This is a genomic window from Paraburkholderia sp. RL17-383-BIF-A, assembly GCF_046028015.1.
Taxonomy (GTDB): Bacteria; Pseudomonadota; Gammaproteobacteria; order Burkholderiales; family Burkholderiaceae; genus Paraburkholderia.
The window spans coordinates 115343-285417 of the sequence record NZ_JARESR010000007.1 but is presented as its reverse complement, the minus strand read 5'-3'; the positions used below and the strand labels follow the sequence as shown (position 1 = coordinate 285417).

Here is a 170075-nt window from a genome sequence, read left to right as displayed (position 1 = left end):
ATAACGCCGACCGATACTCAATTAGCGCTTGTAGTCCTTTCCTGCAGGTCCAAAGACCGGGAAAATACCAGGGACCATAATTTGCGGTCGCGCAAACGGTCATGGACGGGAGAATTACTGCGCGTGACTTCTGGCCAATCGATCCCGTACTGGTTGACGCCGCCCGTTACCGCAGCTTCCAGCGACCCGCCCGCTTCGTCTATATCGACGATGTCTCTCCGGTGCAAATTCCACGCATCCCGGCCATGGGCGGTGCGAAGGACACTCCTTCGAAGATAGGGCTGCTGCGGCTTTGACGATCTGCCTGAACGGAGCCGGTGGTGACTTGGCTTCCCGTGCCAGCGGTCACACTGGACTTAGCTCTCACCGCGTCGGTGAGATGCACCACGTGAGAAAACCACATGTCCCCGATCGAATACGTCCGCGAAGCCTTCTGTCACCGTCACGGTCTCGTGCGTCAACTGCTCACGGTTCCGACGGTGGGCGTTTTTCTCACTACCACGCGCTCACCAGCCCCATGCTGAACCGGCTCATCTATTGAGCTTGAAAGCAACGCTGCTTCGCGAACATCGCGGCGTGCTCGCGCTCGCATCAACCGGCGGAATTGATCTGACGAGCTCCAGTTCAACAGGGATTCGTAGACAAGTGCGCCGGCACTGCCACGCCGCGTTTCGATCATATACCGGCGTAGGCGAGCGTCGGTCATGATGCTTCCCTCCCGGTGCGGAAAAACGCCGCTGTCGCTTGGAGGATCAGCGAAACGATCGAGTGCCTATAACACGTTACAACATGGCCCTAATCTGGGTGATCGTAACCCATCGAAAAAGTGTTGATTTTATTGACGTCGATTTGTTCCAATTTTACGTCACCCTCCCAAACGGAAACACTTTTTGGCGCTCTCGCCGAGTACATTCCGCCGCTCGTCGATACAGAACGGAACGTTTGCTTCGCGGATTAAGACGGGTATCCGGATTCCACGCTCGATCGCCTCGACGCGCAGGCACGTACAAACTGGGAGTTCCTGATTGATGCGTGTTGTGGTGGGTGATGCCACATCGCACGGCACGGCCCTCGTGTCAGAAGTTGGGGTCATTAGGGCGTCCTATACCGCATCCGTGGATCACGACGTCACGATGCCGAGGATTGTGCCGCATGTACTCCTCGCAGAGGCGTCAACGTGAAACGGGGTCTCGGGTATATACAACCGGTATTGTGCACGCGTCTGACGCGCGATGTGCCCGGTGTTTCGCTATGCGCGCCCAATGGATGGCTGGCGCGCATAGCAAGCTCCGACAGTTGCGACGCGATTGCCGGGCGACAGGCGCGGCGAGACGCAAATCCTCAGTGACCAAACACGGGGGCGCCGTTTAGGGTGATACCAGGCAGATGCTCTGAGATCGGCCGCGGCCCTCGACTTTTGCCGAGCTGGACCGTTGCCCCAATGGCGGCGTGCTCAACCCGTCGCGCGCCGTGTCTCATCCGTTGATCGAAAGAACCCTAGGCCTGGTTGCGGCGCACCATTCCGCCGGAATAAGTGGGCGAGAGACGGCGAAATTTCCGGTCTTTCTCACAAAGTCGTCATAACGCGTTATCGCCTGGAACGTCGTACTTTAAACAATTCCCGGATTGGGGGCCCTGGCGTGACGAGCTGGATAAGAGCGCGTCTTCTCAGGACGTTAACGCCACGCGATGACCGGTAGCCGCAGCGGGGGTGAAAGCTATCGGCACTTCACAGCATGTGGAAAACCACTACATATGAAAAGCGTGCCCGCCTGGGTCGACCTTGGTCCCAATGACGCGACAGCGCTTCCGCACAATGCGCGGTTGTCGACGATGTTCCCTTGGGGTAGCTTGATACAGTCCAAGGCGTGGGGTCGTCATTTAAGCTGTGTTTTGTAACGCTGCCCTGGCTGCGGTTCCGGCGCCCGATCTGCTTCAACCCCGCCTTCTCCTCAGGCTTCACGCTCCTGTCCTTCGTCGGGTTCACACCCGAGCTGACGCTCGTCACAGAATAAAAGCTAACTGCCGCTATCCCGACGACCAACAAGAAGGTCGCAGACGATCCCGCTTCAGTTGCCTATTTTCCCGAAGCGTTGCCTTGACTTTCGCCTCCACATGGCATGCTGAACTTACTGAAAGTTGTTCTACTCAGCGAGGTGTATGCCAGCGGTCGGTTAATCGACCGTGCTAACTCGCCAACTTTCGACGTCCACGGCCTGATGGACAACCTCAGGATTGCAGCACCTGCAGACTTTGGATCGCTATTTCATGACGCGCGCCCACGATCGCATTTGGAATTGCGAGTAGACCGTATCAGGCGCGCCGTCTGCAGAGATAGAACGTACGGCTTACGTGACTCCACGTCGCGTTCACAACATCAGCAATCCTGATGAAATTCATAAGGCATAAACGTAGGCCGGAGGTGAACTTTTGGCCGACGCTCTGCAGTCAACGAAAGGAGAAAAAATGGAACACGTTAAGGCGCTGCTTTCTCTCGCGGCAAAGGATGCCTCAAATGACGCCTCCTGCAGTCGGAGCTTGATCAAAGATCCGAAAAAATTGGATGGCAACCGCGATGGGTGGACGGCGCAGCGACGTAGTTTGTGTTTGCCGTTAGCAAAACAGGTTGCGTCGATACTGAAGGCAATGACCGACTGTGCATTCGTTGTGCGCCGCGGAGTGGTGCTGGAGCACGCACCGGGGACGCTCAACCCAGTGACTTGGGTAGATTGTCTTGCTGTCTCTCCCTTCGGAGTGTTCGTCATCGACCAGTACGATTGGATCGGAACTGTAAAGCGCTCGATGAACGAAGAAGAGCTTCTCGTACGTGAAAATTCTGGCGTCGTCTGCGTTAAAACTTCTCCGTTGCGCAGGGCAAAACCGGCTCTGCGACACCTGCGGCCGATCCTCGGCGAATACAACTGTCCGGTTGGGTGCATCGCCGTATTTGCTGACCCGCATTGTGCGCTTGACCCCACGTTGCCGGAAGCAATCCTGCAAGGTTTCGAGCTGCACCACTTTATGCGCACACGGTTGAACCGCTTCCGCGACAGTCACTTTCGATATCTCGACTCCAGGATGATCGCCGGACATTTGCAGTGGCGCTGTACAGACTGGGGGCGCGGTTGATGCATGCAATGCGGTGCCAACAAAGCCAAAAGGCGAGGGAGAACGAGTAGTGAGCGACAACCAGGGGGCGCACCGGTATCGGAGGCCGTGTCGTGAACCCGGGGGCGTTGATCGACAGCTACGCTTTTCATCGGACTACGCGTCTGCCGACGGGCGCGGATCCTTGTTAGCACTCGCACGCTCTCGACGGCATCTGCTGTCTAGTTGCGCGGGGAAAGGCACCCTCTTTTTCGCAGTTTTCCGCCCGATGAATGACACGGAGGAGGCTATATTTCTTGCACACCCCGCATTATTAACGCATCGACCGGAACGAGCGGAGCCGTTCCATTGGGCGTCGTCCTTGCTTCCTACGCCTTCCATGCGAAGGTGCGTCTCGGCGCCCCCTTTTTCCTCGCCGCTGGGACTATTACTCATGATCTCGTTAGGGTCCGGAACGCGACAGCGTTCTCAATGGAGCAGCGTCCTTCTTGTGTTATGAAGCGTCGTAGGCTGATCGGGTTTTCGGAGCCGGTCATAAAATTAATTTTCATCATGGAGTGGCTCATGGAAATAGTCGTTGTTGAACCGTGCTACGAAGGTGGGAATGTTCTTGCCGATTGTGTCCTGCTAAATCGCGAATTAGCTCAGATAACCCTGCCGCCGCGTTTGTCATCTCTTGTGGAAATTCTTGACCAATCCGACTAGCGTAAATCGTTCATGGAGGAACGCGGCAGCGTTCGATTCCCCGTTGAGCACGATCGGGAGCGCGGCTATTTCATCAACTTCGATGCCGCCTCCCGTACGAAACGTGCTTCTGGCGTTAAGTGGCCGGTTTCGCCGACAGCCGGACAGCGAAAACTTGCATGGTGAGCATCCATGTGCGCCCGCCTGAGGTCGAGGACCGGGTGATGCCAGGTCACTGGGAAAACGACTTCATCACGGGCGGCAACCAGTCTTCCGTCGGCGTGCTGGTTGAGCGCACCAGTCGCCTGCTGCTGCTGGTGGACATGGATGTCGCCACCGCCGCCACCGGCGTGTGCGTGTACTTCTGCGATCCCCACAGTCCATGGCAACGCTGTACCTGCGAGAACACCAACGGGCTGCTGCGGCAGTATCTGCCGAAGGGCACTCACCTCTTGATCTACAGTCAGGACGAACTCGATGCCATCGCCGACAGCCCCAACTGCCGACCTCGCGCTACCCATGCATTTGAGTCGCCATTCGAGGTCTTAGAACGTATGCTTGCAACCGCTGCGATAATCTCAGCTTCCATTCATTACCCGCTGTTGCGCTTCACCTTTGAGACCGCCGTCAAATACAAAGCGTTTTTGCGAACCGATACTTACCATTCTCATCATTGGCAAGCCGATGACGTTTGACGCGAACACTGAGTCCAGTTAGCTGGTTGTGGAGGAAACCGGATTCCAGCAGCACCATCCTGATGCAGGTGATTTCCAGGAGAAGCAGCTCAACATCAACGCATTGCTTCGAGCGCGCTTCGACAAAGCCTGCAAGCAAGGCCACATCAAGGTCCTGCAGCCGGAATGGATACGACGGGTACGGAGCAATGGACTGTTCAAATTCGAGCCAGACCTTGGCCATGATGGCGCGCATCATGTCGTTGCATCCGATCTTGTCGGCGCAACGCTTGACCTGCTCCAAGAGCGAGGAATCGGACATGGACGTCTCTCAAGTGGAAGGATGCTGTTCCATTAACGCGTCGTCTGCCGGACATGCCAGATCGTGCGCCCCATTGGGTTGGCCGATAGGATAGCCGCTTAGCGCGCCATGTCGGCGTTTTGCCAGAAGGCGCGCTGTCGCCCGCGGTAGTTTGCTCGGTGGGCGGCGACGATCGGCTTCGATATTGTGCAGTGATATATGCCCCTCGAACCTCTCCCGGATCGGCTGGCAGTAGTGTCCAAGAATCATCTGGATGCGGGTAGGGCCGTGTCCAAGCGATTCGCTGAGTTCCACCAAAACCTCGTAGGGCGCCATTTCCGCCTCCAGCATTTCGACTGCACTCTTGAGCGCATACGTGTAACGAAGTGAATGAAAGCTGATTGGCCCGACCATACCAGCCCGGCGGAGCAGTGCTTTGAGTCGATTCATTGCTGATCTGAGCGTCTTGCCGTTGCCAGTAATCAATTCGAGATTGTATTCGCGAGCGTACGCGAGCGCGGAACGGATTGCTTCGATCGTCTGCGGGCGCTCGCTCTCGATGATCCGCACTTGCCTCGGCCTTGCGTTTTTCGAGCCACGCATCAGCGGAAGCGTGGAATCGCCGCGCACGAGTGCGTCAAGCCACATTCCGAGATCGCGTGCACACATCAGCGCCTCCTTGCGTCGAAGGCCGAGATGCAGTGCGAGCGATATCATGTGCATGAGCCCTTGGTCTATCCCTTTCGCTCTGCCGATCAACTCGTCAATTTCAGTCGGGTTCAGGGCCCGTTTTGTCCCTTTCCTTACTCGTCGAACGAGTTGAAGTTCCTTGTTGTTGCACACCTCGTCAATGTTCCGGCCGGCAAGGCGTGATGTGACACGAACAGCCGAAAATATGTTCGCAAGGGTGCCCGCGGTTTTGCCCTGCGCCATGCAGTATTGGGCATAGGCATGAATCACCCATTCCGGAATTTCACTGACCGATGCGCGTAGTTCCCCTAGCTGCCTGGCAAAGCGCAAAAGGCCTGTTGTATCGAACCGCCTGTTCTGCTGAGTTGCAAAGCTGCCTCCTGCTTTTTTGCTGCTTACTGCGGAATTGTGTATGGCCTTTGACATCATGCTCATGAGCTAGCTCCCGGCTGTGACCCGCATGTCAACTCATGTTCGCCCGCGGGGGGAGGCAAACACGGCCCCAGTCACGATGAGCTCGTGACAGATCCGGAATACGTTCGGATGTCTGCAATGACGGGCTCGGCCGGGGCGGGGCGAGCGCGTACGTAAGCAATTGAATTCGGGGAGAGGGCCGGGTAATGCGTTGAGCTGTGGGATCCGGTTACGGATAGGCCCTTGGTGAAAGCAGGTTCTGGATGGAAAGTGGAAGCCCGCGAAGAGGAATTGCGTCAATGCGGGAGCGGTGAGTGGCGAGTGTCTGACAAAGACACTCCTTCTGCACCCGTCATGGGAGCAGACGCCGCGATTGGAGCGCTTGCGGCCTTCATCCGGAGATGAATGAATCGCAAGGTTTGTCTTGATGGATACCGCGCTGTATATCGCAAGGAGAGGATGCTTCCTCGACATCGGGAAGACATTGGCGGCATGGCCGCGTCACGAACACCGCTCGTATCTGTGGCGTAGGCGTCAGGGAGCGAATCCCTCGTACGTTGAAAAGACTCGCCTGTACGGAACTTCCGTTGGCGAGCGATCACTTACCGCACAGGCGGTAACTGGTCGCGACGCGACACCGACTGCGCGTGCTGGCCTGAAAGAGTGAGAGAGGCACCACGCGAATGACGCTGTGGGAACTTCTTGCTTTGGAAAAGGCTCAATCTCGATTGAGCCGTGCACGCCCGATTCATGTTGATGCTGCTAACACGAACTTGGCAAAGTGCTTTGCTTCGCCGTGAGGCTGAGCAATGCTTGTATAGAAATTGGGCTAAAAAGCCCCCTAACCCCCAGCAAGGGGTGTAATGGTCGATGCTCGTGACGTGAGCGAACGGTACTGCAATCATTAGAACATAGCTGCAGAGATAGCAAAAGGGGGGTGTCGCTTTCGCACAAAGAGCAGGTCGCCGCAGCATGGGCAACGTCCTCGAGTGGCCCGCGACGCAACACTATGTGGTGACCTTCGATCGCACACCAGTCCACGGTCGGCGATTACGTTCGGCCCCCATCCTGGCGCGCTTCCTTGCCTGACCAACGGGTTGGCGGCGTACGTCACTGCGAATGGGGAACGAGAGAGATTCTGTTGTCTGGCCAACGCAGATTTGAGCAATCGTTGAGCGAATCGTAGTCAGTCGGTGACAGCCGCATTGTCTCAGCGCGGTACATCAGTGGGGAGTAAGGTGGCCGCCACGATCGACGCAAACAGCGTGGCCGCGTCCGCGAAGTGCTCCAACGAGAAATTGGCCGATCCGCGCAGTGCTCTGAAAAGTCGTCCCTTCCGCGCGGCCTGAAGGCTGAATATCGCGGGTTACGTGAGCGTCAGTGTGTTCGCGCTCAGATGGGTGGCCGTCTGGAATACGGTAATTCGCGTGTCGGCCGGTAGGTCGTCGGCGCATGCGGCCGTGCGAAATCCCGGTCACCGATGGTATGGCAGTAATGTGGGCAGTGCAGTTCTCTCCGGTGCAACGCGACGGCGCGCGGTTGCGGTTCCCTCTGGGACGAAGCTGCGACCGATGAACGTCGCGCAATGAGTTGCCTCCTCTGCCGGCGCGCACCACGGTTCATCATCCAGCCCACGCCTACAAACATTACATTGAGTCCAAATAACGGCCATGCGATGTCCATGCTGGCTCCCCGCTGTTTCGGTGTGTCGAGCATAGCATGGGTACCGTGAGCCGCCGGCTTGCCAGTTTTGACGGCGTGGGGGTATATTCACGCCTGCGTCCACAACGCATCGATCTTGCACTGCCATAGCCGTCCGTATTTTGCGATCGGCCTGTCGGCAAAGCCGTTCGCCCGTACGCCTCTGGTTGGCTCTCTGGACACTGTACGCGCTCCTTGGCACTGTGAGTTTTAGTGCCTGTCTTTCGGCTGTCCCTCCTCCTTCCCTTTTTTCTTCTTTGCGAACTTCTGACGGCCATCCCAGTCTAGGCGGCGTGTAGCGTCGGCCGTTCCAACTTCACCTCTGACTGCGTCTCGATGGCATCTAGCCATCGTCTGCACACTTCCTTGCCCGTGGCGCGCGCGGCCCGATAAACAGCGCACTCAAACGGCAGCGCGCTCGCCGCGCCGCTGAACGCCGGTCGGTGCCGGTGTGGCATCGACCAAGTCACGGAATCAATACAAGGAAAACAAACATGTACATTCTTTACGAATACCGGTACGTGATTGCCTGCAGCAGTCTGCCGCATGAATTCAGGCGGGAATTCCGCAGGCTTGCCCGGGGCCGTGTCACGTCGACGTATGATTGGCGCACTCGGGCCAAGGATCCTGTGCCGGCTGAAACCCAATGCCGGCGGGTGGCGGAGGTATTGGCGGGTTTTGAGGCGCTGCGCGCCAGCGGGTATGCTTTACAAACACCGTGGAACTTCGGCAGCAAGCATTTGCGGGTCCTCATCAATCGCTGGTCCACGCAGCGGCTGACATCTGAAGAGGCGGCCGAGAGGCTCGAGCATTGGCGCCAGTTTTTGCAATGGATCCGAAAGCGCCAGCTCATCGCTTTACTGAGTGCGCCTCTCACCATGGGTGCGTCGAGTGTCGAGAGTAGACATGTCCAATGCTCGCGTGCGGCAGCCTACTCGCGACCAGACATACCGATGCTCACAAGCGATAAGGTCATGGAGGCCCTCACGGAACACCGTGGCGACCTGCGCAAGGCGGCCCGCGCGCTGGGGACAACCACGCATTCTGTCTGTGAGGCCCTGAACGATGGTCAGCCACGAGAAAAGCGGCTTCCTCCCGGGTTCACGATCCTGACCTGATGCTTGACTTCCCGTAGCGCTCGATACGCTGGTTTCACCTACATAAACAAAGGAGAAGCCAGCATGCTGATTCACACTATCTTCGGGCTCGCGAGTGCATTGCTGTATGCGTCTCTGAGCTTTAACGATAAACGGTCGGCTAAAGAGGAAGTTCGAGAAGCGCGGGCGGTCTCTGCCCGAGGGCCGGGGGAAGAAGGAGAGAGGGAGGTGTCAGCCGAGCTGCGCTGGCACCTCACGCGTTTGTGCGGCGAAAACTGGGAAGTATTGGATGGTCTCGTTCTGATTCATGCGCCGGGGAGCACCTTTCCGACTGCTGAAATCGATCATCTGGCGATTACGCCGTTCGGAGTCTTCGTGGTCGAAACAAAGCATTGGGCTGGTGTGGTCACACACGGTGAGACCGACGACACGTTGACGCTCACGCCGGTTGACGGACAGCGGTGTGTGCGCACCTCGCCGATGAAGCAGAATGCGGCGAAGGTGCGGTTTTTGCGCAAACTGCTTCCGCCGCGGCTGTGGATCGTCGAAGGGCTCGGTGTCTTTTCGAATGACGCGGCAATGGTGGCACCCACGCTTCACGCTTCCAACGGCGCTGCTTGAGCGTAGTGAACTTTACCGGCACCTGCGGGTGCGACAGCAGCAGTTTGCGCGCACGGGGACAGGGCGCCTGCCCGTTCGCAAGATAGTTGACGCGATCTTGCAGCATGCAGACACGCGCCCCGAGGCTCTCGTTGAACACCGACAACGAATCCAGGAGGGCCGCTCGCGCGGCCAAGGCTAGTCCTTGACCTAACACTGCTGACACGAGGAGGGGTTAACTGTGCTCACCGTCTCCTCTGCCTGACCACCATCCACCGTGGTGACTTGAACCGCACGATACTCACGTAGAGCCAGACATACGTCGCGGCGAACACCACCACGAAGCAGAACAGATGCAGCGTATGCCGCCAGAACAGCGTGGCCGGCACGACCGCGATCAGACACAGCAGCCACAAGTACGGGGACGTCAGCGAGTTACGCCGTGTCAATTCACGTGCGGTATCGTCGAGTACGTCATCGATGACCGTGGCGACGATACTTCGAATCGCCAGCGCGCCCAGGTTGGGGCTTGAGCTCTTGTAGGTTCGCGTGGCTCGCCAGCAAGATCGCTAATTGATCAGCTGCGTTTGGGCGAACGGCGGTCGAAATCTGCGAGTGCGCATTGGTCGCTAGGCATGCGCGAGCTTTGCTTTTCTTCTGTTTCGAAGACGCAGCGGCGCATGAGTTGCACGTGCAAATATCGTTGCTTCGTCCGGCGTTCTGCTTATTATTCAAAGGGTTAGGGCGGCTGCCCGGAAATCACGTGTCTGAGCCAGTTCAGACACCTCTTTACCCTTTGGTAACTATCCAGCGGAGCAGCGCACGATACGGCCGTTTTGTTACGGCTAACGTAAGAAAACGGCATGGGGCGTTTGCAGGATCTGGAGAAAAGGGGCGCCGGGAAAAGTCCCACCGTGAGTTCGCTACACGCCCCTCTTGGCCGTTCGTCGCGTCTGGGGCCAGCCATGCCCGGTGTGTTTTATGGACGGGTGATGTCCCTGAGACCAAGAGGCCGGCCGGGCGGAAGCTGTCTTGCGACGATGCGCCCACGCGTCTCGCGCCGCATAGATGCCCGAATCGCGGAGCTTTCCGGGTTAGCTGTCTGAACCGGCTAAATCGTCGTCCGGTCATCGGTGCGGTGGGCAAGATGTTGTCGCCTTCCCATACACGGTGCTTGATCGCGTATTGTCATCCATTCGGTTCCTGTTTCGGACTGTTGCAGCCATACCTGAGAAATAGCCGCGTCTTCCCAGCTGCCGAAGATGCGCTGCGTATGGGGGCGGACGATATAGCGCAAAATGACTATGGGCGGCCGCCTCCACTCAACGCAGACTTGCTCGAACCCGGCTCGGGTCACCTGGGACTGGGTGACCCTGTCTGCGGGGACAACATAAGCCGCGTGAACATGTGCCCGCCGCGATTTACGCACAGCAGGGCATCAAAGCTCCCGAATAGTTCTCGCGTGGGAAATCACCCACCGCGCTGCGGTTTCAATGTTAGCCTCCCGCGCAGCTTGAAATGCCGCACTACCCGGTTTTCGAAACTGCCAGTCTAATCAGGCGAGAAGTTCGACCGACGAAAAAGCGGTGATTCGCGTGCCGTCCCGTAGGCCCGCCACGCCTGATGTCGTGCGAAATCTTGGTCGCCGATGCTGTGACCACAATGCGGACAGTGCAGCTCTCCGGATTGCAAGGCAGGGGCTTTCGGCGCTTCTGACCGGGGCGAAACGAAGCCCGATGATCGCCGCCGGATGCGCTGCGCTTTCCGCTCGCTTGAACTGCGGTTCATCGACCAACCTATCCCTAAGAGTATTGCATTGAATCCAAGTAACGGCCATGTGAGTTCCATGCTAGTCCCCGCTGTTTGGGCTCATTTAGCATAGCACGCGTACCTTTCCTGCGGAGTTGCCCTTGACCGCATTGAGGGCACATCTTGCTCTGCTCTGGCTCCTCCTTTTTGCTGTCTACTGCGGAATTGTGTATGACCTTTGCCGATATACGCAACTTCACCAGTGGGGAGAATGCGTCTGAACACTTCTGCACATCCGCAATTGGAGGTCGCCTTGATTCGCGGCCAAAACTCAGAGATATTTCCTCGCGTCTTGAGCAGCCGAACAGGATATTAACGCTGCGCGGGCCGACGCCGATTTGATAGGAAAACTTGACACGCGCGGCGGACACTGCGGATATGAACACCAGCCTGATACTAGACCTGCAACGCTCGTTTCATGTCAAACTCGGGTCGACGCGCCGATACAGGAAGGTGAGAAACAAGAAATCCTGTGAACGGAGACTCGTGAACGTGCTCGCCACGATTGCAAAGGAGCGGGACACAATCATGTTGTTGAGAGTTTTTCGCCCTCTGTTGTATTCCGGCGGCTTATTGTAAGAGGCTGATTCTCAGATAGAATTTATTACTCGGCTACGCTGGCCATATCGTTTAACATTAATATACTGACATTGAGAGGCGCCTTGAGAAAACGTAAAATCATTGTCACTGTCGGCACCCGCCCCGAAGCAGTGAAGATGGCGCCGCTGATCAAGCAACTGCAACATGAAGAATGGGCAGACTGCCGTGTGCTCGCGACGGCGCAACACCGGGGTATGCTTGATCAAGTACTGCGTCTGTTCGAGATCAAACCAGACATTGACTTGGATATCATGCAGCCGAACCAGTCTTTGCCCACGCTAACCTCACGACTAGTAACGAAGTTAGACGAGGTACTCGCGACTGAGGAACCAGATGTTCTTCTTGCGCAAGGGGACACGACTACAGTCCTGACGGCAGCGCTAGCGTGCTTCTACCGGCGAGTACCTTTCGGGCACGTCGAAGCGGGTCTTCGAACAGGCGATCTTTCGAATCCGTTTCCGGAGGAAATGAACCGCGTGGTCGCGGGCCGGATGGCACGTTGGCATTTCGCGCCGACAACCTGCGCGAAGGAAAATTTGCTTCGGGAGGGAATTGATCAGTCGAGTGTGTTTGTTACCGGAAATACCGTTATCGATGCGTTGCTGGATGTCGCCAAACGTTGCGACGGTGCGTCACCATATAAAGGCGATCGACGATTGATTCTCGTGACGTCGCATCGTCGCGAGAATTTTGGTGAGGCGTTTCAAAACATATTGCGAGCGATTAAAACAATCGCAGACGAGAACGTCGACATTCAAGTGCTTTATCCCGTTCATCTGAATCCAAATGTACGGACGGGCGCGTACGCATCCCTGGGCGATCATCCTCGTATTACACTCTGCGAACCGCTTGACTACCTGCCATTTGTCGCCGCGATGAAACAAGCTTATTTGATCCTGACGGACTCGGGAGGCGTGCAAGAGGAGGCACCGGCGCTAGGCAAACCCGTGCTCGTCTTGCGACGAGAGACGGAGCGCCCTGAGGCGGTCAGGCACGAAGTGGTAAAGCTGATAGGTACGGACTACGCTGATATTGTCAGCAATACGCAACGCTTGCTCGATAACCCTGCAGACTATAGGCGTATGGCGCGTGGCGTATCGCCATACAGTGATGGCCTAGCCTCCGGACGGATTGTTCGTATTTTGAAGGGATATTTCGACTTATCCAACTGAACAGGGCGGGACATGGCCGTTCCTTTATGAATCGAGTGGAGGCAACAGATCTTAAACGATCGCTGTGCTTTCGCGTTGACGGCTCGTTCCGCTTACCTGCGGTCAATGCTGGGACGGCTTCGCCTGTTGGGCGAATGCGCCCAAGGGGTAGTCATTGGCTGGTGAAGGTCTCATATCTGCGATGAAACGATCTGCGTGGCGAACATAATATAATTTGCACCGCCAGCACTTACGCGGTGTAATCGATCAGGTTGTGGACCGGCAATGGCACCTCAGGATTGCCTGAGGGAGGGCCTGCTAGACAGATCAAGGCTCGGTGGCGCTCGCTGACGCTCTGAGGGCGCTGGCAGGAGTTCGGAAGTACGAAGCGCGACACAACATCTTTATAGCGTTGCGCCCCCGGGGACACTGCGGCCGCGCTGTCTTTGGGACGATTGGACTGCTGCGAAGCCGCAACAATGGCGTAGGTGTCAACCTATGTCGGAGCAGGTCACCGCTTGGCCCGCCTTACCACCATCCATCTCGGTGACTTGAACCTCACGATGCTCACGTAGAGCCACACGTACGTCAACGCAAACACGACCACGAAGCAGAACAGATGCAAAGTATGCCGCCAGAACAGCGTGGCCGGCACGACCGCGATCAGACAGAGCAGCCACAAATAGGGCGACGTGAGCGAATTGCGGCGCGTCAGTTCGCGCGCGGTCCTCGCGCCCACTGCCCAGCGCATCAGCCGCTTATACACCAGCATGTGCAGATGCACGCCGTCGGGGATGCCGGGCGACATGCCGCGAATAAACTTCTTCCGGTAGATCGAGAAACAGGTCTCGAAGATCGGATACATGAACAACAGCACGGGGTACCAGGCCGACACGTCGCGATTGCGCATCACCAGCATGATCGACAGTTCGGCCAGCATGAAGCCGATGAAATAAGCGCCGCCGTCGCCGAGAAAGATCAGCCCCGCCGGGAAATTCCAGATGAAGAAGCCGAGCACCGCACCCATCATCATGAACGACGCGGACAGCACGATCGGATCGGACACCTGGAACGCCACGTAGGCGAGCGAGGCGAACATCATGAACGCGACCATCGAGGCGAGGCCATTGAAGCCGTCGATGATATTGATCGCATTGGCGAGGGCGGCAACCGCCAGCACCGTCACCGCGCAGGAGATCACCGCATACGAGAGCAGGAAGTCGAGCGGCGGCACGCTGATGCGCGTCACGGCGATATTCAGGAGGAAATAGGCGAGCGCGGCGGCCGCCATCGTGCAGACGAGCCTCGCGAGCGGCGACACGCGCTTGGTCAGATCTTCGACCAGCCCCGAGCCGAAGGCCGGCATGCCGCACGCAATCAGCCCGAGAATGCCGCCTGACACGGCCGGGTAGGCGTGATGCAGCTGCACGGCGGAGACGATCAGCCCGAGCAGAATCCCGGTCCCGCCGATGCGCGGCACCGGGCGCGCATGGAATTTCTGCACGCCGGCCAGATCGGTGTCGGTGGAGAATTTTTCATGCAGATGCGCATAGCGCACGATCAACAGCGTGATCAGCAGAGAAACGAGAAAGCCGAGCGCAAAACTAAGCATGAAAGTGGGCCTGAGCGAAGACGCCGAATTATACAAACGAAACGCCCGCCGCCTTGAAAAGCGGCGGCTCGGCACGATTGCGCGACGATCCCAGATAGTGAGGCGCAAACTGCCCGAAAACGCCCGCCAGTCATGGATTTCACCTATCTAGCGGGGGCTGCAGGAGGTCGTTAACCTGGATGCGGCGAAGTGTCATTCACGCGTAAAAAAACAGCGCATGCACCTGCCAACCTGTTTTTCGCCGCCGATCGCAAGACGTTCCGGAGACCCAATGCTTAATAACATCACAATTCGTGGCGGCCTGACGCTGGTGATCAGCGTATTTGTCGCTTTCCTGCTGACAGTGATCGGTGTCGGCTACGGCGCGCTCAAGCTCGCCAACAGCAGCCTCGACGACACGCAGCGCAGCGCGGCCGCGCTGTCTCATCTGAAGGCCAGTTCCGAAAAGCTGTTGCGAGTCCAGCTTGCGCTGGGTTCTTATCAGACGCTCTTTAGCGTCGGCAAGCAGACCGATGAACTGTTGCCGGCCGCGCACAAGGTGCTGGTCGAATCGAACAAGGACTTCCGCACCTACATGTCCAGTCCGTTTGCCAACGACAACGAACGGAAGCTCGCGCAGAGCGTGGAGCAGGCGCGCAGCGCGCTGGTTGATAAGGCGATCGAGCCCGAGTTCAAGGCGCTGGCCGACTTCGACTTCAATACTTTCCGCAACATTCAGGGCGAGACGGCGAACGGCTTTTACGCCGCCTATTCGAAAGCGATCGACGCGCTCGAGCGTTCCCAGGTAGACAGCGAGCATCAGCAAGCTGAAACGGCGGCGCAGCGGTTCCAGATCGCGACGCTGCTGTTCGCCGCGATCGGCGCAATCGCGATCGTGATAGGCGTGGCGGCGCGCATTGGTTTGTCAGCGGCGTTGATCAAGCCGGTCAACGCAACCGTCAAGCACTTCGAACGCATCGCCGCCGGCGATCTGACGGGTGCCATCAAGGTCAAATCGCGCAACGAGATGGGTCAATTGCTGGCAGCGCTGACGAAGATGCGTGACGGCCTCGTCGAGACCGTATCCAAAGTGCGTGGCAGTACGACGGCGATCACGCAGGGGGCGAACGAGATTGCATCGGGCAACGCGGATCTGTCCTCGCGAACGGAGCAGCAGGCGGCGGCCCTTCAGCAGACCGCCGCGAGTATGGAGCAGTTGTCGGCCACGGTGAAACAGAACGCCGACAACGCAAAGCAGGCGAACCGGCTCGCGCATGGCGCGCTCGACACGGTCACGCGCGGCGGCACGGTGGTTTCGCGCGTCACCGAAACGATGGATGGAATCAGCGAGTCGTCGCGCAAGGTGACGGAAATCATCGGCATGATCGAAGGCATTGCGTTTCAGACCAACATTCTGGCATTGAACGCGGCGGTCGAAGCGGCGCGGGCCGGCGAACAGGGGCGCGGCTTCGCCGTGGTGGCCTCGGAGGTGCGCAGCCTCGCACAGCGCTCGGGAGCGGCTGCGAAGGAAATCAAGGAATTGATCGGGGAATCGGCCGCCAAGGTTCAGGAGGGCGCATCCCTCGTATCGGACGCGCAAAAGACGATTCACGAAGCCATGAGCGCCGTCGAACGCGTGACCGGCGTGATGAACGAGATCGAGGCGTCCGCGCTCGAACAGAGTGATGGTATCGAGCAGGTCAATAAAGCGGTCTCGCAGATCGATGAAGTCACGCAGCACAATGCGGCACTCGTCGAAGAAGCTGCTGCTGCGGCGAAATCGCTGGAAGAGCAGGCGACGATATTGCGCGATGCAGTGGCGGTATTCCAGATGGCTTAGTAAATAGAAGGCCGCGCTTCTTTGGGGCGCGGCATCAGGATTGAACGCCGCCTTTTGTGTTTGTGGTGTGATCCACACAGTGGGCCGTAATCGTTAATCAGCCATACTAATTATTAAGTGTGCCGACGCCACATACCCACAGGATTGGATAACGGCTGTGGCGGGCGGTCAGCATGGGGTTGAAGAACTTATTCCCGACGCGTGTCTCCCGTCCGGCAATTTGTTCCATGCTTTCGGTAAGGTTTCGAAATATTGTCCGTGCGCGAGCGCACAGAACGCAGCATCGCATTCGGGGATATTGTGTGTAGATTGCCACTCGGCGAATCACCAGGTCACCGGTAACGCGCACTGTGCGCCTCAACAACCGACAACGGTCGAGCCCATCAGCTATGCAGAGCTCCTCAGCGGAAATCCCGGACAGCTCCGGAAGCGTACCAAGCGATTACTCATGTGTATTGTGTGGTGCAGGCCCTGCGGGGATGGGCTTTCTGTTTTACGCGTTCAAGAATGGCAAGCTGGCTGAGGTGGCCAGAAACGGTTTGTTGATTATCGACAAACGCGTGAGTTTCGGTGCAGGCAAACTTGGCGATTATGTCAACGTGACGGGCAACTCGGTTGCCAAAACGTTTCTCGCATGTCTGGAGCATGAACGCTTCGACGAAGTGTTCGGCGACATCCGCGAATACAACGCGCTGCATAAAAAAATGGCCGCAGACCCCGACGGCGCGCCGCTACTTTCGGAAGTGGGCCAACTGCTTACGCTCGCCGCCGAGCGGCTAATCGCTCACCTGGTCGAGCATTTCGATGTCGACGTGCTGCGTGGTCATGAGATCGACGCGATCCGGCGCTGTCAGGACGGCCGGTTCGAAATCGTCCATCACGATACGCGCAAACCAGCGGTCCGCCGGCTAGTGACCAGCGACACGGTCGTGATGAATCTGGGTGGGTCGCAACGCGTCGAGGAAATCGATGAGTTGTGTCGCACGCTGGACATTCCTGCGCCAGGCGACGGGGTCATGATCCACACGTCGGACGATCTGCTTCGTCTTACCAGGACGCAACTGGTCAACACGTTTGCGCCGGTCTTCGCAGCACCCACGGCCGGGCGTAGCAACCGGATATCGATCATCGGCGGCTCGCACAGCGCATTCACGATGACCGAACGCCTCGCGACAGATCTTGGCGAGGTTGGGCTCGATGAAATCTCAATCATTCATCGTTCGCCGATACGGCTGTTTTTCGAAACCGAGGCCGAAGCGCGCGCATGGGGCTACACGGTCGATCCAGCAAGCGATATCTGTCCGGTCACCAGGCGCGTCAATCGTTCGAGCGGTCTGCGTTACCGTGCGTTCGAGATCGCGTGTGCCGTCATGTCGCACGGCCGCGTACCAAGCACGAAGCCGCGCATCGAATTGGTCGACGCAGCCTCCGGCGAAGCGGCGCAAGCTCGCGCGGCCGAGTGTCTGGCGCACTCCTGCGCCGTGATTCATGGCGCGGGCTACGGGCCTAACATGTCGGCGCTGGTCGATTACCGGGGCGCGACGATTCCTCTACAGTTCAGCCAGGGTGGAATCGAGGTCGACAAGTTCGGCCGTCCGCTAGACATTCACGGCAATGCGATACGCGGCCTGTTCACCTTTGGGCTGGGTGCGGGCTTCCGGCCCGATCCGGAGATTGGAAGCGAGGCCGCATTCACCGGACGAATCTATGGCGTCTGGATCTTTCACCACGATATTGGCGGGCGGATTCTGGCTGGCGTCTTAAAAGCGCTGAGCGCGATGGCCGATCTGCGCGAAGCGGAAATGATCGCGACCGCGGACGACGACCGCCACGCGAGCACCCGCTCGGGCCGCGCCCGGAATGACTCACACCGCTGACTGACTGGCGTCAGCCCTCTGTCGCAACGCCTTGCCGTTTCCCACCGGAAGTCCGCATATTGCTGTGTGAACACGATTTACATAGCCATACTTAATAAAATAGACATATTGCGTTTTGAAGCTGTGTTCAACTGACAATTCACCTGACGTCGAATTCTGTTTGAGCTGCTACAAAGCGGCTCGCGCGTACAGAGCACGAGCGAATGCTCGATTCAGATAAGTCCTCACTATTCCGCCTATCGTGCTGGGTATTCCGCCACGCTTATTGGCGCGACTTTCTTTGCCGGTTATGCTGCACCGCGACATCAAAGACAACGCAATGCCAGTCGCGAAGCCTTGATCGTCTCCAACACCGCTTCAGTTTGCCGACCGCGCGAATGAGGGGAAGTGAATCGTCACTACTGTCTCGATTCGAGTGGAGGCCTGCCATCCGCAGGCCTGCGATACTTACGTGAGGGAAATGATGACGAATTATCAGTCATACCGCCGTGGTAACCGTCTGCTAGAGGCGCTCCCAACGCATGAATGGGAAGTGCTGGCTCCTCATCTTGAACTCGTCGAATTGACTCCCGGACAGATGCTGTCGAAATCCGGTGAACTCATACGCACCGTCTATTTTCCTGTCACAGCCATTGTGTCTCTCCTGCAGACCATGGAAAACGGCAGCTCGGTGGAAATCGCCGCCGTTGGAAGGGACGGCACCACAGGCGTGCCGATCCTGACAGGCGGAGACACCATGCCTGCAAGCGTGCAGGCCCAATGCCGGGGCTTCGCCCATCGAATAAGCGCAAAAGCGCTTCGCGATGCGTTACGCGATTGTGCATCTCTACGTTCGTTGATGTTGCTGTACATGCAGGCTCTCCTCACACAGGTCGCGCAAACGGCGGCGTGCAACAGGCTCCATCGACTCGACGAGCAACTGTGTCGATGGCTTCTGGTTGACATCGACCGTTCGGGCACGAGCGATTTGCAAGTCACGCAGCAACTGATAGCCGACATGCTCGGTGTGCGCCGCGAAGGTGTGACGGAGGCGTCTGGCAAGCTCTGCGAAGCAGCCCTCATCCATCACAGTCGCGGCCGTGTCCGGGTTCTGGACCGGACCGGACTGGAGGCGCGGGCGTGTGAATGCTACGAGATTGTCAAACGCGAATTCGACCGGCTATTGCCACGCATCAGTGTGATGGAAGCCACACGCTGATGGCCGACATATCCGCGCCCAATCGATAAATTGGGCGGGAAGCGGTGCATTTGTGTGTTTGCGTACAATGCCCGACACTCCACAGAGATAGACTGCGCCGACAACCCGTCTCAAGGAAACCTGATGCTGACGTCGGAAAAAATAAGGTTACCGAATGCGGGCCGGGCGGCGACTTCCGGTGGCCGCTATGCGTTCATCGATGTTCTCCGTGGAGTGGCAGCGCTGCTCGTGATTTTCCAGCATGGCGGCGAGGGCGCCGGTTGGTTTTCAATCACCACAGGGTTTGGCCCGTGGATCAACTTTGGGCAAGTTGGCGTCCTAACTTTTTTCCTGGTCAGTGGATTTGTCATTCCACTGAGTCTTGAGCGCGCAAATGCCCTGGGTAGATTCTGGAAACATCGTATTTTTCGGATCTATCCACTCTACCTAGCCATTTTCGCGTTCGAGTTGGCGCTTTATCTTGTCGGCTGCGGTGCTTACCCTCCCGGCGCTATACATAATTTCGGCTACTTCCTCCTATTGCACCTTTTCTTCCTGCAGGACTACGCACATCTACCCAACTTCGTTAGCGCATCGTGGACGCTCTCTATGGAGTTTGCCTGGTATATTCTGTTGTCGTTCGCATTCGCGCTACGGGTCAATCGGCGTAGCGTCTTACTGGCTGCGCTCACAGTAGCCGGATTGCTAGCATTGTCCATAGCATCATACGTTTTGCACCTGCGCATACCGCTTGGCCGCTTCGGCATCGTGGCGAGTTGTGTCGTAGGTCTGCTGTTTTACCGCCGGCATACGCATGAGATCAGCCAACTATCATTTCTGATTTTGGTGGGCTCAATTATGCTTGCGATCGTTCCAGCGCTTTATATAGGATTTGGTGTTTTCCAACGCCCTGAGATTGCGACGGTACAGTCTGTGTTCATCTCATGGGGTGTCGCCTACCTGCTGTTCATCGGTTGCTATGCGGCACGCGAACGATCGATCATGCAACTCAAGCCGCTGCTAGGTCTCGGAACAATAAGCTACTCACTGTACCTCGTTCACCCGACTGTCCAGAATCTGATCGGACTGGCCAATATCGAGGGCTGGCCGCATGTGGCGATCCTGTGCCCAGCAACTCTGGTGCTTTCGTATCTCACGTATCGTTTCATCGAAAAGCCTGCGATCGATTACCCGCGTCGCATGGAGCGCAAAAAGAAGGCGCGTCTCGAGATAAAAGGGCAGGCGCTAGCTAACGATTGAGCAGCCCGCGATCCACATGCGTCGGATTCATCGCGTCGTGACCGCTGTCATGCTTGCCGCAGTTCCTGCGGAGCGCCTGAACGAGGCCCTCGCCCTCTCGACATGTAGTGGTGTGCAGTCTGAGTAGAAGTCGCCATTCGTCGTCTGGTTTGCTGTCGAACTGCTATTTCGCGATGGCCTGCAGGTCTTACCACGTCCGGTATCACATTCGCACCCTTGCCGATTTGCCATGCTTGTATGCGCAGCGGGCTGCATGTCCTTGGCGCAAACCGGGCCAATCATCCGCTTCGCGCTAAGTATCCGTCAGCGCATCCCGTCTTGAACGCGCGTAAGCGCGGTGCGAAGGTGATGGCATCGTAACGACGGAGCAAGGCAATGGACGACGCAACGGGCGAGGCCGTACCGACGGGCGCACGGCGCCCCCGGCAAGGCGAAGCATTCTGGCGCGAGATGGTCATGGCATGGACCACAAGCGGACTGGGCCTTCGACGTTTCTGTCGTGAGCAGGGGCTCGCCGTCAGTACCTTCGGCCTGTGGCGCAAGAAGCTCTCTGGCGAGGCACGAGCAGGCGCGCACCCGCTCGCGGTCACCCCGGACGCTGCATTTATCGGTTCCCATCCGGACACCGCACCAGCCACTCCTGCGCCACCGTCGACGGCGGACGCTTTGTCATCTTCGCGTGATCGGGTGACGTTGTCGCTCGCCGGTGTTCGCATCGAGCTGACCGGTGCTCATGCCGAGCGCATCGTGCGTTTCGTGCTCGGACAGCTCGGAGGTAGCCGGTGCTGATCGCAGCCGATGTTCGTGCGTATATCTGCCGTGAGCCGGTCGACATGCGCAAATCCATCGACGGCCTGTCGTATCTGGTCGAACCACTGCTTGCCCAGAACCCTGTCTCGGGCAATCTGTTCGTGTTTGTCGGCCGGGACCGCTCGAAAGTCAAATGCCTTTACTGGGATCGCACCGGCTTCGCGCTCTGGTACAAGCGCCTTGAACGGGGCCGCTTTCCATCACCGTTAGCGCTCGCGCAACGCGGCTTCACGCTTGCCGAACTCAACGCCTGGCTCGAAGGTATTGAGATCCCGGCACGCGAGCCACATCGCGCCGTCGCGGTGACGCGCGTGAGCTGAACTCGCTGTCGCCTGCGCAAATACAACGCTCCCCCGATCTTGTAAACGTAGCGCGAGTTGGGCATCATGATAGCCATGCCGCCCACCGCCATCACTGTCGCGGAATTGCCGGTCGAGCCCGACGTGCTGCAAGCCTTCGCGCTCGAACAGAACCGGCTGGCATGCGTGCTGTGGGAGCAACTGGAAGCGCTGCAGCACCAGATTGCCCAGGCGAACCGTGCGCGCTTCGGCGTCAGTTCCGAGCGGCTGGCGGGTCAGGCGGAACTGTTCGACGCCGCCACGGAGTTGCCCATTCCTCCTGAGCCGGCGCAGGTTCCGGTCGCGGGCCACACCCGCAAGGGCCGTCCGGCGCTGCCGAAGGACCTGCCGCGCGAGCGCGTTGAATACGATCTGAAGGACGAACAGAAAGCCGCATTCGATTCGCTCGAGCGCATCGGCGAAGAGCGCAGCGAGACGCTGCACTACGAGCCGTCGAGGCTCACCGTCATTGAACATATCCGCTTCAAGTACGCGGCGAAGAAGGATGGCGAGTCGACCATCGTGACCGCAAGTGCCCAGCCTTCGCCGCTGCCGAAGAGCAATGCGAGCGCGAGCCTGCTGGCTAACATCCTGGTCAACACCTACGTCGATCACCTGCCTTTGAACCGGCAGGAGATGCGCTATGCACGACGTGGTGTGCACCTGCCCCGGGCAACGCTGTGCGAATGGAAGCTGGCGGCAGCCGAACTGCTCGAAGTGCTGCTGCCACCGCTACGGGCTCACCAGTTGCAGGCACCCCGCATGCACGTCGACGACACGACGCTGCCATTACTCGAGAAGGGTCGCACGGCGACGCGCACAGCACGATTATGGGGATACCTGGGCGCGGGCCAGCGCGAGGAGAACGGCGTCTGGGTTGACCACCCGCCAGCGGTCGTGTTCGAGTTCGCCGAATCGCGCTCCGGTTCGCATCCGCTGCGGTACCTGCAGAAGTACAAAGGTTATCTGCAGGCGGACGCGTACAGTGGACATGGCGCACTCTACGAAACCGGAGACATCGTCGAGGTCGGATGTTGGGCGCATTGCCGTCGACGCTTCTTCGAAATCGCGAAGGCGCAGAGCAAACCGGGACTTGCGGCGCAGGCGCTGCAGTGGATTGCCAGCCTGTATGCGATCGAGTCGCGGATCCGGGACCAAACACCTGATCTCAAATATGCGGCGCGGCAAATCGATGCGCTGCCGGTGCTCGCACAGTTCCGGCAATGGCTGGAAGGCAACGTCATCGGTTTGCCGGCTCAGGCGCCGCTCGCGAAAGCCTTCGGCTATGCGTTACGCCATTGGCCGGCGCTCGTTCGTTACACCGAGAGCGGTATCCTGCTGCCTGATAACAATGCTCTCGAGCGTCAAATTCGCCCTATCGCCCTGGGGAGAGCCAATTGGACATTCGCGGGCTCGCCGCGTGGCGCCAGGGCCGCCGCCACGATGTACTCGCTACTCGGCACGGCTCGGCTGAACGCCTTCGAGCCCTATGCATGGCTCAAGGACACACTTCACAAGTTGCCGTCGTATCCTGTCAACCGCGTGCACGAACTGTTGCCGCTCGCCCGTTAAACGCCTACACATTCATGGACATTCTCGACTCGCTTCGGCAGGCGCCCAGCGCCGAGTTGTATCGCCTCTATCTCGCCATCGGCAAAATGCTGGACGACCCGCGACGCATTCTCGAGGTACGTCAACGCTTGCATCTGGGAATGGAGGTCAGTTATATCGGGGGCGATCCGCTCGCACCACCTTCGCACGGGACGGTGGTGGAGCTGAGGCAAACCCAGGCGGTGATCCAGGACAACCAGAACCGTCAGCGTTGGTCGCTGCTCTACGCGGCGGTTATCCCTGACACTGCGAGCGGCCCAACTCACGCGCCTCCGTCGCCGCCACCGCGAGCTCAGCGAGAGGAATTCTTCATTGGCGACACCGTCAGCTTCACCGACAAACATCTGAGTGAGCGGGTCGGCATCATCGTCCGCCTCAACGCAAAAACCGCGTCCATCGCTGTTAATGATTCGGAAGGCCATTGGCGGGTCTCTTACGCTCTGTTGCGGAAGATCGTCGACATCTAACCGCGCGACACCGTCAACACGGGTTCCGCTGACGGATACCGCGCTAAAGTCCGATCCCGGGCCCGATGCGTCGCTGAGGCCTACCGCATCGGCTGTATCCGTTTTTGGACAGCGTCGCATTTCCAGTAATGTATGATGTTTGCCGCGACGATCACCGCGCTATGCCAGTGCCGCCGCCAGTTTGTTTTCGACTTTCGGTCGATTGCTCTCCCCGGCTGCGTTCGGTGATTTTTGGTGAATCGCGAAGGAGGTGATTCGTTATAAATTCAATCTCGCCTCAAAGAAAGGACCAGGCAAATGTTGAGCGTTTTGACACACTTCTTATGCTTTATATTTGGCGTGCTAATAGGCGTTTTCGTATGCGCATTGTGTGTCGCGCGAGCCAGAACGCCGCGAGGCGATGAATAATCCTTTTTTTCGGGCGCTCAAGTGAGCGGCGCCTCGATTTACATCGGCGGCCGCGTTTGCCTCGAACCGTGAAGGCCGCGACGATCATCTTCATGACGCAGCAGAGGCCATCAGCGCGAGTAATATCCGACTTCGGCGAAGATCTGACAAACTCATCTCCATGCGGTCGAGGCATGGGTAACGCGCTCTCCCAGAGTGTTGCCGACCTACACGAAGTTCCTCCGTTGACCCGGTAGTTGGGCGAAAGCAAGTATGTTGCTTTCCGCACTGAAACGGGAGTTCGGGGATCCTACACTGCACGGGTTGCATCTCTTCGCGGCGATGGAAGTCGCGATGGAAAGCTTCACCGAAGCTGCTCACGACTTCTCGTGGCCGCACCATTCACCGGATGTCAGCCAGATCTTAATCGACCTTCTGCGCACTTGCGCGAAGGCGGCTTCCAAAGGGCTTCCATGATCTTTGTGACAGGCTGCGCCGGTTTTATCGGCGCCAACTTCGTGCTTGACTGGCTGCAGCTCTGCGACGAACCCGTGGTGAACGTCGACAAGCTCACCTATGCGGGCAATCTGCACACGCTGAAATCTCTGCAGCGCAATCCTATGCATATTTTTGTGTGCGCCGACATATGCGACCGGAGCACAATGGACAGGCTGCTCGCCGAATACACGCCTCGCGCGATCATTCACCTTGCGGCGGAGACGCATGTCGACCGGTCTATTCACCAGCCGGAGAACTTCGTCCAGACCAATGTGGTCGGCACCTTCACGCTGCTCGAAGCGACCCGCCAGTACTGGAATGCACTCGGCGAGGCCGACAAGGCCGCTTTCCGCTTCCTGCATGTGTCGACCGACGAAGTGTTCGGCTCGCTGTCCGCTACCGATCCGCAATTTTCCGAGACCACACCGTACGCGCCGAACAGCCCTTACTCGGCGACCAAGGCGGGTTCGGACCATCTGGTGCGCGCGTATCACCATACGTATGGCCTGCCGGTGCTCACCACGAACTGCTCGAACAACTACGGTCCGTACCAGTTCCCCGAGAAGCTGATTCCGCTGATGATCGCCAACGCGCTCGCGGGCAAGGCGCTGCCGGTGTACGGCGACGGCCAGAACGTGCGCGACTGGCTGTATGTAGGCGACCACTGCAGCGCGATCCGCGAAGTGCTCGCGCGCGGCACGCCGGGCGAGACGTACAACGTGGGCGGCTGGAACGAGAAGAAGAACCTCGAAGTGGTTCACACGCTGTGCGACCTGCTCGACCAGTTGCGTCCGAAGGCGGGCGCTTCGTACCGCGACCAGATCACTTACGTGAAGGATCGTCCGGGCCACGACCGCCGTTATGCGATCGACGCGCGCAAGCTCGAACGCGAGCTTGGCTGGAAGCCGGCGGAGACGTTCGAAACGGGCCTCGCGAAAACGGTGCAGTGGTACCTGGAGAACCAGGCGTGGTCGGACGAAGTCGCCTCGGGCGAATACCGCAAGTGGGTTGAGACCAACTACGCGCAACGCGCGTAAGGGCACGGCAATGGCGCGCAAAGGCATTATTCTCGCGGGCGGTTCGGGCACGCGCCTGTATCCGATCACGCACGTCGTATCGAAGCAGTTGCTGCCGGTGTACGACAAACCGATGATCTATTACCCGCTGTCCACGCTGATGGTGGCGGGCATCCGGGACGTGCTGATCATATCGACGCCGCAGGACACGCCGCGCTTCGAGGCGATGCTCGGCGACGGCAGCCAGTGGGGGATGAATATCCAGTACGCGGTGCAGCCTTCGCCGGACGGGCTCGCGCAGGCGTTCATCATCGGCCGGGAGTTCGTGGGTAATGATCCGTCGGCGCTGATTCTCGGCGACAACATTTTCTACGGGCACGATCTGGCGAAGCAGCTGGAAAACGCCAACGACAAAACCGAAGGCGCCACCGTTTTTGCGTACCACGTGCACGACCCGGAACGGTATGGCGTGGTCGAGTTCGACCGCGAGTTCCGTGCGCTTTCGATCGAGGAGAAGCCCGCGAAGCCGCGCTCGAACTACGCGGTCACCGGTCTTTATTTCTACGACAAGCAGGTGTGCGACATTGCCGCGGATATCAAGCCGTCGCCGCGTGGCGAGCTTGAAATCACCGACGTCAACTCGCGTTATCTCGCCAACGCAGCGCTCAATGTCGAGATCATGGGCCGCGGTTACGCCTGGCTCGATACGGGCACGCACGACTCGTTGATCGAAGCAGCGACCTTCATCGCCACGCTGCAGAAGCGGCAGGGGCTGGTGGTCGCGTGTCCCGAAGAGATCGCTTTCCGAAAAGATTGGATTGACGAAGAGAAATTGCTGGAACTCGCCAAACCGCTAGCCAAGAATGCGTATGGACGATATTTGCTTAATCTGCCCAAGGATCAGATTGCGTGGCCAACCCAGTGACACTTGCGTTCACGCGAATTGAGTCGGCCCGTATCAATGTGTGATACCCCATTCCCAAAGCGTTGAACGTGCGCCGACGCACATTTGATTCGAAACCAGACAGGTATGCTTGATTGCATGGGCTACAGCGGGCGTTTCCATCGCTCCCCAGTTGTATTCGCGTTTATCAGCGCGGTCTGCACACCGGGTTGAGTAGCGCGTCCGATATTCGCGTTCCAACCCCCAGACCGCAGCAGATAACCTGACAATACGTCGAGTTTTTACGGTATTGATCTTCGAGTCACCGATGAGCATGTAGCCAACCTGATGAATAGTCGTTCCGCCGACGGCAGGCCGTCTTAATAGTGGAATTGCTCGGTCGCTTGACGAATCACGCGCTCGCCCCTGGACAAGTTTGCGACGAATGAGTACCGCCAGGGGATTTAAGTCGGATTCCGCGGCGCTTCTGGCGCCACCTGTAGTTCTACACAAATTACCGGCAAACCGCGATGTTGAGACGAAGCCTGCTCGCGAATTTCGTTGGCCAGATGGTGACTGTTTCGCTCGGCATCGTCATGGTGCCGATCTATGTACGCCACCTTGGCGTGGAAGCATATGGGCTCATTGCCATCAACGCGGTTCTCCTCGCATGGGTACTAGTGCTCGACTTTGGCCTTTCACCGACGTTGTGCCGCGAGTTAGGCAGCCTGCGGGCAGGAACGGGGTCGAAAGATGAAGTGGGATTGTTGCTCGAGTCATTGGAAAAACTGATCCTCGGCACAAGCGTGGTCCTGTTCATCTTGTCGATCTTTGTCGCCCCCTATTTTGCCGAGCGATGGTTGAACGCTTCCACGCTGCCTCCGAGTGAGATCCGCACTGCGTTTGTGCTGATGACGCTGACGGCTATCGCGCGCTGGCTTTGTGCACTGTACCGCGGGGGAGTGATCGGTATCGACCGGCAGGTCGCGCTCAATGGCATTGGAATTACCTTCGCCGTAATACGCAACGTCCTCGTCGTGCCAATCATCATAGCTTGGCCGCGCGTCGAGTTCTTTTTTGTCTGGCAACTCGTGGCGATTGTCGGGGAGGCTGTCGCGATGCGGATCCTGCTCGGCAAAACGATCGATATACCCATCTTTTCGACGCGGTTTTCATGGAAGGTTCTGTCATCGCGCGCAAAGCTATCTCTGTCGATTGCATTGTCGGCACTGATCTGGGCTTGCACCGCGCAGATAGACAAGGTGGTTCTTTCGAAGGTCCTCCCTTTGGCGGATTTCGCTGTGTTCAGTATGGCAACGTTGCTTGCGAGCGGCATCATGTTGTTGGCCAACCCGATTCAGCAGGCTTTCATTCCCCGATTGACTACCGAGAGCTTTGGTGGTGGCGAGCGAATTCGTCAGATGTACGCGCTGGCCTCTGAGGTGACGTCGTTGGCGGTAATTCCGGTCGCAGCGGTGTTCGCCTTTTCGCCCGAAGCCGTGCTTCGATTATGGTCCGCGAGCGCGCCAGTGACGCCGGAAGCATTGCGAACGATGCAATGCTACGCAGTCGGAAACGCATGTTCGGCGTTGGCATCACTTGCCTTCTTCGTGCAGTACGCAAAAGGGGATTTGTCGCTGCACTTGAAGGGGAACATCGGATTTCTCATCCTCTTCGCGCCCGCAGTTCTATACGGCGGCATTCACTTCGGTGCAGTCGGCGCGGCCTATGTGTGGCTGGGGATGAATCTTCTGCTGTTGTTCGGCTGGGTGGCGATCGTCCATCGAAAGTTTATCGATGGAATCAACGCCAGCTGGTATCGCGGACTCGCAGCACGCGTTCTGGCGGTCATACCCATCGGTCTGTTGATGAGCCGTGCCGATTTGGCGGCATGCTCGCGCATTGGTCTGTTCTTTGTTCTGTCGGGTGCGTGGCTGGCCATGCTTGCTCTGACCGTCGCAGTTTCGCCGATCGTTCAACGCAAGGCTCGCCACCTGGCGGGACGACTGGTCCTCAACTGAGAGAAACGTATGGATACAACCCTTCAGCATTCGGTATATGAGCAAACCGCGCCTGTGTTGTCGGTCGTCGTGCTCTGTTATCGGCAAGGTGAGTACGTCGGCGCGTGCCTGCAGAGCGTCCTCGACCAAAAGATCGATGTGCCTTTCGAGGTGATCGTGGGTGACGATAACTCACCAGACGATTCGCTTGAGGTCATCGAGTCGTTTCGACGGCGTTTTCCGGATGTGATCAAGGTGGTTGCGCATGAGAAGAATGTTGGCTTCTCGGGCAACTTTGCCGATACGGTTGCTCTCGCGAGAGGCGAATACATCGCCAACATTGATGGCGACGATGTCATGTCTCCCGGCAAGCTGCAGCGTCAACTCGATTTCTTGAGGTATCACCCGGAATATGGTCTCGTAGTACATAAGATGCGCACGGTCGACCAGGATACGTTGGAGCCCGTGGCGTTTCCGCTGCCACAGCAAAAACCGGCGACGTTTGACGCCGAATACCTCATCAAGAATGGTCCATTCTTTTTTCATAGCTCGGAGATGTATCGGGCGCATTTGCGCCGCCGCCATCCGGTCGACGTCGGTCTCAAGTCGGTGCCTGACGTTGCCCATCTGACCCAGGTCCTGATGGGCTCTCGAGGTTGCTACCTGGACGAAGATTTGGGTCTCTACCGCGTCAACCGTACTGGTTTGACTTCCGTTCGCATTAATAATCCCACGCGCCATAGGGAATGTCTGAATGACGTAATCCAGACCTGCCAGATCGCGGCTGATCTCGGCATGGCGAGCGACGCCGTCAACGAGGGGCGTGCAAAGTTCTATCTGACGTCGGCCATTTTCTATCTGGAACATGGGAGCGAGGACAACTTTGAGGACTGCATCGAATCGAGCTGGCGCGCTGCGCGGATCGGTTCGAAACAGATGGTCTTGTACGCCATGCGTCGCTGGCCCCGTACGTTGCGCACTGTCTATACGGGGATCAAGCAGATGACCGGACGCCAACGGGCTAACGCATGAGTACCACCGTGCAGGAGCGCGAGCGGCCGGTCAGAAGGACGTTGCGGCTTCTCGATCTGTGCAACCTGGCGTGTCTGGCCTGGTACCGAATCAAGACGCGTCTCTGGTACGCGCACGTATTCCAGTCGGTCGGCGCAAAAACGACAATTTTTCGCCCACTCCTGCTCGTCAACGTGCATTACGCGTCGGTCGGCGAGCGTGTGCTGATTCGGCCAGGTGCGCGTATCGAACTTGTGGTGACGGAATCGGCGGCGCCGCCGCGGCTCACGATTGGTAGCCGGGTCAATATCGAGCAGAACGTCCACATCGTATGCGGCTCTTCCATCGAGATCGGCGATGGCGTGACCATTACAGGCAATGTTGCCATTGTCGATGTCGAGCACCCCTATGAGGACGTCAACGATAGGACACGTATCGGCGAGCGTATTCGCACCCGGGGCAACTACGTATCGATAGGGCAGGACGCATTCATTGGGTTCAATGCGGTGATTCTGCCCAACGTGAAGATCGGACGTCATGCCGTGGTGGGCGCGCATTCGGTGGTGACACGCGACGTTCCCGACTATTGCGTGGTTGCAGGAAATCCGGCGCAAATCATGAAGCGCTACAACTTCGAAACGAAATGTTGGGAGAGGGTGAAACAATGAAAGTCCTAATTACGGGTGGCGCCGGCTTCATCGGCTCAAGTTTGGCACGCAAGCTCTGCGCAGACAATGCGGAAGTTACGGTGCTCGATAATCTTTCTCCCCAAATTCACGGAGATGATCCCATTGTCACATCCGCAATCTTTGCGTCGTTGCCGGTAAGCGTGCACTTCGTTAAGGGGTCCGTGACTGATCGGGCAGTGCTGGAGCGTGTTATGCAGGGGCAAGACGCGATCGTGCATCTTGCAGCCGAGACGGGTACTGGCCAATCGATGTACGAGGTCGATCGCTATGTCGATGTGAATGTGCATGGCACAGCCCTGATTCTCGACATACTGGTGAAGAACCGCCGCAATTCCGTACGCAGGGTAGTCGTTGCTTCGTCGCGCGCGATTTATGGAGAAGGCAAGTATCGTTCGCCGGCCGCCGGCATTCTGTATCCGGGCCCGCGGCAGGAAAAAGATATGCTCGAGGGGCAGTTCGAGCACCTCTGTCCCGTCAGTGGTGAGGCGATGGAATGCGTGCCGACTGACGAGGAATCGAAAATCCATCCGACCTCGCTTTATGGCATTACCAAGCAGACCCAAGAACAAATGGTGATGACCACCTGCCGATCCATTGGCATCGCTGCGTCAGCGCTACGCTATCAGAATGTCTACGGTCCCGGGCAGTCGTTATCCAACCCTTACACAGGCATTCTTTCGATTTTTTCCACGCGTATCAAAAACGGCAATCCGATCAATATTTTCGAGGACGGGCTGGAAAGCCGAGACTTCGTCTATATCGATGACGTGGTCGACGCAACCTATGCGGCGCTTACAAACGCCAATGCGGCGGACAACGTATTCGGCATCGGCTCCGGCGTGCGCACTTCGGTCATGGATGTCGCAAAGACACTGTGCGAGGTATATGCGAGTGATGTCAGCGTCGCCGTGACAGGCGCATTCCGCCTAGGTGACGTACGCCATGTTTATGCAGACTTGACCAAAGCAAGGGAAATGCTCGGATTCGAGCCTAGGGTGTCGTTTAGCGAGGGAATCACACGATTTGCCCAGTGGGTCGACCGGCAGGAGGTGATGGCCGATACCTACGAGAAAAGCATCGCCGAGATGCGGGAGAAGGGGCTCTACAAGGGATGCGAACGCGCCGCCTGAAGCACAATCCAGCGGATGCCCTCATCATGCTAGGACGGCGGTGCCGCGACAGCCACCTCCGCAACTCATTTGAAGGACGTGATATGTCAACGAGATATGGATCGCCGCTAATCGGGATTGTCACCGTGCTGTATCGCTCCGATTCTGTGCTTCCCGATTTTTTCAAAAGTCTCGCCGCCCAGTGCGATGTAAATTTCAAGCTGTATGTGATCGATAACAGCGAGACGGACACGGGAAGTGCGATATCGCGCGAACTCGCAGCTCTTCACCATATCCGCGCCGACATCGTGTTCAACAACAACAATGCCGGTGTCGCGCGCGGCAACAATCAGGGCATAGGGATGGCGTTAGCAGACGGGTGCGATTACGTTCTGCTAGCCAATAACGACACTGATTTTCCCGATCCCGACGTGATCGCTGGACTCGTGAAGCACACCGAGGAGGCGGGTGCGTTGGCCGCCGTGCCCAAAATCACATATCACGGTACTAATCGCATATGGTGTGCGGGAGGGCGGTTTTCGCCCCTTACTGCCACTACGCCCCACGTGGGCGATCGGAAGGAAGATCGCGGGCAATTCGACAAGCAAATGTTTACGGAATACGCGCCAACCTGCTTTATGTTGCTCCACAAAAGCATTTTTCGGACGATCGGAATGATGGATGAGAAATACTTCGTCTATTACGACGACAGTGACTTCGTCTGGCGTATGAAAAATGCCACTATCGGCCTGTTGTATGTGCCGACGTCATGCGTCGGGCACAAGGTGGCGGTGTCCACCGGTGGCAATGAAAGTCCGTTCAGCCTGTTTTATACGGCACGTAACCGCGTCTATTTCAGCCGCAAGCATTTGGCTCCGACACACCGCGCGATTGCGATCGCCTATGCCGTTGTTACATTGACGGTCAAGTGCGTGAAGTTTTCGCCGGCGGCCAGATTAAGCGTGTTCAAAGGACTTAGAGCCGGCTTCGCACTGTCAGTTGCCGATCATTGACCAAGTTCTTGGGCAACGCGCCGGTGCTTCGGCGCGCTGTCATCTTTACGACGCGAAGGCGGGCATAGGCGATGGCAATGAAAGTCCACGGCGCGAGGTAGGAGAATTCCGGAACTGAAATCATCATCATCACCCATGTCGTGACGCAACACTGGCGCAATGCCATCCCCTCCGCCGACCAATCGAGTTTGAATGCCGGGTACAGAATGAGCAGGCTCACGAGGATGAGCCCCAAGACCCCTGTATTGACCAGCAGAGTCGAGAAGAGGTCGGTCGAACGTATATAGCCGAAGCCGATCCCAAACAGCTGGTTGGCAAGCGAGCCGCCCGCCCACATATCCATGGAAGCACGGAAGAAACCGGATCTCTCGACGCCAGATACGTTGTGCCCGTCCATCTTGTCGAGAATCATCTGTTGAAACAGATCGGCAATGTAGTCTCTTGCCAGATAGGCGACCACAAAGAGCACTAAGGCGCCCGCCATGGCCTTGAGCGGATGGAAGCCAATCTTTCTGATGCGAATGAGCAGATAGACGACGTAGCCGATAAATGCGGTCGACGAAGTACTCATGATCAGCGAGGCGCCGATTATCCACACTGGCAGTCGCCGTTTCGATGTCGCGTTGAAGTAGACCCAGAATGGGAACATCGACAGAGCATACATCGAAGGTTCGCCGGTCAGGCTCTTCAGCCGCTGCATGTGGAATCCGTGGATGTCGAGCCATTGGAAGGAGCTCCCATTCAGCGAGCCGTCCTCTGCGCTTCCGTCACCATTTCGAAACTCAGCGCCAAATGACCGGTTGGAAATGAAGTCTCCGGGTTGGCCCGTTACGACGAAGTACACCACCTCATAGATGCCGTACACAGCGAAAATTGTCGCCGAGGCAAGCAGCCACTGCTGCCACGATGGTTTGTAGAAGATATAGACGTATGAGGCATAGAGCACGACAGCGACGAGATAGATCGTTTGGGTAAACAAGCTCTTTCTAAGGATGAAGGTCAACACATCGCTATCGTCGATAAGCAGGACTTTTGTAAAGTCCGGTTCATAGGGAGCTGCGGTATCAGCGAGCTGGGACGCCAGGAAGAAGACTGTCCACACTGACGTTGCGACGATCAGGAAGTTGATATAGCGAGTACGCGAAGCGCCGGCGCACGCCAATGCAATCGGTAATGACAGGAAGCACATGATGTAACCGAGCGTCGTCCCCTGAACGGAAGGCAGGATAAGTACGGAGGTCACGGGCATGGCGAATACCCAGACGAAATAGTACAGATCGGCGTGCGAGGTAATGCGCTGTTTCATGGGATTCCAGGGAGGCTTGCAAACCGGTTCAGGAAGTGGAAATGGATCACGTGCCCGGTGCTGGCAAAACCCTCTTGTCAGCTCCCGGATGCGATACTCGCGTGCCTGCCGGCGGGTACGCCGCCCTATTTCAGAAGAGCGCTAAAAATGTCGACCACGCGTATCTGTTGCGTTTCGGTCAAGCCTGCCCAAAGGGGAAGACGGATCAATCGCTTCGATTGATTGATAGTGACGTCGAGTGAACCGACAGCTTTACCGTACCTTTGGCCGCCTGGAGAGGAATGAAGTGGCACATAGTGAAATACCGAGCCGATTTCCTGCCTTCTGTACTCGTCGAGTATGCGCTGCCGTACATGTTCATCTTCGACTAATACATAGTACATGTGTCCGTTGTGCCTGCATTCGTTCGGTATGATAGGGCGGCGCAACGCACCTTTGCGCTCGAACGGTTCGAGAAGCGCGTGATATCGCTCCCAGTTCGCGAGACGCGCTTCGGTGATCGTTTCTGCACCTTCCAACTGTGCCCAAAGATAAGCGGCGATCAGTTCGCTCGGCAGAAAAGAGGAGCCGACTTCTTGCCAGGTGTACTTGTCGACTTCTCCGCGGAGGAAACGGCTGCGATCGGTGCCTTTCTCGCGGATTATTTCCGCGCGCCTCGTGAGGGCGGGGTCGTTGACCAGCAGTGCGCCACCCTCGCCAGAAATGATGTTTTTGGTTTCGTGGAAACTGTATGCGCCGAGGTCGCCAATGGAGCCCAGGCCGCGGCCTTTATATGTGGCCATGACGCCCTGCGCTGCATCTTCCACGACCTTGAGTCCGTGCCGTCGCGCAATCGATACGATCGTGTCCATTTCGCATGCCACACCGGCGTAGTGCACCGGGACAATCGCGCGGGTTCGTGGCGTGATCGCGGATTCAATCAATCGTTCGTCGAGATTCATGGTGTCTTCGCGTATATCGACGAAGACCGGCACGCCGCCGCGTAGCACGAAAGCGTTCGCCGTCGAGACGAACGTGTACGAAGGCATGATGATCTCGTCGCCGGGCTGAATGTCCAGCAACAGTACCGCCATTTCAAGTGCGGCTGTGCAGGAGTGCGTCAGCAAAGCCTTGCCAGCACCGCTTCTTTCCTGCAGCCACCGGTTGCAACGTCCCGTGAATGAGCCGTCGCCTGCAAGCTTTTTACTGAAGTGAGTCTCCGCGATGTACTTCAATTCGTTGCCCGTCATGGCGGGTGCATTGAAGGGAATGCGGTTCTCGCTTACCTCGATTCCAATTTGCGGCGTAGATCGGCTCATGAATAGGTCACCCCAAATAATCGAGAATCAATGGTTCTCGCTGCGACATGTACTTGGGTCTCGAAGCTGCGCAGCCTCAAGCCCCTGCTTCCCGGCGAATTCGCCCGGTGTTTCACAAGGAGCAAGGTGCGTGAGCGCCTCGCTGTAGACCTCTGTAGCGTTACACCTCGTCTGTTTCACTGAGCGTGCGCGTGTACTGCGCGGCCTGCTCATAGCTTCTCCAATTGCTGGCTCGTTTGGGGATTGCGTTGAAAACCGATCCGAGAAGTCGTCCTCCTGCGCGTCGTAGCTTCTTGACCGTCTCCGAAATTTCGTCTTCGCTTTGCATGCCGGAGCGAAGCACGAGGACGGTCGCACCCGCGTGAGGTGCCATGATCGCCGCGTCGGTCACTACGAGGAACGGCGGAGTGTCGACTAGAACGAGATCGAACTGCACGCTCAACTGATCGACGACCTGCTTGAAGTCGTGCATCATCAACAGCTCAGACGGGTTGGCCGGGTAGGAACCGCACGACATAAAAGAGAGCCCGCGAACGCCAACAGAACGAATGGCATCCGTGCTGCGTAGCTTGCCTTGAAGAACCTCGGACAGGCCACCGCGATTGGATTGTTTGAAGAACGAGGCGAGATTGCCTCGGCGCATGTCGGCATCGATGAGCAGGATGCGCAAGCCGACTTCCGTAAGAAGTATGGAGAGATTCGCCGCCACAAAGCTCTTGCCTGTGGAGGGACTCGGACCCGTTAACATCACAATGTTGTTCTTTTTGTTCAGGCGATCGCGACACACTTGCGTACGTACCTCGCGCAGCGCTTCCACTGAGGGCTCATGCGGCAAGCGGCTCGCGAGAATGCGCGCGCCCATTTCGCGCGCTACTCCTAGGCCGACAGCAGCGTTCGACGACTGGGCGTCGAGCGGGTCCAACGCTAGTGAATGGGGGTCGGGCAGGCCCGGAACGCTGTCGGCACGCCCGGCCGGCGATTCCTGCGAGGTCTGCACAGATGTTTCGTTTTCCAACTGAGCCTGTTGCCGGCTAAACAGTACTTCGCCGAGGACAGGTACATCCAACCGACGCTCGACAAACAGCGGGTCGGTAACACCGGTGGTTGCGTAACGCCTCAGTACAATGAAAAACGCTCCGATAAAAAATCCCAGCCCCCCGCCCGCGAAGACAACCAAAGGCCGGTTGGGTTTGACCGGTCTATACGGCTGCATCGCCTCGTCGACAATGTGTGCGCCACCTGAGGCGCTTGCGCGGCGCACGGAAAGCTCTTCGGCCTTGCTGACCATGCCTAGGTAGATAGTTTCTGCTACCTTCGCATCGCGGGTCAGTTCAGCGTTGCGCCGCTCGGAAGTTGGCATGCTGGTGAAGCGCGAGTCGAAGGCACGTTTTGCATCGGCCAGCTGGGCGAGTTGCGCGTCGATCGTTTTGACCTGCTGACTATTGGGCGTAAAAAGCGACGCCGCCTGCGTGCGCTGCAGCTGCAAGGCTGACGTGCGCTGCTGCAACTCGATGCTTCCCTGTAGATACGATTGCGCTTCGGTCGTCGGCCGCATTGTCTCGGTTGACGATTGATAGTCGCTCAAGGCCTGTTCGGCACTCGTGAGATCCCGTTTAAGCCTCGGCAGCTCGCCCTGGATGAACTCAAGCGTTTTCGTGTCATTAAGCTGGCGACTCGCCACCGCAGATGCAATGTATTGTTGAGCAACTGCATTGGCGACGTCGGCGGTCAGCCCTCGGTCTTTCGAGGAGAAGGAAATCTGGACGATCCCGGTGTCCTTCGTGACTTCAGCGATTTTGAGTTGGCGCCGCAGCCCATCGATTGCATCGAGCGCATTGCGATGGATCACCGTGAACGGGGTACCGGGCCTGGCCACGAGTTCCTTGACCGTGATTGATAGCCCGTCCGCCACGGTTACGGGCGTGCCGGTCTCACCACGTAACAGGATAGCTCCGTTAGGTGCGCGAAGTTCGTATTGGCCCTTGTCGAGCGCAATTAGTTCCAGTGGTTTTTCCTCGAGATACGCGGGTACGTGAAGCGACGGGATTTCGAGCCGTTCGCCGCCCCAGGCGAACGAACTGAGCCCAAACCACGGCTTGGCGGGATGGCCAGGATAAGCGAGTTGCTCCGCGAAATGACCGAGGATTGGGAAGGTATGCGGTAACACTTCGACATCAAACTGAAATTGGCGAACCACCGGCTCAAGCACGGACCGGCTTTGCATGAGGGAAATTTCCGCAGCGGTCGCTTGCGTGCCCGGTTGCTGCTGCGCTGTGCCATCCTGGCGGGAAATGCCGAGTGCATTCTGGTCGGGTGGCGCAGGCGGGTCGACACGCACGACGACGTCGGCCGAGTACGTCGGTGCCGAGAGGAAGGCGTACGCAGTGGCAAGCGTCGTTGCTATCGCGACGAATGCCAACAGTGTCCAGATATGGTCTCGCAACAAATGAAGCATGTCGCGCAACGAAAAGTTACCCTCGTCATTGCCTGCACGAGACGATCCGGAATTAAGAATATGCGTGTTCAAAGGCGCCATCTCCAGGTTTCGGGGTAACAAGCTAATCGATGGTGCGACAGGCTTGGCCGCGCAGATCATTGGACACCGACCGTGCAACTCGCCCACGGCCGAAATTGATACATCGATTCACATTGGTTCGACGAATCGCCGGCTAGGATCTGATGTCGTTGCCTAGCCGTCATTCACCGATTCGTCGCAGCCACGTCCATCGACGCGACTCTGGACAGGTGTGATATGAATACCGCTTTTCCTACCTGCCGGTCTGTGGTTTAGCGCACGTTGCACCGCGCTGGTTCCGTTAAAGTAGGCGAGATACTCGCTAGGAACGTTTAGAATGTTTTACGCTCGTAAAGCCGTAGCAAAATTGACTTTAATGCGGCGTCATATTTACCAGTTTTCCAGTGTTACCCGCGGGATACTCCGTTTTTCTGACCTCCTTGCGCTCACCCGCACACCACCTGTGTTTAAATTGCCTGAGGGATCGACCAGGGGAATGCGGCCCACAGGGAGGTCGATCACGATAGCGAGGCTCCAGCCGCATGAGGAAACGATCAATCCAAGTAGCCATCGTCATTTGTGGAGCAGTACTCAGTCTCGCGATTGCTACTGTTGTACATCTGAGGGAAACAAGGTGGTCAGACCTTAGGCTGGAAAACGCGTTTGCGGCGAGTAAGCCTTTTCATGATCAAGTCGGGGCGACGCCTCAGATTCCATGTTCAAAGGGGCACGCTGGTGTATTTTATGGAGTAGTGGGTCATGTCCAGCAGGGCGGTATCTATACGGCGCGCAGCTTCGAGGCGCAGATCTCCCAATTGCGCGACCTTGGCATAACCATATACGCTCAGGATGTCGGGGACAAAGCCGCGGCGGAGCAGATCGTGCGACTTGCGCGGGTAGCGGCGGCGCAATGCGTCGGCATACTGCCGTTGATCATCACACCGGACGTACAGGCAAATTTGAACGAGTCAACGGCGTACGCTCAAGGCCGCAAACTTGGAGCCGACGCGGCTACGGTGTTGAATAGCCTGGTTTCGTATTACCAGGTGGGTAACGAATTCGATAATGACGTGATCCTCAACGGAGCGAGCGGCGAGTATCCCTCCCATTACGACAATGCCAAGTACCAAAAGGCACGCGGCGCGATTCGAGGCATGATCGATGGCATCAAGGAGGTTCAGCCGTCTGCCCGAATACTGCTGGGCTCACTAAGCTGGCTGCATTATGGCTTTTCGGACATGCTGAGGGACGGCACTGAACCTGATGGGAAGCGGGATAGCGCGAAGGTCGTGGAGTGGGATATCACCGCATGGCACTGGTATTCGGAAATGAGTCCGAACCGGGCTTCGTGGGTACCGCAGCCCAATGTTTTGAATCACGTATTGACCCATCTAAGCACCCAATACGGCAAGCCAATCTGGATCACGGAATTCGGCGTGCGGCCGGACTATTCCGGCGGTGATCCTGGCGCGTACCTGGTTGGACCGGATGGACTTGCGGGTTTCGTTGCGGATGCAAAGAAATATGGAATCCAAAATGTAACGCTATATCAGCTTTACGATCAGCCAAGTGAAGAGTACGGTCTGCTCTACGGTGATGGCGTAAAGCGGAAGCGGCGTTTCGAACAGGTTAGGAAGTTTATCGAGGCCCACCCAATGCCTTGAGTATGCCTCGGTGAATCAAAGTTGTTCGAGCGCGGTCAGCAGGATTTTCGCACTCGTTTGCCAACGGTACTTGCTCGCGTGGAGGTGGCCACGGCGCCGTAGGTCGGCCCTGAGTTCGCTGGTATAGAGTAACGATTTCAACTTGTCGGCTATATCGTCGGAAGAGAAAGGGTCGCAATATAGTGATGCGTCCCCGCAGACTTCGGGCAATGCGGCTGCGCTAGCCACCAGGGTCGGGCAACCGTTCTTCATTGCTTCGAGCGGGGGGATCCCAAACCCTTCGTAGATCGATGGATATACGAAGCAGCGGGCATGTTGATAGAGTGCCTTCAATTTGCCGTCGCTCACATAGCCGACATATTTGATGTTGGGGGCAACGTTCGAGATATCATCGATCTTGCCGAAGATCGGATTCTTCATGCCAACGATGACGAGGTCGAGAGAGGGATCGTTGACATGTTGGAACGCTTCGACAATTCGAGCGAAGTTCTTGGTCGGATTGAGGTTGCTGACGGCGAGCACGAACTGGTTCGAATTCAATCCATGTTCGCCCAGCACGTTGTCGTCGGGTTCGATAGTGTCGAGATGATCGGCGCCGAGCGGAACGACGCCGATTCGAGAGGCTGGCACGCGGCAATGATGGGCTAAGCGTTGGCGAGAAAAGTCCGAGTTGGTCAAAATGCAACTCGACGTACGCGCAAGAATCCAGAACATGATTCGATACCAGGCGCGGAACCGCAGGGAAAAATGTGCGGGCGTGTCGAACACGGCCGCGTCATGCATGAAGATGACCTGGCGAGGGCGGAATATCGACCCTGAATTACTCAGGTTGACGATTCGGCGCCGTCCGGCAAATATGGGTAGCATGACCTGCTCCCAGAATAGCCCTCTTCCGAATCCCATCCTCAGTGTCTGCGCGCCGTCAACGGGCAGTATCTTGTCGCCGGGTGGGACTGCGACGGTTACATGGTCGATCTCCGGCAGTTGCGTCATAGCAACAATTAATTCTCGAGCGACTCGCTGCACGCCGGTCGCCTTCTGACCCGTAAATCTCCCGTTGTAGACAAAATTTTCCTGCGTTGTCAGTGTGTCGATCGCGTTTGCCAATGTACGTGTAGACATGTTTCGTCCTTCGTGTCGAGCATTTTCTGGCGGTGGTTCAGGTCACGGAGCCATGCAGACTCATATGAATTGCAACCAAGTGTCGGCGCTCGGCTGGTTGCTCTTTCCCCCGAATACGGCCCATGAAAATCGAACAGGTGGCGCCAGGTAGGCGGGCAGCCGTGTTGATGATTCGGTTCAGCGACATGATAAGAAGTGCATTCAGCTCTCGCACCAGACGAACGGGTGTTGAGCCGGCTATCGAGTCGAACAAAAGCGGCACGCGTGCTGATGTCGCATGTCACGTTCTCAGGGCCTTCATTCTGTCGCGCCGCCTCGGCGGGACTTCATGGCTCGCGTGAAGAGCATGATTTGGGTCCGACGCCGCGATGCGGCTTTAGGGAAAGACCTTCGCTCTCACCCGAAGATTGTCGAGTCCGGAGCGAATGTGACGAGTGCCCACGTTATCGACTTGAATAGTCCGGGTCCGTTCGGTATCGCTCATATCGCGGAAAGGGGAGTCGGACCAGCGGGGGCCGACCGGCAATCGCGATCGCGAACGGTACCTCACTGTCTGGACGTTCCCAGCAGATTCCGCGTTGGGCTTAGGCGCAAGGTCGCTCCTCCCGTTGCCAAATAAGTCGGAGATGGCGTCAGGTGCTCACTGCAATAAGGCGTTTTGTGTCAGATAGAAGCGGAATTGCAAAAAAAAACGCGCCAGCGTGGAGGTTCTGGCGCGTATGTGCTGCAGGTAGATCCGAATGCGTTTATTTCGGATGCGACGCGATGAAGGATTTCACGCTCGCGTACTGAGGCTTTTTCGTTTTGCCATCACTTTGAAGCAATCCGTATGTCCCGGCAGGATCATCGTAAAGCTCGTACATCTGAATGGACTGCAGGTTGTACGTCGAAGCCACAGACGCATATTCGGCCATCATGGTATTGCCGGTTAGGTAAGCTCCAGCTTGTGAGTCGGTGGCAGTCCAGGGGCGTACGCCATACTCGGTCAGCCAGATCGGCTTGCCGAACGCCTGAAGCTTGGACAGGACGTTATAGCAGCCCGACCCGCCGCAGATGTTCTGGATATCGTCATAGTCGTTGTACCAGTGCCACGCCGTTACATCCCAGGAGACAACGGGGTGACCCGCCGTACCATCCGGCTGCGTACCCTGTGCGAGCATCTCGTCGAAACCCCAATGCAGCCAAGTTCCTGCGCCCATGACGATCTTGCCTTGGGTATCGACAGACTTGATGCCGTCGATCATGCCGCGGATTGCGCCGCGAGCAATCATGAATTTACTGTTGACGTAATCCGTCGGGAATGTCCCGTCGTAGTTGCCGGCAAGGGTGTCCGCCTCAAGCTCGTTGCCGACCTCGTAGTAAGACGCGTGCATGGCGGAGGCCACCTGCTGGCCGAGCGCATATCCGGCGTTGTACGAGGCCGTTTCGCTCGAATACTCTTGCGGCGAGATGAGCAGCACCGGGTAAACGGTGACGCCTCCCGCAGCCATCGTGGTGGCAATCTGTGCGAGCGCCGTTGCAGCTGCTTTGCTGGAAACATCGCTGCGATAAATCGTCATTCCCAAATCTTGAAGCTGGGCCAATTGCGTTTGCGTGCTTGATGAGGCGTAGGCGCCGCCTTGCTGGAAGTGGCCGTTGACGCCATAAAAAATCTTGCCAGTCGACGCTGTCGTCGTAGCCGGTGTAGTTGTTGCGGGCGCCGAGGGGTTGCGCTTCGTTCTATTGGCCACTGCCGCTGGGTCTTGCGAAGAGTCGCCCCCGCCGCCGCAGGCTGCAAGCAGGATGCTGCCGGAAAGCGCGGCGCCGAGAAGACGCGTCGTGTGCGACGAAAGAATTCTCTTGAGTTGCGTTTGTCGATTTGGTTTATTTTTTCGTAAGTTAGTAGTGCTTATCTGAATATTATGCATGGCTGTTAGGAGTGCGAATAATAAAAATAAAGGCTTCAAATAATTGGCGAGTTTCCAGAACACCATGCAATTCGTGTGGGTGTCCAATCAATCCCGCGTTGAAACCCGAAGGAAAGAGACGAGACGCTTTCCGGCGTGCAGGCTTTTGTAGCGGCGGTGCACTTGACACCGAGCCGAAAAAACTTGATCGCCGTTCACTTCACCGCCAGGTAGCTGCACAGACCTGATTCTTTGCAGGTCGAGTGCCGGCGGGTACCTCGTAGCTCAGCCTGCTACACGCAAACGTTTGCCTTTCGTATGGAATGAAAGGCGCAATTCATGTAGCGACGGTCGATCACTACACGGCCTCGCCCGGCTTGGGATTTGCAGAAGCTACCGTTGCAAGATCCTCGCACAGAGAGGGAAAACCCTTTGGTGGACGTTGACATCAGTAAATAGTGCTTGCTAAAGATGAGTGGGGGGCTCATGGAAGCCGTTGATTCTTCATACAAAAAAGAAATCTTTTGTAAAATATACCGAGAGCGAATCCTAACATGAATAGAAAAAATGCCCAACCTAAAATTGCATGAGTAATTAGTACTTTTAACAGGGTCTGACGAGGAAAAAAGCAAGTACTCTTCGGACAAAGTTGGAGCCTAGTACGCCATAAAGCGGGCGAACTGATAATGGTTAGCGTTCCGAAGTAGTGCACATCTTTCCGATGCTGAAACTTCAGTAAACGCTGGGGAAACCTAGGGTTTCTGCTGAGTGGGAAACGTCAGAGAATTGAATTGGCGTTCCGGCCCGCGCACCTGTGACACCTGATGCGCGAGTCGAATGGGGTGATCAACGGGAGGATGCGCGCCTTTTTGGCGCGATCACGGTGAGAAAAAAAAGAAAAATAAATGAAATATAAAACGTTAGATTTCTATTAACGGCATCTGCGCTTGATACAGTGCGGTCACGTCATCGAAAAAGCGATCCTCGCTAAAACGCTTGCGTACCTCATCTTGCGCGCGCTCTGCCATGGCGATCCGAAAATTGTCGTCTTCCATCATCCGTGTCAGCGAGGCCACTGCCTCTTCGGCGCTATTGAAGATCATGCCAGTCCTGGCGTGACTAAGGACGTCGATGTTCCCCGGGCAACTCGAAGCGACGATTGGTGTTCCGAGCGCCATTGCTTCGATGATAGAGATGGGCATCCCTTCCCATGAGGAAGTGGACAGGTAGGCTTCGGCACCTTTAACCTTTTCCATCGCTATCGATCGGCTAAGCCAGCCGGTGACGGTGACGTTCGCATCGGCCAGTACTTTCTTTGCAGCCTCGTCTCCGTCACCGATCCAGACGAATTCGACATCCCGTCGTTTGAATAGGCGCGCTATTTCAGCGAACAACTCGGGGTTCTTCTGTCGTCTGATGCCGCCCACGGTCACAACGCATCTGGACGGACGGGGGCGCTCCTGAGTCGAAGCGGCCAGGTAACTTGTCGTTACGTGTTTGTCGAGCGCGTTTTCGACCAGTACTACTTGCGTGCGCAAGTAGCGTCGAACGATGGCACGTTCACTTTCGGAGCATGCCACATAAGTAGATTTCTTCAGGCAAGCCAACGCTTCGAGTCCAATGAAGCACGTCTTCTTCAGCCTGGAGACATCCGAGCGCATGAAAGAGATGCAATGAGGACTGTAAAAAAACCTAGTCGATCGCAAGGAGGAAATGGTTGACAGTCGTCCCAGAAATCCAGCGAACGACGAGTGCAGATGAACGATGTCAGGGCGCAAGCTATTAAGCTCACGACGCAATCCGAACAGTATGCTGGTAACGGGCCGGCCTTTCATCTGAAAGTGCCGCAGGTGGACCTTCGGATGAAAGAGAGACGGCAAATTGGCGGGCGTTTCGTCGCGCCTGGAAAACACCACGTAAACTTCGTGGCCCTCACTCGCGAGACGGTTCGAGATCATGCATATTACGGAGAGCGTGCCGGTCGCTGTGGACTCGACCACATGAACGATTCTCATCGGCAGTATGCAGGCATCGGATCAACACGGTTCGATTGCATTCTCTCAGTAAGCCCCGCTTCCTTCAAAAACCACCTTGAACGTTCGCAGCAGAATGCTGATATCGAGCAGGGTCGAACGTTCCTTTACATAGGAGACGTCCAGTGCCACTCTCGTTGCATAGTCAACATTGTTTCGTCCGCTCACCTGCCACAATCCTGTCACTCCGGGTCTAACCGACAGGTAATAATGGGCGTCCGCGCCATATCGTTCCAACTCCTTGGTGACAATGGGCCGAGGGCCAACGAGGCTCATGTCGCCGCGAAGAACATTCCAGAGCTGGGGTAGTTCATCAAGGCTCGTCTTGCGCAGAAACCGGCCAACGGCGGTAACGCGAACATCGTTCTTCAGCTTGAAATCGCGATTCCATTCTTCACGGGCGCTGGCGTCCGCAGCCAGGAGTTCAGCGAGAACGACATCGGCCTTCGGTACCATGGAGCGGAACTTCAAACAGCGAAACGATCGGCCACCTCGCCCAACGCGCGGATGACCAAAGAAAGCCGACCCGCCGTCGCTCAGTACGACGCAACCTATTACGAGGAAAATCGGCAACAACGCGATCAGCATGGCCGATGCACCGAAAATGTCGAAAGCGCGTTTCGTGAACTCGCCTTTCCTCGTTGGAATATCGGGGTCGTTCGCGGCCGACAGCGTGCGGCAAGCCACAGGACTTGTCACGGTTTCGGGTGACAGGTCCGAAGAAAGTGATTCCTCACCGCGACTGAATTCCGAGACGTTATCTATGTGCGTAGCCGAAAAACCGCGGCCGCCCAATTCAGAATGGTCGGCATGCGAACGACCTTCGTAGCGGGCATCGAAAGGATTAACTTCCTTTGATACTGATTCCGATACCTTGCCGACTAAAGCCATTGCTGCCCCCCGATCGAAGTTCGTTGACGAGTACATCAGTGTTCGGCATTGCGGGCCACTCCGGTTAATTCCACCGGTGAGGCGGGGTACCAGCCGCACAGACAGAAAGAGGCGGGTTACCAGTCGAGATGTGCTGCGGACTACCCGAGATAGGAAAGCAGAGGGAGTAGCAACGTCGAATTGCTATGAAAATGATATTAATAATTGAGAAGAAAAATATGTAAAAAATACGAATGTTCGCTTCTCCATGTAATGCGGAAATGCACGCCGCAAGACGTCTGGCACCGTATTCCCCACCACCCAGATTATGATTTTTCAATGGAAAGTATAGCTATGCAATTCAGCATCCGTCATTCGATGAGTCGTAAAGCGACGATATCCTGGCCGACTCAGAAAGATGCCTCAGTCAATTTCCGCCATACCTTAGACAGCGATACGTTGGACTAGCGAGCGACTTATTCGCTATCAGCATTACGAAAGTCACGTGTCAATCCGGGCAAGAGAGAAATCGGGGTCCCCTCGCCGCCTGTTGCCGGGTCGATCCCGCAGTCTCAACTAATGCGATGAATGCCCGCTTGCCCTGTCTTTAGTCGAGCATGTGTAGACGTAGAGTATCCGTACGAATACCGCTACTCCGTTCGGTACAGCACATAAAGCGCGGTTAGAACACGCGTCAAAACATGCGTCCATGTGTATGATGAAACGGCTCAGTCGGCAGAAGCAAGTTTGGTTGAGATCACGGTGCAATGCCGTGAATCATGCACTGCATATTCGATTCGAGAAGGCGGCGTGTGTGCGGCAAAGCTTCTACGGATTGAAGGGTGCAATCAAAGGCGGAAATAGGCGTGTTCGATTCCGTACAGAACACGTTACATCGGCTAGCTGGCTTGTTCAGCCGGTCGGCATGCTTGAACACCCCGAGCCTCCCGTCGGGTAATAATTGCGAAAGCACGACGGCAGTCGGTGTGCGCGCCGCGTTCGGCGCCGCCGTTTTCCAGATGGCATCGCATGACATAGGTGCAATCTCCATGAATCCTGTCGACCTACCTGGTGCGTTCCGCGGGTCAAACCGCTTGACGGAGCGCGCGCCCATTCATGTGAGCACGTCCGAGCGAATCGACGCTTCGCAGTTGAGCGCGTTTACCGCTTTCCTGCGCACCCATACCGGTCAGCCGCTTTGTGACTTCGATGCACTGCACGACTTCTCCGTGCGTGAGTTCAGGACCTTCTGGCGATGTTTCGTGCAATGGTCGCCTGGACTGGAGTGGTCGGGCGCCATTGAGCCAGTGTGTGACGGCGATGATTGCGAACACTCGAGCTTCTTCCCGCAAATGCAGTTGAATTACGCGGACAATCTGCTCAGGCTGTCAGCGGCGAACGGCGACGCACCCGCCGTGACCGCCTGCCATGCCGACGGGCGTCGCATCCATCTCACTCGCGCGCAATTGCGCGAGCGCGTGGCGCGCGTCGCGCAGGCACTGTCGGCGCTAGGATTAGGCGAGGGTGACCGCGTGGTGGCGGTCATGCGCAACGACGCCGATGCGATCGTTGCCGCGTTGGCCGTCACCGCCCTTGGCGCGACGTTGTCGACGGCGGCCCCCGAAATGGGCGTCGATGCGATCCTTGATCGCTTCATGCCGCTCGAACCACGAATGCTGCTCGCCCATGCCGCGGCGCGGACCTTCGACACAGGCAGGTCGGTAGCAAGCAAAATTTCCGAGTTGGCGGTCGCGCTGCCATCGCTGCAAGGCGTCGTCTGTCTCGACGAAGGAGTTCTGCCGAGCACGCTGACGCAACCGGTCTATTCGCTCGGCGCACTGCTCAACACCGGCGATGCCGGCCGCTTCGAATGGCGTCGATTCCCCTTCAACCATCCGCTTTTTATCATGTTCTCGTCGGGAACCACCGGCAAGCCCAAATGCATCGTACACGGCGCCGGCGGCACGCTGCTCGAACACCTGAAGGAGCATCAGCTCCACAGCGATCTGCGCCCAGGCGATCGAATGTATTTCCATACGAGTTGCGCGTGGATGATGTGGAACTGGCAACTCTCCGCATTGGCTTCCGGTGTCGAGATCGTGACATACGACGGCCCGATCTCGACGGTCGACACGCTATGGCGTCTCGTAGCGCAAGAGCGCGTCACCGTATTCGGCACGAGTCCCGCTTACCTGAAAATGTGCGAAGAGGCTGGCTTGGAATGCGGCGAACAGTTCGACCTCGGCGCGTTGCGAGCGATGCTGTCCACCGGATCTGTGCTGTTCGACTCGCAATTCGAATGGGTACGCACTCACGTCAAGCCGCTGCAACTGCAATCCATCTCGGGCGGCACGGACATTCTCGGCTGCTTTATGCTGGGCAATCCGAATCTGCCCGTCTACGCTGGCGAGGCGCAATGCAAAAGCCTCGCGCTCGACGTGCAGGCATGGGAGCGGGGAGCGCGCACCGACGCCGTCGGCCAGCTCGTCTGCGTGAACCCGTTTCCGTCGCGTCCTCTTGGGTTTTTCGGTGATGTCGGGGGAGCTGCCTTTCATGCTGCCTATTTCGCCAGCAATCCGGGTGTGTGGACCCATGGCGATCTGATCGCGTTCTCGCCAGACGGTGGCGTGCGCATGCACGGCCGCTCGGACGGCGTGCTGAATGTGCGTGGCATCAATGTGGGCCCGGCTGAGATCTACCGCGTATTGAACGACATTCCCGAAATCCGCGAGGCGTTGGTCGTCGAGCAGCGAATGCACAGCGCGGCCGGTCATCAAGCGATGCCCAACGATTTCGAATCGCGTGTCGTGTTGCTACTGGTGCTAACTGACGGCGCGGTGCTGACCGGTTCGCTCGCCGCCCGTGTGCGCCGTGACCTCGCGCGCCGTGCCTCTCCGGCCCACGCGCCGGACCGGATCCTTGCGGTCGATGCTTTGCCGACAACACACAACGGCAAGCTTTCCGAAGCCGCGGCGCGCAACGCGATCAATGGATTGCCGATCGGCAATACGGCGGCGTTGCGCAATCCCGAGTGTCTCGATGCGATCCGGCGTCACCCGGCGCTGAATCTGGGCACGCGTGAGTTGCCACCTGTGGGTGGGACGCGTGAGCAACTCGAAGCGCATCTGCAGGCGCAATGGGAGAAGCTGTTCGGCGTCGCGCCGATCGGCCGCGACGACAACTTCTTTGATCTCGGCGGCCATTCGCTGCTGGCGACGCGCTTGCTCGCCGACGTCCGTGAGTCGACGGGACGCGCAATTCCGTTCGCCATGCTGATGACTGCGCCGACCATCGCGCGGCTCGCCGCCCTCATTGATGACGACGCGCTGCCGCCGGCGTCGCCGACGCTCGTGCAGGTGCGTGCCGGCACCGGCTCGCCGCTTTTTCTCGTGCACAGCGCGAGTGGTTCGGTGATGGAATGCCTTGCGCTGATCGGCGCGCTGAATAGTCCACGTCCGGTTTATGGACTGCTGGCGCGCGGGCTCGACGGAGAGCAACCCGCGCAGTTGCGCGTCGAAGACATGGCGGCGAGCTACATCGAACAGATGCGTGTCGTGCAACCAGAAGGGCCCTACGCGTTGGCGGGATATTCATTCGGCGGGCTGGTGGCATTTGAGATTGCGCAACAGCTGCAAGGCGCCGGCGAGCGGATCAAGATGCTATTCCTGCTCGACACGTATGTGCATGAACATTGCCTGCCCTGGACGGCGCGGTTGCTGCGGCGTGCCGGTTCTGCGCGCTCACATTGGCGGGCAGTGCGGGCGATGCCGGCGGCGCGGCTGCCCGGCTATCTCACGGACCGCTTCGTGAGCGTGATGGACCAGGTGCGGATGCGCCTCGGCCGCATGCCACAGCGGCCGGAAGGCTACACACCGGCGATGCCTCCGGTGCTCAGGCATATGCGCGAAACGATGCGGGTTGCGATGGCGAGCTATCGGCCCAAGCCCTATGACGCGGGGCTGATTATCTATGTCCGTGCGGCGGTTGCACAGAATGGGCACGGCGATCCGCTGCTGCTTTGGCGGCGTGTCGCCCGTGCCGGGCTGACAGTGACGGAAATCTCCGGCGGCCACGCCGACCTGATCGTCGAACCCAACTTGCAGCTCGTGGCGGCGGAACTCGACCGCGGTCTCGCGAGCTTATGACTTCGATTAACGCGCTACCCACCGGAATCCGCACGAGCCTCAGTGACTCGCGCCCAGATACGCCGCCTTCACCGAAGGATCGTTGCGCAACTCCGCGGCGGGCCCATGCGCTGCGATCCTGCCGTTCTCCAGCACATAGCCATAATCGGCCACATTGAGCGCGGCAGCGGCGAACTGTTCGACCAGCAACATGGTGACGCCCTCGCTTTTCAGATTCCCAATGATCCGGAACACCTCTTCGACCAGAATAGGCGCGAGTCCCATCGACGGTTCGTCGAGCAATACCAGATCCGGGTTCATCATGATCGCGCGCGCCATGGCGAGCATCTGCTGCTCGCCGCCGGAGAGTGTGCCCGCCAGTTGATGCCGCCGTTCCTTGAGCCGCGGAAACATCTCGATTGCACGCTCCAGATCGGCCTTCACGTCACCGCGAGGTCGCGCCGACGTCAGGCGGGGGAACGCGCCCAGCATGAGGTTGTCGGTCACGCTCATGGTCGCGAACACGCGTCGGCCTTCCGGCGAATGCGCGAGTCCCAGCCGCGCAATGCGGTGCGATTCCAGTGCGTCGATACGCTTCGCGTCGGCGCCGACGCCCATCGTGATCTCGCCGGCGCTCGGCCGGATCATGCCGGAGATCGCGCGCATGGTCGTCGTTTTACCCGCGCCGTTCGAGCCGATCAGCGTGACGACCGAAGCCTTCGGCACGTCGATCGAAATGCCGTGCAGCACTTTGACCTTGCCGTAGCCCGCATGCAGATTTCTGATCGATAACATGTCTGTTCCTGTAGTGGCGCCGGGCGGGCTCACGCCGCCTGACCGGCAGGCTGGCCGCCGAGATAGGCTTCGATGACTTTTTCGTTAGACTGAATATCGGCGGGCTTGCCTTCAGCAATCTTCTGCCCGAAGTCCAGCACCGAAACCCGGTCGCATACGCTCATCACCACGTCCATATGATGCTCGATCAGCACGACGGTAATGCCGTGATCGCGCACCTTGCGAATGATCGCGACCAGCTCCTTGATGTCCGGCGCGGTGAGTCCGGCGGCCGGTTCGTCGAGCAGCAGCAATTGCGGATCGAGCGCGAGCGCCCGCGCGATTTCGAGCAAGCGCTGTTTGCCGTACGGCAGGTTGCGCGCTTCTTCGGCCGCGACATTGTCCAGGCCGACAAAGCGCAGCATGCCGAACGCGCGCTCGCGGGCGGCGCGCTCCTCGCGCCGGTAGCGCGATGACATCAGTCCGACGTCCGCGAGATTCGCGTTGAATGTGTGATGCAGGCCGACCAGCACATTCTCGAGCGCGGTCATTTCGCCGAACAGTTGCACATTCTGGAACGTGCGCGCAATACCGGACAGCGCGATCTGCGACGAGGTTTTCCCCGCGAGCGATGCGCCGCGATAAGAGAGCGTGCCCGCGGTCGGCACATAGATGCCGGTCAGCACGTTCATCATCGTGCTCTTGCCCGAGCCGTTCGGTCCGATCAGCCCGTGAATCGTGCCGCGTTGCACGGTCAGATCGACATTGTTGAGCGCCTTCAGTCCGCTGAACTGCATGAGGATGCCGCGCAGTTCCAGAATGTCTTCCGTGCCCCCGGCTTGCACCGCCTGAATCGCATCGCCGCCAATCGTCGCCGGTTTCGTGGTGTCGACGGTGACGGTGCGGACCCGGCCATGCGTCACGATCTTGCGCACGAAGCCGACCACGCCATCCTGCAGGTAATACACGACGAGCAGGATCATCAAGCCGAATATGGTGAGCCGCCAGTCGGCGAGTGTGTCGATCCGGTAGGAAAACGCGGCAAGACCCACCGTGCCCAGAACGGGAATCGCAACTTTGCGCGGCGTGGACACCTTGCGCGCCAGCGCGACGCCCGCGCCGATCACGACGACCGCCGCCAGGACGGAAGCGACAGTGCGGAACATGTCGATGTCGTCGAGCAGTTTCGGCAACAGGACGATGATCGCCGAGCCGAGCAGCGCGCCGGTGCGGGTTTTACGGCCACCCATGATGATGGCGAGCAGGAACAGAATGGTCAGCTCGAAGTTATAGGTGTTCGGCGAGATGTACTGCTCGGAATACGAATAGAGGCAGCCGGCCAGCCCGGCAAACCCCGCGCTGATCACGAATGCATAGACCTTGTAGCGGTACACCGACACGCCCATGCAGTCCGACGCGATCGGACTGTCGCGCAACGCCTCGAACGCGCGGCCCAGATGCGATTTGAGCACGCGATGCACGACGATCAGCGAGGCAACCAGTAGCGCCGCGACGAGCCAGTAATATTCGACCTCGTTCATCGGCCGGCCGCCCAGCGAAGGCTTTGGAATCTTCACGCCCATCGGCCCGTTGGTCAGAAAATCCATCTCGTTGATGAGAATCTGGATGATCGTGCCGAACGCGAGCGTCACCATCGCGAGGTAGGGGCCGGACACGCGCAGCGCCGGCAGCGCGAGAATCGCGCCGAAGCCCGCAGTGACCAGGATCGCCAGCGGCGCAGTAACGAAGAACGGCATGCCGAGTTTGAAGAACAGCACGCCGGCCGTGTACGCACCGACGCCGAACAGACCGGCGTGGCCGAGCGACACCTGCCCTGTATAACCGACCACGATATCGAGACCGAAGAGCAGGATCGCGTAGATCATGATCGTCTCGAGCAGATGGATGTAATACGGATTCCCCGACAGCACGGGAAACACCGCGAGCGCGATCAGCGCCAGTGCGGACGCAATGAGCTTCTTGGGATTCACGGCGGTCCTCACACTTTCTTGATCGAGGTCTTGCCGAACAGGCCGGCAGGTTTCAACGCGAGCACGATCAGCAGCAACACGAGGCCGGGTACGTCCTTGTAGCCGGTGGAGAGGTAGAAGCCGGTCGTCGTCTCCGCAATGCCGAGAATGACGCCGCCTACCACGATACCCAGTCCGCTCGACAGTCCACCGATAATCGCCACCGCGAATGCCTTGAGCCCGAGCACGGCGCCCATCGTCGCGCCGGTCAGCGTGAGCGGCGCGATCAGCACGCCCGCAAAGGCCGCGGTCAGCGAAGACAGCGCATACGAAAACGTGATCACGAGGCCGGTATTGATGCCCATCAACGCCGCGGCGTCGCGGTCGTTCGCGGTAGCGACCACGGCCTTGCCGAAGATCGTCTTGCGGTTGAAGAACTCGACCGCCAGCATCATGACGAGGGCGCCGCCGACCACCAGCAATTCCATTGGCAGCACATTGGCGCCGAATATTTTCAGCGGTGCTTCCGGCAGCGGGGAAGGGAAGCGCAGATCGTCGCGGCCCCAGACGTTCTCGGCGACGTTCTTGAAGATAATGCCGAGTGCGATCGTCGACATGATCCAGCCGAATTCGGATTTGATCTTGATCGCGGGCCGCACCCCGATCCGTTCGACAAACGCGCCTTGCAGCAGACCGAACACGCAAACGAGCGGGATCATCAGCCAATAATTGACGCCGAGTGTGACGAGCGTGAGGCCGACCAGTGCGCCGAGCATCAGCGCGTCGCCCTGGCCGAAGTTCAGCGTGCCGGAGGTGGCGAACGTGAGTTGATAGCCGAATGCGATCACGGCGTAGATCATGCCGAGCGCAATGCCGCTATAGATGAGCTGCAGAAGAATGGCCATCGTCGAGCGCCCTGGAATTCACCGGATATGAAGCAAAGCCGCGCCCGCCTTCAGACGGGTGCGGCTCCGTAGCAAGCTGCTGCGCTTATTTCAAACTCAGTTCGCGGAACTCGCCTGCTTGCTGCGCAACTGCCCGCCGCCTTTGCGGTCGGCATCGTACGCGTAGACCACGCGGCCGCCCTTGACCTCGCCGACCACCGGCACGTTCGGGCTGATCGCCTCGTGGTCGTCGTGCGTGAACGGCTTGTCATAGACCATCACGACGCCTTCCACCTTGGTGTTGAGGCTTTCGAGCGCGGCACGCACCTTCGGGCCGTCGGTCGAGCCGGCCTGGGTGATCGCGGCGGCCAGCAGATAAACCGAGTCGTAGCCTTGCGCGGCGGAAACCGGCGAATCGATGCGGTTGTTCTTCGGCTTGAATTCCTTCAGGTATGCGTCGATGAAGGCTTTACGCTTGGGCGTGTTCGCTTCCTGAATGAACGTTTGCGGCATGCGCGCGCCTTCGCCGTTGGTGCTGGCGTTGTCGATGTAGTTCGCCATCGAAAGCGTCCAGCTGCCGATCAGCGGTACTTTCCAGCCGAGCTTGGCCATGCCGTTGGCGATCTGCGCGAGTTCCGGTCCGATCCCGTATGTCAGCACCGCTTCCGCTCCGGCCTCTTTGGCCTTGAGCAGTTGCGCGGTCATGTCGACGTCCTTGATATTGAATTTCTCGACGGCGACAGGCTTCACGCCTTTGGCGGCGAGCGCCTTTTCCAGGTCTTCGCGGCCGAGCTGACCGTAGTTGGTCGAGTCGGCGAGAATCGCGACCTTCTTGAAACCGCGTTTGGTCACGGCTTCTTCGACGATCATGGGCGCCTGGATGCGGTCCGCGGCGGCATTGCGGAACACGTAGTTATCCGGCTGGTCGGTGAACTGCTTCGTCACGATGCTACCCGTCGCGACGTTGTTGAAGACGGGAATCTTCGCTTCCTGGAAGAAGCGCTGCGAGGCGAGCGCGACGCCGGTGTTGATGTAACCGACCACCGCCACGACTTTTTCCTTGTTGATCAGCTCTTGCGCGATCTGCACGCCGCGTTCGTTTTTCGCCTCGTCGTCGCGTTCCACCAGCACGATCTGGCGGCCGAGCACGCCGCCGGCCTTATTGATTTCGGCGGTGGCAAGGCGCACGCCGTCGCGCATGCTGACGCCCATCGAAGACGAGCCACCGGTGAAAGGTCCATCGACGCCGATCTTGATCGGATCCGCCGCGTAGCTGACATTGGTGAGGGCACAAAGCGCGAGCGCGCCCACTACGCTCTTCAAGCGAATTCCCATGACTGTCTCCGTAGCATGTCTTTTCTTGCACGAAGCCTCGATGCGGGCCCGTGCGCCCCGATTCGAACGTTCTTAGGAAGCCTGACCGTCTGACGGTGAGCCAGTATAGGAAGCTGTAAAGGGTTAGTAATATTCGGAATTACCCGCTTGGTGCAATCCCTCAATCGACGGCGGCGGCGCCCCTGCCTGGCGACGCCTTCGCGCCGCCGTCGACTTTGCTTCGACTCAGGCGAATCCGTGCGGATTCGTGGACTGCCAGCGCCAGTGATCCGCGCACATCCGCTCGATGCCGAACTGCGCGCGCCAGCCGATGATCTTCTCGGCAGCGGCCGGGTCGGCGAAACAGGAGGCGACATCGCCCGGGCGGCGCGCCACGATCTCGTAGGGCACCGGCCGTCCGGCGGCTTTCTCGAACGCCTTGACCACGTCGATCACGCTATAGCCCTGGCCCGTGCCGAGGTTCACGACGAAGCTCGCGTCGCGCGTGACGAGCGCGTCGAGCGCGGCCAGATGCCCGCGCGCCAGATCGACCACGTGGATGTAGTCGCGCACACCGGTGCCGTCGGGCGTGTCGTAATCGCCGCCGAACACGCGCAGCTTCTCGAGCTTGCCGACCGCCACCTGCGCGACATATGGCATGAGGTTATTCGGAATGCCGGCGGGATCTTCGCCGATCAGGCCGCTCTCGTGCGCGCCGACCGGGTTGAAGTAGCGCAGCGTGGCAATGCGCCACGACGGATCGGCCACTTCCAGATCGCGCAACACCTGCTCGGCGATCAGCTTCGACTGGCCATACGGATTGGTGGCCGACAGCGGGAACGACTCGTCGATCGGCGAGCTTTTCGGCACGCCGTACACGGTGGCCGACGAACTGAACACGAACTGCTTGACGTTGCGCTCGCGCATCACGCCGAGCAGGGTCAGCAGGCTGCCGACGTTGTTGCTGTAGTACTCGATCGGCTTGGCCACCGACTCGCCCACCGCCTTCAGCGCGGCAAAGTGAATCGCGCCCGTGATGGGATGGGCGTCGAAAATACGGTTGAGCGCCGCTTGGTCGCGCGCGTCGGCTTCGTAGAAGGTCACCGCCTTGCCGGTAATCTTTTCCACGCGCCGCAGCGATTCGCGGTTGCTGTTCACGAGATTGTCGATTACCACGACGTCGTAACCGCCGTTCAGCAGTTCGACACAGGTGTGCGAGCCGATAAAGCCCGCGCCGCCCGTTACCAGAATCGTGCCCTTCGTGGTCATGCTGTTGCTCCGTTAAAGTAAAACGCCCGTCATTTTTTGCACCAGGTCCTTATACGTTTCGACGACCACGCGCTCGTCGAATTCTTCCGCGACTTTCTTCCGGCCGCGTTCCGCCATGGCCCGGCGCTCGGCGCCGCTCATGTCGAGCATGCGCGCCAGCGTGGCCGCGAGGCTTTCTGCATTGCGCACCTCGCACAGCAATCCGTTGACGCCGTCCGCCACCACCTCGCGGCAGCCCGGCACGTCGGTCGTGACGATGGGGCGGCCCATGGCCGACGCTTCCATCAGCGTGCGCGGCACGCCTTCGCGATACGACGGCAACACGACGCAATCCGCATCGGCGATGAAAGGCCGCACGTCATGTGCTTCGCCAAGATACTCGATGACGCCTTCCTGTTCCCATGCCGCCACTTCTGCGCGCGTAATCGCACTGGGATTGTCGACACCCACCGGGCCGAGCAGTTGGAACCGTGCGTGCGGATAACGTTCACGCAGGCGCCGTGCGGCTTCGACGTATTCGGCCACGCCCTTGTCCCACAACAGCCGCCCGATCAGCACGAAACGGTAATCCACCCGCTCGGGCAACGGCGTGAAGGCGAATTGGTCCAGATCGACGCCTTCGCCATGCAACAGTCTTGCGCGCTCAGGATGCACTAACAAATTCTGTTCGACAAATGCGGCCTGATCGTCGCGATTCAAAAACCATATTTCGCGCGGGAAACGGAACGCGAAACGATACATTCTCTTGGCCACCTGAGCGGCGCGGCTTTGCTGGATGAACACGTAGCCCAATCCGGTTGTGACCGCAACCGATTGCACGCCCGCCAGCTTCGCGGCGATCGAGCCATAAATATTCGGCTTGATCGTGTAGTGGAACACCACGTGCGGGCGGATCGTGCGGTATTGCCGATAGAGCGCGTACAGCGTGTGCAGGTCGTCGCGTGGATTGGTGCCCTTGGAGGCGACCGGCAATTCGATGCAGCGGCAGCCCATGGCGGCGAGCAGTTCGAATGTGCGGTCGCGTGGCGCCAGCACCGTCACGTCGACGCCACGTCCGACCAGCATACGGATCAGCCCTTGCCGGTACGTATAGATTGCCCAGGCGGTGTTACAGACGAGTGTAATGCGCAACGCGGGCGTCGACTTCAAGGCAGGCTTCATGCGGGAACGAACTCGGCGGTCAATTGGGGGAATGATTCAGTGGCTCGCGCGCGGCGTGAGCAGGCTGCGCTTGATCCGTTGCAGCGCGCGGTAAGGCGTCACCAGATGCAGCAGATTTTTGGCGAGGCCCAGCCAGTCGTATGGATTGGCTGCGTTGAAGTAGCGCAGTTGCAGCCGCAGCGTCGAATTCACCTGGCGGCGCCGTTTGGTCGCGCTAATGCCGCCTTCGTTCAGCTCGTAATAGAGCCCGAGCTCCGGCAGGTTCGCGCAGTCGTACTGCTCCATGAGTCGCACGAACAGATCGAGGTCCTCGGCGGAGCGGTACTCGGCGCGGTAGTTGCCGACCGCGCGCACGGCGTCGATGCGCAGCATCATAGAAGGGTGCGCGAGGCATGAGCGGAAAAAGCGCAAGCGGCGGATCGCGTCCGGTTCGGCGGGCGGCGTCAGCATGAAAAGCGGTGTGCCTTCGCGGGTGACGACTTGCGTCCACATGCCGAGGCCGGCCACGCGCGGATGCAATTCCATGAACAGGCGTTGTTTGGCAAGCCGCTGCGGCACGCTGCGGTCGCCCGCGTCGATGCGTGCAGCATAGCGAAAGCCGCGCTGGGCCAATGCGTCGATACCGGTTTGCAACGCGCGTTCAATGCCGCCGTTCTGCGCCATGCGCAGCACTTCGATCTTCATATTGGCGATGGCCGGCGCGACGATCGGCGGCGTGCTGCCGTCGTCGACGATCAGCACATGCACCGGCGCGCTTTCACTGAACGACGCGAGCGTGAGGTCGACGTCGGCCTGGCCGTTGTAGGCGGGAATCAGCACCGCGACGTCGTCGAGGGTCATTTGCGCGGTGGCGGATGCGTTCGTCATGGGCGCAATTTGAAACGAATGTAATAAAGATTAACCGACGCGGCCGCCAGATAGCCGGCCGCCAGACCCACCAGCGCGCCGTAAGCGCCAAGCCGTGGAATCGCCAGCAGATTGACCACGAACGCTACAGCCAGCGCCAGCAGCCACTTCGAGAGCAATACGAACTTGGCCTGATACTTGAGCACGATCAGATTGCCGATCGCTTCGATGCCGGCCGGCACGGATAGCCACACGGCCCAGCGGAAAATCTCGATCGCGCCTTCGAACTGCGGCCCGAACACGCGGCGAATGATGATGCCGGCCAGCAGATCCAGCACGAGCGCGCCGCCCACCATCAGCGCGGCGGTCATGGCGGTGAGCCGCCACATGTTGCGGCGCAACTGGGCTGCGTCCTGCACCCGGTAGACGAAGGCCGGCGCGATGGTCTGCGCGAGCATCAGCGCGAGCGTGATCCAGTTCTCGTTCAACTGCTGGGCGGCGGAATAACGACCGAGGTCGGCAAAGGATATCGCCCGTTCGAGCATGAGCCGGTCCAGTTTCAGGAACAGATACATACAGATCAGGCCGAGCCAGAACACGGTGCCTGCACTTGCGAAGTGCTTGAAGAGCGCACGGTCGACATGCCAGCCGAGCTTGCCGTCATGTCGCCGCATGTAATAGAACACGAGGACGGCGCCGATGGCCGCCGATTCGAGCGCCCACAGCCAGCCGAAGCGCGCGGGCGTGGCCGCGGCGCGCACCAGCAGATACACCAGAGCGGCTTTCAGCACCGCGGTGCTCATACTGGTGAGCAGCTGCGGCTTGCTGTAGGTCATGCTTTGCAGCCACGCGTTGATCACGCCGACGAACGGCTCGCGAAACAGCATGGTCACGGCGAGGCCGGCGAGCATCGCGCCGACCAGCGGCTCGAACACATGCAGGGCAATGCCGAGCCAGGTGAGCAGCAACGCCGCGGCGGAGACCGATATGCGCAGCGCAAACGCACTGCCGAGCACAGTGCCGAGTTGCGCCGGCGGCCGGTTGACGATGGTGGGCACGAGTATCTCCGCGCCGCACACCCAGGTAATCGGCGAGAGCACCAGCAGCAGCGTATTGGCGTATTGCCATTTGCCGAAGACGTCCGGCCCGAAGTAGCGCGCCAGCAAGCCGCTGATCGCGATCGCCACGCCGATCTGCGTGAGCCGTTCCAGTCCGAGCCAGACGATATTCGTGAAGGCGCGCGTGACGTCCGGATTGGCGAAGCGTTTGAGCGTCAGCATCCGTTGGACGCTCGGCGATCCGTTCGCACCGTTCGCGCCGATAGCACGGGTGGCAACGGTGGCACGAATGACCCGAGCGGCGCAGTGCGCGCGTTTGCCCACCCAGCCGACTGTCGCGGCAACTTTACAATTGGAGGGCGTCTAAGCATTAGAATGGTGTTTTAAGGCTGGTCCGAAAAGCGCAATTATAAGTTGGAACCGGATCGCTTCCGGCAAGGGCGCATCGCTGTGTTTTACCGATTTGTTATCGGTGCGCCGGTCAAAATTTTCCATTGCACGCAAGTGAGCCAACATGATCTCCAAATCTATTTTCAAGGCATATGACATTCGCGGTGTAATCGGCAAGACGCTCGACGCCGACGCAGCGCGTTCGATCGGCCGCGCGTTCGGCAGCGAAGTGCGGGCGCAAGGCGGCGACGCCGTGGTGGTCGCGCGCGACGGCCGCCTGTCGGGTCCCGAACTGATCCAGGCCCTGTCGGACGGTCTGCGTGCGGCCGGTGTCGACGTGGTCAACGTGGGCATGGTGCCCACGCCGGTTGGTTATTTCGCGGCCAGCGTGCCTTTGCAGCTCGACGGCGGCGAGCGCCGCGTCGATTCGTGCATCGTCGTGACGGGTAGTCATAATCCGCCGGACTACAACGGCTTCAAGATGGTCCTGCGCGGCGCGGCCATTTACGGCGAGCAGATTCTCGCGCTGCATCAGCGCATCGTCGACGAGAACTTCTCTGAAGGCAGCGGCACGTACACCGAGTACGACATCGCCGACGCCTATCTCGATCGCATCGCGAGCGACATCAAGCTCGCGCGTCCCATCAAGATCGTGGTCGACACGGGCAACGGCGTCGCCGGCGGCCTCGCGCCCAAGCTGTTCAAGAGATCGCGAAGGACGGCTACCTGGTTACCTTCGGCATCACGCCGACGGAGCCGCACACAGGCTACGGCTATATCCGTGCGGGCGCGGCGCTCGTCGACGGCGCATCGACCTACGCCGTCGACTCGTTCGTCGAGAAACCGGATGCCGCGACCGCCTGCCGTTTCGTCGTGGAAGGCGGCTACTACTGGAACAGCGGCATGTTCATGCTGAAGGCCTCCACGTATATGGAGGAACTGCGCCGCTACGAGCCGGAAATCGCGCTGCAGGCGGAGCTTTCGCTGAAGGCCGCGCAGCACGACAACGACTTCGTGCGTTTGGACGCGCAAGCTTTCGCCGCCAGCCCGAACATTTCGGTCGACCATGCCGTCATGGAGAAAACTAAGCGTGCCGCCGTGGTCGCCGTGGCGAATCTCGGTTGGAACGACATTGGTTCGTGGACCGCGCTCGCCGAGATCGCCGAGCGTGACGCGCAAGGCAACGCGCAGATCGGCGACGTGCTCACCGATGCGGTGACCAATTCGTACATTCGCGCCGAGCACCGTCTGGTGGCGGCGATTGGTCTGGACAACGTAGTAATCGTTGAGACCGCCGATGCCGTGCTCGTTGCGCATCGCGACCAGGCGCAGGACGTCAAGAAGATCGTCGCGCAGTTGAATACGCTGGGACGTCACGAGTCGGTCACGCATCGCCGCGTGGTCCGGCCGTGGGGCTCCTATGAAGGCATCGACAGTGGCGACCGCTTTCAGGTCAAACGCATCGTCGTCAGCCCGGGCGCGCAGCTGAGTTTGCAGATGCATCACCATCGCGCTGAACACTGGATCGTCGTGAAGGGCACCGCGCTCGTCACGAACGGCGACAAGGAAATCATCCTGACTGAGAATCAGTCGACGTATATTCCGCTCGGCATTACGCACCGACTGTTGAACCCGGGCAAGATTCCGTTGGAGTTGATCGAAGTGCAGTCGGGCGCGTATCTCGGCGAAGACGATATCGTCCGGTTCGAAGACACCTACGGCCGCGTGCCGAAGGCGTGACGGCGCAAAGACTGAGCTGTCGAGCCGGCGGGCCCGATTTCGGACTCCCGGTCGAAGCGTAGCGCCGCCTGGAAGCACGGCGTTGGCTTGCCCTCATATTGGTGGCGTTCAGAAGGCGTGCCCGATCCCGCTGGACGATGTGGAGTTATGTCTACATCGTGCAAAATCTGGCTAAAGAAGCTTGACGCGGAACGGGTTTGGGCACTGTCAGGGACGACAGCAGTGTGCACGGGCAAAAGCACCCATCGAACAGAAATGTCGGGCCAAATTAAGCCTATGGAAGGCGCAGAGAACACGGATTTCCCTTCGTTCGCGGTGGTAAAGGACTGGCAGATTGACGCCACGAGCCAGCATGTCGCGATGCGCCTGTCGGTGGAGATGGCATCGGAGGTGTCGATTGCCGCAGGCGAACACGGCTTTCGACTGGCACCGGAGCAGGCACGCCAGATCATCCGTGACCTGAGCGCGGCGGTGCTGGCAATGGACGTAAAGATGCTCGCGGGGCGGGACGACGCAAAAGACAGTAATGTCAATCTTCGCGAAGAAGCGGATTCTGACCGCTATGACGAGACCGTGTTCGCGTCATTGCCCCGGCAGCCCACTTGCACGGCTCAGGTTTCACCTATGACGCGCCCGGCTGACACTTACCTGCGCTTCCTGCAACTGACCGGGGCCTTACCTGGTGAGGGACCGTCCCTGCTACCGCTTGACCCGCTCGAGGAGCGCATTCTGACGCTGGTAGCCTGCACCGCACAAGACAACGAGCGGCTATCAGTCCGGGACCTGATGACGCAGAGCGGACTCGGTTCGCCCGCGACGCTTCACGGTCGCCTGAAATCGATGCGGAGAAAAGGCTGGGTCCGGCTCGCGGACACCGATGATTCCAGGCGCAAACAGATCGAGCTTACTGAGGCTGCGTGGCGGTATTTCGACCGGCTGTCGGCGTACGTGCTGAAGGCCCTGGATGGGTGAGGGCCCCGGAAGCAACTGGCGACGACAGTTCGCGCACGCTGGCGACAAGGGCGACAAACCCGTACGCGTACCCTCGATCGGCGCACATGACTTGGGCTTCAGAAGCGCCCGGCCCCCTTCCCTTACACCGCCAATCCGCGCAACGGCCTCCACGCGGATGTGATGTTTCGAACCGGGTTTTAACAGCGCGATTTTGCTAAAGTCCGCGCGCTTTTTGCCGAAAACGTCATCATGAACACACCGAAACCGTCCGAAGCAGCAATCATCGATGCCGCGGTACAGACCCTGAGATTTCTCTGCAGGATTCGAGGGATAGAGCCAGAGGATCTCGACGACAGGGAGGTCGACAAGTTCCTCCAGAGTTCGTTTGAAGAGTATCTCGGCAGCGGCTCGATTATCGCCGATACGGCTTCTGCCAGGCGGCCTTAGCGGATACTTGCCGCCCGCCGGGTCGTTTGGGCAGAGTTCTGCACTTGTGTTTATTCAATCTGTGACCACTACCTCCATGGCCTCCGGCTTGTCCAGCCTGAATTCGCGAATCCGGCCCGCGCGGACATCAAGCAGCAAGCGGTCTAGCATATCCACTTCCTGCATCCTCACATCAGCCTCGCCAACCCGCAGGTCGACAATCCCATCTGGCATCGCGCGCCGCAGCCCAAGCAGATACGCAACGGCGCTCGCTCGCGTCATGAAAAAATGTTGCATGCTGCCAGACCCTTACCTCTGTATCAAACACTCAGTGTTGACTGGCGAATGCCCTGATGCGCGCCGCGCTGTAAAAAGTATATGAGGCTATCAGCGTGTGACGGATTCCTGACCCAGTGCGGCGAGGATTGCATTTGTGAGTTCAAGCAGTGCCGAGTGATATTCGGCGGGCAACGCGACATCGTCCATACACGACAAGGCATCTTCAATGCCTTGTCGAAATGAACTGGTGACTTCGGCGCGCTGTAACGTCGTGAGGTGCGGCAGGGCTGCATCAAGAAACTTGCCCAGAACCATAGCCCGCGCGCCAAGCGCGCTCACGGTCTTCGTGTTGGCGGTTACCAGTTGCGCCAGCTTGCCCAGCATATCGCCTGTATCGTCCAATTTTCCAATCCTCTCAGAATGCATGCCAGTCCGCAGCCTCGCCGTTATCCGTTACGACCACGGTCTTCCTGCCGGTGATCACGACTGGCATCGTCAACGCTGCACGGGATGACGTGGGAACCGCCAGTACCGACCGCCGCGGCTCGGTTTTCGGATCGGTCACTCGTGACGCAGATGCCCCATCTGCGTCGATCCTGAAGACGGCCACGGCGTCACGCAATGCCTTCGCCTGCTGAACCATCGAATGTGCCGCAGCTGAAGCCTCTTCGACCAGAGCGGCGTTCTGCTGCGTCACCTGGTCCATCTGGACGACCGCCGTATTGACCTGTTCAATACCGGTGCTCTGCTCCTCCGATGCCGCCGAGATTTCGCTCATGATGTCGGTCACGCGTTTCACCGCCTGGACGACTTCACCGATTGTGCTACCGGCTTCATTGACGAGCTTCGACCCGGCATCGACGCGAGTCACCGACTCACTGATCAGATCCTTGATTTCCTTGGCCGCAGTCGCACTGCGCTGGGCGAGCGTGCGAACCTCGCCGGCCACAACGGCAAACCCGCGCCCCTGTTCGCCGGCGCGGGCCGCCTCGACCGCCGCATTGAGCGCGAGGATATTGGTCTGAAACGCGATGCCTTCGATCACGCTGATAATCTCTGCGACCTTGGTTGAACTGCCGGAAATGCCTTGCATGGTCTCAACGACGCGACCGACCACCTCGCCCCCTCGCTGCGCGATTCCCGATGCCGTGTTGGCCAATGCAGTTGCCTGCTTCGCATTGTCGGCATTCTGGCGGACCGTGCCGGTCAGTTCTTCCATGCTCGACGCCGTTTCCTCAAGCGACGCCGCCTGCTCTTCCGTGCGTTGTGACAGATCGGTATTTCCCTGCGCTATCTGCGCGCTCGCCGTGGTCACGGCTTCAGCGTTCTGGCGCACGCCGGAGACGACCTTGGCCAGACTGGCCTGCATATCCTTTAGCGCGCGCAACAGTTGAGCGGTCTCATTCTTGCCGACGGCGTCGACCTTTACGCTCAGGTCGCCGTCCGCTACGGCTCGCGAAATTTTCACGGCCTGACTGATCGGGCGCGTAATGGCACGGATGGTCCAGATGCCCATCAGTATGGCGATCATCAGGGCGACGCCGCCGCACGCCAGGATGACAGCTTTCATGCTAGCAATCTCGGCAAAGGCCTGGCTTGTGGATTCGTCCATCGCTTCTTTCTGGTACGCGATCAGGTCGTCCACTGCCGCAAAATACGCCAGTTGTGTCGGCCGCAATTCGCCCAGCAGCAAGCTCCTGGCTTCATCGGTCTTTCCGGCTGCAACCAGACCGGTGAATTTGACCTGCAGCTCCGCGTACTTACTGCGCGCATCCGTTGCCCTATCCACCAATGCTTTGCCCTTTTCAGAGCGGATTTGAGTCTGAAGCGTTCCCCACTGATCGACGATGATCTTACGGGTAGACTCCACCACCCCGAGTTCTTTCCTCACGTCGGCCGGATCACTCATGATGACCGCATTGCGCAGCGAGCGTGCGATCTGGTTTAAGCCGCCCTTGATGTTGTTAAGCGCAGCAATTTTTGCATAGCGTTGATTGACCACCGTGTCGAAAGCGTCGCCCACAGCACTGCTCCTGATTATCGAGATGCCCCCCATGAGGGCAATCAACAACGTCAGGATGCCGAACCCGAGCGCGAGCCGGGTGGAAATTCTCATGTCGTTCAGATTCATGTGAGGCTTCACGTTGGGATGGATCAACACCGGATCTACCGGACTCATCGCGCGCACGACGTAAGTCTTTCGATATTCGTGAGGAACAGGAGCTGGCCATCGACCGTGTTGATGACCAGCCTGCAGCGCTTCCAGATAGCGGAATTGATTCCGGGGGACGTAGAAATAGCCTCGAAAGGATGCGGGTTCCTCCTGTTTGCTAACGGCACAAGCGCGATTTTCTTAAGGGTTTGTTTAATTGATATTGGATCTGGCTAAAACACGACCCAGTTACGGTAAGCGATCATTTCCAGGGTGCAACGGCACGCGACCGGCACGCGACCGGCACGCGACCGGCACGGTACAGTGTCGCGCGCTCGCACAGGCCGTCAATCTTGGAGCAGCATTTCCTGCGCAAGCTCCACGGCTGCTCGGGTTGTCGTGTCCGATGTAGTCGAGTATGTCAAACAGGACGTTTTCTGCCAGGACCTTCCATTCAAGTCCTCGCACGCTTGCTTTATGCATCGCATAGACGCGCGCATCAGCCTTTTTCATCACCGGGTCCTCGATGGACGGACGTGGATCGTCGATCGCCTTCTGTATCTGCTGACGGACCCATTCCTCATAGGCTGCGGCGCTCGCATGCGCGGCCGCCATCGCCTCGTCGCGATCCGGGCGATTGGGGCGCTCGAACGCCACTTCATCTGGTCGCCACGCCTCGAGCGAAAACCGGCCCGTCTGCAAACCGAGTTCCCGAATGATCTCGAGCGCCTTGACCGGGCTGCGGAAAGCGCGCGGGCGTGATTGTTCGACGTGGTCAGCACGGCGGCGCCGGCCGGGCGAGGTCGAGTTCGACGTAGAAAGCGCCACCCTCGGCCTCCGGGATGGTCGCCAGGACGCCGCCCGCGTGGGCAGCGGCGGTGGCCTGGGAGAGACGTCCGGCCTTTTTTATGACATGACCTATAAATGATACTGCCACGGTTAATAACATACCGTGGGAGTATCATCTGTCGAGGCTGGAGGCTGGTTGACATAAGCTCTCCTCAGCAATTGCAAATGCCTCTTTTGATGTACGGCAGGTTTCGAGGCAGGCTGTTGTGCGGAAACGTCAAGAGAATTTCAATGCACGCGGTTCCGACCTCGCGTCGCGCGTTTGGCGGTTTGCAGTTCATTCGGCGATGACAAACTGTTGGGGGCTCTAGCGCCATTTGCTTGGTGATTTTGAGCGTGTTTTGGCGACCCTCAAACAGTTAATGCCGGACAAGCCGCTGTTCTATACGCAGAAGCGCGCCGGGTTCACGGCGAACACGTTGTGTCAGTACTTGCACTGACTGTACAAGCAGGTCGGCATAGACGGGGCGAGCAGTCATTCAGGTCGGCGCACGTTCATCACGAATCTGGCAAACAAGGGCATAGGCGTTCGCGTGCTCATGCCGCTCGCCGGACACCGCAACATTTCGACCACGCAGGTTTATATCGACGTCAATGACGAGGTGCAACCGGTGGCGGTTGACCTTGTGTAACCGGTAGTTGGAGTCGCGCATACGAAGACACGTCGATTTAGTCGACATGTTGCGACGCCAGCGTCGGACTGCAAGCGTTTTTTCGACGCATGATTGCGTGCTTCTGCGAGCTAAAGCGATCACCGCGACACGGATGAATCCGTCCTGTTGCTTCTCGATGGGCTGCTTCGGTTATTATCTCGCGCGCCGCGTCGCCTGTTCCGGACGCTGCACAGTAGTCGCAGCATCGGCCTGCGGCTTGACCAGAAATCGCGGGGATAGCACTTGAGAAACACGCGGATTGCCGCTGTGGTGGGCGGCATTGCGTCGGCATTGGCTTGTCTGCACGCATCGGCCCAGAGCTCGGTCACACTTTATGGCATGACTGAAATCACGCTGCGCTACTTGACCAACGATAACGCTCAAAACGACGGTCGTCTATTCATGACGAACGGAGCGATCATCAACAGTCATGTCGGGTTGCGTGGCGAGGAGAATCTAGGCCGAGGCCTGAAGACTGTGTTCCAGATCGAGAGCAATTTCGATCCGCAGGATGGCGCGCTTAGCGACGGTGGCCGTTTTTTCGGAAGCACGGCTAATGTTGGCCTATCGGGTGGATTCGGAACAGTGACGCTAGGCCGCCAGGACACGCCGCTGTTCGACAAACTGGTCACGACATACGACCCGCTGACCTATGCGAACTACCCGGAAAATTCGTGGTTGCCGTGGGCGCTCGAAGCTGGTCTTGCTGCCGACAATTCGATCAGATACCTGGGCCAGTTCGGCAGCCTGTATGTCGGTGCGATGTATTCCTTCGGAAGTAACTACGAGTTAGACGGTGCGGACGGATTCTCGGGCCAGGTCCCCGGCCACTTCGCGGCAGGGAGTCTTGCGAACCTGCTGGTGTCGTATTCAGATGGGCCGCTCAATGTCGCGGCAGGCGTTCAGCGGGTGCGCGACAACTCGGATAACCGGCAAACGGTCTTCAACGTCGATTTAATGTACGAACTGCGCCGGGTAAAGTTCTATGCCGGCTGGCTGCATTCACAAGACAACACGGGCCTTGTTGATACCTTGCTTGCCGAACAGCCGATCCCAGATATCAGTCAGTTGAAAAACACGAACCGGATCGATGACGGGCCATTTGCCGGGTTTGCGTGGCGGATCGCTGCTCCGTTGCTCCTGTCCACCGCGTTCTACTACGATCACATGCGAAACGCTGCGACGGGCAGTGGGACGTTGGGCAGCGGAAGCCGATATACCGCGGTTGAACTGGCTGAGTATGAGCTGTCGAAGCGCACCGAGTTTTATGGCACGGTGGATTTCAACAAGGTAACAGGCGCCGCAGGCGTGGAATTGCAGGGGCGGAGTAATCAGACCGGGGTTGCGCTGGGGATGCGGAGTTTTTTCTGACCTGATAGTGTCGGTCAAACCGACAGACGGAAAATGTCAGGTTCCCTTCGCGGCCTTGGTAAAGGCTTCGCCGAGTTTGTCGAAATGACGCAGCGCGGCTTGTGTCAGCTCGATCTGTTTGCGCCGCGCGTCCTCCGTGTCACTGAGCATGATCCAGCCCTTTTCTCGCATCGACGTGATTCGCGCGTGTAGTGTTGCAGGCGACCCTAGCTCGCTTTGCGCCATCATGTCCCGTACCGACAGCCGGTTCTTGGTCTGTGTTGCGCGAGCTACAAACTCAAGTATCCGCTCTTCGAGCGGATCGAGCGCGGCAAGTGTAGGCAAACCGCGCAATGCCTCGGTCAGTTGAAGGAATCGCAGGTAGATATCAGCAGGACGTGTCATTGCCTACGCACTGTTGAGGATGGGCTGTTGAAGATAGGCGCTCGCGGGACGACATGCAGGCGCGTTATGATTCGCTCAATAATAAACATGGAAGAGCAGTTTACCGCAATGTCTAGCTTACGTTTGCATTTCTGGTCGATCACTGGGACTCTGATCGCGTTTTTGATCTCGCTGTGGATCAACCAGGAGGTGTTCACTCACACGTCTTTCGTTCGAGGCATAAACTGGATTTTCCTGCCGTCCGGTGTTCGGCTTCTCAGTACGTTGCTCGTTGGATTCGATGGGTTCGTCGGCCTGCTGGTTGGCGGTCTGCTGATGGACTTCTTCTATTGGTTCCCGCACGACCCGGTTCGCGCAATCGCGGGAGCCATTCTGGGTTCGCTGGCTCCCTATCTGGTTTACAGACTTGCATTGGAGCGCTACGAGCTGAAGGCGTCGCTGACAAATCTCACGCCGAAGCGATTGCTCGTGCTGGGCGTTGCGTACTCGGTGGCGAATCCGCTGCTGCACCACATCTGGTTCGCGTTGCGAGGAAATACGCAAAACATTGGCGAAAGTTTCTTCATGATGTTCGTGGGCGATCTGACCGGTGCACTGATCATGCTGTATACGATGAAGGGAGTTTTGGCCTTGTTGCCGAAACAGCCGAGCAATTCCCGCATGTCGAATCGCATGTTCAGCATTCAGTTGGCATTAAGCAGTGCATACACCAATCAGTTAGCGACGAAGCCTACCTGATTGAGTAGCCATCGGATGGTCGAACGGATGATGACGGAAAAACGACGTCTGTTTTAACAGACGTCGCCAAGGCTCGATGTGAGGTTTTCCGTAGGATCAGTCGCTGTATCCCCAGTACGCTCCGAGCGAGATCGGTCCATAGTTAAAATCCAGTTCGAGGTTCCGATCGATGCCAGAAACAAGGGCAGCGAAAGAGCAGGCAGTCGTGCAGCCTTGTGCGCCATTCTGATCGATGCCAGCAGTTGATCTGCCAAGACGATGTCACTGAGCCGGGCGATCTTCTAAACGTTATAAATACCATATCAATGTGGGCGAGGACAGGCACGTTCGTTTTTTTGATAGCTTCCGTCCGGCATAGAACTTTAGGACTATATAAGAATTTTTTGCGGGTTGAGGCGGCGAACATGTTAGCGTGGCAAGTTCGTCGCTGCCCTGCCGTCTTCGGGCGAATTGCCAGCAAGGCGCTCATAAAAAACGGGCCAATCAACTGCAAGAAGCGGTATGGTCTTGTCGTCGCGGGACAAATAGGTAAAGAAGCGCTGCCAGCCGTCAAGAAATATGCCTTTGCCTGGACTGAGCAAGCAGGGCGGTCTGGCTACCTGGGGAACTGTCGCGTGTGGAAATTGTGCAGCGATAGTGTCAAGAATCGACGATCGAATGCTCTGCAAGTTTTCGCTGTGCATGCCGACCGAGAGATAGCTCTCTACTGCTTCCACCACGCAAGTCGTGCTGAGTTCAACATAAGCAGCGCGAACTTCGTTGAGAGTCACCGATGTGAAAACTGCTTGTGCCTCTGTGTTGGTGGCTGTTCGCTTTAATACGGGAAGCTTGGCGAAATGAGGCAGCGCTCGAAAACTTGTTTCACCGCCCCGCAGTGCGTCTTGAAAATTCGGATAGCAAGCCAGCCACGAGGGCGAAGCGCAACCGACCGGTCGAGATTCTTTGACTATTCCATCGACCATGACGGCCCGTTTATGTTGCTGCAGTTCTCTCAGGTTCATTGTTATGAAAACTATAACTTTTAGTCGACAGGTTAGCAAGTATTGTCGCGCAAGGTCACGGCTACAACTAGGTTAGCGGTCACGCCAGGACGAACTTTAGGGTGCCGCGTAAGTTTTTTTCGGAGGGGGGCCCCGTTGGCCATTCGGCCATAGTTGCAGATTCGAGGCGGTGCTGCGTGCCACTCAATCTAGCGACAGCAGGGAATCTCAGAATCGCTTGCATTTTGCTGAGCAATGATGCGCTTGCGTCGCAGAGCGGGTTATGGTCGAAGGCAATCATCGATAGCGGTCAAGCCGCATAGAGTTGATGAGCTTCAAAGCAAGCGTGCGTACTTCAACGCTTGATCTGCCTTGCTTCCATCGCAGACAGGGCTTCCATGAAAATCGCTTGCACGGATGGCAATGCCTTCTCAAGCACATCGTAAACTCCCATGTCCCGGCCGCGTTGCTCCAATTTTTCTCGATATAGCTGAGCTGTCTCTATCGCGAGGGCCTTCCCCTGCGGTTGGCTTATTTTTCTGACTCGTTTCCGCGACGATGCGGTACCCACGTCGAAGGGCGACGTGTGGGATACAGCACGGATGACGGGGCATAACGACTGGAGATGGGAGTGGAGAGTCAACATGTGCGGCAGCTGCAGGTCTGCGACAGCGCCGTCGGAAGTTTGTCTATGCCCTGAACGCCACGCCATGCCGATAGCGAGCGGCCATTTTGTCGGCCCATTGCATGAAGGGGCACCCGGCCCGGACAAGACAGGAATGTCGGAAAACCCAGGATGAGTTGCTCAGTCCGACTGCAAAGTCGGAGGGGTTACTTGGCGTGTAGATCGCACCGATCACAGATTTTTATTGCCTCAGATTGTCCTGCCTGTCATTCAAGAGCGTTTCACGTTGACTCGAAAAAAAAGTTTGGATATCTTGATCGCTCCCGGGAGTTGACACCCTCATTTTCCCGGCGTGTGTTCTGTAGCCCGCTGATTCTCACAGTGGGCTATTTTTTTATGGCGAGCGCAGGCCGAACCTCATCCGGTCTTGCCGATACATTCTCGCGCTCGCACGTCTTGGGCACCTACACGCGGCATTCTCGACAATTCGTGATGCAAGCCTGGATGCCAGCTCTGATCTGGACAGAGCCGCCCTATTTAAGATTTACTGCGATGCAATTACACACGAATCCGTTCCACTTCATCGAGGCTGATGTCGTCCCGACGCCGGTCGTACAGTTGCGTGGTCCGGGTCGACGCGTGATTGGCCATCGCTGCGGCGTTTTCGAGCGATCCACCGTTCTTCAGGTACGCGGTGATGCCGGTCGCGCGGAACGTGTGGTTGCCGATCGCCGTGCGGATACCGGCCGCCAGCGCGCGGCGCCGCACCATCGCATACGCGTTCGCCTGCGGCAGCGCTCGTGTGCTCAGCTGGTTGGTGCCGCGTGCAATCGTGCGGAATAGCGGGCCCTTGGGTTCATTGCGCAGGCCGGTCTGCTCCAGATACTCATGCAGGTAGATTTCCAGCGTGTGATGACACGGCATCGCGTGCGCCTTGCCGCCTTTCTCGCGCAGACGGACCCACAGGCGCCGGTGCTGCACATACACATCCTCGACCCGCATCGCGAGCGCTGCACCGATCCGTGCGAACGAAAACACCATCAACGCGATCAGCGCGCGGTCGCGCAGCCCGATCGGCGTCGTCACATCGATGCTGTCGAGCAGTTGCCGCGCCTCGCTCGCATCGAGTACCGGCGTTTTTCCCTTTTTCGTGGTGTGGGAAGGTCCGCGCACCGACGCGGCCGGGTTGTGCGGCACGATCTGACCGGTGACGAGCCAGTCAAAGAGGTGCCGGAGCGCCGCGAGCTGCTGCTTGACGGTCGGCGCCGACGACGTCTGTGTCTGCCGCTCGATCCATGCGGCGACGTGCAATGGCTGCACCGCCGTGATTGACGTCACGCCGGCGCCGGCACACCAGGTCAGGAAGTCGCCCGCGGCGCGCGCGTACGCACGGCGTGTGTGCGGGTTGCGGATCGCCGACGCGAAGAACTCGAGAAACCGGATGCCGGCCCGCTCGCCAGCGCCGGCGACCAGCGCCGGCAACGTGGCGCCGGTGAGAAGAACGGGGGCTGTGCTAGCCACCAAGTAGCCCCTTGATCCTGCTTTCAACGTACGTTTTTGCTGCAAACACGAGCAGTTCAACCGTAAATCCGCCCGCGGCGGATGCAGCCTGCTTTGTCCGGCTCCACACATCGGGACTGCGGACGGCATCGACGAAGTCATGACCAGCCCAAGTGAGGTTGCGGAACCCAACACCGCAATTGAACCCGGGACCAGACATGCCAAAGTCCAACCCGCCCGCATGTATGAAGCGCGCCTCTTGCAGGAGGGACAGGTGGTAGTCGATCTGCTCGGCCGTATAGCCTTCAACCATCACCGTACTTGCATCTATCACGGTGAATCCTGACGAAGGTAAGGGCAGCGCCTCAAGCTTGAGCATCAGTTCTCGGACCAGGTCCATATCGCGTTTCATCACATGCCCTCGGGCTTGCTTTCCATCACAGACGGTTAACCTGCTGTCGCAACACGGCGGCAGACGTCTGGTTGTCAAAACTGAAAACCACCGGGCCACGCGTGCTGTGCTGGCGCAACTCAATGACATGCTGGCCGTACGCGTACGAGAAAACCCAACGGTTCTGTCCCACCGTCACCCAGCAGGTTCGCGCCAGATTGCCATTGCGTTCATACACTTCCAGCCGGGAAAAGCCTTGATGCCCCAAAACTGCCTGCGACAGCGGATCGATGATTTGCGCTACGCCTGAAGCGTGATGGTTTGCCTCGTCGATCACCTTCTCGATGAAATCGTCGATCTGCTTTTGTGTTCGAAGATGTCGTGCCACGTCTGGTCGCCTCTTTATATGTGATAAAGGACATTATCACATATAGAAACACTCGCGGAAGCTGCAACAGGTCAGTGGCTAAAAAATCACCGACCCGTCACGGACTGCAGGATGACGGCGAGAACAATCGGGATGGGGGGCCTAGCTGGGATGTGAATGGCGGATCAGGGCCACCGTGATCACGGCGATCGCACGGATCGCCGCCACCATGACCCGGGTCCAGTCAATCTTCTTCATCTGCCTGTGCCAATAAAAAACCCGCCTCGAGGGGCGGGTCAGAAATGCCAAAGGCCGCACGAGGCGGCCTTTGGCGAAAAAAGCAGGGCGCACGAAGGCCCCACTGCAAAAATCTTACATGAAAAAGACCGTTCGCCCAAATAGTGCAGTCCGGCGCCAGCATTCAGAAATCAGGAATCAAGCTTCCTAGGGCTCGACGCTCATCAAATGCACCAGCGATTCAGGTTTGTGACACTACCGCAGGATCGTATGCCACGCGGTTACTACCTCCCCCAGCCCCTTTGACAATACCCGGGAGCACCGGGAGCACGGCGAGAACGGTGAGGACGCTGAGCACGGCGAGCACCACGAAATTTTTTAAAACCCCCGTCACAAATGGCTTTAAGCCAAATCGATTACGGCAAAACGAGTTACTCAGATTCCGAGTCTGTTACTATCAACGTAACTTGAAATCCTGACGGCTACTTTAAACGGCAGTCCTTTCCCGGTTGAAAAAACACAACCATTTGATTTATAAGGATTTTAACGGACAATTCGTTTCATGCGCTGCGTTCTCCAGCGAAACTTAAAAATACGGGGTAGTCATGATCACGAAGAAAACTGCTGCTGCCAAAAAGGCGCCAGCTGTTCTCAATGAGAAGCAGGCAAAAAAACGGCTGTCGAAAGCACAAAAAGCAGCGCTAGCAATGCGCAAGCAGCTCTGGCCAGATATCACCGATGACAAGCTATGGCTGCGCCACGACAGAGACGGCTTCACCACCATACCGCGGACGATGCCCCTTTTCATGGATCTGATCCAGGACGTGTCGAAACAAGTGACAACAGGCAAATCGGTACCTGCCGGCAAAGCCTATCTGGTGCTCTGGTGTCGCGTTTTCGATGAGGCGCTCGTGAAGATTGAGGTTGAAACCATTGCCGCCATGGAGGCCGGCTATACGGGCGAACGAAACGTCTCCACCTGGCGCGAGCATCTGCGTGTACTGAAGGACCTGGGATTTATCGACTATGCTGCTGGGCCGGCCGGCCCCTGCCAGTTTGTACTGCTGCTCAATCCGTATCACGCAGTCCGGGCGCTCGATGCCAAGGGCTGGGTACAGAAGCTGACATATACCGCGCTATATCAGCGTGCAATGGAAATAGGTGCATCTGACTTCGATGATAAGGATGACGATGAGCTCTGAGACGGGGCGTCAGTCGTGACGGCAGGCTAAACGGTCAACCGACAACAACACTTTTATGAGAAAAGCGGTATGGGCGCTACAGAAAAAAAGGACCAGCCTCGGTGGACCGAACTGGGCAGAGTAGATCTGCGCCATACGCACGCTGACGAGCGCCTGCCTCAGGAACAGACAGTTGCGGGAGCCGATACGGTCGAGGAAGCCCTCCTGATCCTTGAACATCACCTCGGGTTCGAGGTGGGGGTGAGCACCGTTTATCTCGCCTGCCCGTTGGGCAAGATTGCAGCGCACCGCGAACACCTGACGCACATTGTCGAAAAGCGCCTCGACGCACGCGAGCGATATGTGAAGCTGGCCCTTGCCACGATGGCCGATCCGTTTGAAATATGGCAGGTCGAATATGACGATGGATCGCTCAGGCATGCCTATATAGGCCTGTTTGAGGGCAAAACGCAGATGCTGGTGATTGTGACGCACCACAGCGGCCAGTTGCTGTGGAACTTCATGCACGGTGACCACAAGTCACTCAACAAGCATCGGCACGGAGCACTCATTTTTGAGCGCCCCAAAAAGACAAAAGGCGAGCCGATAGACGGTTCGCCTGCGCCTGCCTTTGTTTAACCCCGTAGGCTGGGGGAGAGGTCTCACACGACATAGAGTCAAAGGCATCTACGGTGTTCCTACGCTGGCTATCGCTCCTTTGAAGCAGCCAGTTTCGCGCTCTGAAATTCATTATACCCATTTTTCTGCGCGACGCGCAGATCGTGCGCGCGCGACGCGCATGTGGTGCGCGTTCACAGAGCACGTCGTGCGCGCCTGACGCGCGGCGCGCGCGACGGCGCTATAAAAATCCTCTAAAGCCATGCCAGGCGGGCTTCTACAACCGCCATGCTGCAACGTTTTTGCTGCGCGACGCGCACGTGGCGCGCCAGCCGAGCGCAATTCGCGGCGCGCGCAGGATATGCGCGACGCCTCCGCGTCGCGCGACCGCGGCGTTGTCACCACGCACCTCGCCAGCATCACGCAGCGCGCCTCCCGCACTTGCTTGTTCAGGGGCGCGACATTTAATCATTTTCGGAAATTTCCGATTTCCCCGAGTCATTGCTCCAAAATAAGACTCGAAAACGGAAGCCATTGCTTGACGAATTAATTGGCATGAGCTAGTGTGTGCGGCGTTAACGCCGCACACACTAGCTCAGCCCCATGGGCTGATTTTCGTGGTCTAGGCCGCAGCACGGGCGTTCCCTGCTTGCAATTTCTGCGATTTGCTGTTATGCTTAGCAGCGTTAACGCTGCTAAGCACGATAATAATTAAAGCTACATTTTTGCGCGGCTGCGGCTATCCACGGCTCTTTTAAGCTTGTTTTGATCGATTTTTTGTGCTATTGTGCGCAGCGTTAACGCTGCGCACAATGAGGAGCAACTGCAGTGAGCAGCAGGTCAAGAATCCAGATCGCGAAGCCTGATATCGTCAGGCACTTCGACGAACTGCCTTCGCATGTGCTCAAGCTGAAGGAAATTCAGGCCATTCTCGCCAGCCAGCGTGCCTTCTGGCGACTGGCGCAAAACACGACCGCGCAGGATTTCATTGGATTCCTGCGGGACCATGCCAAGCTGCATCAGATCGAGTTTGCGTTTCCACAACGGACCGAGCAGTGCTACGTATGGGGCGATGTCCCGCTGCTTTCAATCCTTCTGTCGCTCCGGAAGGAGCTGTATCTGAGCCATTACACTGCCATGCGGGTGCACGGTCTGACAGAACAGTCTCCGACGACCGTCTACCTGTCCGAAGAACGCAGCCGCCCTGCGCAGCCCCGCGCCCGGCCACAAATTGGTCAGGCCGAGATAGATGAATCGTTTCGACGCCCACCCCGCGTTTCTCACAACTGGATTGAATACGCCGGAAGAAAGGTCTACCTGCTGAACGGGGCGTACACAAATCATTTGGGCATCGTCACCGAAGACGTCACGGATGACGATGGGCGACGGGTTCACGCGCGCCTGACCAATCTGGAGCGCACGCTTATTGATATCACGGTGAGGCCTGTCTATGCCGGCGGTGTATTCGAGGTTGCCAAGGCATTCGAGCTCGCCAGAGACCGGCTGTCCGTTAACCGGTTGATTCCGATGCTGCGGAAGCTCGATTTCGTTTTCCCATACCACCAGGCGATCGGATTCTATCTGGAACGTGCCGGGTACAAGTCCAGCCAGATCGACCTCGTCCGACGCCTGCCGATGGAATACGATTTCTTTCTGGCACCTGAAATGAACAAGACGCGCTACGACAGCAACTGGCGCCTATTGGTGCCAGAAGGGCTTTAGCCGGTCGATCAGATCGGTCACGTAGTCGAAGTAGAACCGGAACTCCTTGAGGTCAAAGTCCGGTGACACGGTCGCGGCCACTGAAGGAAAGCCCGTAACGTGGAAGTCGTACTGATCCGCGACTTGACCGAGAAACGACAGCGGCACCTTCTTGGCCTCAAACATCGACACTAGGGTCCGTTGCATCTGCTCGCCGGTGAGATCCAGCTCAAGCGCGCACAAGAGTGTATGGATGTCGACGAAGTCCTTCGGGCGGGCGCTTCCGGCATGGCCTCTTTTGACAATCGGCGCGTACTCCTCCATCTGCTGGCAGATGGCTCGCAGCTTCTCGCATACGATCATCATGGGGGAGTAAACGTAGATCAGCGTTCCTTCGAAATCCCATTCCTGCTTGTCGTGGACATACTCAAAGCGGCTGATATCGATAAGGAATTTCGTGCCCTGCCCGAGGTTGATGGCGAGTCTGCGCAGCATCTCTATATCGGTGGAGTGCTGTGCGTGAACAGCTGCGGTGGCGAGCTTGAATTCGACACCGTATCCGCCCCAGAAGGCCTGCATGTCTGCTGACAGGGTTTTGGGCCTTTCGACCATCTTGAAGTCGAAAACTTCGAAGCCAGATGCGCGGAACGTATCAGTCAATGCCCTGCGAATGCGCTCCTGCACCACTTCAAGGCTTTCACTGAAGTCCTGCTTCAGCGAAAAATCGAGATCGACCGACGCCCGGGCGCTGATCTGATGGACAAGCGCCATCGCGTTACCGCCCTTCAACACCAACTGCTCCAGCAGCTCGTCGTCAGAAAACATCGCCTGGATAGCCAGATTCTTGATCTGCGTCAGCAGATGAGTATTTTGAGGGGGCGTGTTCATGGGTCAGAGAATTGGTACCAGATAGCTATCCAATGCCTTATCGTAATAGTCTGACCCATTGCCGTACAGCCCCGACATCGGGTAGGTAGCCGACCTGCGAACAGTCTGGTCGCGCATGTGATGGGCGGGACGCCGATCACTGCGATGGCAAAGCACTGGCTACATGCCATCAATTGACATAACACCTGAACTGTCTCAGCCCTTGCCTATCGGTACTTAAGCGAGGCATTAGACATAAAAATTTCATGTCGGCGTGAGTGAATCTCAGCCTACCCCCATTGCAGACGTCGACCATCCTTGCGATGCGCTACGGTTCGTGGGTAGCCTCAACGAGGCACTCCCACAACTCGGACGAGCCGGCCTTACTCTTTATCCCGCATTGACACGAACCTATCCCCGTCAGCCGCCCCTCGGACCCTGATTGCGCACTTCTCTTAGCTGCGGCACACGCGTCAATTTGACTGGTGCCTACGGCGTCGTAGGTTTTAACGGTAGCAGCAACTGCTGAAAAAGCACCGGCTAATGAGCCAATAAGCATGACGATAAAGCAAAAGTTTTTCACCTCGTTCCCCTATGTCGCGATCTGCACCGGCCACGTCCGACCCGCCCCTACCGAATTCCTACTGAGGTGCCGGTGATGGCGATGGTGAGGGAGAAGGAGACGTGGCCACACCGTTCGACTGCTTCTCCTGATCGTCGATCTGCTTCATCGCCTTCGCCGCGTTTTCATTCGACGTACCCGTATCGTGCTGTCGCTTCGCGGCGTCGGCCGCTTGCTGGGTCGTCGTCGTCATATGCATCGTTTGCTGAGCCTGACAAATGCCAGCCTCCATAGCCAAAAATGTCAGGACCATCAAGAAAACTCGTTTCATAGCGCCGCCTTACAAAAAGTCCAACCGAATCAAAGTTACTAACGTTTTTGTTTAAGCAGATAATCCACCAAACAGAATCACAGGTTCGTCAACGCACAGACGCAACAAATTAAATGCGAGAGATATAAGGAACCGCAAAAAAAAAACCATAAAGACGAGGGTAAGCATACTTCCGGAGACGGTCATGAAGCAACGAAACGTCCTATTACTGTTGCTGGCTGTGCTTTGGCTAACTTTGACCGTGAGCCCGTTCGCCGAACCCCCAACTCCGAAACAAGCCGATCAAGACTTTCGCGTTACAGATGGCGTCGGCTGTACAGCGCACTTAGCGCCTTCGGGGCGTGGAGTAGTGCTTGAATCGTCTTGGCCGCGCGGAGCAGATCTTCACTATTGCTGGCAGGAAAGTCCGGACTTCGCGAACGCCTCGGCACGAGGTAGCTGCACGCGAGAAGGATTTCGTTCCACAGGTCCTCTAGCGCACGGGCAAAAGGTAACCGTTCTGCAGGACTCGCCGCGGCCGTCCACCAGCGACGGTTTTATCAAAGCAGGGCTGGTTTGTTACGCATGTGGGCCAGGTGACCCCAAGCAAACATGCCGCTTTGGTCTTAACGACAAGAGTTCTTCGCAATATAATTTTCTTTCTGCCGAACAAAGCGCGAAGCTCGAAGGCCGCGACGGCATTACAGTCGCGGCGTCTGCGGACCAAACTACGCTCGAATGCACTGGCAAAAATGACGTCGGATCGACTTGGACGTGGGTGATCAGAATAAATCCTGCGGATGGTTGGAAAATAACAGACGATTACTTTTATCTTGATAGAGCATCTGGAATGTACAACATAATAATTTCCCGATATTCGGGTACGTTCCAGGCTCAAGTATTCGCACTAAGAGGAGCATTGACCTCAGGAAAATGTAATAAGGTTACGGCACAAGATAAAAAGTTTTAAACGAATTAAGAAGCCGCAAGCTCATCGGGCATGGCCTGAGTGCGGATCAGGTTGCCACGCTGCTGAAAGCGTAACGACCACTTTGATTCGTGACATAACTGAGTATTAGGGTTTATACTTACCTTGTCTCCTCCATGTCCCTCCTGATATGGATTAAGCCCGCCGTGAAGCGGGCTTTTTTTCGTCCTTTGGTACGACAACGTCGCTTTCGCGTCACCCGTTGATGTGGCACTCTCTTCAAATCTTCTGACAAATGAGTGTCCCGATGAACTACCTTGCCACGCTGCCCCCGAAAAAGCGCTTCTATGCCGCCCTCGTCTGCCTGCCACTGATGTACTTCATCATGAAAGGCACGGGGATCGGTCTGACGTGGGCGAACATGCACGGCGACATCCCGACCGTGCTGCTGGTAGGCGTCGTGGCGATCGTAGCCGCCTGGAAAATGCAGCGCATCGCCGCCGCCATCGTCAGTTTTTTTGCGCCGTCGCTCTGAACAATTCCTGCCCTTTGCCGATACCTGCTGTGTGATCCAACACTACAAGGAGTAAGGCAACAATGACTTGGCACGTTTACGAAATGGAGAAGCCTGATTCAACCTTTGCAGGCATGCTGACCGTGGGTGATTTGAAGCAGCGAATGCACGACGACGCCGGAGTCGGTGCGGTTGATCTGGTCCAGGCCGAGCTGGACGATGCACTGGACGCGGCACGCGAAGCTGGGTGGACAGGTGAAGTGCAAGGCGAGCCGTACATCTTCATGCTGCCCGTCGAACAGATTTTCGAGTTTGGTTTCGTCTGGAAGGGCCAGCGCACCACGGTCATTGCACCACGCGCGTTGCCGTGGATGACGCCGCTGCACATATCACCAAACTGAGCACTATGCCCCCGCCAGAACGGTCGATGTGCTGTCAAGGGTGTTATCGGACCAAAAAAGACTATTTTTTTGCCTCGCAGGCAAATTCTCTGAAAGCCTTAACAGACAAGGCTTTAGGCCTGCCAAAGTCACTTTGAAGGCTTTTGGAGGCTCTTGCATGGGCGCGCCTGACAGCATAGGCTTCGTTCTGCGCGTGACGCAGACATAAACGTCCAGGTGATGGTTGGTCGGCTTCCCGCGCGGTGGGTTCGCCCTTGCAGGGGCAAAAAAACCCGGCTTTCGCCGGGTCCCCACATCAGTGCAGCAGGTAGAAAAGTAGTGAGTCCACCCAGTGATGCACCATTTCTTTTAATGGAGCGGACTCGACCACCTCGATCACTAGCTTGCAGGCTAGTTCGATCACAAGGTCTTTCAAATACCCCCCTTTCCGGAGGCTGGGTCAAGGAGAGGCTTGGCGTGAAGCGCCCAATGGCGGTTGCAGCCGCTGTTGGGTCGCAAGCGCTCTCCCACAGCTCGCATCGAGCATTCGTCAACACAACATCTAGTGCCTTCCGAAATGCTCGACGCTTAGTCTAGTGGAGATTCGAGACAGGTCAAATCGTTTTATTTGCCTTCGAAGTCTTGACTTCTGCTTAGCGCGGCGCGAAGCCCGCACCCCGGCAAACAAGGCTGCGCTGGACTTTCCGCGTGCCACAGGGCTTCTCCCATAAGTCGTTACAGTGTTTTGGAAGACTTGAGATAAGGAAAATACCCGTCGCTCTAGTTCGATGTCGTCGAGAATTCGTCGAGTAATCGTTGCAACGCTCGCAGTAAAACTCCTTGCACAGCGTGCCGCGTGCATCGCGATTGATCACGAAATGCGCTTCATCAGCGCTTCTTGCGGGTACATTCCCGCGGGCCCTCCTCTCCCCGAGTAGCAGCAGGCTAGCGAAAAGCGAACGCATTCGCACGGGCATCATGCAACGCGTGATGTTCGCCGCCGTGCTCTGCGATGTACTCGCTGAAACGCTGGACGTCGATCCTCTGGGCCACGTTTTCGTTTTTCCACCCGCGGGGCAACGGCCCGTCAAGCAGATGGCCAAGCAGTTCGAAATCGCCCTGAAAGTCGTAGCACAGCACTGGCCTGGGCTTGACTGGCACCCCCAGCACCCACGCCTGCAGCTCGTCGCGCAGCTGTGTGAACGGCATCGCCCGGCCCGGAAACTGGCCGAGCTGGGGCAGCACGACCTCGCGTACAAAGTCACTGCATAGCGGCCGTTCAAAATCCAGAGATTCGCCGTAGAACTCGCGCCCGTCCTCGCCCACAATGGCTATGCTGATGAGCTGGAAGCCATTGAAATCCGTGAACTCGGTATCAAGGAAATAACGGATTTTCCACGGACTACGGGGTCCCCGGTTTCTGCCCATTGCCGCTACGGTCGTTATATTTTCCATGTGCTTCCCGTATGCAGTGTCCTTCAGCTCGCCCAGATCTCCCAGTTGCTCGCATAGTAACGGCGATTGCATTCCGCGCAGAGCCGTTTGACTTCGCCGGTCAGGTTCACCCTGATTGCTGGCATTGCCCCGCACTGCTCGCACGGCATAACCACGTCTTCCGGTTTCCGGCCTGCGTCAAACACCCCGTTCACGTGGTCATCGGTCAATCGCGGTGGCAACGCCATATAGAACTCCTAAATTTTTTGGGTTGAACACATCTTCCCTCTTTACGAGAGAAGAAAGGCTAGAAAAGAGCCGGTTGCCGTTCCGATGCAACCGGCACGACATTCAGTTCGGTAAGCCGCCTGCGCGCCTGCGCAAGGTCATGCAGCAGCTGTCGCTGAAGCCAGGTTTCTGCACCGCCACCAAAGGCCAGATCGAGCCGTAGCGCCATTTCAGGGGAAATGCCGGCCTTGCCGGTAATCAGGTTCGTCAGCGCCTGCCGGCTGACCCCCAGCACGCGGGCACCTTCGGTAACCGACAGTTCAAAGCGCTCCAGACACTGCTCGCGAACGTAAAAACCTGGATGGGATGGGTCAGGATGGCTCATCGGTGAACAATATCGCGCTTCCGCCCGACTGACAAGTGACAATTGTCGCTGCTCACGAACCATGGCACGGATGCCCTGCATTCGGTCGGCCGGCTGCCGCCGTTCCCGCATCTCCTGCCGGAACACTTCCGCCTCTACGTCGTCCCGCCCGGGTCCAAAAGGACTTTCGTGATTCCGCTCTTTGAGTAGCGGATGAGACTGCTCCTCCAGTAGCGTCGCGATCTTTTCCGCCGGAAACGAAAGTACCTCTCGCCAGCCGGCGATTTCCCCGCTCAGGCGGGTGGTGTCGCCCTCCCATCGGGCGAGTTCGCCACGGGCATCAGCTATCGTGCTGGCAGCACGGCTGGGATCCCGCAGCGCCTGCACGAACTCTTCGTGACGGATCCGTTCGTTTTTCGGCCATGCCTGACGGGCGGCCTCTTCCATGCGCTCCAGCATTGATAGCGGGCGCGGTTTCGTTCTCGGTTCGGTCATGACACTTGCCAGTTATGGCCTTCATCGAACAACCGGCCAAGAAAATGAACACTATAGATTGTAGCCCTAAAGTGGTCAAAATGAGGTGATCGACTCCTTTGACAGGGAGCTCGAATGACACAGCCGATGGGCATCGGAAAGGCGATCCGGATCGTGCGCAACGCACGGGGCCTGACCCAGGAGGACTTCTCCGATATTTCCAGTCGCACCTACCTGAGCAGCCTCGAGCGCAACCTGAAGTCGCCGACGCTCGACAAGCTCGCCCAGCTCGCCAGCGTCCTGCAGGTCCATCCGGTCACGCTCGTTGCACTGTCCGCCCTGCCGTCCACCGACGCGAGCCAGATCGAGCGCCTGCTCACCCGCCTCAACAGCGAACTTGGCGCCCTCAGGAGAGCCTGACCGCTAGATCAGGCGTTCCATTGTCCTGATTATCTCGGCGCAGGCCTGACGGAAAATTTCTTCCTCACATTCCAGATCCGGCCGGTCGCGTACGGCATTTCGCAATTCACCAAGATTTTTAGCAATCGCGCTTAATTCACCAATAACGTAATGATCAAATCTCGCTTCGATATTCTTTTTCAATGCACATTTACGCAGATAATCTGAAACGGTTACGCAGCACATATGCGCGTTATGCACTATTTCCGCTTCTTCCTGAGGGGTCGCCCTGAATTTTAAAAGTGACGTTTTGGGGTGGGTGACTTTTCTGAATCCCATAGCAGTTCCAGTTCTGGATTTTCTTTGTTACGGGTCTCGGGGCGAAGCCCTGAGAATCCCCAGGAGGTGCGGCGGAGACGGGCGCGCAGCGACCTAGCCGCAGCACCGGTGTGGTCGCAAACTTCAGTTTGTGGCCACACCTGGCATCCTGTCCGCGAGTTACCTCAAAATACCGATATGTTTTGAAGACGGATCGAAGATGGTTTAAAGATGGTCCGGAGGCGCGGTAGCGACGAAACGTCATCATAACTTCGAATCAACGACGATCAGTTACGGACTAATCAAACTATGAAAACACTACGCTGTGTCGATAAAAATGTCGTGCGGCCGAGACATTTCATACATTATTTGCTGTTATTTTTGGATGAAGCTGAAGGCAAATGATATGTTTTCGGGCAACACCTCAAACTACCCGCACTTTGTAAAACCCTAGGCTCGAATGAACCGTCATCCGATGAATGCTCAGCAACAAAAATCCGAAGGCAAAACAGCAAGGAAGACCATCAGCCTTGACGAAAGACCGAAGATCGCGCAGCTGCAGGTGCCTTCGGCATCAGAGATTCAGGCGGCAAAAGATGAAGCCGAGCAGACGGCCACCGAAGCGGCAATTCGGGCTGTGATGCCGCACATCGAGGCAATGCGGCGGGAAGGCGTGCCTTTTATGAAGATCCAGCGGATCTTCACGCAGAGTGGCGTCGATATCAGCCTCACCGACCTGCGTGTCACTTTCGACACGCTCCGGGCAGAAGCCGGTGCGACCATGGGGGACGCCAGCTTGCCGCCTGATACGCCATGACGGCCATGAGCAAGCCATCAAGGAAAATCGGCCTTGTCGACAAGTGCGCAATCGGTATCAGCCTCGAAGTGGCTGCTTTTGCAGTTGTCCCCGATGAATACAGCTACCGCGCAGTGTTCAGGGAAATAATGCCGAAGCTGTATGTCATGCGGGAGCGAGGCATGTCATTCCCCCAGATCCACTGGCTTCTCAATCAGACTGGCTTTCCGATTGCACTGGCGACGGTACGGACCTACTACAACCAGCTTCTTCCGGACATGCTGGATGAATGCCAGAAGTACCTTAGGAAACTGGATAAGGTGATCTAATCCAAGGCCAGAAGTGGTTTGAGGGTGCGGACAGTCCAAAACCGTTCAATTCCGTACACGGTCAGGCGCAATTTTGCGATGCAGCAATTACCTTCTTGCCCTTCCTGACCGGCTGGGCAACCCTGCTTCCTTTGTGGTTGCTGTATGGACCGGAGACGTGGGTAACAGGAGAGTGCCGGGCAAGTGCTGCGTCACCACGCCACGTAGCGCGATTTTAAATTAGGGTTTACACTTACTCTTGTCTCCTCCATGTCTCCTCGGAATATGGATTACGCCCACCTATCGAAGGTGGGCTTTTTTTGGCCGCAGTCCTCATCGCAAATTAGGGTTTACCAAATCCAACAACAATCCCTTCCTGACATCTGCCTTAATTTTAAGCGTCTGCTTACCTAGACTGTAATCACTGGTTTACGAACAGGGCTGTTCGTAGCAGGACAAAACAAAGTCTGGAGGTAAGTACCGTGAAGTCCCTTATTCAAGCCGTTGTCATTGCCGCTGCCCTTGCTGCTCCGGTTGCCGTGTTCGCCCAGTCGAATGCGCCCTTGACCCGTGCGCAGGTGCGTGCTGAACTGGTTCAACTCGAAAAGGCTGGCTATAACCCGGCTCGCGGCGAAGACCCTTATTACCCCGCTGACATCCAGGCTGCTGAAGCCAAGGTGGCCGCACAGAACGGCGCAACGAGCGGCTACGGCGGTGTGGTGAGCGGTTCGTCGGACGCAGGACGCCCGGCCGTGTCGAAGGCCGACTGGAATGCGATGTACAACCATCCGTAAGCGTTGATGCCCGCATGCCAACAGAATGCCGAACGCATCCTGTCGTTAAGCACCGCTCTCTGAGCGCGCAGCACCTCTTGCGCGTCCCTATTAAAGAGCTGGCTCGCTATCGCGGCAACGCCCGGTAGCGGGCCAGTTCTGTATCGAGCCTCCTCCAGGGGGTGCCCCCGAATCCCGCTGGATTTGCCCAAGCCTTCGCGGTCTGGGCTTTTTTTGCGTTCGCAACAGTCGCAAGATGGTTGACCGTAGGCGTTTCCCAACGTACTGCCCCGGACCTACTGCGACGCACCATTATGGTGTTGACATTTTTGGCGTCAAAACACGCCCATTTTTCGGGATTTTCTGCAACCGAACCGACCAGCACACGAAGATGCGGAATCATCTGTCGTCACCGGAAAGATGAGCTACGGGCTTAGCGGTAGCTGCCGCACCGATATCTGCCGACCATCGAATTGACCGGATTTCCAGAGCCTGATCCGACGATCAAATCTGTCGCGGTCGTTCGACAATGTCGTCTGGCAGTGAAAGGGACACGTTGCGCCCTGCATTCGGCGTGTCCGTTTCTCTTGCCACGAGAACAGGCAGGTGCGCGACCGCAGCGCCCTTCCGCAACCCACTCATTCCACCAGCAGAGCAGAGTGCCTCATGATTGGCTCCCATCCCGAATACTCTGTGCGGCCTCGGCCCGCTGACATCGACATGCCGTATCAGCCTGGGTCAGCGCAGTCTCACGCAATCGCAATGGTCGGGCATGCGCCTGGGTGCGACGATACGATTCGCGCCGCGCTTTCCCTCCATGTTGCCGGACGTTTGACCGAAGCCGAAGAGATGTACAAGCAAATCCTCGCTGTAACTCCTGGCCACGCGGACACGTTGCACTTGCTCGGACTTGTTGCGCATCATTCAGGAAATTTCGATAATGCCGTCGATCTCATTATGGCCGCGCTTGAGCGCAGTCCGCAGGCGCTCTACTACTTCAATCTCGGCAATGTGATGACGGCGCACAACCGGCACGCGGCGGCGGCGGAATGCTTTCGCCAGGCTGTCGCGTTGCAGCCCGACTACGTGGACGCATACAACAATCTGGGTAATGCATTGCGCTCGCTCAACGAGTTCCAAGAGGCGCTCGACGTCTTCTGCACAGTGATTGAAAAGCACCCCGATCACGCGCAGGCATACAACAATCTCGCCAATGTGCTCCTAGAGAGCGACGAGATCGACGCGGCGATCGAGGCCTATCGGAACGCCATTACCCTGGCGCCTGACCTGCCCGAGCCGCGGAGCAATCTGCTGTTCGCGCTCAACTATGCGGATTCGACGTCGCCGCAAGCGTATCTCGCCGAAGCGATGGCTTACGGCGAATTGGTCGCACGGCTTGCTGAACCGTGGTCGAGCTGGCTCGTCGACGAGTCGGCCGGCAATCAGCGGCCGTTGCGGATCGGCATCGTGTCCGGCGATCTCAAGATGCACCCGGTCGGCTATTTTCTCGAAAACGTGGTCAGGCACGCCGATCCGCAGCGTATCGAGCTGATCGCCTATGTCACGCGCAACATGCTCGAAGACGAGCTGACGCAGCGAATCAAACCCCTGTTCAGCGCGTGGCATTCGATCGCGAGCGTCGCGGATCGCGACGCGGCGAGCCGGATCCGGGACGACCGCATCGATGTGCTGGTCGATGCGTCGGGACACACGCGATACAACCGCTTGCCGCTCTTCGCGTGGAAGCCAGCGCCCGTGCAGGTCAGCTGGGCCGGCTATTTTGCGAGCACCGGCGTGCGGGCGATCAACTACGTGCTCGGCGACGATATCGTCTTGCCCGAGGAAGAAGCGGCGCACTTTGTCGAAGGCGCATGGCGCTTGCCGGACAGTTACCTGTGCTTCACGCCGCCGGCTGACGACATCGCGCCGGGCCCGCCTCCGTCAGCTGACGGACAGGCCGTCACCTTCGGTTACTTCGGCAAATTGACCAAGATCATTGATCATGTCATCGCGGTGTGGTCCGAGGTATTGCGCGCGCTTCCGTCTGCGCGCCTGCTGTTGAAATCCGCCCAGCTGGACGTCGAGTCCGTCCGCGCGCGCATCGCCGAGCGCTTTCGCGCGCATGGCATCGGGCGGGACCGGCTGGTGCTCGAAGGGCGATCCGCGCGCGCGGCATATCTCGCCACGTACCAGCGGGTGGATGTCATGCTGAGCCCATTCCCCTATCCGGGCGGCACCACGACGGCGGAAAGCGTGTGGATGGGCGTACCCGTCGTGTGTCGTCGCGGGGATCGCTTCCTGTCGCGTATTGGAGAAAGCATTCTGGGGCCGCTCGATCTTCTCGAGTGGGTTGCGGATGACGACGCTTCGTATGTGACCAAAGCGGTGGCGCTCGCCACCGACACGGCGCGCCTCGTGGCGCTTCGCGCCGGCCTGCGTGACCGCCTGCTCGCTTCACCGCTGTGCGATGCGCGCCAATTCGCACGCAATCTGGAAGACGCATTCGTCGCGATGTGCGTAAGGCGGACCTAGGACGCAGCCTCCGTGCGATAGCCTTATCGCCGCGGTCAGCCGTGTCGCGCCCCCTCGGTCTGGCGCACGTCTGACGCACGAAGCGTGGTCGTGCCGAGTCAGTGTGTTGATTCCGGTTCGGGAAAGGTAATGGAAAAACGTGGCGATGGTAGACAGCCGATAACGCGCGCCAACACGTGCTTACAGCTGCGCGACCTGCTCATATTGGCCCGCAGCTTCTGTGCTGCGGAGCGCAGCCTGTAATTCCGCATGCAACTCGCGCTGCGCCGTTTTCGCGTTGGTCATCATAGCTGCATCCACCGCCTGAATGCGGCGTATGGTGGCCATTGAATCGGGGGTTTGCGACGCACTCAGCGACATCAGCAGCGGCGAGCGCTCTTCAGCAAGACGCGCCGCGGCAGGCCAGTCCGCCATCGCCGCTGCATGTTCGATTGCCTGTGTCAATTCCCACGCGCGTGCGAGCAAGCCGGGTTGGTCCGTCATGGTGACTACTCCAGTACAGTTAGAAATTCGCCGCGCAGCTCACACCACTCCTCGCTGGGTATCACGCCTTGTTGGTGGCGAGAGCGCCCGCGCTGTTGGTGCCGCCGAAGAGTTGCGTCAGATATTGGGAGTTGTTCTGCATCTGCGCCATCAGCGTGTTGAGCGCGGAGAATTGTGCATTGTACTGATCCGTCAGCTGGCTCGCATACGCTTGCAGGGATGTCGCCTGCGTCTTGGCATCGGCCAAGTCGCTGTTCAGCGCGGTAACGCGCGTGTCGATGGTGCCCCCCGTCTGCAGGTACGTGGTGATGGTGTTATTCATCACCTCGCCGATGCCGTTCGTAGCGTTGAAGACGGTCGATACCGCCTTTGCATTGGTCGCCAATGCATTCGACAGCGCCGTGCTGTCAACGCTGAGCGTGCCGTCCGGTTGCAGGTTGAGGCCAATCGTACCCAGGCTCACCGTGCTGCCGCCGCTCGTCACACCCTGGGAGATCGTAGTCGCAAGGGAATTGACGATCGAATTCAACATTGCATCCCCGATCAACGGACCTCCTTGGCTACCGGCAGACGCCGTCGAATCGAAGCTCGTCAGTGACGATGCGGTGCTCACGAAAGAGTTGTATGCGGATACAAACGCGTTTATCGCGGTGGTTGCCGATGTGTTGTCTGGCGTGATCGTGAGGGTCTGGGAGGTGGTCGCCGACGCCGCCGCGAGGTTAAGCGTTACGCCGGTGATTGCGCCCGTGACGGTGTTGCTGGTGCTTTGGACGTTGGTTCCGTCGATGGAAAAGAGCGCATCCTGCGCCTTGCTTTGCTCCTTATAGTTGCTCGTCGTTCCGTTGGTGGATGCGATGTTCTGCAAGCCGTCCGTAGAATTGGTTGTGATCTGCATCGTGTTGGCTTGACCCGTTACGTTCGACGTCAGCACAAGATGCGAGCCGTCCTTGCCTGTCACGACGGTTGCCGTTACACCGGGATTGCCGCTCGCCGAATTGATCGCACTAGCGATGCCCGCGAGCGTGTTGTTGCCCGTGCCGATCGCGACTGTCATGGGCGTATTGCTGCCCAGCGTGATTGTCAGATTGCCCGTCCCGATCGGAGTGGATGACGGCGACACGCCTGTGGTCAACACGAGTTTCTGCGCGGTTGCGATTTGCGTCACCGCAATCGAGTAGCTGCCGGCGACGGCGCCCGTCGACGTGGTGGCGGACAGGCCGCTACCGCTCGCGGAGGCCGTGAACGTCGACAGTGCCGATCCGTCGGTTAGCCCGGACAGGGACGTCTGCAGCGCGGAAAGCGAAGACTTGAGCGTGCCGATGGCGGACAAGGTAGTGTTGTCGAGGTTTTGCCGGTTCGTGTTCTGTGTCGTCTGGGCGGCCGTCTTGGCCGTGACCATTGCGGAAACAATTGTGGACGTGTCCATCGACGAATTCGTCACTCCGCTGATGATGGACTGCGCTGCCTGGGCAAGCGCGCTGTTGGCCGAGGTGCTGGAAATGGTCGTCGACATGAAGGATTCCGTCTGGTGAAAGGTATGCGGCCTGGCGCACTGGCGCGGTCACGCATGATGCGAAAATGCTTACCTGAAGGCGAGCGCCTGGGTAAGCATTTTTCGTTCGCTTCCGCATCGACGGCCGCGTCCCGCATTGAAGAATGCGCGACGCGGCCGTGTTCCTGAAAGATTACTGCAGGAGCTTCAGCACTTGCTGCGGCATCGAGTTCGCTTGCGCGAGCACCGAGATGCCGGCTTGCTGCAGCACCTGCGCCTTCGAAAGGTTAGCGGTTTCCTGTGCGAAGTTCGCGTCGGTGATTTGCGCACTGGCCGCGCTCAGGTTGGTCGATTGTGACGTCGTTTGCGAGATCGCTGCCTGATAAATGTTGATGTCAGAGCCGAGCTGAGCTTGCGCGGTATTGACTGTCTTCAGAGCTGTGTCGATGGTGGTCATCATCGTTTGCGCGGTGGCGACTGTCTTGACGTCGCCGCCGGTCAAGTTGAGCCCCGTCGCCGAGGCATCGAACTTACCGCTCAGGTCCAGACTCAGTTGCTGGCCAGCTTTTTCGCCGATCTGGAAGGTCAGCGGCGTGCCCGCCACATTCGCGGAGCCGTCGAGCAGATTGATGCCGTTGAAGGTCGTTTGGCCGGCGATACGGCCGACCTCCGTAATACGAGCTTGCACTTCGGTATCGAGGTTCGCTGCGGCAGCAGTGCCGATCGACGAGTCCGAAGCCTGAACAGCCAACTGACGGATACGTTGCAGGTCGGCGGTGATCGCGGAGAGGCCGCTCGATGCGGTCTGAGCCATCGACACTGCGTTGTTCGCGTTCGACACGCCCTGGTTGTACGCGTTGACCGACGCTTGCATCGTCGTCGAGATTGCGAGGCCAGCCGCGTCGTCGGCAGCGGAGTTGATACGCTTGCCCGATGACAGGCGGTTAATCGCCTGCGACAAAGCACTCTGTGTGCCGTTCAGGTTGGTCTGCGCGGTCAGCGAATAAAGGTTGGTGTTGATATTCAGCATTTCTATCCTCGTTTGGAAAGCGCCGTTTAATCACGGCGATTCGGACTGGGCCTGGCATTTTCTAGCTCGGCGCCGGCTGCCTTTCTTGGTTGTCGGCCCAAGTCGAAGGAAACTTTAGGCTCTCTAGCGCACAGAGTTCTCCGTAGCCTTACACCGGAGGATTTAGCTATTTTTTTGCAATGCATTAAAGAATTTTCGATTTGCGCCGATAATACCAACCGAGGCGGCCAGCAGTCAGACGCTCAGGCCATCATGGCCGATGCCCGAAAGGGCCTCAGTCTGACCAGCCTAAGCCCCGACAGGGGCTACGTTGTGCAGAAGTTCAAGACCCACTCCGAGATGCTTCCTCAGTCCCGGACCCTGGAACCTGCGATCGCAGACACGCTTCGAGCGAGCACGAAACGGGTCGCAAGGGCATGCTGCTGCACGACATTGGCGAGGGGAGCGGAGCCGAAAGGCTCCCGTCACAAGGTCCCGTAAGGGACATAGGGATTAAATGTCTGTTTTTGTCTTGGATAAGCGCGGCAAACCACTCATGCCGTGCTCGGAAAAGCGCGCCCGAGTGCTGCTAGAGCGCGGGCGGGCGCGCGTCCACCGCCTCATGCCGTTTGTAATCCGTCTGACTGACAGGCTTGTTGAAGAGTCAAGTCTCCAGCCGGTACGAGTCAAGATCGAACCAGGCAGCAAGGCAACTGGCATGTCGCTGGTGCGAGAGGCTGATGGCCACACTGCGGTCCTTAACCTGTTCGAACTAGTGCATCGCGGCAGCCAGATACGCGAGGCGCTCACAGGACGGAGCAATTTCAGACGCCGCCGCCGGAGCGCGAACTTGAGATACCGCGCAGCCCGCTTTTCAAACCGGGCCGTTAAGCGTGGATCCCTGCCGCCAAGCCTGCAGCATAGGGTTGTGACGATGCAATCCTGGACACACAGATTTATACGCTGGGCACCGGTAACAGGGATTGCCAGCGAGGTGGTTCGGTACAGTACAACCACCATTGCAAGCTTGGGCGTAGCCACTCCGGCCCCTCAGGAGGCTGATCTACTGGCTCATGAGACCCGCGCCTACCTGCTCGAAAGGCTGGAGTACCGCTGCGCGTATTGCGGTGCTGAGGGCCGCGAGTTACGGGTTGACCCGATAACGCCGAAGGCGTCCCTCACGACGGCACGCATTACAGACTTGACGCTCGCATGCGCAAGTTGCATCAAGCGCAAAGGCAAGAAAGACATCAGCGAATTCGTGACAGACAGTCGGCATCTTGCCCGCCTCTTGGCGTGGAGGAAGGCACCGCAACGCGATGCGGGTGCAATCAACGGCGCGCGCGCGGCCATCGCCTCATGGCTCGAGTCCAGCGGCCTTTCCGTCGAGCTCGCGAGTGGCGGACGTACGAAATGGAACCGTTCGCGCCTTGGGCTCCCGAAGTCCCCTGCACTCAATGCAGTTTGCGTCGGTGTGGTAAATACCGTCTCTGGCTGGGACTGCCCGATCCTTGAAATAAAGACGGCAGGCCGAGGCAGATATCAAAGAACGCTTCCGGACAAAAGCGGTTTCCCGCGCGGATATTTGATGCGCAAAAAGCGGGTTCACAATTTTCAGACTGGCGATCGTGTCCGGGCAAACGTTCCAGCCGGCAAGAATATCGGCGCCCACACCGGACGGGTATCCGTTCGGGCAAGAGGCAACTTCGATATCCAGACGCCGCGAGGCGTGGTACATGGGGTTAGTCATAAGCATTGCGCGGTCCTTCAGCGTGCCGATGGCTATAGTTATTCAATGCGCGCTTGTGGCACTACCACCGTACCCTCTCCCATCTCCCATCTCCTCCGTGAGCAGCACATCGAAGGCTGAATTTGCAACGACCGGGCTGACGCAACGCCGTTAACCTGTCTCATCAATCCGGTCGCTATCGCCCGTGCCCAGTTTCTGTCCGGTAGCAGGACCGCTCTCTCAGGTCCTGATCGTATTTCCCCTCGGAAAGATCAGGGCCTTTTTTAGGCCGGTCCCATATGGGATCGGCTTTTTTTTCCGCCGCTCAGCTCGGACGCGAAGCAGCAATACAGTCAGTGCGGCATCCTGATTGCCGCGTTGCTCGGCATCCAGTGCGAGGAGTTCCCGGAAGACGCTCAGTGCCTGCAGGCCGTGCACTGGAGTTGCGACAATCATTTTGGCCGGTCGTGTTGCGTCACGGAATGAGATTACTCCTTGGGTAATCGTCACCTCGGAGTTGTTCCGCGATGCTACGCAGATCCCATCCCAATACAGAAGAACCGCAAGGGACATTAGCTGGCCGGTCACAGGTGTGACAGTGGTGGTGATGGGCATTTACTGGTCGATGGAAAGTGTTGTGCGCAAACAGCGCGAACATCGCAGCGATCGCGATCGCGACCTGAATGTGCCGAGTATATGCAACCTGCAAATGCCGCCTGAATTTTTAAAGAGCTCTGTTTTTAGGGGTCTTTCGACAGCACTCTGCTCGAAAGCACCCTGTTTTCACGTGGCTTTTAAAAATTCGCGGGCGTTCCATAGCTCGGTCAAAACGGGTGTGCTAACGTAAGCCTGATTCTTCGCGTCGCTGACGCAATCGACCTACGATCTGGCGTTGAGCCCGGTCCTATTTTTATGACGCCGGGGTGTCCCGGCCGCAGTGATCGCTTACGGCAAGCGCATCGGATTTCTCCGCCCTGCGCAGCCCCCTGAGCGACAATTTTTCCTGAGTGCTTCGGCGGGCTCCCTTAGTCCGTCCATCGAAAACGCACCCATCCCGGCATCACGGGTCTTAGCTCGCGCATCACCGTTTAATCCGGACATGCCCCGGGCACATCCATTCCAGCTTCGGCGTCCAACGAGTCGCCCATCTCGCGCATCGCGCGCACGCTCCCCGTTTCGCTGTGCCGACAGCAAATGCATGCGAGCCCGCGCACGATGACTTCGCCGCCTTCCGCGACCCGCCTGCCGGGAACGCTCAACGAAGGCAACCACATGGCTTTTGCCCGTCACTGCTTCGCATTGCGGAGCAGTGACGCGCTGTCGCGCTCCCCTGTCTTCCGCGCCAGTCAAGGCGCCCGTCTCCTTACGTCATAGTTACGCGCAAGTCAGCGCGGCGAACCGGCCAACCGGCGAACGACAAACGACCTGATCGGCATGCATTACCCCGGCCACACAAACCCACCTCCAGGTGGCGGCCCCCCCTCCCTAAACGGAAGCAGGACCCGGCTCGCTGGAGCGCACCGGCACGACGTAAAACCAGTGAATCACCAACGAACCATTCCAACGAAGATGAGCATGAGCAAGTCCACGTCACCCTCAAACCGGCCGCGATCGATCGAGGCGAAGTTCATGGCCGCGTCGCTCTATAAGGGCGCGGCGACCCTGACCCGGCAGAAGATGCGCACCACCTTTCTGGCGTTCGCCGCGCATGCGAAGCAGCGACGCTATGGGCCGGTCGATCCCGCCACGGTCACCGAGAAACAGCTTCGGAACTACGTGCACGCGCGCATCGAGGTGGGGATCACGCCGCGCACCATCCAGAACGAGGTCAGTCATCTGCGCCGCGCTTTGCGCGGCGCCGGACGCGGCGAATGGGCCGATACCGTCACCAATGCGCAGCTCGGCGTGCCTGCCGGCTCACGCATCGGCACCGGGCGGGTGGTCAATGCGGATGTCCTGGCGCAGGCATTGGAGCGTGCGCCGGCCGACACCCGCGCATGGATCGAGCTTGAACGCTATCTGGGCCTACGGCGCGAGGAGATGATAGAAAGCCACCGGAGCCTGAAACAGTGGGAGGCAGCGCTAGCACGCGGGCAGAGCTTTATCACGATCCGCCATGGCACCAAGGGCGGACGTGTGAGGGATACCGTCATCCCGGCGCCCTACCGTGAACGGGCGCTTGCAGCGGTCAGGGCTGCGCTGGCGGTCATGACAAAGCGGCAATATCTGGTTGATGCGCCCACCGATCGCGCGGCCCAGAAGCAGGTTTACCATCGGTTCGCGGCGCTGGGGCTGACGGGCGGAGACTCCGGACACGCATTGCGCCGTGCCTTCTGCCGCGACAACTACGAGCACTACCTGGGCGAAGGCTACAGCGTCAAAGAAGCGCTCGGACTGTGTTCGCGCGACTTGGGCCACGGCGAGGGCCGGGGCCGCTGGGTCTGGAACAACTACCTGAGGGCGACCTATGAGCAGCAAACCTGAATTCTTGACCGCCCATCGCCTGCCGAAAAGCAGCGTGTGGAAGGGGTCAAGGCTGAACTGGTTGATGGGACTCGCCTGGAGGGCCTTCCGGGATCCGCAGGCACCCTTCCGAGGGTGCGGTTATCCCCTGATGCTTTCAACGCCCTCAAGGCGCTGCGAAATCGCGGCGAGACCATTCGAGAGGTGATGGAACGGCTGATTTTTGAGGCCGCTGGCAAGCCATGACACGTTTCGCGGCTGACGGTCGGGATGTCGCGGGCGGCGGAACTGATAGAAAAGTGTCACTTATCTGACACTTTTCCAGAAGATCTAGTGGGGCAATCCGGCGAGCCGACCGAACTGACAGAAAAGTGTCACTTATCTAACACTTCGGGTGCCGGGCAGCATTGGTCCGCGCTGCCGAAGAATGGGATAACCAATGTCCAGATGATGTTAGCTGGCCGTATCGAACCGTTCGTTTTCGTACAGGGTCGTAGCCGGACGTTTGCAGGCCTCAGAGATGGGTCATGTTGAGCGTTCCGTACGACACTCGGTGCCGCGGAACTAGGGTAAAGATTTGCATATTGCATGTCGTTAACCAATCAAATAAGCAAAGACATCTGATGTGCTTGTGCGTCAGCGTCGCATCGGCTGAATAAGATCTTCGGGGGAATGAAACTTGAATCAACAACGATCGTCATGGTCTCGCACCGCGGCCCCAGGCGAGGTTATCTACTCTGAAGGTTATGCTGGCGATGCCGCTATCTTCGTGATCGCAGACGGAAAAGTCGAAATCTCCACCCATTGCGACGAAAAGAAGGTCGTCCTCGCCACCTTGGGCAAGGGCGAATTTTTCGGCGAAGCAGCCCTGCTGTCTTCTGAACCGCGAGCACACACCGCGAAAGCCCTGAGCTTCTGTCAGTTGACCGTTATCGCTGCAGGCGTTGTGGAAGAGGAACTTGAGCGCGTGTCGCCGCTGCTGCGCCATATCGTGCGCACCATAATTCGACGGGGAAAAAAGAAGGACGACATCCTTGCCACTTACACGCACGCTGATTTCCTGCCTGGCGTTGTTTCATATGCACACGTTCTGGCTCTGATGGCGGGCAGCGAGAGCGCGGATCGGCCTGACGCGCGCATACGCCGCGCGCAAGGCGAAGAGTTCTCGGTGCCATTGCCGGAAGTCATCAAAAAATGCCATGCCATTGCCGGCCATTCCCGGCCGCACGTGATGGCGATGCTCAAGCGCATGGAGAAACTTAACCTGGTCACGCTGGAATCTGGTCGCTCCGACCGTCTGAGCACCATGTCAACGCGATATTCAGCGCAAGACGGCGCGACCAGCCGGCAGCTCGTCACTTTCGATCCCATCCGGATCACAGATCGAGCCCAACAGGTGGCGAACGACGAACTGGACGTCTCCATTAGCAGCGAGCTCGAACTGATCGAACTGGCTGACCTGGAAGCGCTGATCGGCGTCGATAAGAAGCTGATTCTGAACAAGCTATCTCACGCGGAAATCGCGGAAGACATTTTCGCGTTCCGCAAAACCAGAGTCCTGAACTACGTCGAGGAAAAAGGCATTACGTATTTTTCGCAACGCACTTCACGGGGCGCTAGCGATCTGAAATCACTTGATGATCTGGAGTTCATCGACCGGCGAACCCTATTCGAAGCGGTGAATGCTTTCGACACCTATGACCTCGCCAAACTGCTCTCAGCGGTGAACGGCCAGCCTGTAGGTGAGCACCTGCTGTCGGTGATGACCGAAGCGAGAAAGAAAGAGGTGTCGTGGATCATGCGGCGGGACATCAAGACCGATCCGCTCGAAATTGCTGGGATCGAGGAGCGATTGCTCGATACGGTGCGGGCTATCAAATCAGCCGCAGGCAACACAGCGCCGCTTTCGAGTCTGGATGCCTGATACCGGGATCCCGGACATCAGCCTCTACGGGGTTGGGCTCGTGGTAAGCGCGGGCCGTTGGAGAGGATGCATGGATCTTTTGACATTGTTCGGTGCATTGTTTGGCGGGACGGCCGTCGTCGCCGGATTTCTGCTCGAAGGTGGGCAATTTACTACCCTCTTTCAGGTAGAAGCATTCGTCGTCGTGTTTGGGGGTTCCCTCGGCGCGGTGATGATCCAGAACACTTGGGCAAGGTTTCATGACGGCATCAAGCAACTGCGGCTTGCCTTTGTAAAAGGGCGCCAGGTCGACCGTGAAAGTTTGGCGGTGCTGCTCGAGTGGGGCGATCAGGCGAAACTGAACGGCATGCTGGCATTCGAGTCGATCGAAGTCGGCAGCATTAACGCGTTTGCCCGAAGAGGGCTGGAATTGCTGGCCAACGGTGTAACTACTTCGGTGCTGGAAGACGCCTTGCAAAGAGAGCTGGATGCGTACGAGCGCAATCATATGGCCGCCGCGCGAATCTGGCAGCAGGCGGGTGGTTATGCACCGACCTTCGGGATCCTCGGTGCCGTACTTGGCCTGATTCAGGTCACGGGTCATATGCTCGACCCCGAGCAACTCGGCGCCGGTATCGCGGTGGCGTTCGTCGCCACGCTTTACGGCCTCGCTCTGGCGAACCTGGTCTTTCTGCCGTTGTACGGGAAGATCAGGGCGCAGGTGGATAGCGAATTACGGTACCGGCGTTTATATCTCGATGGCCTGCTGGCGATATCGCGCAAGGAATCGCCCCATACGATCGAAACCCGGCTTGCGGGCGACGTGCGCGAAAGATCGGCTGAGTTGCTGGGATAGTCTGCGTCAGGCTCCGGCATACCGTTCAATCTCTTCAACAGGAGAACTTTCCTCAATAGGCACCTCGTCTGCGAACAAGCGCGCAGCCTCGGCCGGGAGCGCGTATGAGTACGACATCAAGGCGCAGTCCGGACCATGGCCGATCTCCTACTCGGACCTCATCACCACACTGATGGTGCTGTTCCTCGCGCTGTATGCGTTGCAACTTGCCAGCTACAAAGAACTGGAAATGAAAACTTTCCAGCAACGCGTTGCCAGGGAAAGAACAAAGGGCGCCCTCGCTCAGGCGGAGGACGCGACGCTGACCAGGCCTGATACAGCAAAGCAGCAACTACTTGCTCTTATGGGACCGCTTCGCGACACAGTTCAGCTCACGATCGCCGGCGCCAGCCATGGCACAGAGATCGCAATCAGCGCGAAGGTTCTGCTTTACTCCGGCGACGCATGCTTGTTGCCGGAATCGGTGGACGTGCTGAACCGGATTGCGGTAGTGCTGCGCGATCATTCCACAAACAACATTCTCGGGGAAGGACACACTGACAATGCGCCGATATCGGCGGCGAAATATGAAACCAGCTGGGAGCTGTCGTCGGCACGTGTGGGCTCTGTAGTTCGATTCTTCGCCGACAAAGGAATCGAAGCCCGCAGGATGGCCGCAATTGGCCGGGCTGATAATTTCCCCTCGATTCTCGGAGATTCTGCGGCCGCGCGTGCTGCGAATTGTCGCGTGACCATCCTCGTGGAGGATTGAGCCGCGGAGAGCAGCCGCGTGTCGTATGGACCCTGATGAACTGATGTCATCGGAAACGGCCAGCGACTTCGCGAGCGTCGTGATCGGACCGGCCCAGACCGGCTCGTCGCGCTGCTGCCGCGTGAACTGATACCTCAGGCCGGCTCCTTTGGCGGGACAGTAAGGGGGTTCAGAGATGGACGCGTTCGACCTCGTTGAAACTGATGTCGCCCGGCAACGATCGAAAGCTGCGTGGGCCGTGTCGACGCGTGCTTGGCCATCGCCGCCGCGTTCTCCAGCGTGCCACCATCTTTCAGACAGGCCATGATGCCGGTCGCGGGGAATGTATGATTACCGAGCTTCGCGCCGGTCGCGGCCGCGCGCACAGCGCCGGACCGTACGGAACAGAGGCCCCTTCGGCTCACCGGAAATTCAGGCGCCGTCGCGGTACCTATGCAGGTAAGCCTTGAGCGTGATGGTGAGGGCATCTCGCGACGGGCGGCACCTTTTTCTCCCGGGCGCGCCCACAGTAGCTGGCGCTTTACATAGACGTCCTCGACCCGCGCGATCAAAACACCATCAGCGCGATCGGCGCCCGGTCGAGCAGTTGCCCTGCTTTAATCGCGTCGAGTCCCGGCGTTTTCTTTTTTTCTCGGTATGACTAAGCCGCGTACCGACCCGGCCGGTCACGAGCCTGTTAAACAGTTGGCGGATTACAAGGACACGTTTTGCTAAAGTCAGCGGGCGTTCTGCCGAAAACGTCATCATGAACACACCAAAGCCTTCCGAAGCCGCGGTTATCCATGCCGCGCTACAAACCCTGACACTCCTCTGCAGAATTCGCGGGAGGGAGCCAGACGATCTCGACGACGCTGTCGTCGACAGGCTTCTCTGGAGTTCGTTCGAAGAGTATCTCGGCAGCGGCTCGATGATCGCCGATACGGCTTTCGCGAGGCGCCCTAGCGGAGACCTGCCGGGCGGCTGATAGTGTGGGTACAGTCGACTTGTCCGCTGGTTCAATCTGTGACCGTCATCTCAATTGCCACGTGCCTGTCCCAGCCGGATTCGCGAATCCGGCTCACTATTTGCCCTTTAGACGAGCTGAGGTCATCTCCCCGGACAACTCGGTATCGTTTGACGCCTGCTTACTCATGGCGGAAGAAGCGCGGTCAGCCTGCATAATTCGACCTTTCAATACTTACCGCCTGCAGGATGCAACCCGCAAGGGGCCCATGAACCACCCTCCCCCACCACAAAGAAGCTCGGGCGCGCGGGCGTCGTACGCATTCCCCACGCCGCGCTGGCCCGGCGGCGGACGCGGTTTTCTTTGGCGACAAGGTGAACACGGCGGCCTGCATCAGCTACATCGCGAGCGATGTCGAGGCTGGCAGGCACAGAAACCGGCCTGCGATGCCAATGTGCGGCGTATCGCCAACGGAGGCGCTGGTGCGCAACCTGTCCGACAAGCTCCGGAAGGCGCACGGTGCCGGCGCCAACAAAGCGTATATCCCGTCAATCCGCCGCCGCGCCTGGCGCGCTGTGCGGCCTGAACCCGCTTTTCAACCAAGAGGAGTCATCAGATGAACATTGCCCTACTCGGTATTGACCACCTGCGTGACGTGCTGGAACACTTTCCTGAACTGGCCGGCGTGTCGCACTTCCGCGTCACGATGGCCGATCAAACCGTCCACAAGGTGACCCGAGCAGGTCTTCTTGAACTCGCGCAGACCTGCGAGGCGCCTCGCATAGCATTCTCGCCAGTCGAGCCCTTGTAAAGAAAAACCCCGGAATATTGGGCGTATTGCACTGTATATACTGCTGTACGCGGGTACAGAACGTCAAAGTCGATCGCGAACGTGGCAGTTGTGTGCCACGGGCGCTTATTCCGACCGCGATGCGTCGGCGCCGGTCATCCGCTGGTAGTAGCCGGCGAGTTCGCGCCGCACACGCTTCCTTTCAGCCTGCACATAGATCGTCGTGGTCTGCAGCGACGCATGACCGAGCACCTGCTGCACGACGTCGAGTGGCACGTCGACCGCCGCCTGAGTGCCAAATGTATGCCGGAACGCGTGCGGGGTGGTACTGGCCAACCGCCGGCGCTCGTCCTCCGTGAGATCCATCTGCGTACGGATCTGCCGCACCGCCCAATTGACCAGTTCGCGGAACCCGTTGCCCGAATAACCCACCCCGACCTTCTGCTCCTGCCCATCCCGCGCATAGGCATGCCGACGCTGTGCCGCCACCGTCGCCGGGATCACCAGCGGCGCGACCAGCGGCGCCGACGGCGGTGGCGCCGCGAGATCTAGTCCGCGATCCCGCCAGTGCGCGGATAGCGCCTCAAGGCACGCGCCGCTGACCGGCACGATGCGTTGTTTGCGGCCCTTGCCGACCACTTCCAGTTCCCAGCTCGGTGGCACCTCACTATCGGGCGGCACATAGCGCAACTGTTCGCGGCGGGCGAGCGCTGCCTCGGTGTTGCGCAGGCCCGAGTCGCCCATTAGCAGCAGCGCCGCGCGTGCGGCGCGCCAGCGCGGCCCAGTTGGCCCCGAGCTAGCACCGCAGTCTTCGGCGAACCGGCGCATCCGGGCCCACAGGTCAAGTGGCAGCGCCCGTTCAATGCGCATCGCGTGCGCACGCGTCACGGTCACCGGATCGCTGACCGCCTGCCACGGGTTGCCGGCGAGGTAATGCACGTCGACAAGCCAGTCGAACGCGGCGCGCAGCGCGCGCACCGCATAGCGCTGGCTGTCCGGGCTCAGGCCGTCCGGCGTGAAGGGTCGCCAGCGTGGCGAATCGCGCCGTGTGCGGGGACCGGTAAAGGCCGCCGATGGCACCGCCAGGAAATCCTTGTACGCCTCGCAGTCGTCGACCGTGAGCGACGACAGCGCGGTACCGCGCACCGTGACCGCCCATAACAGCAAACGCTCGACCTCGCGCGTGTACGCGCGCAACGCCTGCGGCCGGTCGCGGTAGCGGTGCAGCCAGGCGCGTACCGCGTCGAGGTCATGCTGCGCCTGCAGGTAGCACAGGCCCGGTGCACGGTTGATGCCGCGCGTGCCGTTGCCCTGCGGCCCCTCCCCGCCGGACAGGGCGTGGGGCAGCGCGACCCGTTCGAGCGGCGCCAGTTCGCTGGCGCGGTCGGCGCCGGCCGGGAGCAGCGCGACGCGCGCCGCAGGCGCCTCGAGCGGATCGGCGAGCCCGACGTCGTCGGTCACCGTGACGCCTAGCGTGCCGGCGTGCCGGCGCAGCCACGCGACCAGCACCTGCGCGCGCAGTACACCGATGCGCGGCACGGCCCGCCACCAGCTGCCGCCGCGGCGGTTGCAGAAGTCCACCAGTGCACCGAGCGTCGGGATGCCCTCCTCCACTAGGCGCCTCGCGACCAGCGGGCGGAACCACAGGCCGACCGGGTGCGCGGCGACCGGCGTCGCGGCGGCCAGCCTGGACGCCTGTTCAACCATCCGCAAGGTGACGGCAGTGAGCTTCGCACTGCCGTGGTTGCGGATCGACGCCTTCAGGTGATCTGCCAGCACGGACGAGCCGTGCAGCAGCGCGAGCTGTACTAGGTCATCGCGCATCGTGCGCAGATAGCGCTCGAGCGCGTCGGCGCCAGCCGCATGCGGCGCGGTGTCCGGATCGAAGTACAGCCGCGCGATGGTCGGCAGCGGCACGCGCTGCACGAACGCGCGGAGCGCCGTGAAGTCGGTGCGCGTATAGCTGCGCGGCGGGGGTAACGTGAGCTGCTGTGGGCGGTTGGCCATAGCACGGATCCGGAGCCGGCCGTCAGGCAGGCAGCATCAGGGTCGGGTGGTAGCGCCAGACCTTCGGGTCGGCGCTCAGCAGTGCCATCCCCTCGTGCAGCGCCTGGGCGATCATCAACCGGTCGAATGGATCGGCGTGGTCCGCATGGGGCGGCAGCAACGCAACAGCCTCCGTATGGTCGCCGGTGACCGGCAGTTCGACGAAACCGGCGAGGCGAAACGCCGAGCGCGCATCGCGCGGATGCACGCGCAGGTTGCCCTTCGCATGCTTGATGGCGATTTCCCAGATCGATGCGGCGCTGACCAGCAGCGTGTTGGCCGGATCCTCGATCAGGGCGGCGGCCTGCGACGAGAGCTGGGGCGCGCCTTCGGCGGCCCACAGCGCGATATGCGTGTCGAGCAGCACCCTCACGGCGTGAGGCCTTGCTGCGTGCTCGCCTCGAAGTCGGCGGCGATCACGTCGTCACCGGCGTTGAACGCCTCGACGGTAGCCGGTACGGCAAGGCCGGCGAGCAGGTGCCGCGCGGCGCCGATGCGGCGGGGGGCGGCGAACGGCACCAGCCGGGCGACCGGCGTGCCGTTGCGGGCGATGATCACCTCGTTTTCCTGGCCGATTTCGAGCCGTTCGACCAGGCTCGAGAGTTTTGATTTGGCGTCGTGCATGTTGACCGTGAGCATGGAATCTCTCTAGGTTAGCTAATCATAGTTAGCTACTATGCAGGCACAGGCTGAGAAAGACAAGCGGCCGGCACGGCGCGCCGCGACGTATAACCGTCGCGCGCCAGCCGTCCATGATTGAAATCAAGGGTAAACCCTATAATAAGGGAGCGCAAATCAACTTTTCTCGTATTCTACTGAATAAATACCATGGTGCTAATAACAGTTATCACCATTGAACTAGGGCAAAAAAACGGCCCGCTTCACTTGTGTGAGCGCGGACCGATTTGTGGCGGAGCAGCGACAGGCGGCCAGTTGCCCGCCAGCCCCGCCTCTGCTCCGTTGGTAGTCACAGGCGATGAGCCCAGACCACATGTACATCATAGTCGTTGTTCGGCGGGCTCACACGGCCAAGCCGCCAGTCATAAGGGCACACAACGCTGTGCCGGAAGCGCCTCAGAAATTTTCGAAAGTGGTGTCGTGTACGGCGGTGCCCGGCGGTATCCGTACCTCCGGGTTAGCGATTGATTCCAATGCGCTCCGAACGGAATGCCGGCAAGCGGGTCGGAGTGGGCACGCCGTAGGTGGCGTACACGCTCTTCGGGGTCAGTCGGCCTTGGCTGGAACAGGACCGCGTTTTTCCTTAGACAACAGCACGCCGTGCTTGCGAATTAGCGCAATCAGTTCGCCAGTAGTGATTTCAAACTGGTATTCGTGCGGAACTCCGGTCTTGCGCTCGACCGATTCAATCAGTCGCACGCTCTTACCATCCTCACTGGCGCGCAGGCGTAATGCACGGGAGAGTTGCCCCGTTTCCACTTCGTGTTGCGTCAGTAGACTCATTCCGCCTACAGCCCCTTTGATTGCCAGTTGTACCATATCCGCACTGTTCCCGAATCCACTCACCTTAGGGTCGCGGATACTAATCCTGACACGACCCGCTTTCTCAAAAAATACGCGCCCCTCGCCACGCCGACGGCGGCCGGCAGACGAACGCTTTGGGCAGCACCAGTTATCTTCTGCCGGCACGATGTCCAATGTGCCGCACGGGCGCGGCAACCGCAAAATCGGCCCTGAAACACCGCAAATACGTACCGGTACCATCGGCTGATACTGGCTGCCTGACGGCAGACCGTCACCTTCCGGGAATGCCACTCCAGAAACGTCCAAAGTTTGGACAAGCCGTACGCTAAGCCAGAAGCTCCAGCACGAACTGTTGAATTTTCAGCTTCTGGTCGTCCGTCAGCACGTTGTTGGCGACCTTCATTACGAATTCATGGGGAGTCTGGGAAAACGTACCGACCTTTGCGCCCTGCTTCATGATATGAGTCGGTCTCTGACGCGTCCCTGCGGTAGTCGTTGCACTGTTACACAGAAAGCTCGCTAGCTTCGTCTGGTCGAGCTTGCCGCTCTCCAAGAGTGCCCACGCTTCCTCGAGTTTCCGGCTGATGGTTTCGTCGTCGCCCGCTTCCTTGAGGACCCTGACTATGTCCGCGGCTGCCGAACGGGAGAGGAGCTTAGGCCGGGCTGCTAGCCGCTTACGGATACTGTCAGGAAGACTTGCAAACGACAGGTAACGATAGAGGTCGGACCGTTGAATACCAAGCGACTCTGCCAGCTTCGTTCGCTTGGGAAAATGTTCTTCGAGGCGTTTGATGCTTTCCCCTATCTCAAAATCCGACAGGTCTTCACGTTCAATATTCTCAGCAAGCGCAAGAGTGGCACTGGTCGCCTCGTCAGCTGATATGACCAGCGCTTCGATTGTTGGTCTGGTCAGAAGCTTGTGCGCACGCAGGCGCCTTTCTCCTGCTATCAGCTCATACCGTTCACCCACGGCGCGTACGCTGATGGGCTGCAACAAGCCTACCGCGCTAATGGAGACGGCCAGTTCGCGGATTTCCTCTTCTGGAAAACTGGTCCGCGGTTGATACGGATTAGGATCGATCCTGTCGAGAGGGAGTTTGGTGTGCTGGCGACCGACATCGAAGTCGTCGCGATAGTTTGCTTCGCGATGGCGTTGCGTGTTTTCCTCCGCCTTTTGGGCCAGCAGTGCCTTCAGGCTTTTACTCATTTTTTCCTGCCTCCTCTGCGGCGTTGAGCTCCAGGGTCTGCGCCAGACTGGCGGCCAGCTGACGGAACTCGCGTGCCACTTTCGAGCTGCGGTCGAGCGCGTGAAGGCTCTGCTGCATCACAGCCGCCTGATTCACTTTCGTGCTAGTGGAAATCTTGATGGGCAGAATGTGGCCAAACGTCTTAAGAGCGGTACTTTCCAGAAGCTTGCACACCGTCTGCCGCTCATCGTGCTTGATGAGAAGTGCTCCGAGCAGCTTTACTGACGGATTGATGCGTTTGATCTTGTCGATGTGCTTTAACAGATCGTCCGCACCGTACAGTCCGTACTGGGAGCCGGACTCCACGGGCACGATAATGTGCGTCGCACTTGCCATCGCATTGCTTGTAAGAAGCTTGAGACTCGGCGGACAATCAATCAGGATAACGTCATAGATCCCGTCGGCTGGCTCGATCTTGCTACGCAGTTCTTCTGATGGCCGGGGAGTGACGTCCTTCAGTTCGTCTTCGGCTTTCCCCAGTGCGAGTGAGCCGTAGATCAGCGAAACACCGTCTATGTTTGTCTCTTCATGGATAGCCGCTGGCAAGCTCGCTACGTTGGACAGAAGTAGTTCTGCACTGGTGAAATCAACCCGGCTCGGATGAGTCTTGCCAATATGAAGGCTCGCATTCGCCTGGGGATCCATGTCGACGACCAGGACCTTGAGGCCAAGACGTCCGAATTCCGCCGCCAGATTGATGACGGTGGTCGTCTTTCCGCACCCGCCTTTGTGATTCGCGATTGCGATTACTTTTGTGTGGTCAAAGCTGCTCATCGTGCCCGGTATATCCATTTTTCGTGCACGATACGCGTGGTACGCGCCACTGTAAAGGCCGCCGTTGTAATCAGGGCAGACGTGGCGGTCGTTGCTACCGCGACATGCCCCCCTCGCCTCGCTCGATGAGGTGACAGTTTTCCGACCCGCCGCGTATGCGTTGATACCGTCAACAGCAGGCAGGCGCTTTTTGACCGCGAAGATAGTTATCGATTGCGACCTGAGGCGCCAGGACAACTGGCACACGCGCGTCCAAACTTTGGACAATTTGAGTCCAATAGCTCGGACCCAAGATCGCTACTAACTACGAGCGGCCCGCGAAAGGTGACTTATTGCGACCCGAAAAGTGCCGGTCAATTCGCTGACCTTCTCACCGTCTGGCGACGCCCAAAGTAATAACAGGTTGCCGCTTTTTCTTGCTTGAAAATTCCGTGACCATTAGCCATTCCAAGACTGACGCTGCTGCGAGCCCCAACGGCCCACGAAAGGTGACGGATTGCGATCCGGCGCGCATGGTCGGTGGCTGCGGCGCTCCGTGGCGACCCATGGTCACTTGAAAGTGACAGATTCCGGCCCATTGAGCCGATTGTTCTCAACATTCGCCTGCTACCGGACTGATGCCGAGTTCTTCTCGATGGGGCCGGCATACGAAAGGTGACGGATTACGACCCGGACGCATGAACTGTGGACGAGGCGCTTCATGGCGGCTCATGGCCCCCTCGAAAGTGACACATTCGGAACGACCGGCCGATTGCACTCAACGTTCGTCTGCAACGGAACGGGCGCCTAGTTCTTTTCGATTGAGCCGGCATACGAAAGGTGACGGATTACGACCCGGAGCGTATGAACGGTCGGACGTAGCGCTCATAGCGACTCATGGACCTTGAAATCCGGTCCATCGGCCGGTTGCTTCACCTTTGACCTCCTTCAAGACGTAGCGTCAAACGCTTTCGATATGGTCTGCATCCGAAAGGTGACAGATTACGGCCCGTCCTGCATCCAGTGCGACTGCACGAACCCGAACGCTCTTCGATGTTGCCTGTATCCGAAAGGATACAGATTACGGCCTGTCCTGCATCCAGTTCGCCTACGCGAACCAGAACGCCGGTCGCTGTTGTCCGCATACGAAAGGTGACGGATTACGGCCTGTCCCGGCACGCGGTTTCTCCCGTAAGCGATTCGTTGATCTTCATGCAATCACCAAAGAAACTACGAGGGTGAGTCTGTTGTCTGTTTCCGCGCGTCCAAACTTTGGACAAACTTGCTTCCAACGAAGGGAAACTTTTTATACCTAAGGGGCGAAAGGTGACCGATTGCGACCCGCCAAGTATTGTATTTGGTCTAGATTGCCAGAAGCGGGACAGATCGCCCGGAAACATTCCGCTGGGTCCCTCATGTTCAAACCTTTGAACGGACGTTTCTAAAGTCGCACATCCGGCCGCCTTAATACCTCGCAATGTCGCAGACTTGGATAAGCGCAATTGGGCGCGATCGAACGACTCGAACGCGCCTTGGCGCTGCTTCTGGTCGTGCTTGGCGAATCATCCGTCTGATGCAGACGGGCCGTAGGCGCCCCGAGTTGGATGCCGAACCGTTCTTTGATGCCGATGAGATCCGCAGCGCGTGTTTTTTGACCGACGTCAAGCAGCCGGCTTGGTCCAAGCTCAACGAGGAGCTGCGTTTGATCGCGCGCCAAGTCGATTCTTTGGCCGCAAAGGCGACGGCGAACCCGGTGCGAAAGCCATCTGGCTGCGACTCGAAAGAGGTTCACGTCGCCGGGAAGGAACAAGACCTCGATTTCCCAGCGCGCCCATACCAGTTGATCAATTCAAGCGCTTCCTGCCGCGACGTGGCTTAGCGGTTGGTCAGCAAGCGCCATTCGATCGGCTTGACGCCGCCTAGCGCATCAAACCCGCGCACCCAGGGTCGTGGCCGCCACGGCTTGACCCACGCCCGGCGGCAATTCGATGCGCCGCAGCCGCACGTACTGACGCACCTGCCGTGCCGTCACGCCATGACGCGAGCCCGTCGCTTCGCGGCACGGCTTTGAGGAAGATAAATATTTCTAAGCTTCTTTATAAAACCTTTAGTAATACAGTTTGTAGAACCTTTGTAAAACCTTTTGTAAACGCTTGGTGGCGGGCCTGTGAGCCTTACCTGGCAAGGCTTTTAAGCCGATCGTCTTTTACGAAAGGTGACATATTACGGTCCGGCGGTGACAAATTCCGGCCTAGAGTGGACAAATTCCGGCCCAGAGTGGACGAGAACCGGCCCAGACGTGACATTTTCCGACCGTTATCCACAATGGTGACTTGCGGGTCTCGTGTCATCTTTCTACAATCATCACTTTATTGGACATGGTTATTTTCGTGCGGCCAGTTAGGAGAAGAGAACTTTGAACGACCTGCTGCGGGCCGTCCGACCGTTGGACCAGGAGATTCCGTTGGAGGCCGCGGAACTGATTGCATCCATGGCGATTGAGCTCGGCGCATCTCCCGACGAGATACTCGAGGTTGACGGCCGGATCAAAGGGACGGTGGCAATGAGCAGAGCATTGGTGAATGCACAGCACGGCCTGTCGTTGAACGAAAAGCGCTTGATGATGACTGCATTGCGCAGCATTGACAGCCGCAAGTCACCTTATCAACACGGCAAGGCGGATGGATACGTCTCTGTGAGGATAAAGGCGGAAGAATTTGCCGCCGTTGCTGCGTTGGCACCTCGAAGTGGGGAGAAACAGGCTGCCGCCGCGTATCAGGGCATGAAAGAGGCTTGCGCCAGTCTGTTGGAGCGGAAGCTCAGCTACATGGATGGCAAGAAGAGGGTGCAACTGCGGTGGGTGTGGAAAGCCACATATCACGACGGCGAAGCGTGGGCCGAGATCTGTTTTTCGCCGGATCTGACGCCTCATATCTTTTTGCTGCAGCGCAAGTTTGTGAGCTATCAGCTTGATTTTGCACGTGGTTTGCAGTCAATCTATTCGTGGCGGCTTCTGGAACTCCTGATGAGGGAAAAGGACCGGGGTGTGCTTCTGATCACGGTCGAGGATTTACGCACGGCGCTGGAAGTGCCCCCAACCTATCGCTTTGCCGACATCAAACGGCGGGTGATCGACATGGCGGTCAGCGAACTGAACGAGAAGGCCGACCTGGTGATTGACTGGAAAGGCATCAAGCGCGGTCGGGCAGTCCACTCGCTCGAATTCCGGTTTATCGAAAATCCGCAGCGACGTCTGCCCATCGATATGGCTGATTAGTAGTCCGCGGGAATTGAGTTACGCAGTCGCGAAAGTCAAGGCACGCCAAGCATTCTGGCAGGGCTGTTCATTCTCGTAGCATCGCAGACGCAGCGCCGCAAACGTTCAGAGTTCAAGCGCATTGCGATGCCGCTCGATGGTGATGCTTTGGCCCGATGCAGCCCGCATGCAGTTCAGCCCATAGAGTGCACGTGTGCCAGAATTTCGGGCTTTGTTCGCGTCGAGCAGCGATCCTCTCGCACGACCACATCGAGCATTGATGATTCTGTTCGCTATTGACCGGTGACCACGGATGGGCATCTGCCAAGTTGCGGCGCTCATTACGGAGCTGCTGACCGACCACGCGGTCTCGCTGGTGCGCACGCAGCCGTCAATGCGGTGACCGCGTTCGACCGTATGCGAGACGCTGACGATTTGCCGTAGCAGCGGCTGCCAGTCTTCTTCCAGCCAGTTCTCCGGCACGCTCCAGATGAGCACAGTACGCGTCTCGATACGGCGGTGTGCCTTGTAGTGCTTCACGTTGCATGGGCCGCAGCGCAACAGCGGGCACGATCCTCACAGACGGCAAGCAGGGGCGGTTCGTCGCCCTCGATCTGCACAAACACATCGGCTCCTTTTCCCAGCGCAAGCGATTCGATCAGATTCTGCGCGGCAGGAATCCCGTTCGGCTTCTCACGACCTCGACATGGCCGAGCACGATCAGACCATGATGATCGAACGCCGAAACGGTGTGTCAGGCAGCCATATCATCCAGACGCGGGGCATCTGCCGCGCAACACCTCGCCGTCCAGCGCAATGAAACGTCGTCCGGATGAGGCCAATGGCAGATGATCAAGAAAACCAATGGCCGGCGTCTTTACCACGTGGAGTGAACGATTGAACGATCGATGGCGGTAAGGACACAAACCGATACGTAGTCATGTTGCATCCGGACTGCGCGTGCTCTCGGGCTCTCGGTGGTGAAAACCGGCTCATGACAAATCAGCTTACAAAGGCTTGAGCGTGGTGCGGTGAAAGTCGAACGCTACTTTCTTCGAAAGGAGGGCACGGCAGTTTTCGCTGTGAGATTACGTCGCTTTATAACAATTCTTATCCTAACTTAAGCGCGGTTTTATACGTAGGTCCTAAGCATGACATAATGGCGGGTTTGCGGCGCCATAGAGCGCCGCGCGTCATCCGTGGCCGCTTCGATACCTAGGCGTGGTGCGTTGTCGGCGGGATATTGCAGCACAACAGGATGACCCTCGAGAACGGAGAAAGCATGTCGTCTTCCCATGCGAAGCAAGCTGTACGCACGCTCGTCACCGGAGCGAGCGGCTTTACGGGCCGATATCTGGTCGAGCACCTGCTTGGCCGAGGCCACACTGTGATCGAAACAGTGGCCGGGCGCAACGAGCCTGAAACGACCACCCGGCTCAGACTCGACATCACCTCGCCTGACGCATGTCGGCGTGTGATGGAAGCCGTGCGGCCTGACTACATTGTGCATCTTGCGGCAATCAGCTTCGTGGGCCATAACGATCCGCTCGACTTCTACCGCGTGAATGTGCTCGGCACGCTGAATCTGCTGGAAGCGTGCGCAGCCGTAGGTCACACGCCGCGCAAGCTCCTGATTGCGAGCAGCGCGAACGTATATGGCAATGTGACAAGCGACGTCATTGACGAAAGTTTCCCGCTCACGCCAGTGAACCACTATGCCGCTAGCAAGGCGGCGATGGAAACGATGGTGCACACGTGGTTCGACCGGCTGCCGATCCTGATCGTGCGGCCGTTCAATTACACCGGCCGCGGCCAGGCGTCGAACTTCCTCGTGCCGAAGATCGTGGAACATTTTGCGCGTCGCGAGGCGTCGATCGAGCTCGGCAATATCGACGTGGCGCGAGATTTCTCCGACGTGCGATACGTGGCGAACGCATATGAAGCGCTGCTCGAGGCCGAGGCTGCTGCTGAAACGGTCAATGTGTGTACTGGGACACCGTACACGTTGCGCGAGATTCTATCTGCCGCGAGTGATCTCACCGGGCATGAGCTTGAGATCCAGGTCAATCCTGCCTTTGTGCGGCAAACCGACGTGAAGATGCTGGCAGGATCGCCGGCGAAGCTACGCTCGCTGGTGCCGATGGTAGAGGCAATTCCGTTCCTAGATACGTTGCGGTGGATGTTGGCGGCGTAGGGAACATGCGGGGAGCGCGTGGTCGGGTCGCTTCACCGTAGAGGAAAATAATAAGATTTACGCAAATTTCATCCGAAGTTCGTTGAACACCTTGAGCCAGAACTTCACGTCCTCGATCTGTCCGTTCCACAGGCCGAGCACGTCGCCTTGGCCATCGGCCTGGATGCCTAGCGAAATATACGGCCTTGTTGCTCACCACGCCGTCGTCCCGGATGTCCATGCGCAGCGCGTCGAAGAACACCACTGGGTACATCGCTTCAAGCAGGCGGCTTTGTCAGGCGGGGTTTCGGCGATCGCCTCATCGGCGACCGAGCTGATGAAATCGGGTGGCACCTCGGTGCAATAAGTTTCCGCCAGAAACACACGGGTCTCGCACGCGCTCATGCCGCGGGCGTACATCGAGATCATGCGTTCGTCGAAGCCAGTAAAAGGCGCTCGCGTTTGGAAATCAGGACGGGCTCGAAACTGCTCTTGCTATCACGCGGCAGATCGATCCTGACGAGGCTGCGTTCGTTGGTCTAGTCAGATGGTTTGGGCCGACCGGGTAGGTGCTCCAGATGCATGTTCATCTCGGCGCCCATTGTGCGCTCGACGAGCGCGTTGCTAAATGCCAGCATCAGATCCTGAACTTCAGAGGGCGTCATTGGACCCTTCACCAAGTGAATCGAGCAGACCAAGCAGGGCAGGCAACGGTCGCCGGGCCGCGCCTGTCCTGTCCACCGTTCATTTCTTCTTCATCGGCATATCCATGATTTTCACCTCTCGTGATATGTCTCGTCCACGAAATTACGGATAGGTCCCGCAAGAAGCACGCTAAAGGTCGCATCGCGGTTGAAGACGCAATCGCCACTAAAAACAACACTTATCTGTTCAGCAAAGGACTCGCACTGTCCTGATTCTCGACGCCACGTCTTTTCCCTTTCTCACGCGCACTCGAGCGGCATTGCGGCCCATTAACAACGAAGCGCATTGAGTGGCGCTTAACGAGAAAGCCTTGCAATTGCCTTAGTTTTGATATGCTCTCGCTCCAGTTCGCATGGACGTTCTCCGTGCACTCGTAACCTTGGCCCGCGTGCTCGAGTTGCGCCAAATCCCATAATCAGTCAGACAATCCTTCATGAGCCGGTTACAGATTTCGAAATCCATTTTTAAAGCGTATGACATTCGCGGTGTAATCGGCAAGACGCTCGACGCCGACGCAGCGCGTTCGATCGGCCGCGCGTTCGGCAGCGAAGTGCGGGCGCGAGGCGGCGACGCCGTGGTGGTCGCGCGCGACGGCCGCCTGTCGGGTCCCGAACTGATCCAGGCCCTGTCGGACGGTCTGCGTGCGGCCGGCATCGACGTGGTCAACGTGGGCATGGTGCCCACGCCGGTCGGTTATTTCGCGGCCAGCGTGCCTTTGCAGCTCGACGGCGGCGAGCGCCGCGTCGATTCGTGCATCGTGGTGACGGGTAGTCATAATCCGCCGGACTACAACGGCTTCAAGATGGTCCTGCGCGGCGCGGCCATTTACGGCGAGCAGATTCTCGCGCTGCATCAGCGCATCGTCGACGAGAACTTCTCTGAAGGCAGCGGCACGTACACCGAGTACGACATCGCCGACGCCTATCTCGATCGCATCGCGAGCGACATCAAGCTCGCGCGTCCCATCAAGATCGTGGTCGACACCGGCAACGGCGTCGCCGGCGGCCTCGCGCCCAAGCTGTTCAAGAAGCTCGGCTGCGAACTGGTCGAACTGTTCACCGAGATCGACGGCAATTTCCCGAACCATCACCCGGACCCGGCTCACCCGGAAAACCTGCAGGACGTGATTCGCGCGCTGAAGGAAACGGACGCTGAAATCGGTTTCGCTTTCGACGGCGACGGCGACCGCCTGGGCGTGGTCACCAAAGACGGCCAGATCATCTATCCGGACCGTCAGCTCATGCTGTTCGCGGAAGAAGTGCTGTCGCGCAACAAGGGCGCGCAGATCATTTACGACGTGAAGTGCACGCGCAACCTCGCCAAGTGGGTGAAGGACAAGGGCGGCGAGCCGCTCATGTGGAAGACCGGCCACTCGCTCGTCAAGGCGAAGCTGCGCGAAACCGGCGCACCGCTCGCCGGCGAAATGAGCGGCCACGTGTTCTTCAAAGACCGCTGGTACGGTTTCGACGACGGCCTGTACACGGGCGCGCGCCTGCTCGAAATCCTCACGCGTGTGGAAGATCCGAGCAAGCTGCTGAACTCGCTGCCGAACTCGAACTCCACGCCGGAACTGCAACTGAAGCTCGAAGAAGGCGAAAACTTCGAACTGATCGCGCGCCTGCAGCAGAGCGCGACATTCACTGGCGCGGACGACGTCGTGAAGATCGACGGCCTGCGTGTCGAGTATCCGGACGGCTTCGGTCTCGCGCGTTCGTCGAACACCACGCCGGTCGTGGTGATGCGTTTCGAAGCCGATAACGACGCGGCGCTCAAGCGCATTCAGGAAGACTTCCGCCGCGTGATCCTCGCGGAGAAGCCCGACGCGAAGCTGCCGTTCTAAACGCTGAAGCGGCGGCGCGGTTCGAAGTGAGCCGGCGCTGTCGTCGAACGCGGCGCGGGTTTCTTTTACCGCGCCGCGTTTTTTCATGCGATTTACATGTAACGCGCTAGAATTGCCGTCCTCGTGAGAAAACGCCGAGTTTCTCACCTCCTTCGAGGGCCCGGCGCACAGCGACGGGTTCGAGGGCTCTCTCAACGCATCTTCGGGCCGGATAGCCGGTTTTCCCACTCTTGAGCGTGCAAAAGATATTGATCGTGAGGGTGTCGTCACTGGGCGACGTCGTTCACAATATGCCGGTGATCGCCGACATCCGACGCCGCCATCCCGAGGCTCAGATCGACTGGCTCGTCGAAGAAAGCTTCGTGGGGCTCGTGCAACTCGTGAGCGGCGTGCGGCGGGCCATTCCGGTGTCGCTGCGGCGCTGGCGCAAACGCATTCTGTCGCTCGACAACTGGCGCGAGATCGGCGCCTTCCGCCGTGCGCTCGCCGCCGAAAACTACGACCTTGTGATCGACTGCCAGGGGCTCATCAAGACCGCGTGGGTCGCGAGCATGGCGCGCGGGCCGCTGGTCGGCCTCGCGAACCGTACCGAGGGCGCGGGCTTCGAATGGCCGGTGCGCTTCTTCTACGACAAGCGCGTGCCGATCGAGCCGCGTACGCATGTGGTGGAACGCACGCGCCAACTGGTGGCCGCGGCGCTGAACGACCCGGCGCCGCAACCCACCGACGACATCGACTTCGGCCTCGATACGGGCCGGGCCGCGCTGGCGTTGTCTGAAGCGAACCTGAACCTGCCGGTGCCGTACGTCGTGTTCGTGCACGCTACCTCGCGCGCCGACAAGCAATGGCCGGATACCGCATGGATCGAACTGGGGCAGTCGCTGGTGCGGCGCGGCGCGTCGATCGTGCTGCCGTGGGGCAGTGAGGAGGAGCGCGCCACCAGTGAGCGCCTCGCCAAAGAATTCGGCGCCGCGGCCATCGTGCCGCCGAAGCTCTCGTTGCCGGCGGTGGTCGGCCTGATCGAAGGCGCGGCCGCGACGGTCGGAGTTGACACAGGTCTCGTTCACATCGCCGCGGCGCTGAAGCGCCCGACCATCGAGTTGTACAATTTCGCCACCGCGTGGCGCACCGGCGGCTACTGGTCGCCGAACGTCGTCAATCTCGGCACGGCCGGACAGCCGCCCACGCTGCAACAGGTGAAGTCGGCACTCGCGGGCTTCGGCCTGCTGTAACACGTCCGGGGCGCTTCGCCTTGCGCTCCAACCGTTTTCAAGGGCGACCATGAACGAAACCCAGATCATCGAAGTAGCGAACGCCGACTGGCACGGACGCAATCTGTCCGTGCCGCGCGAGACGCTGCTCGCCGGCGTCGAACGCGGCAAAGTGCTGTATTTCCCGAATCTGCGCTTCGCGATCGAAGGCGGCGAGCAGGCGCTGCTCGACCCCGCGCTCGCCGACCCGAACCGCAAGAACATCAGCCTCGAACCGAATGGCGGCGCGTTGCACGGCGTGGCCGGCGACGCCGTTACGCAATCGGCGGTCCGCGCGTTGATCGCGCGTTATCAGGCCAACGCGCGCACGCTGGTCGACGGGCTCTTTCCCGAATACAACGGCAGACTGCGCGTGGCGCCGACCAGCCTGCGGCTGCATCAGGTGGAAACGCGCGAGACCTCATGGCGCAAAGACGACAGCCGTCTGCATGTGGACGCCTTTCCTTCGCGGCCGAACTACGGCGAGCGCATTTTGCGCGTGTTCACCAACGTCAATCCGCATGGCGCGCCGCGCGTGTGGCGAGTCGGCGAACCGTTCGAGGACATGGCCAAACGCTTCCTGCCGCGCATCAAACCGCAGATGCCGGGCTCGGCATGGCTGCTGAACCTGCTGCACGTGACCAAATCGCCGCGCAGCGAGTACGACCATCTGATGCTGAATCTGCACGACGGCATGAAAGCCGATCTCGAGTATCAGAAGTCGAGCCCGCAGGAAACCATGCCGTTTCCACCCGGCAGCGTGTGGGTGTGTTTCTCGGATCAGACTTCACACGCGGTGATGTCCGGCCAGTTCATGCTGGAGCAGACCTTCTTCCTGCCGGTCAAGGCAATGGCGCAGCCCGAATGCGCGCCGCTCGGGATTCTCGAACGCCTCAAGGGCAGGGCGCTGGTTTGAGCGCCGCGGTCCAGTTGCGGGTTTCCCGATCGCCGGTTTCGCTCAGCGCGCCGGCTCGCGCTTTCAGACTGGCGGAGTGCCAATGCTGAGGGCGATCTATCAAGCACTCTGGTGGATCATCGCGCCGCTGGCGGTGTTGCGTCTGTTGATCCGCTCGCGCAAGGAACGTGGCTATCGCGAGCATATCGGCGAGCGTTTCGGCTATTCGCGCGGCCGGCTGCCTGAGGACAACGCGCCGTTGATCTGGGTGCACGCGGTGTCGGTGGGCGAGACGCGCGCCGCGCAACCGCTGATCGACGCGCTGATGAAGGCGCGTCCCGACGCCCGCATTCTGTTGACCCATATGACGCCGAGCGGGCGCGCCACCGGCGAGCAGATTTTCGGCGACCGTGTTTTGCGCAGCTATCTGCCGTACGACATGCCACACGCGGTGCGGCGGTTTTTGCGGACGTGGCGGCCGTCGCTCGGTCTGGTGATGGAAACCGAAGTGTGGCCCACGCTGATCGACGAATGCCGTCGCGCGGACGTGCCATTGGTGCTGACCAACGCGCGAATGTCGGCGCGTTCGTACAAACGCGCGGCCAAGTTCGGCAATGCGACCAAAGACGTGTTCGGCGGCTTTGCACGCGTGCTGGCGCAAAGTCCGTCGGATGCCGAGCGGCTGACCGCGCTCGGCGCGCGCAATGCAGCGGTGCTTGGCAATCTGAAATTCGACATGACCACGCCGCCGGAGTTGGCGGCGCGCGGGCATGCGTGGCGTGCGGCGATCGGCGCGCGTCCGGTGTGGGTCGCGGCCAGCACGCGCGAGGGTGAAGAGGAACTGGTGCTGCAAGCGTTCGCGGCGCTCGGCATGAAAGAGGCGCTACTGATTCTGGTGCCGCGTCATCCGCAACGTTTCAACGAAGTCGCGGGGCTGGTCGAGAAGGCCGGGCTGCGGCTCGAACGGCGTTCGGCGTGGGCGCCGGATGCGAAGGTGGCGTCGGCGGCACATGCGAGCGGCGGGGTGGCGGCTTTGCCCGCGGGCGTCAACGTGCTGCTCGGCGATTCGATGGGCGAATTGGGCGCTTACTATGCCGCTTCGGATCTGGCGTTCATCGGCGGCAGTTTGTTGCCGTTGGGCGGGCAGAATCTGATCGAGGCGTGCGCGGTCGGCGTGCCGGTGCTGATTGGGCCGCACGTGTTCAACTTCACGCAGGCCACCGCCGATGCCGTGGCGGCGGGCGCGGCCGTACAGGTGCAGGACCCGGCCGATCTGGCGCGGGCATTGCGTGAGTTGTTCGGCGATAAGGCCAGAAGGCTGGCCATGGGCGGCGCGGCCTCGGCGTTCGCCGCGCGCCATCGCGGCGCGACCGCGCGAACCGTGGATGTGTTGATGGCGTTGTTGCCGGAAGTGGAGTGAGGAAGGCCGACCGTGAAACGCGGCGCTGGGTTTATCGCTTCGAGCGTCGATAAATAATATATTCTCCGAAGGTCGGGCCGGTCTGTTTCCAGCCCTGTGACTCAAACGCTTTATCACCGCCTGCAATGACGCTTTTCACCGACCTCGGTTTTCAATGGGACCGCACCGCGATTCCGCAAGACATTCCGACTCATTCGATCAAACGGGTCTGCTTCCGTTTTCATCGAATGCTGCCGGAATTCGTGTGGGATGCGAGTGTGCTCGAAGGCAATCCTTTTACGTTTCCAGAGGTCAAGACGCTGCTTGACGGCATTACTGTCGGTGGCCGGAAGATTTCTGATCAGGAGCAGGTTCTGAACCTCGCGGAGAGTTCAAAGCACCTGCTCGCGATCGTGCAGAACGGGCGGTTTGCACTCGACAAGACCACGTTCTGCGACTTGCATCGCCTTGTCGCGCGTAACGAGGCTCTCGAGTGGGGCGTCTTCCGCGGGGAGGGGGAGGAAACGCGATACACGCCCGACGTCGCATTGGGCGAGGCAGGACGCCATACTCCATTGCCGACTTTGCCGGGCGCGCCGGAACTGAACCGCGTTTTTTCCGCGGGCACGCGTGCACTGACTGATCAAGTCTCCAACGCCTTCGAGCGCGGTTGCGCTTTTTTCCTCTTCGGCGCGTTGCAGCAGTTCTTCTTCGACGGCAACAAACGCACCTCACGCTTCATGATGAACGGCGTGCTGATGGCGAACGGTATCGACGCGATCAGTGTCCCCGCGCAACGCGCGGCCGACTTCAACGAAAAGATGGTGCGTTTTTATCTATCGAAGGACGGCTCCGAAATGATGGCATTCCTGCTTGAATGCCATCCGGGCGAGTGAAGCTTCACACCTTCAACAACCCCTTCTTCTCGATAAACTTCACCACCTCATCCAACCCGTCGAGCGCCTTCAGATTGGTCATCACGAAGGGCCGCTCGCCGCGCATCTTCTTCGCGTCCGAGGCCATTACTTCGAGATTCGCGCCGACCATCGGCGCGAGGTCCGTCTTGTTGATCACGAGCAGATCGGACTTGGTAATGCCAGGGCCGCCTTTGCGCGGAATCTTCTCGCCACCGGCCACGTCGATCACATAGATCGTCAGGTCCGACAGTTCCGGACTGAACGTCGCCGCGAGGTTGTCGCCGCCCGATTCGATAAACACGATATCCGCATCCGGAAAGCGCGTCAGCATACGGTCGACAGCTTCGAGATTGATCGAGGCGTCCTCGCGAATCGCCGTATGCGGACAGCCGCCGGTCTCGACGCCCATGATCCGCTCAGCGGGCAACGCGCCGGCCACGGTCAGCAGACGCTGGTCCTCTTTCGTATAGATGTCGTTGGTGATGGCGACCAGGTCGTACTGTTCGCGCATCGCCTTGCAGAGCATTTCGAGCAGCGTGGTCTTGCCCGAGCCGACCGGACCGCCGACGCCCACGCGCAGCGGCGGCAGCTTTTTCGTGCGAACGGTCGAGTGGGCGGAATGATGAGGTGCGTTCATGATGGATCGTGTTATGAGCGAAAGAGTCGCGAATACTGCGACTCGTGGCGCGCCGACAGAATGCCGAGCTGCGGCGCGAAGGTGTTGATGTTCTCGGGCGATGTGGCGAGAGCGCGCGTCACGGCGGCGTCGATTGGCTCGCGCAGCGCGACGATGATGCGTTGACCGGCGAGCTGTCCCAGCGGCACGGCTTTCAATGCGGCGGCCGCCTGGTTTTCGACCCAGCTGAAGGCGTAGGCGGCGAGGGCGGCGTCGACGGCTGCGTCGTGCGCGTAAGCGGCGAAAGCGAACGCGGTGGGCTGCGCGAGCGGTGTCATCGAGGCGAGCGTCGCGCGCCGGTCAGCGTCGCCCCATTCGAGCGACGCGCACAACTGGCGCAACGACCAGCCCATCTGTTCCGTTTCGCGGCGCAATTCCGCGGATTCACGGCTTGCGAGGAATTCGCTGTTGGCAACGCGCAAGCCTTCCGCGTCATGCGTGCGCCAGCGCTCCATCTGGTGCGCGAGGAACGGCAGTTCGCCGTGCGCGAGCACGTCGGTCAAGCCGCTGGCGATCCACTCGCGGGCGGAATCCGCATCGGTGATCAACTGCGCTTCGATGGCGGCTTCGAGACCCTGCGAGTAGCTGAATGCGCCGATCGGCAACGCCGGCGACGCCAGATGCAGCAGCGCCGTCAGTTCAGCGATGCGCATGATGATGGTGATGTCCGTGGCCGCACGATTCGTCGTGAACGTGATCGCCGTGATCGTGGTCATGATCGTGCGCATGGTCATGGCCGTGATCGTGCGCATGCGAATGCGAATGCTCATGCGCCGCGTGACTATGCCCATGCTCATGGTCATGCGAATGCTCATGCGAATCCTCATGCCCATGATGCTCGCCGAACACCTGCTGCGCGAGCGCGTAGTCTTCGGCGAAGGTCTCGTCGTGACCGTGTTTATGGCCGCCGCCATACGCGCCGGATTCCGGCTGGAACGGCATCGAAACCTGATCGACTGTTGCGCCGATGCGCTTGAGCATATCGGCCAGCACCGGATCGTATTCGAGCTTCAGATAGTCCGCGCCGACTTCCACCGGCGTGTGGCGATTGCCGAGGTGATAGGCGGCGCGAGTCAGAGTCAGCGCATCTTTCGCGCGCACGTAGAGGACCGTTTCAGGTGCCGCGACGACGCGCACGAGGCCGCCGTCGTCGGCGATCAGCACGTCGCCGTCTCGCAGCACGGTGCCGCGCGGCAACACCAGCGCGACTTCTTCGCCGCTGTCGAGCGTGGCCGCGAGCCGGCTCTTGCGCCGGTCGTCGAACGCCAGCGTCAAGGTCGGCGCGCGCTTCACCAGCACGGGAGCGAGCTTCAGATGCGGCGCAATCAGTTTGTCGATGGTACGCATGGTCAGAACAGGAAGTAGCGTTGCGCCATCGGCAGCACGGTGGCCGGTTCGCAGGTCAGCAACTGACCGTCGGCGATCACCTGATAGGTTTCCGGATCGACGCTGATCGCCGGACGCCACGCGTTGTGGATCATGTCTGCCTTCGAAATGTTGCGGCAGTTCTTGACCGCAACGATACGCTTGTTCAGACCATAGCGTTCGGCGACGCCGGCGTCCGCGGCCATCTGCGAGACGAAGGTGAGCGACGTGCGGCCCAATGCGCCGCCGCGCGTCGCGAACATCTCGCGATAGTGCACCGGCTGCGGTGTGGGGATCGACGCGTTCGGGTCGCCCATCTGCGCCATCGCGATCATGCCGCCCTTGAGAATCAGCGACGGCTTGATGCCGAAAAACGCCGGCTCCCAGAACACCAGGTCGGCCCATTTACCCGGCTCGATCGAGCCGACTTCATGCGCGATGCCGTGCGTGATCGCCGGGTTGATCGTGTACTTGGCGACGTAGCGCTTGGCGCGGAAGTTGTCGTGCCGCGCGTTGTCTTCGGGCAGCGCGCCGCGTTGCACTTTCATCTTGTGCGCGGTCTGCCACGTGCGAATGATCACTTCGCCCACCCGGCCCATGGCCTGCGAATCCGACGACAGCATGGACAGCGCGCCGAGATCGTGCAGGATATCTTCGGCCGCGATGGTCTCGCGGCGAATGCGCGACTCCGCAAAGGCGATGTCTTCCGCAATCGACGGATCCAGGTGGTGGCACACCATCAGCATGTCGAGATGCTCTTCGAGCGTATTGACGGTGTACGGGCGCGTCGGATTGGTCGAGGAGGGCAGCACGTTCGCTTCGCCGCATACCTTGATGATGTCCGGTGCGTGGCCGCCGCCCGCGCCTTCCGTGTGATAGGTGTGGATCGTGCGGCCCTTGAACGCGGCCACGGTCGCTTCGACGAAACCCGCTTCGTTCAGCGTGTCCGTGTGAATCGCGACCTGCGTGTCGGTGTCGTCCGCAACGGAGAGGCAGTTGTCGATCGCGGCAGGCGTCGTGCCCCAGTCCTCGTGCAGCTTCAGGCCGATCGCGCCCGCGGCGATCTGTTCGAGCGCCGGTTGCGGCTGGCTCACGTTGCCTTTGCCGAGAAAGCCGAGGTTCATCGGATAACCGTCGGCCGCTTGCAGCATGCGTTCGAGATGCCACGGACCCGGCGTGCAGGTGGTCGCGTTCGTACCCGTGGCCGGACCCGTGCCGCCGCCGAGCATCGTGGTCACGCCGCTCGCAAGCGCTTCTTCGATCTGCTGCGGGCTGATGAAGTGAATGTGCGTATCGATGCCGCCCGCCGTCACGATCAGGCCTTCGCCCGCGATCACCTCGGTGGACGCGCCGATCGCGATCGTCACGTTCGGCTGAATGTCGGGATTGCCCGCTTTGCCGATCGCGGCGATGCGGCCGTTCTTGATGCCGATGTCGGCCTTGACGATGCCCCAGTGATCGAGAATCACCGCATTCGTCACGACGGTATCGACCACGTCGGCATGCACGCGTTGCGACTGGCCCATGCCGTCGCGAATCACTTTGCCGCCGCCGAATTTCACTTCTTCGCCGTAGGTGGTGAAGTCGCGCTCGACTTCGATCAGCAACTCGGTGTCGGCGAGGCGTACGCGGTCGCCGGTGGTGGGGCCGAACATTTCCGCGTATGCGCGGCGGCCAATGCGTAAGGTCATGGTGTGGGTCCGGAAATGTGCAGGGCGGTTCAGGCGAAGGAGCGCGCGTGGCGCATCACAGCTTGCCCATCACCTTGCCGTTGAAGCCGTAGACGACGCGATCGCCCGCCAGTTCGACCAGTTCGACGGTGCGCTCCTGACCGGGCTCGAAGCGCACGGCGGTGCCCGCCGCGATGTTCAGCCGGAAGCCGCGCGCAGTTTCGCGATCGAACGCGAGTGCGTCGTTCACTTCGTAGAAATGATAGTGCGAGCCGATCTGCACCGGACGGTCGCCGGTATTCGACACGACCACCGTGACGGTCGCGCGGCCCGCGTTGAGCTCGTGTTCGCCGTCGTCGATGAGGAGTTCGCCGGGAATCATCTGGGCTGCCTTGCGTGTTTAAGGAATCGGGTGGTGAACGGTGACGAGCTTGGTGCCGTCGGGGAATGTGGCTTCGACCTGGATGTCGGGGATCATCTCGGGCACGCCTTCCATGACGTCGTCACGGGTGAGCAGCGTGGTGCCGTAGTGCATCACTTCGGCGACGGTCTTGCCGTCGCGCGCCGCTTCCATCAGCGCGGCGGTGATGAAGGCGATCGCTTCCGGGTAGTTCAGTTTGAGGCCGCGTGCGCGGCGCCGTTCGGCAAGCAGCGCGGCGGTGAAGATCAGCAGCTTGTCCTTCTCGCGAGGTGTCAGCTTCATCGAATGTGTGCGTAGGGTTGCAACGGTTGTGGCGGCGGTCCTGGTCGGGACCGGCTGCGACAATGATAGGCGCTGCGCGTCATGGCCGCGATCAGGTGCGAGGCACGGGATGCGTCCATGACGAGTGCAATGCCGGATAAGCCGGTCACGGTATCAATTTCGCCTAACGGCACGCTTACAGATCGGCCGGCAGCGGCGCGCTGAACCACTTCTTCGACATCGTGTTGAGCGTGCCATCCTGCTTCGCCTGTGCGATGGCCGCGTTCACTTTCTGCTGCAGGCGCGGCTCGTTCTTGTTCATGCCGACGAAGCACGGCGAATTCTTGATGACGAACTTCGGTTCCGGGCGGCGCGGCGGATTCTTCGCGAGGATCGCGGCCGCGACGATGTTGCCCGCGGCGATCAACTGCACCTGGCCCGAGAGGAACGCGGCGATCGTTGCGTTGTTGTCCTCGAAGCGCTTGATGGTCGCGTTCGGGGCCATTTGCGTGAGACCGATCTCTTCCAGCGCACCGCGGGTTGCGCCGACTGTCTTGCCGGTCAGGTCGGCGGGGCCGCTGACCTTGATGTCGGCCGGACCGAACACGCCTTGGTAGTACGGCGCATAGGCCGTCGAAAAATCGATCACCTTCTCGCGATCCGGCGTTTTGCCGAGCGACGAGATCACCAGATCGACCTTGCCTGTTTGCAGATACGGAATACGGTTGGCGCTATTGACCGGCACGAGTTCGAGCTTCACGTTCATCGACTTCGCGAGCAGGGCGGCCGTGTCGATATCGTAGCCTTGCGGCTTCATGTCCGCGCCGACCGAACCAAACGGCGGATAGTCTTCCGGCACGGCGACTTTCAGCACGCCGGCCTTGGCAATGTTATCGAGGGTGTCCGCGTGAGCGGCGGGCGCATGGATGGCGAGGACGGGCGAGAGCAACAATGCGGCGAGCCAGGCGCGACGCGCGGGGCGGAGAGTCGATCGTGTCATGTTCTGTGAGCGGAGGTGGCAACGAGCCGGTCGGCTGCCGTCAGGGCGCGGCAGCATCGTGGGGGATTTTGATGCAAGGTATGTGCCATGGCGGTGCAGCATGGGCTGACGGCCGACGGAATAACGGGCGCACATAATTGACGCGGCGCGACGCGCCAAATTGGTGCGCGACGCGTCTTACGACGGTGAAAGGAGGGCGGTCACTTTCCGCAGGAAAGCATCCACGAATACCGCGACGGCGCGCGCAGCGCCGCCGGAAGAATGACTGCTGTGTCACAGACGGGGAATGTGCGAGAACCCAGATTCCAGATGCACCACTACCGAGGCTGCGCGAGGGACCCGCTTATAAGCTGGCGGTTCAAAGCCGCTTTCTTTGCTTACTTTCTTTGCGGCGGCAAAGAAAGTGAGTGCCGCCCCGCACAGGGGCAACGCTAATGGACCACTAAGAAATCAAGGAAAGGCCAAAAAACCAAAAAACCCCACCAAATTCAAGTCGCCCAAATCCGCAAAGGCACAGCCCCAACCCCATGCACAACCGGCCGCAACTGAAGCCAGCACTGAGTCAAAGCCTGCTGCAGCGTCTCCATAGACCGCGAGACAGCGCGCACGATCACCACCCCTGAGGTCACACAAGAAGCCGCACCTCTAATCGACCCATCAAACGACAACTGAGCGGTAAGCGCTTCAGCGAGCGCATCATCGCAAGCCGCGCCGACCGCCCAAAGCGTTCCATAAGCAGGAAATCCGGCGAGCCCCTGAGCCGCATCGCGCAGCGAGTCATTCGCCGAGAGGCTGGCCCGCTCGAGCCAAAGCAACTCGCCGTTAGCGCCAACGATCCGCGACAGCGAACGCAAGCTCCCTTGCGACCACCGCTCACCGGCAGCCTGCCGTCCGAGTTGAGTTGCATCCCATCCCAAAGCCGTGGCACCCTCACCGAGCGTCAACGAAAAATCCAGACTGGCATTCGCATGATCGAAAACGATATTGTTCTGCGGCAGCCAGTCGAGCTTGGCCCGCGCGCCGACACGCACATCGATACGCTGCCGCGCTTCACGCCCATTGGACTTGTACCACTTGGTCGCCCCAGGCGTGGTAATGACAGCATGCGCTGCGTCGCCAACCGCAACATCAATAGCGAGCTCATCACCGCCCGCGATCCCACCAGGCGGATGCACGATCACCGCATGACAAACGCCATATCCTTCCGGATAGAGCGGCCTTTGAACCCGCAAAGGCCCATCGTGCAGCCGATGCTTGAGCGTAGTCCGCTCACCATCCCTGACAAAACCGAGTTCAAGGCGCGCGCGCCATTGCGAATGCGCGCCGGCTTGCGCGGTAGCGAGGGTAGCGTGATTTTCGTGAAGCGACATGCGAATGAAATGCGACCAGACGGAGAACAGCAAAGCGTGCCTGCGCACGTCAGACAGCGCTCAACCGCGCTGCCACAGGATGCGTCGAGAATAGCACGCGCGGTGCGTGACGCCGCTCACACGGCGATCAGCGTGCGCACGCCATCGGCATCCATATTGGCGCCTTCTCCGCCCGCGATGATCTCGCCGCGGCTCATCACCCAATACCGATCCGCGATCTCTTTGGCGAAGTCGTAATACTGCTCGACGAGCAGCACCGTCATGCCCATTTCCTCCACCAGTTGACGCAGCGTGCGGCCGATATCCTGAATGATCGAAGGCTGAATGCCCTCGGTGGGCTCGTCGAGAATCAACAGTTGGGGATCGCTCATCAACGCGCGGCCAATGGCGAGCTGTTGCTGCTGCCCGCCGGAGAGATCGCCGCCGCGCCGGCTGCGCATATCCTTTAACACCGGGAACAGTTCGTAGATACGATCCGGGATCTTCTTGGGCGCCTTCTTGCTGGCGGCGCCCACCAGCAGATTTTCCTCGACGGTCAGCCGCGGAAAGATATCGCGGCCTTGCGGCACATAAGCGAGGCCTTTTTCCACGCGCGAGTAGGTCGGCAGTTTGGTGATCGGCGCGCCGCGCCAGGCGATCGAGCCGCTTTTCGTCTGCACGACACCCATCAGGCAGCGCAGCAGCGTGGTTTTGCCCACGCCGTTGCGGCCGAGCAGGACAGTGAGTTTGCCGTCGGGCACGGTGAGTTTCACATCGCGCAGGATGTGGCTGCCGCCGTAGTACTGGTTCAGGTTTTCTACTTCTAGCATGTGCGTTCGACCCTTTGTTTCACCGTCCCGTTTGCGAGACCCGCTTCACCGGCCCAGATAAGACTCGATGACCGTCTCGTCGCGCTTCACTTCGTCGAGCGTGCCGTGGGCGAGCACACGCCCTTCGGCCATCACCGTCACCTTGCCGGTCGAGCCTGATAGCGCCGCCACGAACTCCATATCGTGCTCGACGACCATCATCGAACAGGTGCCGCGCAGATGATTGAGCAATTCGGCCAACTGCATGGTTTCGTCGTCGGTCATGCCGGCGGCCGGCTCGTCGAGCAGGAGCAGCGCCGGTTGCTGCATCAGCAGCATGCCGATTTCGAGCCGTTGCTTCTGGCCGTGCGACAGTTCGCCGGCAAGACGCCGCGCCTCGCTCTCGAGGCCGATCAACGCCAGCGTCTCTTCGATGCGCGCCTGTGCCTCGCGGTCGAGCCGCGCGCGTAGCGACGCCCACCAACCCTTGTCGGCCTTCATCGCCAGTTCGAGGTTTTCCCACACGGGATGCTGTTCGAACACCGTGGGCTTCTGAAATTTCCGGCCAATGCCCGCACGCGCGATGGACGGCTCGTTCATGCGCGTCAGATCAATCGACTGGCCGAGAAACACCTTGCCGGAATCCGGCTCGGTCTTGCCGGTGATGACGTCCATCATGGTCGTTTTGCCGGCGCCGTTCGGACCGATGATGCAGCGCAATTCGCCGGCGTCGATCGTCAGCGTCAACGCGTTCAATGCACGAAAACCGTCGAAGCTCACGGTCACGTCTTCGAGATACAGGATCGTGCCGTGCGACACGTCGATCTCGCCGGGCACGACCGCGCGGCCCATGCTCGCCACACCGCTCAACGAGGTTTCAGCGGGATCTTCCGGTAACGCCAGATCAGGAACCATCGGGTTTTCGTTCATGAGCGGTTCCTTTTGCGCGTCACGAGTTCGATCAGCCCCATGATGCCGTTCGGCAGGAACAGCGGGACCAGCACGAAAATCAGACCGAGAAAGAACAGCCAGTATTCAGGGAAGTTCGCCGTAAAGAAGCTCTTCGCGCCATTCACGGCGAAGGCGCCGATGATCGGGCCGATCAGCGTGCCGCGTCCACCCACGGCGACCCAGATCGCCATTTCGATCGAGTTGCCCGGCGACATCTCGCCCGGGTTGATGATGCCGACCTGCGGCACGTACAGCGCACCGGCGATGCCGCACAACACGGCGGACACGGTCCACACGAACAGCTTGTAGGCAAGCGGGCTATAGCCGAGGAACATCAGGCGCGTTTCGCCGTCGCGCACCGCGGTTACCACGCGGCCGAGCTTCGAGGTGACGATGGCGCGCGCGCCGAGGAACGCGAGGATCAGCACAGCGAACGTGATCAGCAGCAGCGCGGTGCGCGTGCCTGGATGCGTGATCGGAAAGCCGCCAATGCGCTTGAAGTCGGTAAAGCCGTTATTGCCGCCGAAGCCCGTCTCGTTGCGATAGAACAGCAGCATCGCGGCGAAGGTCATGGCCTGCGTGATGATCGACAGATACACGCCCTTCACCCGCGAGCGGAACGTGAAGAAGCCGAACACCCACGCGACCACCGCCGGCACCAGCACCACCAGCAGCAGCGCGTAGCCGAGATGCTGCGTGCCTTGCCAGTACCAGGGCAACTGATGCCAGTCGAGAAACACCATGAAGTCGGGCAGGTCGCTGCCGTATTTGCCTTCGTGGCCGATCGAGCGCATCAGATACATACCAATCGCGTAGCCGCCGAGCGCGAAGAACAGCGCGTGCCCCAGGCTAAGAATGCCGCAATAGCCCCACACGAGATCAAGCGCCAATGCCGCGATCGCGTAGCACATGAACTTGCCGGTGATCGTCATTGCGTACGCGGACAGATGCAGCGCGCTCGTCTCCGGCACCACCAGCGTGGCGAACGGCACGCCGAGCCCGAAGACGATGATCAACGCGATCAGCGCAAGCCACGCGCGCCGTGACAGCAGCGCGGGACGCGGCGGCAGGCCGAGCGCGAAACCCGCTTGCGCTTCGCGTCCGGCGAGCGCGCCGCCGCCGCTTGCGCCGACGTGAGCCGATGAAGTTGCAGATGTCATCTCATGCCTCCGCGCTACGGCCCTTGAGGGCGAACATGCCCTGCGGACGCTTCTGGATGAACAACACGATCAGCACGAGCACGGCGATCTTCGCGAGCACCGCGCCCCAGAACGGTTCGATCGCCTTGCTGATGAGTCCGAGGCCGAAGCCGCCGATCACCGTGCCGGCCAACTGGCCGACGCCACCTAGCACCACTGCCATGAACGAATCGATGATGTAGCTCTGGCCGAGGTCCGGTCCGACGTTGCCGATCTGCGAGAGCGCACAGCCGCCCAGACCGGCGATGCCCGCGCCGAACGCGAACGCATACGAATCGACCCGCGCGGTCTTCACGCCGACACAGGCCGCCATACGCCGGTTCTGCGTGACGGCGCGCACGAACAGGCCGAGCCGCGTCTTGGTGAGCACGGCCCACGCGATGCCGACCACGATCAGCGAGAACGCGAGGATCGCCAGCCGGTTGTACGGCAGGATCAGATTGGGCAGCACGGTGACGCCGCCGCTCATCCACGCCGGGTTGATCACCTGCACGTTCTGCGCGCCGAACAGCATGCGCGTCGCCTGAATCAGGATCAGGCTGACGCCGAAGGTGGTCAGCAGCGTTTCGAGCGGGCGGCCGTACAGATGCTTCAGCACTAGCCGTTCGAGCACGATGCCCACCAGCCCCGCGGCGACGAACGAGGCCGGAATGGCGAGCAGCGGATACCAGTCGAACGCGCCGGGCGCGAAGCGCTGAAAGAGGTTCTGCACCACATAGGTCGCGTACGCGCCGATCATCAGGAATTCGCCGTGCGCCATGTTGATCACGCCGATCAACCCATAGGTGATGGCAAGGCCCAGCGCGGCGAGCAGCAGCACGCTGCCAAGCGAGAGGCCCGCGAACAGCGTGCCGGCGATCTGGCTGCGGCGCTGGATCGCGTCGAGTTCGTCGATGCCGCTTTGCGCGGCGGCGCGCACGCGGTCGTCGGCTTCCACGAAGGTGCCGTCCGGCTTCTTCGCGACGATCGGCCGCAGCAGCTCGTTCATGTCGAGGTCGTGGCGCGCGGCGACCAGTTGCACGGCTTCGAGGCGCCTGCCGGGGTCGGCGTCGTGCAGCGCGGTCATCGCCCACAAAGTATCGAGGCGCTTCTTCAGCGCGGGATCGGTTTCCTTTGCGCGAGCTGCGTCGACGAGCGGTTTGATCGACGGATCCGGGTTCTGCAGCAGCGCGGTGATCGCGGCTTCACGTGTCGCCTTGTCCGGCGAATCAAGTTGCAGGCCCGACAGCGCGCCGGCCACTTTCGAGCGCAGCAGATTGTTCAGCGTGACCGGCTGGGCATCGCCCGCGGCGACGGTCTTGCCGGTGACCGCGTCCTTCGCGGTGTCGCCGTCCTGCAGCAGCACGGCGCCCGAATCGGTGGCGAGCGCGCTGTCGTCGGACAGCGCCTTGAGCACCGCCATCGACTCTTTGTCGTGATTGGCGATCAGTTTGTCGATGGCGGCGGATTTCGCGTCGAAGTCGTCGCCGGCAAGCGGCGCCACATCGGCTTGCGTCAGCGCGAAAGCGCTCAGCGGTGCGCCCGCGAGGAGCACGAGCGCGACACCGGTCACGCCGCGCTGCGCGAGCCGCAGCGACAGTTTTTGCGCCAGTGTTCGTGTGGACCTGAGAAATGAGAACGCCATGGTGGCCTTTGAAGAAAAACCGGCGGAGCGGCGCGGCATGTGGGCAAGCGCCGCAGCTGCGCCGTCGAATTGCCGCGCGCGAAAGTCGTGCCGTCGGGACGGCGGATCACGGCACGAACGCAGGCGCGGTCGGCGCGCCTGTCGCGGGATTGCATCGGCGTGCCATGCCGGCCGACGTCGCCGTCACGGCACGCCTTCCTGTCAGGCGACGCGCGAACGCTTCAGGAACGCCGGGATCGAGCTGACCACGTCCGGCTTGCTCGAATTGCCGGCAATGAACGGGCTCCACGGCTGCGCGCGAATCGCGGTCTTGGTCCGCCACACCACGTTGAACTGGCCGTCGGCGCGCACTTCGCCGATCATCACCGGCTTGTGCAGGTGGTGATTGCCGTCCATTTCGAGCGTGAAGCCCGACGGCGCGGCGAACGTCTGGCCGACCATCGCCACGCGCACCTTGTCGACTTCGGTGCTCTTGGCCTTCTCGACTGCCTGCTTCCACATATGGATGCCGACGAAGGTCGCTTCCATCGGGTCGTTGGTCACGCGCTTGGTGCCACCCGGCAGGTTGTTCTGCGCGACCCATGCGGCCCATTGCTTCTTGAACTTTTCGTTGGCCGGGTTGCGCAGCGACATGAAGTAATTCCACGCCGCGAGGTTGCCGACCAGCGGCTTCGTATCGATACCGCGCAACTCTTCCTCGCCGACCGAGAAGGCGACCACCGGCACGTCCGACGCCTTCAGCCCCTGGTTGCCGAGTTCCTTATAGAACGGCACGTTCGAGTCGCCGTTCACGGTCGAGATCACCGCGGTCTTGCCGCCTTGCGAGAAAGTCTTGATGTTCGCGACGATGGTCTGGTAGTCGCTATGGCCGAACGGCGTGTAGACCTCCTGAATGTCGGCTTCCTGGACGCCCTTCGACTTGAGGAACGCGCGCAGGATCTTGTTGGTCGTGCGGGGGTACACATAGTCGGTGCCCAGCAGGAAGAAGCGCTTGGCGCCGCCGCCTTCCGCGCTCATCAGGTATTCGGTCGCCGGAATCGCCTGCTGATTCGGCGCTGCGCCCGTGTAGAACACGTTGCGCGACATTTCTTCGCCTTCGTACTGCACCGGGTAGAACAGCAGGCCGTTCAGTTCCTCGAACACCGGCAGCACCGATTTGCGCGACACCGAGGTCCAGCAGCCGAACACCACGGCGCACTTGTCCTGCGTGATCAGCTGACGCGCTTTCTCGGCGAAGAGCGGCCAGTTCGATGCCGGGTCGACCACCACCGGCTCCAGTTGACGGCCCATCACGCCGCCGTTCTTGTTGATGTCCGCAATGGTCATCAACGCGGTGTCTTTGAGGGAAGTCTCCGAGATCGCCATCGTGCCCGACAGCGAATGCAGGATACCTACCTTGATCGGGCCGCTGCCCGACTGCGCATGGGCGAACGGAACCTGACCAGCAAGCGCCAGCGCGCCCGACATGGAGCCGAACTTCAACAGACTGCGACGTTTCATGTATATCCCCTTGCCATTGATGGTGACTGTTTATGGGCGTCGATTTCAGCCAGCAGGGCTTATCCCGCATGACTTGCCGCTTGTGTACTGCAAGCCACATGCCATGCAGTAAATTCGACTCGAAGGTCGTGCATGGCATGCTGCATCGCGGCTACCGGCTGGCCGGTTCATGCGGAGTGCGGCGCGAAATTGGTGCAGGATCGAACCATGCGCCTCGTTCAGGTGCGCGCCGCGCCGCAACGAAGCGTGCGTATCCGCCAACGGGCGTCGACGGTGCATCTGCGCCGCGCCTTTGTGCATGCGCCGTCGCGCTATACGGGCGATATCCTGGCGTTCTCGCCGCCGTTGATCGTCGAGGAGGCGCAGATCGGGGAGATCCTGTGGGGCGGTGGCCGAGGTGTTGAGAGAGTTGGACTAGTAGCGCGGCGTTTCGGAGACCGCGGTATGAAAGAAGGCCGGCGATTTGCGGGGCGCCGGCCTTATCGATTAGATCGCCGAGTTCAGAACGCGACGAAGGGGCCAGTCTGCGCGCCGACCTGGGCGCCGTTCAAAGCGGTGTAGACGTCGCGGCCGAAGAAGAACGGCAGGCCCCAGATAAAGTAACTGGAAAGCGACGTATAGACGGCCAGATCGTCATGCGCTGCGTATTGGCCGTTCATCAGGTTCGCCGTATTGGCTACCTGGAACGGTACGGTTGCGGACGCCGCCGCTCCGCTGTTGGGTTTGAGTATGGCGGACAGGCTGAGTGCGGTCGACGGCGTGTAACGTCCCCACGAGTCGAACGGGATCGAGCGATCCTGGAAAGTGTTCGTGTTCGACCCGCTATCCATCACCCCCCTTCCGAACAGCGAGCCCTTGTACGCCGTCGTGAAGAAGCCGTTGCCGTCGAGCGCAATGATATTGGCATTCGACGACAGCCTGTTGTTCTGTTGCGTGCCAATGCCGAACACCAGTTCGCCGGTGGCGCTTGGCTGGCCGCCCGCAGGCAGGGCAGGCAGACGGATGATCGTGCCGTTGTTGTCCGAAGTGAAGTTGGCGACGGGATTCATGACCTGCGTGTCGAGCGGCACGCGTGTGCCTTTGCACGAACCCGTGGACGGACAGTAGTAGTAAGTGGCCGACAAGGCATATTGGGCCGCGAGCGGAAAGTCGCGTACCGCGGAACTGATGCCGACCACGCCATTGGCGCCGAGATCGGTCACCGTGCCGATGTTCCCGAGCCCCACTGATGCGCAATCCGCGGGCGTGGCATACGCGCTGTCGCCGATCACCTGGATCGGCAGGTTGCCTGCTGCCTTGGCGCCGATCGTTACGTCGGCGCGCCTGATCGGCCCCCACGCATAACCTGACGCAAACTGCGCGCATTGGGCAATCGGGGCTGCGCTGGTGGGATCGTCGGTGGCGCCGGTTTGCGCGGGCAAACGACCCGAGAGCGCCGGGCCCAACGCGCTCGCCAGCACACGCACGCCTGCTGAACCGGTGTCGACCAGCATGTGGTCGATCGTTGCGCATTGGCTCGCGCCCTGCACACCAGGGATGCAGATGGTGACGGTTACGTAGGGCTGGTTGGCGTAATTTCCCGTCCATCGTTCGACGGTGATCGGGACGGTGTTGACGTCGGCCGATGGCGTTGGCGATGGCGATGGTGTCGGAGTTGGTGTCGGTGTTGGTGTTGGAGTCGCAGTTGGTGTCGGCGTCGGCGTCGGTGTCGGCGTCGGTGTCGGTGTCGGTGTCGGTGTTGGAGTCGGTGTTGGAGTCGGTGTTGGAGTCGGAGTCGGAGTCGGAGTCGGACGCGGCATCGGAGTGGGCTTCGGCGCGGGCGTCGGTGCCGGGCTTGGAGTCTGCGTGGGCGTTGGGCTCGAAGCGGAGCTCGGCGAAGGCGCGGGACTTGGCGTCGGCGCCGGATTTTGTGCAGGCGACGGAGCAGGGCCCGGCGTCGGCGAGACCGGCGCCGGGTTGCCCTTGTCCTGCATCGCATTCGGGTCACTGCTGTCGCCGCCACCGCCACCGCCACAGGCGGACAGAACGACACTGGAAGTCAGGATGGCGAAACAAAGGGATTGGTTGAGTGTTTTCATGTTTCTTGTGATTCGTGGCTCGACCCGCCGCTTCATTGCAGATCTTCCACGCGAACATTGGCGGGGACGAGGCGCGGCAGGAATGCCTTGCCGGACGCGTGTCCCGGCGCGCCTGCCGACTCGATCTGGAAGTCGCCATTGCGCTCGATCAACGGACCCGTGCCGCGAGCCCGCACTGCACTGGCGGCAACCGCGCTGGGGAAATAGCTGCCGAGCAACGCGCTCATATCCGGCCGCACCGGGCCGTCCCACGTGACCGCAAACACGACGTTCGACGGCAGCACGTATTCGCGCACCGTCACACCATTGGGGTCACGCGACGGGCGCACGGTATAAGGCATGGAAGCGGAAGCAGCGTTAGAGCTCGCCGCGCGGAGCAACGGTTGCGGCGTCGCCCCTGCATTGGGCGCACCGCCCAACGCCGCATAAGACGCGAGCGGAAACAGTGCCGCAGCGGCCAGTGCGACCTTCACAAAATTCATCACATTGCTCCACGAAAACAGGTCGGAGCATGGTGCCAGCGGGGCGTTATTGGGATTGCCGGAAAAGTCTGAATGAAAAATCGGAAATGGCGTAAGGAGGTGCTGCGCCAGTGCAACGCCTCCTGTCTCAGTTGGGCGCTCAGTCGTCAGAACGCGACGAACGGCCCAGTCTGGTTGCCGACCTTCGCGTTTCCAATCACGGTGTAGACGTCGCGGCCATAGAAGAACGGCAGCCCCCACAAGAACATATTGTTGTGGCTATTCGAGAAGTACTGACCAATGTTGTTAAACGCTGCGTAACCGCTCGCCATGAGACTGGCGGCGTTGCCGACCGAAAATGGCATCTGGAGCGGCGAGCCTTTTCCGTTGGTGGGGTCGATGGTGGCGCTCAGGTTCAACGTGCCCGTCGGCGTGTATAAGCCGGCTGCGGATACGGGGATGGCGCTATCGGGGAAAGCGTAGCTCAAGGTGCCGCTGTCGATCGCGCTGCGATTGAACACGCGCCCCTGGTACTGGGTCGTGAACGTGCCGTATTTGTCCACTGCAACGACGGTGGCATTGGCCGGCAACGCATTGTTCGGCTGCGTGCCGACGCCGAACACCAACAGGCCCGTAACGCTGGCCTGGCCGCCAGCCGGCACGGCGGGCAGGCGGATGACCGTGCCGTTGTTGTCCCTCGCGAATCCCGCAACCGGGTTCATGACTTCCTGGCTCGCCTGCACGCGCGTGCTGATGCAACGGTTTTGCGACGGGCAGTAATAGTAGTTGCCGGGTATCGCGGTGGTGACGGCGTCCGCGGAATCGCTCGTGAAGTTGTCGATGCCGAGAATGCCGTTCACGCCCATGGCGTCGAGGGCGGCGCCCATGTCGCCGCCGCCGTGCGCGACACAATCGTCGGGGACGGCGAACGCACCATCGGAGATCAACTGGATCGGAATATTGCTCGCCGTCTTGCTGCCGATCGTAATGTCCGCGCGTTTGACCGAACCCCACGTGAAACCCGAGGCAAACGGCATGCATTCGACTATCGGCGCGGAGCCGACCGGATCGTCGACCGCGCCCGCTTGCGTGAGCAACTGAGGAGCCAGCGTGGGGAGTGCGCGGGCTGCAATGCGCACGCCGGTCGAGCCGGTATCGACCAGCATCTTGTCGACGCTCACGCACTGGCTCGCGAGCTGCGCGCTCTGGGCGCCCGGCACGCAGACCGTAACCGATGCGAACAGCCGGTTCACGTTGCCCGTCGAGGCGTCGACGCTAACCGGCACCGTGTTGTCGCCGGTGGCCGGGGGCGTCGCGTTACCCGAATTGCCGGAGTTGCCGGAACCGCCTGAGCCGTTCGGTGGTGGGGTCCAGTCAGGGGTGGCGTTCCAGCCGATCGAGTTGCCGCTCTGGTTGCCGCTGGCGTTTCCGCCGCCGCCGCATGCGGAAAGCGCGACCCCCGCAATGGCTGCTGCGAGCCAGAGTGTCTTCTTCAATGTGTTCATGTTTTGTTTTCCCATAGCTCGACGCGTGCCTTATTGCAGATCGCCCGGACCGACGCCGGCGGGCATCAGGCGAGGCAGCCAGGCCATGCCGCTGAAGCGTCCCAGGCGGCCAGTGGACTCGACCCGGAAATCGTCGTTGCCGTCGACCAATGGTCCGGTGCCGCGCGTGCGGCTTTGTGCGGTGTTGACGAAGTTCGGGAAATAGCTGCCGAGCAGCGCTGCCATATCAGGACGAATGGGACCGTCCCACGAGACCGCGAACACGACGTTGCCGGGCAGGACGTATTCGCGAAGGGTCACGCCGTTGGCGTCGATCGACTGGTGCAGGGAGTAGCGCGCTGCGTTCGCCGGTTGAGCCGGCGTCGCGACGGCGGACTGCGGTACGGCGCGCAGCAGTGGCGCAGAGGATGTGCCGGCGGACGGCGCACCGCCCAACGTTGCATGCGAGATAAGCGGCAGCAAGGTTGCGGCCAGCATCGCGATCTTCAAAAATCTCATCACATTGCTTCCCCAAAAAAGGTCGAAGCATGGTGCCTGTGAGATGTTCAGGAAACCGTATGAAATTTCCTAAGAGAACGCGCGAAGCAGCGCAATGAAAGCGTGACGTTAGCTCTGCGCCAAAGGGTGCAAGCTGGAAGCGGGGAAAGCGGGGAAAGCGGGAGAAGCAAAAGAAGCGCAGAAAGGCCGTTGGCCCGTCCGCGTAACGCGAAAGCCCGCAAGCAAGTATTAGAGCAGCCGTTCCTCACGGCCGCACTAACACCTCATTGCGGCTGATCGATCAGTAGGTCGGAACGGACGGATCCACCTGACGCGACCACGCGTCGATTCCGCCTTGCAGATTGAACACGTTGGTATGGCCGCGCGACTCGAGGAACATCGCGACCTGGGCGCTGCGCGCGCCGTGGTGGCAGACGCAGACGATTTGCGCGTCGTCGTCGAGTTCTTCGCTGCGCGCGGGAATCTCACGCATGGGGATCGACACGGCGCCGGCGATGGACGCCGTCTGGATTTCCCACGGCTCGCGCACGTCGAGCAGGACGGGCGCGGGACGCGAGGTGTCGGCGAGCCATTCGGCGAGCGCCGGAGCGGTCAGGTTTTGCATCAGCAGGACATCCAGTTCAATTCAGAGGACGGCGGCCATGCCGGCCGTCCGGATCAATGCGTCAATCAGAACTTGAAACGCGACGGCTGCACCGCGTTGATGAGCGGTTCGACATACGTTTCGAACACGTCGGCAATGCGGTACTGCTTCTCGTCGATACGCGTGATGATCTGCGCCTTCATGACCGGCGCGGTGCCGACGAATGCCGCCAGACGGCCGCCGATCTTCAGTTGATCGAGAATTTCCTGCGGCAGCACCGGCAGGCCGCCCGACACGCAGATCACGTCGTACGGCGCGGCGCCGGCCCAGCCGCGCGAAGCGTCGCCGGTGGCGACTTCGGCGTTCAGCACGCCGTTGGCGATCAGGTTGGTTTTCGCCAGTTCCGCCAGTTCGGGTTCGATGTCGACCGTCAGCACGTGCTGCGCGCGGTGCGCGAGCAACGCGGCCATGTAACCCGAGCCCGCGCCGATTTCGAGCACGCTTTCGTGTTTCTTCACCGCCAGTTCCTGCAGCACGCGCGCTTCGACGCGCGGCGCCAGCATGTGCTGACCGGCCGGCAGCGGCACTTCGAAATCGACGAAGGCCAGGTCGCGATAGACGGTGGGGACGAAGTTCTCACGCTTGACGATCGACAGCAAATTCAGCACGTCCTGGTCGAGCACTTCCCAGGGGCGGATCTGCTGTTCGATCATGTTGAAACGCGCTTGCTCGATGTTCATGGTGGATTCGGCTCTGTGGTTTGGCGAGTTTGCGATGTGCCACTGACCGGGGGCCTCGCACGACAACTTGGCACGCAAGGCACGTCAGGGTAACTGCGGGATTGTACCAAATGACCATGCCGATTCGCGCTCGGGCGGGCAGGGCGCCGCCCGCCGCCACACCGGAATGCGGCGCTGCGGGGCCACGCCGCCCCCCGTGTTAATCCCTAGCGATCGGGCCTTGCGCTTCCCGCATCGATCGCTCAAGAATGTAATCGATTACATTTTCGAGGCATGTTCACTTGTCCAGATCAACGTCCAGCAAGGCTCCCGCAGTGGTGTCCGAGGCGCGTCCCCAGCCCGGCGGCCGGCCGGCGCGCGGCGCGGCCGAAGGCATTTCGATTGCCGGCGTCGCCGAGCAGGCGGGCGTTTCGGTGGCCACGGTGTCGCGCGTGCTGAACGGCCACGAGAACGTGCGGCCCGCCACGCGCGACAAGGTGCTGGCCGCCATCGACGCCAGCGGCTACCGCGTCAACGAACTCGCGCGCAACCTGCGCACGGCGGAGAGCCGCCTGCTGCTGACCATGGTTCCGGACGTGGGCAACCCGTTTTACGCGGAGATCGTGCGCGGCATCGACAGCGTGGCCCGCCAGCACGGCTACTTCATGTTGCTGTGCGACACGGGCGCCGATCCGGGGCGCGAGCGCAGCTACTTCGATCTGCTGCGCCGCCGCCGCGCGGACGGCGCGATCTGTCTCGATCCGGCCACCATCCAGCAGGCGCTCGGCGAGGCGTCGAGCGCGCTGCCGTGGGTTGCGTGCTGCGAGTTCGACCCGGCAATGGGCGTGCCGTACGTGGGCATCGACAACTACCGGGCCGCCGGCGACGCCGTCCGGCATCTGCTCGCGCGCGGCCACCGCCGCATCGGCCTGATCAATTCCGATGTCGATTACCTGTACGCGCGCCAGCGTCAGCAGGGCTATCTGGATGCGCTGACCGAAGCGGGCATCACGCCGGACGAATGCTGGCGCATGAACCTGAACAGCCTCGATTACGAAGCGGGCGCCTCGGCCGCGGCCACGCTGATGAATCAGCCGCACGCGCCGAGCGCGATCTTCGCGGTCTCGGACACGCTCGCGATCGGCGTGATTCACGGCTTGCGCAGCGTCGGCAAGCGTGTGCCCGACGATATCGCGGTGGTCGGCTTCGACGATATCTCGCTTGCCGCGCAGATCGATCCGCCCCTCACCACCATCGCGCAGCCCATGCGCGAGCTGGGCGAAACCGCCGCGCGGCTGTTGCTGCAGCGGCTCGCCAATCCATTGGCGAACGTGCCGGGCGTGCTGTTGCCGCACCGGCTCGTGATTCGCGGGAGCGCCTGAGTCATGAGCCTCGCGATCCGTTTCGACGATATTCGCAAAGACTTCGGCCCCGTGCGCGTGCTGCACGGCGTGAGCTTCGAGTTGGCGCCGGGACGCATCTACGGACTGCTCGGCGAGAACGGCGCGGGCAAATCGACGCTGATGAAAATCCTCGCCGGCTATGAAACCGCCACGTCGGGCAGCTTGTTGGTCGACGGCCACCCGCAGCAGTTCACCGGTTCGCGCGATGCAGAAGCGCAGGGCATCGTGCTGATTCACCAGGAGTTCAATCTCGCCGAGCATCTGACGATCGCGCAGAACATGTACCTCGGCCATGAAAAGAAGCGCGGCTGGTTCGTCGACGATACGGCGATGAACACCGAGGCCGCCCGTTATCTCGCGCAGGTCGGTCTGGAGAAAGCGCCGGACACGAAGGTGCGCGAACTGATCGTCGCGGAAAAGCAGATGGTGGAGATCGCCAAGGCGCTCTCGCGCCGCGCGCGCCTGCTCATCATGGACGAGCCGACGGCCACGCTCACGCCTTCTGAAACCGAGCGCCTTTTCACGCTGATGGCGAAGCTGAAGGCCGACGGTGTGACCATCATCTACATTTCGCACAAGCTCGACGAAGTGGAGCGCATTACCGACGAAGTGATCGTGATGCGCGACGGCCGCTTCGTCGCCCGCAGCGAAACCGTGGGACTCGCGCGGCAGCAGATGGCGAACCTGATGGTCGGGCGCGACGTGTCCGATATGTTCCCCGAGAAAATCACCGTGCCCGCCGACGCGCCGGTCGCACTGAAGGTTCAAGGCCTCGTCGTGCCGGACTGGGTGGAGGACCTGAGCTTCGACGTGCGCGCGGGCGAAGTGCTCGGTTTCGCGGGACTGGTGGGCGCGGGCCGCACCGAGGCGTTCGAAGCGATCATCGGCCTGCGCAAACGCACGGCGGGTCGCATCGAGATGGCCGGCCGTCCCGCCGATCTGAAAAGTCCGCGCGACGCGATGCACCACGGCCTCACCTATCTGAGCGAAGATCGCAAGGGCAAAGGCCTGCACGTGAACCTGAGCCTGCAGGACAACGTCACGCTGATGACGCTCGAACGCTACGCGCATCCGCTGCTCGACATGAAGGCGGGGCGCGCCGCGTTGACGAAAGCCGTGAGCGAATTCGGCATTCGCACCGGCGATCTGTCGAGCCGCGCGCGCATGCTCTCCGGCGGCAATCAGCAGAAGCTCGCGCTTGCCAAGTATCTGCAGCCGGAGCCGGATGTGATCGTGCTCGACGAGCCGACTCGCGGCGTGGATGTCGGCGCGAAACGCGATATCTATTTCCTGATCCATCGTCTCGCCGCGCAGGGCCGCGCGGTGATCGTCATTTCATCCGAACTGATCGAGCTGATCGGCTTGTGCCACCGCGTCGCCGTGATGCGCGCGGGACGCCTGCAAGCCACGCTGACGCTCGAGCATCTGACCGAAGAGGAGTTGATCGCCCATGCGACCGGCACCCACTGAAGCCGTCCAATCCGGCCGCGCGTTGCGCTTCGCGCATCGGCTGTATGCGCTCGGTCCGCTGGTTGGACTGATCGTGCTGTGCATTGTCGGCACGCTGCTCAACCGCGATTTCGCCACGCTCGACAACATGATGAACGTGCTCACGCGCACGTCGTTCATCGGCATCATCGCGGTCGGCATGACCTTCGTGATCATCTCGGGCGGCATCGATCTCTCGGTCGGCTCGATGGCGGCGCTGATCGCGGGCAGCATGATCTGGCTGATGAACGGACTTGCGGCGGGCGTCGGCGGGCATACCTTCCCGCCGCTGATGATCCTCACACTCGGCATCGTGTTCGCGCTCGTGCTGGGCGGGCTGTTCGGTTGCGCGCACGGCTTGTTGATTACCAAAGGGCGGATCGAGCCGTTCATCGTCACGCTAGGCACGTTGGGCATTTTTCGCGCGGTGCTGACCTGGCTCGCCGACGGCGGCGCGCTGACGCTCGACAACTCGCTATCCGACCTGTACGGCCCGGTGTATTACGCGAGCCTGTTCGGCGTGCCGGTGCCGATCTGGGTGTTTCTGGTGGTCGCGGCGGGTGGCGCGCTGATTCTCAACCGCACGGCGTTCGGCCGGCACGTGCAGGCAATCGGTTCGAACGAACAGGTCGCGCGCTATGCGGCGATTCGCGTCGATACCGTGAAGATCGTCACCTACGTGCTGCTCGGCATGTGCGTGGGCGTCGCCACGGTCCTGTACGTGCCGCGGCTCGGGTCCGCCACGCCGACGACCGGCTTGCTCTGGGAACTCGAGGCGATCGCGTCGGTGGTGGTCGGCGGCACGGCGCTCAAGGGCGGCGAAGGCCGCGTGATCGGCACGGTGATCGGCGCGATCCTGCTGTCGGTGATCGCGAACATTCTGAATCTGACCAGCATCATCAGCGTGTATCTGAACGCGGCGGTGCAGGGCGTGGTGATTATCTTCGTCGCGTTCGTACAACGTGGACGGCGGTAGCGGTGGTGCTTCAGATTGCGCTTCAAACTGCGCTTCAAACTGCAGTAACGGTGAGTTGAGATCGGGGCGCACGAACGCCTCACACAAGGAGACATAACCATGAAGCAGGTCCTTCGAGCGGTCGGCGCCGGCATGCTGGCGTTGGGAATACTGGGTACGGCGAATGTCGCGCGCGCCGATGAAAAGGTCACGCTGGGCGTCGCGATTCCAACAGCCGACCACGGTTTTACGGGCGGCATTGTCTGGTGGGCGAATAAAGCCAAGACCGATTTGGAGAAAGCGCATCCCGATCTGAAAGTGATCGTGAAGACCGCGGCCGGCGCACCCGAACAGGCGAACCAGTTGCAGGATCTGGTGACGGTCAACAAGATCAACGCGCTCGTGATCTTCCCGTTCGAATCGGCTTCGCTCACGCAGCCGGTCGCTCAGGTGAAGAAGAAAGGCGTGTACGTGACGGTGGTGGATCGCGGCTTGACCGACACCAGCGCGCAGGACGCCTACGTGGCGGGTGACAACACCGCGTTCGGCAAGATCCCCGCTGAGTTTCTGGCGAAGGAGCTGGGGGGCAAAGGCAACATCGTCGCGCTGCGCGGCATTCCGACCACGCTCGACAACGAACGCTGGACCGCGTTCACGACCGTGATCAAGAACTATCCGGACATGAAGATTCTCGACGCCAAGTACGCGAACTGGAATCGCGACGACGCGTTCAAGGTCATGCAGGATTACCTGACGCGCTTCAAGCATATCGACGCCGTCTGGGCCGCGGACGACGACATGGCCGTGGGCGTGATCAAGGCGATCGAACAGGCCAAACGCACCGACATCAAGATCGTGTTCGGCGGCGCGGGCTCGAAGGGCATGGTGAAGAACGTGATGGACGGCGCGCCGATGATCAAGGCCGACGTATCGTACTCGCCGAAGTTCATCTACGACGCCATCAAGCTCACCGCCGAAGCGCGCCTGAAGGGCGAGAAGCTGCCGCCCACGACGATCATTCCGTCGGTGCTGATCACGAAGGAAAACGCGCAGCAGTTCTATTTCCCGGACTCGCCGTTCTGATCCCAGCATCCGGGGCGCGCTGCCTGATGTCGTGCAGTGGGCGGCACGGCGCGCGCGCCCCCGTTCGAGGAGCCGTACGATGAAAACCATCCAAGGGCCGGCTATCTTTCTCGCCCAGTTCATGGGTGACGAGGTGCCGTTCGACAACCTCGCGCATCTTGCCGAATGGGCCGCGGGTCTCGGCTTCAAAGGGATTCAGGTGCCGTGCGACAGCCGCCTGATCGATCTCGAACAGGCGGCGTCGAGCCAGACCTATTGCGACGAGTTGCGCGAGACCGTGGACAACTTGGGCGTGACGATCACCGAACTGTCGACGCATCTGCAAGGACAGCTCGTCGCCGTGCATCCGGCCTATGATGCGCTGTTCGACGGCTTTGCCGCGCCGCAGGTGCGAGGCGATCCGGCCGCGCGCACGCAGTGGGCGATCGAGCAGATGAAGCTCGCGGCGAAGGCCTCGCAGCGTTTGGGCTTGAGCACGCACGTGTCGTTTTCCGGGGCGCTGGCGTGGCCGTATCTGTACCCGTGGCCTCAGCGTCCGGCCGGTCTCGTGGAAGCCGCGTTCGACGAACTCGCGCGCCGCTGGACGCCGATTCTCGACGCGTTCGACGCAGCCGGCGTGGACGTGTGCTACGAACTGCACCCGGGCGAAGACCTGCACGACGGCGTGACCTTCGAGCGTTTTCTCGATGCGGTCAAGCAGCATGCGCGCGCCAACATCCTCTACGACCCGAGTCATTTCGTGTTGCAGCAACTGGACTACCTCGCGTTCATCGACATCTATCACGAGCGCATCAAGGCGTTTCATGTGAAGGACGCGGAGTTTCGTCCGACCGGCAAGCAAGGCGTGTATGGCGGCTACAGCGGTTGGGTCGAACGTGCGGGCCGGTTCCGCTCGCTCGGCGACGGCCAGATCGATTTCGGCGCGATCTTCTCGAAGATGGCGCAATACGATTTCCCCGGCTGGGCCGTGCTCGAATGGGAGTGCGCGCTGAAGCATCCGCACGACGGCGCGCGCGAAGGCGCGGAGTTCATTCGCCGCCACATCATCCGCGTGGCCGAGCATGCATTCGACGATTTCGCCGGAAGCGGTGTGGACGCCGCGCAGTTAAAACGCGTGCTCGGCATCTGACGGCGGCGAGCCAACGCAAAGGAGCGAGGACGATGGCACAACGAAGGCTCAGGCTAGGAATGGTCGGCGGCGGGCAGGGCGCGTTCATCGGCGCGGTGCATCGGATCGCGGCGCGGCTCGACGATCGGTTCGAACTGGTGGCGGGCGCGCTGTCGTCCGATCCGCAGCGCGCCCAGGCGAGCGCCGCCGAGGCCGGCATCGCGCGCAGCTATGCGGACTGGCGCGAGATGGCGCGCGCGGAGGCCGTGCGCGACGATGGTATCGACGCGGTGGCGATCGTCACGCCGAATCATCTTCACGCACCAGTGGCGACGGCGTTTCTCGAAGCCGGTATCCATATCGTGTGCGACAAGCCGCTGGCGATTTCACTGGCCGAAGGCGAAGCGCTGGCCCAACTGGCTCGCAAGAAGAACAAGCTGTTTGCGTTGACGCATACGTATTCGGGCTATCCGTTGGCACGTCATGCCCGCGAGTTGATCGAACGAGGCGAGCTCGGCGAGATACGTGTAGTGCAAGTCGAATACGCGCAGGACTGGCTCGCCGAACCGATCGAAACGAGTGGCACGAACAAGCAGGCCGGTTGGCGCACGGACCCGGCGTTAGCGGGGCCGGCGGGATGTCTCGGCGATATCGGCACGCATGCTTATCACCTTGCTGCGTTCGTCACGGGTATGACGCCGCGCGCGTTGGCGGCTGAAGTGCATACCTTCGTGCCGGGACGCCGCATCGACGATCACGTGCAGGCCATGCTGCGCTATCCGAACGGCGCGCGCGGCATGCTCTGGGCGAGCCAGGTGGCGAGCGGCGCGGAGAATGCATTGCGTTTGCGCGTGTATGGGACGAAAGCGGGGTTGAGTTTCGACCAGGAGAATCCGAACGAATTGTGGTTCACGCCGTTGGGCGGCGAGGCTGAGCGTTTGACGCGAGGGCGCGTGAAGAGCGTGATCGCGGCGCATGCGACGCGTGTGCCGCCAGGGCATCCCGAAGGTTATCTGGAAGCGTTCGCGCAGTTGTACAAAGACGCGGCGTTGCAGATCGAAGCGCTGGACGCGGGCCGCGCGTTGCCGGCCGAAAGTCTCTTGCTCACGACGGTGGAAGACGGAGTGTCGGGTTTGCGCTTTATCGAGGCGATGCTCGCGAGCAGCGCGGCGGATGGGCAGTGGCGCGAGATTGGCAACGCGTGAGGCGTTGATACGGCTATGGGCGCGGAGCAGTCGCCCCGCTCAACCGCCCTTGCTCTTCTTGATCTGCTCTTCGAACGCGATATCCAGCTTGCTCGCCTTGCGCGGCTTCGGCGGGCCGAAAGCGTCGACGAATTTGACGAAGTCGTCGAGCGTCAGCGGGTCGGAGACTTTCGTGTCCGTGCCGCTCGATTTGTCGACCAGATAGAACAGGCCGCCAGAAAGGCTGATCGCGGCAAACTGCGGATTGCCGCTGCGCGTTTTCAGCCGCTCGACGGCGTGGATGGCTCGGGTGGTGCGCATGGTGGGGGACTGCTGATCGGGGAAAGACTGCTACTTTAGCAACTTCGCCGGCTGAATGCGCCGGTGTCTCAGTCTCGCCGCCTGGTTGCGGGCGGCGCCGCAAGTTGCGCCGCAGCCTGTTCGCACGACTTTTGTGCACCGTGGACGGCGCCGCCACGTGTATTGGCGCCGACCACGTCATCAAGCCGCGGACACCTGCCGCCCGGCTGCACGGGCGGCGGTCTCACTGCATGGCTTACTGGCTCAAATAAACGAACTTGCCGTTCCTGATCACGCCCATCACGCTCGCGCGTTGATCCAAACCTACGTGATCCTTCGCGCTTGTGTTGACCACGCCGTTCGGCACGACCAGTTCATGCGCATGTTCCAGCTCGTCACGCAGCGCCGTACGAAACGCCGGCGTGCCCGGCTGCGCCGTCTTCAGCGCACGGGCCACGGCATCCTGCAAGCGCGGATACACACCCGCCGCGTCGCCCGCGAACTGCGTCACGCTGCCCGGGCCGTACTTCGCTTCATATTCGTTCGTAAAGGCGAGCGCCGCTTTCTTCGCCGGATGATCGGCGGGCAGCGTGCGCGCCACTACGACCGGCTGGGTCGGGAACAGCGTGCCTTCCACGTCCTTGCCGCCCAGCTTGATGAACTCGGGCGTGGCGATGCCGTGCGTCTGATAGATCGGACCTTTGAAGCCGCGCTCGATCAGCGTGCGTTGCGGCAGCACCGTCGGCGTGCCGGCGCCGGCGATCAGGATCGCGTCCGGCTTGGCGGCCATCAGCTTCAGGATCTGCCCGGTCACGCTCGCGTCGGTGCGGTTATAGCGCTCGGTGGCGACCAGTTGAATATGGCGCAGCGCCGCGAACTTGCTGAACTCGTTGAGCCAGCTTTCGCCGTAGCCGTCTGCGAAACCGATGAAACCCACTGTCTTCACGTTGTGGTTCGACATGTAGCGCGTCATCACGTCGGCCATCGCGCTGTCGGTCTGCGCCATCTTGTAGGCCCACACCTTCTTGCCTTCCTGCGGCTCGACCACGCTCGCCGAGCCGATCAGCGTGATCATCGGCGTCTGGCTCTCGGCGACCGGATCGAGCGCGGCCATGGCCGCCGGCGTGATGTTCGGGCCGACGATCACGTCCACGTGGTCTTCGTTGATCAGCTTGCGGATGTTGCGCACGGCGGCGCCCGGGTCGGAGGCGTCGTCGAGGAAAATGTAGTCGGCTTTCTGGCCGGCGATGGTGGCGGGCCACATCAGCATGGCGTTCTTGCTGGTGATGCCGATCACGGCCGCCGGGCCGGTGCTCGACAGGTCGATGCCGACCTTGATGTCGGCGTGGGCAGCGGTGGCGAGCAGGAGCGCGCCAAAACCTAAAGCGGCGGTGAGGCCGCTGAATTTTTTCTTATACGACGTCATCAAAGGGTCTCCGTAGCAAGAAGCGGTGGTGATATCAAAGTTCGTAGGTTTCGTGTTCGCCCTTGAGCGCCTGCTCGATCAGCTTGCGGTTCATGCTCGGCGACAGCAGTTCGACGAGCGTATACACATAGCTGCGCAAATAAGCGCCCTGTTTCAGCGCGACCCGCGTCACGTTGCTGCCGAACAGGTGGCCGACCGGCATGGCGCGCAAATGACGGTCGCGCTCGGCGTTGAACGCGATATCCGCCATGATGCCGACGCCCAGACCCAGTTCCACATAGGTCTTGATCACGTCGGCGTCGATCGCCTCCAGCACGATGTCCGGATGCAGACCGCGCAGGCGGAACGCTTCGTTGATCTTGGTGCGGCCGGCGAACGCGTTGTCGTAGGTGATCAGCGGATACTGGGTCAGATCATCCAGCGACAAAAGTTTGCGGTCGAGCAGCGGATGATCCGGTTGCATGACGGCCACGTGGTGCCACTGGAAGCACGGCAGCGAGACCAGCTCCTTATAGTTGGAGATCGCCTCGGTGGCGATGCAGAGGTCGGCCTGGTCGTGGATCACCATTTCGGCGACCTGAGTCGGGCTGCCTTGCAGAATCGAAAGGTGGACCTTGGGAAAGCGCTTCTTGAATTCGGCGATCGCGGCGGGCAGCGAGTAGCGCGCCTGGGTGTGGGTGGCGGCGATCACCAGATTGCCCTGATCCTGCGCCGCGTAATCTTTACCGACCCGTTTGAGGCTCTCGACTTCCTGCAGAATCTTCTCAACCGACTGAAGAATGATGCGCCCCGGCTCGGTCAGCGAGCGCACCCGCTTGCCGTGTCGTGTGAAGATTTCGACGCCGAGCTCGTCCTCCAGCTCGATGATCGCCTTCGAAACGCCTGGCTGGCTTGTAAACAGGGCTTTCGCGGCTTCTGTCAGGTTGAAATTCTGCCGCACTGCCTCACGGACGAAGCGGAACTGGTGTAGGTTCATATATAACCCCTCCGCATATCAAAAGAATTTTTTAGTCGTTTGAAATATAAGGCGAGTTTATTACGATCTGTCCATCTTTTTCAATATGGATATCTGTATTTGTCATAAGCAAATGAGCGATGGGTCTAAACGTTCATCTGCGGCTGCTGACAAAGAGAGGTATTCAAGGCGTGGCGGAACCGGACCGCTGCGTATCACTGCAAAAATTGGGGTCCCCGAATGTACCAATACGATCAGTACGACCAGACCATCGTCGATGAACGGGTCGCGCAGTACGCCGATCAGGTTCGCCGCCGTTTGTCGGGCGAATTGAGCGAAGAGGAGTTTCGTCCGCTGCGTCTGCAGAACGGCCTGTATATGCAGCGTCACGCGTACATGCACCGCATCGCGATTCCTTACGGCAACCTGCGCAGCGACCAGATGCGCGTGCTCGCGCAGATCGCGCGCGAGCATGACCGCGGTTACGGCCACTTCTCGACGCGCTCGAACATCCAGTACAACTGGATCAAGCTCGAAGAAACGCCGGAAATCCTGCGCAAGCTCGCCGCGGTGCAGATGCACGGCATCCAGACCTCGGGCAACTGCATCCGCAACATCACCGCCGACCAGTTCGCCGGCGTGGCGCCGGATGAAGTGGTCGATCCGCGGCCGTGGGCCGAAATCCTGCGTCAATGGTCGACGTTCCACCCCGAATTCGCGTGGCTGCCGCGCAAGTTCAAGATTGCCGTGTCCGGTTCGAAAGAAGACCGCGCTGCCGTGCAGATTCACGACATGGGCGTGTATCTGAAGAAGAACGAGCAGGGCGAGCTGGTGGCCGATATTCTGGCCGGCGGCGGCATGGGCCGCACGCCGATCATCGGCGCGATCATCCGCAAGGATCTGCCGTGGCAGCATCTGCTGACGTACTGCGAAGCCGTGCTGCGCGTGTATAACCGCTACGGCCGCCGCGACAACATGTACAAGGCGCGGATCAAGATTCTCGTGAAGGCGTTGAGCCCGGAGAAGTTCTCGGCGCAAGTCGAAGAAGAATGGCAGCACCTGAAGGACGGTCCTTCGACGCTCACGCAAGCCGAAGTGGATCGCGTGTCGCAATACTTCCAGCCGCCGGTGTACGAAAAGCTCGCCGACACGGACGCTTCGTACGAAAAGCATCTGCTGGAAAACCGCGCGTTCGCCCGTTGGGTCGAGCGTAACGTGCGTCCGCACAAGGTGTCGGGCTACGCGTCGGTCACCTTGTCTTTGAAGCCGACCACGATCGCCCCCGGCGACGCAACGGACGCGCAGATGGAAGCGGTTGCCGATTGGGCCGACGAGTACTCGCTCGGCGAAATCCGCGTGTCGCACGAACAGAACCTGATTCTCGCCAACGTCAAGAAGCGCGACCTGTTCGCGCTGTGGGAAAAGGCCAAGGCGCAAGGTTTCGCGACGCCGAACATCGGTTTGTTGACCGACATCATCGCGTGCCCGGGCGGAGACTTCTGCTCGCTCGCGAATGCGAAGTCGATTCCGATTGCGCTCGCCATTCAGGAGCGTTTCAACGATCTGGACTACGTGTACGACCTGGGCGATGTGTCGCTGAACATCTCGGGCTGTATCAATGCGTGCGGTCACCACCACATCGGCAACATCGGCATTCTGGGCGTCGATAAGGACGGCTCGGAGTGGTATCAGGTGACGCTCGGCGGCGAGCAGGGTTCGGGCGCCACCGGCGCGCACCTCGGCCGCGTGATCGGCCCGTCGTTCTCGGCGGAAGAAATGCCGGACGTGATGAGCAAGGTGATCGATACGTTCGTGGAAAACCGTCACGAAGGCGAACGCTTCATCGAAACGTATAACCGCATCGGCATCACCCCGTTCAAGGAACGTGTGTACGCCTCGCGTCAACCGGCTCACGCGTAACCGCGAAAAGGATACTGAACAGATGGCTTCTATCATCAAGAATCGCGCGATCGTCAACGATGACTGGACGGTCGTGCGCCCGGCGGAAGACGGCACGCTGCCCGCGGTGAACGAATTGCCCGCAGGCAAGGTGCTGGTGCCGCTCGCGTTGTGGCAGGCTGAGCGTGATGCGCTGAGCGCTTCGCGCAGTGCCGCTGAAATCGGCGTGTGGCTCGCGCCGGACAGCGAGCCGGCGGATATCGTCGCCGACTTCGACAAGATCGCGCTGATCGGCGTCGACTTCCCGGTGTTTCGCGACGGCCGCGGCTATAGCATTGGCCGCCTGCTGCGCGAACGTTACGGCTACAAGGGCGAACTGCGCGCGATCGGCGACGTGCTGCGCGATCAACTGGCGTTCATGTTCCGTTGCGGCTTCGACGCTTACGCGCTGCGCGCCGATAAAGACTTCGACGACGCGCTCAAGGCGTTCGACGAATTCAGCTTCAACTACCAGGGCGCGGTGAATTCGTCGCCGCTGTTCCGCCGCCGCGAAGCGGGCGAATTGGCGAAGGCGTCGGCATGAGCGAAGTCCAAGCCCTCACGCCGGAACTCGCCGCGAAGGTCGAGCGCCTCGATGCGCTGCTCGATTCGATCGCCGCGCGTCACGCGAACGTCAAGCTCGCCAGCAGCCTCGCAGCGGAAGACATGCTGCTCACGCACGCGATCCTGTCGCGTGGCGTGAAGATCGGCATCTTCTCGCTGAACACGGGCCGCTTGCATGCGGAAACGCTGGGCATGCTCGATCGTGTGAAAGAGCGCTACGGTTACGACATCGAACAGTTTCATCCGCAAGCCGCCGCGGTCGAGGAATACATCGGCTCGCACGGGCTGAACGCGTTTTATGAAAGCGTCGATCTGCGCAAGCGCTGCTGCGAAATCCGCAAGGTCGAGCCGTTGAACCGCGCGCTGTCGGATGTCAGCGCATGGGTCACGGGCCAGCGCCGCGAGCAGTCGGTCACGCGTGCCGAGTTGCATGCGGAAGAGCACGACGCCGCGCGCAATATTGCCAAGTTCAATCCGCTGACCGACTGGACCGAGGCCGAAGTGTGGGCCTACCTGAAAGCGTTCGACGTGCCGGTCAATCCGCTGCATGCGCGCGGCTACCCGAGCATCGGCTGCGAGCCGTGTACGCGCGCCGTGCGTCCCGGCGAAGATAGCCGGGCAGGGCGCTGGTGGTGGGAGTCGCGCGATACGAAGGAATGCGGACTGCACATCACGACGATTACGCCGATCGCGGTCGAGCGTGGCGCGGACGCCCAAGCCTGAAGTTTCAGCGAACGGGCCTTGGCTTTTGGCCCGCACGCCGCACATATCGATTTGAATACTTGCGCTTCGGCGAGCAACCGCTCGCCGGGCGAATCAACGAAGGACCCAAACATGAGCACCACGCTCGATTCCACTGTCAATGCACCGCTCGCCAACACGGCAGACCGGATGGATCACCTCGATTGGCTCGAAGCCGAGTCGATTCACATCCTGCGCGAACTGGTTGCCGAGTGCAGCAAGCCCGCGCTGCTGTTTTCCGGCGGCAAGGATTCGGTCGTGGTGCTGCACCTTGCGCTGAAGGCCTTCGGTATCGGCGCGAATCGCAAGACCGTGCTGCCGTTCCCGCTCGTGCATATCGACACCGGCCACAACTACGAGGAAGTGATCGACTTCCGCGATCGTCGTGCGAAAGAGATCGGCGCTGAACTGGTGGTGGGTCATGTGGAAGATTCGATCAAGCGCGGCACGGTGCGTCTGCGCCGTGAAACGGATTCGCGCAACGCCGCGCAAGCCGTGACGCTGCTCGAAACCATCGAACAGTATGGCTACACCGCGCTGATCGGCGGCGCGCGCCGCGACGAAGAAAAGGCCCGTGCGAAAGAACGGATCTTTTCGTTCCGCGACGAATTCGGCCAGTGGGATCCGAAGGCACAGCGCCCGGAACTGTGGAGCCTGTATAACGCGCGTCTGCATAACGGCGAACACCTGCGCGTGTTCCCGATTTCGAACTGGACTGAACTCGACGTGTGGCAGTACATCGCCCGTGAAAAGCTCGAACTGCCGTCGATCTACTATGCGCATCAGCGCGAGATCGTGCGCCGCAATGGTCTGCTCGTGCCCGTCACGCCGCTTACGCCGATGCGTGAAGGCGAAGTCAGCGAATCGGCGCTGGTGCGTTTCCGTACCGTCGGCGATATCAGCTGCACGTGCCCGGTGGAAAGCGATGCGGATGATCTCGAGAAGATCATCGCCGAAACGGCCGTGACCGAAATCACGGAACGCGGCGCGACGCGGATGGACGATCAGGTGTCCGAGGCCGCGATGGAACAGCGTAAGAAGCAGGGTTATTTCTAAGCACACGAGGGCAATGCAATCATGAGTATTCATCAACCAGAAGACCTCGGCGTGCTGCGTTTCATTACCGCGGGCAGCGTCGACGATGGCAAGAGCACGTTGATTGGCCGCCTGCTGTACGACAGCAAGGCTGTGCTTTCAGATCAACTCTCGGCACTGTCGCGCGCAAAGAATAAGCGTACCGTTGGCGATGAAATCGATCTGTCGCTGCTGACGGACGGCCTCGAAGCCGAACGCGAGCAAGGCATCACGATCGACGTCGCATACCGTTACTTCGCGACGGCGAAGCGCAAGTTCATCATTGCCGACACGCCGGGTCACGAGCAGTACACGCGCAATATGGTGACGGGTGCATCGACCGCCCACGCAGCGATCATTCTCGTCGACGCGACGCGCGTGACGTTTGTGGACGGCGTCGCGCAACTGCTGCCGCAAACCAAGCGTCATAGCGCGATCGTCAAGCTGCTGGGTTTGCAGCACGCAATCGTCGCGATCAACAAGATGGACCTGGTCGATTACAGCGAGCAGCGCTTCAACGAGATTCGCGACGCGTATGTCGAACTTGCGCGTCAACTGGGCTTGAACGATGTGCGCTTCGTGCCGGTGTCGGCGCTCAAGGGCGACAACATCGTGACCGCGAGCGAAAGCATGCCGTGGTACGCGGGCGAGCCGCTGCTCGACCTGCTCGAAGCGCTGCCGGTCGAAGTGCCGACGGGCCAGGCGCTGCGTTTTCCGGTGCAATGGGTGGCGCGCCAGGACGGCAGCCAGGCCGACGATTTCCGCGGCTACATGGGCCGTGTGGAAGCCGGCGAAGTGAAGCTCGGCGATACGATCGTCGTGTTGCCGGCTAATCGGGAAGCGACGGTTGCAGAGATCATTGCGCCGGTGCCGGGCGGCACGGCTGCGGTGGACCGCGCATTTGCCGGTCAAACGGTGACGATTCGTCTGGCGGAAGACGTCGACGTGTCGCGCGGCGACACCTTCGTGCTGCGTGAAGCGGCGCCGGAGCCGGCCAAGAAACTGGAAGCCGACCTCTGCTGGTTCGACGACACGCCGCTGTCGACGCAACGCAAGTATCTGTTGAAGCAGACCACCAACACGGTGTTCGCGCGGATCGGTGCGATCAAGGAAGTGCTCGACGTGCATACGCTGTCGCAGGCGACCGATCGCAAGGAACTGACGATGAACGATATCGGCCGCGTGGCGCTGACGTTGCAGAAACCGCTGGTGTGCGACGTGTACGACTCGCATCAGGGCACGGGTGCGTTCGTGCTGATCGATGAGGCGACGCATCACACCGTTGCGGCTGGGATGATTCGGGCGTTTTCGGCTTAAGCGCTTGGCACGTCACTGCGTCGTGCTGGCGACCTAACAGGCAGGTTTAGGCAAATGGGTAAGGTTTATCTGATCGGCGCAGGGCCGGGTGCTGCGGACCTGATTACGGTGCGTGGCGCGCGGTTGCTCGGGTTGGCCGATGTCGTGCTGCATGATGCGCTGGTCGAGCCGGCTATGTTGGACTATGCGCCCTCGCACGCGCGGCGGATTGCTGTTGGGAAGCGTTGTGGGCAGTTGTCGACCGCGCAGCAGTTCATCAATAAGCAGATTGTGGATGCTGCTTTGGAGCATGACGTGGTCGTGCGCCTTAAAGGCGGTGACCCGATGCTGTTCGGGCGCGCTGATGAGGAGATGCGGGCGCTCGAGGCTGCGGGTATTGAGTATGAGGTTGTGCCTGGGATTACTGCCGCTCTCGCGAGTGCGGCTTCTTTGAAACGGTCGCTGACGTTGCGGGGTGTGTCGCGCAGCGTTGCGTTGGCCACCTTTAGTCGGGCGCCTGGGTCTGAGGAGATTCGCGAGCAGGTTAATGCGGATTCTCTGGTGTTCTATATGGGCCGGGATAGTGGGGTTGAGATTGCGCAGCAGTTGATTGAGGCTGGGCGGTCTGTTGCCACGCCTGTGGCTATTGTTGAGGCTTGTTCTACTGCTCGTGAGAGGATGCTTTTTCTTACTCTTGAAGAGTTGGCCGCCGGCGATGCGCAGAAGTGGGTCGATGCTTCGCAGCCTAGTTTGCTGATGATCGGCGAGGCTTTTGCTGCGCGGCAGGGTGCGGTGGTTCGCTCCGCGGGTGGGTTGTTGGTCGCGGCTTGAGGTTTCTCCTTGCTGCTGTGCGCTTCGCTTGTTAGTGCTTTTTGCGGCTTTGGCCTTTCCTTGATTTCTTCGTGGTCTATTAGCGTTGCCCCTGTGCGGGGCGGCACCTACTTTTCTTTGCCGGCCGCAAAGAAAAGTAGGCAAAAGAAAGCGGCTCACACCGCTAGCTCATAAGCGGGTCCCCCGCGCAGTTACGGTAGTGGTGCATCTGGAATCTGGGTTCTTGCACATTACGCGCTCGTGACACAGCAGTCATTCTTCCGGCGACGCTGCGCGCGCCGTCGCGGTCGGTCTTCAGGCAGTCGCGTTGTTTCTTCTCTGCGGTTCTTTCGTGCTGTAGTACTTCATTCGCGTGCTTGCCTGGGAATTTTCGGAAATGGTGGTGGCGCGCGAGTTTTAGCTCGCGCGGGTGATCACTCGCGAAGCGATCCGCTCTAAACTTAATTCGCCGTCGTTCAAGGACGGTCAGGCTTGACAGCCTGGAAACCAAACCCGCACGCTTGCCCGGGCAAGCATGTGCGTCTGTTTCTGCACGTCCCTCTTGCAATGGGCGGGCCGTGATAGGGAGACCTTCGGGTCTGCTGGTTTGGTTTGGTGCCAGTCTGTCAACCTTGTCACTGTGCCCGCTCACCACCGCGTAAGCGCGTGTGTGGGCGATCGAATACGTTTCAGGGAGATCGCGCCATGACTAAATCCGTCAAGCATTCACGCACCACGTCGCGCCCACCCGTTGATGCACTTCAATACGAAAAACTAGCCTTATCTGCTTTTGGACTGGTTGAGCGGCAGCTAGGGCAACTGGACAAACTGGTCACGCTTGCGGCTTCAATAGTTAGGAGTCCAGCTGTAACTCGAGGAGAAAGACACCGACAGCGGAGATTGCTGGAAGTGCTGGTGGACACCGTCGAGGACTACCAACGCGAAGTCGAGAATGACCGCGAGTTGTATCAGGTCATCGCGCTTGATGCGAAGGGCATTCCTCAAAGCCGCATTACCGCGCGCCACGCGGCAGACCTTCTGGCTAAGGCTGCGCGGACAGCGACTGGTAGCCGTGAACGTACGGGCGCAAAGAGGGTGATGACGAATGGGCAGATGCGATTCAAAACGGTCACGCGTCGTACTGCGACGGCACACTGACAGCGGCTCACGGCTCACGGCTCACGGCTCACGGCTCACGGCTCACGGCTCACGGCTCACGGCTCACGGCTCACGGCTCACGGCTCGAAACTCTGAACGAAGCGCGGGTCACAAATGTGGGGTAAGGCGCAGCGTATGCGCCTGAGGTGTTCGAGGTACCTGCTCAACGGCGTCAGCGCTAGCAAGCGAACGTTAGCTTATTCTGCGTCAACGCTTTTCGCCGCGACCCCGCTTAGTACCGGAGACAAATGGTGGCGACCGGAGGTTTTCAACGGCAACTCGCCGAGGCGAAGCCGACGGCCCCCACCACGCCAAGAAAATCCAGGCGGGGTTGAGCAAACCCTTCCGACGAGCGCGGAGCGCGAGGCGGGAAGAATGAGCGCCTTGTCACGAAAGTGGAGTGTACGAGGGCGCGGATTCCAGATGCACCACTACCGCGACTGCGCGAGAGACCCACTGAAGAATTAGCGGTGTGAGCCGCTTTCTTTTGCCTACTTTTCTTTGCGGCCGGCAAAGAAAAGTAGGTGCCGCCCCGCACAGGGGCAACGCTAATGGACCACAAAGAAATCAAGGAAAGGCCAACGCCCCACGAGGGACAAACAGCCAAACAGCCAAAAACCCAATCAAACCTGCCGCAGACAATACTGAGCCACAGCATCCAAAACCGCCTCATCCTCCCCAACAGCAACAGCGCACTTGATGAGAACAGAAGGATGCAACGCCTGGCATTGCTCAATGACAAGAGGCAGATCTTTCCTAACATGCCCCCCTTGCCCAAAAAACACCGGCACAACGGTAACAACATCACAGCCCTGAGCGACAAGCTCACCCAAAGCCGTAGGCAAATCCGGCTCCATCAACTCAAGAAACGCCAACACCACAGGCCGTGCGCCAGCAGAACCGTCCCGCAACTTGACAGCCAACCGCTCAAACGGCTCCCGCCACCGCACATCCCTCGCGCCATGCCCAAACAGAACGATACCGTGCATAGCCATAGCAACCGCTCCTAATGCCGATCAACCCACTTCAACCCAACCAACCCAAGCACGAGATAAACCAACCCAGGCGTAGCCGCAGTCAAAGGCGCAGGCCAGGTATTCAACGTGCCGATATGCGAGAACAACGTGTTGAACAGCTGAAAACTCATCCCCAGCATAATCCCGCCGAACACCTTCATCCCGACGACACCCGCCCGCGTATGCAAATACGCAAACGGCAACGACAAAACCAGCATCACGAACACCGCAAATGGATAAAGCAGCTTGCGCCACAGCGCAATTTCATACCGCTGCGTATCCTGATGATTCTCGGTCAAATGCTGGATATACCGGAACAGATTGAACATCGACATCCGATCCGGCGACACCAGCAGCACCGACAGAATCTGCGGCGTCAATTCCGAACGCAGCGAATACTCCGGCACCGCAACTTCCTTCGCACGATAAACCGGATTCAACGCGTCGGCCGGCGTTCCCGGAGGAGGGGGCACATCGATCAATTGCGTATCGGTCACGCCAGTCAACTGCCAATGCCCCGGCGGCTGATACTTGCCGCTTTTCGCAGTCCGCACATTGGAGAGACGGAACTTAGAATCGAATTCGTAGATGCGCACATTGCTGATCGTGGCGTCCGGCTTCAATTCGCCGACGTTCACGAACCGCGTGACCTGCTCGCCATCCGCGCGAGCCGTCAGCGTATCTTTCACCCACACGCCCGACTCGAAATTACTCGACACCGAAGACCCCAACGCCTCGAGCCGCACGCGCTCCGACAACTGATCGGTGTACGGACCAACCACTTCGCCGATCAGATAAGTCAGCAAAACCAGCGGAATGCCGATCTTCAACAGCGAGCGCAACGCCTGATTCGTCGCGAGCCCGGACACACGAAAAATCGTGTACTCCGAATTCGCCGCCATCTGCGCAAACACATAAATCGCGCTGATCAACGCGGCGACCGGAATGATTTCGTAGAAACGCGACGGCGTCTGCAACGCAACCCGCAACACCGCGTACTGAAACTTGTAATTACCGTGCCCGACCGAATTCAATTCGTTGATCAGGTCGAAGAAAAAGAACAGACCCGAAAACGCAAACAGAATAAAGATGAACGTGAGATAGATCTGACGCGCGAAGTACCTTTCATAGATGCGCATCGGTCAGGCTCCCTGCGAACGGCTGAACATTGCCCGCGTGAATAGCGGCCGGTTGCGCACGCGCAGCCAGAAAATGAACGCGACGATCGCCGCGACGATCACATGCAGGCCGATCAGCCCGACTGGGAACGACATCTTGCCCTGCTCGATCCACGACTGCACCACGTTCAACAGATTCGAATACGTCAGATAGATGAGCACCGCCATCACCAGATTGATGGTGCGGCTGCGCCGCGGGTTCTGGTGCGCGAGCGGAATGGCGAGCAGCATCAGGTTGAGTGCAATCAGCGGCAGCCCCGCGCGCCACGCGAACTCGGCGAGATTGTCGTTGGTGGGATTGCGCAGCAGCGTCAGCGTAGGCGTGCCGGTGGTGCTCGGCGTATTGACGACCGGCTGGCTCTGGATCTTCACGCCGTAGCGCTCGAATTCCATGATGCGGAAATCGGGCTGGCCCGGTTGTCCGTCATAACGGCGGCCGTTTTCCAGCACGACGAAGCGATCGCCGTTCTTACGCGTTTCCGTATGGCCGGTCTTCGATACGACCACGTTGACCTTGCCGTTTTCCGTGCTGGTCACGAACACGTTTTCCACACGCGCCTGATCGGGCGACATCTTCTCGATGAAGAACACGCGGTGGCTCGTGGCCGATTCGCGGAACTGACCCGGCGCGAGCAGCGAGACCTCGTCGCGTTGCTGGAAGCGCGCGCGGATCAGCTTGCTCTGCTGGTTCGACCACGGCCAGCCGACGAACACGAAGAAACAGATGAGGATGATGATCGGCGTGGCAAAAATACCGATCGGCTTGATGAATTGCGTCAGACTGACACCCGACGAGAGCCACACGACCATCTCGGAGTCTTTGTACCAACGGGTCAGGACGAACAGGATCGACACGAACAGGGTCGCGACGAGCATGATCGCCAGGTAGCCGATCACGGTCAGACCGATCAGGACCAGCACGTCGCGCGGGTCGATCTCGCCTGAGGCCGCGAAGCCGACGATGCGGATCATCATCGTCGTCAGCACGAGCGTGAGGAGAACCATGAACACGGCACCAGCCGTATACGCGAGTTCGCGCTGGAGGGAGCGTTCGAAGATCATTATTGATGATGAGAGGGGGCGCTCTCAGTGGCGCACGGGTTGCTTCCCGTCACACCTCCGGTGCAGCCGCCGCGGGAAAAATAGCGGATAATTGCGGCTTTCATCCTAAGCCCAGATTTTATCCGAGGACAAGCGCGATGGACTTTAGCATAAAAGCCTGTGATTGGACCAAAGGCTCGTCAAACGGTTTCCTGACTGGAAAATCCGATTGCATCGTAATCGGTGTGTTCGAGTCGCAAACCCTCTCGGGCGCGGCTCTCGAGATCGACGCTGCCACCAAGGGCCTGTTGACCCGCATCATCAAGGCCGGCGACATGGACGGCAAGGCCGGCACCACGCTATTCCTGCACGAAGTGTCGGGCATCGGCGCTTCCCGCGTGCTGCTGGTCGGCCTCGGCAAGCAGGACGCTTTCAACCAGAAAGCCTACGGTGACGCCGCACGGGCCGCCTGGCGCGCGCTCTTGTCCACCAAGATCGTCCAGGTCACCTTCACGCTGGCGCAACTGCCGATCCTCGAGCGTTCGGCGGATTGGGCGGTGCGCGCCGCGATCCTCGCGCTGCGCGAGCTGACCTACAAGTTCACGCAGATGAAGAGCAAGCCGGACACGTCGGCGCGTGCGCTGAAGCGCATCGTCTTCAGCGTCAACACCGGCGACGAGAAGGCCGCCAAGCTGGCCGCGAAGCAGGGCGCGGCGCTCGCCAACGGCATGGACCTGACGCGCGACCTCGGCAACCTGCCGAGCAACGTCTGCACGCCGACCTACCTCGCCAACACCGCGAAGAAGCTCGCCAAAGACTGGAAGCTGAAGGTCGAAGTGCTGGGCGAAAAGCAGTGTGAAGCGCTCAAGATGGGCTCGTTCCTGTCGGTCACGGCCGGCTCGGTGGAACCGGCGCAGTTCATCGTGCTGCAGTACCAGGGCGGCGCCGCGAAAGCCGCGCCGGTGGTGCTGGTGGGCAAGGGCGTGACGTTCGACACGGGCGGCATTTCGCTCAAGCCGGGCGAAGGCATGGACGAGATGAAGTACGACATGTGCGGCGCCGGTTCGGTGCTGGGCACGTTGCGCGCCGTCGCCGAAATGGGCTTGAAAATCAACGTGGTGGGCATCATTCCGGCGGTGGAGAACATGCCGTCCGCTACGGCCACCAAGCCGGGCGACATCGTCACCAGCATGAAGGGCCTGACGATCGAGGTGCTGAACACGGACGCCGAAGGCCGCCTGATCCTGTGTGACGCGCTCACCTATGCGGAGCGCTTCAAGCCGGCGGCGGTAATCGACATCGCCACGCTCACGGGCGCCTGCATCATCGCGCTCGGCCATCACAACAGCGGCCTGTTCTCGAAAGACGACGCGCTGGCGGGTGAACTGCTCGACGCATCGCGTGAAGCGTTGGACCCGGCCTGGCGCATGCCCCTCGACGACGAGTATCAGGACCAGCTCAAGTCGAACTTCGCGGATTTGGCCAACATCGGCGGCCGTCCGGCGGGCAGCGTGACGGCGGCATGCTTCCTGTCGCGCTTCACCGAAGCCTATCCGTGGGCGCACCTGGATATCGCGGGTACGGCATGGAAGAGCGGTGCGGCGAAGGGCGCAACGGGCCGTCCGGTGCCGTTGCTGGCGCAATTCCTGATCGATCGGGCCGCGGACGGTCGCGCCGCGCAATGACGCAATGCAGTAAAGATGCAGGCCCGGCTGCCCAAGCAGACGCCGGCCGGAGCCGCCGATGACGAGAATCGACTTTCACTCGAACGTCGGCGATTCGCTGCTGTATGCGTGCCGCCTGATCCGCAAAGCGTATCAGGCGGGCCAGCCGACCATCGTGCTGGCCGAGCCGGCGCGCCTGAAGGCCTTCGACGAACAGTTGTGGACCTTCTCGCCGCTCGACTTCGTGCCGCACTGCATGGCGGGCACGCCGCTCGCCGCGCAAACGCCGATCGTGCTGGCTTCCACCCTCGAGGACGTGCCGCATCATCAGGTACTGCTCAATCTCGGCGCCACGGTGCCGGCGCAATTCGCGCGCTTCGAAAGATTGCTGGAAGTGGTCGGTAACGCACACGAGGAACTCGCTGCGGGCCGCGAGCGCTATCGCTTCTATCGCGATCGCGGCTATGCTTTGAACAACTACAAGCAAGGCAGCTAGGTCCCATTCGGTCCGTGTCGCGCGCGTGTCTGGTCTCAGGCATTCGGCGGGTGCGCGGCCTGCCTCGGCTTCGACTCAAACACGGAGAGCGCACGTGTCCGATCCCAACGACGATTCGATCCCGGTTCTGCACGAGATTCTCGTGCAGGGTCATCCTGCGCAGGCGCGCCAAGCGTCGAGCGGTGCCGACGAGTTCGGCGCGCCGCGTGAGCCCAGTTTCAAGGCGGAGCCGGTGTTGGCGCCACAGCCGGTGCTGACGCCTGAGCAGATCAGGTCCGCTGAGCCTGTGCATGCGGCCGACCCGGTGCATGCGCAAGAGCCAACGTTGGCACCTCAGCCGGTGCATGCACAAGAACCCGGGTTGGCACCTCAACCGCATACGCCGGAAGAGGCCGCGCACACGCCGCAGCCGGCGCATCCGGCCGACCATCACCCGAAGAAGCGCGCGCGGGCGCATCACCCCGCCCAATCTCGGCACGCGCATGACGACGGCTTCGTGCCGTCGGCGGGCGTGTTCGATCGGGCCGAGCCGGCCACGCCGCTGGAGGCGGGTTCGACGGTGCCGCCGGATATCGCCCGTGAAGGCGTCGGCGAGACGCCGCTGGAGCTGGACGCCGATGTCATCGCCGAACGTCTGCGCAGACGGGTCGCGGGTTTCCTGGCAGGCGACGGAAGAAGCATCATTGAGGATCGTTGCCGCGAGACCTTGCATGCGCACACAGGGTGGCTGATCGATCAGATCACGCGCGAAGTGGCATTGACGCTGGAAGAGGAAATGACCAGCTGGGTGCGCGAAGCGGTGCTGGAAGAGATCGCGCGCCGCGCCTCGGCAAGGCCTGACGGTGCGGCGTGAAGCGCGGGTGCGCTCTGAGCGAAAGGGCTTGACGGTGTAAGCGAAGGGCGGGCACGCAGAGCGGCGCCTGCGTGTAGCGTTTGATGGTCGCGTCTGCTTGTCGGGTCTGCTTGTCGCGTTTGCCTGTCACATCGCTCACGAGCGAGAGGCCCGTATCTGATCAGCGTACCCGAACAGCTTACTTGAGCGTCAACACCCAGCCAGCCAGCGTGGCCGCTTGATCCGGCGTGAGTTGGGTATTCGCGGGCATCGGCACCACACCCCACACGCCCGTGCTGCCGTCCAGAATCTTGTGCTTCAGATAAGTGGCGGCGTCTTCACGGCTGGCATATTTCACGGCGACATCGTGCAACGCCGGTCCCATAAAGGAGCGCGTGACCGAGTGGCAACTCATGCAGTTCTGTTGCTGGGCCAGCGCGAGGCCCGCAGCCTCGGCATGCGCCGCCGGACTGCCGGCACTCAACGCAGCGCCCAGCACGACGGCGGCGGCAAGCGCTGTGTGCGACATTGATTTCATTCTGGTCTCCGTCGGTGCGGGTGCCCGACTCGTGGTGCCAGCATTATAAAAGGAAAGGGGCGCACGGTTTCCCGCACGCCCCTTTCGCTTTTACGTAGCTTTGCGCGTGCTCAGCCCGTTATCGCGCCCTTGTTGGCGGGCTGCGCCAACGCGAAGTACTTCGCCAGCACGCCGCGCGTGTACCGCGGCTTCGGCTGCTGCCATGCGGCACGGCGTCGCTCCAGTTCAGCATCGTCGATATTCAGTTGCAGCAGCAGCTTGTGTGCGTCGATGGTGATCGAGTCGCCTTCCTGCACGAACGCGATCGTGCCGCCCACGAAGGCTTCCGGCGCGACGTGACCGACCACCATGCCCCACGTGCCACCGGAGAAGCGCCCGTCGGTGATCAAGCCCACGCTCTCGCCGAGCCCCTTGCCGATGATCGCCGAGGTCGGCGCGAGCATCTCCGGCATGCCGGGGCCGCCCTTCGGGCCGAGGTAGCGCAGCACCACCACGTCGCCCGCGACAATCTTGTCGGCCAGAATCGCTTCCAGCGCGCTTTGCTCGTCGTCGAACACGCGCGCCGGCCCGGTGATCACGGGGTTCTTCAGGCCGGTGATCTTGGCGACCGCGCCGTCCACGGCCAGGTTGCCCTTCAGGATCGCGAGATGGCCTTCCTTGTAGAGCGCCTTCTCGATCGGGAAAATCACCTGCTGATCGGCGCGCGGCCTGGCCGGCACGTCCTTCAACTCTTCCGCGAGGGTTCTGCCGGTGATCGTGATGCAATCGCCGTGCAGCATGCCTGCGTCGAGCAGAATCTTCATGACTTGCGGAATGCCGCCGGCCTTGTGCAGATCGGTCGCCACGAACTGGCCCGACGGCTTCAGGTTGCAGATCACCGGCACCTTCTTGCGCATGCGCTCGAAGTCCTCGATGCTCCATTCCACTTCCGCCGCATGCGCGATGGCGAGAAAGTGCAGCACGGCATTGGTCGAGCCGCCGGTGGCCATGATCACGGCCACCGCGTTTTCGATCGACTTGCGGGTGACGATGTCGCGCGGCTTCAGATCCTGCTTGACCGCTTCGACCAGCACGCGTGCCGATTCGGCGGCCGAGTCGACTTTTTCCTGATCCGGATTGGCCATCGTCGACGAATATAGCAGCGACATGCCGAGCGCTTCGAACGACGAGCTCATCGTGTTGGCGGTGTACATGCCGCCGCACGACCCGGTGGAGGGGCATGCGTTCTGTTCGACACCTTCGAAATCTTCCTGCGACATCCGGCCGGCGGTGAATTCGCCCACGGCTTCGAACGACGACACGATGGTCAGGTCGGTGCCCTTCCAGTTGCCCGGACGAATCGTGCCACCGTACACGTAGATGCTCGGCACATTGGTGCGCAACATGCCGATCATGCCGCCCGGCATGTTCTTGTCGCAGCCGCCGATCACGACCACGCCGTCCATCCACTGGCCTTGCACGCAGGTCTCGATGCAGTCGGAGATGACTTCGCGCGACACGAGCGAGTACTTCATGCCTTCGGTGCCCATCGACATGCCGTCCGAGATCGTCGGCGTGCCGAAGATCTGCGGATTCGCGTCGGCGCCCTTGATCGCGGCGACGGCGGCATCGGCGAGGCGCTGCAGGCCGGCGTTGCATGGCGTGATGGTCGAGTGGCCGTTGGCGATGCCGATCATCGGCTTGTCGAAGTCCGCCTTTTCGTAGCCGAGCGCGTAGTACATCGAGCGATTCGGCGAACGCGCCACGCCTTGCGTGATGTTCTTCGAACGACGGTTGTATGCCATGGGAGCTCCAATCTGTTCTGGTTTTGATCCGCGCTGCGGGTTTTGCCTTGCCGGCGCGGGCGGCCGGCCGCATCCGTCCAGTGTAGTTCGCACGCGTCGCGCAAGGACGCAGTTTTGCAATGCGTGCGTCTAATATATTATTCGTCCTTCATTAGGTCGCAAAACGTATTACCCATGCTGCCAGCCATCCCCGACCTGCGCCAGTTGCGCTATTTCGTCACCGTCGCCGAAGAAAAGCACTTCGGCCGCGCGGCCGTGCGTCTTTCGATGACGCAACCGCCGCTCTCGCAAGCCATTCGGGCGCTGGAGGAGACGCTCGGCGTCGCACTGTTCGCGCGCACCAAGCGCTCGGTCGAGCTGACGCCGGTGGGCGCCGATCTGTTGCCCGAGGTGCAGCGCTTGCTGGCGAGCGCCGAGGGGCTGCGGCCGCTCGCGCAGAGCCTCGCGCGCGGCGAGGCGGGCGTGCTGTCGCTGGCTTTTGTTTCGACGGCGGACTACGGGCTGCTGCCGCTGTTGCTGCGCGATTTCGGCGTGCGCCATCCGCGCGTGCGGCTGGAGCTGACCGAGGCCACCAGCGACGTGCAGGTGGACGAACTGGTGGCCGGCCGCATCGACGCGGGCCTCGTGATCGCGCCGCTGCCGTCGCGCCATGCCGCCCAGTTGTCGTGGCTGCCGATCGCGCGTGAACCGCTGGTGATCGCCATGTCCACGGAAATGGCGGCGCGCGTGGCGAGCGCTAGCGGCAGCCGTGACGACCCGAGCGCGGAATGGCTCGACACCCCGATCAGCCTGCGCGATGTGGCCGACGCACCGCTCGTGATCTTCCCAAGACGTCTGGCGCCAGGCTTTTATGACATCATTATGGATTGCTACGGCGTGGCGGGCCTCGCGCCCCGGATCGGCCAGGAAGCGATCCAGATGCAGACGATCGTGAGCCTCGTGTCGGCCGGCATGGGTGTCGCACTGGTGCCGCAATCGTTGCGTAATCTGCGCCGCACCGGCGTCGTGTACCGGCCGCTGTCCGAGTCGGTGCCGGCCATCGAGACGGGGCTGGTCTGGCGCACGGCGGAGGTGAGCCCGGTGCTGGCGGGCTTCATCGAGATCGTGCGCTCGCATGCCGCGACCGTCGAGGCGCCGCTATCCGCCGCGCCGCGCGTTTAGACGCGTTTTCGCGAACGCATCGGCGCCTGGACCGTCCAACGCATGCACCGCAAGGTGCGGGCAGCGCCGCCCACTATTACAAACCCAGAAAACCCGCTTCTGAACCTGAACTGCCCATAACAACACGATGCTCATTCACCCGAATTTCGACCCCATTGCCATTCATCTGGGGCCGCTCGCCGTGCGCTGGTATGGACTGATGTACCTCGTCGCGTTTATCGCGGCGATCGTCGTCGGCCGGCTGCGGCTGCGTTTGCCGTATGTCGCCGCGCAAGGCTGGACCGCCAAAGATATCGACGACATGCTGTTTTACGGCGTGCTCGGCACGATCCTCGGCGGCCGGCTCGGCTACGTGCTGTTCTACAAGGCGAGCTTTTATTTCGCGCATCCGCTCGACATCTTCAAGGTGTGGGAAGGGGGCATGTCGTTTCACGGCGGCTTTCTCGGCGTGACGCTCGCCATGGTGCTGTTCGCGTATCAGCGCAAACGCTCGTGGCTGCAGGTCACCGATTTCGTCGCGCCGATGGTGCCCACCGGCCTCGCCGCGGGGCGTCTCGGCAACTTCATCAACGGCGAGTTGTGGGGACGCGTAACCGATCCGAGTGCGCCGTGGGCGATGCTGTTTCCGGGCGCCGCGCCCGACGACGCCGCGTGGCTCACCGCGCATCCGCAACTAGCCGCGCAATGGCATTTGAACGAAGTGTTCGCGCAATATCACATGCTGCCGCGTCATCCGTCGGAGCTGTATGAGATCGCGCTGGAAGGCGTCGCGCTGTTCTTCGTGCTGTTCTTCTTCTCCCGTAAACCGAAGCCGATGGGCGCGATTTCCGCCGTGTTTCTGATCGGCTACGGCCTCGCGCGCTTCACGGTCGAATTCGCGCGTGAGCCGGACGACTTCCTCGGTCTGCTGGCCATGGGGCTTTCCATGGGCCAATGGTTGTCGCTGCCGATGATCCTCGTCGGTATCGGCGTGCTGGTGTGGTCTTATCGACGCGCGCGCCGTGAGCCGGCGCAAGCGGTCAGCGCGAGCTGATCTGGTTGGCTACGGTTTATCGTAGCGAGCGACTAAATGAAAAAAGCCACGGCGTGCCGTGGCTTTTTCTTTGGCTGTCGCGAAGCAGCCCTTCTAGCATGAGTGAGCGGCGTTACTTCATCTGCACCGAACCCGACACGTTCACCGTCACGGTCGACGTGCCGCCTTCAATCGGCACCGGCGCCGAAGCCTTTGCGTCGGCGCCCATGGCGCGCGCGCTCATCATCATCACGGGACGCGGCATCACGCCGTTGTGGCCGACGTTGACCTCGCGAATCGAATAGCCGCTATAGCCGAACGCCTGCGCGGACGATGCGGCCTGCTCGCGGAACGACTTGATCGCCTCGCCGGTGAGCTTCTGCTCGGCCGCGCGTTGTGCTTCAGGCGAGAGCGAGAATTGCACGTTGCCGACCTGCATGATCGACGCCATTTGACCCGCGAGCTTCGACGCCGCGGCGAAATCGTGCGATTCGAGCACGATCTCCGTGCGGCCGCGCCACGCGGAAATGCGCCCGTCACGATCCGTTGTCGGATAGATCGAGAACGAGCCCGTGCGGGCCGTCACGCCGCTCACGCCCTTGGCCTTTTGCAGCGCCGAATCGGCGCGCTGATTCAGCGTTGACGTGAGCGCCGACGGATCGCTCGCTTCCTGCTCGTAGAACAGCGTGATATCGACAACGTCTTGCGGTACTTCGGCGCTGGCCTGCGCGTTCAGCGACAGCACACCTGCCGGCTGATACTGCATCATGCCTTGCGCGCGGGCCATGGCCGGCGTCAGGGCGAGCGCGGCAGGCGCGGCGCATACGAGAGCGAAAGCGAGTGCACGTGCGGTGTTTTTCGTCATTATTGGACTCCTTGCTTGAACAGGGGTTGTGCACGATCGGAGCAAGCGCCGCGCAGTGGCACGGCGTTTGCGAGTCCGTTAGGCGGTTGTAACCTGAGCTTGGTTCCCCGGTTTGACGTTGCTTTAACGTTTGCGCCTGCGTGAATACGTGGCGCGCATCAACTATCACGCGAGTTGTCACGCAACCTCAGGCGAGCCGCCTGGTGATGAAGCGCCATTCGGCTTCGGTCACCGGCGTGATCGACAGGCGGTTGCCTTTGGCGAGCACGCGCATGTCCTTGAGTTCGTCATGCTCGCGCAGCGCGGCGAGCGGAATCAGCGGGATCTTCTTCTTGAACACCACGTCGACGAGCACCCAGCGCGGCGATTCCTGCGAAGACTTCGCGTCGTAGTACGGACTCTTCTTGTCGAACTGCGTGGGGTCCGGATACGCGGTGGACGATACCTCCGCAATGCCCGCAATACCGGGCTCGGGACAGCTCGAGTGATAGAACAGTACGCCGTCGCCGACCTGCATCTGGTCGCGCATGAAATTGCGCGCCTGATAGTTGCGCACGCCGGTCCACGGCAACGTGCGATGCGGTGCGTTGGCGAGATGATCGATGCTTGCCTCGTCCGGTTCGGACTTCATTAGCCAGTAGCGCATGAATCGAATTGAACGTAGTTGAACGTTAAGGGTTTGAAGATGCGGAAGAAATCGGCGTACAAGAAACATCGCGCAAAGACAGCGCGCAAAACTGGCACCCAAAGAAAAACGGCACCGAACCGAAGTCCGATGCCGTTCTAAATAAGGTCCCCGCCTTAGCCGCTAGGCCGGCATCCTGAACCGGGGGTTCAGAATTGGTCGCAGTTAGCAACACTTCGGGTACATCAGACAGAGTGACGCGCACACCCGTGCTACAAATTTCCGCAACCGTGCACATGGCATTGGTTCAAGGAATATATGACCTTGGCGAACCAGGCAGGGAAGCTAAACCGATAAAGCTAAATCACGAAAACGACCGATTGAACTCAAACGTTTGCAGAATCTTGGACGCCTTGTCCTCACACATTCCGTTTGAATCCGCCGCCGATCTCAGGACCGGCCGCACGATAACACACGTTACTTACTGCATGCTGTACTGCTGAATCACAGTACCTAGTTGTTCGTTCATTTGATGCATTGTACGCCGGATTTCCTCAGCGGGAAATGCTTCTCCGTGTCTCACGCTCGATTGCAGCCTAAGCAGTTCCGATGCCAGCGACAGCGCAGCCATGACAGCAATGCGATCCGTGCCGCGCACGTTGCTGTTGTTACGGATCTTCGACATTTCGGCGTCGACGCGTGCGACCGCTTCAAGCAGCGCGCCTTCCGTTTCCGGCGAGCAGGCGAGGCGATAGGGCACGCCGAGAATCGATACTTCGATCTGCTTGGTGGTCATGCATTTTCTCCGTGGCGGGTCTCGTCGCTCTCTGCTTCGACTTCGTGCGGGGCGGGCTCGAGCAGATCGAGCTGGCTGTCGGGCTCGCTGTTTGCGCGGGCACGCGGCAGCTTTTCGAGGATCGCATTCAGGCGCACCTGGGCGTCGTCGATCTTTGCCGACAGCGCGTCGCGTTCCGCCTGCAGCGCATTGCGTTCCTCGCGCAGCATTGCAAGTTCCGTGCGCGTGGCTTCGACGTCGGCGCGCGATTGGGCGAGCTGCTCTTCGAGCGCGAGTCGCGCTTCATTGTGGCGTTGGCTGATCGCGATCAGCTTGCCGATATTCTGTGAAAGTGTTTCGAGTTCGGTGAGCATGTGCTGCGTCCTCTAAAGACATCGCATTTTAGCGCGGAATGTCGCAGGTTCCGACAATTGTCTCGTTTCGAGACGTAACAACATTGCTTTGTGCAGGCTTTTATCGACCATATGATGAAAAAGTACTCGTGCGTCGGACAATAGCCTGCACTTAACAGAACGGTAGTCTGCGGTCCCACTCATTCTTGACGGACCCCGAGGCCGCTCCTAAACTGGCCGCACTCTGGTGCCCGCGTGCGCTTTTCAACGGCGCGCGCAGTTAAACGGGAAGCAGGGGGCGCGGTTCGCCAGAACGCGCCAACCTGCGCTGCCCCCGCAACGGTAAGCGACCGCATTCGTCATGCAAGTCGATCCTGATCGCGTGTTGGAAGTTCAACTCGCGAGTGTGCCACTGCGCGTCACGCGTGGGAAGGCGGGATCGATATGTCGTCAGCCCGGATACCGGCCAGAGGGAGAGGCACGTCACGCGCGAAAATGTTAAATACGCGGGCGCCTCGTTACGCATCGGCCTGCGGGGAAGCAGGCCGCGCACGCTACCCACAGGACTTTTACCCCATGCTGTCCCCCATCGCTCGTGCGGCGGTGCTTGCCTTCGCGGGCCTGCCGATCGTTGCGCACGCGCAAGCTGCACCTTCATCTTCTGCGTCGGCGGCGGATGCGTCGCCTGCGGTGTTGTCATCGATCGTGGTGACCGCCGAGCGCGGGCCGCAGTCACTCGCCGATGCGATCCCGCAGACCGCGCTGTTCGACCAGCAGGATCTCGCCGACACCACCGCGACCGATTTGCCCGGCCTGCTGCAACTCGCGCCAGGCGCGCAAATCTCGCGTACAGGTGGCCCCGGTTCGACGACGAGCCTCTTCCTGCGCGGCGCGTCCTCGACGCAATCGCTGCTGCTGATCGACGGCGTGCGCGTCGATTCGGTGAGCCTGGGTTCCGCGCAACTCGCGCAGATTCCGCTCGACCAGGTCGATCACGTCGAGGTGGTGAACGGCAACGTGTCGGCGTTGTACGGTTCCGGTGCGATCGGCGGCGTGGTGCAGGTGTTCACGAAAGACGGCGGCGACCATCCGCCGCGTTTCAATTTTTCGCTCGGCTACGGCAGCTATCACACGCAGACGCAGCAGGCGGGCGTGAACGGCGCATTGGATAAAGACGGCAAGACGACCTTCAGCATTTCGCTCGCGCGCTCGAAGGACGACGGCTTTTCATCGCTCAATCCGCGTGAGGCGCCCGGCGCCAATCCGAATGCGAACGGCTATCTGAACGAGAGCATCTCGGCCTCGTTGCGCCACAAGTTCAGCGACAAATGGGATGCCGGCGCGAGCTACTTCCAGTCGAACGGCAACAACAGCTACGACAACGCGTACGGACTGCCGACCGATCTGAACAACCTGTATAGCAAAGTGCGCCAGGTCTCGGTGTTCGCGAACGGCAAGCTGACCGACTGGTGGACGACTCACTTCATCGTCTCCGAAGGCGACGACCGCAGCGTGTCGAACACCAACGGCGTCTATAACGGCCGCTTCGATACCGACAATCGCCAGTACACGTGGCAGAACGATTTCGCGCTGGCCGCGCAGCAGAAGCTGCAGGTCGGCTACGAGCATCTCGACCAGAGCCTCGACTCGGATACGTTCGCGGCGCCCAACCGGCATGTGGATTCGGGCTTTGTCGGCTATACGGGGCGCTTTGGGCGCAACCAGATTCAGGCCAACGTGCGGCGCGACCAGTATTCCGATTTCGGCGGAGCGAACAGTTACTATCTTGGCTACGGCTTCGACATCACCAGCCATTGGAAGGTGAGTGCAAGCTACTCGGATTCGTTTCGCGCGCCGAGTTTCGACGATCTGTACTATCCGCTCAGCGGCAATCCGTCGATTCAGCCGGAGCGCAGTCATTCGATCGAAGCCGCGCTGCAGTACGCATCGAATGCGCTCGGTGTGATGCGTGTCACCGCATTCCAGACGCGCTATTCGAATCTGATTAACTACGAGCAGGTAACGCCCGGCATCTATCTGGCCGAGAATGTCGGCCATGCGAAGGTGCAGGGACTCGAAGGATCGTGGAGCGGGCATGTCGGCAAGACGGACGTGCGCGCCTCGGTAACACTGCAAAACCCGGTCGACCTCGACAACGATGTCGACCTCGTGCGGCGCGCGCGGCGCTTCGGCTCGCTGACGGTGAACCGGAGTATCGCCGGGTGGCGCGTCGGCGGCGAATGGATCGTGAGCGGTCCGCGTGACGACAGCAGCGGCAAGCTGGGCGGCTATGGCGTGGTGAATCTGTCGGCGCGCTACAACATCACGAAAGCATGGTACGTTGCCGCGCAAATCCAGAATCTGTTCAACAAGGACTATGAAACGGCCTACTCGTATAACTCGCCGCGGCGCGGTGCGTATCTCACGGTTGGTTGGCAGCAGCAGTAGTGGGCACGCCTTGTTGAGACTGCGCGGATGAGCCGCTCTATGAGCCGATCCACTAGCCGCCACTCGGATTCGATGCCCGCAACGCTGCGCGTGATGAGCGCGAAGCGCGCGGCCGCGATCTGGCTTGCGCTTGCCGTGATCGCGCTGGCGGTGCTGATGGCGTCGCTCGCGTTGGGGAGCGTCTCGCTCGCGCCGATGCGCGTGCTGGCGGCGCTGATGCCCTCGCATGCGCCGTCTGGCGGCGCCTCCGATCTGACTGCGGAGATCGTCCGCACGCTGCGCTTGCCGCGCGCGGTGGCCGGCTTTGCCTGCGGCGCGTTGCTCGCATTGGCCGGCGCGCTGCTGCAGGTGCTGTTGCGCAATCCGCTCGCCGAGCCGTATGTGTTGGGTGTGTCGGGCGGCGCCGCGACTTTCGCGCTCGTCGCGATGATCGCCGGTTGCGCATGGTGGATCGTCGACGCGAGCGCCTTCGCCGGCGCCTTCGTGTCGATCCTGCTGGTGCTCGGCCTCGCGCGCCGTGAGTTGTGGCG

Annotated in this window: 147 protein-coding genes, 1 other RNA gene, 8 pseudogenes and 1 riboswitch (1 of these 157 cut by a window edge); of the genes and pseudogenes, 78 read left to right on the top strand and 78 right to left on the bottom strand. The window is 60.0% G+C overall.

Going from position 1 to position 170075, the window contains the following annotated elements:
- Positions 1 to 101 precede the first annotated feature (101 nt).
- The 3 genes and pseudogenes from P0D71_RS11605 to P0D71_RS11595 form a co-directional block, all read left to right on the top strand.
- Positions 102 to 296, top strand: coding sequence for a hypothetical protein (locus P0D71_RS11605; protein ID WP_408480072.1), 195 nt, complete (start codon positions 102 to 104; stop codon positions 294 to 296).
- Between the two features lie 2170 nt (positions 297 to 2466).
- Complete coding sequence (locus P0D71_RS11600; RefSeq protein ID WP_408480070.1) at positions 2467 to 3129, top strand: nuclease-related domain-containing protein; 663 nt, start codon at positions 2467 to 2469, stop codon at positions 3127 to 3129.
- Between the two features lie 806 nt (positions 3130 to 3935).
- Positions 3936 to 4361: pseudogene (locus P0D71_RS11595) on the top strand (IS30 family transposase); the annotation flags it as partial.
- Positions 4362 to 4419: 58 nt separating this feature from the next.
- On the opposite strand, the gene P0D71_RS11590 reads toward P0D71_RS11595, so the two are convergent.
- The gene (locus tag P0D71_RS11590) at positions 4420 to 4788 is read right to left on the bottom strand and encodes a hypothetical protein (protein ID WP_408480069.1); all 369 of its coding nucleotides are present in this window, start codon (positions 4786 to 4788) and stop codon (positions 4420 to 4422) included.
- Positions 4789 to 4797: 9 nt separating this feature from the next.
- The gene (locus tag P0D71_RS11585) at positions 4798 to 5892 is read right to left on the bottom strand and encodes an integrase domain-containing protein (protein ID WP_408480068.1); all 1095 of its coding nucleotides are present in this window, start codon (positions 5890 to 5892) and stop codon (positions 4798 to 4800) included.
- A gap of 2174 nt (positions 5893 to 8066) precedes the next feature.
- On the opposite strand from P0D71_RS11585, the gene P0D71_RS11580 reads away from it, so the two are divergent.
- Both P0D71_RS11580 and P0D71_RS11575 read left to right on the top strand, forming a co-directional pair.
- A complete protein-coding gene (locus P0D71_RS11580; protein WP_408480066.1) occupies positions 8067 to 8690 on the top strand; it encodes a hypothetical protein in 624 nt (207 codons plus the stop codon).
- A gap of 3 nt (positions 8691 to 8693) precedes the next feature.
- Positions 8694 to 9290: a nuclease-related domain-containing protein gene (locus P0D71_RS11575; RefSeq protein WP_408480064.1), complete on the top strand. Its 597-nt coding sequence runs from the start codon at positions 8694 to 8696 to the stop codon at positions 9288 to 9290.
- 224 nt (positions 9291 to 9514) lie between these two features.
- On the opposite strand, the pseudogene P0D71_RS11570 reads toward P0D71_RS11575, so the two are convergent.
- Positions 9515 to 9730: pseudogene (locus tag P0D71_RS11570) on the bottom strand (glycosyl transferase); the annotation flags it as partial.
- 2010 nt (positions 9731 to 11740) lie between these two features.
- On the opposite strand from P0D71_RS11570, the gene wecB reads away from it, so the two are divergent.
- Positions 11741 to 12850, top strand: a complete 1110-nt coding sequence (wecB, locus tag P0D71_RS11565; RefSeq protein ID WP_408480063.1) for a non-hydrolyzing UDP-N-acetylglucosamine 2-epimerase — start codon at positions 11741 to 11743, stop codon at positions 12848 to 12850.
- 490 nt (positions 12851 to 13340) lie between these two features.
- Here the strand turns inward: wecB and P0D71_RS11560 are convergent, their stop codons facing one another.
- Positions 13341 to 14441 carry an MraY family glycosyltransferase gene (locus P0D71_RS11560; protein WP_408303678.1) on the bottom strand — a complete coding sequence of 367 codons (1101 nt, stop codon included), beginning with the start codon at positions 14439 to 14441 and terminating at the stop codon, positions 13341 to 13343.
- A 271-nt stretch (positions 14442 to 14712) separates the two neighbouring features.
- Between P0D71_RS11560 and P0D71_RS11555 the strand changes: the two genes are divergently transcribed.
- From P0D71_RS11555 to P0D71_RS11480, 16 genes are all read left to right on the top strand, one after another.
- A complete protein-coding gene (locus P0D71_RS11555) occupies positions 14713 to 16260 on the top strand; it encodes a methyl-accepting chemotaxis protein (protein ID WP_408480061.1) in 1548 nt (515 codons plus the stop codon).
- Between the two features lie 479 nt (positions 16261 to 16739).
- A complete protein-coding gene (locus P0D71_RS11550) occupies positions 16740 to 18137 on the top strand; it encodes a hypothetical protein (RefSeq protein ID WP_408480059.1) in 1398 nt (465 codons plus the stop codon).
- 463 nt (positions 18138 to 18600) lie between these two features.
- Positions 18601 to 19335, top strand: a complete 735-nt coding sequence (locus tag P0D71_RS11545) for a Crp/Fnr family transcriptional regulator (RefSeq protein WP_408480086.1) — start codon at positions 18601 to 18603, stop codon at positions 19333 to 19335.
- A 123-nt stretch (positions 19336 to 19458) separates the two neighbouring features.
- Positions 19459 to 20574 carry an acyltransferase family protein gene (locus P0D71_RS11540; protein WP_408480057.1) on the top strand — a complete coding sequence of 372 codons (1116 nt, stop codon included), beginning with the start codon at positions 19459 to 19461 and terminating at the stop codon, positions 20572 to 20574.
- A 375-nt stretch (positions 20575 to 20949) separates the two neighbouring features.
- Entirely contained in the window at positions 20950 to 21363 is a 414-nt protein-coding gene (gene tnpA / locus P0D71_RS11535) for an IS66 family insertion sequence element accessory protein TnpA (RefSeq protein WP_187191010.1), read from the top strand.
- Complete coding sequence (gene tnpB / locus P0D71_RS11530; RefSeq protein WP_179707317.1) at positions 21357 to 21704, top strand: IS66 family insertion sequence element accessory protein TnpB; 348 nt, start codon at positions 21357 to 21359, stop codon at positions 21702 to 21704. The genes tnpA and tnpB overlap by 7 nt, the downstream gene beginning before the upstream one ends.
- A 123-nt stretch (positions 21705 to 21827) precedes the next feature.
- Complete coding sequence (gene tnpC / locus P0D71_RS11525) at positions 21828 to 23294, top strand: IS66 family transposase (protein WP_408480055.1); 1467 nt, start codon at positions 21828 to 21830, stop codon at positions 23292 to 23294.
- 14 nt (positions 23295 to 23308) lie between these two features.
- The gene (locus P0D71_RS11520) at positions 23309 to 23800 is read left to right on the top strand and encodes a hypothetical protein (protein WP_111489003.1); all 492 of its coding nucleotides are present in this window, start codon (positions 23309 to 23311) and stop codon (positions 23798 to 23800) included.
- A 660-nt stretch (positions 23801 to 24460) separates the two neighbouring features.
- Entirely contained in the window at positions 24461 to 24664 is a 204-nt protein-coding gene (locus P0D71_RS11515) for a hypothetical protein (protein ID WP_408480053.1), read from the top strand.
- Entirely contained in the window at positions 24661 to 25722 is a 1062-nt protein-coding gene (gene rfbB / locus P0D71_RS11510) for a dTDP-glucose 4,6-dehydratase (RefSeq protein ID WP_408480051.1), read from the top strand. Before P0D71_RS11515 ends, rfbB begins: the two co-directional genes overlap by 4 nt.
- A 10-nt stretch (positions 25723 to 25732) precedes the next feature.
- Entirely contained in the window at positions 25733 to 26626 is an 894-nt protein-coding gene (gene rfbA, locus P0D71_RS11505; protein ID WP_408480049.1) for a glucose-1-phosphate thymidylyltransferase RfbA, read from the top strand.
- 488 nt (positions 26627 to 27114) lie between these two features.
- Positions 27115 to 28605: a lipopolysaccharide biosynthesis protein gene (locus P0D71_RS11500; RefSeq protein ID WP_408480047.1), complete on the top strand. Its 1491-nt coding sequence runs from the start codon at positions 27115 to 27117 to the stop codon at positions 28603 to 28605.
- Between the two features lie 9 nt (positions 28606 to 28614).
- Complete coding sequence (locus P0D71_RS11495; RefSeq protein WP_408480045.1) at positions 28615 to 29616, top strand: glycosyltransferase family 2 protein; 1002 nt, start codon at positions 28615 to 28617, stop codon at positions 29614 to 29616.
- A gap of 8 nt (positions 29617 to 29624) precedes the next feature.
- On the top strand, positions 29625 to 30263 hold the full coding sequence (locus P0D71_RS11490; RefSeq protein WP_408480044.1) for an acyltransferase: 639 nt from the start codon (positions 29625 to 29627) through the stop codon (positions 30261 to 30263).
- Complete coding sequence (locus P0D71_RS11485) at positions 30260 to 31414, top strand: NAD-dependent epimerase/dehydratase family protein (RefSeq protein ID WP_408480042.1); 1155 nt, start codon at positions 30260 to 30262, stop codon at positions 31412 to 31414. Before P0D71_RS11490 ends, P0D71_RS11485 begins: the two co-directional genes overlap by 4 nt.
- Positions 31415 to 31497: 83 nt before the next feature.
- On the top strand, positions 31498 to 32406 hold the full coding sequence (locus P0D71_RS11480; RefSeq protein ID WP_408480041.1) for a glycosyltransferase family 2 protein: 909 nt from the start codon (positions 31498 to 31500) through the stop codon (positions 32404 to 32406).
- Here P0D71_RS11480 and P0D71_RS11475 read toward each other — a convergent pair.
- The 3 genes from P0D71_RS11475 to P0D71_RS11465 all read right to left on the bottom strand — a co-directional run bounded on the left by P0D71_RS11475 (position 32369) and on the right by P0D71_RS11465 (position 37546).
- On the bottom strand, positions 32369 to 33712 hold the full coding sequence (locus P0D71_RS11475) for an O-antigen ligase family protein (RefSeq protein WP_408480039.1): 1344 nt from the start codon (positions 33710 to 33712) through the stop codon (positions 32369 to 32371). The two genes, P0D71_RS11480 and P0D71_RS11475, sit on opposite strands and share 38 nt — an antisense overlap.
- A 125-nt stretch (positions 33713 to 33837) precedes the next feature.
- Complete coding sequence (gene rffA / locus P0D71_RS11470) at positions 33838 to 35010, bottom strand: dTDP-4-amino-4,6-dideoxygalactose transaminase (RefSeq protein WP_408480037.1); 1173 nt, start codon at positions 35008 to 35010, stop codon at positions 33838 to 33840.
- A gap of 160 nt (positions 35011 to 35170) precedes the next feature.
- Positions 35171 to 37546, bottom strand: coding sequence for a polysaccharide biosynthesis tyrosine autokinase (locus tag P0D71_RS11465; RefSeq protein ID WP_408480036.1), 2376 nt, complete (start codon positions 37544 to 37546; stop codon positions 35171 to 35173).
- Between the two features lie 731 nt (positions 37547 to 38277).
- Between P0D71_RS11465 and P0D71_RS11460 the strand changes: the two genes are divergently transcribed.
- Positions 38278 to 39189, top strand: coding sequence for a glycosyl hydrolase (locus P0D71_RS11460; RefSeq protein ID WP_408480034.1), 912 nt, complete (start codon positions 38278 to 38280; stop codon positions 39187 to 39189).
- A 15-nt stretch (positions 39190 to 39204) separates the two neighbouring features.
- Here the strand turns inward: P0D71_RS11460 and P0D71_RS11455 are convergent, their stop codons facing one another.
- The 5 genes from P0D71_RS11455 to P0D71_RS11435 all read right to left on the bottom strand — a co-directional run bounded on the left by P0D71_RS11455 (position 39205) and on the right by P0D71_RS11435 (position 46136).
- A complete protein-coding gene (locus P0D71_RS11455; protein ID WP_408480085.1) occupies positions 39205 to 40284 on the bottom strand; it encodes a glycosyltransferase family 4 protein in 1080 nt (359 codons plus the stop codon).
- Between the two features lie 773 nt (positions 40285 to 41057).
- Positions 41058 to 42305 (bottom strand): glycoside hydrolase 5 family protein, encoded by a 1248-nt coding sequence (locus P0D71_RS11450; protein ID WP_408480033.1) that lies wholly within the window; start codon positions 42303 to 42305, stop codon positions 41058 to 41060.
- Positions 42306 to 43117: 812 nt separating this feature from the next.
- Positions 43118 to 44212, bottom strand: a complete 1095-nt coding sequence (locus P0D71_RS11445; RefSeq protein WP_408480031.1) for a glycosyltransferase — start codon at positions 44210 to 44212, stop codon at positions 43118 to 43120.
- Between the two features lie 45 nt (positions 44213 to 44257).
- Entirely contained in the window at positions 44258 to 45121 is an 864-nt protein-coding gene (locus tag P0D71_RS11440) for a sugar transferase (RefSeq protein ID WP_408186495.1), read from the bottom strand.
- A 736-nt stretch (positions 45122 to 45857) separates the two neighbouring features.
- The gene (locus P0D71_RS11435) at positions 45858 to 46136 is read right to left on the bottom strand and encodes a hypothetical protein (RefSeq protein ID WP_408186474.1); all 279 of its coding nucleotides are present in this window, start codon (positions 46134 to 46136) and stop codon (positions 45858 to 45860) included.
- A 13-nt stretch (positions 46137 to 46149) separates the two neighbouring features.
- On the opposite strand from P0D71_RS11435, the gene P0D71_RS11430 reads away from it, so the two are divergent.
- A complete protein-coding gene (locus tag P0D71_RS11430) occupies positions 46150 to 49245 on the top strand; it encodes an acetoacetate--CoA ligase (RefSeq protein ID WP_408480030.1) in 3096 nt (1031 codons plus the stop codon).
- Between the two features lie 39 nt (positions 49246 to 49284).
- Here P0D71_RS11430 and P0D71_RS11425 read toward each other — a convergent pair whose 3' ends face one another.
- From P0D71_RS11425 to P0D71_RS11390, 8 genes are all read right to left on the bottom strand, one after another.
- Positions 49285 to 50019: an ABC transporter ATP-binding protein gene (locus P0D71_RS11425; RefSeq protein ID WP_091796500.1), complete on the bottom strand. Its 735-nt coding sequence runs from the start codon at positions 50017 to 50019 to the stop codon at positions 49285 to 49287.
- A gap of 29 nt (positions 50020 to 50048) precedes the next feature.
- A complete protein-coding gene (locus P0D71_RS11420) occupies positions 50049 to 51989 on the bottom strand; it encodes a branched-chain amino acid ABC transporter ATP-binding protein/permease (RefSeq protein WP_408299041.1) in 1941 nt (646 codons plus the stop codon).
- Positions 51990 to 51997: 8 nt separating this feature from the next.
- Complete coding sequence (locus P0D71_RS11415; RefSeq protein ID WP_091796499.1) at positions 51998 to 52873, bottom strand: branched-chain amino acid ABC transporter permease; 876 nt, start codon at positions 52871 to 52873, stop codon at positions 51998 to 52000.
- A 96-nt stretch (positions 52874 to 52969) separates the two neighbouring features.
- A complete protein-coding gene (locus P0D71_RS11410; protein ID WP_408186477.1) occupies positions 52970 to 54187 on the bottom strand; it encodes an ABC transporter substrate-binding protein in 1218 nt (405 codons plus the stop codon).
- 225 nt (positions 54188 to 54412) lie between these two features.
- Positions 54413 to 55435: a UDP-glucose 4-epimerase GalE gene (gene galE, locus P0D71_RS11405; protein ID WP_408480029.1), complete on the bottom strand. Its 1023-nt coding sequence runs from the start codon at positions 55433 to 55435 to the stop codon at positions 54413 to 54415.
- Between the two features lie 12 nt (positions 55436 to 55447).
- Complete coding sequence (locus tag P0D71_RS11400; RefSeq protein ID WP_408480028.1) at positions 55448 to 56596, bottom strand: glycosyltransferase family 4 protein; 1149 nt, start codon at positions 56594 to 56596, stop codon at positions 55448 to 55450.
- A gap of 36 nt (positions 56597 to 56632) precedes the next feature.
- Entirely contained in the window at positions 56633 to 57463 is an 831-nt protein-coding gene (locus P0D71_RS11395) for a glycosyltransferase (protein ID WP_408480027.1), read from the bottom strand.
- Positions 57460 to 58722, bottom strand: coding sequence for an oligosaccharide flippase family protein (locus P0D71_RS11390; protein ID WP_408480026.1), 1263 nt, complete (start codon positions 58720 to 58722; stop codon positions 57460 to 57462). The genes P0D71_RS11395 and P0D71_RS11390 overlap by 4 nt, the downstream gene beginning before the upstream one ends.
- A gap of 292 nt (positions 58723 to 59014) precedes the next feature.
- Here P0D71_RS11390 and P0D71_RS11385 point away from each other — a divergent pair.
- The 4 genes and pseudogenes from P0D71_RS11385 to P0D71_RS11370 all read left to right on the top strand — a co-directional run.
- A pseudogene (locus P0D71_RS11385) lies at positions 59015 to 59596 on the top strand (phosphohexomutase domain-containing protein); the annotation flags it as partial.
- 2 nt (positions 59597 to 59598) lie between these two features.
- A pseudogene (locus P0D71_RS11380) lies at positions 59599 to 60630 on the top strand (mannose-1-phosphate guanylyltransferase/mannose-6-phosphate isomerase); the annotation flags it as partial.
- Between the two features lie 624 nt (positions 60631 to 61254).
- Complete coding sequence (locus tag P0D71_RS11375) at positions 61255 to 61602, top strand: LexA family protein (RefSeq protein ID WP_408299352.1); 348 nt, start codon at positions 61255 to 61257, stop codon at positions 61600 to 61602.
- A gap of 231 nt (positions 61603 to 61833) precedes the next feature.
- Positions 61834 to 62031 (top strand): hypothetical protein, encoded by a 198-nt coding sequence (locus P0D71_RS11370; protein WP_408299091.1) that lies wholly within the window; start codon positions 61834 to 61836, stop codon positions 62029 to 62031.
- Between the two features lie 54 nt (positions 62032 to 62085).
- Here the strand turns inward: P0D71_RS11370 and P0D71_RS11365 are convergent, their stop codons facing one another.
- The 4 genes from P0D71_RS11365 to P0D71_RS36150 all read right to left on the bottom strand — a co-directional run bounded on the left by P0D71_RS11365 (position 62086) and on the right by P0D71_RS36150 (position 65269).
- On the bottom strand, positions 62086 to 62307 hold the full coding sequence (locus tag P0D71_RS11365; RefSeq protein ID WP_408299093.1) for a hypothetical protein: 222 nt from the start codon (positions 62305 to 62307) through the stop codon (positions 62086 to 62088).
- A gap of 90 nt (positions 62308 to 62397) precedes the next feature.
- The gene (locus tag P0D71_RS11360) at positions 62398 to 62691 is read right to left on the bottom strand and encodes a hypothetical protein (protein WP_408299095.1); all 294 of its coding nucleotides are present in this window, start codon (positions 62689 to 62691) and stop codon (positions 62398 to 62400) included.
- A 13-nt stretch (positions 62692 to 62704) separates the two neighbouring features.
- Positions 62705 to 64420, bottom strand: a complete 1716-nt coding sequence (locus tag P0D71_RS11355) for a methyl-accepting chemotaxis protein (RefSeq protein WP_408480024.1) — start codon at positions 64418 to 64420, stop codon at positions 62705 to 62707.
- 270 nt (positions 64421 to 64690) lie between these two features.
- Complete coding sequence (locus tag P0D71_RS36150; protein WP_459252300.1) at positions 64691 to 65269, bottom strand: hypothetical protein; 579 nt, start codon at positions 65267 to 65269, stop codon at positions 64691 to 64693.
- 362 nt (positions 65270 to 65631) lie between these two features.
- Here P0D71_RS36150 and P0D71_RS11345 point away from each other — a divergent pair.
- Positions 65632 to 65922, top strand: a pseudogene (locus tag P0D71_RS11345) (tyrosine-type recombinase/integrase); the annotation flags it as partial.
- Positions 65923 to 66186: 264 nt separating this feature from the next.
- On the top strand, positions 66187 to 67314 hold the full coding sequence (locus tag P0D71_RS11340; protein ID WP_408480023.1) for a porin: 1128 nt from the start codon (positions 66187 to 66189) through the stop codon (positions 67312 to 67314).
- Positions 67315 to 67350: 36 nt separating this feature from the next.
- Here P0D71_RS11340 and P0D71_RS11335 read toward each other — a convergent pair whose 3' ends face one another.
- On the bottom strand, positions 67351 to 67698 hold the full coding sequence (locus P0D71_RS11335; RefSeq protein ID WP_408299099.1) for a winged helix-turn-helix domain-containing protein: 348 nt from the start codon (positions 67696 to 67698) through the stop codon (positions 67351 to 67353).
- A gap of 108 nt (positions 67699 to 67806) precedes the next feature.
- On the opposite strand from P0D71_RS11335, the gene P0D71_RS11330 reads away from it, so the two are divergent.
- On the top strand, positions 67807 to 68436 hold the full coding sequence (locus P0D71_RS11330; RefSeq protein WP_408299354.1) for a hypothetical protein: 630 nt from the start codon (positions 67807 to 67809) through the stop codon (positions 68434 to 68436).
- Between the two features lie 407 nt (positions 68437 to 68843).
- Here P0D71_RS11330 and P0D71_RS11325 read toward each other — a convergent pair whose 3' ends face one another.
- From P0D71_RS11325 to P0D71_RS11310, 4 genes are all read right to left on the bottom strand, one after another.
- Entirely contained in the window at positions 68844 to 69437 is a 594-nt protein-coding gene (locus P0D71_RS11325) for a hypothetical protein (RefSeq protein ID WP_408480021.1), read from the bottom strand.
- Positions 69438 to 70599: 1162 nt separating this feature from the next.
- Positions 70600 to 71565, bottom strand: a complete 966-nt coding sequence (locus P0D71_RS11320) for a tyrosine-type recombinase/integrase (protein WP_408480020.1) — start codon at positions 71563 to 71565, stop codon at positions 70600 to 70602.
- Positions 71555 to 71953: a DUF2513 domain-containing protein gene (locus P0D71_RS11315; RefSeq protein WP_408480019.1), complete on the bottom strand. Its 399-nt coding sequence runs from the start codon at positions 71951 to 71953 to the stop codon at positions 71555 to 71557. Before P0D71_RS11315 ends, P0D71_RS11320 begins: the two co-directional genes overlap by 11 nt.
- Before the next feature lie 25 nt (positions 71954 to 71978).
- Positions 71979 to 72320 (bottom strand): Vch_cass14 family protein, encoded by a 342-nt coding sequence (locus tag P0D71_RS11310; RefSeq protein ID WP_408480018.1) that lies wholly within the window; start codon positions 72318 to 72320, stop codon positions 71979 to 71981.
- Between the two features lie 821 nt (positions 72321 to 73141).
- Here P0D71_RS11310 and P0D71_RS11305 point away from each other — a divergent pair.
- From P0D71_RS11305 to P0D71_RS11295, 3 genes are all read left to right on the top strand, one after another.
- The gene (locus P0D71_RS11305) at positions 73142 to 73738 is read left to right on the top strand and encodes a hypothetical protein (RefSeq protein WP_408480017.1); all 597 of its coding nucleotides are present in this window, start codon (positions 73142 to 73144) and stop codon (positions 73736 to 73738) included.
- A 69-nt stretch (positions 73739 to 73807) separates the two neighbouring features.
- On the top strand, positions 73808 to 74356 hold the full coding sequence (locus tag P0D71_RS11300) for a PBECR2 nuclease fold domain-containing protein (protein WP_408480016.1): 549 nt from the start codon (positions 73808 to 73810) through the stop codon (positions 74354 to 74356).
- A gap of 807 nt (positions 74357 to 75163) precedes the next feature.
- Positions 75164 to 76057 carry a hypothetical protein gene (locus P0D71_RS11295; protein WP_408480015.1) on the top strand — a complete coding sequence of 298 codons (894 nt, stop codon included), beginning with the start codon at positions 75164 to 75166 and terminating at the stop codon, positions 76055 to 76057.
- Here P0D71_RS11295 and P0D71_RS11290 read toward each other — a convergent pair.
- Both P0D71_RS11290 and P0D71_RS11285 read right to left on the bottom strand, forming a co-directional pair.
- Positions 76034 to 76924, bottom strand: a complete 891-nt coding sequence (locus tag P0D71_RS11290) for a nucleotidyl transferase AbiEii/AbiGii toxin family protein (RefSeq protein WP_408480013.1) — start codon at positions 76922 to 76924, stop codon at positions 76034 to 76036. The two genes, P0D71_RS11295 and P0D71_RS11290, sit on opposite strands and share 24 nt — an antisense overlap.
- Positions 76925 to 77544: 620 nt before the next feature.
- Positions 77545 to 77796, bottom strand: coding sequence for a hypothetical protein (locus tag P0D71_RS11285; RefSeq protein WP_408480011.1), 252 nt, complete (start codon positions 77794 to 77796; stop codon positions 77545 to 77547).
- A 184-nt stretch (positions 77797 to 77980) separates the two neighbouring features.
- Here P0D71_RS11285 and P0D71_RS11280 point away from each other — a divergent pair, with 184 nt between their 5' ends.
- The 3 genes from P0D71_RS11280 (at position 77981) to P0D71_RS11270 (ending at position 79618) form a co-directional block, all read left to right on the top strand.
- Complete coding sequence (locus P0D71_RS11280; protein WP_408480009.1) at positions 77981 to 78745, top strand: hypothetical protein; 765 nt, start codon at positions 77981 to 77983, stop codon at positions 78743 to 78745.
- A 265-nt stretch (positions 78746 to 79010) separates the two neighbouring features.
- The gene (locus tag P0D71_RS11275) at positions 79011 to 79238 is read left to right on the top strand and encodes a hypothetical protein (RefSeq protein ID WP_408480007.1); all 228 of its coding nucleotides are present in this window, start codon (positions 79011 to 79013) and stop codon (positions 79236 to 79238) included.
- Positions 79239 to 79300: 62 nt separating this feature from the next.
- The gene (locus tag P0D71_RS11270) at positions 79301 to 79618 is read left to right on the top strand and encodes a hypothetical protein (RefSeq protein ID WP_408480005.1); all 318 of its coding nucleotides are present in this window, start codon (positions 79301 to 79303) and stop codon (positions 79616 to 79618) included.
- A 924-nt stretch (positions 79619 to 80542) separates the two neighbouring features.
- On the opposite strand, the gene P0D71_RS11265 is transcribed toward P0D71_RS11270, so the two are convergent.
- Together P0D71_RS11265 and P0D71_RS11260 are read right to left on the bottom strand one after the other, a co-directional pair.
- Positions 80543 to 81052, bottom strand: coding sequence for a 3'-5' exonuclease family protein (locus tag P0D71_RS11265; RefSeq protein WP_408480003.1), 510 nt, complete (start codon positions 81050 to 81052; stop codon positions 80543 to 80545).
- Between the two features lie 286 nt (positions 81053 to 81338).
- Positions 81339 to 82118 carry a HigA family addiction module antitoxin gene (locus P0D71_RS11260; protein ID WP_408480001.1) on the bottom strand — a complete coding sequence of 260 codons (780 nt, stop codon included), beginning with the start codon at positions 82116 to 82118 and terminating at the stop codon, positions 81339 to 81341.
- A 114-nt stretch (positions 82119 to 82232) separates the two neighbouring features.
- Here P0D71_RS11260 and P0D71_RS11255 point away from each other — a divergent pair, with 114 nt between their 5' ends.
- Entirely contained in the window at positions 82233 to 82517 is a 285-nt protein-coding gene (locus P0D71_RS11255) for a helix-turn-helix domain-containing protein (RefSeq protein WP_408480000.1), read from the top strand.
- 3 nt (positions 82518 to 82520) lie between these two features.
- On the opposite strand, the gene P0D71_RS11250 is transcribed toward P0D71_RS11255, so the two are convergent.
- Positions 82521 to 82835: a plasmid mobilization protein gene (locus tag P0D71_RS11250; RefSeq protein WP_408479999.1), complete on the bottom strand. Its 315-nt coding sequence runs from the start codon at positions 82833 to 82835 to the stop codon at positions 82521 to 82523.
- A gap of 439 nt (positions 82836 to 83274) precedes the next feature.
- On the opposite strand from P0D71_RS11250, the gene P0D71_RS11245 reads away from it, so the two are divergent.
- From P0D71_RS11245 to P0D71_RS11230, 4 genes are all read left to right on the top strand, one after another.
- Positions 83275 to 83631, top strand: a complete 357-nt coding sequence (locus P0D71_RS11245; protein WP_408479998.1) for a hypothetical protein — start codon at positions 83275 to 83277, stop codon at positions 83629 to 83631.
- Complete coding sequence (locus P0D71_RS11240; protein WP_408479997.1) at positions 83628 to 83939, top strand: hypothetical protein; 312 nt, start codon at positions 83628 to 83630, stop codon at positions 83937 to 83939. Before P0D71_RS11245 ends, P0D71_RS11240 begins: the two co-directional genes overlap by 4 nt.
- Before the next feature lie 461 nt (positions 83940 to 84400).
- Positions 84401 to 84712, top strand: a complete 312-nt coding sequence (locus P0D71_RS11235) for a DUF4148 domain-containing protein (RefSeq protein WP_408479995.1) — start codon at positions 84401 to 84403, stop codon at positions 84710 to 84712.
- A gap of 741 nt (positions 84713 to 85453) precedes the next feature.
- Complete coding sequence (locus P0D71_RS11230; RefSeq protein WP_408480083.1) at positions 85454 to 87223, top strand: O-linked N-acetylglucosamine transferase, SPINDLY family protein; 1770 nt, start codon at positions 85454 to 85456, stop codon at positions 87221 to 87223.
- A 180-nt stretch (positions 87224 to 87403) separates the two neighbouring features.
- Here P0D71_RS11230 and fliT read toward each other — a convergent pair whose 3' ends face one another.
- From fliT to P0D71_RS11215, 3 genes are all read right to left on the bottom strand, one after another.
- Positions 87404 to 87706, bottom strand: coding sequence for a flagellar protein FliT (fliT, locus tag P0D71_RS11225; protein ID WP_408479993.1), 303 nt, complete (start codon positions 87704 to 87706; stop codon positions 87404 to 87406).
- Positions 87707 to 87767: 61 nt separating this feature from the next.
- Positions 87768 to 89219, bottom strand: a complete 1452-nt coding sequence (gene fliD / locus P0D71_RS11220; protein ID WP_408479992.1) for a flagellar filament capping protein FliD — start codon at positions 89217 to 89219, stop codon at positions 87768 to 87770.
- Positions 89220 to 89391: 172 nt separating this feature from the next.
- Positions 89392 to 90228, bottom strand: coding sequence for a flagellin N-terminal helical domain-containing protein (locus P0D71_RS11215; protein ID WP_408479991.1), 837 nt, complete (start codon positions 90226 to 90228; stop codon positions 89392 to 89394).
- A gap of 496 nt (positions 90229 to 90724) precedes the next feature.
- On the opposite strand from P0D71_RS11215, the gene iscB reads away from it, so the two are divergent.
- A complete protein-coding gene (gene iscB, locus P0D71_RS11210) occupies positions 90725 to 92077 on the top strand; it encodes an RNA-guided endonuclease IscB (protein ID WP_408479990.1) in 1353 nt (450 codons plus the stop codon).
- 99 nt (positions 92078 to 92176) lie between these two features.
- Here the strand turns inward: iscB and P0D71_RS11205 are convergent, their stop codons facing one another.
- Positions 92177 to 92551 (bottom strand): hypothetical protein, encoded by a 375-nt coding sequence (locus tag P0D71_RS11205; RefSeq protein ID WP_408479988.1) that lies wholly within the window; start codon positions 92549 to 92551, stop codon positions 92177 to 92179.
- Positions 92552 to 93511: 960 nt separating this feature from the next.
- On the opposite strand from P0D71_RS11205, the gene P0D71_RS11200 reads away from it, so the two are divergent.
- From P0D71_RS11200 to P0D71_RS11175, 6 genes are all read left to right on the top strand, one after another.
- A complete protein-coding gene (locus tag P0D71_RS11200) occupies positions 93512 to 94420 on the top strand; it encodes an integrase domain-containing protein (RefSeq protein WP_408479987.1) in 909 nt (302 codons plus the stop codon).
- Positions 94421 to 95078: 658 nt separating this feature from the next.
- Complete coding sequence (locus tag P0D71_RS11195) at positions 95079 to 96323, top strand: cyclic nucleotide-binding domain-containing protein (protein ID WP_408479985.1); 1245 nt, start codon at positions 95079 to 95081, stop codon at positions 96321 to 96323.
- A 70-nt stretch (positions 96324 to 96393) separates the two neighbouring features.
- The gene (locus P0D71_RS11190) at positions 96394 to 97158 is read left to right on the top strand and encodes a flagellar motor protein (protein ID WP_408479984.1); all 765 of its coding nucleotides are present in this window, start codon (positions 96394 to 96396) and stop codon (positions 97156 to 97158) included.
- Positions 97159 to 97213: 55 nt separating this feature from the next.
- Positions 97214 to 97909: an OmpA family protein gene (locus P0D71_RS11185; protein WP_408480081.1), complete on the top strand. Its 696-nt coding sequence runs from the start codon at positions 97214 to 97216 to the stop codon at positions 97907 to 97909.
- Positions 97910 to 98654: 745 nt separating this feature from the next.
- Positions 98655 to 98873 (top strand): hypothetical protein, encoded by a 219-nt coding sequence (locus tag P0D71_RS11180; RefSeq protein ID WP_408299147.1) that lies wholly within the window; start codon positions 98655 to 98657, stop codon positions 98871 to 98873.
- A 595-nt stretch (positions 98874 to 99468) separates the two neighbouring features.
- Positions 99469 to 99663: a hypothetical protein gene (locus P0D71_RS11175; protein WP_408479982.1), complete on the top strand. Its 195-nt coding sequence runs from the start codon at positions 99469 to 99471 to the stop codon at positions 99661 to 99663.
- A 105-nt stretch (positions 99664 to 99768) separates the two neighbouring features.
- Here P0D71_RS11175 and P0D71_RS11170 read toward each other — a convergent pair whose 3' ends face one another.
- From P0D71_RS11170 to P0D71_RS11145, 6 genes are all read right to left on the bottom strand, one after another.
- Positions 99769 to 101649: a site-specific integrase gene (locus P0D71_RS11170; protein ID WP_408479981.1), complete on the bottom strand. Its 1881-nt coding sequence runs from the start codon at positions 101647 to 101649 to the stop codon at positions 99769 to 99771.
- A gap of 22 nt (positions 101650 to 101671) precedes the next feature.
- Positions 101672 to 102061 carry a type II toxin-antitoxin system VapC family toxin gene (locus tag P0D71_RS11165; RefSeq protein ID WP_408299153.1) on the bottom strand — a complete coding sequence of 130 codons (390 nt, stop codon included), beginning with the start codon at positions 102059 to 102061 and terminating at the stop codon, positions 101672 to 101674.
- Entirely contained in the window at positions 102058 to 102327 is a 270-nt protein-coding gene (locus P0D71_RS11160) for a type II toxin-antitoxin system Phd/YefM family antitoxin (RefSeq protein WP_408299155.1), read from the bottom strand. Before P0D71_RS11160 ends, P0D71_RS11165 begins: the two co-directional genes overlap by 4 nt.
- 585 nt (positions 102328 to 102912) lie before the next feature.
- Complete coding sequence (locus tag P0D71_RS11155) at positions 102913 to 103461, bottom strand: hypothetical protein (protein WP_408479979.1); 549 nt, start codon at positions 103459 to 103461, stop codon at positions 102913 to 102915.
- Between the two features lie 34 nt (positions 103462 to 103495).
- Complete coding sequence (locus tag P0D71_RS11150; RefSeq protein WP_408479978.1) at positions 103496 to 104377, bottom strand: ParB/RepB/Spo0J family partition protein; 882 nt, start codon at positions 104375 to 104377, stop codon at positions 103496 to 103498.
- Positions 104370 to 105191 carry a ParA family protein gene (locus P0D71_RS11145; RefSeq protein ID WP_408299161.1) on the bottom strand — a complete coding sequence of 274 codons (822 nt, stop codon included), beginning with the start codon at positions 105189 to 105191 and terminating at the stop codon, positions 104370 to 104372. Before P0D71_RS11145 ends, P0D71_RS11150 begins: the two co-directional genes overlap by 8 nt.
- Positions 105192 to 106669: 1478 nt before the next feature.
- Here P0D71_RS11145 and P0D71_RS11140 point away from each other — a divergent pair.
- Together P0D71_RS11140 and P0D71_RS11135 are read left to right on the top strand one after the other, a co-directional pair.
- Positions 106670 to 106955 (top strand): annotated as a pseudogene (locus P0D71_RS11140) (IS4 family transposase); the annotation flags it as partial.
- Positions 106956 to 107586: 631 nt separating this feature from the next.
- The gene (locus P0D71_RS11135) at positions 107587 to 108447 is read left to right on the top strand and encodes a replication initiation protein (RefSeq protein ID WP_408299163.1); all 861 of its coding nucleotides are present in this window, start codon (positions 107587 to 107589) and stop codon (positions 108445 to 108447) included.
- A 105-nt stretch (positions 108448 to 108552) separates the two neighbouring features.
- Here the strand turns inward: P0D71_RS11135 and P0D71_RS11130 are convergent, their stop codons facing one another.
- Positions 108553 to 108966, bottom strand: coding sequence for a hypothetical protein (locus tag P0D71_RS11130; RefSeq protein ID WP_408479977.1), 414 nt, complete (start codon positions 108964 to 108966; stop codon positions 108553 to 108555).
- 742 nt (positions 108967 to 109708) lie between these two features.
- Between P0D71_RS11130 and P0D71_RS11125 the strand changes: the two genes are divergently transcribed.
- Positions 109709 to 110620 carry a GDP-mannose 4,6-dehydratase gene (locus P0D71_RS11125; protein ID WP_408299166.1) on the top strand — a complete coding sequence of 304 codons (912 nt, stop codon included), beginning with the start codon at positions 109709 to 109711 and terminating at the stop codon, positions 110618 to 110620.
- Positions 110621 to 110686: 66 nt separating this feature from the next.
- Here P0D71_RS11125 and P0D71_RS11120 read toward each other — a convergent pair.
- Positions 110687 to 111340: pseudogene (locus P0D71_RS11120) on the bottom strand (transposase); the annotation flags it as partial.
- Between the two features lie 397 nt (positions 111341 to 111737).
- On the opposite strand from P0D71_RS11120, the gene P0D71_RS11115 reads away from it, so the two are divergent.
- The 5 genes from P0D71_RS11115 (at position 111738) to P0D71_RS11095 (ending at position 117584) form a co-directional block, all read left to right on the top strand.
- Complete coding sequence (locus P0D71_RS11115) at positions 111738 to 113144, top strand: phosphomannomutase/phosphoglucomutase (protein WP_408479976.1); 1407 nt, start codon at positions 111738 to 111740, stop codon at positions 113142 to 113144.
- A 230-nt stretch (positions 113145 to 113374) separates the two neighbouring features.
- On the top strand, positions 113375 to 114376 hold the full coding sequence (gene waaC / locus P0D71_RS11110) for a lipopolysaccharide heptosyltransferase I (protein WP_091796493.1): 1002 nt from the start codon (positions 113375 to 113377) through the stop codon (positions 114374 to 114376).
- A 49-nt stretch (positions 114377 to 114425) separates the two neighbouring features.
- Positions 114426 to 115310, top strand: coding sequence for a Kdo hydroxylase KdoO (gene kdoO, locus P0D71_RS11105; RefSeq protein ID WP_091796492.1), 885 nt, complete (start codon positions 114426 to 114428; stop codon positions 115308 to 115310).
- Between the two features lie 82 nt (positions 115311 to 115392).
- Positions 115393 to 116709 carry a lipid IV(A) 3-deoxy-D-manno-octulosonic acid transferase gene (waaA, locus tag P0D71_RS11100; RefSeq protein WP_408479975.1) on the top strand — a complete coding sequence of 439 codons (1317 nt, stop codon included), beginning with the start codon at positions 115393 to 115395 and terminating at the stop codon, positions 116707 to 116709.
- A 125-nt stretch (positions 116710 to 116834) separates the two neighbouring features.
- Complete coding sequence (locus P0D71_RS11095; protein WP_408186485.1) at positions 116835 to 117584, top strand: Fic family protein; 750 nt, start codon at positions 116835 to 116837, stop codon at positions 117582 to 117584.
- A gap of 4 nt (positions 117585 to 117588) precedes the next feature.
- On the opposite strand, the gene ureG is transcribed toward P0D71_RS11095, so the two are convergent.
- From ureG to urtA, 13 genes are all read right to left on the bottom strand, one after another.
- Positions 117589 to 118242: an urease accessory protein UreG gene (gene ureG / locus P0D71_RS11090; RefSeq protein ID WP_091796489.1), complete on the bottom strand. Its 654-nt coding sequence runs from the start codon at positions 118240 to 118242 to the stop codon at positions 117589 to 117591.
- An 11-nt stretch (positions 118243 to 118253) separates the two neighbouring features.
- Positions 118254 to 118934, bottom strand: a complete 681-nt coding sequence (locus P0D71_RS11085; RefSeq protein ID WP_408345340.1) for an urease accessory protein UreF — start codon at positions 118932 to 118934, stop codon at positions 118254 to 118256.
- The gene (gene ureE, locus P0D71_RS11080) at positions 118921 to 119628 is read right to left on the bottom strand and encodes an urease accessory protein UreE (RefSeq protein ID WP_408479974.1); all 708 of its coding nucleotides are present in this window, start codon (positions 119626 to 119628) and stop codon (positions 118921 to 118923) included. Before ureE ends, P0D71_RS11085 begins: the two co-directional genes overlap by 14 nt.
- Positions 119629 to 119630: 2 nt before the next feature.
- Positions 119631 to 121337 carry an urease subunit alpha gene (gene ureC, locus P0D71_RS11075; RefSeq protein ID WP_091796486.1) on the bottom strand — a complete coding sequence of 569 codons (1707 nt, stop codon included), beginning with the start codon at positions 121335 to 121337 and terminating at the stop codon, positions 119631 to 119633.
- Positions 121338 to 121392: 55 nt separating this feature from the next.
- Positions 121393 to 121698: an urease subunit beta gene (locus tag P0D71_RS11070; protein WP_408479973.1), complete on the bottom strand. Its 306-nt coding sequence runs from the start codon at positions 121696 to 121698 to the stop codon at positions 121393 to 121395.
- An 18-nt stretch (positions 121699 to 121716) separates the two neighbouring features.
- Positions 121717 to 122019 carry an urease subunit gamma gene (gene ureA, locus P0D71_RS11065; protein ID WP_011487082.1) on the bottom strand — a complete coding sequence of 101 codons (303 nt, stop codon included), beginning with the start codon at positions 122017 to 122019 and terminating at the stop codon, positions 121717 to 121719.
- Between the two features lie 175 nt (positions 122020 to 122194).
- Positions 122195 to 122998: a transporter substrate-binding domain-containing protein gene (locus P0D71_RS11060; protein WP_408344712.1), complete on the bottom strand. Its 804-nt coding sequence runs from the start codon at positions 122996 to 122998 to the stop codon at positions 122195 to 122197.
- 488 nt (positions 122999 to 123486) lie between these two features.
- Entirely contained in the window at positions 123487 to 124368 is an 882-nt protein-coding gene (locus P0D71_RS11055) for an urease accessory protein UreD (RefSeq protein ID WP_408479972.1), read from the bottom strand.
- A gap of 116 nt (positions 124369 to 124484) precedes the next feature.
- A complete protein-coding gene (gene urtE, locus P0D71_RS11050; RefSeq protein WP_408186490.1) occupies positions 124485 to 125177 on the bottom strand; it encodes an urea ABC transporter ATP-binding subunit UrtE in 693 nt (230 codons plus the stop codon).
- A gap of 45 nt (positions 125178 to 125222) precedes the next feature.
- Positions 125223 to 126086 carry an urea ABC transporter ATP-binding protein UrtD gene (urtD, locus tag P0D71_RS11045; protein WP_091796480.1) on the bottom strand — a complete coding sequence of 288 codons (864 nt, stop codon included), beginning with the start codon at positions 126084 to 126086 and terminating at the stop codon, positions 125223 to 125225.
- On the bottom strand, positions 126083 to 127267 hold the full coding sequence (urtC, locus tag P0D71_RS11040; protein WP_408186491.1) for an urea ABC transporter permease subunit UrtC: 1185 nt from the start codon (positions 127265 to 127267) through the stop codon (positions 126083 to 126085). Before urtC ends, urtD begins: the two co-directional genes overlap by 4 nt.
- A 1-nt stretch (position 127268) precedes the next feature.
- Positions 127269 to 128930 (bottom strand): urea ABC transporter permease subunit UrtB, encoded by a 1662-nt coding sequence (urtB, locus tag P0D71_RS11035; RefSeq protein WP_408479970.1) that lies wholly within the window; start codon positions 128928 to 128930, stop codon positions 127269 to 127271.
- Between the two features lie 201 nt (positions 128931 to 129131).
- Positions 129132 to 130430, bottom strand: coding sequence for an urea ABC transporter substrate-binding protein (urtA, locus tag P0D71_RS11030; RefSeq protein ID WP_091796478.1), 1299 nt, complete (start codon positions 130428 to 130430; stop codon positions 129132 to 129134).
- A 309-nt stretch (positions 130431 to 130739) separates the two neighbouring features.
- Between urtA and P0D71_RS11025 the strand changes: the two are divergent.
- A pseudogene (locus P0D71_RS11025) lies at positions 130740 to 130848 on the top strand (aminotransferase class III-fold pyridoxal phosphate-dependent enzyme); the annotation flags it as partial.
- 82 nt (positions 130849 to 130930) lie between these two features.
- On the opposite strand, the gene P0D71_RS11020 reads toward P0D71_RS11025, so the two are convergent.
- The 6 genes from P0D71_RS11020 to P0D71_RS10995 form a co-directional block, all read right to left on the bottom strand.
- Positions 130931 to 132229 (bottom strand): DUF3443 domain-containing protein, encoded by a 1299-nt coding sequence (locus P0D71_RS11020; protein ID WP_408479969.1) that lies wholly within the window; start codon positions 132227 to 132229, stop codon positions 130931 to 130933.
- Between the two features lie 311 nt (positions 132230 to 132540).
- Positions 132541 to 132990, bottom strand: coding sequence for a DUF2844 domain-containing protein (locus tag P0D71_RS11015; RefSeq protein WP_408479967.1), 450 nt, complete (start codon positions 132988 to 132990; stop codon positions 132541 to 132543).
- A 146-nt stretch (positions 132991 to 133136) separates the two neighbouring features.
- On the bottom strand, positions 133137 to 134489 hold the full coding sequence (locus tag P0D71_RS11010) for a DUF3443 domain-containing protein (protein WP_408479966.1): 1353 nt from the start codon (positions 134487 to 134489) through the stop codon (positions 133137 to 133139).
- A 15-nt stretch (positions 134490 to 134504) separates the two neighbouring features.
- Positions 134505 to 134972: a DUF2844 domain-containing protein gene (locus tag P0D71_RS11005; protein WP_408479965.1), complete on the bottom strand. Its 468-nt coding sequence runs from the start codon at positions 134970 to 134972 to the stop codon at positions 134505 to 134507.
- Between the two features lie 280 nt (positions 134973 to 135252).
- Entirely contained in the window at positions 135253 to 135576 is a 324-nt protein-coding gene (locus P0D71_RS11000; RefSeq protein WP_091796474.1) for a rhodanese-like domain-containing protein, read from the bottom strand.
- Between the two features lie 65 nt (positions 135577 to 135641).
- The gene (locus tag P0D71_RS10995; protein WP_091796473.1) at positions 135642 to 136295 is read right to left on the bottom strand and encodes a protein-L-isoaspartate O-methyltransferase family protein; all 654 of its coding nucleotides are present in this window, start codon (positions 136293 to 136295) and stop codon (positions 135642 to 135644) included.
- Between the two features lie 281 nt (positions 136296 to 136576).
- On the opposite strand from P0D71_RS10995, the gene P0D71_RS10990 reads away from it, so the two are divergent.
- From P0D71_RS10990 to P0D71_RS10965, 6 genes are all read left to right on the top strand, one after another.
- A complete protein-coding gene (locus P0D71_RS10990; protein ID WP_091796472.1) occupies positions 136577 to 137656 on the top strand; it encodes a LacI family DNA-binding transcriptional regulator in 1080 nt (359 codons plus the stop codon).
- Positions 137657 to 137659: 3 nt separating this feature from the next.
- Positions 137660 to 139147: a sugar ABC transporter ATP-binding protein gene (locus tag P0D71_RS10985; protein ID WP_408479963.1), complete on the top strand. Its 1488-nt coding sequence runs from the start codon at positions 137660 to 137662 to the stop codon at positions 139145 to 139147.
- Entirely contained in the window at positions 139128 to 140141 is a 1014-nt protein-coding gene (locus P0D71_RS10980; protein WP_408479962.1) for an ABC transporter permease, read from the top strand. The genes P0D71_RS10985 and P0D71_RS10980 overlap by 20 nt, the downstream gene beginning before the upstream one ends.
- A 99-nt stretch (positions 140142 to 140240) precedes the next feature.
- Positions 140241 to 141203 carry a substrate-binding domain-containing protein gene (locus tag P0D71_RS10975; protein WP_091796469.1) on the top strand — a complete coding sequence of 321 codons (963 nt, stop codon included), beginning with the start codon at positions 140241 to 140243 and terminating at the stop codon, positions 141201 to 141203.
- Between the two features lie 79 nt (positions 141204 to 141282).
- Entirely contained in the window at positions 141283 to 142332 is a 1050-nt protein-coding gene (locus tag P0D71_RS10970) for a sugar phosphate isomerase/epimerase family protein (protein WP_408187624.1), read from the top strand.
- A gap of 32 nt (positions 142333 to 142364) precedes the next feature.
- Positions 142365 to 143516: a Gfo/Idh/MocA family protein gene (locus P0D71_RS10965; protein WP_408479960.1), complete on the top strand. Its 1152-nt coding sequence runs from the start codon at positions 142365 to 142367 to the stop codon at positions 143514 to 143516.
- A gap of 39 nt (positions 143517 to 143555) precedes the next feature.
- Here the strand turns inward: P0D71_RS10965 and P0D71_RS10960 are convergent, their stop codons facing one another.
- The 3 genes from P0D71_RS10960 to P0D71_RS10950 all read right to left on the bottom strand — a co-directional run bounded on the left by P0D71_RS10960 (position 143556) and on the right by P0D71_RS10950 (position 146197).
- Positions 143556 to 143816 (bottom strand): hypothetical protein, encoded by a 261-nt coding sequence (locus P0D71_RS10960; RefSeq protein WP_408479959.1) that lies wholly within the window; start codon positions 143814 to 143816, stop codon positions 143556 to 143558.
- Between the two features lie 235 nt (positions 143817 to 144051).
- On the bottom strand, positions 144052 to 145221 hold the full coding sequence (locus P0D71_RS10955) for an ABC transporter substrate-binding protein (protein ID WP_091796465.1): 1170 nt from the start codon (positions 145219 to 145221) through the stop codon (positions 144052 to 144054).
- A gap of 34 nt (positions 145222 to 145255) precedes the next feature.
- Positions 145256 to 146197: a CysB family HTH-type transcriptional regulator gene (locus P0D71_RS10950; protein WP_091796464.1), complete on the bottom strand. Its 942-nt coding sequence runs from the start codon at positions 146195 to 146197 to the stop codon at positions 145256 to 145258.
- A 219-nt stretch (positions 146198 to 146416) separates the two neighbouring features.
- Here P0D71_RS10950 and P0D71_RS10945 point away from each other — a divergent pair, with 219 nt between their 5' ends.
- From P0D71_RS10945 to P0D71_RS10915, 7 genes are all read left to right on the top strand, one after another.
- Positions 146417 to 148096 carry a nitrite/sulfite reductase gene (locus P0D71_RS10945; RefSeq protein ID WP_408479957.1) on the top strand — a complete coding sequence of 560 codons (1680 nt, stop codon included), beginning with the start codon at positions 146417 to 146419 and terminating at the stop codon, positions 148094 to 148096.
- Positions 148097 to 148118: 22 nt separating this feature from the next.
- Entirely contained in the window at positions 148119 to 148658 is a 540-nt protein-coding gene (locus tag P0D71_RS10940; RefSeq protein ID WP_165184919.1) for a DUF934 domain-containing protein, read from the top strand.
- The gene (locus P0D71_RS10935) at positions 148655 to 149401 is read left to right on the top strand and encodes a phosphoadenylyl-sulfate reductase (protein WP_165184922.1); all 747 of its coding nucleotides are present in this window, start codon (positions 148655 to 148657) and stop codon (positions 149399 to 149401) included. The genes P0D71_RS10940 and P0D71_RS10935 overlap by 4 nt, the downstream gene beginning before the upstream one ends.
- A 111-nt stretch (positions 149402 to 149512) precedes the next feature.
- Positions 149513 to 150475 carry a sulfate adenylyltransferase subunit CysD gene (gene cysD / locus P0D71_RS10930; RefSeq protein WP_091796460.1) on the top strand — a complete coding sequence of 321 codons (963 nt, stop codon included), beginning with the start codon at positions 149513 to 149515 and terminating at the stop codon, positions 150473 to 150475.
- 21 nt (positions 150476 to 150496) lie between these two features.
- A complete protein-coding gene (locus P0D71_RS10925) occupies positions 150497 to 151810 on the top strand; it encodes a sulfate adenylyltransferase subunit 1 (protein WP_091796459.1) in 1314 nt (437 codons plus the stop codon).
- Between the two features lie 54 nt (positions 151811 to 151864).
- Positions 151865 to 152620 (top strand): uroporphyrinogen-III C-methyltransferase, encoded by a 756-nt coding sequence (gene cobA / locus P0D71_RS10920; RefSeq protein WP_408479955.1) that lies wholly within the window; start codon positions 151865 to 151867, stop codon positions 152618 to 152620.
- Positions 152621 to 153304: 684 nt separating this feature from the next.
- On the top strand, positions 153305 to 153757 hold the full coding sequence (locus P0D71_RS10915; RefSeq protein WP_408479953.1) for a hypothetical protein: 453 nt from the start codon (positions 153305 to 153307) through the stop codon (positions 153755 to 153757).
- Positions 153758 to 154380: 623 nt separating this feature from the next.
- On the opposite strand, the gene P0D71_RS10910 is transcribed toward P0D71_RS10915, so the two are convergent.
- Genes P0D71_RS10910 through lptF form a run of 3 tightly spaced genes read right to left on the bottom strand, consistent with a single transcriptional unit; the run spans position 154381 to position 157013 of the window.
- A complete protein-coding gene (locus P0D71_RS10910; protein WP_408479951.1) occupies positions 154381 to 154752 on the bottom strand; it encodes a sirohydrochlorin chelatase in 372 nt (123 codons plus the stop codon).
- 11 nt (positions 154753 to 154763) lie between these two features.
- Positions 154764 to 155912, bottom strand: a complete 1149-nt coding sequence (gene lptG / locus P0D71_RS10905) for an LPS export ABC transporter permease LptG (RefSeq protein ID WP_007175952.1) — start codon at positions 155910 to 155912, stop codon at positions 154764 to 154766.
- Positions 155913 to 155915: 3 nt separating this feature from the next.
- Positions 155916 to 157013, bottom strand: a complete 1098-nt coding sequence (lptF, locus tag P0D71_RS10900; protein WP_408479950.1) for an LPS export ABC transporter permease LptF — start codon at positions 157011 to 157013, stop codon at positions 155916 to 155918.
- Between the two features lie 137 nt (positions 157014 to 157150).
- On the opposite strand from lptF, the gene P0D71_RS10895 reads away from it, so the two are divergent.
- The 3 genes from P0D71_RS10895 to P0D71_RS10885 all read left to right on the top strand — a co-directional run bounded on the left by P0D71_RS10895 (position 157151) and on the right by P0D71_RS10885 (position 160005).
- The gene (locus P0D71_RS10895) at positions 157151 to 158677 is read left to right on the top strand and encodes a leucyl aminopeptidase (RefSeq protein WP_091796451.1); all 1527 of its coding nucleotides are present in this window, start codon (positions 157151 to 157153) and stop codon (positions 158675 to 158677) included.
- 58 nt (positions 158678 to 158735) lie between these two features.
- Positions 158736 to 159152, top strand: a complete 417-nt coding sequence (locus tag P0D71_RS10890) for a DNA polymerase III subunit chi (RefSeq protein ID WP_007175949.1) — start codon at positions 158736 to 158738, stop codon at positions 159150 to 159152.
- 94 nt (positions 159153 to 159246) lie between these two features.
- Complete coding sequence (locus P0D71_RS10885; RefSeq protein WP_408479949.1) at positions 159247 to 160005, top strand: DUF2486 family protein; 759 nt, start codon at positions 159247 to 159249, stop codon at positions 160003 to 160005.
- A gap of 178 nt (positions 160006 to 160183) precedes the next feature.
- On the opposite strand, the gene P0D71_RS10880 is transcribed toward P0D71_RS10885, so the two are convergent.
- Both P0D71_RS10880 and ilvD read right to left on the bottom strand, forming a co-directional pair.
- A complete protein-coding gene (locus P0D71_RS10880; RefSeq protein WP_091796448.1) occupies positions 160184 to 160522 on the bottom strand; it encodes a c-type cytochrome in 339 nt (112 codons plus the stop codon).
- A gap of 110 nt (positions 160523 to 160632) precedes the next feature.
- Positions 160633 to 162306 (bottom strand): dihydroxy-acid dehydratase, encoded by a 1674-nt coding sequence (gene ilvD / locus P0D71_RS10875; protein ID WP_408186382.1) that lies wholly within the window; start codon positions 162304 to 162306, stop codon positions 160633 to 160635.
- Between the two features lie 174 nt (positions 162307 to 162480).
- On the opposite strand from ilvD, the gene P0D71_RS10870 reads away from it, so the two are divergent.
- Both P0D71_RS10870 and lgt read left to right on the top strand, forming a co-directional pair.
- Complete coding sequence (locus P0D71_RS10870; protein WP_408479948.1) at positions 162481 to 163467, top strand: LysR family transcriptional regulator; 987 nt, start codon at positions 162481 to 162483, stop codon at positions 163465 to 163467.
- Positions 163468 to 163594: 127 nt separating this feature from the next.
- Complete coding sequence (lgt, locus tag P0D71_RS10865; protein ID WP_091796445.1) at positions 163595 to 164500, top strand: prolipoprotein diacylglyceryl transferase; 906 nt, start codon at positions 163595 to 163597, stop codon at positions 164498 to 164500.
- Between the two features lie 112 nt (positions 164501 to 164612).
- Here lgt and P0D71_RS10860 read toward each other — a convergent pair whose 3' ends face one another.
- The 5 genes from P0D71_RS10860 to P0D71_RS10840 all read right to left on the bottom strand — a co-directional run bounded on the left by P0D71_RS10860 (position 164613) and on the right by P0D71_RS10840 (position 167118).
- Positions 164613 to 165344 (bottom strand): SIMPL domain-containing protein, encoded by a 732-nt coding sequence (locus P0D71_RS10860; RefSeq protein WP_408344778.1) that lies wholly within the window; start codon positions 165342 to 165344, stop codon positions 164613 to 164615.
- Positions 165345 to 165531: 187 nt separating this feature from the next.
- On the bottom strand, positions 165532 to 165990 hold the full coding sequence (locus P0D71_RS10855) for an EVE domain-containing protein (protein ID WP_408479945.1): 459 nt from the start codon (positions 165988 to 165990) through the stop codon (positions 165532 to 165534).
- A gap of 143 nt (positions 165991 to 166133) precedes the next feature.
- Positions 166134 to 166315: non-coding RNA, 6S RNA (ssrS, locus tag P0D71_RS10850), on the bottom strand.
- Positions 166316 to 166450: 135 nt separating this feature from the next.
- Positions 166451 to 166765 (bottom strand): cell division protein ZapA, encoded by a 315-nt coding sequence (locus tag P0D71_RS10845; RefSeq protein ID WP_091796442.1) that lies wholly within the window; start codon positions 166763 to 166765, stop codon positions 166451 to 166453.
- Positions 166762 to 167118, bottom strand: coding sequence for an ATPase (locus P0D71_RS10840; RefSeq protein ID WP_408479944.1), 357 nt, complete (start codon positions 167116 to 167118; stop codon positions 166762 to 166764). Before P0D71_RS10840 ends, P0D71_RS10845 begins: the two co-directional genes overlap by 4 nt.
- 207 nt (positions 167119 to 167325) lie before the next feature.
- Positions 167326 to 167582: riboswitch (cobalamin riboswitch) on the top strand.
- A gap of 91 nt (positions 167583 to 167673) precedes the next feature.
- On the opposite strand from P0D71_RS10840, the gene P0D71_RS10835 reads away from it, so the two are divergent.
- Positions 167674 to 169545, top strand: coding sequence for a TonB-dependent receptor domain-containing protein (locus P0D71_RS10835; protein ID WP_408479943.1), 1872 nt, complete (start codon positions 167674 to 167676; stop codon positions 169543 to 169545).
- Between the two features lie 39 nt (positions 169546 to 169584).
- Positions 169585 to 170075, top strand: the start of a protein-coding gene (locus P0D71_RS10830) for a FecCD family ABC transporter permease (protein ID WP_408479942.1). The gene runs 574 nt beyond the window's last position; only the first 491 of its 1065 coding nucleotides appear in the window; its start codon is at positions 169585 to 169587; its stop codon lies beyond the right edge, outside the window.

Bases quoted from the DNA above. Each gene is read 5' to 3' on its own strand.
- rffA (WP_408480037.1), bottom strand. From the start codon at position 35,010: ATGAGCCGATCTACGCCGCAAATTGGAATCGAGGTAAGCGAGAACCGC.
- P0D71_RS11430 (WP_408480030.1), top strand. From the start codon at position 46,150: ATGAATCCTGTCGACCTACCTGGTGCGTTCCGCGGGTCAAACCGCTTG.
- P0D71_RS11545 (WP_408480086.1), top strand. From the start codon at position 18,601: ATGACGAATTATCAGTCATACCGCCGTGGTAACCGTCTGCTAGAGGCG.
- P0D71_RS10975 (WP_091796469.1), top strand. From the start codon at position 140,241: ATGAAGCAGGTCCTTCGAGCGGTCGGCGCCGGCATGCTGGCGTTGGGA.
- P0D71_RS10970 (WP_408187624.1), top strand. From the start codon at position 141,283: ATGAAAACCATCCAAGGGCCGGCTATCTTTCTCGCCCAGTTCATGGGT.
- P0D71_RS10845 (WP_091796442.1), bottom strand. From the start codon at position 166,765: ATGACCACCAAGCAGATCGAAGTATCGATTCTCGGCGTGCCCTATCGC.
- P0D71_RS11375 (WP_408299352.1), top strand. From the start codon at position 61,255: ATGACGCGCCCGGCTGACACTTACCTGCGCTTCCTGCAACTGACCGGG.
- P0D71_RS11550 (WP_408480059.1), top strand. From the start codon at position 16,740: ATGGGCTTTCTGTTTTACGCGTTCAAGAATGGCAAGCTGGCTGAGGTG.
- P0D71_RS11170 (WP_408479981.1), bottom strand. From the start codon at position 101,649: ATGGCCAACCGCCCACAGCAGCTCACGTTACCCCCGCCGCGCAGCTAT.
- P0D71_RS11280 (WP_408480009.1), top strand. From the start codon at position 77,981: ATGAAGCAACGAAACGTCCTATTACTGTTGCTGGCTGTGCTTTGGCTA.
- P0D71_RS11485 (WP_408480042.1), top strand. From the start codon at position 30,260: ATGAAAGTCCTAATTACGGGTGGCGCCGGCTTCATCGGCTCAAGTTTG.
- P0D71_RS11275 (WP_408480007.1), top strand. From the start codon at position 79,011: ATGAACTACCTTGCCACGCTGCCCCCGAAAAAGCGCTTCTATGCCGCC.
- P0D71_RS11285 (WP_408480011.1), bottom strand. From the start codon at position 77,796: ATGAAACGAGTTTTCTTGATGGTCCTGACATTTTTGGCTATGGAGGCT.
- P0D71_RS11000 (WP_091796474.1), bottom strand. From the start codon at position 135,576: ATGCAAAACCTGACCGCTCCGGCGCTCGCCGAATGGCTCGCCGACACC.
- P0D71_RS11085 (WP_408345340.1), bottom strand. From the start codon at position 118,934: ATGCGCATCGCTGAACTGACGGCGCTGCTGCATCTGGCGTCGCCGGCG.
- P0D71_RS11330 (WP_408299354.1), top strand. From the start codon at position 67,807: ATGTCTAGCTTACGTTTGCATTTCTGGTCGATCACTGGGACTCTGATC.
- P0D71_RS10915 (WP_408479953.1), top strand. From the start codon at position 153,305: ATGACTAAATCCGTCAAGCATTCACGCACCACGTCGCGCCCACCCGTT.
- galE (WP_408480029.1), bottom strand. From the start codon at position 55,435: ATGACCACGAAGGGCACGATTCTGGTAACGGGCGGCGCGGGCTTTATC.
- rfbA (WP_408480049.1), top strand. From the start codon at position 25,733: ATGGCGCGCAAAGGCATTATTCTCGCGGGCGGTTCGGGCACGCGCCTG.
- urtC (WP_408186491.1), bottom strand. From the start codon at position 127,267: ATGACATCTGCAACTTCATCGGCTCACGTCGGCGCAAGCGGCGGCGGC.
- P0D71_RS11060 (WP_408344712.1), bottom strand. From the start codon at position 122,998: ATGACACGATCGACTCTCCGCCCCGCGCGTCGCGCCTGGCTCGCCGCA.
- P0D71_RS11580 (WP_408480066.1), top strand. From the start codon at position 8,067: ATGTACATTCTTTACGAATACCGGTACGTGATTGCCTGCAGCAGTCTG.
- P0D71_RS11500 (WP_408480047.1), top strand. From the start codon at position 27,115: ATGTTGAGACGAAGCCTGCTCGCGAATTTCGTTGGCCAGATGGTGACT.
- urtD (WP_091796480.1), bottom strand. From the start codon at position 126,086: ATGAACGAAAACCCGATGGTTCCTGATCTGGCGTTACCGGAAGATCCC.
- P0D71_RS11355 (WP_408480024.1), bottom strand. From the start codon at position 64,420: ATGAATCTGAACGACATGAGAATTTCCACCCGGCTCGCGCTCGGGTTC.
- P0D71_RS11435 (WP_408186474.1), bottom strand. From the start codon at position 46,136: ATGTCATGCGATGCCATCTGGAAAACGGCGGCGCCGAACGCGGCGCGC.
- cysD (WP_091796460.1), top strand. From the start codon at position 149,513: ATGAGCACCACGCTCGATTCCACTGTCAATGCACCGCTCGCCAACACG.
- P0D71_RS11005 (WP_408479965.1), bottom strand. From the start codon at position 134,972: ATGAGATTTTTGAAGATCGCGATGCTGGCCGCAACCTTGCTGCCGCTT.
- ureA (WP_011487082.1), bottom strand. From the start codon at position 122,019: ATGAAGCTGACACCTCGCGAGAAGGACAAGCTGCTGATCTTCACCGCC.
- P0D71_RS10965 (WP_408479960.1), top strand. From the start codon at position 142,365: ATGGCACAACGAAGGCTCAGGCTAGGAATGGTCGGCGGCGGGCAGGGC.
- P0D71_RS11555 (WP_408480061.1), top strand. From the start codon at position 14,713: ATGCTTAATAACATCACAATTCGTGGCGGCCTGACGCTGGTGATCAGC.
- P0D71_RS11440 (WP_408186495.1), bottom strand. From the start codon at position 45,121: ATGGCTTTAGTCGGCAAGGTATCGGAATCAGTATCAAAGGAAGTTAAT.
- P0D71_RS11250 (WP_408479999.1), bottom strand. From the start codon at position 82,835: ATGGGATTCAGAAAAGTCACCCACCCCAAAACGTCACTTTTAAAATTC.
- P0D71_RS10840 (WP_408479944.1), bottom strand. From the start codon at position 167,118: ATGCTCACCGAACTCGAAACACTTTCACAGAATATCGGCAAGCTGATC.
- P0D71_RS11335 (WP_408299099.1), bottom strand. From the start codon at position 67,698: ATGACACGTCCTGCTGATATCTACCTGCGATTCCTTCAACTGACCGAG.
- P0D71_RS11205 (WP_408479988.1), bottom strand. From the start codon at position 92,551: ATGCCCATCACCACCACTGTCACACCTGTGACCGGCCAGCTAATGTCC.
- lptF (WP_408479950.1), bottom strand. From the start codon at position 157,013: ATGATCTTCGAACGCTCCCTCCAGCGCGAACTCGCGTATACGGCTGGT.
- ureG (WP_091796489.1), bottom strand. From the start codon at position 118,242: ATGAACGCACCTCATCATTCCGCCCACTCGACCGTTCGCACGAAAAAG.
- cobA (WP_408479955.1), top strand. From the start codon at position 151,865: ATGGGTAAGGTTTATCTGATCGGCGCAGGGCCGGGTGCTGCGGACCTG.
- P0D71_RS11515 (WP_408480053.1), top strand. From the start codon at position 24,461: ATGTTGCTTTCCGCACTGAAACGGGAGTTCGGGGATCCTACACTGCAC.
- P0D71_RS11180 (WP_408299147.1), top strand. From the start codon at position 98,655: ATGAACACACCAAAGCCTTCCGAAGCCGCGGTTATCCATGCCGCGCTA.
- urtA (WP_091796478.1), bottom strand. From the start codon at position 130,430: ATGAAACGTCGCAGTCTGTTGAAGTTCGGCTCCATGTCGGGCGCGCTG.
- P0D71_RS10870 (WP_408479948.1), top strand. From the start codon at position 162,481: ATGCTGCCAGCCATCCCCGACCTGCGCCAGTTGCGCTATTTCGTCACC.
- P0D71_RS11175 (WP_408479982.1), top strand. From the start codon at position 99,469: ATGAACATTGCCCTACTCGGTATTGACCACCTGCGTGACGTGCTGGAA.
- urtB (WP_408479970.1), bottom strand. From the start codon at position 128,930: ATGGCGTTCTCATTTCTCAGGTCCACACGAACACTGGCGCAAAAACTG.
- P0D71_RS11095 (WP_408186485.1), top strand. From the start codon at position 116,835: ATGACGCTTTTCACCGACCTCGGTTTTCAATGGGACCGCACCGCGATT.
- P0D71_RS10940 (WP_165184919.1), top strand. From the start codon at position 148,119: ATGGCTTCTATCATCAAGAATCGCGCGATCGTCAACGATGACTGGACG.
- P0D71_RS11600 (WP_408480070.1), top strand. From the start codon at position 2,467: ATGGAACACGTTAAGGCGCTGCTTTCTCTCGCGGCAAAGGATGCCTCA.
- P0D71_RS11010 (WP_408479966.1), bottom strand. From the start codon at position 134,489: ATGGGAAAACAAAACATGAACACATTGAAGAAGACACTCTGGCTCGCA.
- P0D71_RS11560 (WP_408303678.1), bottom strand. From the start codon at position 14,441: ATGCTTAGTTTTGCGCTCGGCTTTCTCGTTTCTCTGCTGATCACGCTG.
- P0D71_RS11390 (WP_408480026.1), bottom strand. From the start codon at position 58,722: ATGCTGACGCTCAAACGCTTCGCCAATCCGGACGTCACGCGCGCCTTC.
- P0D71_RS10980 (WP_408479962.1), top strand. From the start codon at position 139,128: ATGCGACCGGCACCCACTGAAGCCGTCCAATCCGGCCGCGCGTTGCGC.
- P0D71_RS11245 (WP_408479998.1), top strand. From the start codon at position 83,275: ATGAACCGTCATCCGATGAATGCTCAGCAACAAAAATCCGAAGGCAAA.
- P0D71_RS10960 (WP_408479959.1), bottom strand. From the start codon at position 143,816: ATGCGCACCACCCGAGCCATCCACGCCGTCGAGCGGCTGAAAACGCGC.
- P0D71_RS11200 (WP_408479987.1), top strand. From the start codon at position 93,512: ATGAGCAAGTCCACGTCACCCTCAAACCGGCCGCGATCGATCGAGGCG.
- P0D71_RS11215 (WP_408479991.1), bottom strand. From the start codon at position 90,228: ATGCTGAATATCAACACCAACCTTTATTCGCTGACCGCGCAGACCAAC.
- P0D71_RS10835 (WP_408479943.1), top strand. From the start codon at position 167,674: ATGCTGTCCCCCATCGCTCGTGCGGCGGTGCTTGCCTTCGCGGGCCTG.
- P0D71_RS10995 (WP_091796473.1), bottom strand. From the start codon at position 136,295: ATGAACATCGAGCAAGCGCGTTTCAACATGATCGAACAGCAGATCCGC.
- P0D71_RS11265 (WP_408480003.1), bottom strand. From the start codon at position 81,052: ATGGAAAATATAACGACCGTAGCGGCAATGGGCAGAAACCGGGGACCC.
- P0D71_RS11255 (WP_408480000.1), top strand. From the start codon at position 82,233: ATGACACAGCCGATGGGCATCGGAAAGGCGATCCGGATCGTGCGCAAC.
- P0D71_RS11270 (WP_408480005.1), top strand. From the start codon at position 79,301: ATGACTTGGCACGTTTACGAAATGGAGAAGCCTGATTCAACCTTTGCA.
- P0D71_RS11410 (WP_408186477.1), bottom strand. From the start codon at position 54,187: ATGGGAATTCGCTTGAAGAGCGTAGTGGGCGCGCTCGCGCTTTGTGCC.
- ureC (WP_091796486.1), bottom strand. From the start codon at position 121,337: ATGACCTTACGCATTGGCCGCCGCGCATACGCGGAAATGTTCGGCCCC.
- P0D71_RS11325 (WP_408480021.1), bottom strand. From the start codon at position 69,437: ATGAACCTGAGAGAACTGCAGCAACATAAACGGGCCGTCATGGTCGAT.
- P0D71_RS11240 (WP_408479997.1), top strand. From the start codon at position 83,628: ATGACGGCCATGAGCAAGCCATCAAGGAAAATCGGCCTTGTCGACAAG.
- P0D71_RS10880 (WP_091796448.1), bottom strand. From the start codon at position 160,522: ATGAAATCAATGTCGCACACAGCGCTTGCCGCCGCCGTCGTGCTGGGC.
- P0D71_RS11015 (WP_408479967.1), bottom strand. From the start codon at position 132,990: ATGAATTTTGTGAAGGTCGCACTGGCCGCTGCGGCACTGTTTCCGCTC.
- P0D71_RS10890 (WP_007175949.1), top strand. From the start codon at position 158,736: ATGACGAGAATCGACTTTCACTCGAACGTCGGCGATTCGCTGCTGTAT.
- P0D71_RS11070 (WP_408479973.1), bottom strand. From the start codon at position 121,698: ATGATTCCCGGCGAACTCCTCATCGACGACGGCGAACACGAGCTCAAC.
- P0D71_RS11260 (WP_408480001.1), bottom strand. From the start codon at position 82,118: ATGACCGAACCGAGAACGAAACCGCGCCCGCTATCAATGCTGGAGCGC.
- P0D71_RS11290 (WP_408480013.1), bottom strand. From the start codon at position 76,924: ATGAACACGCCCCCTCAAAATACTCATCTGCTGACGCAGATCAAGAAT.
- fliT (WP_408479993.1), bottom strand. From the start codon at position 87,706: ATGACGGACCAACCCGGCTTGCTCGCACGCGCGTGGGAATTGACACAG.
- P0D71_RS11150 (WP_408479978.1), bottom strand. From the start codon at position 104,377: ATGAGTAAAAGCCTGAAGGCACTGCTGGCCCAAAAGGCGGAGGAAAAC.
- P0D71_RS10950 (WP_091796464.1), bottom strand. From the start codon at position 146,197: ATGAACCTACACCAGTTCCGCTTCGTCCGTGAGGCAGTGCGGCAGAAT.
- P0D71_RS11370 (WP_408299091.1), top strand. From the start codon at position 61,834: ATGAACACACCGAAACCGTCCGAAGCAGCAATCATCGATGCCGCGGTA.
- P0D71_RS11115 (WP_408479976.1), top strand. From the start codon at position 111,738: ATGAGCCGGTTACAGATTTCGAAATCCATTTTTAAAGCGTATGACATT.
- P0D71_RS11520 (WP_111489003.1), top strand. From the start codon at position 23,309: ATGGACATTCTCGACTCGCTTCGGCAGGCGCCCAGCGCCGAGTTGTAT.
- P0D71_RS11020 (WP_408479969.1), bottom strand. From the start codon at position 132,229: ATGCCGCGTCCGACTCCGACTCCGACTCCGACTCCAACACCGACTCCA.
- ilvD (WP_408186382.1), bottom strand. From the start codon at position 162,306: ATGGCATACAACCGTCGTTCGAAGAACATCACGCAAGGCGTGGCGCGT.
- P0D71_RS11160 (WP_408299155.1), bottom strand. From the start codon at position 102,327: ATGCTCACGGTCAACATGCACGACGCCAAATCAAAACTCTCGAGCCTG.
- P0D71_RS11365 (WP_408299093.1), bottom strand. From the start codon at position 62,307: ATGCAACATTTTTTCATGACGCGAGCGAGCGCCGTTGCGTATCTGCTT.
- P0D71_RS11055 (WP_408479972.1), bottom strand. From the start codon at position 124,368: ATGTCGCTTCACGAAAATCACGCTACCCTCGCTACCGCGCAAGCCGGC.
- P0D71_RS10945 (WP_408479957.1), top strand. From the start codon at position 146,417: ATGTACCAATACGATCAGTACGACCAGACCATCGTCGATGAACGGGTC.
- P0D71_RS11425 (WP_091796500.1), bottom strand. From the start codon at position 50,019: ATGTTATCGATCAGAAATCTGCATGCGGGCTACGGCAAGGTCAAAGTG.
- P0D71_RS10935 (WP_165184922.1), top strand. From the start codon at position 148,655: ATGAGCGAAGTCCAAGCCCTCACGCCGGAACTCGCCGCGAAGGTCGAG.
- P0D71_RS11465 (WP_408480036.1), bottom strand. From the start codon at position 37,546: ATGGCGCCTTTGAACACGCATATTCTTAATTCCGGATCGTCTCGTGCA.
- P0D71_RS10895 (WP_091796451.1), top strand. From the start codon at position 157,151: ATGGACTTTAGCATAAAAGCCTGTGATTGGACCAAAGGCTCGTCAAAC.
- P0D71_RS10955 (WP_091796465.1), bottom strand. From the start codon at position 145,221: ATGACGTCGTATAAGAAAAAATTCAGCGGCCTCACCGCCGCTTTAGGT.
- P0D71_RS11125 (WP_408299166.1), top strand. From the start codon at position 109,709: ATGTCGTCTTCCCATGCGAAGCAAGCTGTACGCACGCTCGTCACCGGA.
- P0D71_RS11395 (WP_408480027.1), bottom strand. From the start codon at position 57,463: ATGACGAACGCATCCGCCACCGCGCAAATGACCCTCGACGACGTCGCG.
- kdoO (WP_091796492.1), top strand. From the start codon at position 114,426: ATGAACGAAACCCAGATCATCGAAGTAGCGAACGCCGACTGGCACGGA.
- P0D71_RS11145 (WP_408299161.1), bottom strand. From the start codon at position 105,191: ATGAGCAGCTTTGACCACACAAAAGTAATCGCAATCGCGAATCACAAA.
- P0D71_RS10910 (WP_408479951.1), bottom strand. From the start codon at position 154,752: ATGGCTATGCACGGTATCGTTCTGTTTGGGCATGGCGCGAGGGATGTG.
- P0D71_RS11475 (WP_408480039.1), bottom strand. From the start codon at position 33,712: ATGAAACAGCGCATTACCTCGCACGCCGATCTGTACTATTTCGTCTGG.
- iscB (WP_408479990.1), top strand. From the start codon at position 90,725: ATGTCTGTTTTTGTCTTGGATAAGCGCGGCAAACCACTCATGCCGTGC.
- P0D71_RS11300 (WP_408480016.1), top strand. From the start codon at position 73,808: ATGGGCGCTACAGAAAAAAAGGACCAGCCTCGGTGGACCGAACTGGGC.
- tnpA (WP_187191010.1), top strand. From the start codon at position 20,950: ATGGACGACGCAACGGGCGAGGCCGTACCGACGGGCGCACGGCGCCCC.
- P0D71_RS11415 (WP_091796499.1), bottom strand. From the start codon at position 52,873: ATGGCCATTCTTCTGCAGCTCATCTATAGCGGCATTGCGCTCGGCATG.
- P0D71_RS11315 (WP_408480019.1), bottom strand. From the start codon at position 71,953: ATGAAACGCGATATGGACCTGGTCCGAGAACTGATGCTCAAGCTTGAG.
- lptG (WP_007175952.1), bottom strand. From the start codon at position 155,912: ATGCGCATCTATGAAAGGTACTTCGCGCGTCAGATCTATCTCACGTTC.
- waaA (WP_408479975.1), top strand. From the start codon at position 115,393: ATGCTGAGGGCGATCTATCAAGCACTCTGGTGGATCATCGCGCCGCTG.
- P0D71_RS10860 (WP_408344778.1), bottom strand. From the start codon at position 165,344: ATGACGAAAAACACCGCACGTGCACTCGCTTTCGCTCTCGTATGCGCC.
- fliD (WP_408479992.1), bottom strand. From the start codon at position 89,219: ATGTCGACGACCATTTCCAGCACCTCGGCCAACAGCGCGCTTGCCCAG.
- lgt (WP_091796445.1), top strand. From the start codon at position 163,595: ATGCTCATTCACCCGAATTTCGACCCCATTGCCATTCATCTGGGGCCG.
- P0D71_RS11190 (WP_408479984.1), top strand. From the start codon at position 96,394: ATGGATCTTTTGACATTGTTCGGTGCATTGTTTGGCGGGACGGCCGTC.
- P0D71_RS11400 (WP_408480028.1), bottom strand. From the start codon at position 56,596: ATGAAGCCTGCCTTGAAGTCGACGCCCGCGTTGCGCATTACACTCGTC.
- P0D71_RS11540 (WP_408480057.1), top strand. From the start codon at position 19,459: ATGCTGACGTCGGAAAAAATAAGGTTACCGAATGCGGGCCGGGCGGCG.
- ureE (WP_408479974.1), bottom strand. From the start codon at position 119,628: ATGCGTACCATCGACAAACTGATTGCGCCGCATCTGAAGCTCGCTCCC.
- P0D71_RS11305 (WP_408480017.1), top strand. From the start codon at position 73,142: ATGATCACGAAGAAAACTGCTGCTGCCAAAAAGGCGCCAGCTGTTCTC.
- P0D71_RS11590 (WP_408480069.1), bottom strand. From the start codon at position 4,788: ATGTCCGATTCCTCGCTCTTGGAGCAGGTCAAGCGTTGCGCCGACAAG.
- rfbB (WP_408480051.1), top strand. From the start codon at position 24,661: ATGATCTTTGTGACAGGCTGCGCCGGTTTTATCGGCGCCAACTTCGTG.
- P0D71_RS11585 (WP_408480068.1), bottom strand. From the start codon at position 5,892: ATGAGCATGATGTCAAAGGCCATACACAATTCCGCAGTAAGCAGCAAA.
- P0D71_RS11445 (WP_408480031.1), bottom strand. From the start codon at position 44,212: ATGAGAATCGTTCATGTGGTCGAGTCCACAGCGACCGGCACGCTCTCC.
- P0D71_RS10985 (WP_408479963.1), top strand. From the start codon at position 137,660: ATGAGCCTCGCGATCCGTTTCGACGATATTCGCAAAGACTTCGGCCCC.
- P0D71_RS10925 (WP_091796459.1), top strand. From the start codon at position 150,497: ATGAGTATTCATCAACCAGAAGACCTCGGCGTGCTGCGTTTCATTACC.
- P0D71_RS11605 (WP_408480072.1), top strand. From the start codon at position 102: ATGGACGGGAGAATTACTGCGCGTGACTTCTGGCCAATCGATCCCGTA.
- P0D71_RS11480 (WP_408480041.1), top strand. From the start codon at position 31,498: ATGTCAACGAGATATGGATCGCCGCTAATCGGGATTGTCACCGTGCTG.
- P0D71_RS10855 (WP_408479945.1), bottom strand. From the start codon at position 165,990: ATGCGCTACTGGCTAATGAAGTCCGAACCGGACGAGGCAAGCATCGAT.
- P0D71_RS11495 (WP_408480045.1), top strand. From the start codon at position 28,615: ATGGATACAACCCTTCAGCATTCGGTATATGAGCAAACCGCGCCTGTG.
- urtE (WP_408186490.1), bottom strand. From the start codon at position 125,177: ATGCTAGAAGTAGAAAACCTGAACCAGTACTACGGCGGCAGCCACATC.
- P0D71_RS11230 (WP_408480083.1), top strand. From the start codon at position 85,454: ATGGTCGGGCATGCGCCTGGGTGCGACGATACGATTCGCGCCGCGCTT.